Raw genomic sequence first — 230,686 nt, 5'->3', positions numbered from 1 at the left:
GGCGCAACGACAGGCCTCGGTCGCCCTGGTAACAGTTGATCACCGCTAGAATTCCGGCGGCCAGTTCGTGCTTTTCCAAGAAACGGAGGAAGTTGAGGATCGTGGTTTCGTCGGGAATACGCTCCAGATTCAACCCCGAAAACTGGCGCAGGATCGGGGTCTCGTACAACACCTCTCCCATCGCTGGATCGCTATAGCCGAACCAGTTTTGCTTCAGATGAACCCGCAGCATTGCCATCAACGGATAAGCCGGGCGGCCACCTTCACCCTTTGGATAATGGGGCTCAATCAAGGCAATCAGGCCCATCCAGGGAGCGACCTGATCCATCTCGATCAGGAACAACTGCTTGCGGTTCTGCTTTCGCTTTCCGGCGTACTCGGCGTCGGCGAAGGTCATCTGCTTCATCGGAAAAAACTCAGCAGCTGGCGTCAGGGCATTTTGTCAAATCAGGAAGTCTTTTTCAGACCATCCTTAGCCATAACCATGCTGGAGTTACATAGCCACGTTCGTGAGTGCTGCGATCTTCTCACGTTGTGCTCCAGTAACTGTTTCACTGGAGGGCCGCACTGTCGAGAAAGGTTTGACCACGTTGGCAGCACGGATATGGGCGCCAGAGCGCCCAAGCGTATCTGCCTCTTCATCAGCGTCGCAAACCAACGGCATGGGTTCGCTTTCAGGCTCGTTGAACAAGGCCAATTGCGGCGTATTGGGCTCAATGGTTTGCTCGGACTTGCGCCCAAACAGACGGTTGCGCAACAGCTTGATCTGTCCTTTTTAGTCAACGATGTGGGTCTGATAGGCTTGGGCTGATTCCTCATGGCGACTGAGTGCCTCAAGCAGCAGTTGCTTGAGCAAAACAGGATCATCAGGAAGGTCATCTAGCAGAGGAATCATGGCCCGGCTTATACCGGGTCACGCCACGTAGCGCGGCGTCAAACCTGATGAGGGCGGTTGCGCCAGAGGTCGAAACCGTCGAGCAGCCAGTCCAGTTCCTGGACGGTCAGCACAATGGCCTCGTCGGTGATATCGGGTGATGTTTTGAATCACTCAGATTCCAGGCGCTTGAGCCAAAGACAGAAGCCGTTGCGTTCCCAGTACAAAATCTTCACCCGGTTGCGGGACTTGTTGAGAAAAACAAAAAGTACCGGGTCAAATACCGCCACCTTTATGTCCAGCTCGACAAACGCGGCGAGGCCGTTGATGGTTTTCGAAAGTCCACGGGTTTGGGGTAGACGTACACTTTTTCGACTTTGGTGTCGGGCCGCATCATGGCGGGCAGGCTCCTGAGAGAATCGGGAGCACAGCATCCGGGGTTAGCTAAGTGCTTTGAATGTGGGGTTCATGGTGAACTGCCCCCCGAATGTTGGACACCTGACCCCCTCGGGAGGGTGTTCCATGACGAAATACAACCTAGCACTCAAGCAATCACTGATTGAAGAGTGTCTGTCTGCCAGTAGCGTTCATGAGGTGGCCCTCAAGCATGACTTGAGTCCACCGCTGCTGCGGTGCTGGGTCAAGGGTTTTGAAAAGCACGGCGCCTCTGGCTTGATTGCCAAGTACAGCCATTACGATTTCCAGTTTAAATTAAAGGTTTTGCAGTGTATCGAACAAGACGAACTGTCGGACCAACAGGCCTGTATACGGTTTGATATCCGTGGTCCAAGTAGTATCAGGCAGTGGCGAAAGCTGTACGATGAGGGCGGTGTACTAGCACTACAACCGTATCGTCTTAAAGAGCCCAGCATGCCCCGCAAACCGGCTGATGCAGATGATGGGCCTCAAGTGGCTGGTCAAAGTGAAGAAATATCGCTCTTACCGAGGTGCTGAAGGGCTTGTTGCGCCTGATCTACTAAAGCGCGAATTTAAGGCAGAAGCCTTCAACCATAAATGGGCAACCGACGTGACGGAGTTCAAGATGAAGGGGCAAAAGCTGTTTCTCTCGCCTCTCATGGATTTGTACAACGGCGAGATCCTGGCTTACCAGATCAACCGACGTCCCGAATTCAGTTTGGTTTCGATGATGCTGGAAAAAGCCTTCGAGCGACTGAGTCGAGATGAAAAACCAATACTGCACTCTGACCAGTGTTGCAGGGCGGATTCAACCGGTCGTCGCAACACTGGATTGTTGTACAGACTTTAGATACTCATTCAGTGCTTCGGCAGGTGTTTTCCAGCCGAGTGTTTTTCGAGGTTTAGTGTTAAGTACGTGAGCTACCGCCTGTATTTCTTGGGCACTCCAACGAGAGAGGTCAGTGCCTCTCGGGAAGTATTGCCGTAGAAGGCCGTTCGTATTTTCGTTTGTGCCTCGCTGCCATGGACTATGTGGATCAGCAAAAAAAACCTTTACTCCGGACTCGATGGTAAATCGAGCGTGATCCGACAGCTCCCTTCCACGATCCCAGGTCAAAGATCGCCACAGCTCGATGGGAAGATCAGTCACCGACTTCTTCAATGCGTTGGCCATACTAACAGCCCCATAGCCAGCCAGCGCCGGGCCGTTCTTCGTGCGGGGAATTAGCCCATAACCTTTCTCGCGAGGCAGATGGACGAGCATGGTAAATCGAGTTGAGCGCTCGACCAGAGTTCCAATCGCAGAACGGTTCAGGCCGATGATCAGGCCGCCCTCCTAAGGCCCGGTACAGCCCGATCTTCTACCTCAGGGCGACTAGAGATCATGACGTCCTCGCTGACGTGTGCCCACACTTTGGCCTGCGCTCTGGCTCTCGGCACGCGCAATGCTCGTCCTGAGCGCAGGCAGCTCACCAGTTCGCGCTTGAGAGCTCCTCGACCCTGAATGTAGAGCGCCTGATATATGGCTTCATGAGAGATGCGCATGGATTCATCATCCGGAAAATCGATCTGGAGCTGGCTGGCAATTTGTTCAGGCGACCAGCCATTGACCCATTTACGGTCACTGCGATGCGGTTTATTTCGACCTTTGAAGGGCGCTTGCCGAGGCCCAGAAATCTCACGACCATCGGCGTCTTGAACCTTGCCCTCAAGGCGGTCGCGTACGTACTGGTGCAGTCGCGGGTTAATGACCAGCTTCGCTGGTTTCGGCCTCTTCGCCACCAGTTCTGCCTTCCATTGCGCTACTGACGCTCGATATTCAAGCCGACCGCAACGGGTAGCAGCATTTCGTGTCAGCTCCCGTGAAATTGTCGATGGGCTTCGTCCAAGGCGACGGGCTATCTCACGAACGCCAACACTTTGCGCTCGAAGCAGCCCAATCTCTTCTCGCTTTGCAAACGATAAGTATCGTCCTGATATGTGATTCGACATGAATAATGGCATCCCGCCTCGATGACGAAACCAGCGTGTACCTACCGCTGTTGATACGCCAACGGCATGTGCTGCCTTTTCGCTTGTGATGCCTGTCGCAATCTGCACTCAATAGCCGCTCGATCTCATTACGAAGTTAGGGTGCACCTGGAGAACGCATCGCTCCCCGGCCCGTCAATTTTTGCATCCATCCTGCGGGTCGTTCCATAAACACCTCGATCAAGGTGTTGCGACGACCGGTTGAATCCGCCCAGTACAGACAGCCTACCTACCGACACATGCTGGCCGAAAAGGGCATTGAGTAGAGCATGTCTCGCAAGGGTAATTGCTTGGACAATGCCGCTATTGAAAGCTTTTTCGGCACGCCCAAGAGTGAGTTTTTCTATCTGGAATCATTTGAGAGTGTGGAGCAGCTGGTATCAGGCATAGAGGATTACATCGCCTACTACAACCAAGACCGCATAAGCCTCAGACTGAATGGCTTGAGTCGGTACAATTTCGGACCCAGGCACTAAATCAATAGCATCTCCTGTCAAACTTTTGGGGGGCAGTTCAATGGAGCGATTACGAATCCACTCTTTCGTAACGCATCTCGTATTGGCCGATCTGGATTCGGCGTACATCCCTTGGCTCGAACTCTTCCAGCCGTTCGCCAATACGCGGGTTGGTCAGCAGCGTGGTAGGTGCGGCTGTGAGTTACTGCACTGTTCGTGCGGCGGCAGGCTGATTCACCGAGGCCAGAAACTCGTACAGTCGGGTAATGTCTGAAAGCGCCTTGCTTGTCCACTTCACGGCACCAGCAACGGAGTGTCGGTGCTGAGGCTGTCAGCCCAGGCCTGGACGGCTTGGTGGTCAATAAAGCGGCCAGCGTCAACATCGGCCAAGGCCTCACGGGTCAGGCGACTACGCTCTTCCTCCTGGTCTATCCAAGCGGACAGAGCCTGCTTAACGATCCAGTTTTTGTAGCGCTCCAGGCGCTCTGCCATCAAATCGACCTTTTGGGCCAGCTGCTCAGAGACGTGAGCCGTGACAGATCGGGTTTTCGCGGTGGTTGCCATAAGGAGGGTTGCTCCTGATCGTTACTTCTTGAATTTGATGTCGCCGGAGCCGGCAACAGAATGATCGCGGATCGGTGGGTTACCACGGATTACGATGTCGCCAGAGCCCGCGACGCGAGCCTTCACGGAGTTGCTTACATAGGCGTTGATATCGCCGGGCCCTGCCATCGATAGTTTGGCGGACGTAGCCACCAGTTCACTGGTGTCCACATCGCCAGAACCGGCGACCTCGGCGTCTTGAAGATCAATTCGGCCAAAGGCGGTGATGTCACCCGAGCCCTGGACACCAAGATCGAGAACGGCCTGCTGAAGATCGTATAGGGTCACGTCGCCACTGCCCTTGATGCGGATACTTGGCGCTTCAGGCAGTGCGACTCCGACAATACAACGACCTTTGAACTGCATCGTGACCCCGCCCTGGCGTCCACCGACATTGATCGTCCCACCCACAAAAATGTTGCCGGTGCCAGAAATATGAATATTGGCACTATCTTCGGTGATGGAAACGCCTTCCTGCTCGATGACCAGCTTGTCACCCTCCAATCGGGTCTTGATGCTACGAATGGCCTCCTGGTTTTCTCCGGTCACAACCAGGTGCGCTGAAGGTGAGCGGAAGAACACAACATCCACTTCGCCCTTGACCACAATTCTGCGCACAGGGCGGATTGATTGCTCTTCCTTCTCGTAGTTGGCTGCACGCTCCCACGCGGAATCGCGATGGGTAGCCAAGAGTTAATGGATTGGAATGGCTCATCGGTCCATCCTTGGTGATTTGTTCCGCGTGTATCTACGTCAATTCGATTCATAGTGAATAATTGTGCGCAGTTAAGCGTGCCGTCAGGTTGGGCTACACCCTAACCGGGCGTCAGGCTGGCAGCCAGTATGGCGTCAAGCCAGAGCTAGCTTCGACATTTCCTGACACTCGCTAGCCTCTATGGCTTCAACCTGACAGGTCGCATGCTTGACGTACGATTTTGTCTGTTTTCTCTATCGCCCCCTACTTAAGAAACCCTCCCTGAAACCAGATGAGGGGAAGTTTTAGTTGAAGGTACTGTATTTATCCGTCAGGGCATAAAGAACAGCGGCCGTATCTGCATCAATAATGCCGTCGTAGTTATCCTGGCGAAAATGGAGCTGGAAGGTCCGGACAAGCAGCTGAAGCCCCGAAGCAGTTGTTGCAACGGAAACGTCATAGCCGTAGGTTTTCAGCCTGGCAATGATATCCTCATCAGACGGGAGCCCCCCGGCAGTAAACTTCGCCAGATAAGCTGACCGGGTGTCATCGTCATACCATGCCCCGACTCCGGCTTCATACAGTGTTTTCCAGGGGAAAGCTGCTCCGGGGTCACTTTTCCTGCCCGGCGCAATATCAGAATGCCCCACGACATTCACGGGGCTGATGTCCGGGTACCGCTGGAGGATATTGATTGCCAGCTCTTTGATTGCGTCAATCTGAACTGGGTTGTAGGGAGGGAAGACAAACACGCCGTCATTATCACTGGCCAGATTAACCACCTCAATTCCGATGGCTGTGTCGTTAAGATTGCTACGCCCGGCCCAGGCGCTGACCCCGGCATGCCAGGCGCGTTCGTGTTCATCAACCAGGTTAAAAACACGCATGTCGTTAAAACCGGCTGCAATGTACGTTTTGTCGTCCGGGTCCGGGACCAGGTAATGCGCACTCACGGTGCCGTCACCGGCAAGTACCTGCACAGATGCGGCAAAATCAACGGCGGTGTAGTGCATGACAAGAAAGCGTACGCGCTGGTTAAAGCTCTTCACAGAGCGGTAGCTGTTATAGTCGATGGGGTACATTTTTATTTCTCCTCTTCATGTGCCGGACATCCGGCTACCGCCCAGCGTGCTTTCAGATACTCAACAACCTGCTGCGTCTGCGGCTCTCTTAGGAACATGTGGCGGAACAGCATGCAACCGCCCACTTCATTCAGGGAATCATTCAGGTCAAGCTGTCGGGTGATTTCGGGCACGCCGCCTTCAACCGTCCAGTCAGGTTCAGCGGCTGAAGGGGTACCGACCTTGTAAAGCGCCACGCCGATATACAACGCAGTACCGGTGCCCCTGACGGTATCCGCCCACCACCGGGTTATCACATCATACCGGGCGACTTTGCGGGCAACGGGCCAGTAAACCTGGGGCGCGACATAATCAATGATGCCGTCAAGCACCCACTTCCGCGTGTCCGCATACGCCGAATCATAGTTTGGTGCCCCGGCCTGCGTGTCTGACCCCCGCGGGTCATCAGTCTTGTTCCGCCACACGCCGGCCGGGCTGACGCCGAAACTGACATCGGGTTTAATGGCCTTAATCCGCCGATGACAGGCGTCCACCAGGGAATACGTATTGTTTCTTCGCCAGTCACCTTTGGTGGTAAAGCCCTGGCCGTACTTCTGCCAGGTGGCGTCGTCATCCAGCGGAGAGTCCGCGGATTCGTAATAGAAGTAATCATCGAACTGAATACCGTCGACGTCGTACCGAGTGACGATTTCCTCAACGATACCGATGACCCACGCCTGAACTTCCGGAATACCGGGATCAAGAACAAAACGGTTGTACGCGATGCCGATCCATTCAGGGTGTGTTCTGTAAACGCTGGGCGCTGATTCGGGAGATGAGTGATTCAGTTCATCGACGGTGGAATCGCGGGTATTCATTGAAATGCGGTACGGATTGACCCAGGCGTGAAGCTCAATCTTTCTGGCGTGAGCCTGTTCAACCGCCCAGGCAAGTGGGTCAAAGCCGGGATTTTTGCCCAGGGTGCCAGTCAGGTATTTCGACCAGGGCAGTAAGTCTGATGCATAGAGCGCATCGGCACAGGGAACCACCTGGAGTATCACGGCGTTCATGTTCATTGCCACGATATCATCAAGAATACCAATCAGCTCTTCTTTCTGGCGTTTAACGCGCGCAGCGTCATCCCGGATAGTGAGTGAGGATGCAGGAGGCCAGTCCAGGTTAATTACGCTGGATACCCAGGTGGCTCGCATTTTCCCATTTTTCATCATCATCCCTCCCTTTGCATGCTTATTTACTTAATTAACCGCCGGCCTGTGTAAACAAAAGAAAAACGGAATGCCCGCTTGGTACTCATATCGTTGATATTGAGAGCCTTATCACGTCAGGACATGTCAGCAGGCGGCCCGATGGAAAGAAACTTCTCATCCAGATCTGAGTTATCGCAGCGGGAAGCCTCGCGCACTCCACTCCTGATATTTTGTGCAGTTGTCTTCTGAAAATGACAACAGCCAAGACGATCAAGCTTCGTCACCATCAAGATATCGCCCGATTTAAGACGGTCAAGCAGCTTTACAAATCCCGGTCGGGCATTAGCGGCGTCCCTTCCACTGATGCACTCAACGACGATTCGCTGCGAATTAACCGAGAATCTAGCGGCTTCGATTTTCATCACTTGGTCGCCAGTTGTTTTGTCCGGGATAGATGAACGTGCGCGACATAAATTTCCCAAAAACTGAATCGCCCCGGGTTTCGTAGACACCTCCAAGCCTTAAAGTTACAGCGGCCAAGAAAGTTAGTGATATTTTAGTCTCTCCAATCAAATGCGTACTACGCGACTCAATGGGTTTGAGTATACACCCATAAAGACTCAAACATTTACTGCAATAGAAAAATGGCGTTAAATACGCAAAAATTGTCTTTTTTTGAACACTCACAAAGTTTAGAGTTTAGTAACAAAACACCGAACCAATATAAAAACCGTAAAAACATTACTAAGGACAGATATTATGAGCATTAAGAAAAACACAGCAAGCAACCCAGCAACTCAATTGACTGATTTTCTTCACGCATATGATAGAGGAGACGGAATTTCCATAAACAACAAGCCATCATATACTGTTGAGGAAGCGGCAGACGCAATCACAAGAAGTGGTAGGTATTGGCAAGATAACAATCAGAATAACGAGTTCGATTTCACATTTAGCTTTTTGAATGATCGAACTGCATCTTATGATCAAGAACATTTGTCAGGCTTTAGCGAGTTTAATGAGCTACAGAAGTCAGAAGTTCTATTATCCCTCCAATCATGGTCTGACGTAGCCACCATCAGTTTTCATGAAGGAAGTTCAGGAGGTGATGCTCATATTAATTTTGGCAACTATACAGCCGACCCCTTACACGGCGGAAGAGGTGCCTTAGCTTTTTTCCCTAACTCCTCAGGAACCAGTGATGCGCTGTTTTTAGCCAACAATTCATATACAATTAATTCAAATCCTAGCAATGGAAATTTTGGACGCTCCACTTTAACTCATGAAATTGGACACACCCTTGGCTTAGAACATCCAGGTAATTATGATGCGTCGGCACAACAGGCGCCCTCTTATGATAATGCACAATACCTTCAGGACACTCTCGGCTATAGCGTTATGAGTTACTGGAGTGAAAGCAACACCAATCAAAACTTCACTAAAAATAATATTCAAGCTTTTACGGCCGCTCCGCTTATTGATGACATTGCTGCGATTCAAAAACTTTACGGAGCAAACTATAACACCAGATCAGATGACACAATCTACGGATTTAATTCAAACACTAATCGTGATTTTCTCAGCGCGATAACTAATGCCGACAAACTGATTTTCTCGATATGGGACGGTGGCGGCAACGACACTCTAGACTTTTCTGGATTCACCCAAAACCAGAAGATTAACCTCAATGAAACCTCGCTTTCTGATGTAGGCGGGCTGGTTGGTAACATATCGATTGCCAAGGGTGTGACTGTTGAAAATGCTATTGGCGGCTCGGGTAGCGACCTGATCGTGGGCAACAGCTTGACCAATATTATTAAGGGTGGAGCTGGCAACGATCTTATCTACGGTGGTGGCGGTGAGGACCAACTATGGGGCGGCGCCGGCGATGATATTTTCGTGTACGGTGCCAGTTCCGACTCCAAGCAGGGGGCTGCAGATAAGATCTTTGACTTCTCCTCGGGTTCCGACAAGATTGACCTGACAGGCATCACCAACGGAGCGGGTTTAAGCTTTGTCAATGCGTTCACCGGCAACGCCGGAGATGCTGTGCTAAGTTACGCCTCAGGCACTAACCTGGGCACCTTAGCTGTGGACTTCTCTGGGCACGGCGTCGCAGACTTCCTCGTAACAACCGTTGGACAAGCAATTATCAGCGACGTAATAGCGTGACAAAAGCGTGCGACGCCACGGGGTCGCACGCTATATAACTACGTACTCAACCAATATATTTCAATTAACTATTAGTGAGAAAAAGGCTATGAAATCTATTTATCACGGAATGAATCAGGCTCAATTAAATGATGCGTATAATTTATCAGAAACGGTTCCTGACTTCGCTGAATTACTGAATAATTTCAGCTTGCGTAGCCAGAAAAGCCGAAAACAGCATGAATGTGAACTAGATATTTCATATGGCCCTCTGCCTCGCAATACATTTGACTATTTCCCTTCGCTGAATGTAAAAGCACCAACTATTATTTTCATTCATGGCGGTTTCTGGCAATCCACAAGCAAAGACATATATTCCTTCATCGTTGATGGGCTTGTACCTAATTATAACGTTATACTTACGGAATATACTCTTGCCCCAGAAGCTAGTCTCACACAGATATTTTATGAGATCGACTTGATGCTCAATTATTTAAAATCAAACATGAATAAATACAAACTCACTTTTGGAAAAATTTGTTTATCGGGGCATTCTGCTGGTGCGCATCTTGCAGCATTACATCGCACTCACCCCTTAATTTCACACGCCATGTGGCTAAGTGGGATAGCGGACTTAAAACCAATAAGCCTATGCAAACTTAATGAAAAACTACAACTTACCAACACTGAAATCCAATTACTAAGCCCTGTTAACAACATAACTCTTAGTATTCCTACAGCAGTTCATGTCGGCAGCATTGAGAAAAGCGAAATGCTATCACATAGTGATAGATATGCTCAACTGCTGCATAAAAAAGGAAATGCCACATACTATTCACGGCTGGATAAACTTGATCACTTTAACTTGCTAAATGAGTTCAGCAAGAAAGAAGGGTTACTCGTAAAATCACTTGACACTCTTTTCAAACTTTGAAAAATTATTGCTTTAGCAATGGCTACGCTATAAGGTACTGGCTCAAAAAGCATTATGATCCATCTACAGTTTAGCCACCATTGATTAAGATGGCATTTAAATACTTAATTACAAAAATATCTCACAAATTCTCAACCGCTTACTCATCCTACGACCTTAAATTTTCAACTGCAGCAACCCAAGATCTGTAAATCTATGGTTTCTTTGCAAATCCTTAGCAACCACGCAAACAAATTATAGCATGACGTCAAACCAGCAAATTTAGAACGAAAACTCCAATCTAAAAAGTTTTCGATACTGTAAAGGAGTATTACCAAACTCATTAATAAAATTTCGTCTTAGTGTTGCCTCACAGTTATATCCGCATTCGTTTACGATCCGATTGAGTGGCAACTCAGTATTTTCTAACAAGTGTTGTGCAGCCTTCAATCGGATTTTCTCAATTGATTTAGCTGGAGATTGACCAGTTTTAAGTTTATAAACCCTGGCAAAATTACGTTCACTCATATTCATATATTCAGCCAAAGCTGTAATCGTTAATTTCTTATGGAGATTAGCATAAACCCAAGAGTGCAATTTATCGAAAACTTTACTCTCACTTTGCAGCTTTATTATGCTACTGAATTGATGTTGTCCTCCTGATCTCCTAGTAAACATAACTAAATTTTTGGCAATTTCTAATGATATTTTATGCCCCAAATCATCTTCAACCAAAGCTAAAGCCAAATCAATTCCTGCTGTTACTCCAGCAGATGTCCAAACAGATCCGTCTTGAATAAAAATTGGATCTTTCTCAACTTTCACGTTCGGATAACAATGTGAAAATTCGCTAGTGACGCTCCAGTGCGTCACAGCTCTGCGATTATCCAGTAATCCACATGCAGCCAAAATAAATGCACCACTACAAATAGATACAACTCTCCTGGCATTAACCGAATGTGAGGCCACCCACGAAAGTAATTCACTATCCTGACTAGCAGAATGCACTCCAAACCCTCCAGGTATTACGAGAGTATCTACATCCATATCGGGTTTAGGCAAAGGATTAGTAACAATCTTTAAGCCACTGACCATTACAAACGGCTCACTATTACTTGAGAAAATATTAATATTATAAGGCTCACTCGAGCCATACTCTTCAGAAAGTCTATTTGCAGTTACAAAAACCTCGAGAGGACCGGAAAAATCTAACAAATTCATATCGGAGAAAACCAGGAAATTTATGTTCATATGAGACACCTCCTAAATTCTACTTAATCCAAAAACAGACAACTCAGTTAATTACCTTATACTTCAAGCATCATGAAACCAACTACATCAGGTTATTATTCAAATGCGGTTGCAAACACATGCAAAGTGACGATGACTGAATAAAAATTCAAATCTCTCGCAATCATTGATGAACACTTAATATTTAAACCATATATTACTACTCGAGCCTCCTCTACCAGCTTGCACTCAACAGAAGCCAATGAACATAATAGAGCCTAATAACATGTGCATCTTGAATCGATATACATTTACTTCAGCTCCATCTTCATAACCAAAGCACATTTTAAATGATCACTCGATTTTGCTCATCAAATAATAAAGGACCATCAAAGACTACGTGCATCTGACTCTTAAGCACTTGTCTTGCAGACAAGCATTCACCTAACTTTTTAGCTAGACAATACATACACTTACTACTATTTTCTTTCAAAATCACGACTACTTTAAGATGACTATCTTCCTTCAAAACTCCTGCAGCATAATCTAGTTTTTTTTCGCTGCAGATATGTTAGAAAAAATCATCTGGATCTGAACAAACTATAAATCTATCAGAAATATTTTGCTCAACAGAACATTTTAATAGCTCGTCATCATGTAATTCCTCATTTTCTTCAATGGTGATACCATAAACTTAGGAACGGCCTAACACACAGATAACAACAACCTTGATAATAACTTCATAATTTAGTTATATACAACAAAGAACCCTCCTATTTTTCAACCACCCTCACAAAAAAGCAAGATACAATCTTCTATATTTTTTCAGTCACAGCTGACTACACTTTTCATGTATATAGTTTTGTCTCTCGAGCCCCCCCTTAATATTTACTCCAAGTGCATTCACAGGCTAGTCACAGCAAGCTCACCAAGGCAACAACTCATGAGAAGCACATCGATAGCCAACTATCTCATGATCAGCGATATTTTCAAAACTCTAAAAACAATGCCATTTGATGGCGCTATATGCACACATATTGTCTGATTTTGATCTTTTTCAAGTGCTAATTTAATTATCAAGCGGACTGTCAATGGAGAAAGGATTTCATCGTCACTTTCGTTGCCAGCCGTCTGCACGGCGTTCCAGCAGGAGCTTTACATGCCGCGCTTATCCCATTTGATCGCCTGTGTCATGCAGGTGTTGTTCGTGTCGGCAGGAGCCCATGCAATGGCGAGCAGTCTCGTTCTACACACCACCGCGCAATTGGCCGGGCATTGGGAGTTGAAGCAGCAGGATAAGGTGTGTGCCCTGGAGTTGCTGGAGCAAGCCAATTCCCTGGATGGCGATATCGCGTGTGCCGCGCAATGGCTGGGCGATAAGCCACTGACCTGGTCGCCCACACCGGATGGTATATGGCTGTTTAACGCTGAGGGCTCAGGGATTACGCACTTGAATCGCCAAAGCGAGGGTGAATATCAAGCCCGCACTAAAACCGGGGAAGTTGTTGAGCTGAAACGGATACCTTAGTTCAAGTTATAAGCATATAACTCGATTTAATAGTTGGCCGAGCCCTGTTTGGGGCAAGGGTGATTATTGCGCGTCATTCGCTCCAAGGAAGATCAAATAATATGGCGAAGTCCCATAAGGTTGTGCCCTTATTCAGGGCGTTGGGTGAATACAAGAGTATTTTGATCAGCATCGGCTGCTTTACGGCGCTGATTAACCTGCTGATGCTGGTGCCGTCGATTTACATGCTGCAAGTGTATGACCGTGTGTTGTCCTCCCAGAATGAAACCACCCTGTTGATGTTGACGCTGATGGTCGTGGGCTTCTTTGCGTTTATCGGCCTGCTGGAAGTGGTGCGCAGCTTTATCGTGATCCGCATTGGCAGCCAGTTGGAGCGACGTTTCAACTTGCGCGTGTACAAAGCCGCGTTCGAACGCAACCTGCAGCGCGGCCAGGGGCACGCCGGGCAATCCTTGGGCGACCTGACCGCTCTGCGCCAATTCATCACGGGGCCAGCGCTGTTCGCGTTTTTCGATGCGCCATGGTTCCCGATCTACCTGTTCGTGATTTTCCTGTTCAATGTGTGGCTCGGCGTGCTGGCCACTGCCGGCGCGGTGCTGTTGATTGGCCTGGCGTGCCTTAACGAATACCTGACCAAAAAGCCATTGGGTGAGGCCAGCGGTTATTCGCAGCAGTCCACACAACTGGCTACCAGCCATTTGCACAACGCCGAAACCATCCAGGCCATGGGCATGCTCGGCGCGCTGCGCCAACGCTGGTTTGGCGTGCATTCGAAGTTCCTGGGCTTGCAGAACCAGGCCAGCGACACCGGTTCGATCATCACCTCCTTAAGCAAATCCCTGCGCCTGTGCCTGCAATCCTTGGTGCTGGGCCTGGGCGCGTACCTGGTGATCAAGGGTGACATGACCGCCGGCATGATGATCGCAGGCTCCATCTTGATGGGCCGCGTACTCAGCCCCATCGACCAATTGATTGCGGTGTGGAAACAATGGAGCTCGGCCAAACTGGCCTACCAGCGTCTCGACGAGCTGCTGCGCAAATTCCCGCCAGAGGTCGAGCACATGGCCTTGCCTGCGCCCAACGGCCAGGTCAGTTTCGAGCAGGTCAGCGCCGGCCCGCCGGGGCGGCGCATGGCGACCCTGCATCAGGTCAGCTTCAACCTGGCTGCCGGTGAAGTGCTGGGCGTGCTCGGCGCGTCGGGCTCCGGCAAATCCACCCTGGCCCGCGTCCTGGTGGGCGTGTGGCCAACCCTGGCCGGCACCGTGCGCCTGGACGGCGCGGATATTCACCGCTGGAACCGCGATGACCTCGGCCCGCATATCGGCTATCTGCCCCAGGACATCGAGCTGTTCAGCGGCAGCATCGCCGACAACATCGCGCGCTTTCGCGAAGCCGACCCGGAGCTGGTGGTCAAGGCCGCGCAACAGGCCGGTGTGCATGAACTGATCCTGCGCCTACCCCAAGGCTACGACACCGTGCTGGGCGACAACGGCGGTGGTTTGTCCGGCGGCCAGAAACAACGCGTGGCCCTGGCCCGCGCCCTGTACGGCGGGCCGCGCCTGATCGTGCTGGACGAACCCAACTCCAACCTCGACACCGTCGGCGAAGCGGCGTTGGCCAGCGCCATCGTGCAGATGAAAGCCCAGGGCAGCAGCGTGGTGCTGGTGACCCACCGTTCTTCGGCGTTGGCCCAGGCCGACAAGCTGTTGGTACTCAACGACGGGCATCTGCAAGCCTTCGGGCCCAGCCAAGACGTGCTGCGCGCGTTGTCCGGCCAGCAGGAAGCGCCGAAGGAGAAACCCGGCGTGAGTTTCAGTCGTCAGTACCCGGCCGCAAGGAATCCAGGCGCATGAGCAGCCTTACTGTTGAACCTCGTAGCAAAGAACGTGATGCCGGTTTTTTCGTAAAAATGGGCTGGGTGATGACCATTGTCGGTGCCGGCGGGTTTTTCCTCTGGGCCAGCCTCGCACCGTTGGACCAGGGCATCCCGGTACAAGGCACCGTGGTGGTGTCTGGCAAGCGCAAGGCGGTACAAACCTTCAGCCCCGGCGTGGTCAGCCGCATCCTGGTAAAAGAGGGCGAGTTGGTCAAACAAGGCCAGCCGCTGTTTCGCCTCGATCAGACCCAGAACCAGGCCGATGTGCAATCGCTGCAAGCCCAGTACCGCATGGCCTGGGCCAGCGTGGCGCGTTGGCAGAGCGAGCGCGACAACCTCTCCAGCATCACCTTTCCCGCAGAACTGAGCGCCAACCCCGATCCCGCGCTGATGCTGGTGCTCGAAGGCCAGCGCCAACTGTTCAGCAGCCGTCGCGACGCGTTTGCCCGTGAACAAGCCGGGATCCGCGCCAGCATCGAGGGGGCTACCTCGCAGTTGAGCGGCATGCGCCGTGCGCGTAGCGATTTGACCGCCCAGGCTCAATCCCTGCGCGCGCAACTGAGCAACCTGCAACCTTTGGCCGACAACGGCTACATCCCGCGCAACCGGTTGATGGACTACCAGCGCCAGTTATCCCAGGTGCAGCAGGATCTGGCGCAAAACGCCGGTGAAAGCGGCCGGATAGAGCAGGGCATTGTTGAATCGCGGCTCAAATTGCAGCAGCACAGCGAGGAATATCAAAAAGAGGTGCGCAGCCAATTGGCCGACGCGCAACTGCGCAGCCTGACCCTGGAGCAGCAACTGACCTCCGCCGGCTTCAACCTGCAGCACAGCGAAATCAACGCGCCGGCCGATGGCATCGCCGTCAACCTCAGCGTGCACACCGAGGGTGCGGTGGTGCGCGCCGGTGAAACCCTGCTGGAGATCGTGCCCCAGGACACACGCCTGGAAGTGGAAGGGCATTTGCCCGTGCACCTGGTGGACAAGGTGGGCACGCACTTGCCGGTCGACATCCTCTTTACCGCTTTCAACCAGAGCCGCACGCCACGGGTGCCGGGCGAAGTCAGCCTGATCTCCGCTGACCAGATGCTCGATGAAAAGACCGGTGCGCCGTATTACGTGCTGCGCACCAGCGTCAGCGAGGCGGCGATGGAAAAACTCAACGGCCTGGTGATCAAGCCCGGCATGCCCGCCGAGATGTTCGTGCGCACCGGCGAGCGTTCCTTGCTCAACTATCTGTTCAAGCCGCTGCTGGACCGCGCCGGCTCCGCGTTGACTGAGGAATGAGCATGAAGCCAGTGTTCATTTCGCTGTTGTTGGTGTGTGGCAGTGCCCAGGCAGCTATGGGGCCCTTCGATGTGTACGAGCAGGCGCTGCGCAACGACCCGGTGTTCCTCGGCGCCATCAAGGAACGCGACGCCGGCCTGGAAAACCGCACCATTGGCCGCGCCGGCTTGCTGCCGCGGCTTTCCTATAACTACAACAAGGGCCGCAACAATTCCGAAGCGCACCTGCCTGACGGGCGCGGTGGCAGCTATCGCGACGACCGCAACTACAACAGCTACGGCTCGACCTTCAGCCTGCAACAGCCGCTGTTCGATTACGAAGCCTATGCCAACTACCGCAAGGGCGTGGCCCAGGCGCTGTTCGCCGATGAAAGCTTTCGCGACAAGAGCCAGGCGTTGCTGGTGCGGGTGTTGAGCTATTACACCCAGGCGCTGTTTGCCCAGGACCAGATCGACATCGCCCGGGCGAAGAAAAAAGCCTTCGAGCAGCAGTTCCAGCAGAACCAGCACTTGTTCAAGGCCGGTGAAGGCACGCGCACTGACATCCTTGAAGCCGAGTCCCGCTACGAGCTGGCCACCGCCGAAGAGATTCAGGCCCTGGATGAGCAGGATGCGTCACTTCGGGAGCTGGGTGCGTTGATCGGCGTGCAAAGCGTGAACATCAACGACCTGGCGCCGCTGAACCAGAGCTTTGCCGCGTTCACCCTGACCCCGGCCAACTACGACACCTGGCATGAACTGGCGCTCACCAACAACCCGGTGCTGGCTTCGCAGCGCCAGTCGCTGGAAGTGGCGCGCTATGAAGTGGAACGCAACCGTGCCGGGCATTTGCCGCGAATTACCGCGTATGCCACCTCGCGCAAGCAGGAATCCGACAGCGGCAACACCTACAACCAGCGCTACGACACCAACACCATTGGCGTCGAAGTCAGTATGCCGCTGTATGCCGGTGGCGGTATCTCGGCTTCCACCCGCCAGGCCAGCCGCGCGATGGAGCAGGCCGAGTACGAGCTGGAAGGCAAGACCCGCGAAACCCTGATCGAGCTGCGCCGCCAGTTCAGTGCGTGCCTGTCGGGGGTGAGCAAGCTGCGTGCCTATCAGAAAGCCCTGGTGTCTGCCGAGGCACTGGTGGTGTCGACCAAGCAGAGCATTCTTGGCGGCGAGCGCGTCAACCTCGACGCGCTGAACGCCGAACAGCAGCTGTACAGCACCCGCCGCGACCTGGCCCAGGCGCGTTATGACTACTTGATGGCCTGGACCAAATTGCACTACTACGCGGGCAACTTGCGCGACACCGACCTGGCCAAGGTGGACGAGGCCTTCGGCCTGTATGGAAAAATGTAAGGCGAGCATTTTTGGCTAGGAAAAATAGGAATACCCACATGAACAATATATATATCCGCTTACTTCTCTCATAACTTATAGCATTGCCCCCTGAGTTCCGAAAAAGTTTTCTCTAGCTCGCACCATACACTGTTCGACACGGCCAATATGGAAGGAAAAGAATATCAATATATCAGAACTCAATGCTCAAAAAAGTTGAAGCCAATAATTAGCATAACTCCGCCCTTATAACCTTGACACTAAAATGCGTAGAAAATTTGATCTTAACCAATGCCACATTTATATTGTTCTGCGGGATTTGCTTGCTATAATTAAACATGAGACTTTGATCTAAGTCTTTTTAAATATAGATATAACTTATCATCCTAGGAGAATACTCATGCCAAAAAAAACATCATTAGCAAATGAAAGCTTGGATACTTTCATTTATGATAACATTAGAGGCAGCGGCAAGAACATTGAAGGAGTCGTGTCCAAAAATATAGATGAGGCTACAAAATCTTTGTTGCACAGAGCTCAAGACAAATCTACTGTAGCGAATGGATTGTCCAGCTGGGCAACTATTAAGAACACAGCTGAAGGAGAAACCACGGAAATCACATATAAATTTTTAACAGGAGATGGAAAAGACATTATAGAATTGAATGACGTAGCAAAACAAACATTCCGATACAGCGCTAAACAGTGGGAAGAAGTAGCAAATATTAAATATATTGAGACCACGGCCAGCCAGAAAGCTGATGTAGTTTTCTATATATTGAAGGGATTGTCTGCGTCTGGTGGTGGGTCATTTCCAGGATCGAGTGATAATGGCCAGGATTTTGTTCGCGTTGACTCTCAGCTTACAGATAGCAATTACTCTCACCAGTTAGTCACCCATGAACTAGGCCACTCCCTTGGCCTCACGCACTCATTTACTCATGGAAAGTATATAGAAGACACAAATAATTATAGCGTAATGTCTTATAGCAATGCACCAGATCTTGCCACAGGTAACTATTCTGGCTGGCCAATAGGACCGCAAATAGATGACATTGCCGCTATTCAGAAGCTGTATGGAGCCAACACCACAACTCGTAGTGACAATACCACTTACGGTTTTAATTCAAATGTTGCAGATCGGGAATTATCATTTTCCAATGAAATTAAAGAATTGAAACTACCTTTCAGCATCTGGGACGCCGGGGGCAATGATACGGTGGATTTCTCAGGCTTTTCACAAGATCAACGAATTGATTTGAACGAAGGAAAAATGTCAGACATTGGTGGACATAAAGCTAATGTTAGTATCGCTCTAGATACAGTTATCGAAAATGCTATCGGCGGCAATGGTAATGATGTCATCATTGGAAACTCATTTAATAACAAAATTTCTGGCGGTGATGGTAACGATATTATTTATGGAGGCGCAGGTGCTGACATTTTAATTGGTGGCCAAGGAAAAGATGTCTTTGTATACCGTACGACAACGGACTCGGTATTCAATGGGCTAGAAAAAAATATCACTATAGACCTGCCTAGTACCAATTCAACAAACGAACTAACAGGCAGCTATGATATTATTAACGACTTTAATTCTGGCGAAGACAAAGTCGACTTGAGCGCTTTATCAAAAAATGGCCAATTTGACTTCAGATTGGTTGAAAGCTTTACCGGAAATGTTGGTGAAATTGCGTTGCAATACTTTTCGGAAATAAATACTACAATATTGACTGCTAACATAAACAACCCGCAATCTAGCGATGCTGATTTCGCTATACAAATAATCGGACAAGTGGATTTTTCTACTGATATCATAGCATAGAAAGCATAAGTTCCGCGCGAATAATAATTATGTTTTTCGCGCGGAACTTATAAGATCACATCCCACACACATAATAACTAATAAGTTATTGCAACAGTACTGTTTCATAGCTTAGAAAGCTAGCCACCTATAAATTACTCGTATTTTGAAGATTTTTTAAGCACCAAGAAGAGTCAACTATGATATCTCTGCCCTTAAAATAACTATCCGTTAGCATGGACCAACCAAAAACACTAACCGCGTACAGGAAAATCTTAATAGCGCACACGATTTAGTAAAATTGTGGGAAACACTGTAGCTGCCAAATATAATCAAATTAACATCTATTAGGATTTTGCCAAACTAAGCTAAGTGAGTAAAACCGTTCTTTTCAAAGAGCCGCTGCGCTTCCAAACTAATCACTTCCCAAGCTAAACGCTCCCATAGAATAGTCAAGAGCCGACATATCATCGTGTTATAGCGTGTGGCAAATCACGGCGTGACTGAGGTCGTTAGACTCCACCATGACGCCATGGATGTGCAATTGCACTTGCCTAATTACTGAGCGCGGACCTGGCACATCAGCTTAACCGACCATGAGCGGCGTAGGTCCCCTCATCCACATCTCAACCTGCCGCCCTCGCTTTCTGCCGACTTGTCGGCCAATTGAAGCGCGAGATTCTGGCACCGACCGGACAATGGTGACCAGCGACCAGAAACACGGAGCTCAACTTGGCGTACCACTCTCAACGCTGAACAACCGCTCCCTAGGCGTTTTCCGTGGCCAGGCGCCGGGCATTGCGCTCCTGCAACTAAGCACAGCAAACAAAACTGGCCAAAAGTAGCCGGTCAGCTCGGACAGTGTTATTGCGCCTACTGATCGCTAGCGGCATCGATCCGTGTGCCCATCGGCTGCAGCGTGCACAGCGTTTTTTTGTAAATGCACAACAATGCGCAGGCTCCAGCTCAACTGTATCTGAACCCTCAGTTCGTCCCTCTACCCTGATTCGCGCAAGGCATTAGCAACCAGCGTAAATGCATGTGAAGGTTGTCGACGACTGGGGTAATACAAATAGTACCCAGAAAACGGTGGGCACCAATCTTCTAACACGCGCATCAGCCTACCTTCCCGAAGGTGCGGTTCAAACTCCTCCTCAGGCAGGTAAGCAATGCCCAGCCCGGCTAATGTCGCATCCACTATATGGCTAGATGTATTGAAAATGAGCTGACCGTCTACGCGTATGTTCACCTGCTTACCTTGCCGCTCAAAGTCCCATACATAGAGCCCGCCTGATGTCTGCATGCGCTGGTTGATGCAGCAATGGTTCATCAAGTCGCGCGGGGTTTCTGGAATTTCGCGGGTGGCAAAGTACGCTGGCATGGCAACGGCAGCCATCCGCAATGGTGGGCCTATCGGAACCGCGATCATGTCTTTGTCGATGGTGTCACCCAGGCGCACTCCTGCATCAAAACGATCCGCCGCGATATCCCTGAATCCGTAATTGACGTCGAACTCAACGTTGATTTCCGGATATTCGTGTAGCAGCGCAGTCAGTTTGGGTAACAACGTCATACGCAAAACATGATCGCCACAGGTGATGCGGACGGTGCCCGCCGGCTTGCCGCGCATTTGCGTCAAGTTGTCCAGCTCCGCCTCGACTTCATCGAATCGATTACCGATCGCTTGCAGTAGCCGCTCGCCTGCGACGGTTGGCGAGACGCTGCGGGTGGTGCGCGTCAGCAACCTAATTTGCAGACGCGCTTCCAGACCGCTGATTGCCTGACTCAGCGCAGATTGGGTAACACCCAGCACCCCGGCGGCACGGGTAAAGCTGCCTTCGCGCGCCACTGTCACGAAATACAGCAGATCGTTGAGGTTTCTTCTGACCATGGAGTGATGTGCCTTTTAAAGCTATTAATTAGTAAAACTTATAGCCTTATTAAGCACTCATTAGCTAGTCGCATGAGTATTCGTTCGTCATCCTTCCTGTATGAATACGAATGACTGTGAGGCCCCGATGAACACTTCTTCCACCAGTAACGAGGCTCCTGCCCACTGGAGCGGTGTCTTTGCAATGACGCTTTGTGTTTTCGTTCTGATCGCTTCGGAGTTCATGCCTGTCAGCCTGCTGACACCAATGGCGGCTGATTTTCAAGTTACCGAGGGAATGGCCGGGCAAGGCATTGCGATTTCCGGGGTATTCGCGGTCCTGACCAGCCTGTCGATTTCGTGGATTGCCGGAACCCTCGATCGCAAGACACTGCTGTTGGCATTGGCCGGGTTGATGGCCCTCTCGGGCGCGATCGTCGGGTTGGCCCCGGACTATCAGACTTACATGGTCGGCCGGGCGCTTATTGGCGTGGTCATCGGCGGTTTCTGGTCGATGTCCGCTGCAACGGCTATGCGCCTGGTACCTTCCGCACAGGTGCCGAGGGCGTTGGCCATCTTCAACGGCGGCAACGCGCTGGCTACCGTAATTGCCGCACCGCTGGGAAGTTATCTGGGTTCGATTATTGGCTGGCGCGGGGCTTTTTTCTGCGTGGTACCCGTCGCGGCGATTGCTCTCGTCTGGATGTACATCAGCCTGCCGCCCATGCAGGTGGAGTCACGCAAACCGGGCTCCGGTAACGTGTTAAACCTTCTCAAGAATCGATCAGTGGTGCTGGGCATTGTCGGCTGCGGGGCTTTCTTCATGGGGCAGTTTGCGCTGTACACCTATCTGCGGCCCTTCCTTGAGACGGTAACGCGGGTCGATGTATCGACGTTGTCGTTAATCTTGCTGGTGATCGGTGCGGCAGGCTTTATCGGCACCCTGATCATAGGACGATTTCTAAGGCGCAGTCTGTTCCGAACATTGATAGCAATTCCGGTCTTGATGGCCTTGATCGCCCTGGCACTGATCCCTTTTGGCCACTCGATAATCGTCGTTGCCGCACTGCTGGGCTTATGGGGGCTGTTGGCGACTGCAGCGCCAGTGGGCTGGTGGAGCTGGATCGCACAGGCCATGCCAAATAATGCCGAGGCTGGCGGCGGCCTGATGGTGGCCGTGATTCAACTGGCCATTGCTCTGGGCTCAACCGTGGGTGGACTGCTGTTCGATAGTCGCGGCTATCAGAGCACTTTTGTCGCTAGCGCAGTCGTGCTGCTGCTGGGCGCAGTGGTGACCGTAATGACGTCACGCTCGACACCCTCAAGAACCGCTTGAACCACGCAACGATCCGGGAGGTTGGTTATGACCAGGAGCATTCAGCGCGCCACAAATACCGAGCAGCGCCAAAGCTGCGGCAAGCGGCCAGTTCGTTGGCCTGGTTTGCTGTATTCAGCGCTCGTGCTTGGCAGTTACATCCTACTGAATGATGGCGCATCGGCGTCTTCGATTACGCAGAGATCTCGCATGTGGGTGATCATCGGCGAACAACGCTTCGCCATCACCCTGGCCGACAACGCAGCCGCTCGTGCGTTTGCAACGCTATTGCCATTGAAGCTGGACATGAGCGATCTCAACAGCAATGAAAAATACGCCAGCCTTCCTAAAGCCCTGCCCGCCCATGCAAGCAAACCGGGAACGATCCACGCAGGTGACCTGATGCTGTATGGCACGGACACTCTGGTTATTTTCTACTCGACCTTTGAATCGACATACGCATACACCCGCCTTGGGCACGTGGACGACAGCGCCAGCCTGGCAAAGGTTTTAGGTCGTCATGCGGTGAAAGTGATGTTTTCCCAAAACTGAATACTCTGCATCGATAGGGACTTCAATGAAAAAGATGATTGTTTTAACAACGCTTCTTGTCAGTTCACTCTCAGCAGTAGGAGCCGATATGTCCAACGGCGCGGATAATTTTTATACCAGCGACAAAGTGACCGTGCAAAAGGTCAACTTCAAAAATCAGTATCAAATGATCGTGTCGGGCAATCTGTTTATCCCCAAAAACCTAGACGCCAAAACCAGCAGCCCTGCGATTGTTGTTGGCCACCCAATGGGCGCGGTCAAAGAACAAAGCGCTAATCTGTATGCCATCAAAATGGCGGAAAAAGGCTTCGTGACACTCTCCCTGGATCTTTCATTCTGGGGCGAAAGCGAGGGGTTGCCGCGCAATGCTGTCTCGCCGGATATTTATGCCGAGGACTTCAGCGCGGCGGTGGATTTTCTCGGTACCCGGCCTTTTATCGACAAGGAGCGTATTGGCGCACTCGGCATCTGTGGCAGCGGCAGCTTCGTTATCAGCGCGGCCAAGATCGACCCACGTATGAAAGCCATCGCAACGGTTAGCATGTATGACATGGGCGCCGTCAATCGCAATGGCCTGAAGCATGCGCAGACACTTGAACAACGCAAAGAGACCATCGCGCAAGCGGTAGACCAGCGTTATGTCGAGTTCACGGGCGGTCAGACCCTCTACACCAGCGGTACGGTGCACCAACTGGACGAGAATACTCACCCGATCCAGCGTGAGTTCTATGATTTCTATCGAACACCGCGCGGTGAATATACGCCAGCCAGCTCATCCAAAGAATTGACCACGCACCCTACGCTGACGAGCAACCTCAAATTCATGAACTTCTACCCATTCAATGACATCGAGACGATCTCACCTCGTCCGATGCTGTTCATTGCCGGAGCCGATGCGCACTCCAGAGAGTTCAGCGAAGAAGCGTACAAGCTCGCGGGTCAACCCAAGGAGCTCGTCATCATTCCTGGCGCTGGCCATGTTGACCTCTATGATCGAGTTGACCTCATTCCTTTTGACAAGCTGGCGAGCTTTTTCAGCGTACTCTGAAATGATGGCTGAGCAGAGAAGCCCTCATCATCCATAATCGCCTTAACGATCAGCGGTGTGGAAAGCGCTCAGAGCAAGCCGTTCTGCTTGGCAGTGTGAGTTGCCAGAGCATCCATCAATGCTGGAGACAGGCAATCGTAGGTAGGCAGGCCAATATCGCTGAAGCGGGAACGGATTCCATCCATTTCTGCTGGAGGGGTGCCAGTTTCGATGACCGACGACACGAACGCGGCGAAACCCGGCGCGGCCCAACCCGATTGAGGCGACAGTTCTGTGTGAACGAAGTCCAAGCCATGGAAGGCGTGACCGGTGTTCTCGATACGACCGAACAGATGCGCACCGCATTCCTTACAAGCATGACGCTGGATGGTGGCGCTTGTATCAACAATGGCTAATTTCTCAGCATTGGCGGTGACGCTGACGTTGTCACGGGGCACAACAGCGATGACAGCGAACTAGGCGCCCGCCGGCTTCCAGCACTTGCTGCAACCACAGGCATGGTTGTGCAGAGTCTGAGCGCCGATTTCTACTTCAACTTTGTTGGTCGCGCATAGGCACTGCAGAGTGCCGCCGACAAAACCATCAATGGCTGGCTTGATCCCGTTATCCAAAGAAGGATGCAGTTTTACATTGCTCACTTTGTATCTCCAACGTTATCAGGGGATGATACGAAAAGCTCCCCCGGAGCTTACGCCCCGGGCGACCTGTCAGTATTTGATGACAGTACGAATTGACTTGCCTTCATGCATTAGGTCGAACGCTTCGTTGATGCGCTCCAATGGCATAGTATGAGTCACGAATGGAGCGAGTTCGATTTCGCCTTTCATCGAGTCTTCGACCATCTTCGGCAGTTGGCTGCGACCTTTTACGCCTCCGAACGCCGAGCCCTTCCAGGTGCGGCCGGTAACCAGCTGGAATGGCCGAGTGGAGATTTCCTGACCCGCGCCGGCAACGCCGATGACGATGGATTGTCCCCAGCCACGGTGGGCGCATTCGAGCGCCGCACGCATCACATGGACGTTACCAATACACTCGAAGGAGTGATCGACGCCCCACCCGGTCATCTCGATAATCACTTGCTGAATCGGCTGCTCGTGATCTTTAGGATTGACGCAGTCAGTGGCGCCGAATTGACGTGCCAGGTCGAACTTGGCTGGGTTGGTGTCGATGGCGATGATGCGTCCAGCCTTTGCCTGACGGGCGCCCTGGATCGCTGCCAGGCCTATACCGCCCAGGCCGAATATGGCCACGGTGTCGCCCGGCTGAACTTTAGCGGTGTTATGAACTGCGCCAATGCCGGTGGTCACGCCACAGCCCAGCAGGCACACGTGTTCGGGGTTCGCGTCTGGGTGAATCTTTGCTACCGAAACTTCAGCGACGACCGTGTATTCGCTGAAAGTCGAGCAACCCATGTAGTGAAACAGCGGCTGACCATTGTAAGAGAAGCGGGACGTACCGTCTGGCATGACGCCCTTACCCTGGGTAGCACGTACTGCAGTGCACAAATTGGTTTTGCCAGATTTGCAGAACAGGCACTCACCGCACTCGGCAGTGTACAGGGGGATCACGTGGTCGCCTGGTTTGAGGCTGATTACGCCTTCGCCTACTTCAACAACCACGCCGGCACCTTCGTGGCCCAGAACTACCGGAAACAGGCCTTCTGGATCATCACCGGACAAGGTGAAGGCGTCTGTATGGCAAACGCCAGTGTCGGTGATTTTGATCAGCACTTCGCCTGCGCGAGGCGGCTCTACGTCGATCTCCACGATTTGAAGCGGTTTGCCGGCTTCGAAAGCTACTGCAGCACGAGATTTCATATGATTTTCTCCAAAGGATGTTGCTCATTGAGTCTGGGGCTATTGCCGTGGTGGGCCATTGATGGCTATTTCAGGTACGTACGCACCAAAGAAATCACCTCATCAATTGAAGACCGCTGGGCCTCAGTTGTATCTACTAACGTCGTGAATTCTTCTCTTAGATGGCTTTCCAGCACCCCGGCCATCAGTCCGTTTACAGCTCCCCTCATCGCTGCAATCTGCTGCAGTACAGGCGCGCAGTCGGCACCGGCTTCTAAAGCTGATTCCAGCGCATCCAACTGGCCTCGGACACGGCGCACCCTAGCCAAAACGCGTTTTTTTTCCTCAGGTGAATGTGGCATCTAATTAATCCTATAGCAGTCTGAAAAGGAGCTTACACGAGTACTGGGGTGGAGTATGCATATATACTGCAGGGGAGTATACAGCCAGGAATGCGTCAAACAGTCGCACCAACATGCTGTCGCGGAAAATCAGTCTCTGCATTCCTTTAGAGATGAGCTCACTGTTGGGATGCGAAGTGCGCGAGTCTGTTAGCCGTCTTTTGGCAACCGTAACGTCTTCGTGTGACAAGCCTGCGGCAGTCGAGCACGAGATCCGCGATCAGCAGATCGCCCAGAACTTGCTGCATCTCCCCCAGCACAAACACCGCCTGGCTCGATCCCACGACAAGAAGATTCAACAATTTCCCCGCCCCATCCCACACCCAAAAAACCGGCTAACGAACTTCGAATAGCAGGCTAGAGCCCTATCACGCCTTGAGCGCACCATCTACGCAGCCCGGACAAAACCTGGCAGAACCAGCCGGCGCCCTTCCCGATATCCATTGCCCGACGAATTCACAACCGACCAATCCATACAACACAAACCGGAGTGTCGAAGGTGAAGAAACTATTAGTGCAGGTTGCTGGCCCCAGGAACGTCAACACTCTAGAAATGGCCGGGCTGATCAGCTGCGCCTTGCTGAGTAATTCCATCAATGCAGCTGATCTCCCGGTGGTCAATCTCGGTGCCACCACCTTCTACGACGGTGCACCTTTACCAGGTGGCCCAGGCTGGTACGGCTCGCTATTTCTCGGCCATTACGACGGACGGAAGCTGACAGACAACAATGGCAAGAAAGTCGGCCTCCCCAAATCCGAGCTCAAGATCGATACCACCAATTTGCAGGTGATTTACCAAGGCGTCGGCGGTCCGATGGGCAGCAATTGGGGATTCAGCGCGCTCCTGCCAGTGGTCACTCGGCTGAGTGTCTACGACGGTCTGAATAACGCCGTGCTCAATAGTCAAAACGGCATCGCGGACTTGAACTTCGGCCTCTATTTACAGTTTCCCCCTGTCATGGGCGAGGAAGGCCCCCGTTTCGCCCAGCGACTGGAACTCGACCTGGTCGCCCCTGTTGGCGATTACGACAAGCACGTCGCGATCAATCCGGGCGCCAACTTCTGGTCAGTAAATCCGTACTGGTCCGGCACCTTCTGGGCCACCCCGAAAATAACCCTGTCATGGCGCCTCCACTATCTGTGGAACGCGAAGAACACCTCGCCGTCCCCCGAAACCTATGGCGCGGGCGTCAGCGAGATGCAGGCGGGACAAGCCATACACGCAAACTTCAATGCCCTCTACGCATTCACACCCAAGCTCCAGGCTGGCATCAACGGCTACTGGCTCAACCAGATCACCGACACCAAAATCGACGGATACGAGGTATCGGGCCGTCGCGAGCGAGTGTTCGCCATCGGCCCAGGAGCCATGTACGCCTTCTCTCGCGAGGACAGCCTGATGGCCAACCTCTATTTCGAGTCGGACGCGCGCAACCGCCCTGAGGGCAACCGTTTCAACCTGCGCTGGGTACACAAGCTATGAAGTCCGTCACAGCCCATTCACCGGAGGCAAGGCCCATGAAGTGTTCTTCGCTCACCACCGACCAATTCAAACGGCTTCACCGCTGGAAAACCATCAGCCTGATCATGGGCGTCGTTGCGCAGTTATTCCTCGCCGGGGATTGGTATGGCTTTGCCGCCGTGATCCCCTTCGTCTCCGCCTCTCTCGACCTGTCTCCCCTGCAGATCGGTATGGTGCAGGGTTCCTTCTCCATCACCTACGCCCTCGGAATGATCGCTTGGGGAGCACTGGGCAACCGCATCTCGACCCGAGCGCTGTACTGCGTCGGCCTATTCGGCGTCGGCGTCTCGATGCTGATCCAGGCTCAAGTCCAAAGCTACGAGGCGCTGATTGTGATGCGCCTGGCGGTGGGCTTCTTCGATGCTGCGGTGTGGATAGCCGCAGCCCGACTGATCATCGCCTGGTTCCCGCCAGCCCAACGCGGACGTGCCCTCAGCGCACTTCTGGCGGCCTTCAGCCTGGCGATCACCCTGGACTTCGCCCTTGGCATCCCACTGGCGGAAGCCATCGGCTGGCGTGGCTTTTTCGTGGTTCTGGCTCTGGGAACCTTGTTATTGGCGCTGGTCGGTTTGCTGCTAGTGAAAAATGATCGGACTGCCGCGGGTCTGCCTGCCTTCACTTGGGACGACGAGGTTAGTATCACTGGCGCTTTGCCCAGCCTGTGGACCATCTTCCAGTCTCGCTGGTTCTACATCGCGGCCTTAGCTATCTTCGGCGATATGTTCGCGGTGTCTGCCATGGCCACCTGGGTGGTACCCGCTTTCATCCAGACTCAAGGCATGACGCCTCATGCCGCCGCCACGGTCGGCACGCTAATGGGGTTGTCCCAAGTGGTACTGCTGTTGGTCGGCGGCTACTACAGCGATCTGCTCCGACGCCGTGTGCTGATGCTCAAGATCGGTGCTGCACTCTCCGTGTTGTCTGGCTGCTCTCTGTTACTGACTGTGATGTACGGGCTGCCCTATGCCGGCCTGTTGCTGGTGGCGGGTGTCAGCGGTGTGGTCGTGTTCAGCGGCGGCGCCATCTTCGCTCTGATTAGCGAGAAGTACAGCGACCAGCTGGCTGGCAGTGCCATCGGTTACGCGGAGATGGTTGGCATCTCCTCCACCTTCATCGCACCGGCACTACTGGGCGCGGTCATCGAATCTACCGGTTCGTTCGTGGCAGCCTTCGGCACCTTCGTCGCGGTACAGCTGGTGATCCTCCTCGCACTGCTGTGTTGCCGTGGCGAGGGGCAACGCTCGATGACATCCCTGGCTCTCGCCCTTGAAAGGGCCAGCAACTGAACCATCACCGTTGCGGCTGAGCGATGTTGCCCGGCCAGTTGAATCAATCCACCCCCCCTAGGAGAAATCCATGCAATCGTTGAATGTTAACGGCGCCCTGATGACTTACAGCGAAAACGGCGATCCCAAAGCGCCCACTCTGTTCCTGCTCAGTGGCTGGTGCCAGGACCATCGCCTGTTCAAGAGTCTGGCACCGCTGCTGGCCCGCGACTTTCATGTCATCTGCCCTGACTGGCGTGGCCACGATTCAAAACAGACCGATAGCGGCGACTTCGACTCCCAAACACTGGCAGAAGACCTGCTGGCCTTCATCGACGCCAAAGGTATTGGGGATTTCCATATGGTCTCCACCTCCCACGGCTGCTGGGTGAACATTGACGTCTGCGAGCGACTGGGTGCAGCGCGACTACCCAAAACCATCGTCATCGACTGGTTGCTGCAACCGCACCCTGGTTTCTGGCAGCAGCTCGCCGAAGGTCAGCATCCCACCGAATATGTCGCCGGGCGTCAGAGCTTCTTCGACGAATGGGCAGAAGCCACCGACAACGCCGACGTGCTCAACCACCTGCGCAATGAAATGCCCTGGTTCCACGGAGAAATGTGGCAACGCGCCTGTCGTGAGATCGAAGCGAACTATCGCACATGGGGCAGCCCGCTCGAACGTATGGCAGCTCTCCCACAAAAGCCCGACATCTGTCACATCTACTCGCAACCCCTTTCCCAAGACTACCGCCAGCTACAACTGGATTTCGCTGCGGGGCATGCCTGGTTCCACCCGCGCCATGTCCCGGGACGGACCCACTTCCCTTCCTTGGAAAACCCGGCAGCGGTGGCTCAGGCCATCGGCGAATTCCTGCGGGGTTGAGTACTACACCCACGAACTCAAGAGGTGACATATGTCAAACGGATTCAAGGCAATCATTGCCGGCGGCGGCTTCGGCGGCCTGACGGCGGCAACTGCACTCGCCCAACGCGGCTGGTCAGTTACGGTATTCGAGCGCGAGCGCGAGTTGAGAGCTGCGGGCTCAGGTATCTATATATGGGAAAACGGCCTGCGCATCCTAGATGCGGTCGGCGCCAAGGTAGTCTCCCACGATTCCTTCCATGGACGAGCCATGGAACAGCGCGACCGGCATAACAAGGTTATCGATCAGGGAGACTTCCCGCCTGCGGTGCGCCTGGTCACAGTGGCGCGCAAAGACCTGCTCAGCGGCCTGCGCGACGCGGCCTTGCGTGCGGGGGTAGAGATTCGCACCGGCGCCGAGGTGATCGGCGCAAGTGCCAATGGTGAATTGCATTTCCCTGGCGCCCGCGTGGAAAAAGCCGACCTGGCCATCGGTGCAGATGGCGTCTGGTCTGCGGTGCGCCGCTCCCTCGGGCTCGAAATTTTCCACCAGCAAACCGACGAAGGAGCCCTGCGCGCCATGATCGCTGGAACCCAGGACGATCTGGGTACCAGTGGTCAGGGCAAATACATCGAATGCTGGAACGGCCAACGCCGCTTCCTGATCACCCCGCTCAACAATCGCGAGATCTACCTCGCGTTCACCTGTCAAAAAGGCGATACAGAAGGCAAGGCCAGCCCCCTGAATAAGGCCAGTTGGAAGGCCTCCTTCCCGCTTTGGGCGCATTTGATTGATCGAGTAGAAACACTGCTGCCCTGGGCGCCCTACAGCGTCATCAAGGTCAAATCCTGGTCGGCAGGCCACGCTGCCATCATCGGCGACTCCGCCCACGCCCAACCGCCGAATCTCGGTCAGGGCGGCGGCATGTCTATGCAAACTGGCCTGGCCTTGGCGACCTTCATGGAAGGCGTTGACGACCGCCGCGACATACCCGAGCGACTGCAAGCCTGGGAGGAGAACGAACGCGGCTTAGCCGAGCACTGCCAGCGCTGGTCTTGCCTGTACGGGGAAGTCTCGGTATTGCCGGACGAAGCACGCAGCAAGATCATCCACCACGGTATGGGTGACCCTTGGGTACGCAGCCAAATACTGCGGGCAGCACAGAGTGTGCCGACGGGGACGCAGGACACTAGCCGGCATATCGCTGCGGGGTAATTTCCCGATCGTACCGCTCCTCCGGGGGCGAATTCATTCGCCCCTCACGATAGACTTTCGCTCGCCTGCGGCCACCCTCCCCTGTTAATGCATACGCCAGCGCCGCGCTTCATGGCGCTGCAGGGTCATACTCGGCGTTTCGTCGAACAGCTTGCGGTACCCGCTGGCGAAGCGCCCAAGGTGGGTGAAACCCCAATTCATGGCAATAAGGGAGATATTCCTTGCACTGGCATTTTCGAGGATTTCCCGGCGCACAGCAGTGAGGCGATACTTCTTAAGGTAAGCCATGGGTGGCAGTCCGAAATGCTTTTTGAAACCCTCGAACAGCTTGAAGCGCGAAACCCCGGCCGCCTGCTCGATGCTCTCCAGGCAGAGATCTTCGCGGGCATTGCTGTGGATAAAATCCCGTGCCCGCAACAGGTAATGTGGGACTTTGACTTCCTGGCGCACCTGCAATTCCGTGGAATAGTTGTGTGGCTGGGCCAGGATCAGCCCTTTGATCAACGCCGTTTCCAGATGGCTGGTGAAACACAACTGGCCGTAGAGGTCGCGACCACGCTCCAGCTCGTCGATCAGGTGACGCGCCATACGCCACCAAGTTCCAGTAGCGCCGTTCACCGCATCCATCACCGGCTCGAAGCACAGCGGCTTGTCCACTTTGCGCTGCAGCAACTCTTCCAGGGTCTGTTGCATGGCCACCCTCGGTATTGCCATATGCAGTTCACGGCAGTCGCCGGCGATAGTTAGTTCCTGGTTCTCATGGGGAGACAGGATCACGCCAAGGTCACGGTCAGAGCGAAACAAACGGCCAGCCGTGGCCAGTTCCTGTTCGCCGCGCACCGGTAACGTGAGGCTGTAGCAGTTAAGTTTAAGTTCATCGCCGACGACTACCGTCACATCGGTGCCGTAAGCGACACAGCCCATGATGGTGGACATCGAGCGCAACATATGGCCGCTGTGATGAAACTCGATGCGCTCGGGCCTGACGGCCTTGAGTAAGTGCGGTCCGCAGATGTCCGACATCCAGGCGCGCGCGCCGTCAAGGTCGCAGTGATCGACCGACATATCCCAGCCCTGTAAATCATTATTCGTACTCATCACGCGACACCCACTCGGCTTATTATTCTTGTGCGCTCTGGCGGCGCATCACTTTCACACAGGCAAGTTCCATACCGTTCCCACCCACCCTCCATGGCTGCGGCTTGCGAGTGTAGTATCCGCCATTTTTTCGAATAGACCATTCGGACTAAAGCCCCGCGGCGCCAGCATCCCCATCATGGATGCCTGCAAAAAGCACGGAATAGAGCGGCCAACGGCGTGGCAACGCAGCGAAGGCCCAGGCAGCCCATCGAACGGCCGTACCTTTGCCCGTGAACTTCAGTACCGGCCCCCAGGGTGGTCACTATTGGAGCGTAGGCCCCTGAGTGAACACTGTTGGTGCACAGGCCCCGGCTGTTACCTCCATTGGGAACATCCGCAAGCAGTTGGCAACATGCCTCAAACCTTCCGGACAGGAATCCAGCATTTTTCGGATAGTCACACCACCTTTCGCATGTTGATGATCTCGAAAGCAGTTGTAATGCGTTACTTGGGTCCAGGTTGCGCGCCAGTGTGTTACCGCACAGCCCCCAACAGCCTCACTCTCCACCTCTTTGGAGAATGTTGTCCGCTATTTTTAGCGGACCTCTTTACTGAACCTGCGTTGCTTGAACTGCAAGTCGGTGTCGACCGACACGCGGTGGCGCAGAGGATGTCAGCCGCTGACTCTTGCGCAAAATATTTGGATACCCATCATCAACTAGCAGGATTTCGGCGACGCTCAGGATGCAACCTAATTGGCTGAACCCTACTAGGAGCTAGCCATGCCCCCCCTCAGTTTTCCCGCGGATCTGGCTGCCTATTTCGACGTGCAATACAACGCCCGCGCCAGCGTGGATGACTTCGACCAATACCCGCGTCAGTACCGTGCGCTCAGCGACGAAGCGCATGCCAGCCTGCGCTGCTTCAAGGATGTGGCCTACGGAACAGGCTCGGGTGAGCAGCTGGATATCTTCCCCGGTAATCGGCCTGATGCTCCTGTGCTGCTGTTCATCCACGGTGGCTATTGGCGTGCCCTTTCCAAAGCGGATTCGGCCTTCATGACACCCGCACTGACGGCGGCGGGTGCCTGTTTGGTGGTGCTGGAGTACGACTTGGCGCCGGCGGTGACACTGGACCATATCGTCGATCAGACGCGTCGTGCGCTGGCCTGGATCCATCGTCACATCAGTGAATACGGCGGTGATCCGCAGCGCCTTTACGCCAGCGGCAGTTCGGCGGGTGGACACCTTGTCGGCATGCTGCTCGCTGGAGGATGGCAGGCTGATTACGGCGTACCCGAAACGGTATTACGCGGGGCGCTGCCCATCAGCGGCCTGTTCGATCTGCGACCGCTTCTGCCCACCCATATCAACGGCTGGATGCACCTCAACGAAGCGGCGGCAATCCGTAACAGCCCGACCTTCCAACTGCCGAAACTGGGTGGTGAGTTGGTAGTGAGCTACGGCGCGCTGGAAACAGCGGAGTTTGCCCGACAATCGAAGGAGTACCTGGCCTCATGGACTGGCCAGAACCTTCCCGGCCGATTCGTCGAGGCGCCAGGCAAAAACCATTTCGACGTAGTACTGGAGCTGGGGCAGCCGGGCACACCTCTTTACCAAGCCATCGTGGATCTGATGGGACTTTCTAAGTGACATGGGAGACCTTGGGAAGCGCCATGTTCAGCGTGGCCGGCAGCAGTCCTGGTTGTCTTTGGGCAGGTTGATGAAAATTTGCAGTATGTGTACGGTCTTGCCCGGTTCAGCAGAGACCTTTTTGTGAACGATGTCTTCACCCGTCGCCGTCCAGTACAAACCACCGGGTTACATCAAGTTGCGATTGCCCATTAAGTCCCGGTTGTCGATGCCTGAATCCGAATCCAGAAAAAAGTAGAAAACTGCTGAAAAGCCCGCATGCGAATGAGCTGGAAAAGTAGGACCGCTGATCCGCAAGCAGGAAAGGATCGATAGGTTTTGCCTACAGATCACCACGGAGGCCAAAAGCCCGAAACTGACTGCCGTGATTCATGTGCTGTAAACATGCAATAGGTAGTTTGGCTGCGGTCTTTAGTCCCCTTGAGACAGGGCTGGATAATCGATATAGCCTTCTGCGCCTGGTGCATAGAAAGTGCCTTTGTTTGGGCCATTCAGTTCAGCGCCTGCGCGGAATCGTTCAGGTAGATCGGGGTTGGCCAGGAAGGCACTGCCGAATACAGCTGCGTCTGCCTTGCCTTCAGCGATCAGCGACTCGGCGCCGTCTTTGGTCTGGCCACTGCCTATCAAGTAGCTGCCATCGAACAGCGGACGCAATACTGAATGGTAGTCGAACTTGGCCCCGAACAGCGCCACGTGCAGATAAGCGAGCTTGAGTTCGCGAAGTTGCTTGACCAGGTAGGTGTAGGTTTCCTGTGGATTGGCATCGACGATGCCGTTGAAATTCATCTCCGGGGAAATCTTGATTCCGACACGGTCAGCGCCCACTTCACTCACCATGGCGGCGAGTACTTCCAGAACGAAGCGAGCACGGTTTTCTACTGAACCACCGTATTGGTCGTCGCGCTGATTACTGCCAGTGGAGAGAAACTGCTCCGGCAGATATCCCGAGGCGGCGTGCAATTCAACACCGTCGAAACCAGCTTCAATCGCCCGGCGGGCGGATTGACGGTAGCTTTCAACCACTTCGGCAATTTCAGAAACCGTCATGACGTGGGGCGTCACGAAATCCTGCAACCCAGTGGCGGTGTAGGTATGACCCGTGGCTTTGATTGCGCAAGGTGCATGCGGTTGTGCGCCGTCGGCCAGCAACGAAGGGTGCGAAACTCGCCCGCAATGCATCAGTTGCATGAAAATTCGACCACCGCGAGCGTGGACGGCGGCGGCGACTTTTCCCAGGCGGCAATCTGTTCGGTGGTTTCGATGCCGGGCGTACGGACGTAACCTCTACCAAGAGCAACGGGGAATACGCCTTCGCTAATGATCAGTCCGGCGGTGGCTCGCTGTGCGTAGTAGGTTGCAACCATTTCGCCAGGCACACTGGCATCGTCGGCGCGTGAGCGGGCCATGGGTGCCATGACCATACGGTTAGACAAGGAGTAGCGGCCTATCTCGACTTCGGAAAAAAGAGCGCTCATTACGGTGCTCCTCAGTGGTGATGCGGCCATGATTGACCAAACCAAATTCAGGATAAATATTGTAAATCTCAAATAACTAATCCACTGACGGGATAATGCCGTGGAATTTCTCAACGTCATGGCGCTCTTTGTCGAGGTAGTGAAAGCGCGCAGTTTCACCCGTGCAGCAGAAACGCTCGGGATACCCAACTCGACGTTGTCCCGGCGAATAAGCGAGTTGGAGAAAGCCATTGGCTTGCGGTTGTTGCACCGCACGACGCGCAAGATCGAACCGACCGAAGCGGGCCAGTTGTACTTTGAACGCTGCAAGCGAATCGTCGATGAAGCCCGCCTGGCGCATGAACAGCGAGGGGAAATGCTGGCACGGCTCAGCGGGCTACTGCGCGCGTCGCTCCCCCCCCCCCCCCCGACTTCGCCATCTTCTACATGGCGCCATTGATTGCGGAGTTTGCCCAGATCTACCCCGGCATTAGTTTAGAGTTCGATCTAAGCCCGCAGCAGGCCGATCTGATCAGTGATCCCGTAGATGTGGTGATTCGGATGGGAGAGCCACCCAACTCGAACCTGATCGCTCGTAAACTCGCGAGCCTTCGGTGTGGCCTCTATGCGTCTCCACGTTACTTGGAGGCCTCGGGTGAACCCGCGTATCCGTCTGAGCTGATCAACCACGAATGCCTGCGATTACGTGGCGCGGGAGCGAACCGCTGGACGCTATCCAACGGGCCAGATAATGAGCAGGTAGATGTAGGAGGACGATTCGAACTCAACAGTGTAGCGATGCTAAGGCGTCTGGCATGGTTGGATCTGGGTGTGGCTTTGTTGCCGGAGGGTATCGCAGCGCAAGACATTGCAGGCGGAAAGCTTCGCAAAGTCCTACCGCAATGGCAGGCATCGCCCGAGGCGGTTTACGCACTGACTGAAACCCGTCTGCTTCCAGCCAAAACCCAAAGGTTTATTGAGTTTCTGCGGGATAAGCTTGAATGCGCCTAGTGCCCAGAACAAATGGCCGCTTCTGAAACGCCCAGAGCGCTTGAATACCGTGCGCCTGCAAATCTAACCGATCAGCCGGGCGAGCGCCAATAGGCGCTCTGGGTGTGCTGTCGACTTCCAATGAGCGCCCCAGCTAAAGGTCTTGCACATGTCGAGACAGCCAATCGACTAAGGCGACTTCGTTGGCCATTGCTTCGGCGGCTTTTGCTGTCGCCTGGCTGACCATGGCCGGATTCGTCGTTGAATCCGGCAGAGTGGTCTGCAATTCACCCATTAAGTTGATGACGAGCATGCCTCAAAAACGCACAGTCAGCGTCAGATAGGCCGAGCGCGGCTGAGTAGGTATTACCAAGGGAGAACCGAGGTACTGGTAGGTTTCATAGACCTTTCGTCCAGTCAGATTGACCGCCGAGATCGAGATCGTATAACGATCAAAATCATATGATGTCTGTGCGTCGAGCAGTGCATAGCCGGGAACGGATACCGTATTGGGCAAGGTCAGCTCGCGTGAGCTCATCGCCGTGATACCCGCACCAAACCCCAGGCCTTTGGCGGCACCGTCGAGTATCCGATAGCGCGCTGCGAAGCGGCCGCTGTGCCGAGGCACCCGTGGCAGTCCATCACCGACCGGAATCGACTTATCCTCCGTCACTTGCGCCTGGGTATAGGCGTAGTTGGCCAGCAATGAAAGAGCCGCAATCGGCTCCCAGACCAGGTCAGCCTCTATTCCTCGAGCACGCTGTTCGCCCGTCTGCGCCGAGTACCCCAAAAGACCAAATGTGGAGCCCGGATCGGAAGAGGGTTCCACCTCGAAAGCGGCGACGTTACGCCGCGTCTGTTCAAATACAGCCAGGGTGCCGGAGAGCCCAAGGTCGTTAAACGCCAGCTTGACGCCGGCCTCATAATTACGAGACAGCTCAGCCTTGGGCGTGTCGCGCACGTTGTAGTTGATGGCACCGCGAAAGCCCGTCGAATAGGCCCCATAGAGAGCTACGCTGCTGGTCAAGTCATAGGTAACACCTAGTCTCGGCGTCACTCGTTGATAGGTAGTGTCGACGCCCTCCTCTTTCTGCTGGAGTTCGAACTTCGACAGTCGCAACGAACCCAGCAAGTGAAAACGGCCGTAGGTGGCTTGATCCTGCAGGTAGATGGCGGTCGTGTGGTAGCGGTTGGTCTGCACCACCTGCGTGAGCGGTGTCGCTCCGTAGGAGAGCCCATAGCTGGGGTTCGCCAGGTCAAGTTCACCGATAATGTCGGCGCCGGAAACCCCTGAGTTGAAGTAAGTGCTGTCGTAATTGAAACCCATCAGCAATTCGTGACGCCCCCCAAGCGCGTCGAACGTGTGGTCCACATTGGCATCCAGCGTGTTTTCGCGAATATTGCCCGGTAAATAGAGATTGAAAATCGGATACACCGTCGGTGCTGCCGGGCTCGCTCCAAAAATCTCTGGATACACGAAACTACCGAAGTTCCGCGTCTTGCCTTCGTAATACTGGGCGGTGACAGTCAGCCGAGTGTCGTCGTTGATCTCGTGCTTAATCTCGGCAGTGGTTGTGCGATTAATGATGGTGGACTGCGGCTGTCCACTCGTCGCGCCTGGAAAGGCGTTGCGGTCGATTTGCCCACTCAACGCCGGGACGGCTGGCAGGCCAGAATATTGGACTTGGCTGCGCTCTTCATATTGGCCACGCAGCAACAATTCGGTTTCAGGCGAGAGCTGGAACGCGATGCTCGGCTGTACCGACCAGTTATGGCCATTGACGTGATCGATCCAGCTCGTGTTTTCCTGATAGTCAGCGAAGATTCGAGCGGCGACATTGCTCCCAATAGGCGTATTGAGATCCAGCGAAGGATTGACTGTCGAGAAGCTACCGGTGCGCAGTGACAAAGAAGCGCTTGGCTCGGTCTCAGGCCGCTTGGACACCACATTGATCAAACCGCCCAGCGGCGCCCCGATCCCACCACCGTAAAGCGCTGACGTAGGTCCCTTGAGTACCTCGACACGCTCAACTCCACCAAGACTCGACGGATCAATACTTGTCGCCGTACCACCAAATGCAGGTAATCCGTTCATATAGATTTCGGCCGGGAAGCCACGCACGATTGGCTGGGTGAGGAGCGACTCTTCAGGTCTAATAGGCCTAACCCCAGAGACGTTGACCAGTGCGTCATTCAACGTATGAATGCCCTGCTCCTTAATCATCGAACGAGTGACAACCTGGACCGACTGCGCAACTTCGACTAAGGGTGTATCGGTTTTCGTGGCAGAGTCTGAAGTAGCGGCAGTGTAGCTTTCCTCCCTGCCGGACACCGTAATCGGTTTCAAGGTCCAGCTCTCTGTACGGCCCCCTTCATTGGCCACCACACCAGAAGTAGAAGCTACAGTGGGCGCTGTCACAGAAGGCTCATGCACCTGCGCTGACTGAGCCATGACCGGCACTGTCGCTCCTAAAAACAGGCCAAAGGCTCGAAGCCAACGGAGGCGACACATATCAAGACCGAATGGAGATTGGTTGTTGACTAGGTACATGAGTGCTTCCAATAAAAGTAAGATACTTAGCGCGCTTTTATATAAAGCAGCCCATAGCACATGAGCGTGTTGAGGCACAGCGGGCAACTATCACTCAGTCGAATTGACTATTGCTGCTCAGTGGTTTAACGGGCATGTACGACTTCGCGCAGCTGGGAACACACGAAGAGTGGGCGGTGTTGATATAAAAAGGATTAATATCTATAACAGAGGAAGTCTTGCAGCTTACACATAGGGTTTCAGTACCATTATAAAGATAAAAAACTCGACAAGTATTGATTAGCAACAACACTTATTCTGAGCCCTTTAGACCCTCGACAGACTAAACAAACTGAAAGCCACATAAATATAAATCAATTGTTCAGCGACACTATTTGACACCAACCCAGCGATCAAAAAAAGACAAATCATAGACACTTTCTGCCTTTTTGGCCGTCTCAACATTTACAACGCGACGGGTTGTCAATAGCGCATTACATTCCTGACCTGCAACTGAACACGAGATATTGAGTCTGTCCAGCCTAATAAAGCCACTAAATATCCAACCACTGCGGCGGAGTAATGTGCAACTCAATAAGCGTCGCTGAATTGACGCTTCCTGTAACTTCCAGCTCGTTATCCATCTGAAAAAAAAACAAAGCATTTTCAGTAAGCACACCAAAAACCCCATCAATGGGACCTGGATCATAGCCACGGTCAATTAGGGCACGCTGTACCTGACCTATTAGACGAACACCTTTTTGTGAAGACAGGTGACTGCTTTGCACCAGACTAATACCATAATAATCAGCATCACCTCTAGACCAATACTTATGGCTATTAGACAGCGTAAGGTCTATCGACTCTCTTATGTAGCTACAATAGATTGAACTCAAGGAAGAAAAAACCGAAGCTTCGGCCACGCTACATAATTGAATGACGAAAAAAAAGATCATCAAAGAATACGTTCTGCATTTAATCAACATCGCCCCCACCCACATCAACACTCACCTTGACCGCAGCGGATTAAAAAAGCCAGTCATCTTATGAAAAATCGCATATTACTACCACTAACATTTAAGAAACAGTTGCAGTTTCGTTGATTTTTTTAGATACAGATCTAAAGCAGGTGAATCGCTGGTATTTAAAGCGAAACCAACAAATTCCGCGACAGTGGATGACCATGCTTGCCATTAGCCCTCACGTATTAATGCCAGTAACAACTGCAAGTGCTCGCCACGCGGAGTCAGCGCCTCTAGAATATCCTTGCTTTTTTAAATGCGCTGGAGAGGCCTAAGCAGCCAGAATGAGAACTTTACCTTTAGAACTTGACAACAAACCCTTCCGCTTTGATATTTCGTGAATCATGCGCACTAAATTAATATTGAAACACTCTAAAGGCTGTAGACATGAACAAAGCCAAGCTTATTAATTTTATACTATTTCCAAACATGAACCTCCTTGACTCTTCTGGCCCGCTCGAGGTCTTTGCCACAGCAAATAGACTTTCTAAAGACGCTGGAAATGAAGAGCTTTACATCAGTAACTTCCTCTCAAACAGCAAACAACCCACTGCCACAACCAGGAGCTTTAAAGTTATCACTGAACCCTTGCCTGAATCCAATGTCGTTATAGATACACTCATAATACATTGAGGCATCGGAGTAGGTTCAGCGGTTAAAGACAGTCGCTTATTGTCTTGGATAACCTCACATTCAGCTAATGCAAGGCGTATAGTGTCTACTTGTAGCGGCGCATTCATTTTAGCGGCTTGTGGCTTGCTGGATAAGCGCAGAGCTGTAACACATTGGAGCGTGTCTAATAAATTAGCTAAACTCTACCCTCAGATAAAAGTAGAGTCTGATCCCATTTTTATTCAAGATGGGCCAATATGGACATCAGCTGGAGTAACAGCGGGAATTGACCTGGCTTTATCTCTTGTTCAACAGGATCTAGATCACAAGACAGCACTGAATTTTGCAAAAAAATCTAGAGAGTTTTATGAAAAGGTCAGGCGAACACAGTCCAACTCAGCGATATAATTAAGCTTCAAAGCGAAAACGGAACTTTCGACAAGCTGCATTCTTGGATCTGCGCAAACCTTCATAAAAACTTAACCATTACAGTCCTGGCCGCACACGCTAATATGAGCGAGCAGAATTTTGCAAGAATCTATAAAGATAAAGTCCGGACATCTCCAGCAAAATCAATTGAGAAGATACGACTGCACGCTGTAAAAACCTTACTAGAAAATACTGAGCTACCGCTTAACCGCATTGTAATGAAATGCGGGGATAGCTGTGAAGCCACACTACGCTGAAACTTCTCAGAAGAATTTGGAAATACGCCCCTACAATATAGAAGTCTGTCTAGACCAACCAAATAGTTATAGAATCAACCAATAGGAGGGTGAAAGAAATCACCCTCACACACAAGAATAGAACCTCATTTAAATTTTATACTTCTTTCATAGAACCTTGAACACGAACAAACCTAAGTCTTACTCTCGTAAAACCGCAAAGCCTTTTCTGCACAACTATTAAAATACGTATAATAAATATCTTTAGCAACTGCTGTTTGAGCAGGACCGGCCAACTTAGGCGTCCCCACATTAAAAGGCGGTATAGGGTGATACTCAATCGTCAGCTCAACGAGTTTAGCCTGCTCGACACCTCTGACTTGTTCCAATACTAAGAGCGCTGCTTCAAATCCCCCAGTAGCAGGCCCTGCAGTAAATAGCTTCCCATCAACCTGGACTTCACCTCCCGAAATAGCTATCGCACCAAATTGACACAGGTAATCCAGTAAGTGGAAATTGGTCGTCGCTCTTTTCCCTTCGAGCAACCCTGCAGCACCCAGTAATAATACTCCGCCACAGATGCCTATCCAATAGGGATCATACTGCGCTTGTCGTGAAATGAACGAGATGACATCAATATCATTATAAATGTCGGGGGGAACAGCACCTAAAATCAATACATCAAGGGGTGGGCACTCATCAAACGTAGTAGTGGCAGCAATAGGAAACCGTGGAGACCCTTCAATCAGGTCTTGATTTTTCCATAAGATATGAAATTCAACATCAGGTACTAAACCAAATACTGCATGCGCCCCAAACAGGTCCATCAGCGCCACGCCTGGACTTATTAGCACACCGACTTTTATAGGCTTATCTTTACTTGACATATACACCCCTGCCTTTACTAAGCGATAGAAACACCGTCAATAGTATGGGAATTTATCATTCACCATCTTGCCATTTCTCGTACAAATACCGCCATTCACTCAAGACATCTAGAGTACCTGTCCATAATCCGTTACCGGTGCAGGCTCATCTTCATTGATCATCAACGGCGACAGTTAGATTTTTTACTCGTTATACAGTCAACTTCCTTTAGTAGGCACTGCTTGAAAGCGCCACTTGATTCGGCTAGCAAATTAATGTTTTCCGGATAGCTCACTGTATCGATAGGTCTGCATGATCGTATCGTCGTACTGGGATTCCAGTGCCTACTCGAGGTTAGCGCGTTGAAGATTTTTAACTGGGGAGCAGCTTACTCCAATCACTTAGTAGTAAAAAAATCTGCTGAAATTGTTGATAGTTGGTTATTACAAGGACAGGCCTATAAGGCATCACAGTGGGAGCACGGCAGTTTCGACATTGCTTACGGCGAAGGTTTACGCGAGGTGCTCGATGTCTATTCGCCGGCCGGTGAGGTGAGTGGAACGTTGATTTTTATCCATGGCGGCTATTGGCAAGCCTTCAGTAAAAATGACCATGCGCAATTCGCTGAAGGGGCTCTGGCCAGACGTTGGCGGGTTGTCATCCTCGACTACCCTCTATGCCCTGCTGCTTCAATCACTCACATTGTCGATTGCGTCAGGCGCGGCATCGAGTTCACAGCAAAGCTCTGGAATGAGGGGCCCATTGTGTTGGCGGGGCATTCAGCAGGTGGACATTTAGTCACTCAAGTTGCGAGCAGTCGAGGAGCGCTCACGCCTGAGTGCAAGGCAAGAATTTCTCGGGTGGTGTCCATGAGCGGTATACATGACTTGCGTCCTTTGCTTGGTGCCAGTGAGTTAAACGCAGTAATTGGATTGGACTGTCAACAAGCTCGCGCGCTAAGTCCGGTATTGGATGAGCCTGGCCACGACTTCGAATTAATATGCGTGTGTGGCAGTGAGGAGCTACCTGAGTTCCGTCGCCAGAACACAATATTGGCCAGCCTATGGCTGGGAATGGGCATCACCACAGAAAGTTTTGAGGTTCGTGAACGGCACCATTTCAACTTACTTGACGAATTAAAGCAATCGACGTCCAGGCTGTCGGAAATATTGACATTGGCTAGAGTGCGCACTAGATAACCGGCTGATATTACCTACTCAATGGGAGAATCCGGGATAGATGGGGTATCTAGTATATTTGTGGCGTGTGAGCCCTCAGTTTCACAAGAACGTCAATGTCGATAACTGTCAATGACCTATCAGCACAGGCGATCAGCACGACCGTTCGCGCGCATGAGGGTCATACGTGGCGTCTCACCAAACAATTTACGATAGTCGCTGGAGAAACGTCCCAAGTGATTAAGCCCCCACTCCAGAGCAATGGGCGAAACATTACGAGCGGATCGATCTTCAAGAATCTGTTGACGGATGGCAAGTAGGCGATATTTACGCAGATAGGCGACGGGCGTGCTGCCAAAGTAAGAGCGAAAACCTTCAAACAGTTTTATTCGTGAAACTCCGGCTGCAGACTCGATATCCTCCAAATACAGATCCTCCTTGGCATTGGCGTGGATGAAGGCCTTGGCCCGAAGTAGATAATGAGGTGGTTTGTCGGTATGGACGCGCTGCAACTCCTCGGTATAGTTGTTCGGTTGCGCCAGTATCAGGCCTTTGATCAAAGCGCTTTCGAGATCGCGATTGAATAGTAGATTTCCATAAAGCGCTTGGCCGTGTTCGATCTCGTCAAGGAAGTACCGCACCATTCGCCACCATGCCCCCGCCCCACCATTGACCGCGTCCATCCTGGATTCAAACACGATGGGTTGATCAACTGAACGCTGAAGGAGCTCCGCCAACACGCTTTGGACGCTGAAGAGCGGCAACGCAACGTGTAATTCACTGCAATTTCCACTAATGCTGAGTTCTTGATGCTCAAACGGCGAAAGGATGACAGCATAATCGCGGTCGGAATGCAGCCTGCACCCGTTTATTGCAAGCTCCTGCTCTCCGATCACGGGCAGGGTCAGGCTATAGCAGCTAAGTGACTGCTCCCCCCCAACAGTGACTGTGACGTCAGTACCGTAGCTCAGTTTACCCAACGTGGTAGACAGCATCCCGAACACATAGCCACGATGTTGAAAACTGACCTGCTCAGGCCTGTACGCCCGAAGCTGGTGAGGACCACAAATGTCAGCCATAAACGCTCTAGCGTCACTCAGATTGTGGTGAGTCACGGTGTTATTCCAATAGCTGGTTTCGGTTTTTTTCTCATTTCATTTAACTTCATTGGCTCTTGAATCATTGGCCCGGAGTAGCCCCTGTGACACATGCAGAACAAGTCTCATACCAATGATGGGGATGTATTTCAGAAGTAGAGCGTATTCGCGCAGCTCTCTAGCTGCGCTACCTTATTGAATGACTGTCCAGTGGAATTTATCTTGATTCAATCGTCGTGCAGCCATTGTCCGCTTCCGAACCAAGTTGGCATTGATGCTGTGGCGGAGACTACACCGGCTATCTACACGCCAGGTTGCAGGCACTTTTGCACACCTAGACGTTGAAGACGTTTGGGCAAAGACGTTCTTTGCCGCATCGCTATCCCGATGATAAGGACGATAGTGCCCACCTATTTTAAAGTGGGGACATCGCCCATATCGCGAGAGTCGGGCAGGTAACTTCGCTGGACGGTTACTATTCCTCTTGCGTAGGTGCTTGAAGACAGCCTCATTCCTTTTGAAGACGGGGCCAGCGCAGGTCTGAGATGTTTACAGATTAGCGTTGATTTGAGTTGCTTATTCCAAGTCACATCAGCTACTGAATTACGTCAACCCACTGCGCGTCAACGAGCGTCGCTAAGTGGTCAGGGCTAATACGAACAGCCGCATTGGGCGCACCGCCGGCTGGAAACACTACGTCAAAATCTTTCAGTGACCTGTCACAAAAAACACGAAGCGGTTGGCTGAGCCCAAGTGGGGAAACACCCCCAATAGGGTGTCCGGTCATACTTTCAACCTCTGTGGCCTCCAACATTCTTGCCTTTACACCGAATTGTTGTTTGTACTTGCGATTATCTAGACGAGCATCACCGCGAATAACCAGAACGATCACCTCATCATTCACCCGTAAGGATAACGACTTGGCAATCTGACCTGGTTCCACCTCCAACGCTTCGGCAGCCAGAGCGACCGTGGCCGTGCTGGCATTCAGTTCGAATATTTCAACAGTTGGCGAGTTTTGGGCAAGAAATGCTTTAACTGACTGCAAACTCATCTTCAGTTCATCCTAACGAATAAGCGCTAATGAGGTTTAACTAAGGGCGCACCTCATGCGATAGGCGGTTTGTTAACTCACGGAAGTATGATCTTACCGTCAATACAGGTAACCGCTTGGCCGCCGACCTTGATCGCGTGATCTTGAATGCTCAGGCGGATGATTCCGGCGCGCCCCAAAATCTGCCCTTGGCTAGCCTGCACGGTTTCACCGAAGTACTGCATTTGACCAGTGTGGCGAATGAATGCCGCCATAGCGCCGTTACCACTTCCGCACACTGGATCCTCGCTTACTCCGCAAGCAGGTGCATAAGCTCGGACTTCTACATTGAATACCCCTTCATCCTTATACTCTCCGAAAATAATGACCCCAGTCGCTTCTATCTGAAGATTATCGGCTTTCATTGGATCCAAGGCAGGAAGGTTTTCCAGCACCGCTTGAGCGCTTGGCAACTGAGCCACTACCCAGCGAGCACCGACGTCCACTAGACAAGGAACAAACTCGCGCATAATTGGGGAACCGAGGCTCGATTCGAGTCGAGTGATCTGAGCATCATCAAGAGGCGTGATCTTGGGCTTGGGCAACTCAAAAGCGATCTGCTGCTCTCCTGCTGCGTCAACCGTGACATCAAGCTTGATCAGACCTGCACCGCACTCTTGAATCAGTTCCCCATCTGTAGGAGTGACCAAGCCTGCCTCAGTGAGCGCATGCGCAGTGCCAATAGTTGGGTGACCGGCGAAAGGCAATTCGGACCCTGGGGTGAAAATTCGCACCTTATAGTCAGCAGCCTCCTGGGTCTTGGCGACAACAAAGGTGGTTTCCGACAGGTTCGTCCAGTTTGCGATCTGTTGCATCTCTGCATCGGTAAGACCGTCCGCCTGCAAGACTACAGCGACTGGATTACCTTTGAAGCGTTGAGAGGTGAAGACGTCGACCTGTTTGAAGCAAACCTCTTTCATAACCAGCTCACCATTTTTTGAGATTACCGAAGAGTCTGAAGTATAGGTACGTGAGTTTTACGGATACAGATTCAGTTCGAACCTATAAGAATGGGTACAGATGAAAAGCCACTATCATGATTTCAAAACTCGGTTGCCTGAGGTAAACCCTATGACAATCAGGAAAAAGCTCGACCCACGTCAAACTGCGCACATAGCAACAAGGAAAGCTGCCCGGACACAACCGCAGGCGCCACGTTTGATGCCTGCAAAAGATGATTTGCCAAAAAAAAGCGTTCAAGGTGGTACAGGTCGTCAAATGCGTACTTCAGACTATTTGCACACACCCCGATGCCGGACTGAGCCAACAACAAAATTTCTGTCCCTTCCTTTGAGTAAAGCGCTTTTCCTTTTTCCTCACTATGCCAGGCCTGTCCATACCCATGACTCTGAACAGCTCTTTCATCATCCCGACGTGAAAGCTTTGCCAACGTGTCGCAGATATCGTTGCCCCCTCTGGCCACTGACTCAATAACGTGATGAGAGTAGACATGCAGTACCCAATCTCTACCAGAGACAGCATGCATTCCAATATGTGCCGCTGCTACCTCGCTGTCGAAATCCCCTACAGCTTCAAGTCGGACCCCTGCCGAGGTAAACGCTACAACATCTTCAGCCTTAGCAGTCGCCCAACAAGGTGCGCAATGGATAAGCAAAATGTCAGGCCAGTCTGGTAGACGAGCACTGAATCGTGCGTTGCTCGACCCTGCAATACCGTAATAATCTGCAGCACGCATGGCCTGAGCCATTGAGCTTTTTAAAGACCACACGCCGGGGCTATCAAGAATTTTCTTGTACTTTTCTACCATGCTGATGAAATCGACTCTGCAGTAATCGCGAGCTTGAGACGCGAAGGCAGCGCTGGTATTCACGCGGCCATGGGAGTCTTCACAAGGCGTGAACACACTGCTGGGCACAATACGAATAACCGTACACGGTGTATAGATTCAGCAGATCGACATTCAACTGGATACAGTTAGGCTTCCACCCCTTGGAGCGCACTACACGCCAGTCCCCCGAGTTTGGCTACGGCACCAATGTAGCGCTCATCAATTTCCTGGCAGCAAGTCAAGCGAAGGCAATTTCGAAAACTTTCGCCTTTCGAATAAAGTTGCCCGGGCATGATCACGATGTCGTTCGACAGCGCGGCCTGTGCAAGCTGTATGCTGTCAACTGACTTTGGGAGCTCGATCCACAGTACAAAACCGCCATCAGGTTGAGTGGCACGTGTCCCCAGAGGAAAATGCCGCAACACCAGGCTTCGGACTGTATTTATCTGTGACTGATAGAGGCGCCTTAGCGACTTTAGATGTCGCTCGTATCCACCATCTTTCAAGAACAGTCCGATCGTTTCGCATAGAAGCATCGACTCGGACGCACTGGAGTAAAACTTCAGGCGTTTCACGGCCTGTGCAAATCGCCCTCCTTCGAGCCAGCCCACACGGTAGTCAGGGGCCAGCGTTTTTGAAAAGCCACCACAGACAAGTACCCAGCCCTCGTTGTCGAAGGACTTCAATGCCGGCTGCAAAGGTTCAGAGAACTGCAGTTCTGCATAGATACTGTCCTCAATGATCGGTAGCTGGTGAAGTGCGGCCAATTCAGCCAGCCGCTTTTTATTTTCAATTGGCATGGTGTAGCCAAGCGGATTCTGGACAGTGGGCATACACACAATGGCAGCCAGGCTTCCGTCAGCACAAAGCGATTCGACATGTTCCATCACAAAGCCAGTGCGAGGGTGGGTCGGTATCTCGATCCCGCGCAACCCAAGGCTATTGAGCAAGGGATAAAGATTGAAATAGCTTGGCGCTTCAATTCCGATAGCATCGCCCGGGCGGGCTACAGCACGAAGAGCCAGCTGAAGGGCTTCGGTGGTACCGTGAGTCAAACAGATGTTCTCAGGTTCAAGTGACATGCCCAAACGGACGGCGCGTCGTGCGATCTCATCTCTGAGCAACTTTGAACCTGGCGGCAAGACGTAGGAGGCTAGTAACGACTGCTGATTGCGCAGCACGGTTCGAGTCAGGTTGGCTAGCGCTGGGCTTGGGAAGAATCGTTTTCCTCTCGGGCTAGCGAATGCCAGGTCGACACTGGAAGGCCGCTGATGCGCTTCGAGAAGCAGGGTCATCATATCGCTTTCGGAATCAGCGCTGGCATTAGTTACATGGGCTTCAAGTGGATGATCCAGCTCCTGAAGAACAATGCACACCTCGAAACCTGACTGAGGGCGAGACTTGATGAAGCCTTGGTCCTCGAGCAGACGGTATGCCGCAATGACGGTGTTCATGCTAAGTTGGTTCTGCGCGGCACAGTCGCGAAGTGAAAGCATTCTTGTACCGGAAGGTAATCGGCCGGTGGTGATCGCCTCGGAAATCTCACCGGCCAAGCGTCTGTAGAGAGGTACAAAGCCTCGAGAACCCATCAGAAACCCCGTATAAAGACCTACGCTTTCCATCTTAATAGGAAAACCCAGTAAGAGCTATGATCAGCATAGTTTACTGGGTAACAAGCACTGTCCTATAGCGTTAGTGGCTAAATAACGCCCTCCAGTCGGCCTGTCGAAGCACTAACCTTTCTCACTTTCAAGCGATACAAAATCGCTAGCAAAATGAACCAGGCGGGCATCACGGCCAATGCGGTTGCAGTATCACTCTCTAAAGCCAGTAGGCTGATGAAAAAGCCGAAGAATGCCAGACTAGCCCAGCTCATAGATATACCAGCAGGCGCCTTGAATTTGGACGCCTGATGGAGGCCAGGTGCCCGACGGCGGTAAATCAAATATGAGACCACCATCATAGACCAGATGAAGACACACAGGATCGCCGTGACAGTTGTTAGAATAGTGAACGCTTTCATGACATTCGGCACGACGTATAAAATCAACAGCCCAAGAAGCATACAGCCAGTGGAAAACAGTACCGCGATATAAGGCACAGCGCTTTTCGACAAGCGTTGAAAAGTAGCGACACCTCGGGCCGTTGAACCCATACCGAACAACATACGACTTGTCGCAAATACTCCACTATTGGCCGATGACATGGCAGAGCTAATCACCACCATATTGATGATTGCTGCTGCGGCAGGCAACCCAGCCATAACAAACAATTGAACGAAGGGACTTTGATCTGCTGCAATACCCTCCCATGACAAAACGGAAATAATGCAGACAATAGACAGGATGTAGAAAAACAGGATTCTGAAAGGTACGGTATTGATTGCATTCGGAAGCGTCCTTTCAGGGTTCTTAGTTTCTGCCGCAGTGGTTCCAATAAGCTCGATACCAACGAACGAGAACACAGCAATTTGAAAACCCGCGAAGAAGCCGCTGATGCCATGTGGCAAGATTGCGCCTTCGGCAACAACATGCGCCAACGAGGCTTGAACGCCCGTGGGCGAAATGAAAGAGGTAACTATCATCACTAGCCCTGCCAAAATCAACGCCCCAATCGCAACGACCTTGATCAAGGCAAACCAGAACTCCATTTCCCCGAAAACTCTAACAGCAAACAAATTCAACCCAAGCAATACGGACAAGAGGCCTAATGCGGGTATCCACGTTTGAATATCTGGATACCAAAACTGTAGGTACCCACCAACCACAACACAGTCTGCAATAGCGCACACTACCCACAACAGCCAGTAAGACCAACTTACAAAAAAACCTGCCCAAGGCCCTATGTAATCAGCGCAGAAATCTGAAAAAGACCTATAGCTTGTATTGGAAAGCAGAATTTCCCCCATCGCCCTCATTACGAAAAATATGAAAAATCCAATGATGGCGTAGGTCAACAGAATGGATGTTCCGGAAAGGCTTATAACTTTGCCCGCCCCCATAAACAAACCACTACCAATAGCGCCACCAATAGATATCAACTGCACATGGCGACTGCTTAATCCACGATGCAGCACAGCCGCGCTATCGAGAAGTTCAGATCCCATACCCATTCCACCTTTTTTGTATTTAAAATTAACTTAGCGCAAAAGCTTACTGCGTAGCACTAAGCCGAGTAGTAGGCAAGAAAACACCAGATCAATACCTTATATTTTTATTGTTTTATCACACAACACCTCTATTTCGAGCCGTGCAAATTAGCCCCCCTAAACTTATCCGAGAGTATCCATTGCTCCAGGCGAACGAAGTATTTAAGGGACTGACTTCTTAAGTGCTTAGCGCTGCATTTCTAGGAAATTTCTTTATATGAAATAGCGCTTTGTTGCAGTACGCCAAGCAGTTCCTGTTCTTTTAATTTAGCCGCAACCATACTTTTTTCGCGGACATGGCCATAGCCCCTGATTTTTTCAGGTAGCGATGCAATAGCAATAGCGGTTTCGTATTGAGCGCTGCCTTTAGACACCTGGAGGGCCAGAAGGCATTTTTCGATATTTTGTTCGTAGCGCGTAATGAGTTCACGCTCATTACGGCGCTCTTGGGTATAGCTAAATACGTCTAGAGGTGTCCCACGGAGGAAGCGGAATTTTGCTAAGACCCGCATCAACGGCACCATCCATTGCCCGTATTCTGACTTCGTGGGTTCCCCACTACTAAATGAGGCACGCTTCGAAAAAATAGGCGGAGCCATATTGAATACGAGCTTGTAATCCCCTTCAAATTGCTGCTGCAACTTTTCCAGAAATCCTACCTGGGTATGGAGCCGCGCGACCTCGTATTCATCCTTGATTGCCAGTACTTTGAAGTAATACTTAGCAACCTCCAACGTGAGTGCGGTTCTGCCGGGGAAGAAATTCTGTTCAACGCCCCGAACCAGGTTCACCAACGATTCATAACGTTTCGCGTAAACGAGATTCTGGTAGCTGGTCAGGTACTTCGAGCGCGTCTTAATAGACTCCTCTAGATCTCTGACAGGGCTTGGAGAGATACCTTCTGCGCGCGTTCCCCCTTTGGAAGCCAGAATATTCTCCACAGCGTTGCTGTCTACCGCCGTCCGACGCCCCCAGAGAAAAGCATCTTTGTTCATCTGTTTGGCAGTCCCGTTGAGTTCAATAGCCGCTTCAATGGAATCGGCAGCAAGGGGAATCAAGCCTCGTTGATACGCATAGCCCAGCATGAACATGTTCGTTGCAATGCTATCGCCTAGCAGTTGCGTCGCCATACGGCCGGCATCAACGAACTCGGCGTTTTCTTTACCGACAGCAATGACGATGTTGTCACGTAGCGAAGACGTTGGATACTGCATGTCCGCATGGCGAGTAAATGCGCCCGGCATCAGCTCCTGAGTGTTCACAAGCATCTGTGTGCCGCAAGCACGGGTAAGCGCCAGGGTTTTCGAGTTCCCGGCAACGATCAAGTCACAGCCCAATACCAAGTCTGCGCCGCCGGGTGCTATCCGAATGGTTTTGATCGATTCCGGGGTGGGGCCGAACCGTAGATGACTCCAGACCGAGCCGCCTTTCTGTGCCAGGCCCGCCATATCCAGTAGTCCGCAACCACGCCCCTCCAGGTGCGCTGCCATACCCAAAATCGCACCGATGGTCACCACACCGGTGCCCCCCATACCGGCTACCAACACGCTGTAAATGCGCTCATCAATCGAGGGTAATTGGGGTTCCGGGATCATAGGGAAGATGTGGACATTCTCCACCCGCTTTGGGGTTCTGAGTTTTCCGCCCACCACGGTCACAAAGCTGGGACAGAAGCCTTTGACGCAGGAATAATCTTTGTTGCAGGAAGATTGATCGATTGTACGCTTGCGGCCGAACTCGGTTTCCAAAGGCTGGACAGAGACACAGTTGGATTGAACTCCACAATCGCCACACCCTTCACAGACTAAGTCGTTGATCACCACCCTTTTCAACGGGTCGGGGAAAGTACCGCGCTTGCGCCGGCGCCGCTTTTCAGCCCCACACGTCTGATCGTAGATGAGTACTGATGTACCCTCGATCTCGCGCAGAGCCCGTTGCACAGCATCCAGCGTGTCACGGTGGTGCAGGCTCAAGCCGGTAGGCCAAATGGTGGCACTTGGATATTTTTCCGGCTCGTCGCTCACTACAACAATCCGTCTGGCACCTTCGGCATGCACCTGATGTGCGATTGCGGGCACATCCAGCGGGCCATCGTGGCGTTGCCCGCCGGTCATGGCTACGGCGTCGTTGAACAGGATCTTGTAAGTGATGTTGGTTTTTGCCGCAACAGCTGCCCGAATAGCCAGAAGTCCAGAGTGGAAGTACGTTCCATCACCGATGTTCTGGAACATATGCTTGCGTTTGGAGAATGGGGCCTCCCCCACCCAGGCCATGCCCTCGCCCCCCATTTGGGTGTAGCCCGTCGTCGAGCGTTCCATGGACTGAGCCATCCAATGACACCCGATGCCTGCGTAAGCCTTGCTACCGTCAGGCACTACGGTGGACGAGCTGTGAGGGCAACCGCTGCAGAAGTAATAGCTGCGAGAGAGCACATCGGTGACACCCTTCGGGGTGTTGTAGGCTCGGAGTACTTCCAGCCTGATTTGCAAAGCAGCATCGTGCTTGATTTCAAGCAAACGCTCCGCGATGGCAATCGCGATTTGATTGGAGTCCAGCGCCATTTCGGGCTGAAACAGCGTTTTGCCTTCCTCATCTCGCTTTCCGACTATGAGAGGCATGTTCTGCAACCCGTACATCTGTTCTTTCAACTGCGACTCCATGAGGCTGCGCTTTTCTTCCACCACTAGAATTTTTTCGAGCCCCTCAGCGAAATTCTGCGCGCCTTGAGGTTCTAGCGGCCAAATCATCCCCACTTTGTAGATTCGCAGCCCCATGTCTGCCGCTGCCGTTTCGGCGAGGCCAAGGTCATCGAGGGCCTGAAGTACGTCCAGATAGCTCTTCCCGTGAGTAATTACCCCGAGCTTGGCGGACGAACTGTCGATGACCATCCTGTCAAGGTCGTTGCAGCGCGCAAATGCACGTGCTGCGTCCAGCTTGTAACGATGTAACCGGGCTTCCTGGGCGTGCGGAGTATCAGGCAAGCGGATGCTCAAGCCATCAGCAGGAAACGTAAAATCGGTGGGTAGTCTGATCCGAACGCGATCAATGTCGACATGGATAGATGCGGTTGCTTCAACGGTGTCCTTCACACATTTTATGCCGACCCAACAGCTACTGTACCGGGACAACGCCCAACCTATGAGACCGAAGTCGAGGATCTCCTGAACGCCAGAGGGGCTAAGCACCGGGATCATTGCGTCTACCATCGCAAACTCGCTTTGGTGGCATGTGGTCGACGACTCACAAGTATGATCGTCTCCCATCAACACCAATACTCCACCCAGACTTGACGTACCAGCCAGGTTGGCGTGACGAAAAACGTCTCCCGTCCGATCGACACCCGGCCCCTTCCCGTACCACATCCCAAAGACGCCTTCGTACTTACCTTCACCGCCAATCTCGGATTGCTGGGTGCCCCAGACCGCGGTAGCGGCCAAGTCTTCATTCACGCCCGGAATGAAGACCGTGTGATGCTGCTCAAGCAGCTTTTTGGCTTTGCTTAGTTGATCATCAAAGCCCCCCAGTGGCGAACCACGATAGCCAGAAACATACCCAGCCGTATTATGGCCCTGGAGTTGATCGCGTTGATGCTGCGTCATCGGCAAACGAACAAGTGCCTGAGTACCGGTGATAAATACACTTCCCTTGGTGAGCGTATACTTATCATCCAGATTTACTGAGCGATGTTTAGTCATCTTGGTTCAACCCCTCTACTATTATAATTATATGGCCTACGGCATGGGATATAACGTTTCTGTAAAATCTTCTAAGCATGGGAATACAAGTAGAGATTCATCATCAAGTTTACGAATACGGTCCTGCCACTGTTCCAATAGCAACAACCTCTGACCAGTCGAGACATAAGGGACGTGCCAACCAACAAATGGCTCATGTACATTCATACCGGAATAAGCCAACGTACCTTGTAAAAGAGGTTTGAGCATATCCCTTAGCGATCCATGGATACCTTCAGGTTGGAACATATGTTCTTGCCCACCCAAGGTCACGCTCACGAGTACACGCTTCCCGTGCAAGCCGCCATGATTGTAAAATCGCTTGCCGCCATAAACTTTCCCAGAGACAAAAACGCGATCAATCCAGCCTTTTAAAATGGCCGGCGTAGAGCACCAAAACAGAGGAAAAATCAACACCAGAAGATCACACCACAACAGCTTATCGAGTTCTTCCTGGATATCTGTACGTAAGGATCCAGTGCGTACAGCATTTCGCTGTTCTAGGGCGTAGGCGCAATAATCCGGCCTCTCTGGCTGTAAGAAGTCCTCCGCAGAAGCTATAGGATTGAAACCCATTTCATACAGGTCTGACACCAATACATCATGCCTAGCCGCCTGAAATTCTTGCACTGCGGCTGATTTCAACGCTGCACAGAAAGACTTTGGTTCAGGATGCGCATATACAACAAATACCTTCATAACTCCACCTACTTCCCAACCCAGGGAAGAACAACAACAAAAACTGCCAACGCCAGGATTGCTTTAAACGCTACAGAGTACTCTCGCCAAAAAATCTTGACTGTCTCCAAAGTCTCTCTCCAGAGGACCCAATGAGCTTGGTGCTGCTTTGTTAGGGAGTGAGTGACCGTCAATTTGCAGAACGGCTGCCCCCTATCCATATCGGTTACCCGACAATTTCTTTGCCGAATATCGATCGTGCAATAACGACTTTCTGAATTTCATTGGTTCCCTCATAAATTTCAGCAATTTTGCAATCACGATAAATCTCTTCGACCTTGTAGCGAGAACCATCTGCCGCTAACTCCTTCATGAAACCGTAGCCGCCAAATATCTGAACACCTTCGCGGGCGAACTCTCCTGCCAAGTTTGTGGCATACCACTTGGCCATGGCGGCTTCCGGCTCGGGAAATGATTCACCTTCATCCAGCCGAATAGCCGCCTTCAGATAGAGGTTGCGTGCATTTTCTATCTCAGTGGCACGCTCAGCTAGTTTGAATTGCCAGTATTGATACTGGGCAATTGACTTGCCAAATGCTTGGCGTGTTTTAAGGCGCGCAACCGAATGGTCGAAAACGGCTTGCGCCATACCAACGCCGCTCGCGGCAATACCAATACGTCCAAATGTCAGTGTCTGAAGCGCGATTTTCAGGCCGTTGCCTGCCTTACCAACTATGTTTCGCATCGAAACACAGACATTATCGAAATAGATATCGGCAGTTAGCTGACCGTGGTTACCTGTCTTTCGATCAGGCTCGCCGACCGTCACCCCTGGCGCATCAAGGTCAACGACAAATAGCGATTGCTTCCCGTCGTGCCCAGCCAACACCACTACAAAATCAGCTACAGGCGCGTTTGTAATGAACCGTTTGCGCCCGCTGATAATGAACTCGCTGCCATCCTGGGTGGCCACCGTGCGCATGTTTTTAGCATTAAGGTCGGTGCTAGCGTCCGGTTCCGTTGTCGCGAAACTGCCGATTTTTGCCCCTGCGATGAGTGGCACAAGGTACTGCTGTTGCAATTCCGCGCAGGCGTGCTCCAGTGCTTTTCCCGCTAGGATGCAGTGTACGTCCACGATCGCAGCAACGGAGTTTGAGTGGTAAGCCAACTCCTCAATCATCACGGCTGTAGCAATAGCGCGGTGTTGCAGCCCTCGCCCACCGACATCGGCTAAAAATGGGATGCTGAAAAGTCCCGCCTCTGCCATTTTGAGAAACAGATCACGTGGAAAGTTTTCAACCGCTTCCTCCCTACCGCCAATTTCCCACGCCACGGGGGCAACATAGTTATCAGCGAATCGACGAACTTGCTGACGAATCACGAGTGATTCTTTAGGAGTGAGTAAATCATGGTATAGCGAATCCTGGTAACGCATAGGCAGTAACGCTCGCTGCGCCCCGGAAGCTTGCAATTCTGAAAACTCGGGTGAATTCATGCGATCTCCGAACCTAAAAAAACTTATTCTTTTGTGAGTAAATAGATGGCCATGTCATCTGAAAGCCATTGTTGGGGGTGACTCAACGATACGAACATTGCCGAAACTGACAAATTTCATGCGAGTTAAGACAATGGATTAGCCACTTGAGGAAATACAACAATCCTCATCCCCTTGACCAACCTATTGCTCCGTACTGTAGTGACATCCGCCATGCAGCCTTGCCAACTGTACCCTAACCATCTTGCTCAAGCTGTAACTAGCATCCCTCACAACTTAAGTCGATAATGTTAAAATCCATGAACGCCCCCCACAAAACCACAAATTAGATCTAATATTAGTACAGCACAAGGAACCATATCCTGATGCTCCACGCTGCTATTCTGGCCTACGACGGTTGCTACCTATCCATATTGAGTGGATATGCGGACTTACTGCACGTTGCAAATGCACACCTGAGCATGCACCAAACCTCGCAGGAACAACGCTTCACTTGGACGCTTGTATCATTGACGGGCGACGCAATCACTGCCTGCAATGGTCTTCAAGTTAAAACACAGAAAATTAATCTTTCGGAAGAATTTGATGTCGTCTTTATTCCTAGTGCATTTTATGCAGGCGGCAAATCTTTCAAAAAACTCCTCAACGAACAAAAAAATTTTTGTGCATGGCTGACGCACCAATGGAATTCTGGTGCCTATTTGGTCTCTAGCTGCACAGGCACATTCATTCTTGCGGAGACGGGACTGCTAAACGGAAAGTCCGGAACCACGACGTGGTGGCTGGCAGACCAATTCAGAGCCCGTTATCCAAATGTCAATCTCCAGCTCGACTCAGTAATTACTGAGCACGACAAGTTAATCTGCGCGGGGGCCTCAGCCTCCTACCTAATCCAAGCGATCCAAATTATTGAAAGTCTTGTTGGACCGACCATAGCGTCGCAGTGTGCAAAAACGCTGCTTATCGATACAAGCCAGACTAAGCAAACCCCCTACATACCTTTCTTGGCAGATCGAACCCATGCTGACTCTCTGGTACATAAAGCTCAACATCTTCTACAAAAAAAATTCAAAACTGATATTAAAATATCAACACTGTCTTCCGATTTGAGAGTCAGTGAACGAACTTTAATTCGGCGGTTCCATCAGGCTTTGAAACAGTCACCACTGAGCTACTTGCAAGGTCTGCGCATTGGCTCTGCGCAAGACTTACTCAAAGAAGGAGATCTGAGTATTGAATCAATAGCTGCTCTTGTTGGATATGCCGACACTAGCTCGTTTAGCAGATTATTCAAAAAAAAGATTGGAACTAGTCCAGGCACCTATCGAAATCAGTTTCGTAGTCTTCCAGCACAGCCTCTCACAGACACTTCATGCCGTGTTTAAATATCCTTTTAATCAACATGCACACCCTACCCACGCTTACTTCAACAGATATAACGAGTGCTGCACAGCAACTTGGTTGCTCAAGAATCTCAGATATTCGATTCAGTGTGGGAACACCCAGATCGACTCATGAACGCATTTCCGGTCAAAGCTCTTCGCTGCCAGATCCTACGGCGATAGGAGGCGCTGACTATCTCGACACGTTGTTGGATATGGTCGAAATGGGAGAAGCCGAGATGCGTGATCCGCCGCCGGAAAATGTTCTCGAAATATCAATTCATCCTTCGAATAACCCTAGTCAGGCTTTCCTGAATCGGGTCAGAAAAGGCATCCAAAGCCACGAGCTGATCATCAACGACACCAAGGCTAAAATCCACGCGGTGAGCGGTACTATGTTTCTGGTAACGCCAGATCTCTTCCAGCGCTACATTCGGGAGTTTCCAGGCTTCGCCAAAGGTGTAGATCAAGAGATTGAAGAGTGGCGCTGGGTCCAGAAGCAGTTTGAAAAACTGAAGCTCCACAGGACGCGAGGCAACGGACTAAACATCTGGGCATGCCAAGTACAAGGCCCTAGGGAAGGTCTGAAGTACCCACCATTTTTTGATTAGTCTATAACGCGAAAATTGGACGATTCAGGGCACTGCGCAAGGCTGGCGCCTCTTTCTCAATGTACGCCCATAGGCGATTGGCGACCGGCCCCTGCGGCTGGTCACGGCAGCGAGCCACGACCAAATCCTGCTGCAACCCGGGCAAATGTCGGCTGGCAATCGACTGCAAGTGCCCATCGCGCAGCTCCTGCTCAACCAGGAACAGCGGCATGTGCCCCCACCCAAGGCCCTGCAGGATGATTTCCTTTTTCATGCCCTGATCGGCCACCCGGTATTGCGGCGCGCCCTCGATCATGAAGAAGTCGCGCTGCGCAAAATGACGGGCCGTATCGCGAATGATGCACTGGGTGAGCCCATGCATCTGGTCCGGGGGAATCGGGTGGTTGAGCGCCTCGGGTAGAAAGCCCGGCGCGACCACCGGAATGAACGGCACCTGGCACACATCGAGCCATTCGATCCGGGGATCGCTTTTGTCGATCCAATGCAGGATCAGGTCAGCGTCACCATCGAACAGGCGTTCCCAAGGCCCACCCACCGCTTCGAAATGCTGATACAGGCGAATGGCTGGGTGTTGGGCGAAGAACCGTCCGAGTAAACCCAGTACTTGTGGCCGGGGACACAGGTCGCCGATCACCACATGGATCTCGGTTTCCTCGCCCATTGAGAGTTGCTCCGCATGGGTGCGCAGGCCTTGCAGCTCGCGAAGCAGCGATTGAGCCCGGCGGTGGAACGACAGGCCGGCCTTGGTAGCTGTACGCGGTAACCACTGCGGTCCAGCAGGACCAGGTTGAGTTGACGCTCCAGCTTTGCAACGGCGGCAGACACCGACGGGTGAGACCGATGCAGCAGGCTCGCTGCTGCCTGTAAACCACCTGCGCGGATGACGGCATCGAAGCACTGCAGGTCATGCAAGGTGAATTCGGCCATGTCGGAGCTTCCTATAAAGAGTGTCCTGTCTTTGTAAATATCACCCAACACCCAGCGCACCTACGATTAGCTCCATTCATCGGACCACGTGGAGTGTCTCGACATGAGCGAACTGAATGTCATGACCCTGGGCGACGGCACACGCATCGCCTATCGGTTGGACGGCGACGCCGGAAAACCGGTGCTGTTGTTGTCGAATTCCATCGCCACCACGCTGCACATGTGGGATGGGCAGATCGAGGCACTGTCGACGCATTTTCGGGTGTTGCGCTACGACTTTCGCGGCCATGGCGGCTCCAGCACGCCGGCGGGCGCTTACTCCCTGGATCGACTGGGTCGTGATGTGATCGAGTTGCTCGACGGGCTCGGCATCGAACACGTGCATTTTCTCGGCTTGTCGCTGGGCGGTTTTGTCGGTCAGTGGCTGGGCGTGCGGGAGCCTGAACGTATCGACCGGCTGATCCTCGCTAACACCTCGTCCCATCTCGGGCCGGCAAGCTATATCGATCAGCGGATCACCGCGACGCTTCAGGCTCCAGACATGACAAACAACGCTGAAGAGTTCCTGGCCAACTGGTCTCCGGCCGCCATGGTCGAGGCCGATGGCTCGATCATCCAGAGGTTTCGCGCCATGCTGCTGGTCATCGACCGGCAAGGCTTGGCCGGCTTGTTCGCAGCAGTGCGCGATAGCGACCTTCGCCGCAGCGTAGCCCTGATTTCGCGGCCCACTCCGGTGGTCGCCGGGCGTTACGACACAGTTACGGCCCTCAGCCACAGCGAGGCCATCGCCGCCTCGATACCCGGAGCAAAGCTGGTCGTGCTGCCTGCAGTTCACTTGAGCAACGTTGAGTACCCTTCGGAGTTCATCGAAGCGGTGCTCGAGTTCCTCTGGGAAGGTCTGAAGTACCCACCGTTTTTTGATGCCCTCACTACTTGAGGCTCAAAAAATCATAAGTCGGCGAAAACCAGGCCTTTCTTGTGCTTAATCCACGGTTCTTTCCTCTAATTGCACTATTTTAGGACAATTGGCCCACATTACAGACGCACCTCGCCCATACCCATGCACACGTTCGATAAAGCAAATAATGTTGTCTGCTCCGCAATATTTTTAGACAAACCACGAAAGCGCACTTTCGTATAACCAAACTGACGCGTGATCACGCGAAACGGATGCTCAACCTTGGCCCGCACCTGCGCTTTCGCGTATTCGATCTTGCGTCGCATGCGCCCGATCAGACTTTTTTTGCGTGCTTTGTATAGCTGCTTGGTCGGGCGGCAATCGACCAGATCATCTTGCGATCCTGATGATCGGGACGTTTGTCCACGCCTGTTCGTCGCATCGACCACCGTGCCGTGACGAAACAGCAGGCCACCCTTGCCCAGATAGCCATTCATGACTTGCAAGATCCCATCTGCCAGCTCATGTTTTCCAACAAGCGGCGGAAGTTGAGGATCGTGGTTTCATCGGGAATCCAATCCAGATTCAAGCCCGCGAACTGGTGCAGAATCGTCGTTTCATATAGTGATTATTCCATCGCCGGATCGCTGTAGCCGAACCAGTTCTGCATCAGATAAACGCGCAACATGGCCATCAACGGATACGCCAGACGACCGCCGCCGCCCCTTGGATAAAACGGTTCGATCAAGGCAATCAAACTCTTCCAGGGCACGACCGGATCCATCTCGATCAGGAAGCGCTCTCGGCGGGTCTACTTACGTTGACCAGCGTATTCGGTCATCAGCGAAGGACATCTGTTTCATCGGGACTCAACCGTCGGGTTCGCGTCAGGCGAGTATTTCACCAGACTTGGAAGTCTTCTTCAGAGTTTCCCTAGGAAGAGATCCACCTTGAAGGGATACCTGATTGAGGACCCGAAGCATTTTTTTGAATTGATACCACCCGGCAATCCTCTATACATGGCATGAGCGCGTCATCAGACGTAAGGTTTGGACCGATTTGGCAGGGGCCAGTCCAGTGCGCGACGGAGTGTTGACATGATGGGAAAATGATAGCATCCGTAGCCCCCTGCTTTAACCCTTGAAGGTCATGATGCCAAAGCTCGTTCAATCCAGCCTTATCGACCACATTGGAGGTTGCCCGTGAATCCTGCGTTCGCTGGCGACCCCTACATTTGGCTTGAGGAAGTCGAGGGAACCAAGTCACTTGAATGGGTACATAAACAAAACGCTAAGACCGAAGCTCGGCTCGCACAGTCCGACGCCTTCAAACGGATGGAAGCTGACGTTCTGGCGGTATTGGATTCTGATACCAATATTCCTGGCGTAGACAAAATCGGACCGTACTATTACAACTTTTGGACGGACGCGAGCCATCCAAGGGGGCTATGGCGTCGGGCAACCCTGAATGAGTACCGTAATCCCGAGCCTAAGTGGGAGGCGGTGCTCGACATCGATGCACTGAACAAGGCTGAGGGCGAGAACTGGTTATGGCAAGGCGCCGACTGTTTGCGCCCAAACTACCAACGCTGCCTGATCGCACTGTCACGCGGTGGCGCCGACGCCACCGTCACTCGTGAATTCGACTTAACCACTAAGAGCTGGATAGAGAACGGCTTCGTGTTGCCTGAGGCCAAGGGAGGTCTAGGTTGGATCGATCTGGATACCGTCTATGTCTTCACCGATTTTGGTGACGGCACCATGACCAGCTCCGGCTATCCCCGCGTGGTCAAACAGTGGGCGCGCGGCGTCCCACTCAGCGCAGCCAGCGTCGTCTACGAAGGCTTGCCGGACGACCTGTCAATCTCGGCCATGCACGATAATACCCCGGGCTACGAGCGCGATTTTGTCTTCCGCACCATAGCGCTCTTTCAAGATGAGCAGTACTTGCGCGCTAAGGACGGTACGCTGACGAAAATCGATGTTCCGAACTCGGCTAGCAAGTGGGTGCATAAGGATTGGCTGCTATTGGAACTGCGCGATGACTGGACGACGGGCGAGGAATACGCGTCTGGTTCGCTATTATCGATTAAGTTCGACGATTTCATGGTAGGCAAGCGCAACTTTGATTTGCTGTTCGCACCCACGAATACTAGCTCACTGGTCGGGGCAATCTGGACCAAGAATCACCTTATCCTGAACGAACTCAATGACATCAAGAACCGCCTTAGTGTGCTGACGCCTGGAGAAAAAGGATGGCAACGCAGCGTATTCGTTGGTGCACCGAGTTACGGCACCATAGACGTCAGCGCCGTGGACAGCGACGACAGTGACTCGGTCTGGCTGACTTCTGCCGACTACGTGACACCTACCACATTGTTTCTAGCCGAGATCGGAAAGTCGCCAGAGACGCTGAAAACCCTGCCGACGTTTTTTGATTCCAGCAATGAGATCGTTGAGCAGCATTTTACCGTGTCTAAAGACGGCACCCGTGTGCCGTACTTTCTGGTGCGTCCGAAAAATCTGCAGCTGGATGGCTCCGCTCCTACTCTACTGTACGGCTACGGTGGCTTTGAGATCTCGTTAACCCCTTATTATTCTGGGAGCCTCGGGAGCGCTTGGTTGTCAAAAGGTGGGGTTTATGTGGTCGCTAACATCCGCGGTGGGGGGGAGTATGGCCCACGCTGGCATCAAGCGGCCCTGAGAGAAAATCGTACTCGTGCCTATGAAGATTTCGCTGCTGTGGCACAGGACCTAATTAATCGCAAGATTACATCACCGAAATACTTGGGTGTGCAGGGTGAAAGTAATGGCGGTTTGCTAACGGGTAACATGCTGACTCAGTACCCCGAACTATTCGGTGCTGTGGTGGTACAGGTACCGCTGCTCGATATGAAGCGTTTCAACCAACTGCTGGCAGGTGCTTCTTGGATGGCTGAGTATGGCAATCCAGATAAGCCGGAAGAGTGGGCCTATATTCAGAAGTTTTCCCCATACCACCTATTCGATTCAGCCAAGACCTACCCGCCGGTGTTCTTCCTGACGTCGACCCGCGATGACCGCGTACATCCGGGTCATGCTCGCAAGATGGCAGCCAAGATGATCGACACCAGCAAGGACGCCATTTACTACGAGAACACTGAAGGTGGCCACGGTGGCGCAGCCAGCAATGCTCAGTCGGCGCACGTGAACGCTTTAATCTATAGCTTCTTGTGGGAGCATTTGAGCAAGAAATAAGCATTTGACAGTCAAGGCAGCGATAAATGAATTGTCCGGTTGTTGCGTTTTTCGACAACGCAATTTGCGAACCAAAAACTTTGTAAGCTTCCATCAAAGTCACTAGGTGGTGTCACTCGGCGCAATACAAGCCTCTTATCGCCCCTCTCCAGCACTTCATGTGGCGTGTGAATTCCACACGCCCAGAAGTAGTCCGCGCCAGAGTCACTCAAGTGAGCGGCGATTCAATTGATGTCGTAGATGGACCGCCGACCGAGCGTTGACAGGATGTCTTTTTCCAAGATTCTCAAGATCTGCGAGAGTGTGCTCCGCGGCATTACGCACAGAGCGCCGCTGCCGTTCACGGTGCTCAGTAGCAACTGAAACACCAGATCTCTACCCCACGGGCCATCTCGTTGAGCGCAAGCCCATCCGTGTCGCCGAGGGAGTAATCGTTGCCGGTGATTCTGGCTTGCCGAACGGTGGTATCCGAGAGTGCCATAGCGAGCCCCTGATCAGAGTCAGGGCCAGATGCTCATCTCGCTATCCAAGCTGGTCCAGCAACAAACTGATTCAGTGAGCGTCCGAATTCAAGACTCTCATTCTGGAATCAATTCAGGACTTAAGAACACTGGATGGTGCTGGATTTCAGTAAGCGTCCAGCGAAGTCACCTTCCTAACGCCTGCGGAGCGGGCATGGGTGGCTAGCTACATAAATGCGTCATCTGTCGACCGAAGGCGACTGGGCTGCCAATCGCCAAGGGTCGATTTTTCGCAGATGCAGTTAGCGAAGCGCACGACACTCAAGATTGAGTCGGTCAGATCTACCAACTGCTTGCGCATAGGCACGCATGCCAATTGCAGCCCGGAGGAGGAGTTGTAAACAGCTTGGGCGCTTCCGGTGAAGCCACAGCGCTGATAAAAATTTTCAGTATTCAGCGTGGCTTCAAGATGGATCTCAACAAGTCCCGCCTTTTCCTTGTGCATCGCTAGTATCAGCACCGAATGTGATTGAAGCACCTTGCGTGCATGCCCAAGAAGTTCAAAACCGGCAGGAGTAAACGACAGGTGATGCGAGCGACCAGACGCATCTCCACCGGCAGTATTCGCGCCGGATACGCGTTCATGTCAGCCGCCAAAAGCTCGAGAGTTCTGGATACGGAAGGATGAGCCTCCATCGATTCGGTAAGTGCTGACGCAGCCTTTCTCTCAACGCAGTTCACAGACGTGGTGATGGGGATTCGAGGATCATTCACGATCAAACATTATCTGCTTTCGACGTCGCAGCAACAGCAGGAATTTCCGCCTATTTAGATGACCACGTGTTGCTACGATTACAGGGAATTTTTGAAGTGAAAAATTATGGCTGAGCAATAATTATAGCTGATCCATAATTCGGAATAATCCAGTTTTGCCTACCCCACCGTTGGTGAAACTCGAATCACCAGCAGCACACCGTCCAAACCTGATCGGCCTGCGTCGTGATGCGCCTCTATGGTGACAAAACAAGCCGGGAGACTAAGATCTTGCAAAGCTCTGCAAGCATTCGCGCATCTAGCAACGCATGGTGCGGCAGATTAGACAGCTCTTCCGTAGACTTACCAAGTTTCCCCTGATCAACATACAAACCTGAAAAACCGGGTTCAGGACAACGAGGTATTGATAGCGGCAATGCTGACCCAATAATCGCTATACCGGATGACCGCCACCGGCAGGCTGCGCTCCAGCATCTCAAGGGAGATCGGCATATCGTCGAGCGGGAAAAGGCCGTTGACGCGGATCTGCGCAGCGCTGTCGTCCAGCAGCACCACGCCCGGCAGATAAGGCCTGAACGCATCAGTGACCCAACTCAAAGGCTTGTCGTTCACTTCAAGCCACCCGCTGGCCCAGGAGCCTTCGCCCGGTTGCAGCGATGCCCGTGACAGCACGCCATGGGCATCGAACAGCAGGGAATGGGCGCCGGGCACCGCCACGCTCTCGCCATTGGGTAAACGCAAGAGCGCCTCGCCTTGCAAGGTCAACAAACGGATACCCGCCCCCTCTTCTCCCACCTGAAGCCGCCCCGCCTGGCTGTGCACGACTCCGACCGCCGTCGCGATCTCGAAGGACGAAACAGTATTCTCGGCGATGTCTAACAGCAGCGTGCCCTTGCGCAAGACCAACGCCCGCTGCTGGTCGAAAAAACGCGGCGATACGCGGCTGCGGGCGTTGAGTTCCAGGCGGCTGCCGTCGTCAAGCTGCCAGTACCGCCGCTCGCCGGTACCGGTCGCCCACTCGCTAGGCAGGCCCATGCCTGATTGCAACCAGCGTCCGAACAACCCAACGCCCAGGGCAACCCCTAGCACGCCGAGGCTGCTGCCGATAAATCGCCGTCGACTGGAAGGTTGCTCCAGGGCACGCAATAAGGGCGTGCTGGTACGCCCGCGCCAGGGAGAGGCTTGAACGGCCGCCAGCCCTTTGAGCAACTGATCGAATACTTGGGCATGGCGTGGCGATTGCCCGCGCCACCGCTCCAGGGCGCGTTGCTGCTGGCTGTCAAACGCGCCGGACTGAATCTGCGCCATCCATTCAATCGCCTCTTCCAGCACAGGGTCGTCGCGCTCGTCCGTGCTCATTCGGCCAACCCCCGGTAGCAGCAGCGCAACGCCTCTTTCATCAACTGATGAATGCGTGCCTGAGACAACCCCACACGTTCACTGATCTGCAGGTAGGTCAGGCCCTCCAGTTGACTAAGCACGAACACGGTCTTGGCTTGCCCCGAGAGGCCGTCGAGCAGGCGATCGATGGCTTGCAGGCTTTCGATGAGCATCCACTGTTCATGGGGCGAAGGGTGGACCTGATCTGGCGCCTTGGCCAGCACCTGCAGGTAGGCGCGCTCCAGATCCTTACGCCGCCAGGTCTCGTACATCAGACGCTGGGCAATGGTCGCCAGCAGCGCCCTGGGCGAACGAATCGCCGCTGGATCCGGCAGCAACCAGACCTGCAGAAAGGCCTCCGCCGCCAGGTCCTCGGCGCTATGACTGCAACCAGTATGGCGCCACAGGCGCCGGCACAACCAGCCGTAGTTCTGCTGGAACAATTGGGCAATCAACGTGTTCTTGAAAGATGACGGGCTATCCATATGCATTCAGTCACTTGAGACACCCCACGCCAACGGAAAAGACGGTAGTGAGCTTGCCGGTTTGAAGGTTCTCGACGGTCAGTCGTTGTCCTGCGTGTTGGGCAGCCGTGCCGACCACCAGCCGCACCCGGCACCGCCGAGTACCAGGGCCGCTCCCAGCCACGGCAGCAGTTGAACAAAAAAATGATCCACCACACCGGCACCGAGGAACGCCCCCAGGGCCACGCCCAACTGGATTGCACTGGTGTTGAGGCTGATCTGCACCGCTGCGGTTTCGGGGTTGAGTTGCACCAGGTACTTCTGGATCGCGGGGCCCGGCGCCATGTTGAAAATGCACCAGGTCGCCACCGCCAGCAGCAGCGCCAGCAGGGAAAACGTCGCCAGGGGCAACAGGCTCATCGCCAAGGCATGCAACAGCAGAAACACCACGAACGTGCGTGGCCCGGGCCAACGGTCCGCCGCGCGTCCGCCCAGCACCGCGCCCACGATGCCACCGATACCGTAGACCAGCAGCACCAGGCTGATCACGGTTTTCGACAGGCCCATGCTGCGCACCAGAAATGGAACGATGTAGGTGTAAAGCGTGAATTGCCCGGTCATTTGCAACAGCGCCGCCCCATGGGCGAGAAACACCTTGGCCCGCACCAGCGCCGCCCATTGCCGGGACGGAGTTATGCCGGGTGCGCCGGGAATATCCGGCAACCACTGTGACACCAGCGGCACACTGAGCAACGCAACGCCCGCCAGCAGCAGGAACAGGCTGCGCCAACCCCAGTACTCGCCAATCAGCGTGCCCAGGGGCACTCCCAGCACCAACGACGCCACGATGCCTGCGAACACCAGGCCGATGGCCTGCCCGCTGCGATTGGCCGGCACCAGCGCCACAGCGACGGTGATGGCGACCACCACGGTGACCGAGGCACTGGCCGCCACCAGGAGCCGGCTGAGCAGCAACAGCATGAACGTCTCCGCCGCTGCCCCGGCCAGGTTGGCTAGCACAAACACCAGCAGCACCACCAGCAACAGACGTCGTCTGAACACCCTGGCGCTGAGGTAGATCAATACCGGACCGGCCAACGCATAGACCAGCGCATAGAGGCTCATCAACAAGCCGGCTTGCCCCTGGGTGACGCCGAATGTCTGGGCGAGCTGATCGAGAATCCCCGCCACTACCAATTCAACGGTGCCGACCACAAACGCCAGGCCTGCCAGTAACCATACACCGGGCGCCAGGCGGTCGCGCTCGCTTGCGGCTTCCAATGCCTTACTCATGACGGTGTTGCTCCCTCGTCTGACAAACCGGTGGCGGTGTAACAATAACGGCCCGGGCCCAACAGCAACACGGTAGCCACCGAGAAGGCCGCCAGCAGCACCTGACTCGATAAGCCGTAGCCGCCCGAGCGGTCATACATCACGCCCAACACATAGGTGCCCAGGCTGATCGCGATGGCAAATGTAAACGGCTGCACCGAACCATAGATCACGCTGAAGTGGCGCAAGCCAAAATACCGCGTCAGAAAATACTGAGTAGTGCCGGTTTCACCGCCAGCACCAAGGCCGATCAGGAACACCGAGGCCCACAGCCAGCCCTGCTGACCGGCCTGAATCAACACCAGCATGCCCAACACCGCCAGCAATGCAAAAGGCAGCGCCACCCGGGGGCTGTTGTAGCGGTCTAGTGCAAGCCCCAGCAGCGGTTGCGACACGATCATGCCCAGCCACAACGCCGACAGCACGTCTACGGCATCTGAGCGTGCCAGACCCTTTTCCACCAGCAAGGGCACGCCATGGATGATCACCCCCGTGACCGCAAACACCCCAAGCAGCAAATTTGCCAGGATCAACCAGAACGTTATCCCCGCCCAGGCCTGGCGCGGTGTGCTGCCCTCGGTCGGGCGTCGACGGCTGGATGCAGACACCACCACAAGCTGCTCGCGAAACAGCCACCACAACAGGGGCAAGGCCACCAGCCCCTCAAACAGGCCGTAGATCAAATAAGTGGTACGCCACACAAACGCCTCGATACACAGGTTGCCGGCATACAACGCCAGCGGACCACCGACACCGAAACCCAGGCCCAGCAACCCATAGGCGGCGCCCCGTCGATGATTGAACCAACCGCCGAGAATTCGCGCATAGGGAATGTTGCCCGGCGCCAGCAAACCCATCAGCAAAAACAACAGATACAACTGCCAATCGGCCCGTACCCAGGCAGTGCAAGCCATGCACACCGCCAGCAGTGCCGTAAGCGGCAATACCAGCGCCCGCGCGCCCCAACGGTCCACAGCCCAGCCTTTGAACGGGCTACTCAGCGCCACCGCCAAGCCCAGCCAGGTCACCAGCAATACCACTTGGCTGCGGTCCCAGTGCAATTCGGCGCTGATGGGGTCGATAAACAACGAGAAGCTGCTGATCACCAACCCGGTGGGGCCAACGATGACGCCGATGACACAGGCCAGCAGCACCCCCAGCGTCACCGGTGTGAACTCAGAAGCGCGTGGCTCGACCAGCGGTTCGGCCCGGCTGATGGACGTATCACTCATGAGGCCGCCCTCAGGCGCTCGATCAACTCGCGCCGCAACTGAATATCGAGCGCACTCTCGGTCGTGGCCTCCAATTGGACAATATCGATGCCAGCCTGGTGAAACGCCAGGATGTCCAAGGCGACCTTGTCGATCGTCCCGACCCGCAGGCCGGCGAACGCGCGCTCGACCACTTCGACCGCCCATTGCTGACGCCTTGCCGGGCTCAACTGCCCGAGTAGCTCGCGTTCGTTGTCCCGCGCCAACTGAGGTGAGGCGCTCAGTTCCGCAGCGGGGCGCGCCAATAACAAGCCCAGGGCTGCCTCCCGCCACTTTCGCGCGGTGTCCCGCGCCGCCTGTTCGGTCTCGCCGAGAATCACCTGGAAATGCTTCCAGAACTTCAAGGGGCGCCCATCGGCCAACGCCTGCAGTTTCACTTTCAGTTGATAAGTGGTCTCAGGGCTGCTGAAGCTGCCTGCGTAGATGTCGGCAAAGCGCACCGCCAGTTGCTGGGCACTGTCCGACGAGCCACCGATGGACAACGGCGGACGCGACTGCTGCACCGCCGAAAAGCCGCTGCCGGCGTTCTCGAGCCGATAGAACTCGCCCGCATAATCGAAGGGCTCGGAACTGGCCAGGGTGCGGGTGAAGATCTCCAGGTATTCGAAGGCTCGCCGATAGCGTTGCTCCTTGTCGGCAAAATCACCGTCGCGGCGCACATCGGCGTCGCTGGAACCGATCACTACATGCACCGCCGCACGTCCCTGGGACAAACGGTCCAGGGTCGCCAGGGAGCGTGCTGCCACGGTGGGTTGAGTGACACCCGGACGGTGGGCCACGGTCACCCGCAGGGTGTCGGTGGACGACAAGGCGTAACCGGCCACCAGCCAAGGGTCCGGCCACGCGCTGGCCACGGCCACCAAGGCACTGTCCAGGCCATCGGCTTCCTCCAGCCGGGCTTTCTGCTGAATATCGAATGGGCATACCGGGCGGTTGCGCAGGTCGGGCAGGAAACGCCCGGCCTGGCGCTCAAACACCGTGTCACCGGCGACGGCACAGGCGCGCACGCCGCCGCGCAATTCAATGGACATCGTGTTCACCTCCCCTAGAAGCTGTAGACCGCGTTCACGTAATAGAAAGCCCCGTTGAAGCTGATCTGCGAGGCATAGGTGTCGTAGTGGTTGAATCCCAGGTAAGCACTTTCAGCGGGCAGTTTGTCGGGTTTGACGTCGAACACGTTGTTCGCCCCCACGGCCAGCGACAGTTGGCGAGTCGCGGCGTAGCGCAACTCGATGTCGGTGAGGTACTCGGGGGAGTTCTCGAAATGGTTGAACTCGGTGGTGGAGTACGCGTCGGGCCCGGTGTAATAGTCCAGTTCAGAGATGGTTTTACTGTAGCGCGTCTCGCGTACGGTCAGGCCCCATTTATCGCGACTCCAATTGGCTTCCAGGGACACTTGGCTACGGGGTGTGGAACTGGTGATCCAGGCCTGTTGCTGATCGTTGAGCAGCGGCCGGCCGTCGCTGCCGATGTGGTTTTTCAGCAGCTTGGTGCGGTTGAAGTTGGCGCCCAGGCGCCAGTCGATCTGGCCCCAGCCGTCGAGCCGGGTCAGGTAGGTGGCCGTGATGTCGAGACCGTGGGTGCGGGTGTCGGCGCCATTGGTCATGTAGTGGGTGCTGACCGAGGCCAGGCCCGACGGCACCGAAATACCGCCGGCACGTAGCGCGTCGATGGCTTGCTGGCCCGAGTAGGTGCCGCCGTCGACGATACGGTCACGCAGGGTGATCTGGTACGCGTCGATGGCAATATTCAAGTCGCTCAGCGGGTTGAGCACCAACCCCAGGTTGTAGTTGATCGACTTCTCGGGCTTGAGGTCCTCAGCTTCCAGCATCTTGGCCGCCGCCGAGTTGGCGGCGAGCAACCCGGTGGCAATCGTCGGCGAGACCCCAAGGCTGGTGTAGTTCTCCTGGGCCAGGGACGGCGCACGAAACCCGGAACTGACACTGGCCCGCAGGCCCACCTGGGGATTGAAATCGTACCGGGTCGAGAGCTTGCCGTTGGTGGTACTGCCAAAGTCGCTGTAATGCTCGTAACGGGCCGCCGTCGCCACTTGCCATTGCTCAGTCAGGTGGGTGGAGAGGTCCAGGTAGCCGCCCAGCACGTCCCGCGTCCACTGCCCGGCGGTGGCGGGTGCCTGGCCAGGCAAGGCTTTGGAGCCGCCGTTGTAGTAGGAGTAGTAATCGCCGGCGCCAACCTTATACAGGTCACGGCGCTGCTCCAGTCCCCAGGAAAAGTTCAGCAGTTTGGGCAGCAGCGCTACGTCGAAGGCACGGCGCAAGTCCAGGTTGTTGGTCCATTGGGTGACCTTGTATTCGGCCAGGTCAAACTTGCGCGGGGTGGTGCCGGTTTCGTTGTACAGCGCGAGGTTGACCGAGTGATCCATTCCGATATCGGGCTTGTCGGCGCCGTAGGTGGAGCTCAGGTCCCAATCCCAGTCACCGAACAGTTCCACGCCGCGCAGGCCGGCGGTGAGGGAATAGTCGTCCTCATCACTGGTGATGCGTGGCGTAAAGCCGTTGGGGTAAATGGTCGGCACCAGTGTGGGCAACTGGTAGATCTGCGCCGAAGACACCGTGCGATGGGTGTAGGTCGCGAAGCTGTAGAAATCCAGCTGGTCGGTCAGCGCCGCCCCCGTGTTGAACGCCAGGGCCTGTCGATGCACGGCCGGGTCGCCAATGGAGGGGTTGCCGTAATGCCCGGTACGCTCGTCGATGCCGGCGCGGATCGTACTCTTTTGCTCACGGAACTCGGCGCTGAGATTCAAGTAGCCGGTCTCACCCACCCGGTAGCCGTTGTTCACCGCTCCGCCCTGGGAAAAGCCGTCACCCGCACCGTACTGGCCAGCGTTGTAGGAGACCAGCCCGCCCTGGTCGGCCGAGCGCAGAATGATGTTGATCACTCCGGCAATGGCATCGGAGCCGTATTGGGCCGAGGCGCCGTCTCGCAGTACTTCGATGTGGTCGATGGCGGCCATGGGGATGGTGTCCAGGTCGACCCCGGTGGAACCACTCTGCAAGCCGCCGCTGACGTTGATATTGGCCGTCTCGTGGCGACGCTTGCCATTGACCAGCACCAGTACATGGTTGGGGCTCAGGCCCCGCAGGGACTGGGCGTTGGTCAGCGCCGAGGCGTTGTAGGCCTGGGCCTGGCGCGACAACGAGGGCAGTAACTTGATCAAGGCTTCGCGCACATTCTGGGTGCCGGTCTGGCGCAATTGCTCGTTGGAGACCACGTCAATCGGGCTCAGGCTGTCAGTGGCCTTGACGTCTGCCTGGCGAGTCCCGGTCACCACCACGGTGGCCAGGGTTCCCGCCGAGGTTGCGGAGGTTGAGGTGGTGGGCTGTGGCGCCTGGGAGGCCGCCGTGTGCAAGGTCAAGACGCCGGAGGCGCTGCGGCTGAAATCCAGGCCGCTGCCGCGCAAGGCTTGCTCCAAGGCCTGGTCCACGCTCAACGAGCCTTTGATGGCAGGCCCCGACACCCCCTGCACCCGCGCCTGATCAAACGAGATCGGCGTGCGGCTCTGGCGGACGATGCTCAGCAGCACCTGAGACAAATCCCCCGCCGGAATATCAAAGGACAACACCTGAACCTTGCCCGCCGGTGCGGCAGGTTGGGCCCAGAGCGGCTCGTCCGCCATCAGGCAGGTAAAGCCCATGGCCCAGATCACGGGAGTACGGTGCAAACAGGACGGACGTTCATTTGACATCATCAACTTACCCTAAGGAAATCACGTACCTGTGTGTGCAACTGCCCCAGGTTCTTTTCAGCAGCGATCCAGACTGTTTATTCATAAGGTTATGCCCCGCTTTTTTCCGCACGTCGAACACAGCGCCAGACGCTGACGGGGATGTCTGTCACATGCCCCTGGCGCGCCATGCGTTGTTTGGCGATGGCGCCCAGGCGGGCAAAGAACTCCTCGATTCGCTCCGGTGGCACCAACGGGCTGAAGTAGGTACCAAAGGTGGCGGCGTGAAAGCGCTGGTATTCCTCGATGCTGTGGATCCGCAGCGCCGCCGAGCGACTGGCAATCGAACGCACCTGAAAGTGGCGCTGCACCAGCGCTTCCAGCGCCACCCGTGATCGGGTACGCGTGCCCATCGGCAGTACCGCCGCTTCGGCGAAATGCGTCTGCACGTGCCCCGGCGTGACCAGTTTCATCGCCAGCAGTGCCTCGCCTACCAACTCATCCTCACCGCCCAACCCTTGCGGCGAACCGGGGTGATGAGACGTGAAGAGAAACACGCCCTGTTCATCCAGATGCCGTGCCACCCACTGGAACAACTGGTCCTCATAGGGATACAACCAATGCAGGACAGCCGTCATGCTGATCAGGTCAAAACGCTGCTCCAGCGTGGGCAGGTCCAGCAGGTCGCCCTGCTGCAACACCACCTCGGCCGGGGCATGGCGCAACTGCTCGCGCGCCAGGTCCAGGCGCAACTGCGAACGCTCGATGCCCCACACCTGCTCCAGGCTCGGCCAGCGCTCCACGGCCCCCTGCAACAGCGAACCGATGCCGCAACCCAGGTCGAGCAAACGCCTGGGCTGGATCTGTGCACGCCCCAGGACCCAGTCCTGGTCACGCAACTGCAAGAGTTGGCTGGAGGTTTCATAACCGGCCAGGGTACGGGCTTGCTCAATGATCGTGCTCATGCTCGATGGCTCCTGCGTGGATGAGGATTTCCCTGGTAATGGTCCATTCGCAGCCATGGCCCTGTTCGTCGGCCAGCAACGTCCAGCGGGCGTCACACCCCTTGGCATGGACCAGCGAAGACAGCAGCTTGGTGCAATAGGTGCAGGCCGACTTCAAGGTGATCGGCACGCCATTGGCCCGGGCACGCTCGCGGTAGTCCCAGATGCCGCAGTGGTGCACCTCGAATAGGCTGGCGTCGGGGGCGACCTGGCGAATCTCGAAACGCGTGCCGTAGATCGAAGCCTGGCGCCCCAGGCGCTCGGCCGCCGCAGAGGGTTCACCTTGGCCGGCAGGCTCCAGAGCGCGATACACCTGGCCGGTGGCGGCCGCCCAGGCATCCAGGTCGTAAACCTGCTTGCGCTGCACGATGAATTGTTCGATCAACGCCTGGGTGCGGAAAAACACCGCCTGCCACTCGGTACTGCCAGCGCCCACGGCGGGCGGCAAGTCGTGGAAGATCCGCCCGGTGACGTCAACCCAGTCGGCGAGGTCCTGCGCCCGATGTTCCTGGATCAAGTAGGCCGTCATCGCGCTGTGGGCCTCAAACAGACGCTGACGCCACAGCGCACCTTGCTCGGCCGGCGTCAGGGGCGCCGCACTCATGGCTGCGCAACCTGATGCAGGAAGGGCAAGAGCTGCTCCAGCACCGCCTCGGGTGCTTCTTCGGCCAGCATATGGCTGGCCGCAATCGCCGCGCCCCGCACCTCCACGGCCCAGGATTGCCACACCGCCAACGGGTGGCTGGCCGCGGCGTAGGGACGGTCCTGCCACAGCACCAGCACCGGGCAGCACACCTGGTGACCGGCGTCGCGGTCGGCCTGGTCGGCGGCGGCATCGGCGCCGGCTGCCGCCCGGTAGTCTTCGCACATCGCGTGCAACACCTCGGGACGGGCAAAAGCCTGATGGTAACTTTCCAGCGCCAGCGGATGATAAATATCGCGACCCTGGGCCATGCGCTGTAACGTCCAGTCGAGGAAATAGCCAGGGTTGGCACCGATCAGCCGCTCCGGCAAATCAAACGGCTGGGCCAGGAAAAACCAGTGGTAGGCGTTCAGGGCAAAGGCCTTGTTGACCCCCGCCCAGACATCCAGGATCGGCACCACTGTCAGCGACACCAGAGCACTCACCGCTTGCGGGTGTTCCAGCGCCAAGCGATACGCCACCCGTGCGCCACGGTCATGGCCCACTACCGCGAACCGCGAAAACCCCAGCTTCTGCATGACGTCCAACTGGTCCAGGGCCAATGCGCTCTTGTCATAAGCGCCCGGCGCGCTGGCATCCAGGGCGCGGGATTCGCCGTAGCCGCGCAGGTCTGCCAGCACCACCGTGTAGTCCTCGGCCAGGCGCGGGGCGACGCGGTGCCAGGCCAGGTGGTTTTGCGGGTAACCGTGCAACAGCAACAGTGGCGGGCCACTGCCCTTGACCGCCACCTGAATCCGCGCACCGCGGGTGGTCAGGGTCGAGAACTCGAAACCGGGAAGCAATGAATGACTCATGAAGGGCTCCTGCCTCATAAAATGATGCTGATGCGCCGCTGGGCACTGATGGTTTCGTGGTCCAGGCAAATGTCGCGCTTGAGAATCCGCAAGCCACGAGGGCTGTCGTGCAGCACATGGGTGGCCTCGCCGACGAAGTACCAGGTTTGTTGGTTGCGAAACTGGTGCACCACGAAGTTGCTTTTGATGGTCAACTGCTCACCGTCCCGGGACTTGATCCGCACGTTGCTCACCAGGCGTCGGGTACGGGAAGGCGGCGTCTCCATCCAGCTGTGGCCACTGAGCAGGCTGTCGACCCGCTCATGCAGGCGGCCGTAGTCATCGGCAATGATGAACAGGCTGTCGTGGGGCTCGCCCTCAACCAGATGGCGTTGCAACGGCAGCACCCGGTACTGGGCGGGTTGATCGAACAGGCCGATCCAGGTTTCCAGCTCGCGGTTGTCCAGCAGCTCGGCTTCGCTGATCAGGAAGTCGCTGACCCGGGCCTGCAAGCTCGCGGCGCTGATGTTCAATGGAAGGCTCATGGGCATGTCCCCTGAAGGTTGAAGGCGGTGCTACAGGCGGATTTCCACCTGGTACAGGCGTAACCAGCGGTCCAGGTTCAGCAGGTAGGCCAAGCCGGCCGTGGGGCTGCTGGAGGCCCGGGGACTGGGCAGCGGCTGCTCCAGTTCGAGCAACTCACCCACCCGGCGCGTATCCACCAGGTCGAACACCGGCGAGTCGCCGTCAATCAGCAACTGCCTGAGCTGGCTGCGCAACAACGCCAGGTAGCGCGGGTCGGGATTGGCCGGAAAGCCGCTTTTCCTGCGCTCGACAATCGCTTCGGGCAATTCACCGCGCACGGCGTTACGCAACAGGCTCTTGCCCTCCCCGGCCACGCTCTTGATCGACCAGGGCACATTCCATACATAGTCCACCAGGCGGTGATCGCAAAACGGCACCCGCACCTCCAGGCCCACCGCCATGCTGATGCGGTCCTTGCGGTCGAGCATCGCCGGCAACCAGCGCGTCAGCGCCAGGTACGTGACCTCGCGCTGTCGCCGCTCAACCGGGCTGTCTGCGGCCAGGTGCGGAACCTCCGCCAAAGCTTCCTGGTAACGCCTGGCCATGTACGCCTGCGGTGCAACTCGCTCGGCGACCTCGGGCCGCAGCAGTTCCCAAAGACCACTCTTGCCTGCCAGCCAAGGAAACCCGGAAAAGCCCAGGGCCTGCTGGTCGTGAAAAAACGGATAACCGCCGAACACCTCGTCCGCCGACTCCCCCGAGAGCGCCACCGTGGTGTGCTCGCGCACCTGTTGGAACAGCAGGTACAGCGAGCTGTCCAGCTCTCCCCAACCCGGCAGGTCCCGGGCACGCAGTACCGCGTCTTCCTGCTCCAGCACCTGTTCGGGTGCGACCGCCAAGGTGTTATGCGGCGTACCCAGCGCTGCGGATGCCAACTGCGCGAAAGGTTCGTCCCAACTGCTTTGCCACGGGGTTGGGGTAAAGCCTTCACCACCGCCGGTAAAGTCCACCGAAAAGGTCGGCAACGAGCGCCCTTCACGCCCCAGCGCCTGAGCGGCATAGGCGCTGATGGCGCTGGAATCCAGGCCGCCGGAAAGCAGGCTGCCCAGGGGTACATCCGCCACCAATTGTTCCTCGACCACCTGGCGCAACAAGCTGGCAACCTGCCGGGCAGTGTCGGCCGGGCTGTCACTGTGAGGCTCGGCCGTCAGCGACCAATAGACAAGGTCCTGTCGCCCGTTGGCATCGAACCTCAAGGCATGGCCAGGCTTGAGCTGATAAAAACCCTGGTAGATCCCGTGGCCAGGCGTGGGCGCGGTACTCAGCGCAAACAGCTCGGCAACCCCACTGGCATCGAGCACCGGGCGTACCTGGGGATGGGCAAGGATGGCCTTGGGCTCGGAGCCGAACAGCACGCCGGTGCCGGTGGCAACGTAATACAGCGGCTTGACACCAAAACGGTCGCGTACCAGCCACAGGCTTTGGTCCCGTTCATCCCACAGGGCAAAGGCGAAAATCCCGGTCAACCGGGCGAACGCGTGCTCGCCCCATTGCAGGTAGGCACGCAGCACAACTTAAGTGTCCGAACGGGTGGTGAAGGCCTGCCCCAGCGCCTGCAGTTCTTCGCGCAAGGCAAGGTAGTTGTAGACTTCTCCACTGTAGGTCAGCACCACTTCGTTGCTGGCGTCGGCCATGGGTTGGGCGCCATGGGCCAGGTCAATGATCGACAGGCGCCGATGCCCCAGCAGCGCGTGGGGCGCTACCCATATCCCTTCGGCGTCCGGGCCCCGCAGCGCCAGGGCGCGCGTCATGTTTTCGATCACCTCGCGCTGGGGGCGCAGGTCTTGGGTCCAATCGGTCCATCCGGCAATTCCGCACATGAATAATGCCCTTGCAGTGCCCGATATTCCCCACGTAGCCCAAGCTCGGTGCGCGTGGAAGATCTGCCAGGAGTCGGTGATAGTGGCTGGCTAAACAGCGATGGCCAGTTGGCGCAGAGGGATCTGTTGCCCGAGGCGACGGCTCCATTCACGCCAGAAACTGCGGTTTTGTTCTTCATCGGTGTGGCGCTGGGTGCCTGGCCCCATGCCCCGGGAAAAATCGCTGTAGCCCAGGGCACTGTGGGCATAGGCCCGCTGGCAGGACTCAAGGATTTCCACATCATCCGGGGTGCCGAAGCCGCCCGGGCCAATAAAGGAGATCAGGCCGTTGATCCGCGCTGCCCGCTCCTCTCGGCTCTCGTTGCTGAACCCCGCGCCCCATACGGTGACATTGACCTGGGTAGCGGAGACGGGGAAAAAGGTGCGGATGTTCAGGCCCAGGATGTCGTTGATCACCAGGTTGGGAAAGATGAACAGGCTCTTGTTGGTGTGGGCGATGGTCTGCGCCCGCGCCAGTCCGAAGCGCTGTACCAAGTGCTCGAATTTGTCGGCAATCGGCGTTTTCAGTGCCTCGGGAAACAACGGGCTCCAATAGGCAATCGGCCGGCCCGTGGAGGGTGGCCCGCTCATGATCAAGCCGTGCCCGTTGCCCAGGGACAAACCTTCGCCGGTACGCTTGTGGGACGCCGGATCAGTGCCCAGGGTGTTGAGGTATTCGAGGTAACGCTTGTGGGCGAACGGCAGGTGGTAGGCATCAACACCGTTCTCGGCGAGCAACTTCCAGTTGCCTTGAATGGCATGGTCAAACGCACCGGGAATTATTTCCAGGGAGGATTCGGACTGGTCGAGGATCAGGTCGATGTAGTCGGCAGCCTGCCCGAGGTAGTCCTCCAGGTTGTTCTGCGTGCGGGCAAAGTGAATGAACACAAAACCCTTGTAGACGGAGTGCTTGATGCGGGTCAGCGACAGGTCGAGGTTGCATTGGCCGTGATGCTCGTAGGCTGCCTTGTCTGGCTGGCCAATCAGCGCCCCAGCCGTGTCGTAGGTCCAGCCGTGGTAGGGACAGCTAAAGCGCTGGGTATTGCCCTGAGGCTCGGAGCACACCCGCGCGCCCCGGTGCGAACAGGCATTGAGGAACACCGCAAGTTCACCGGTGCCCTGACGCTGGAAGATCAGGTTGCGCCCGCCCACGTCACGGGTAAGGAAGTCCCCGGCCGCCGGCACCTCGCTGAGGTGGGCCAGATACAACCAACTCTTGTCGAAGACCGATTCGAGTTCTTGCTGGTAAACGTGGGGGGAAACGTAAGCCTGTCGATTGACTTTGAAATAACTAAGATTATCGGTCTCTATAAATCCATTCACGTCACGCCCTCCCTTGCTGTTTCGATAAAACTTATAAAAACCTAACACAACAAAACCGGGGTAACTATAACAATTGACCATTAGCTCATAACTGAAAACCATAGGCATAAGCACAAAAAAATAAATCTAAGGCGACAGTAAAAAAAGCCAGGAGCTATTGCACTTATAAAGGGATCCTTTGCACTTAGCAAAAACTAAAGCCGTCACTGACCATTCACTAGTTCCCCACAGATAACGACAATGCAAAATTGCATTATCCAGGAAATAAATAGTGTTTTCGGTTACGCAACGATATGAGCGTTTGTCTAGATTTTCCTTCGCGCACCGAGCTCAAGCCATTAGTTCGCTAACTGCTTGGATCGGCGAATGCACGCGCTGGGTATTTGTCCTAACGACTGCCAAGCCGCGACTTGCATGAACAAATTCACACCGGCAGCAACCGCACGGAAGCCTATTTCATCGCGTAAGGCATTCAGACCTCCCGTAGCGGACCACCCTTCTATTAGAGGCCACCTCTATGAACGAAGCTAGTAGAGTGACTCAAACTGAAAAGCTGTTCTACAGGCCCATCGAAGCCGCAATACGTTGGAGTAATTTAACTGCTCATGAGTCCGTGATCCTCGAGTTCGCATGGGGCCATCCCGATCGCTTAAGCAATGAGTTTCCGCAGTGGCCGTGCCTTCACGCGAACTTCTGGAAGATTCTGGATGCCATTCGAAATCGTGAGATTCCGTACGGAGCCTTGGGTATTACGATCACTCCAGGCACACCTGTCGACTTCAGGCTCCTGACCATCCGACATTCAGATTTAAAGCGCTGGATGTCTATGTACCACCCTGATCAACGACCATCTTTTCTTTTCGGCCCACCGCTAATCAGTCAGGAAACAATCCACAACCACACGTACTTGATCTTACAAGCCGATCGAGATGCCCTACAGGTACAGCTAAAAGCTAGCGACGCGAAACTCCAAACTTTGACTGATGAGTTGAAAGCTGCAGGACTGGAGCGCGAACAGCTTCGCGAGCTCGCCGAAAACAAACTTCAACTTAGTGAAGACAGCAAGGAAACTTTACTTAACATTATCGGCGCGCTGGTCGAAACCATCTTAGGTTCTACCAGCACCGGTAGACGGCACTCCGTTTTCGACAGCCAAGCGTCTCTCGTCGACTCAATTACCGCGCACTACGGCGGCGTAAAGGGTCTGAGCAAACGCACACTAGACGGAAAGTTTGCGGCCGGCAGACGCAACCTTGCAAAGGCTAAAAAGTGAGGTTTGCACTGCAATCACTCCAATTGCACTGCAATGACTACTCCCGCTTTCTACTATTGAATCCAGGTCACTTTTCACCCGATGCCATACGGCGCTAGGAGTGACCAACATGCTTAATCAATCTTTCTCTACGGCTGATGCACCTAATCCTCAGGTCGAGCGCCATATCATGCGCCGTGAAGAGGTGGAGCGAAAAACCGGCTTTAAGCGAGCTCACATCTACAACCTGATGAAGGAAGGTAAATTCCCTCAGGCTAAACGCATTGGGTTGCGTGCAGTGGGCTGGGACTCGCTGGAGATAGAACGGTGGATGGTTGAACGCTTAGGCCAGCAGGCCTGATGACATGCGTGTCGTATCAGTGGTGTCCACCAAAGGTGGAGTAGGCAAAACCACAGTAGCGGCCAATCTCGGCGGACTGCTGGCGGATGCGGGCTTACGCGTCCTGCTGCTCGATCTAGATAGCCAACCGACCCTCTCCAGCTATTACGCCTTGAACCACGAGGCCATCGCCGGTGCGTACGAACTCATTGCGCTCAACCAGACAGATCCTGCGCAGATAATTTCCACGACGGAGGTCATCGGTCTCGACCTGATCCTCTCCAACGACGACCAAGGCCGACTGAGCACTTTGCTCCTGCACGCCCCTGACGGGCGATTACGGCTGCGCAATTTTCTCGACCATTTCCGTCCCCGTTACGACCTGTTTTTGATCGACACCCAAGGCGCACGTAGCTTGCTTCTGGAGATGGCCATCCTGGCCTCCGATCTCGCCCTTTCTCCCATCACACCGGAAATGCTCGCCGCCCGGGAACTGCGCCGTGGCACCCTAAAGCTACTGAGTGAGCTCGAACCGTTTCGCCATTTAGGCATCGATCCGCTGCCCTTACGGGTCTTACTGAACCAGGTGAACGTCAATCGAGTGGACACCCGGAAGATTATCCGAGGTCTGCGCGAGACTTTCGCCGAAGCTAACAATATCTCGGTGCTAGAAACCGTAATCCCGGACCGAGTGGCATACCTCAATGCCACCTCCCTAGGCTTACCGGTCCACCGAATAGATACGCGCCCGTCGAGTAACCGCCGACGCTCGAAGTCTGCGCTAGAAATCATGCAAGCGCTGGCCATCGAGTTATTCCCGGAGTGGCGCGAAGCGATCTCATCTGTAATGAGGTGTGCGGAGCCTCGATAAAACAAATCGCACAATCAGCATTTCACCGATTTTTTTGTTTGCTTGACCTTGGAGCCAACAGGGCTTGGTAAGGAGCTTTCTAGTGTTGGATCAGTTTCCTATCGTTGTTCAGCCTTCCATTCGACCACACGACTCTGCTTGCGAGGAGTACTGCACCGTGGTTTTTCGTTTGCAAGGAAGGCGCTCGGCCGTGGTGTGGTTCCTCGCAGAACTCTCCCAACATTTCGAAGGTTCAGGGACTGCCGAAATCGTGAAATTCGAGGTCGGTGACCATTTGCGCACCCGGCGTTAACTGAGGTTGCTCCAATGAAGAAGCTCACTCAGGAGGAAATCACCGAAAAACTGCACCAAGACCACTTCCCTCGCGGTCCAGAAATGGAGCGGCTGTCCGATCCACTCACTGATACGCCTATACTGGTCACTCTGGAGCAGTTACGGCCCTACGAACACAACCCGCGGTTCATCCGTAACCCGCTTTTTGACGATATCAAAGCCTCTATCCGTGAGCGCGGGCTGGACCAACCGCCGCCGATTACCCGCCGCCCGGGTGAAACCCACTTCATCATCCGCAACGGCGGCAATACACGCTTGGCGATTCTCGGCGAGCTGTGGCAGGAAACCCGCGACGAACGCTTCTTTCGCATCCATTGCCTGTTCCGACCCTGGACCGATGAAATCAGCGCCCTACTCGGCCATCTGGCTGAAAGCGATCTGCACGGCCAACTCACCTTCATCGAGCGTGCTCTGGCAGTGACCAAACTCAAGGCCATGCTCGAATCAGATGGAGCACCACTCTCGCAACGTGAGCTGGCACGACGTCTTGCCGCTGGAGGCTATCCGATTTCGCAGTCGCACATCAGCCGGATGCTCGACACCCTCGAACACCTACTACCCGCTATTCCACAAACCCTGTACGCCGGGTTGGGCAAACCCAAAATAGAACGCCTGATCGGTCTGCGTAGCCAGGCGGAGCGAACCTGGAATCGTTATCCAACCGACGCCATCGCTTTTCCCGAGCTTTGGCTCGACACCTTAGGGCAATTTGATGCCGACCCAGAGTCCTTCGACCTTGAGCAAATCCAGGATGAACTGCTCGAACGCATGAGTCGCTTACTCGGACAGTCCTACCGGATGTTGGCCCTGGAGCTGGGCGATACCCAACGGGTTATCCAGACGCCCGGCGTAGTCATCACGCCCCCGCAGAACAACCTTCTGCCGAGCGTCGATGAGCCCGTGGCCCAGCCTCCCCCCTCCGAGCCGCATCCCAAATCAGCTGAAACCTGGACGCAGGCCCAAACAGAGCGAGAGGAACAGCTCACGCTGCCCGTAACGAATGTCGTATCAGCAGTGAGCCCTCCGTCACGTGTCCAGCAGATCCGCGAACAGATTGATCACGCCATTGCATCCGAACCAGCAAAGACCGTCGCAACCTGTCCAATCGACGACATCTGGATTATCGCACCAACACTGGATACCCCCGAACAACTTCGCTTAGCCATTGCCGGCCTGGCTCGGGAAATGGCGGCCTATGCCGGACATACCGAGAGCATCATCGACCAAAAAAATGGGCTGGGCTTTGCCCTGAACATCGAGCAACTTAATCTTGCAGCGCCTCGTGCGGCCGGCGTTCACCTATTGCTCTTGGCCCTGCTGCGTGCCCAAGACGAAGTGAACTGGGAGGATCGCAAGCAATTGCCCTCAGCTCTGTTCGGGCAGCTGCTATTGGGGGTTTATCAACTCCCGCTGGCAGATCGTCCCGCCGTGGACGTAGGGCTGGAGCGACTGCCCGACGGTCTGCTAATCAAACTGTATCGCCTCATTCGCTTAGCCCGGCGCCTGATCGACTTAACACTTACCCATGAAGACGATTCACCAAGGGAACTGCCATGAACCTGTCCTTCAATGTGCTCAACCAGGCCATGCTGACCCAGGTCCTTCACGAGGTACGCCTGGGTAATCTGCAACGCTGCAAAGCACTCGGACTGAGTGAAGAGGACATCTACCTGTTGCAATCATTACCGCCGACCACACTGTCACGCCTGGCCCATGCCACCGTCCCCTGGGTTGAGATCAAGATTGATTCGCCGGTATTGCATCGGTTGATCGACCAGGCCGAACGTGACGAACAGAACGAGCGCCTGATCAACCGAGCGCTCAAGCTCGGTGCCAGCAGTACCATCATGTACCAGTACTTCGGTTTGGCGCATTCGGAAACCGCCCTGCGCCGACGTCTGCTCAAGATAGAAACCCGTAAGGGCCGCCCCCAGAGCTTGAGCGAAGCACAGGAACATGCGCTCTGGCAGCGTTGGTGCCAACTACGCGCTGAGGACGGTGCTGAGGATCAGCTCGACGCCATGATGATGTTGGCAGAAGAGCAACAGATCAGCTTGACCATCGTTTGGCAGCAGATCGACCATTACAGCAACGGAACATGAACACTGCCCCGTCCGGTCGCTGGCAACGTGTCCTGCAGCAATGCACCCAGCAGCTGAGTGAACGCTGGCCCGCACGCCCTACCACTGAACATCCTTCCAACCAGGCCATGCAGGCGGGCTTTTTGTTCAGTGGCCAATCTCACGAAGTCGTGCCGCGTCGCTTGCTGCTGGATAGTCGGCTAACGCCATTGGAACGAAATGCCTGGCAAGTATTTAGACTCATGCTGCAAGGTCAGGGCGTGGTCACACCGCGCTATGAAGATCTGCAGCCTTATCTGTCAAGTGTGCCCTACGGCGCGTCAGCCTCCCGTGAAACCATCGCTCGCGTCTTGACGATGCTCAGGCTGACTCGCTGGCTCAGTTTGGTAAGTCGTGGCCGCGATCAGCTCAGCGGGCGCCTTCAAGGTTCTCTGTATGTCCTGCACGATGAGCCGTTAACTCCCGCCGAAGCCATGGAGCTGGATCAGGATTATCTGGAGCTGGTCGGACATGCCCTCTCTCACGCGACCAAGGCGGTGCGAATTGTCGCTCGGCATGTTTTGGAAGAAATTCGTCAGGACACCGATATCGATTTGGATCGACTCCCCACCCGGCTCGACAGTTGGGGCGACCACTGGACAAAACAAGGATTGGATAAGGCGCCCGATGAAGCGCTGCACGATTCCGAACTGGGTGGCGACCACCTCGTTCGGAATCGTGCGGGACGCGGTTCGGATTCCGAACCGGGTCTGAACGCCCATGTTTCCGGCACCGTTCGGAATCCGAATGCCGCCTGTACTGTATTAAAAGAAAGTATTTGTACGGTACCGCGCGCGACCCCGGCGGTAGATAACCTGCACTGGCCTGATCCGCTGCACCTGAGTCCGAGCGAGCGGCAAGCCGTCACCGTAACGCTGAACAAGCTTAAACCAGCGGATCGACAGGCGGTGCTCAACGAAGCGGGGGCGCGATGTGCGGCCGGCGGTATCCGTAAACCCGCGGCGTATCTGATGGGCCTGATCCAGCGGGCGCTGAAAGGCGATTTCCACCCTTGGGCAGGTCAGGCTGAATCGTTACCCATGACAGAGCCGCCACCCGCTCCCCCGCGCCAACTTAGGAAAAAGGGCGAACCCGCCTCTGCCCTCGCCCAAGCGTGCCTGGATGAACTACGCCAGCTGCGTAGCAAACGCCCTGGACGTCAGTAGATTTGATGCCACTGGCATCACTGTCGAGCGTCTCGAAAATCAACCGTCTCGAACCAAATCGAACAGACAGCATTCAGCTTTTCGGCTGTCCCTGACCTTCGTCTGTCGCAACGTTCCCGTCCAAGCCTATGCGAGGACGACACCGTGGCCGATCACTATCAGCTCAACCTGGGCTCATTGCGCAGCAGCATTACCCTGACACTGCACACCCACCACGCCGCCCGGATCTGGCAAGGTCGGACCGCACGTGAAGGCGTGCACTCGATCATGGGTATGGCCGGCTACATCAGCGTCACCAACCTGATCAAACAGGCCGCAGCGCAGGACGACCCCTATGCCGATTGGGCGATCGTGCAGCTCGAAGAAAAATTGATGCAGGCCAAGGATGGGATGCTGGAACTGACCCAGCAGTTGGACCGGATCAGACAGGAGCTGCCGACGCAGATCGACATGAGCGATAACCTCAACATCCACCCCGTCACCTTGCCCTTGTACATCGGCAGCCAACTGGGGTTTCTCGCCGTCTACCTGCTGACTGACTACGACACGCTGGTGCGTCATACCCTGTTGGCCCATCACACCGCCTTGATCGGTCGCCGAGACATGGAAGCCTGGATCGACGACGGCGCCCATCTGCTGCGCAGCCTGTTTGGCCAGGCGCAGCGCTATCGACTTGCAGGTGTCACACGCGATGACATAGCCACAAACAATGCTCGCGGTCTGGCAGCCATAGAGAAGTTTGGATTGCCCCCCACGGACATTCTTGAGGGGCATCGCCGCTCCCAGTTCGCGCCACCCATCATACGTCGGGGTGCTGTGGCAGTGGATGGCGCTGAAGCGTTGGCGGAGAACGCGATAGAGCCATCTGCGACAGTCGATGAGCCGGAGGACGAAGCATGAGTCCCATGATACCGGCTCAACCAATACCCCTCGAAACACTCACACCGGATGCCTATCGACAGCTCGAACACGCTGCCTCCCTAAAAGGCCTTTTAAAACCTTTTAAGGGTAAGGGGGAGCTGGACTACCTGGCGCAGGTGGCGAGGGAAACCGAGGCGCAGTTACGTCGTCTGATGGAGTCTGTGGCGCAGCAGGCCGGACAACCGCCTTACTCGCTGCTGGATATTCGATTGGTGCTGCAGAACACCAGTGCGCGCAGCACCTTTTTGCGATGGCGCACCCGAGACTTCGCCCGTATGGGCGTTGCGGTCTGGGAACGCCAGGTCTCCAACGAGGCCTTGCCCCAAGCCGTACACGAGGGATTGCACCGTTTCGAATGCGAGCGCATTGCACTGAACTTGCAGATGAGCGTGGTGCATTCGCTATACCGTCAGGCTTTAACCTGCGCAACCAAAATGGCCAGCGCCGAACGGCTGCTGCGCCAGTCCATACCAGCAGCGGAGATACCACGATGAGTACTTTTTTCGTCGGCGAAGGCAATATCGGCAGTGCGCCAGAGTTCCAGGAATTCCCGTCAGGCAATGACGAGCCACGGCGTTTGCTGCGCCTGAATGTGTACTTCGACAACCCCGTGCCACGCGATGGCAGCTACGAAGATCGAGGCGGCTATTGGGCGCCGGTCGAGCTCTGGCACCGCGAGGCTGAACACTGGAGCACGCTGTACCAGAAAGGCATGCGCGTGTTGGTAGAGGGCCGCACCGTGCGCGATGAGTGGGAGGACAGTGAAGATAACGCGCGGGTCACCTTCAAGATCGAGGCCCGTCGTGTCGGCATCCTGCCTCATCGCGTGCAGAACGTGGTCATGCGGGAGCGCTCAAGTGAATCAGCCTCGTCTGCGGCTCCCGTCGGGCAGGCTACAGACCAGGCCAGCTCGCCTGCGTCGAAGTCCAAAAAGCGCAGAGGGCAGCCACCATCGGCATGACTGACTTGAGGCATAAATATTGCGCCTTTGCGCGAAGTTCCTGGACTGTCATTACTCGCTGCTCGTGAAACACTGTCGTCCACGTGACTACAAGGTAGTAGCCTCATCCCCAATCAAGACTGCCCTCACCGACTAATATGAGGAACCTGCCATTCAGGTTTCTCATAGCTTGCCATTGCTGTTTCCAACAACGCTGCTCCGAACTCAATACGGAGCAGGTCTATGCGTCTCTTTCTCTGCGAGAAACCTTCCCAAGGTCGTGACATTGCCAAGGTCCTCGGGGCCACACGGCGTGGCGATGGCTGCCTGATCGGCACCGAGACAACCGTCACCTGGTGCATCGGGCATTTAGTGGAGGCAGCACCGCCTGAAACCTATGGCAAGCAATTCAAAAGCTGGTCGCTGGATCACCTACCGATCCTCCCTACGCAATGGAGGGTTGAAGTCAAACCCAAGACTGCAACTCAGTTCAACGTCATCAAGCAGTTGCTCAGTGAAGCCTCCACCGTCGTCATCGCGACCGACGCCGATCGCGAAGGTGAAATGATTGCCCGCGAGTTACTAGAGCTCTGCAACTATCGTGGTTCTGTTGAGCGCCTCTGGTTATCCGCACTCAACGAGGCGTCGATTCGCAAAGCACTGTCCTCACTGAAGTCTGACCAAGAAACCCTTTTGCTCTACCACTCCGCCCTCGCCCGCAGCCGCGCCGATTGGCTCATTGGTATGAACCTCAGTCGTCTGTTTACCCTCCTAGGACGGCGGGCGGGCTATGACGGCGTGCTGTCGGTTGGACGCGTCCAAACACCCACTTTGCGCTTGGTGGTTGAACGAGACCGCGCGATTGCCAGCTTCGTCTCTGTGCCGTACTGGGTTGTGGATGTGCACCTGACTTCAATGGGACAACCCTTCATTGCGTCGTGGATACCGCCCAGCTCAGGACGTGACGAAGCCGGTCGCTGCCTGCAGCAGGCGCTTGCCAGTCAGACCGTCCAAGCCATTTCTAGCAGCAAGACCGCCACCGTAGTCTCGCTGCAGACTGAGCATTTGCGCGAAGCGCCACCCCTGCCTTTCGACCTGAGCACACTGCAAGAAGTCTGTTCACGCAAGTTGGGACTCGGCGCTCAGGAAACGCTGAACATCGCTCAAGCCTTGTATGAAACCCACAAGGCCACCAGCTATCCGCGCAGCGATTGCCGCTATTTGCCAGAGAACATGTTCAACGAGGTCGCCGCAGTATTCGATGCCCTGCTCAGAATGGATCCCGCGTTACGCCCAGCGCTCGGAAGCATCGATCGACCATTGCGCTCACGAGCATGGAACGATGCCAAGATAACCGCGCACCACGCCATCATCCCCACCACCGAGCCGGCGAACCTTGGGCGGATGTCAGAACAAGAGCGCCAAGTCTACAAACTGATTCGTAGCCACTACCTTGTGCAATTACTGCCGCATCACGAATTTGATCGAACCGAGGTCGAACTGAAGTGCGGCGAAAAACGGTTAACCGCTGTTGGCAAACAGATCCTGGTTCAAGGCTGGAAAGGCTTACTCTCCGACAATGCCGAAGACGATGAACCCAGTCAAAAGTCCCAAGTATTGCCCGTCCTACAACAGGGTACACAGTGCGCAGTGGACGACGTCGGGCTCAAGTCCATGCGCACCACTGCGCCCAAACCGCTCACCGAGGGCGATCTGATCAAGGCGATGAAAAACGTCGCCAAGCTGGTCAACGACCCGCGCCTTAAACAGAAACTTCGGGATACCACCGGTATCGGCACGGAAGCCACGCGAGCCGGCATCATCAAGAGCTTGATTGATCGCGGTTACTTGCTGAAGAAAAAACGTGCCTTAATGGCCTCCGCAGCGGCCCATACGCTGATCGAAGCGGTACCCGCTGCAGTCGCGGATCCGGGTATGACAGCAATCTGGGAGCAAGCTCTGGATGAAATCGAAGCGGGACGTCTGACCTTGGATGCATTCGTTGCCAAGCAGGCGCAATGGATTAAGCAGCTGATCGCAAATTGCGGTGCGCTTACCTTGGCGGTTGCGGCCGAAGCCGGGCCTGCCTGCCCGATTTGCAACGCCTCAATGCTTAGGCGGAAGGGAAAATCAGGACCGTTCTGGTCATGTTCCCATTACCCGGACTGCAAAGGCACTGTGCCGATCAGCAAAGGGCCGCGTCGGCCATGACGCACCGTTGGTGATCACATGAATCTTCGGGAGGCTGCTGTACGGGTCAGTGCATCATCAACGGCAGTTGATCCTTCTCCAAGTCGCTTAGCGGTCGTCCGATTTCACGGGCCAAGGCGATGCCTGTCGCTATCCATATCTGCCCCAGCTCGTTGAACGCTTTCAGGTGAGCAAGATCTTCGTTGAGCCAATGAACAAGGCTGTCGAAGTGTGCGGGGTTACCAGGGCAATCATGGATCTTGATGAACAGCTCCAGTGTTCGATCCCAGATCAAGTCCATGTCGTTCTCGCGCTGCTCATCCATGCTCAGCCTTTCCTCCGTTTGGTCCTATCAGACCGCTCAGTCTCACTGGTCACTACGGTCTCTGATTCCTGAAGGAACACATGTCACGTCGCGACAAACAGCTATTTCAGTCAATATAACAACCCTTTAAGTCGATACTCAACCGTTAAGGATGTTCATGTCAATGGGTCTTTGCTCAACCATTCGGGTTGAATTGGAGAACTCATCACTTGGCACATAAACATCCAACCCAAGCCCAAATCGGACGCATGATCGCGAAGCACCGCACCCAGCGTAATCTGACCCAGGAAGAGGTGTCTGAGCGCTTGGGGATCGGTAGCGAAGCCATTTCGCGCCTTGAGCGGGGTGTGGTGGAGCTTTCCGTGGTCAAGCTGATGCAATTGGCGGACATCTTCGACTGCCGGATGGATGAACTGCTGACGGAGTCGAGCACTCGCCCCAACGACCAGGGCCAGATGATCGCGGGCCTGCTGAGCGGCCTTCAAGAACGCGACCGTGCCTTTATCCTGACGACCGTCGAACAGCTGGCCGCTCATCTCAGTAGCAAATAACCTCTCAGCACACTGGCTTGACGTCGTCACATCCGCTCTGCTGTAGTGCCTCAGGATCATCGCTGCGGCGACCCAAGACCGATTCGCTCCGGGTAGCTCGGTCGGACTCCCTGAGTTCGGAGCCTTCTCTTCTGCGGAATTTCATTCCCGCTTTGTGCTCGACCGGATCAATGTGGCGGATGACCACTGTTGCCTCTGCCAGGCATCAGCGGTCATCCGCTACGGCGATCGCATTCAATCCCGGAGCCCGCCGGGGAAACACTGGGCACCCTTTGTGCGCGGATGCGTGCCAGCATGTTCCGACCCAAGCCACGACAAGGGTCGGTTGGCGAATCACGGCGTAGTTAAAACAAGTTTTGCGAGGAGCTTGTCGACTGCGTAAGTTCGCTAAAGGTGGTTTTTTTCTCTTCCTCGCCTGGCACCCCGCCAGGCCCACTCTTCACTTGTTTCGTCCAGTGACTGCCACTGAATTCCGGCCATAAAAAATCGGGTTGCAGCGCCTTGACGCTCCCCTTTGACAGGCTTATATAAAGGGCGTGGTTCGCTGTCGTTGACAGCCCAGCCCAGGTAGCTTGAACCTTCAAGGCTACGCCACGCTCGTGGTGGTTTACCCAAGTGCGATCAGCATTCGGAGGCTCGCACGATCACCGCGTCAGCGGTGATGAATGCCCACTACCCCAGATCCGCAGACCACTACTGCGGATCCTCTTCTGCTGCATCGCTATTCCCCAGGCGCACCGTTCTGTTCGTCATCGGCTTGCCGGTGACGAGTCGTTCATCGCTCGCCTTCACCTTACCCACCCTGACGGGGCTCACTTCCCCCTCAGGGGGCTGTGCGTCGCCGTTTTCCCTTGAAACAGGAGAACCACCATGGCCCACACCAACCAATCCCAAGAAGCGACCACTTACTTCAATCTGCACACCGTCGGTATCGGCTACCTCAACCGTGTTCGTGAAGTACAAGTCCGCCGCGGCCAGCCGTTCATGGCCTGCGATATCGCAGCCCTGCACGGTGCCACCGATGCAGTCGAGTACACCCGCTTCGACTGCAAAGTCGCTGGAGGCGAAGCTGAACGCTTGATTCGTCTCTATATGGACGCCGTCAAAGCCGAAAAAAAGGTCTTGCTGTCGTTCCGTATCGGCGACCTGTGGATTGACCCATTTCTCTTTGAGAAAGGCGATAAACAAGGCCAGCCGGGCGCCAGCCTGAAAGGTCGTCTGCTGTACATCGACTGGATCAAGGTCAACGGCATGTCCGAATACAAAGCGCCTGCCAGGCAGGAGGCAACAGCACCTGCTGAGCAAGCGCCAAACAGTGAGCCATCCCCAACGTCGACTGATGCCGAAGCTGAGGATACCGACACCCCAACAGAATCCAGGATTGAGCCTGAATCTCCACCCACTCCCCGCACGGCACGCCGTGTTGCCACACGCACTGTTCAGTCCGCCTGAACGATTCATGACGTTTACATCAAGGCGCTCAATCGAGCGCCTTTTCTTCAGTCAGCACAGGAGAACCGATATGGAATCCTTCTGGCTTTGCGACGATTGCCTGTTCGCTGCGGCTTACGAGGACTACAGCACGTTATCGCTCTACTACACGACAGATGAGATCGCGAAACGCATTGTCGACCTCCATCTTGGGCTGGTTCGGCTAATGCCCATCAGTGCCGACTTCGATCCCGAAACTTGCCGCGGAATAAGAACCTTCTCCCCATTGCCCTGCGATGGTTGTGATTCACACCTGCACGGACAACGCCACCGATTCACTCGGCTGTAAACAGCGCGTCATAGGGCAATGCCCGTGACTCTATATCCACCTCGGGGAAACCACTACCCTCGGGTGTGTACCCCCGGATTGTTCCCTTCGGAGGTACCTCATGAACACCCAGCTCATCCTGATTGAAGCCTCGGATGTCGAGGCAGATCGTATCGCCCAGGAAAACCAGCTGATCGACGAAGCGCTGCACATTTTGGATCGTCGGCTGTTCACCCGCGGCCCCAGCCTGACGTCACCTGACGCCGTGGCTTCATATCTAAAACTGCATGTTGCCCCCCAAGAACATGAGGTTTTCGGTGTGATTTTTCTCGATGCCCGCCATCGCGCTCTGGCATTCGAAATCCTTTTTCACGGAAGCATCGATGGCGCCAGTGTCCACCCGCGCCAAGTCGTCAAGCGCTCCCTAGCACATAACGCAGCAGCCGCCATTTTTGTTCATAACCATCCCTCGGGATGTACGGAACCCAGCCAGGCAGATCGCGTCTTGACCGCACGGTTGAAGGAGGCCTTGGCGTTGATCGAGGTTCACGTACTGGATCACTTCATCGTGGGTGAAGGTCGCCCACTTTCTCTTGCCGAATACGGTTGGCTTTAACCCTTACAGGCGCCTTCGGGCGCCTTGTTCATTTTCATCTTGGAGGATAGTCATGAACACCACTACCCAAGCCCCAGCGATGCTGGGGGCCTCAAACCCATTTGTTCGCGGCTATGACAATCTATCTATCGAACGGCTGCTGCTGATCACCTACGCGAACGACTGCCTTCCCTGCTTTCGATCAATACACGGCTCACAAGCTCATCTACCCGACGATGCGCTGGAACTGTTCCCCTGCCTTTTCAACGATGATTTCGCCTTGATCAGCGAAGGCCAATTCATTCCGGATGAGTTGGATGAACGCTGTCCGTCCACCGGGCTGGTACGCCAAGTGGTCTATTCCGTGATTGGCGAGATGCTCAACGAGCGACATCACGTCGGTGACTTGTACTCTCTGGAAGAAGCCCAAGCCATGGTCCATCGCTTGAACTTCGAAACGGGACACTACAGTCGAGCCTGGGAAATCAGTACCGCACACCTCACTGAAGATGCATTGCGCTACTTGGAACACCGAGCTGGCAGTTTCAACACTGGACCAACCGGTCTGCTGTTTGAACCCTTCGCCCTGAGAGACTGCAATGGCTTCGGATGTAAGCTGATCGGCACGCCCTGGACTGACGATAATTTGGTTAAGATCGAGGGCAATCCTTACTCGTCGTTGAGGCAAGAACAGCTCGACGCCGGTACGCCGGAGGCTTTGGTCAACGTACTGTATCTGGCGGCATTGGCGGATGTGAGGTTGTTGATTTTCGACCCCGACGCTGCCGTCTTGGATGGACTCGCCATTTATGACGAAATAGCAACGCGTTCAACTTAAATACGACCCGCCTTGAATCAACTTACTCACTGAATCGCTCCTTCACCTCATGTCAGGTTCTGCACTGAATCTGACATGAGGTTTTTTCCATGGAGCGTTTTTTCACGCCTGTCTGCCTGCTGGGTTTATTGAACGCCTGCACGGCGCAAATCCCTAATACATTGCCGATCCATCCGGAGGTCGACATTGGCTCCAATCGGGTACAGCGCTCGAAGGACACAGTTGATGAAAGTCCTCGGGCAGAACTTCGCTATGGCCGCTATACGCTGGTCGACACCGCGCCCACGACAGAGCAACGTGATCTTCTCGCTCAAATCATTGACGTGAGCATTCCCTCCAACCTGAATCCTTCGGTACAGGAAGCGATGCACTACGTGCTGCAGCGCTCGGGTTATTCGCTCTGCCCCGCCGCAGAACCAGTAAATATTCTGTTTGCCCGGCCTCTGCCCGCCGCCCATTACCGGCTCGGCCCGATCTCGTTGCGCAGCGCGCTACAAGTGCTGGCGGGCCCCGCCTGGCAACTCACAACCGTTGAAGTCAGTCGTTCGGTCTGCTTTGAACAGCAGAACAATGATGCAGGCATGGTACGGGTCACACCAACCTCGTCCCATCAGTCGGAGGTACGCCCTTGAAAGCCTCGACTTTTCAAACCCTTATTGTTGGCTCACTTTGCCTGGCGGTCTCGGGGCTGAGTGGGGGGTTGTATAACCAGTATCAACGCGTGACCGAGCTACAAAACGCGAACGTCCAGCGCCTCCAGACGCTGGACGCCCTGCAACGTGATTCGAGCGCTATCAAGGATGCACAGGAGAAGCTGCAGTACGCACTGAAAGATCTCAAGCAGATGGCCGATACCGGCGAGCATCAGGCCAATACCCTCGATCCGATGTTGGATCAATGGGCGCAAGAGATACAGGAGCTACGCGACGGTCTGGCAGATCGTGCCACCGAAGCCGACATGGTCGCGCTACGCGCAAGACTTGAGCACGTCGAGCAGCAACTCCTGGAGTTCAAGATCCAGCCATCACTCCCACCACCGACGCCCTCCTCGGCCAAGCCGAAAAAAGCCGCTCGCCCCAAGCCTGCCCCGCTCTCCCCGCCATTCACAGTGCTGGGTGTCGAGTCTCGCGGTGGCGAGCGCTTTCTGGCGGTTGCTCCCCCTGAAAGTCGCTCGCTCAAGGATATCCGGTTGCTGCACAACGGCGAGCAACTCGGCACATGGCGGCTGAAAGTGCTGGAGCCGAACGCGGCCATCTTCGCTGTGGCCGCTCAGCCAGACCAGACCGTGCAACTCCCTTGAGACGCGATCATGAACAGAGCGCTACTGCCCGCCGTCGTTTGTCTCGTTTCACTGCTTAGCACGGGCGCTGCGATGAGCAACCCTGTCACGGCACCGTCACAGAACCGGGACACACAGTCTATTCCCTTGGGGCGCTCGCACTCTGAACAAGCTGCAAGCTGGGGTCTCACGGAGCAGGAGTGGACACGCTTCGAAAAAATTCAAGCCGGCCCGCGCGGTTTCTGGAGCCCGAACCTCGACCCATTGACCGCGCTTGGGGTAGAGGCAGACACCGACCAAGAGCGCCAGCGTTATGCCGAATTGCAGGTAGCACTGGAAGCCAAACGCGCCGAGCGCGAGTTGGCCTACCAAAACGCTTACGACGCGGCCTGGGCCAAGATGCTTCCTGGGTTGCTGCCGATCCAGGGCATGGCATCTTCGCCCAATAGCACCTCAGCGGCCGCGCCGCGCCTGGCTCTATTTGTGGAGGACCACTGCCCAGCGTGCACCGCCGAAGGGCAGCGTCTACAAAGCAGCGACACGGCGTTTGATATCTATCTGGTGGGCAGCCGAGGCGAGGATGAACACGTCCGTCGCTGGGCGACGCAAGCAGGCATTGATCCGACCAAGGTTCAACGTCGGCAGATCACCCTGAACCATGATCGCGGTCGCTGGTTCAGCCTGGGTGCCCCGGGGCCGTTGCCCGCTACGTTCCAACAGGTGAGTGGACAATGGCAACGCCTCAACTGAGTGCTATTGCGCTCCTGCTGACAATGCTCGCCGTCCAGGCTGACGAACTTCCGCCGCCTGCCTACCAACTAGCGGCGCATGACGCCGGCATCCCTTCAACGGTGCTGTTCGCGATTGCGCTGCAGGAGAGTGGTATCCGCGCCCGTGGTCGACTGCTGCCCTGGCCTTGGACCCTGAACATCGCCGGAACACCCTTCCGCTTCGCAACTCGCCAGGCCGCCTGTCACGCCTTGCTTCAGGCGCTTGCTCGGTATGACGCCAAGCGGGTCGATGCCGGGCTTGGGCAAATCAACCTGGGTTATCACGGACAGCATTTTTCCAGTCCCTGCGAAGCCCTCGAACCCTACCGCAATCTGGCCGTAACCGCCGCGCTGCTGCAAGAGCATCACGCCGTCACCGGTGATTGGGTGTCAGCTGCTGGCCGATATCACCGCCCGGCAGGAGGAACGCCGGCCGCGCGTTACCGCGCCGGCTTTTCCCGACAACTCGAACGATTGCAGGTTTCCTCTAAAGAGGGCACACCACCATGAAGGGAATTCCCAGTGCGTATTACTTCGCCGTACTCTTGGCTGCGCTCGCCCAGCCGGCAATGTCATTTGCAGAACATCAGCCTGGCGGCTTAACAGGCCCCCAGTTTGAAGCTGTCAGGCCGCCAATAAACAACAAGACCCAGCCTGCTCGGGCCAGACATACAGACCTATCTGCATTTGCCAATGAGAACTGGATACTTCCCGTGCGCAGCTCTCACTTGAGCCCAGGACAGATCACAACTCGCGCCCTGAACATGCCGGACTTGCAGCCATTTTTCCTGGTCGGTGAGGACCCCCAATCACTGGCTTGGTTGCGTCAACGCGCAGCTGAATTGCAGGATATGGGCGCGGCGGGTCTCGCCGTCGAAGTGGCCGATACTGAAGCCCTGGCCCGGATTCGAGCAGCCGCTCCGGGCATCACCATCCTGCCCGTCAACGGCAACGACATTGCCACCCGCCTGCAGATTGAGCATTACCCCGTATTGATCACTGCCACCTCACTGGAACAGTGAGTTCACGTCATGGCCGAACATGTGATGGAGTCCAAGCTCCGACCCGCAGTGGAGCTGTACACCGTAGCGATCTGCATCGCCGCTGCGGTGCTGTGCGTTTACTCGCCCTGGGCCGTGGCGCTGTCACCCGACATAGGATTGGTTGCCGCGCTGGCTTATGCCCTGTTCGGCCTGATCCGCCTGCGACAAGCCTGGGAGGTGTTGCGCTATCGGCGCAATATCCGCCGACTGCCCCGCTACGAGCTGACCAGCCGGCAGATTCCGGTGAGCCGCAAACGTCTGTTCATGGGCCGCGGCTTTCGCTGGATCCGCTTGCACACCCAGCGCTTGGTCGAGGCCCAGGATCCGGCCGTCGCTCACTACGTCGACCAACCGACCCATTACCGCCTGGCACGTGGACTCGAACGTCGCCTGGAACATGCACCGTTTCCGCTCTCGACACTGGCCCGTGTCACGGCCTGGGACAGCGCCTTTAATCCGTTACGTCCTTTGCCCCCGATCGGTGGCTCGCCGCTGTTGCATGGGGTCGAGCCCGACGAAACGGAAGTCAGTCTGCCGCTGGGCGAACGAGTCGGACATATCCTCGTGCTGGGCACGACCCGTGTTGGCAAGACGCGGCTCGCAGAGGTGTACATCACCCAAGACATCCATCGAGTTGAACACGAGGTGGTGATCGTCTTCGATCCGAAGGGCGATGCCGATTTGCTCAAACGCATGTACGTCGAAGCCAAACGTGCAGGTCGAGAAAAGGAGTTCTATGTTTTCCATCTAGGCTGGCCGGAGATCTCCGCCCGCTACAACGCCGTGGGTCGTTTCGGGCGCATCTCGGAAGTGGCGTCGCGCATCGCTGGACAGCTCAGTGGCGAAGGTAACTCGGCGGCGTTTCGCGAATTCGCCTGGCGTTTCGTCAACATCATCGCCCGCGCCCTGATCGAGTTGGGCCGACGTCCGGACTATCTGCAAATCCAACGGCATGTGGTCAACATCGACGCATTGTTCATCGAATATGCCCAGCATTTTTTCGCCAAGACCGACCCAAAAGCGTGGGAAGTGATTGTCCAGCTTGAAGGCAGGCTGACCGAGAAGAACATTCCCCGACATATGGTCGGGCGCGAAAAGCGCGTGGTGGCCATCGAACAATACCTCGCAGCGAAACGAGTATTTGATCCGGTGCTGGACGGATTGCGCTCTGCGGTGCGCTACGACCGTACTTACTTCGACAAAATCGTTGCCTCGCTACTACCGCTGCTGGAGAAACTCACCACCGGCAAGACCGCCCAGCTACTGGCTCCCAACTACACCGAATTAGATGACCGGCGGCCGATCTTCGACTGGATGCAGATCATCCGAAAACGCGGCATCGTTTACGTCGGCCTGGATGCACTGACCGACGCCGAGGTGGCCGCCGCCGTGGGCAACTCCATGTTCGCCGACTTGGTCTCAGTCGCAGGCCACATCTACAAACATGGCATTGACCACGGCCTGCCTGCATCGAGCAGCAGCAGTGAAAAGCTGGCGATCAACCTGCATGCCGATGAGTTCAACGAGTTGATGGGCGATGAGTTCATTCCGCTAATCAACAAGGGCGGTGGCGCCGGCATCCAGGTGACGGCTTACACCCAGACACTCAGTGATATCGAAGCACGCATCGGCAACCGCGCCAAAGCTGGCCAGGTGATTGGCAACTTCAATACCCTGCAAATCCTCCGGGTGCGCGAAACTGCTACGGCTGAATTACTAACCCAGCAGTTGCCCAAGGTTAACGTGCTCAGCAAGACCCTGGTGTCGGGTGCCACCGACACCTCCGATCCCGAGGCCAACACGGACTTCACGTCGTCCTCACAGGACCGTGTCAGCAGCACCAGCGTACCGCTGATCGAGCCCGCTCATATCGTCAGTTTACCGAAGGGGCAAATGTTCTCCTTCCAGGCCGGTGGGCAGCTCTGGAAAGTCCGCATGCCGCTGCCAAAGCCATCCAATGACGATGCCATGCCAAAGGACCTGCTCGAGCTCACCCAGCGGATGCGGGCCACCTACAACGAGCAAGCGGGGCAATGGTGGAGCGCAAGCGGTGGAGGCCCAACTACAAACTTCGATCTGGATCAGGTGGGGTAGCCCGGCCCGCCACAGGTTTCCATTCAAAAGCACGTATTCGGCAGGCGCCGTGGCGGCATCAACTCAACGGTGTGCAATGGAGTAAACGATGGCGACTTCCGTACAGAACACGCCGCCACAACCGATCCAGCGCCGGGGATTGATCGTCTCGGTGATTGGCTTGTTTTTTCGCATTATCGGTTTGCTGTTCGCCTCGTTGCTGTTTTCGGTCCTCATCGAGTTCGCCGGTTTGCTGCTGTTTTGGGGCGATCAGGGTTGGCGGCACAGCCAAGCCATGTTGGCGACCGAACTGGGCTGGCTGAGTGAGCACTTCAAGTTTTCTCTCATCCTCCAACAACCTGGACAAACGATTGTCCAGTGGCTGGCTTTCCTCAATCAATGGTTATTGGTCAAGACTGGCTTTGCGGATTTCGCCCAGCAGGCGCGAGTGTCGAGTCAGGGCAACGGCTTCTGGAGTTGGACCAATCAGCTATACGTGAGCAATGAGGATTTCGTGCTGGCTGCAGTGTATGTGGCCTTTACATTCGTGGTGCGCCTGACCATTCTAGTCCTGGCTATGCCGCTCTTCGGGGTAGCGATGTTCACGGGTTTTGTCGATGGCTTGATGCGCCGCGACCTACGCAAATTTGGAGCTGGGCGAGAAAGCAGCTTTGTCTATCATAGGGCTAAGCGTGCGATGGCGCCGTTGCTGGTTGCACCTTGGATCGTTTATCTATCGCTGCCCTTTTCGCTCAACCCTCTCTTTATATTTATACCGAGCGCCGCGATGCTTGGGATAACAACGGCAGTCACCGCGACGACATTCAAGAAATATCTTTGAGTTTGGCCGTCAATACTTCCTCAAATCATTGGCTATGACTGGAGTGCGTACTCGCATTTTTGCAGGCTGTGGCGATTGCGCCTATGAAATCCTTCAATTTAGGCCAAATCATATCCGCACGTTTTTCATGCTCAGAAAACGGTTTTGAAAACATAAAATTAACCATATCTTTGATTTGGGTCTCCGTATCAGGGGTCCCGAATTCCACTCCCATGCTCTCGACATATGAATGTCGATGGCTCAGGACGTCAGCGAGCGTATCGTCCAGGGTTTGCCCTACCAAAACATAACCGGCTTTCTGCTGATACTGTCGGGAACCGTCACATACTTGCAACATATCAATATCTCCCAGGCCTAATAAAGCACCTTTCCTATTGAAATTATTGAGATCAGCTAAAACCTCCGCCATTGGGCCACTCCCGATCGGCAGTGCATCGGGGTTATGCTGTGACTGCTGGATTATTGCGCGCTCCACTCGACTAGTGAGCACAAACTTTACATACCAAGCATCAAAATATTTTAAAGGCAAGTCATCAGGTATTTCACGATACGCAATACCAAGAGGAATTTTCACACCAAAAGGCGCCTTTAAGTCTCTCCTCCAACTCATATCTTCTATTTTCTTAAAATATTGCGTAAGGAATATATCATCAGCATGTACCGCCGCAAGAACTTCCACCAGATCTTCAACGGACTTAAACCCGATCCATGCCATGCGCAGGCCTGTATCAGCAAAGAACAACTGAAGCTCTTCGAGTGCATTTAGTGCTTCAGCAGAGGTAATATTACCACGACGCCCCATATGTTCATAAAGGGCTGCCGGTGTCACAGCCAAGTGGGTCTCTCGATCGCTCCAGCCTGTTACGAATCTGGTAAACGCGGTATATGCTAATGCTTGCAAATCGCGATTCGGCTTAGAGACTCTATGTTTAAAGGACTGAATAATGCTGTTATCGAGGACCAAATACATTGGTCCTTCTAGCTCGTAACTGACAGCGTATTTTCTTGCGAACGTCTCAGTTGATATAAAAAACTGAAGAATTTCTGCGTCAGCGCGGCCATGTAGACGCTCCGCGACTTCAACTATAACTTTTTCCTTTACCCCTTCCACTACTACCATCCTTAACAACAACTTAATAAAATCGATCGCACCCAGCTCGAATAATCTGCTGACGTTCACTTTCCCTTCGGAGATCTTAATTCCAGATCAACGTAGGGACCACCACAATGTCCGTTTTTCCTATTCGTTTTCTCACGCTCGCTGTTATCGCATTTCACAGCACCAGTTTTGCGGCGAGCGGGCAGGAGCAGCAGCTCTTTTTACTCATCCGACAGCTCGATACCCTCGACACGTTGATACGAAGCGCGCCACGTTTCGAAGCACCAGAATCAAATGTACGTTATCGCTTTGACTATTCCCGGCTAACACAGGACATCCAACACATACGCCAAGGTGTGAAGGACTATCTGTCCCCTTCCCGCGCTCAACCTCGTGATCCTGGTGAGCTGATCGGTGACTACCGCCTCGACACCCCGCCTAGGGATCTGTCGCCATGAGCATGACTGACGCTCAGATCGCTGCGTTCCAAAACGCCTCCGGCTTTTCGGCGCAGAGCAGTTCGACGCTCTGGCTGTCCTTGGTTCTCGTCCTGGCTTTGCTGTGGTGTGCCTGGGTGATGTGGACGGCTTACCGGGGTTGGGCTGCCGGCAGCGTGCGCTTTGGCGCCTTCGGCGGCAGTGCCGCACGCGTCTTGCTCGCCCTACTCGTCCTGATGTTCTTCACCCTGTCCTAACACCGGAGATCGCCATTATGCTCAAGTGCCTTGCCCCTCTGAAAAACAACCTGCGTGATCGTACGAGCCAACGCTTGATCGGTCTGCTGCTGGTGCTCGGTCCAAGTTTGGCTTTTGCCGAACTCCCCACCATGGAAGCTCCTTCACGTGGTGAAGGTTCCGGGTTGATCGAAACGATCAAAAACTACGCCTACGACGGCGGCATCCTGCTCGGTCTGCTGATCGCCCTGCTCGCTTTCTTGGGGGTGGCCTGGCATTCGTTGACCGTGTACGCCGACGTGCAAAACCAGCGTAAGACCTGGAAGGATTTGGGGGCCGTGGTCGGCATCGGTGCCCTGCTGGTGGTGATCATCATCTGGTTCCTGACCAAGGCTGCCGCGATTTTGTGAGGTCAACATGCACGACACTATCGAACGCCTTGCCGACGGCACCTTGGTCTTTCTGCCTGAGCGACTCAATAGTGATCCGGCCGTATTGCGCGGCTTGACCAATGATGAGATGTGGGTAGCACTCGGTACTGGCGCCGTCATTGGCCTGATGCTGGGCGGTCCCCTGGCGATCGCCACTGCTTCCATTGCCGTGGCGCCCACCAGCATGATCGGGGGCATGGCGGTGGTGTTATTTGTCGGTGGTACGCTACTGCGTCGAGCCAAACGGGCCCGGCCAGAGACCTGGTTGTACCGCAAGCTCGAATGGATACTGGCCAGTCGTTGGCGCCTGGGTCGCGGGAGTTTAATCCTTCACTCCGGCGCCTGGACGGTTCGCCGTTCGCGTCGACTGCGCCCTGCTCTGTCCCGGTGGCAGCCATGAGCCGTTTTCGGAACAAGGTGGATGCACAACAGGCTCATATCCTCAGCCTGCGCCTGGCGGTAATGATCCTCGCCTTGGTCTGTGCCGGACTCTGGTATGGCTGGCGCTCGGCTCCGGCCGATCTGACCGTGCATGTCCCCCCAGATCTGCGCTCAGGCAGCACTCGCAAGTGGTGGGATATCCCCTCAGAGAATGTCTATGCCTTCGCCCTATACATCTTCGGTCAACTGAACCGTTGGCCTACGGATGGCGAGCAGGATTACCGCCGCGCTATCTACAGCCTGCAGTCCTACCTGACGCCCGGCTGCAAGGCCTTCTTCGACGGCGATTACGAGTATCGCAAGGCCGCCGGCGAACTGCGCCAGCGGGTGCGTGGCGTCTACGAAATTTTGGGCCGAGGCTATAGCGAAGATCCGGAACTCAGGGTCACGCAACTCGACCGCGACAGCTGGCTGGTCAAACTCGACCTCAACGCTGATGAGTATTACGCCGCCGAACCGGTGAAACGGGTGGTGGTGCGTTATCCATTGCGTGTGGTGCGTTTTGATCTGGACCCCGAACGCAATAAGTGGGGGCTGGCACTGGATTGTTATCAGGGCACTCCGCAAAATCTCTCCCTGCCTGGGAGTGAGCCATGAAGCGGATGTCTACCCAGGGCCTCACAGTCGCACTGATGCTATGGGGAGCGGCAGCGCAGGCCGTCGAACTGATGCACTGGGAACGCCTCCCGCTCGCGGTCCCACTGGTGACCAATCAGGAGCGGGTGATCTTTGTCGATGAGGCTGTTCGCGTCGGTTTCCCCTCAACCCTGACGGGCAAGCTGCGCGTGCAATCAACCGGTGGCACGCTGTACCTGCGAGCGTCGGAAGCCATTGCACCGACCCGACTGCAACTGCAATCGGTCGCGACGGGGGAGATCATCCTCCTGGACATCGCGGCCACGCCTGGCGATCAACCGTTGGAGCCCGTGCGTATACTCAAGAATGCTCAGGTTCAAGCTACCGAGGCTGAATCTAGCACCGCCCCTGTTCCAGAACGCACACCGGTTCCGGTCGCGTTGACGCGCTACGCCGCACAGAGCCTGTACGCGCCGTTGCGCACCGTGGAGTCCCCGCCCGGTGTACGCCGCGTCCCGCTCAAGCTGCGCACCGAACTGCCAAGCCTGCTGCCAACCGAAAACGTGTCCGGCACACCCATCGCCGCCTGGCGACTCGGGGAGTACTGGGTGACGGCGGTGAGGTTGCGCAACCGCGGTGCAGTGACGGTGCAACTCGATCCGCGCCAGCTTCAGGCCAAGTTGTTCGCCGCGTCCTTCCAGCATGCGTTTCTTGGGCCTGTCGGCAGCCCTGAAGACACCACGATTGCCTACCTCGTCACCCGCGGTGCTGGCCTCGATCGTGCCGTGCTGCTTCCGCCCGTTGAGCGAGGTGCTGACGATGAAAGCTAACGCCTTGCTCAAATGGCTGGTACCGGCTCTGCTACTAGGCGTGGTGTTCATCATCCTGAAAACCTGGGTCGCGGGTGGTGCCACGCCTTCGCCAGAAAGACCGAAGGCTCAGGACAACCTCCAATTATCCGCCGAGCAGGCCAAGTCGCTCGGTATTGCGGGTGATACCCCACGCGACACGGTTGCCACCTTGGTCGGCCAGGTGAAGGCCATGCGCAGCGACATGCTCGGCCTGAAAAAACACAACGATTCGCTGCAGGCGGAGAACAACCGCCTTCGCGAGCGGGAAAATAGCGTCGATTCGCGCATCCAGACCGCGCTTGGCAGCGTGACCCAGCAGGTAGACGATGGCCGCCGCCAAGCCAACGAAGCCCGACTCAAAGCGGAACAAGACAGTCGCCAGGCCCGTGGTCTGCTGATGCAATTGCAGGAACAGCTGTCGGGGCTGAGCGGCAAAGGCAAGGAAATGCCGGTCGGATTAGGGCTTGAGCCGGGCGACGGGGCGCAGTTCGAAGGACAGCATTCTGCCAACGATGCGCTGCAGTGGATTGAGCCCTCGGATGCTCTTCCCACGGACGCCCAGGGCAAAGCCAAGAACCCGTCCGCCCTGAGTCTGCCTACTGCGTTCAACTCACTGGAGGGTTCGAAGGACAACGCCATCGACCGCAGCCAGAAGCAGTTACGCGAGGTCGCCAAGGATGAACGTGATCTGACACGCTCCGCTGATCGTACCGAAGGCGCGAAGCCGGTCTACACCATTCCCGAAAACGCGACATTGATGGGCTCAGTCGCCATGACCGCGCTGATCGGTCGGGTCCCGGTGGACGGCACCGTGAATGATCCCTACCCCTTTAAGGTGCTGGTCGGTCCGGAGAACCTGACAGCCAACGGCATCGACCTGCCGGACGTCGCAGGGGCCGTGATGAGCGGTACAGCCTCCGGCGACTGGACCCTGTCGTGCGTACGCGGACAGGTCGAGTCAATTACCTTTGTGTTTACCGACGGCACTATCCGCACGGTGCCTCAGCCGAAGGCAGTAGACAGCCGCAACGCCTCCACCGCCCAGAGTTCGAACACCGACAAGATTCGTGGCGGGCTCGGTTACCTGTCCGATCCGTACGGTATTCCTTGCATTGCCGGTGAGCGCCGCTCGAACGCCCAGCAATACCTCGGCAGCCAAAGTCTGATCACGGCGGCTGGCGCAGGTGTCGCGGCCTTGCTCGGGGATGAGCAGAACAACAGCAGTGTGATCAGTTCGGGCGGCAGTACGCTCGGGGTTACCAACAGCACAGGCAACAGCGCGCTGAATTCAATTCTCAGTGGTGGGGTCAGCGACATCCGCGAGTGGATCAACGAACTGTATGGAGAGGCCTTTGCTGCCGTGTACGTGCCACCGGCCGCCCAAGTCGCGCTACACCTCGACCATGAGATCACCATCGACTACGAGCCCAAGGGCCGGAGCGTTCGCCATGAAAAAGACCATGCTTCTCTGCCTGACCTGGATTAGCGTGCTTTGCTTAGTCCTGGCGGGGTGCTCCACCGACAAGGAGACGATGCTGCCCCATGGCGAGCAAACCATGCTGGACATCTGGAACGGCGCCGGTTCGCAAGGCACTCAGCAGCAACTGCTGGATGCTCGACAGCAGTTACGCCGCCCGCTGGCTCAGTCAGATGTCTCCGCGGCTCTCCAGGAACCATACACTCGCACAGCGGCGAATGAGATCCGCAACCTGTTCCCTCGTCTGCCCAATCCCGATCTGGTGCTTTACGTGTATCCGCACTTGAGTGGTACCGAGCAGGCTCCGGTGCCGGGTTACTCAACCGTCTTTCCGTTCTACCAACGTGTGCAGTACGCATTACCCGATGAACGTCAGGAAGACTTGTAGTGCGTACCGGCGATGCGGGTGACCGCACTCCTGCGTGGAAAGCCTGGCGCCACCCATTGCGCCCACGTGCCACCTTGGCCGATGAAGCCGCACTGTACGCGCACAACCCCAGCTTCACCGATCACCTGCCTTGGGTCGAATACCTCGATGCCGAGCAGTGTTTTCTGCTCGATGACAATCGCTCGGTGGGTGCGGTGTTCGAGTTGCTGCCCATCGGCACTGAAGGGCGCGAACCCGATTGGCTGATGGCGGCCCGTGATGCCCTAGAAGATGCCCTGCAGGACAGTTTCGATGAACTGGATCAAGCGCCTTGGGTGGCGCAGTTTTTCTGCCAGGATGACAACGACTTCACACCCTATTTGACTCGGCTCACCGATTACATTCAGGACAGCGCGCGAGGCACGGTCTTCACCGAAGCGTATTTGGAACTCAGCCGCCGTCATCTGAAGGCGATTTCCAAGCCCGGCGGGCTATTTGAGGACAAGGTGGTGACGCGCCTGCCCTGGCGTGGTAATAACCGACGGGTGCGCCTGGTGGCCTATCGCTGGCTTGAGTCTGCCGCTGAGGAGACAGGACTCACCCCAGTGCAATCTCTGCATCAGGCTTGCGAACGGATCGCGGCTTCGTTGCAGGCGTGCGGGGTGCAATCGACGCGAATCGATGGCCGCGGTCTGTATGACTGGTTACTGCCCTGGTTCAATCCAGCTCCCAGGCTCACTGACGAAGCGCCCGAGGAGTTCTACCGCCAAGTGGCCTATCCGGAGTCGGGCGATGGCGAGTCGCTAGAACTGCCCTTCGATCATGACTTCGCCGAGCGACTGTTCTTCAACGAACCGCGTTCGGAGGTGCAGCGCGGACTCTGGTACTTCGATGGTCAGCCCCATCGGGTGATGGTGGTGGACAAGCTGCGGCGGGCGCCCTTGATTGGCCAACTCACTGGCGAAACCCGCAAGGGCGACGCGGTGAATGCGCTGTTCGACCAGTTGCCTGAAAGCACGGTGATGAGCCTGACTCTGGTGGTCAAACCTCAGGATGGGCTTGAGGATCATTTGAACCGCCTGGCCCGCAAAGCCATCGGCGAAAACCTGGCCTCGACCCAGACCCGCCAGGATGTCGACGAGGCTCGCGCGATCATCGGCCGTCAGCACAAGTTGTACCGGGGCACTCTGGCATTTTACGTGCGCGGTTACGATGAACAGCAATTGCACCAGCGATCGGTCAGCCTGGCCAACGCGCTGTTGGGCGCGGGGTTGCAACCGGTACGCGAAGGCGATGAAGTCGCCGCCTGCAACAGCTACCTGCGTTGGTTACCGATGGCTTACAACCCGGCCCGCGATACGCGCAACTGGTACACCCGCCTGATGTTTGCCCAGCACCTGGCGAATCTGATTCCGATGTGGGGCCGCAGCACCGGCACCGGCCACCCAGGTATCACCCTGTTCAATCGTGGTGGTTCGCCGTTGAGTTTTGATCCGTTATCACGCCTGGACCGAGCAATGAATGGTCATCTGCTGCTGTTCGGCCCCACCGGCGCCGGCAAGTCGGCTACTCTGGTCACCTTACTGATGCAGGTCATGGCCGTGTACCGCCCTCGCCTGTTTATCGTCGAGGCCGGCAACTCATTCGGCTTGCAGGGCGACTACTTCGCGAAACAGGGGCTGTCGGTCAACAAGGTCCAATTGAAACCTGGCGCCTCGGTCAGTCTCGCACCGTTCGCCGACGCTTGGCGCCTGGTCGAGCAGCCAGATCAGGTGGCGAGTCTGTCGATTGATGAGTGGAACGATGAGGCGGTAACCAATCGTGAAGACCAACGTGATGTGCTCGGCGAATTGGAGATCACCGCCCGGCTGATGATCACTGGAGGCGAGGCCAAGGAAGAGGCGCGCCTGAGCCGGGCCGATCGCAGCCTGATCCGTGAGTGCATTCTCGATGCGGCGCAGACTTGCGTCACCACGGCCCGCCAGGTACTGACCCGCGACGTGCGTGACGCCTTGCTGCGCGTCGCTGCTGACCCGCATTTGCCAGAGAAGCGTCGCGAGCGTGCCCAGGAAATGGGCGAGTCCATCGACCTGTTTTGCCAGGGTTTTGAGGGCGAATTGTTCGATCGCGAGGGCACGCCTTGGCCCGAGAGCGATGTGACCATTGTCGATCTCGCGACTTACGCTCGCGAAGGCTACGAAGCGCAGATGTCCATCAGCTACATCAGCCTAATGAACACCGTGAACAACCTCGCCGAACGCGACCAGTACCTGGGGAGGCCAATCATTATGGTCACCGACGAAGGCCATATCATCACCAAAAACCCGCTGCTGGCGCCATTCGTGGTCAAGGGCACGAAGATGTGGCGCAAGCTCGGCGCTTGGTTCTGGCTGGCGACGCAAAACCTTGCCGACTTTCCCACTGCCGCGCAGACCATGCTCAACATGATCGAGTGGTGGATTTGTTTGAACATGCCGCCCGCGGAAATCGAAGAGATCGCACGGTTCAAGAAACTCACGCCGGCACAGAAAGCATTGCTGCTGTCCGCCAGCAAGGAGCCGGGTAAGTACACCGAAGGGGTGGTGCTATCGAAGAAGCTCGAAACGCTGTTTCGGGCCGTGCCGCCAAGTCTTTATCTCGCCCTGGCCATGACGGAGCCCGAGGAAAAAGCCGAGCGCTGGACACTGATGCAGGAGAACGGCTGTTCAGAGTTGGAAGCGGCGTATCGAGTAGCTGAACGGATCGATAGAGCGCGAGGAATAGAACCTGCATAGGTAAATCTATTCAGGTATCGCGCTCTAAAACGAGCGACAGGTCATTGCGATGCGCCTCGAAGCCGCTGCTGAATCCTCAACAAGAATCCGGCTTCAAAAGCATCTTGGCAGTCACCGACAGGAAAGGTCTTGCGTGTTTGCGCCAGCTCCCACCACAGTGGAATCTCGCTGGGCGTATCAAGCCAAGCCTGAGCGCATTGCACGCCACGTTCGATCATTGGGGCAAATTCGTTGCCCCAAGGCGTCAGAAGACTTGGGCAACCATCTGCCGCAGGAATTGAAATGTAGTTTTCGTCCATACACACCCTAAATTTCTGATTTTATTGTTAGACGCTGGACCCAGCAGCGAAATCATAACGAAACCAAATGAACGCTCGATAACAGACATCAGCAGCAAATGGCCTAGATCAATACCAATGTAGACTATATCCCGTGGATTGAGAGTCCCTCAAGGCGCAATTTGCGCGCATGACTCAAGACTACGAACAGCTTCGTCTGCAGCTTGCGGAAAACATCCGCTTGATGCGACGCATAAAGAACCTTACCCAAGAGCAGTTAGCGCTCATGGCCGAGGTGGATCGTACCTACGTCAGTCAAATCGAACGATGCACGGGCAATCCGTCGCTGATGGTCCTGTGCAAACTCGCCAATATTCTCGAGGTTACGACGGATCAGCTACTCACCGAGCCAGACGCCCTTCGCCGTGCGTTGAGCATCGAATAGCTACCTCCCTGAAAATCCTTGTAAACCGACAACGCCAGCTTCAGCTTTATCACTGACGGTGTAGGTTCAATCATTGAACGTGTCCAGACCATTAGCCCAAAGAGCCTGGATCATGCCTGTCGTATGCCCGTCAATTGCGCCCCAGAAGCTACGACCTTTGGCGCTGAGCATCCTGCTGGCGTGCGGGCCAAGCGTGGCGCTGGATACCAGCAGCATCACGTCCTCGGTGTTGTCGCCAAATTGCCTCGCCTACAGGGTCATCGGCATTTGTTTCTGGCTCCTCTGCACGCCCTTCGGCTGCACAGTCAAAACCTCGACCAAGGTTCGTCATTTCATTCCTGAACTCGTGGTCTCGAGCTATGCAACCACCGGCAATAACCCATGGACGGAGATGGCTACCCTCTCCTCTCCCATTGGCGGTGCGGAAGGTGGCGGCAACCTGATCACGCCGAACACCCACCGCGACAACTTGCCTCGCTTCAAAAACGTTGATGGCATCGGTCATCCAGGTGGCTGGGCTGCCACGCAACTGGCCTCGCAATCCGGCTACGCCTGCGCCAGCGGCGCTACTGCGTTCATGCCCTACTACCTGAGCACCCTGGACTCGCTGGCTTGGCGCCATGGTATACCGGAAAGTCTTTACCCCGAGTCGCTCATGCCGGGGATCCGTGAAGTTGGTAGTCAGTCCTCGGGAAACATGTGGGGCAACGTCTGTCCCCGTCAGGGCTTTCTAGTACAGCCTGACGATTTCAAGGCGGCCGCAGTCATGGCGCAACGGGCGGGCGATGTGATTACCCGCAGCTGGCAACCTCATGTGTACCTACCGCTCACGCCCGCCAAACGCGACGGCTACTGGCCGCCTGGTCCTATCGTTGAAAACGATGCATCAACCCACAAATGGCAATTGCTCTACCCCCAGGTGCAGCCTACGTGCGCCATCTTCCCCAGCGATCCGGAACAAAGCCCGGATGGCGGCTACGCCTGGTCGCTGTGGCGTCCTTATAGCTGCTGCAAACGTGAGGGACAGACCTTCTTGTTCAGCATCGACTTCGAAGGAGGTGCTTCATGAGCCGGCTTCGCGCGCGACCCTGGTTGGGCACGATGAGTCTGGTGTTCTACGGACTGCTCGCCATGGTCACGCATGCCCACGCCGCCGAGGGCGAATACCGCCTGGGTACTCAAGGCGAAGTACTCGACGACCGAGTGATGTACACCATCGGTGGCGGCTCGGCAGTCGGCTCACCGAGTTCGCTCTACCGACCCAGTGGTCTCGGTGTCGGCGGGTCCTGGCGAGCGAACATGATGTGCGGAAACATGAGCCTCACCAACACCCTGCAAAACCAGCTGAACGGCGTCACCGAAGGTTTTCAGCAGATCATGGGCAGCATCGTGCAGAACGCGACCCAAGCGGTGATGTCGCTGCCGGCGTTGATCATCCAGCGCGCCAATCCCGGTCTCTATGAGTTGTTGAGCAACGGGGTGATGCAGGGCCGTATCGACTTCGACCGTTCCAAACTGACCTGCCAAGCTATGGCCGAGAAAATGGCGGACAAGGTCGGTCAAGCCGGCTGGGGCGCGCTGGCCAAGAACCAGGAAATGCAGGGCAATCTGGAGCAAACCGGTGGTGATGCTGTGGCCGCGGTGAAAAATACCGAGGCCCGTAACGGCAGCAATGGGGTGTCCTGGGTCGGCGGCCAGAAGGCTGGAGGTAGCGGGCAGACGCCCATCCGGGTGACCGCCGACGTGGTGCGCGCCGGCTATAACCTGCTGCATAACCGTACGGTGGATGACAGCACCTCAATCAGTAGCAGCGACTGCCTGGGCGGGGCCATTTGCCAGACCTGGGCCTCGCCCCAGGAGGAATCCGAATGGGCCGTTCGGGTGTTAGGCGAGAATGAAGTCGCGACCTGCGACACTTGCGAAACCCTGCGTGCGACCGCTGGCAGCGGATTGACGCCGCTGATCCAGGAGGCCTATAACGAGCGCCTCAAGGCCCTGCAAGGGCTGCTGTCTGACTCACTGTCGCCTACCCCTGACAACCTGGCTAAAGCCTCCAGCCCAATGCTGCCGGTGACCCGTGGTGTGATTGAAGCCCTGCGCGACGATCCCGACCAGGATCTGCTGGCGCGACGCCTGGCCAGTGAAACGGCCTTGTCCAGCGTGCTCGACAAAGCGTTGCTGCTACTGCGCACCCTGCTGGCAGGCAGTCACGAACCGAACATCGCTTCAGCCGAGCCGGCCCAGACCGCCTTGACGAAAAATATCGACGTCCTAGAGCGCGAAATACGTCTGCTACAAACCGAGCTGCAGGTCCGGCAGATGCTCGCAACCAATACCGCCAGCCTGGTGCTCGATCGACATGCGGGTGGTGCCGATGCTTCGCGTACCGTCGAGCAAGGCGACCCTGAGCCGGGCCGACTCAATGATGCTGACGCCCGGCGTAAGTGAGCCATGAAACGCTCACCGCTATTCACTCTGCTTTCAGGTCTGAGGATTGCCGCAGTGATGATCCTGACCGCCGCACTGGTCGCCTGGATCGGCCGCACTGCGCTGGGTAGTTTCGAGGTCTGGCAGCAGGCATTCGAATCCGTACGACCCTATCTCCGGGGGTGGCGTGCCCTGCTCTACGGCGCCCTCTTTGCGCTCTGGTGGGATCTGCTTCAGCGCTACCGACATCGACCCCAGGATCGACTGCGCGTGAAACGCATCGGGACATTAGGGCTCGTCCTCTTTATCTGCGTCGAACTCACCCGACTGTGAGGTCACCACCATGCTCATGAGCACCAACAGCTACCTGGAGTTTTACCTCTCTCTGCTGGCCTGGATCATCAACAACGGCCTCTGGACTGTGCTGTCCGACACCGGGCTGTTTGCCGCGCCATTCGGCGCGATTATTCTGCAAGAATGGTTGTCGGCCCGTCAGCAAGGTGCGGATGAAGGTAACAAGGGGCTACTCTCGGTGCCGCGGATCGAAAACCGGTTGTGGCTGGCCTACATCGTTGTGTTGTTCGGCTGCGCACCGGTCTTTCCGCTGAGCCTCTCGTCAATGGCGTTCGATGATGCCGCGAGCCAGCGCTGCGGTATCAGTGTGGCTAAGCCAGCAGAAACCGCCTGGGGGATCACCTTCAATACCATCGGCGAACGCTCTGCCAACGTGCCAATCTGGTGGTTTCTGGTACACGCCGTGGGCAAAGGGGTGACCGCGGCAGCCACCGCGGCTATTCCCTGCACACCGGATATCCAGCAGATGCGCATGGAGATCGACAGCTCGCGCATCGACAGTCAGGTGCTGCTGCAGGAAGTCGCCGACTTCACTCGCGATTGCTATGGCTATTCCCGTTCTCGGCTATTCACTAACCGTCCGCAACTGGACAAGGCACAAAGTCACGACGCGTCCTGGATCGGCTCAAGCTACTTTCTCGACACGCCCGGCTACTACGATACGGATCGCTCACGCACGCCGCGAGTCAGTTGGCCGTATGACGACAATCGCGATGTTTCCTTGCCGCGACTGGAGAATGGTGCGGGCTACCCCACCTGTAAGCAATGGTGGAGCGATAGCAGTGTCGGGTTGCGCGAGCGTTTGATCGGGCAAGTTGATCCCTCGTTGCTGACTCAGCTGAAAGGTTGGTTGACTGGCCGTTCGAGCAACGAGATCGAGGATGCCACCCTGCGCGAACTGGTCAGCCCGCGCCAACAATCGATGTCCATGTCGCCCGGACAGGTGTACCAAGACTATGGCTCCAGTGCTCGCGGCGGGTCGATCAATCAGGGACTTAATAACCTGGCCACCAACACTGGGCTGGCTCTCGGCTCCTTCAGCAATTTCCCTGCGATGAACGCGCTACGCGCCGCTCTGCCGATGGTGCAGGCTTTCCTGATCATGGGCGTCATCATCAGCTTGCCGCTGATCCTGCTGGTCAGTACCTACCAGCTAAAGACCGTCATGACGGTGACGTTCGCGCTGTTCACGCTGCAAATGCTGACCTTCTGGTGGGAGCTGGCCCGTTGGGTCGACTCCAGCATGCTCGACACCTTGTATAACCAAGTGTCGACTTCCAATCAGGTACTGTTGTCGCTGCCGACATCCGGATTTATGGATGGAACGGTCACGGCGCAGGTGATTGAGTATGTGATGGGGGCAATGTTCATCGTACTGCCTATGCTGTTCCTTGGTGCTATGAGCTGGACAGGATATGCAGTAGGAAACGGGATTCAAGGCATGTTGGCGAACGGCAGCAAAGCAGCAAGTGATTCAGCAAGCAAAGGTACTGATCAAATAGTGGGGGCGGCTAGCCGCTCAATTAGATGATTTGCTGTCGCCGATGTAATGCCCGTTGTCGTCGAAATCACCGATGTAGAGGTCGGCACCAAGATAGTCTGGCCCGGGTGCCGCCTCTTTGATATCCGCATCAATGGCAGCCTTGGATACCAGAAAACCAATCATAGCAATCATCGTCACCACAGAAGCGACCAACCAGAAACCGATAAGGAGCAACCCAAGGAGCAATGCCAGCTTCGTAACCAGAAAGCCCCCACGAACAAATAGCCCACCCGCAGGTATACCTGTCGCGACCGCACGTTTAGCTACGCGGGATTCAAACCCTTTCAACTTGCGATAACCACGTTTTGCGAACATACCGCATGCATATGCCCAGCGGTGTGTGCGGGAAACTTGAACTGGCTGCTGAGCCGACATGATCGCGCCCTCTTCTGAGCGTGTTCTTGTGGAAAGTTGAGATTACAGACTACTACTGAAAATCGCCCATGCTTAACCGTTTATCAGCTTGCTGGGGCGAAAAACTCTTCACTGGAAGACAGAAGACGCACCTCGTACAACAGCGCCTCTAGGGCCGTTGACCCATCCAAATCTTCCAGCTACATAGAGGATACGGATCGCTGTTATGAACAGCACCTTCCCAGGTAGCCAGAGCCTTTAAAGCTACGTCACTCCGGTGATGGTTCTTCCCAAGTGCGATTAGCGTTCGGTGGCTCGCACGGTCACGTTTCACGGTGACGAACGCCTACTCTTCTCCCGAGCGCCTCTCGAGCTCGGCTCGTCCCAAATCCTCTTGCTTTTCTTCAACCCACTGCGGGGAAACTCTTTCCCCTATGGGACAGGTTTCTTCGCTCTCAACGGAGGTACACCATGTCCGACTCGTTCACATCTGAAACACTGGATAGCCTGCGCTTGCCCGTTGTGTTCACTTCAGACGCGTGGCAACACGCAGTATTGCTCGATGGTTCAAATCATTCTGAAAAACTGCAGCTCGATAGGCTAAGCAACGTCGTACGCGCAGCCTTCAAAGCTCACCTGGCCGATCCAAACGCACCCTACGTAGTGTTCGAGATAGCCAAGTTCGGCTCATTGAGTGATGCAGAACATGAACCATTGCTGCGACTGAGCCTCAGCCTAATTCAGGCATCAGACCAACCTAACGCCGTACTGATAGCGCTTGCCGAAGAGCAGCAACGCTAAACGCAAACGGCCATACCCGGCCACTGTTCCAACTCAGGCTGTACGCAGTCTTGCACCAATCCAATCAACACCCACCGGGGAACCTTCCCCGACGGGCAAGGCGTTCCTCCGGTTTTTCGAGGGAAATGCTATGCGCAATATCTACCAAGAGGTGACAGACAAGATCGTTACCGCGTTAGACCAAGGCGTAGCGCCCTGGATCAAACCCTGGTCCTCAAATGGCTCAACTGACGTCGCTCATCACCAGCCCTATCCCATCAACGCCATCACGCAGCGTCCCTATTCGGGCATCAATTTACCGTTGCTCTGGGCCGAGGCTAGGTTGCAGGGGAAGATCGCTGGCTGACCTTCAATCAAGCCAAAAAAGCCGGCGGGCATATTCGTAAGGGTGAGCACAGCACCCTGGCAGTGCTCTACAAGCCGATGGAGCGCGAGGAACAGACCGAGTCAGGTCAACCCGTACTCGATGAAAACGGTCAGCCCAAGGTCGCTCACTTTGGCATTCTCAAGATGCATTTTCTGTTCAACATCGAGCAAACGGAAGGGCTCGAAACGCTCAACGAAACCGTGCTCGAGACAGAACCGAGCGATCCCTTCTTCCCCAACAGCGCTGCAGAAAATCTGCTGCTAAGTTCGGGCGCAAATATCATTCATCGATTTGCCGACGAAGCCTTCTACCATCCGATCAGGGATCTCATCCAACTGCCGACAAAATCGCAATTCCACGATCAAGGTGGATACTACGCCACTGCACTTCACGAGCTGACGCACTGGACCGGACACCACTCTCGGTTGCAGCGCGAAGGCGTGACATCTCCGTGTCCATTTGGCTCGCCAGGCTATGCATTTGAAGAGTTGATCGCCGAAATGGGCGCCGCTTTTTTATGTGCCTACGCCGGTATACGGGGAGAGCTTCGGCACGAGGGCTATATCGACTCCTGGCTCGGCCTGCTCAAGTCTGACAACCGCACGATTTTCCGCGCCTGTGGCCAGGCCCGATGCGCTTCGGAGTATGTGCTCAACCTGGAGCAGCAACGGAGGCAGACGGTAATGGATGACTCGCGATGCATGAACGATGGAGCTTGATCGTCACCTCACCGCTGCAAATGCTTCATAGGGTCCAACACGAGTTGGACCCTTTTTCTATGCCCAGAAAATTCCCACACTGCGGAGCTCTGACGCAAAGAACATGAAGAAATCCCGTAACCGCAGTGCGCCGTTACGTATCCAGATTCTCAGCCAGGTAATCCACCAGCTCGAGTGGACTTCGGCTGTCGATCACCTTGTAGATCAGATCACGTTTGCTTCGCGGTAGCTTCTTGACCACGCTCTTCGCCGAGGCCCTGACGGCTTCGTCTGTTCCATGGATACGTGCCGCGAGCAGCAGTATGAGCGTGGCGTCAGTGAGGTTCATGGCAAGACCCGATAAAATTCGCACCGCAGTGTACCGACACTTTCCTTTTTCGTACCAGCATGCGCATCCAATAAAACGGCACCAGGACAATCGATATTCCGATTGCCGCACAAAGGGAAACGCGTCAAAAGGACCGGTAAGGGTTGGAAGGGAATGGGGAGTCAAGGGTAAGAGCCCTATCCGAAAAGGCTAAAAGGCCACTGACTCTGCCAGTTCCCGGGAGGACCATGATGCTCAGTCTGTTTCGGCACAAAAGGCAAAAGCCTCCTCCACCACCAACCGTAAACGTCGCCGATGGGTACCTGCCCATCGAATCGTCCCAGAGCTTGTTAGCAGCCGAGCATCGCCGCCAGTTGCTTGATCGCATTTGGCAGTACACCGCCCTTTCCCATCCACAGTTCAACCAGCTCTATTTAAATCCGATCCATAGCTACGCCGAGCTGGTCCAGCAGCTTCCTGCCAGCGAGACGCACCACCATGCTTATCTTGGCGGCATGCTCGACCATGGGTTGGAGCTGGTCGCTTGTAGTCTGAAACTGCGTCAGTCGTATCTGCTGCCCACAGGTGCCGCCCCCGAAGACCAAGCCGCCCAGACCGAAGCCTGGTCCGCAGGCATCGCCTACGGCGCGTTGCTCCATGACATCGGCAAGATCGCCGTGGACCTGCTGGTCGAACGCCAAGACGGTAGCGTCTGGCATCCTTGGCAGGGATCCCTGGATCAGCCCTACCGTTTTCGCTACCTCAAGGATCGTGACTACCACCTGCACGGCGCGGGCGCAGGCTTGCTCTACACCCAGATCCTCGACCGCCCAATCCTCGATTGGCTCAGTGGATTTCCATCGCTCTGGGCCAACCTGCTGTATGTTCTAGCAGGTCAGTACGAACGTGCCGGCGTGCTCGGTGAGTTGGTGATGCAGGCAGACCGCATTTCCACCGCACAAAACATCGGTGGCAACCCGAGCAAGGCGCTGCAGGCACCGACTCATTCGCTACAACATCACTTAATCAGCGGACTGCGTCATCTCGTTCAGCACGAACTGAAACTCAACCAGCCAGGTGCCGCAGGATGGCTGACCCGGGATGCCCTGTGGCTGGTCAGCAAGACGGTCACGGATAAGTTGCGAGCTTATCTGCTGTCGCAGTCAATTGAAGGCATTCCCTCGTCCAACCTCGCGGTGTTCGACGAGCTGCAGTCACATGGATTGGTGGAGTCCACGCCGGAAGGTAAAGCCATCTGGACCGCGCTTGTGAAACAGAGAGCCTGGCAGCAGAGTTTCACTTTTCTGCGCCTTCAACCGGCGTTGATCTGGGGGAGCGAAGACCGCCCGGAAGTGTTTAGCGGCACGGTGAACATTGCAGTCGATGATCATCCGGCTGAGGCTCCGGCACCTGCACCAGCTCCCAAGGCAGGTGAAACAGGACCGCATCAGAACCAATCGCAGGAAGATCCTATGGCAATAGAGGATACCGATTATCTCGGAACGCTGCTGGACCTGTTCGAGTTGGAAGAGCCTGAGGGACGTGACGCACTGTCAGAAAGTGCTGTCGAAACTTCAACGCTTCAATCGGATAGCCCAGGCCAGGCATTCCTGAATTGGGTCAAGGAAGGCATTCTCAGCCACAAGCTGATCATCAATGACAGCAAGGCCAAAATCCACACGGTGGGTGGCAGCGTATTTCTGGTCACGCCTGGTCTCTTCCAACGCTACGCGCAGGAGTTTCCTGGGATATCGAAAAGTGCAGACCAAGAGATGGAAGAATGGCGATGGGTACAGAAGCAGTTTGAGAAACTAAAAATCCACAAAAAGCGTGACGACGGTATGAATATCTGGATCTGTCAGGTGGAAGGTCCCCGGAAGAAAGCAAAACTCAAAGGCTATTTGCTAGAAAAAGCACTATTGTTCGAAGCCGGGCCTGTGCCAGTCGACAATCCATTTCTGGAAATCGAAAGATATCAAATTTCCACAGCGTCCCCACTAGACTGAGTAGGCCTACCTCATGGGAGGACGACGACGAGGAGATTTTTATCAACACCGCTATCAAGCTGTGGAATGTGTGGTGAGGTGCTTCGCCAATCACTTGTAGAAAGGTCAGCGCAATCAGCAAACTGGAGAAGTTCTAATGGCAGGGCAAGTCATCTACCTTTTTATGTGGGGCTATCAAGTTAGCTACAGAATTCACATTCGCTCGTTGGCTCGAAATGTTTTGAAGGCGCTGGGCGCACCGGCGGAGGCAGAAGTGCTTCTCGTCGGCACTCGTAGCCCTGAAAGCAAAAACCCTAACCGTGTGTGTGTCGAGCCCGAAGATGGAAAATGGTCGCTTAACCTATTTGATGGCTTGCTCGATTCGGTCGAGTCGACTTATCGCGATCACAATCTGCAGACCACCTTTTACAGCGACGGGCCAAGCATGCGCGACAAGCCGGAATGGATCCGTCGCGATTCCGTACGCACATCAGTTGGCGAAGCACTCAAGGCCTTCGATTCCGAGCATGACGTGACATCGTTCTGCGGTGAGGTTAGGCGCATCGGTGATTACTACGTCACTCCAATCGTGCAGATTCCCAATGCAACTTTCGAACAGTTTCCCCCGTTGCCTAACAAGCCGATTGAAAATAGGCAGCAGGGATATGGATCTCGCAGCTTGATACACGCGGCAGTGTACGCAGTTCTTCGGGAAGCAACTGAAGAGTTACACAACCCAGATCCCGGGCGTTTTACTCATCGCAGCATGAGAGATGCCGAGGAAATCGTGCGTATGGCAGCAAAGGACTTTCTGCATACGCCGGGACTTTCGATCGAGCGGCGGTATTTTCATACCGATCTCTTCGACTCCTTGAACCTTGTTTCCTCTCTCATGTACGAAGGTGCAAAAGGCGTCGGTCATCTTATTCTCGTAGACCCCAACAACAAAAGCGTCGAGTTCCTCGCTGAATTCTCTGCACCAGTTTCTTTTCGTGAGCCTCGATGGGTTCGAAAAGTTTTGCAGATGGCTACGCTAGGGGTTGGAATCATTGCGGACAGCCGACACATCTATGGACTTGGGCAATTGAAGGGTTCGCATGACTACAGCGCACAAGATGCATTTACGGTTGCGTTCATAGATCACTATTTATGGGAGCTGCGCTACAGCGACCAAGTACTACTTCGCAGCCACTATGCGGTCCCAACACTTCCTCAGGAGCCTTTTGACAAGGCGGCCTTCCTCGCAAATTATGCTCGACTCTTTCCTTTGTCATCACCAGAAGATGCACTGCACTTATGGAACCTACTGATGGCGCAGATTAGTCAAGAGCACGGCAGCATGATCGTTGTCGGGGAAGACGCTGCCAGCGAAGCACACCGTCTCAGCAAACAAGGGACCAGTATCGTGCCCACCCGCCTTACTGAAGCGCTTCTCACGAGTTTCAGCGGCCTTGATGGAACGATTTTGCTCGATCCCTCGGGGATCTGCCACGCTATCGGAATTATTCTCGATGGTGAGGCGACAGAGCAATGTACCCCCTCAAGGGGCTCGCGATACAACTCAGGCGTGCGCTATGTACTGGCGCAGACTCATCGAAGGCTTGCGATTGTTGTGTCAGATGATCGTACTACCGACATCATTCCGCAGATCAGACGATTGATCAGCCGTAAGCTAATCGAAGACCATGTTGCGGGATTGGAAGCAGCGACGCTAGACAACTACCACGACCATCGCAACTGGCTAAACAACCATCGTTTTTATGTCAATCCCGAGCAGTGCGCTCGACTTAACAAAACGATCGAGAGACTGGATGCGCTTCCGAAGGAAGTAGGCTTAATCTACCTTGGAACAGAAAAATTTGAGGCGCATCCTGACATGGAAGAGAGCTATCTCACTGACTGAATGCTGAGCTTCAGTAGCAACGCCAGCGCGACCAGATCAGCGTGGTCTTACGAAATAATCATCTACTTAGGCGATCTGCATGATACTCACTGCTCGGCAGCATTACGTACCCAGGTCAATCTACTTGTGTGGAGCCACTCAAACGGAAACCTGAGACACTACGACAAACACAGGGACAAGCAATTCTCCGTGGTTCTCGTGAATGTGCTCCTTCGAAAAATTAAGCGTCCTGCCAAGGCGCCTTGCTGATCCCAAACCTTATACCGGACACTATGCGGACGAAACTCACTTCAAGCCGATTTCGAGCGCGTCAATGCCTGTATCGCGGGTAGGCGACGCGACATGAAGCAAGCAGAGATGTAAGCGGCACTAACCGCAGACGTGGGTACTCCATGAGTACACTGACTCTCGAGTCTGCAGCACCACTACAAAATGGACTCGTCAGGCGATCGGATCGCCTCAGGTACACAGTTACTGACCATTGAAGGGGTACAAACGGTGCCTCGCTCCATCCGACTGCATGTACTCCACGCATAAGTCCTGCCGCCCAACAATCGCCGCCAACATGGGCCTCCCATCTCGCCGAACAGCCGCAAGCTTCTGCCACTCGCTGAGATCTAAGCCAGATGGCGTCGGATGGTCTTCAGGGTGCGTGTGCCACTCCCCGACATACCTTACCAGCCCGTTGCTATCTCGCCACCGGCGTTCGGCGATACCTTGATGACCATCAAGCAAGCGCTCGAAAAAGTACTTCAGCCGACGATCCTTTGGCATGGGTATCGTGGCCTCTAATATCTCCAGATGGATACCCCGAACATGACCAAGAAGGATGCCGCCTGCCTCTGCGTCATTCTCGCCTTGAATGTATCGCTCGAATACTTCGATCACCTGCGGAGCGAAATACACATCCCCTTCACTAAGCGGATCTGTCCACGTACTTATGAACCGCATGCGGGACATCCGGGTCGGGGTAAGATAGTAACATCCCCTGTAGCGGGATCACGCGTACGACTAATGACTCGAGTGGATAAGGAGCCCCACAACGTTGCTCCCACCCAAGCCAAAGCAGTATCCAGGCCTAACGCGGCTGCCTGAACAGACACCGATGCAGGGTAAGCCACGTACTGTCCCTCACAGCCTCCTCCAGCGAGGACCGGACGCACACCACCGACTACTGAAAGAAATCGCTGCTCGGTTTCGTAATCGCATAAGCAGCGATAACATCCCTCAAACTGATGCTGCTTGAGAAGCGTCCGTACTGCCTCACCAGCACCTTCAATCCAGACATGAAGGAGCGGAGTCAGCCACCCGCCATTCGACAGACTACCATTCGCTTGTTGACCAGCTAGCCAGTTCCCGAGCCCCTGCTCACCGGTCGCATCAATGATCAGGTCAAACCCTGTAAGGTTGACCGAAAAGGCGTCCTCGGGAAGTGCTATGAGATTTGCTGAGGGCATTCCGATCTTCAGTTCTGCGACTACCCCTTGTGCCTTGTTTAGTTCTAACCGATTGGCGCCGAGTCGGTGACGTCCAATATTCCCAGGAGCAAGCTTCTGATTGTCGATCAGTTGCAACTCGCCTCCACCCGTGCCGGCACCTGCCTTAACCAGCAAGTCCGCAAGGTAGCCGCCGATGGTCCCGCAGCCAACGATCGCTATCCTCTTGCCTGCAAGAGTTGTCTGGCCGGGAATGTTGCGTCCGACAATATATCGATCGTCCATCCTGACCACCTGCATCAACTCAATAGGCGCTTCAAAGATCGGAGTGCCCTGATCCACCTTGGATGCGCGTTTGTACTTCTGAAGGTCCGTCACGAGGAACCCGTACTGTATCGTAGGCGCGTCAATCACAACGACGACGTCTTGCTTTCCAGCACGGTAGGTCTTGACGATTCGAGCCAGGATCTTTCGGCGACATGGAGGATCCAGTTTCGACTGCCAGTCTAGAAGCTCACCGACAGTCTTTGGCGGCCAGGCACCAATTAAAGGCCGAGGAGGAACCTTCGTCGTAATTTTCGCAGTGAGGCCAAGGAACATTTCGACGCGATCTGCTCGGTGAGCAAATTTTGATTCCGCGCGTGCCAGATCATCGGTGAAAACGAGCCCCTTCCCTTTACCCAGGCTCAGTGCAGCAACCTCGCCAGATTCAGGCCTCTCGATATCGGTGTAGCAGTAGTCACCACGCCAGAACGCGAAGAACTCCTCCTCCAGATCATCCACCCGCTCCTTGGCCATGATCTGGTCGAGAACGACTGCCGCGCGCTTCAGGGCAGCGATCGTTTGACTGATCGGCCTGTATATGTCGAACACGACTGTCCCCTCCGCCACATAGCAAAGAATGCCATCTGGCCCAACATGCGGCGCAAAGGGAAGCAGGAGCTCTGGCAACGGTTGAGGGAGAATGATCGTCGGGAATGAACGAAGCTCACGATCAATTAATACGTCGCACAGCACCAAACCAAACCGCGTTTCTAGCGAGCCTTCCACTGACAGGTAGCCCGAAACGCTTTGGGATTCCTTGCGTCGAAATCCCAAAGGTTTAATGGATTGAAGAAGCAGAGGGATTACCATTGGCCATCAACCCGACTTCGAACGCTCCAGTATTTCCAGCTCGCCTGGCTCCGGTTCGACAGCCGCCATCGTGGCGGGTAGCGCGGCTACTGGCTTGTCATCAATCAGATCCGGCCGGTTCGGAAAGCGATCACCCAACATATCTCGCATCCAGCCACAAGCTGACACCGTTGCCTCGGAGCTTGCGTTGATCGCAGCCCCAAGGTAACTCTCGAACATTTCAAACTTCTTCACCGTGTCTTGGAGTTCATCCTGAGACAGCCCGGCAGTAAGGTAAACTTCAGAGTCAATCGGGCTCAAAACACCGTCTCGCAGGGCCTTTGGGATACCCTTCACTACGTTAAGCAGCGCCTCGTCATCACGCTTATTCTCAAATTCGAAGAGTGGACAGGCGGCCGCCATTAGCAGAATCGAACTAGGTCCTTTCTCATCCCAATGTTGATCACGAAATCCCTTAATGTAACGAATCACCCGACGCAACTGTTCTCCCTTGTCCTGGACCTCCAATTCGAACCACTCTTTCATTGCCAGAGGGTCGGACTTGATCCAGCCACGATCGCATGCGAGCAAAATCTTGTCAGACGGGAGCTTCTTCCAGCTCTGTGTGGCGGCGGTGGCATTGATACCGTCCATGACTGGAATGCCACGCTCTTCCATACCGGCTTTCAAGAGCATGTACTGCACATCAGGAATCGCATAGAGCGGCAGGTCGATATGTGCGTAAGTCGAAATCACCACCCGCATACAGTTGGGTTTACGCTCCAGCGACCAACCGTTGTCGTTGCACAATGGCTTCAACACCTCATGCACCGCATCGAAGAAATCATCAATCGCTAGGTGGGGCTTCTCCTCCTCCTTCATGATGCTCAGCGGTAAATAAACCCCGTCGTCAACGTCAGATTGTTGCGGTGGAGTCTGACACGGACGATTCAGCGTTTTGTAAGCCCAGGAACCTTGAATATAGAACTTCGGTTCACATGTGTCACCTTCGTAACCTTGGTCCCGCAGAGCGCGGGGTAGGCCATCGCGTAGGGCTTGGCGAATGTCCTTCCGCGCCGCGTCTATCTTCTGCTTCTCGTCGGTCGTGAGATCCAAAGACTTCAGATACGTCGGGTGATCAGCGACCGCTCCGTCGCCATTGGGAAGGTCTTTGGTGGTGTAAAGCAAGGGGCTCAGGTTGGGCATGAAACATCTCCAGTCGATGGCTAGTGAGCACCGTGCCTGTCTTCATGCTAACCCTCGCGGTGGGAACCCTCCCCAACAACCAACCTCTTCCGTGCTGCCACAAACCGGCAATAGATTCGTAGCCAAATAACGCGCAACTGTAGCGAAGCGGACACAAGCTGGATCCAATACTGACAGACACCTACATATTGTGCAATACATGGACTAATACAGATAGAAGACACTACATATTGTGCTATCGCTACTCAGCAGCTGGACTAGCAGTGGCAGGAACCCTGGGCCCACTGCGGCGGAGGCAACACCCTAGCCAGGAAGCTTCAGGAGATGTATCAAAGGCACTCGGGAATCCCCCACAGTTTGCAAATAGAATCTGCCCTGCTTAGAAGGAAGCTCCAGCAGAACTCGCTCCTTTTTGGAAGGTGGCTCAAATGATCGGCCCAGCCTGAGCTAGCCAGCGAATGGCCGAGGCAGCGATTGAATTACTTCAGTCGCTCAAAGAAAATCATACCCGCCGTGTTTAAGCCCTTGTTCCAGTTCCGATTCGTCCAATACTCCCCATCAAGAGTTACCCCCCCATCCCCGTCATGAACCTCCAATCGCGCCGAACCGAGATGGCAGCCGCTATCCGTTACTTCCGGATTTCGGGTGACGTTAAGGTATGAATAGTTGAGTTCAATGGTTCCGTGCTCTGGATCGCGCCGTACTCCCACAATCGTGGTGCTCGACTTTGAGTATTTATCATCAGACTGAAACTTCATCCGTATGCCGAACAAGCGGGATGTAATGGTGACCTTGCCTTGCTTTTCAAAAAGCGCTTCGCCAGTCGGTTGGCCCGATAGCTGCCTGACCACGTTCCAGTTCGACCGGATGGTTACCAGCCAGTCCCCATCAATAGGTGGGAAAAAATTCCGAAGAAAGGGCAGCTTGCAGATCCAAGGGAACATAGGTGTCTGACCCACGCCAAGCAGGACGACCGTTGAAACGCCTACCGCCACCTTGGTTACTGACCAAAAAGCAGAAAAGCCACTGAACACCTCAGGCAGGCGCCAGAAGCTCAGCCCCCCGAAAACAATGAAACACAATAGGGCGAAGTAACTAAGACACTTTTGAATACCAAGCACCTGATACATGAAAACACCTCTACGACTAGCCAGCACTCACAGTACACCGTTATGCATAACTGGCGCACACTCCACGGGAGTCATGGAGCTTTTTTGTACGCCAGCGGCCTTCCTGTCGGGAAGGCCGCAAGCGTCCTGCCAAGTGACAGCGTCCGAACACTTATGGCCGGTTCTGGTTTTGACTGCGTTGCTATATATAAGCACAGTGCCATCCGGTATCACCGCTCGAAGACAGCACCTCAGCTTGGGCTCAGAGCACTGCAAACGATTCGTGCAGTCACGTCGAAATTCTCCAATGTGAGCACATCGATTGGCGAACGCCCCTTCAGTCGCTCATGAGGCTCACAGACCGTCCGATAAAGCCTCCATGCATCGACATCCGGAAACCGCCCTAACGCAGCAAGTACCAACTTGTGCCGCAGTGGATCAAGTTGCCAATCGGGAATGCGCTGACCGCGATTCCCCAGGCTCAGGGATAGCAGGCGCCGAGCCTTGATATCGCGGTTGATCTGATCTCTGGATTTGCCTGCCAATTTGGCGAAGACAAGCAGCGGCAGATTACTCGAAGCTTCATAGGTGGCGAGCATCTCGGCGCGCTGACGTTGTATGTCTGATACTTGGGGTTCGCGCAGCTGTTCAGTCTGCGTTGAAGCAGGTAGGACAGGTGAATACTGATCCGCGTTAAGGACCGGTTCGTTGCTGACGGACTTTTTAGAGGCTAAGACCGTCGTCCCTGGTAAGCCACTGCTGTACAGAACGGCGTTTGTGTTCGCGCTTTCCAACGAAGGTAAAGAAGCTGCGCCCTCTAAACGAATAGTAAGCGGAGAGCTTGCCGCTTTCAGCTGGCCCTGCCCCCACAGGTCCAGTCGGTTCGCCCAATCCTGCATCATCGTCCGGCGCTGCTCCACGTATTCCGCGTGATTGTAGGCCGCACTCACCTTGTCCGGATCGGCATGAGAAAGCTGAGCATCCACCCACACCTTCGGGTATCCGATCTCGTTCAGCGCCGTCGAGATCGTCGCCCTCATGCCATGACCGGTGAGTTGATCGGCATACCCCATCCGGCGCAAGGCGCCATTCAGCGTGTTCTCGCTGATGCGCTTGCTCAGGTCGCTTCGATGCGCAAACAAGTAGCGCTGTGCCGGGACAACCTGGTCCAGCAAGTGACGCACGATCTCGAGCGCCTGCACCGACAGCGGCACGATGTAGGGCGGTACGTTTTGGATCTGCTTACTCGGCTTTCGCATCGCTAACTGGAGCTGCTTCACCACCTCCGCCGGTATGACCCACAAACGCTTCTCCAGATCGAACTGGTCGGGTGTTGCCAACCGCAATTCGCCCGTGCGGACACCGGTCAGCAACAACAACCGAAGGCCAAGCCGAGTTTGGTTGGCACCGCCGTAGCTTCGAAGAGCAGCCATCAATCCCGGAAGCTCGTCCATACGAAGAAATGGATTGTGCGTAACCGGAGGTTTGGGGAGTGCAACTACATCAAGGTCTGAAGCTGGGTTGTGTTCCAGCCCCTCGATCTTCACCAGCGCATAGCGGAACAATTGGTTGAACCAGGTCCGGCATTTTTCGGCAGTCGTTAAGGCCTTGCGCTGTTCGATCCTGCTCAGCAAATCCAATAGATCGTGACGATTGATATCGTAGATGGAGCGTCCGCCCAGCGTGGGCAGGACGTCCTTATTGAAGATTCTCAAGATCTGCGAGAGCGTGCTCTGGCGCCCTTCCTTCAGGCTTAGCCTGCGGAACGCTACCCACTGATTGAACACGGCCTCGAAGGTGTGCTCCTTCGCAGCATGAACAGCAAGTCGCTGTTGTTTACGATGCTCATAGGGATTGATGCCCTGGGCAACCAAGGCGCGCGCATCGTCACGTCGTGTACGCGCTTCTTTGAGGGAGATTTGTGGGTAACAACCCAAGGACATGCGCTTCTGCTTGCCTGCCCAGTAGTAACGGAAGAGCCAGACTTTTCCGCCCCTGGCCGTCACATTGAGAGTGAGACCATCACTGTCACCGAGGGTGTAGTCATTACCGGTGATTCGGGCATGCCGAACTGTCATTTCTGAGAGTGCCATCGCGAGCTCCTGAACAGAGTCAGGGCCAGATGCTCATCTCGCCACACAATCTGCTCCAGCATTAAACCGATTCAGTGCTCGTCAGAATCCTGGACTCAATTCTGGACTTAAACGCACCGGATAGTGCTGGATTTCAGTGGTTCCCGCCGGAACGAAAAAAGGGCCTAAAGGCCCTGATTTCAATCACTTACAGAATTCAGTGGAACTCTGTAGCGCAATATTTGGAGCGGGAAACGAGACTCGAACTCGCGACCCCGACCTTGGCAAGGTCGTGCTCTACCAACTGAGCTATTCCCGCTTGGTGATACGCATTCTATAGAATCCTCAGCACCCGTCAACCCCTTGATTCAAAAAAGTTTTATTTCTTTTCAACGGTGGTTCGCAGATGGGGCCAGGCCGCACGCAGATATTGCAGCATGGACCACAGGGTCAGGCCGGCCGCGACCAGCAGCAAGGCGTAGCCCGTGAGGACCCAGAACGAGAAGTCCGACGGGTTGGCCAGCAGGATCACCAGCGCGAGCATTTGCGCGGCGGTTTTCCATTTGCCCATGTTGGAGACGGCCACGTGGGCGCGGGCGCCGATTTCGGCCATCCATTCGCGCAGGGCCGAGACGACGATCTCGCGGCCGATGATGACGGCGGCCGGCAGGGTCAGCCACAGGTTGCCGTGTTCCTGTACCAGCAGCACCAGGGCGACGGCCACCATGAGTTTGTCGGCCACGGGGTCGAGGAACGCGCCGAAGGGCGTGCTCTGCTCCAGGCGGCGGGCCAGGTAGCCGTCGAGCCAGTCGGTGGCGGCTGCGAAGGCAAATACCGAACTGGACGCGACGTAGCTCCATTCATACGGCAAATAGAACAACAATATGAAAATCGGGATAAGCAGGACGCGTAGTACGGTGATCAGATTAGGGATATTCATCGGCACAACTGGCTACGAGGTGAGAAGGCATTCTATTCGCTGTGCAGATTGGCATAAATCAATTCAGCGAGCTTTTTACTGATACCGGGTGCTTTGGCTATCTCGTCAATGCTGGCACGGGAGAGCTCCTGCAAGCCACCAAAATGTTTAAGCAAGTCGCGACGCCGCGTCGGGCCAACCCCTGCCACCCCTTCCAGGGTTGAAGTTCGCCGGGTTTTGCCACGGCGGGCGCGGTGGCCGGTAATGGCGAAACGGTGGGCTTCGTCGCGGATTTGTTGAATCAGATGCAGTGCGGGTGAGTCGCCCTTCAACGTGAACTCATGGGCGGCATCATTCAAGTACAACGTCTCGAAACCGGCCTTGCGCGTGGTGCCCTTGGCCACACCGAGCAGGATCAGGTCGGGCACCGCCAGTTCGTTGAGCACGTCACGGGCCATGGATAACTGGCCCTTACCGCCGTCTACCAGCAGGATATCGGGGAGCTTGCCCTCCCCGTCCTTCAACTTGCTGAATCGCCGCGTGAGCGCCTGGTGCATGGCGGCATAGTCATCGCCGGCGGTAACGCCTTCGATGTTGTAGCGCCGGTAGTCGGCCTTGATCGGCCCTTCCGGCCCGAATACCACGCAAGAGGCCACTGTGGCCTCGCCGCTGGAGTGGCTGATGTCGTAGCACTCCAGGCGCTGGGGCGGCTCGTCCAGGTTGAGGACCTCGGCCAGGGCGTCGAAGCGTGCAGCGACGTGCTGTCGGTTCGCCAGCCGCGCGCCCAGGGCCTGTTCGGCGTTAGTCACGGCCAGCTGCTGCCAGCGAGCACGGGTGCCGCGTACGCGGTGGCTGATGTCCAGCTCGCGGCCGCGCAGCTCGTGGATGGCCTCGATCAAGGTGGGGAAGTCTTCGTGCACCACGTTGACGATCAGTTCAGACGGCAGGTCGCGCTCAGGGCTGCTGACGTAGTATTGGCCAAGGAATGCGGCCATGACCTCCGCCACGTCTTCGTCGATACCGGTCTGCGGGAAGAAGTTCTTGCTGCCTAATACCCGCCCGCCTCGTACGCTGATCAGGTGCACACAGGCGCCGCCCGGGTTGACGAACGCGGCGATCACGTCAACGTCACCGGTGCCGCCTTCCATGCTTTGCTGGTCCTGGACACGGCGCAGCAGGGAGATCTGGTCGCGCAGTTCGGCGGCCTTTTCGAAATCCAGGGTACTGGCGGCCTGCTCCATGGCCCCGGACAACTCATCGGTGAGTGCGTTGCTGCGCCCTTCGAGGAACATCACCGAATGGCGCACATCCTCGGCGTACTCCGAAGGTTCCACCAGCCCCACGCAGGGCGCCTTGCAGCGCTTGATCTGGTATTGCAGGCACGGCCGGGTGCGGTTCTTGTAGAAGCTGTCTTCGCACTGACGCACAAAAAAGGTTTTTTGCAGCAGGCTCAGGCTTTCACGAATCGCCCCGGCGCTGGGGTAAGGCCCGAAGTACTTGCCCTTTTGCTTCTTTGCCCCGCGGTGAATGCTCAGGCGGGGAAAGTTGCCGTCGGATAAAAACACGTAAGGGTAGGATTTATCATCACGCAACAGGATGTTGTAAGGCGGCCGCCATTCCTTGATCAGCGTCTGCTCAAGCAGCAGCGCCTCGGTTTCATTGGCGGTGATGGTGGTTTCGACCTGGGCGATACGCGCCACCAGGGCGGCGGTTTTCGGCGCAAGGCCGGTCTTGCGAAAGTAGCTCGCCAGACGGTTCTTCAGGTTCTTGGCTTTGCCCACGTAAAGCAGGCGCGCCTCGCTGTCGAACATGCGGTACACGCCGGGGCGGCCACTGCAGGTGGAGAGAAAGGCACTCGGATCAAACGGTGTGGTCATGTCAGGCGCTGGCGTCCACCATGCCGTGGCGCACTGCGAGCAGGGTCAATTCAACATCACTGCTGATGGCAAGCTTCTCGAAGATACGATAACGGTAGGTATTGACGGTCTTGGGCGACAGGCACAGCTTGTCAGAGATGGTCTGCACCTTCTGGCAACCGACGATCATCAGGGCGATCTGGATTTCCCGCTCCGACAGCGCATCAAATGGCGAATCGCTGGTGGGCTGGAACGACTTGATCGCCAATTGCTGGGCAATCTGCGGGCTGATGTAACGCTGGCCGGCAAATACCAGGCGAATGGCTTGCACCATCTCGGCCAGGCCTGCGCCCTTGGTGAGGTAGCCGGCGGCACCGGCTTGCAGCAAACGGGTGGGAAACGGGTCTTCCTCGCACACCGTGACCACCACGACCTTGATGTCCGGATGGCTGCGCAATAACTTGGTCGTGGCACCAAGACCGCCAATCCCAGGCATCTTGACGTCCATCAGTACCACATCGGGCTTCAACTCCCGGGCCTTGATCAGGGATTCCTCCCCCGACTCCGCCTGGCCGACTACTTGCAGGCCGTCGATGTCAGCCAGCATTCGTGTAATGCCTGTACGAACGAGATCATGGTCATCGACTACTAGCACCCTAATCAAGCAGACACCTCGCGATATGGTCTTATAGGTTGCTGAACACCTTAGCAAAAAACCAAGGCGCAGACCTAGTTGCAAGTGTCATATATATAGAGATTAAACGTGCTGCGGCTGTTCGCCGGCTGGCGAACAGCCCTGTTTCCTGGGCTAAAGGTCAGGATTCCTGGGGGGGCGACTTGGCTTTTCCGTTCACCACGGATGAATGCTCAGCCAAGGTACTGGTCAAGCGACGGATTGCGTCCTGGTCTTCCTTGAACATCGCTCGGTAATTGCCCAGCACTTTCTCTTCGATCTTGCTCAGGTTATCCAGCTGGATCGGCGTTGGGCTGCCGGTCAACACGTACAGGATATCCACACCTTTTTCGGCGACGCGAGACAAATAGTCGGCCTTGGGTGCACGACCACCGCTTTCATATTTGCCTTGGGCGTTCGCTTCAACGCCTCCAATTTCTCCAAAAACTTTCTGCGACAGGCCAAGTCGCTCTCTTTCTTGCCTTAAGCGCGAACCGATTCCACTCATTTGGATGTATGATCCTAAATTGGCACACCCCAAGAGGTGTCACACCATCACTTCGTTAAACAAACTTGAACGGTTTTGAACTATGCCCGGAATCCGTACTGCTGCACAAGCCAAGGCCTGGCTGGAACATCAAGGAAAGTCAGTTCAAGCGTTCGCCCGGGAACATGGCGTAGACCCGGCAACCACGTATCAAGTGCTCTCCGGGCGCAAAAAGGGACGGCGTGGAGAAGCCCATAAAGTGGCGGTACTTCTGGGCATGAAAGAGGGCGTTATCGTGGATGAGCCAAGAGCTCAATCCCACGACGAACAAAGCACTAACTGACAGCAGTATGCGCTTATTTGTAGGACGTGCATGTTTTAGTCCGATGTGAGTGCGCGACACTCACGCTCCATCCGCCAGAAGCCATCCTCTTCACCGACAATGCTCAACCCCAAGCGCTGATACAGCCTTCTTGCCGGGTTGGTCTTGAACACCGTCAAACGTAGAAAGCCCAGGCCCTCGACGCGTGCCTTGAGCGCCATTTGCTCCAGCACCCATGTGCCCGCGCCCTGCTTGCGCCAGCATTCCAGCAGGTGCAGCTCGCGGATATACAGGGCCTTGCCATCGCGGCTCAGGCTGATAAAGCCCATGACGACGTCATCGTTGCAGATCAGCCAGTTCTCGCGGCCCGCCCAGGCCACGTCGAAGCCGTCGCTGGACCACAACAAGCCGTTCTGACGGTAGTAATGGCTCATGGCCTGCTGGGTCAGGGTGCGGGCAAACGGCAGGTCCTGCTCGATGGCCCGGCGCAAATGAAACCTCATTCAGAGGGCGACCACTTGGCCGGTCCACTGCCCGCCGTCGCGACGGGCGATCACCAACGCGTCGCCGACACCGGGGGCGGCAACAAGCAAGTTGCCATCGGCGGTCCAAATTGCACTGCGGCCCGCACAAGCCCAGCCTCCGGACGGGCCACCATGGTTAGCCATCAGTACCAACAGGCCATGCTGGGACGCATAGCCTTCAAGCAAAGCACTGTCCGCCGCGTAGCCTGCCTCGCTGATCAGTACGCTTGCGGCATACGCTGTGGCGCCCGCTGCCGCCGCTTGGCGTGGATGGCTGGCCTGGGAAAAGTCCGCACACACCGCCAGCGCGATGCGCTCCTCTGCCAATTCCAGGGGCTCGCCGCCCTTCCCCGCAGCAAATGCCAGCTCTTCGCCGGGGTGCAGATGCTGCTTGGTGTAGACGCCTACTGAACCGTCCGCCTCAAGCACCAGCGCGCCGATCAGCACACCTGTTTTTGGCGTCAAGCGCACCGGCATGCCCACCACGGCCGTCAACTGCAGCTCCCGCGCCAGTTCACGCAACGGCGTCAACACGGCGTCTTGCGGGTCGATGGCCAAATCGGCCGCCAGGAACGGCTCGTAGCCTGTCAGTGACAGTTCTGGAAACACCAGGCATTGCACACCCTGTTCAGCCGCGGCCCGCATCAACGCCAGGTGCCGCTGGATATTGGCAGCGATATCGCCCGGGATGGAAACGGTTTGCGCCGCAGCAAGGGTCAAGGCAGTCATGGTCGCGTCCTGGCAATCATTGTTTGAGAGCCGTCAGCATATCCACACTTGCCCCATAGCGGCATAGGTATCGCCGTTACCGCAGGAATGGATATGTACACGGTCCAACTGTGTTGACGGTCCGGCCGTCTTCGCAGGCAAGCCAGCTCCCACATTTGGATCGCGGTGCCTCAGCCAGATCAGCGCCGGCTGTCAGGCCGTCACGGGAGCAGGCTCCCTCGCCACAGGTCCAGCGTCGCAGCAACGTTGTGTAGATACCTATGCCCATAGCGGTAAGTACTGCCACGCGATAGAAATTACTGATTGAATCCACCCGCACGCCTCTAGTAAGCTCCCCCCATCATTTGGAGAGCCCCATGTTGCCACTCACCCACACTCAGGTTTGCCCTGCTGCCAGCGCCTTGCGCTCGGTGTCGGCTACCCGCGTGAATGGTTCGAGCGCACTGGCCGGCTTTTATTTTGGGTATTGGTTTAGCCACTGGCGCGCCTGATACCTGAAATCGGCGCCCACTACTCAAGGGGTCGCCTACCAGAGAAATCTAAACCCCCGGTCGGCTCCCCGACCGGGGGTTTTGTTTTTTCAGCGCCTGACAATTTGTTTTTCACGCTCACTTAAAGGAATCACACCATGAACTACGCCACCTATTACCGCTACGACACTTGCACTGCATGGCGATTTAGCCAGCTCCGTTCGGGACAGCCTGCCGCCTCCGACCGGTCACCCCGTGGTGGCAAGCCAACACACGTAGCCGATACGGCCAATTGTCGAACACCCCAGTAGGCCAAGCGTGCGGGAATCGCCCGCCGCTTGCCCAGGAAGCCTTGAATATGAACTCCTCCGTCGCCGCTTTGCCCGTCTCTGCCCTCAACAGCGCTAATGAAGCCCTGACCCAGCGTTTGCCCAGCGCTCTTGAACTCAAGCACCAACTCCCGCTCAGCCCGTTCCTCAACGAACAAGTCCACGCCCATCGCCAAGCCGTGCGCGCCATCCTCAATGGCGAAGATTCACGCTTGCTGGTGATTGTCGGCCCGTGCTCGATCCACGACCCGGAATCGGCCATGGAATACGCGCGCAATCTGAAGAAGCTTGCGCTTGAAGTCAGCGACCAGATGCTGCTGGTGATCCGTGCCTACGTCGAGAAACCGCGCACCACTGTGGGCTGGAAAGGCTTGGCCTACGATCCGCACTTGGACGGCAGCGATGACATGGCCGCCGGCCTGACCCTGTCCCGCCAATTGATGCGTGAAATGCTGCGCCTGGGCCTGCCGGTGGCCACCGAGTTGCTGCAACCCATGGCCGCCGGCTACTTCGATGACCTGCTCACTTGGGTCGCCATTGGCGCACGCACGACCGAATCGCAGATTCACCGCGAAATGGCCAGCGGCCTGGGCATGCCCGTGGGCTTCAAAAACGGCACCGACGGTGGCGTCGCCATTGCCTGCGATGCAATGCGCTCAGCCTCTCACCCGCATCGTCATTTCGGCGTCGACAGCCAGGGCCACCCGGCGATCATCCAGACGCCCGGCAACCCCGACACTCATTTGGTGCTGCGCGGCGGCCATCGTGGGCCCAACTACGATGCGCAAAGCGTGGCCGACGTAAAGCATGACCTGGCCAAGTCCAAAGTAGCGCCACGAATCATGGTCGATTGCAGCCATGCTAACAGCGGCAAGAACCCGCTGCGCCAACCGGCGGTATTCAATGACGTGCTTGAGCAGCGCTTGCAAGGTGATACCTCGCTGGTCGGCATGATGCTTGAGAGTCACCTGTTCGAAGGCTGCCAGCCGCTGAGCGCGTCGATGAAATACGGCGTTTCGGTGACCGATGGTTGCCTGGGTTGGGACGGGACCGAGCAGTTGTTACGCAGTGCCGCCGAGCGTTTGCGGGAACACGGCAAAGCCGACTGATCGGTGAAAAACATTAGATCGGCCTGGAATTTCTGTTTGGCAAACTCCTGCAGTGGGCGAGCATGGGCCGGTAGTGGCGTGTGCTCGATGCCTTCTCTTGCCTGCTTCTGCGAAGATTGAACTGGCCCGTAGATTTCGTGGCATACGGTAAACACGATGCACCCTTGAATCGCCTTCGTGCAGGAGCGAGCTTGCTCGCAAAAAAACGTCAACGATAACGCGTGCTTCCTGAATAAACGCAGCGCCTGCGAGTTTTTCGCGAGCGAGCTCCTACAAACAATGGCTGTGGACTAGGCCCGGGCCACCGGCATGCGGGACAGCTCTCGAAGCCACGGCAATACCCGCAGGCCGTTGGCAGTCTCGCAGGGGTCGACGATGTCCATGAAGTGTTCGAGGTTGACGTGGTCCGGCACACCCGGCAATCGCACTCGCACAGCCGGCGTTACGCCGCAAGGGGCGCCCAGGTCCAGATGCTCGTAGACGAGTACATGACGCACCTGGGGCAGAGGCTCATGGGCTTGGGCCATCAGCCCCGCATTGATTATCAGCACGTCGAAGGGTTCGGCAGGAATGGCAGTGAGAATCCGCACCTCTTCGAATGTTTGCACCGGCACGATCCGGTAATAACCCAACTGGTTGAGCATTTTCTCGATGTACAAGCGTTGCAGATGCTGTTCATCGGCAATCAGGATGGTCAGTGCTTTGTTCGGCATGGCAAACCCCTGGGCAGGCAGTGCTCGGCAGTGAGCGCAGCCCATTCTCCAGACATATGCCGACGACAAAATCAGGCATGTTCCCGGTTTGTGTAAGAGTTTTCCCAAATTTCCCGAATGGCGATCAACCGCAGTCAGGGCTGATTGCAATAAGCTTTCAAGCCACGATGCAAAACATCAAGCGCTTCGTTCACGCCGTCAACCGCGGGCCCCAATGCCTGACGGTCGCGCTGTTCACATGCGGCCTCCAATGCTTCACACCCACTGATCAATAGGTTTGCCTTGACCATTCGCGCGCCGCCCTTGGCACGGTGGGCCAGGTCGTGCAGCTTGGCAAAATCTGCCTGGCTTGCCAGGCGTGGCAGCAAGGCACGGTCCTCCCCCAGGCTTTTAAGCAACGGCGCCAACAATCCGACAAGCGCTGCGTGATCATCGCCGGTCAGCGCGACGAGTGTGCTCAAGTCGAATGTCGGAACAGGCTGCGGGCCCGCGTCTGCCAAACGCGAGGCCAGCGCCGACCGCAAGTCGTCAAGCCCGGTTGGCTTGAACAGGCACCCATCCATGCCCGCCTGCCGACAGCGCTCAGCTTCCTCCGGCTGGGCGTTGGCGGTGAACCCCAGCAACAGGCAGGGTTCAAGACCCTGTTCACGCTCTTGCGCGCGAATGTCCTGTGCCAGCTGATAGCCGTTCTTGAAGGGCATGTTGCAATCGGTAATGACGCCATCGAACTGCCCCGCTCGCCACTGCTCCAGCCCTTGCACACCGTCTTCGGCCGTGACGATACGGTGGCCCAGAAAGCTCAACTGTCGAGCCAGCAGCAAGCGATTGGCCGGGTAGTCGTCCACCACCAGAATGCTCAGCGCACGGCCCTCAGGCGCCGCCTCTTGCACAGGCTCAATCGGGGCCGGCAGCGTGGCGGTCATGGCCAGGGCCAACGTCACGTCCACCCGAGTGCCATGCCCCAGCACACTACTCAAGTGCAATTGGCCGCCCATCATTTCGCACAAGCTGCGGCTGATCACCAACCCCAGCCCAGACCCGCTGCGTGCCGACTGCTGATTGTTGCTGCCCTGGATAAACACGCTGAACAGCCGCTGCTGGTCGGCGACGCTAATTCCAATGCCGGTGTCTTGCACCCATAATTGCACGGCCAAGCGATCGCCCTCTACCACCGCCCGTGCAACCAGGCTGACCTGCCCATGGGGAGTGAACTTGATGGCATTGCTCAGCAGGTTCGACACCACTTGCTTGAATCGCAGCGGATCGACCAGCACCGCCTGGTCAATCAGCGGGTCCAATTCAACCTGCAGCGCCAACCCCTTGGCTCGGGCCAGCCCCTCGAACACCCGTGCGACCGACGCCAACAGCTCATGCAGGTTGGCGGGCTCCAGGGTCAGCGACAAGTGCCCGGACTCGATCCGCGCGATATCGAGAATATCGCCGATCAACTCCAGCATCCCCCGCGAAGCCACCGAGGCCACCTCCAGGGCGTCGCGGTCGACCCGCCCCTGTTCGGCATTTTTCAACGCCAGCTCAATCATGCCGATCACGGCATTCATGGGCGTGCGGATCTCGTGGCTCATGGTCGCCAGAAAGGTAGTCTTGGCGCGATTGGCGGCGTCGGCATCGTCCTTGGCTTCCTGTAGCTGGCCGAGCAACCGGTGCCGCTCGCTCACGTCGACCCAACCGGCAATCATACCCACCACCTTGTCGTCGCCGTCGCGGTACGGCAGCATCCACTGGTAAATGGTCAGCACATCGCCGTTGGGCACCTTGAGTATTCGATCATGAATCTGCGGCTCGCCCCCAGCCATCAAGCGCAGGTAATCCTCATGAAACGACTGGGCCTGTGGCGGGTTTTCGACGTCGGTTTCCACCACCGTCCTGCCGATCACGTCTTCAAGCTTGTAGCCAAACACGTCGAGGTAGGCGTTATTGCAGGCCATCAGCCTCCCTTGGCGATCACGCACGTAAATCGGGTGCGGCGTGCCGTCAATCAATACGCTCATGAACCGCATCTGATCGCTCAGCGCCCGCTCGGCCTGCAGGCGCTTGCGAATCAGGCTGCGCAGGTAAATGGCCCAGCCCAGCGTGACGGCCAACAACAGCGCCGCCAACCCAAAGCCTTGAAGAATCACGTTGCGATAGCGCAACCAGTAACTGTCCTCGATGATGACCTCGCTGCGCCACTGGCCAATCAACTCGTCCATTTCCTGCGGGGTGATACTCAGCAGTGCCTTGTCGAGGATCGAATACAACTCCAGTTGACTGCGGTTGACCCCAAAGGTCACGCGTGCAGGCTCGGTGCCGACCGTACTGGTGACACGCAAGCGGTCGCGGTAATACCGGTTGATCAGATAGCGTGCGCTAATCAATGAGTTGACCGCGCCATCGGCGTCACCATTGGCCACCAGCGCCATGGCTTGCTGGGGGGTCTCCACGTCGACAAAGATCACGCCTGGAAAATTCTGCGCTATCTCATCGTGCAGCCCATTGCCAACCACCATGGCCAGGCGTTTGCCGACCATGTCCTCCAGCGTGAGCGGGCTGTGCGGACCGTCGCGGGTAACCAGCACAAAGGGGTTGGTCAAGTAGGGCCGGGTAAAGCGCACTTTATCAGCCCGCTCCACGCTAGGCGTGACGACCGCCAGCATGTCCGCCGTGCCCGCGCTGACAATGTTGATCTGGCGCGGCAACGAACTGCCTGGCACCACATCGAACTTCAAGCCGGTACGCAAGCTGATGCGCGACAGCACTTCGGCACTCAGCCCTTCAAATTGGCCTTGATCGCCGATAAACGATAAGGGAAGGAAATCATTGAGCACCGCGACCCTGACCCGTGGATTTTTCTGCACCCAGCGTTGTTCACTGGCGCTCAAGTGCAGCCGGTCAACGCCGATTATGCCCAGGTTACCCCCGCTCCAGCGGCGTAGAATTTCCATCTGCTCGCTGGCGGGAATCGCCTCCAGCGCAGCATTGAGGATGGGCAGTAAACGCGTATTTTCCCGGGTGACGGCAAACGCAAACGGATTGACTTCCAGGCCGGAAAAATCCGCCATGCGTACATTGTTGAGGTGGTTGCGATTGATCAGGTAGTTGCTACTGATGGCATCCCCCAGGTAGACGTCGGCACGACCAAACGCCACGGCACCAATGGCTTCGAAGGTCGAGGCAAACAGTTCCAGCTGGGCCTGGGGGTAAAACGCCCGTACGGCGTCGGGCTGCATATAGTGATACAGCATCGCCACGCGCTTGCCGGCCAGGTCATCATTCAACACTTGGCTGTCACCGCTGCGGGTCACCAGGGTCGGTTGATCGTTGGCATAAGAGCGAGACAACAGCAGTTGCGGATCGGCCGCTTCATAGCCATTGGCGGAACCGAGGAAATCCACCGCTCCCTGCTTCAGGGCCTCGATCACTTCATCGCGTGTGTCGTAACGCCGAACCTCGATGGAGATATGCAGGGCCTGGCCGACCAATGCGGCAAAATCGGCCGTGATACCTTCGAGCTCGTCGTTGTTGTTAGTCAAGTCAAAAGGTACGTAATCGGGCGCCGAGACGCCCATCAGTAATGAGCGCCGCTCACGCAGCCAACGCCAGTCGGCCTCGTCCAGCGTCACTTGCGGGGTTTCGATATGTGAGTGCCCCAACAGCCGCAAAGCGTGAGGCTCTTCGAGGGCCACCGCGATCAGGGGTAACAGGCTCATCCAAAGGACCGTGGCGAACCTCATCAACGCGGTGGTGACCATTTCAGTTCGGATCAGATCAGATGGTTGCGCTGGGCAAACTTGGATAAGTGCACTACCGAGGACATTCGTAACTTCTCCTTGAGTCGAGTCTTGTAGGTACTGATAGTCTTGTGGCTCAGCAGCATTTGCTCGGCGATTTCCTTGTTACCCAGCCCCAGGGCCAGCATCTGCAACACGGTCAATTCACGATCCGACAGGCAGTCGATCATCTGCCGTTCCGTTTCTTGCAGATCGTCGCGACGCACCGAACTGGTCGGCAAACTGGGGAAGCAACTGTAGCCCGACATGATGGCTTTGATAGCCTTTTGCAGCTCATCCAGTTCACCGGTCTTGGCGACGAACCCCATGGCACCGGAACGCATGCAGCGGGTAGAAAAAAACACCGCCAGGTAGGAGGTCAGTACCAGAATCTTGCATGGCAGGCCCAACGCCTTGATGCGGCTGATAACCTCCAACCCGCCTAATTTAGGCATCGCCAGGTCGAGGATAATCAGCTCGGGACGTTGCTCCCTCGCCAACTGCATGGCATCTGCGCCATCCCCTGCCTGGAAAATCTCATCAAACCCCTCCACTTTCAGGAGATATTTGACCGTCGCCCGGATAAACGGATGGTCATCCACAATTAATGCTTTGCTCATAAAACTTCCCTATGTGGACAAAATACCCTTACACATCACACCGGACCTGGGTACCTGTGAGAACTGACAGTTCCGACGAGCGGCGCTGCCTTCTGAGGACGGTAACGAGGCGGTGTCTGGCCCCTTCAATTAACTCAGCATAACCACGGACGCCGGACCTCAACGACCCAACAGCCGCAAGTGCCCAACCTTAGCAACGCAATGATGTTTCAACTGAAGGGATAATCCGGACTACATGTAGGATTTTTCCACAAACAAGCTTAGCCAATCCTGGCCAGCCCAAAGGAGATCAATCGGTGGTACTCGGGCTCCAGAAAGCCTGTACCACCAGGGTTGATGTTGAGAGGCGCGCCACCAGTGCATCCAGTTCATCGCCATCCACCGACGTGGCGGCCAGGATGGCCTCGATTTCCACTTCGTCGCTGCCGAATGGCCGCACATCGACATCACTGGCCGGGTAGTTGCAGCGGGCCAACTCGGCTTCCAGCAATGCCATCACCGCCTGTTGCTGACTGCGGCGCGCAATGACATAGAGGATATTGGTGACCTCTGCCGACACCACGTCCAAGGGTTGGCGGTTGATGTTATTGACGATCGGCCGCAGCAAGGTGTTGGCCGCCAGCACAAACAGCGTGCCCAGCAAAGCCTCGAGGATCAGATCGGCCCCGGCGCAGGCGCCCACCGCCGCCGAAGCCCAGAGGGTGGCGGCAGTGTTAAGCCCGCGTACATTGCCCTCCTCCCGCATGATCACACCCGCCCCCAAAAAGCCGATGCCCGACACCACGTAAGCGACCACGCGCACCGCGCCTTCCGCACCGCCCAGGCGGTTGGCCATGTCGACAAAGATCGCCGCGCCTACCGCCACTAGCACATTGGTACGTAAGCCGGCGGTGCGTTGGCGGTACTGGCGCTCGAACCCGATCAGGCCACCGAGAATAAACGCAGCGCTGAGGCTGACCACGGTGTCGACCAGGGAGTTGAGGTTGATGTTGTTGATTGCCTGCATAAAAAATCTCCATGAATGCAGCGACAAATTGAAAAACACCGCAGGTCCCTGTGGGAGCTGGCTTGCCTGCGATAGCGGTACACCGACCCATGAGTCTGGCGACTGATACACCGTCATCGCGGGCAAGCCCGGCTCCCACAGGGTTTGGCGATGTTGCACGGGACCTGTTACTGCCAGCCAAACCTGCAGATGTAGTAGCCCTTCACCGCCTGTGTCAGCGCCATGTACGCCAGCAAAATCACCGGAAGGAACACGAAGTACAGCGACGGCAGCGCCTGCAATTTGAAGTAGTGCGCCAAAGGCCCCATCGGCAGGAATATCCCCACGGCCATGATCACGCCGGTCATCAGCATCAACGGCAGCGCTGCACGGCTTTGCAGGAACGGGATTTTCGGCGTGCGGATCATGTGCACGATCAGGGTCTGGGTCAGCAGCCCCACCACGAACCAGCCGGACTGGAACAGCGTCTGGTGGTCTGGAGTGTTGGCATCGAACACATACCACATGAGTGCGAACGTGGTGATGTCGAAGATCGAACTGATCGGCCCGAAGAACAACATGAAACGTCCCACTTCCCCGGGCTGCCAGCGTTGCGGCGTGGCAAGCATCTCGTCATCGACGTTGTCGAACGGAATCGCAATCTGCGAGATGTCATACAGCAGGTTTTGCACCAGCAGGTGCATCGGCAGCATCGGCAAAAACGGGATAAAGGCACTGGCCACCAACACCGAAAACACGTTGCCGAAGTTGGAACTGGCGGTCATCTTGATGTACTTGAGCATGTTGGCGAAGGTGCGCCGGCCTTCCAGCACGCCCTCCTCCAGGATCATCAGGCTCTTCTCCAGCAGGATGATGTCAGCCGCTTCCTTGGCGATGTCCACCGCACTGTCCACCGAAATCCCGATATCCGCCGTGCGCAACGCCGGAGCGTCGTTGATGCCATCGCCCATAAAGCCGACCACATGTCCGTTGGCCTTGAGCAGCCGTACGATGCGTTCCTTGTGGCTGGGGGTGAGCTTGGCAAACACATTGGTGGTTTCCACCGCCAGGGCCAGTTCGGCGTCGCTCATCGCCTCGATGTCGTTACCCATCAGCAAGCCTTGTTGCGCAAGACCCACTTCGCGGCAGATCTTCGCCGTGACCAGTTCGTTGTCGCCGGTCAACACTTTCACCGCCACGCCGTGGGCCTTCAGGGCCTTGAGGGCGGGGGCGGTGCTTTCCTTGGGTGGGTCGAGAAATGCCACATAGCCGATCAGCGTCAGGTTGTTTTCATCCGCCAGGCTGTAGGTATCACGCCCTGCCGGCATCGGCTGCGCCGCTACCGCCACTACCCGCAGCCCTTCTTCGTTAAAAGCCGCCGTCACCTGGCGAATGCGCGCCAGCAGTTCGTCGGTCAGTGCCTCATCGACGTCACCATGACGCACGCGATTGCACACCGACAAAATTTCCTCCACCGCCCCTTTGCAGATCAACAGGTGCGGTTGGTGCTCCTCGGCCACCACCACCGACATGCGGCGGCGGTTGAAATCGAATGGGATCTCGTCGACCTTGTGGAACGCGGTACCGACTTTCAGCTCACGATGGATGTCCACATGCTCGAGCACGGCCACATCCAACAGGTTTTTCAGGCCGGTCTGGTAGTAGCTGTTGAGATAGGCCATTTCCAGCACGTCGTCCGACTCCTGGCCCCACACGTCCACATGGCGCGCCAGGAAAATCTTGTCCTGAGTGAGCGTGCCGGTCTTGTCGGTGCACAGCACGTCCATGGCGCCGAAGTTCTGGATCGCGTCCAGGCGCTTGACGATGACCTTCTTGCGCGACAGAAACACCGCGCCCTTGGCCAAGGTCGAGGTGACGATCATGGGCAGCATTTCCGGGGTCAGGCCTACCGCAATCGATAGCGCGAACAGCAACGCCTCGGTCCAGTCGCCCTTGGTGAAGCCGTTGATGAACAGCACCAGCGGCGCCATCACGAACATAAAGCGAATCAGCAACCAACTGACCTTGTTAACCCCCTGCTGGAACGAGGTGGTCGCACGGTCTGTCGCCGTGACGCGTTGCGCCAAGGCACCAAAATACGTGCTGTTGCCGGTGGCCAGGACCACCGCCGTGGCGGCGCCGGACACCACGTTGGTGCCCATGAACAGAATATTTTCCAGCTCCAGCGGGTTGCGCGTGTGGGCGTCCTGCTGGTGGGCAAACTTCTCCACCGGCATGGATTCACCGGTCATCGCCGCCTGGCTGACGAACAGGTCCTTGGCGCTGAGCACGCGGCAGTCCGCGGGGATCATGTCGCCGGCCGACAATACAATCAGATCGCCTGGCACCAGTTGTTTGATCGGCAGTTCAATGCGCTTGGCAGCATCGCGGCGCAGCACCGTCGCGGTGTTGCTCACCATGGCCTTCAAGGCGTCGGCGGCCTTGTTCGACTTGGCCTCCTGCCAGAAGCGCAACAGGGTCGAGAGCACCACCATGGAGAAAATCACCGTGGCGGCCTTCATGTCTTCGGTCAGCCAGGAGATCACCGCCAACAGAGTCAGCAGCAGGTTGAACGGGTTCTTGTAGCAATGCCACAGGTGCACCCACCACGGCAGCGGCTGCTCGTGCTCGACTTCATTGAGGCCGTACTGCACGCGCAGGGCGTCGGCCTCCTGAGTGTTCAGCCCCTCGGTGTGGCTGCCCAGCACGCCCAGCAATTGCACAGTGCTGCGGTTGGCAGACGCCACCAGTGTCTGCGCCAGGCTGGGCGGTACTTCGCGGCTGACACTGGCATCGGTCACGGTCTCTAGCATCGCCAGGCGGCGAAAATGCCGGGCGATATGCCGGGTCCGCAGGAAACCGGCGAAGAACTCTTTGAGCAAAGTGAGGTTCATGGTGTAACTCCTGCGCGAGGAAAAACCGTCGTGCAGGCACTGCCCGTCCACACCGCGCCCGTCACACAGGCACAGCCGAACCTGGCCCGCCCGCCGTAACAGGCAGGCGCGTCCGTAGCATCCAGGCGTTACCCAGGTGCTGGTCAGCGTCGATGAGAGGGAATCAGGCGGGTGCCAGGACTGGTCACCGCCGGGATGCCGCTTCTCGCTTTGTGAGGCGAGACAACGGCATCTGGAAAATGCGCGTTACCTTGCCAAGAGGCCGGTTACCGAAACCGGCCGACGACTGTCACTCGAACAAGTACCCACTGAGGGTCTCCGCTATTGATGAAAACGCGCGAAGCTTACGCCCCGATGTTGCCAGAGTAAACCGTAGGAAAGTGCCTGCATGGTGAATAAGAAAATTCTTCAGGATGGGTTCAGGAACGCCTTTCTCAACCCCACGTTGGGCAATCCCGTTCGACCAGCGCCAGGTAGTTTTCAATGCTCGCGCTAGCCACAACCTTCACTTGGATAGACACCCTATTCACCTGCCGGCCCATCGTGATCCCCTCACGGGTGCGCACCTGTACATAGCCAAGCCTGAGCCAAAAACGCTCGGCTCTGGTATTGCCCACCACTACCGTCAGCCGTAGCCACTGAGCGCCCTTTGCCACCGCCCACGCCTCAAGGCCGGTGTGCAAACGCTGCGCCAGCCCGCTGCCGTGCCAGCGCGCATGCACCAGCAGTAACCCGATGTGCCACACCCCGGTGGCGAGCAAATCAGCGGCGATATTCACCACGGCGACCAAGTGGCCCTGCGCATCGCGGTAACCCAGCCAGTACAGGCGACTGCAATGCCAGCCAGCGGGCAATTGGCCGCGTAACTCTTCCCGTGCTTCGGTCGGGGTAGCCGGTTCGCCATTCACCGCGATGAAGTAATCGGGTGCCTGTTCAAAAAACTGCTGCAACTCAGCCTCATCGCAACCCAAAAGCTCAACCACCCGAATGCCTTCCAAGGAGCTGCCAGGCAACAGATGTAGATCAACGTCCATGTTCAACCTCTTCAATCCCGCGTCAGCACTTCCAGCAATTCAATCTCGAAGCGCAGGTTACTGTTGGGTTTGATATGCGCGCCCATCGAGCGCTCGCCATAGGCCAGGTGCGCGGGTACATACAACGTGCGCACGCCGCCAACCTGCATGCCCATCAAGCCCTGGTCCCACCCCTTGATCACGCGGCCAGTGCCGATCACGCACTGAAACGGTTTGCCCCGTTCCCAGGAGGAATCGAACACCGTGCCATCTTCCAGGGTGCCTGTGTATTGGGTGGTGATCAGCGCGCCCTTGACCACGGCTTTGCCGTCGCCCAGGCGGATGTCTGTGACCTGCAGTTCATCGTTGCTCATGGGGTTCTCATTGAAGGGGTCAAAGGCTGGGGTTTTCCCAGAATCGGATGGGTTTGGCAAGTGCAGGGGAATGGCCAGCGTGATGGTAGATCGTTCGCTGGAATGCATACAGCCGCGTTAACGCAATCCAATGTGGGAGCTGGCTTGCCTGCGAAGGCGGTGTGTCAGTCAATGCATCTGTGACTGCACGACCGCTTTCGCAGGCAAGCCAGCTCCCACAATTGGATCTGCGTGCATCCAAAAGCCTTTACAACCAATGCCAGAACCGGCTCCAGAACCCACGCCCCAACTCATCCTTGCACCCGGCATATTGGCGCGCATACATCTGCGAACGCGCCTGTACCTTGCTCGCTACCGGCGGCAGCCAGGCTTTGCTGGCGTAGGTGCGCTGGCGGTAGCCGCCCCAGCCTTCGTGGTAGTTCAGGTACTGGCCGTAGGCATCGTATTTGTAGACGCCGTTGATGGTGTAGGTCTTATCCATGTACCAGCCGATAAAGTCGATCGCGTCGTCGAAGTCTTCGCGATCAGCGCCGCTGCGGCCGGTGGCTTTGCGGTAGTCGTTCCATACTTCATCCTTGGCCTGGGCATAGCCGGAAGCGGTGGAGACGCGACCCCAAGGGATGATCCACAGCAGGTATTTACGCGGGGTCTTGGCGTCGTGGCGAAAGCCCGACTCCTGATACATGATGGCGAACGGCACCTGGATCGGTACGCCCCAGCGCTTTTGCGTGACCTTGGCGGCGTCGTACCAGTCGTCTTTTTCGCGCAAGATACCGCAGAGGTCGTTGGGCGTGCGTGGCGGCGAGGTGCCGCACGCTGCCAACAGGGAAGTGAGTAATAACAGTCCGACGGCTTTGCCTGCGCTCAAGGGTCACCTTTGTGGGATAAGGGTAAAATGCCAGCATTTTACCCCTTCACACAGGCGGCGTCCTTGCCGCAGACATCTTTAAGCCAAAGGCACGCGACGGGTAGTCAGCGCGATACGACCAATAAAGAAGCTCAACGCCGCACCCAACAGCAGCATGGCCAAGGTGCTCCAGGCGGCGCGGGACAGTTGCTTGGCAGCGACTTCACCGGCTTCACGGGCTTTCTGTTCAGCCTGTTTTTTCAGCTCATCGACTTTTTGCATGGCTTGCTGATAAGCCTGGGCATAGTTGTCGACGATCTGGGTGGCTTCTTCTTTGCTCTTGCCAGTGCGGGCCGCGACGATGTTGACCAGCGCCTCTTTATCCGCTGCATTCAATGCTGGCTCGCCGGACGCTTTCACACGTTCGAACCATTGCTTGAGCTCATCACCGGCCTGGGCAGGATTGGTCGCTGCATCGGTAGCCGACTGCTTGCCATCGGCAGCTGCCTGATCGGCTTTCTGCTCGACATTGGCAGGGTCCAGTTCAGCCTTGCCGCTCTGCTTGAGCAACGTATCCAGTTGGCCTTGCAGGCTGTTCCAGTCCAGCTCGATACCCTGCTCGTTCAACTGCTGTTTGATGCTATTGCCAATCCCCGGCGCGGCGGCAGCAATGCCACTGCCCGCAGCAGACAGACCTTTACCCACCACGTTGCCGGCCGTACCGACTACGCTGGAAGCCAGGCCCGCCAACAGCCAAGTGGTGAGCAAGGTGGTCAAGGTCCAGGTCAGCACCCCATGCAGACCGCCACGATCCGGCGCGGTGCGGCCGGCCACGAAGGCGCCCAACGCGATGGCGACCAGTGTCGATACAAACAGCCAGATACCCGCACCCGTGCCAAAACCGCTCAACGGGTTGCCCGCTTCCATCGGGTCAACGGCACTGGCGCCAATGGCGGTGCCCAACACGCTCAAAACCAGGTAGGTGACCAGTGCGATTGCACTACCGGCCAATACCGAGCTCCACGACACTCGAAACAGCGATCGATTGGTTTCATAGACAGTGGTCATACAAAGGTCCTTTTCAAATTGAGGAGCAAGGCAATGCGCCTTGATGGGTGTGAGTGTGGCGAAACGACATACGTTCAGTCCTGGCCCATATGCACCAGGCGCCCTGGTGCATTCGCACTGCCCCGTGGGCAATTACTCTGCACTATCCTGACGCCAGGATGTCGTAACCCAATGTGCCTTGCCCTGCCCTAATCGGAGACGTTATGACCCAGGATGTTCTCGCCAAAGAAACCAACCGCCGCCAACTGCAGACCATCATCTCGGGACTGTCCGACGGTGTGATTCTGGCCGAGGTCGACCAGACCATTCTGTGGGCCAATGAAGCGGCGTTGGCCATGCATGGGGTCAGCGAGGTCAAGGAACTGGGCGCCAATACCGAGGCGTACGCCAAGCGCTTTGCCCTGCGCTATCGCAACAACCATCCCTTGCCACTGGACAGCTACCCCCTCAGCCGCGTGGCTGCCGGTGAAGAGTTCAGCGATGTGGTGGTGGAAGTCACGCCCGCCGACGACGAACACCGCAGTTGGGTACATCGCCTGCGCAGCCTGGTGCTGACCGATGCCCAGGGTGAGCCGGAGTTGCTGGTGCTGATCCTCAGCGACGCCACCGAATGGGCCAGCGCCGAGCAACGTTTTGAGAAAACCTTCAACGCCAACCCGGCGCCCGCGGTGATCTGTCGCCTCAGCGACCTGCGCTACATCAAGGTCAACCAGGGTTTTTTGGAGATGACCGGCTACAACCGCGACCAGGTCATCGGCAAATCCGTGTATGAACTGGATGTGCTGGAACAGGCCGAGCGCAAGGACCTGGCGATCCAGCGCCTGGGCGAAGGCGCGACCATCCCGCAGATGCAGGCCGAACTGAGACTGCCCGAAGGTGGCAGCAAACTGGTGATCGTCGCCGGCCAACCGTTGGACATGAACGAGGAAGACTGCATGCTGTTTTCCTTCACCGACCTGGAGCCACGGCGTAAAGCCGAGATCGCCCTGCGCCAGAGCGAAGAACGCTTCGCCAAATCCTTCCGCCTGACGCCCGTGCCGACCCTGGTATGCAGTGCCGACAACCGCCAGGTGGTAGACATCAACGAAGCCTTCATGAGCATCACCGGCTATATCAGCGAGGAACTGATCGGCAAATCCATCGAAGACATCAACTTCATCGACAGCCCCCAGGCCGGCGCGCAGTTGTTCGCCACCCTGGAAAAAGCCGGCAACCTTGAAGGCCAGGACCTCAAGGTGCGCAAGAAAGGCAACGAGGTGATCGACTGCGTGGTATCCGCCGACACCGTGATTATCCAGGACGTGCCCTGCTACCTGATGGTGCTGATGAACATCACCGAGCGCAAACGCTCGGAGCTGGAACTGGTGGCGGCCATCGAGGAAGTCATGCAAGACGCGTCCTGGTTCAGCCAGACCCTGATCGAGAAGCTGGCCAACGCCAAGAGCGTCAACAGCCCCAACCTGCCGAATGTTTCCTTCACCGACCTCACCGCCCGCGAGCGCGATGTATTGGGCCTGATCTGCGAGGGCCTGGCGGACAAAGAGATCGCCTCGCGCCTGAAACTGGCGCCCAACACCGTGCGTAACCATGTGGCCACGGTGTATTCCAAGCTGGGGGTGCACAGCCGTAGTGCAGCGATCGTCTGGGCTCGTGAACGCGGGCTGTTTGCCGGTGATTTGCGCCTGAAAAACAAGCCCTGACCCTGCAAATGCACTAGTGCGTCTAGTGCGAATTCGCCTTATTGAGCGGCGGTGCAAGCAATAACCTTCAAGGGATCGTATTTATGCCTAGAAGGAACCCGCATGTTTACCCTCTCTCAGCTGCGCAACTGCATCGAAGAAGGCCTGTCACCGCTGACGTGCGAATTCACCCTGTGCCGGGACGCGTCCTTGACCCTCAAGGTCTATGATGCCGAGACCGGCCGCGTCGACCTGGTGGTCACTGGCATCAGCACCAACCGCCTGCAGACCCCGCAGGAAGTAGCGAAAATGGTGGATGAATTGCGCTACGAGCTGCAAAGCAACAACGTCGGCAAGCTCACGCTGGATGATTTGCCTTTATCGCCGCTCCCATGAAATAAAACACCCCACCTGCGACGATAAACGCCCCCAGCATGTAGAACATGTAATGGGCCGGCAGGCTGGCCAACACCAGCCCACACAGCACCGGCCCCAGCGCGGCACCAAGGTTGGACAGGTTTTGCGCCCCGTAATACATGCCCCGCAGGTGGTCCGGGGCAATTCGGTCGATAAACATGTACTCGGCCGGGAACACGATGATCTCCCCGACGGTGAACACCGCCATCGCCAGCACCCAGCCCACCACGCTGGTGGACAGCCCGAAGCCGATCAACCCCAGCATGAACATGCTCAAGCCAGCGATCAGCCACTGGCTCAGGTAACGGTGCGAGATGCGCCGGCCAATCAGGTACTGCAAGGCAATCACTAGCACGGCGTTGGTGGTCAGCACCGCGCTGATCACCGTGTAGGTGTATTCGGCGGTCGTGGTGGTCACCAGATATTGCGACAGATAGGCCGTGAACTGGCCGAACACCACCGCGCTGAGTAAACCGCCGAGGGTGAAGCACACTAAGCGACGGTCCTGCAGCAAAACGCGGGCGACGGCAAGGAACGGCAGCGGCTTTTGCGTGGCGTCCACCGTGGCCAAGTTACGGTCACCCCAGCGCCCATACGGCAGAAAAAACCCCAGCCCCAACAGCGCCGACAGAATAAACGGCAGGCTGATATCCAGCTTGGCCACCATCGCGCCAAAGAACGGCCCTACGGCATAGCCGATATTGGTGAGGGTGTACTTGATGGAAAATACTTCGCTGCGCGCGTCTTCGGGCAGCAGGCTGGCGAAGCCGGCTTTCACCGCAATATCAATGACGGCGTAGGCCAGGTTGATCAGGATCAGGCAGCCATAGAACGCCCAGATATTCTGCGCCAGCACCGTACCGATAAACCCCAGTACAAACACCAGGCTCAAGCCGAGCAACAGGCGATAGCTATTGATGCGGTCGACCAGGAAACCGCCGTAGACACTGAGTAGTGAACCGACGATCAGCGAACTGCCGATTACCAGGCCGACCTGGGTAATGTCCAAGGCGAAGTGGCTGGTGAGGTAGATCACGAGATAAGGAAAGGTGATGGCCTTGGCCAGCGTCAGCAGCAACGTGGCGCACAGCAACAGGTTCACAGTGCGGGGGTAGTTTCTGATGGTGGCAAGCATCCTGCTCTCGTTCTTCAAAGGTAACGCGACCATTGCGGTCGGTTACCTTAACGCAAGAAACATGAAGCGAGCAGGTGCCCCGGCGGAATTATTTCTTGACTGGCGTAATCTCCAGGATGGTGCCGTTGGTGGTCTTGAGCAGGACGTACTTGTCACCTACACGCGCCCATTGGCTTTCTTCTTCGGGCTGTTTGAGCCCGCGTTTTTTCCAGTCTTTAATCGCTGATTCCTCGCGCATCAAAATGTCCGGGGCGCGATCACCCTCTTTCAAGTCACGGGCGTTGATGTTTGAAGGTTGCACGGTTTCCTGAGGGGTATCGCCGGCCTGCACGACAGCGCTGACGGAGGAAAAGCTGGCAGCGACCAGCAGGCAAGCGGCTAAGGTTTTCGACTTCATGGGTGCTCCTTCAATTAATGGTGCGTACCCAGGTTCCGACCGCGGCGGCGCGTAATCATTCAGCCGTATTTCCTGTGGCCAGAGATTGCTCCCGCTGGGCTGCGCAGCGGCCCCAACCCATTCACCGCATGTTTTCAGTGGGTACGCGGTCGGGCTTTTTGGGGCCGCTTCGCGGCCCAGCGGGAGCAAGCTCCCTCGCCACAGTGGGGGTACACCGTTATAGCCAGGCGGCGTCCCAGAGTGAGTAGTCGCCAACATGCCCGGCCAGTCCGGCTCGCAGTGGGTTGGCGATGATGTAGCGAGCAGCCTTGATAAGGTCTCCCTCGGCTCGCACCGCACGATCGTGATAGCCGTTCTGCCAGAAAGCACCCTGTGTGCGACGGGCTCGGTTGATGGTCAGTGTGCTTCGCGACTTCACTCGCTTCATCACTTCAGACAGCGTCGCGCTTCGCAATTCAAATAACCAGTGAAGGTGATCCGGCATAATGACCCAGGCCAAAGAGTTGACCAGCTCAAGGTCATGGGCTCGTTTGAGCTCGGCAACCAATAGCCGCCCCAGGTAAATATCGGCAAATACCGGACGACGCTGATAAACCACGGTAGTTACCAAATAAGCTCGACCAGGTTCCGAATAACGGCCACGTCGCAACAAATGAGAGTTGGGCTTGTGAAGCAATCCTTTGCTCCCCTGAATGGTTGAATGGTCCATTCAACCTAGCAGGCACCTGAGATGTCCCTGCCCAATACAGTTTCCCCATATTTCCCAATCCTTTGTGGCGAGGGAGCTTGCTCCCGCTGGGGTGCGCAGCAGCCCCAAAAAGCCACACCGCGCATCCACTGAACGCATGCGGTGAATGGGGTGGGGCCGCTTCGCTGCCCAGCGGGAGCAAGCTCCCTCGCCACAAGGGTTTGTGCATAGGGTTTGCGAGCGTGAAAATAATCGTGTAATTTTTCATGAAATTATTCGAATTAAATTTCATGACCCCTCAAGAAGAACTCGCCACCCTCGCGGCGCTGATCCACGACCTGCGCAAGCACAAGAAGCTCACCCTGGCCCAACTTGCGCAAAAAATCGAACGATCGGTGGGATTTCTGTCCCAGGTCGAACGTGGCCTGTCGCGCCCGACCGTGGCCGATTTAACCGCCATCAGCCACGCCCTCGACGTGCCCACCACGTATTTCTACAGCCTGCCCAAACCCAAGGCGGTGGATTGGGTGACCCGCCCCAACGAGCGGCGCACGGTGTATTACGCCAACGGCATCACCGACATCCTGGTGTCGCCGAGCATGAACGGCGCGTTCTCGATGCTCGACAGCCTGTTGGCCCCCGGTGCCAACAGCGGCGAACAGACTATGAGCGACCGCGCCGAACAGGCTGGTTTTGTGCTCGAAGGCGAGTTGACCCTGTGGGTGGATGACGAAGCCGAGCCAGTCACCCTCGGCCCCGGCGACAGCTTCCACCTCGCCAGTTTCGCCCACTGCCGCTACGCCAACCTGACCGACCTGCCCGCCCGCGTCTTGTGGGTTTACAACTAGGAGCTGCACCCGTGAAAAGCCATTCCTCCACGTTGCTGGCCGAAGTACGGAGCTTTCGCCAGAACCACCCCGACGTGCGCTATGTCGACCTGATCGCCCTGGACATTCCCGGGCATTTCTACGGCAAGCGCTACCCAGTGGAGATGCTTGAAAAAATCGCCGCCGGCAGCCCGCTGAAGCTGCCGCAGAATGCGGTGCTACTGGGGGCCCAGGGTGGGCTGTTCAAGATTGGCGACTACTGCTTCAACGATGGCGACCCGGACGCCAATCGCCGATTGGTGCCCGGCACGCTCAAACCGGTGAACTGGGAGTCGCAGCCATTGGGGCAAATGCTCATCACCTCGGACGGCACCGAAGCGCCCATCGAGTTCGAACCCCGCGAAGTCCTGGCCAAGGTGCTGGAACGCTTGCAGCATCAGGGCATTCATCCCGTGGTGGCGTTTGAGCTGGAGTTCTACCTGTTCGATAAACAGCTGGAAAACGGCCTGCCGCAATTTGCCCGCGACCCGCTCAGTGGGGATGCCGACGACCAGCCCAACCTGCATATCGAACGGCTGTCGCGTTTCAGCGACGTGCTCGACGACATGGCGCAAACCGCCAAGGACCAAGGCATCGACATCACGGTGATCACCGCCGAGATCGGCCCCGGCCAGTTCGAGATCAACTTCGGCCACTGCGATGACGGCCTGCGCGCCGCCGACTGGGCCGCCCTGTTCTGCCGTAGCACCCGTGGCGTCGCGCTCAAGCATGGTTACCGCGCCAGCTTCATGGCCAAACCCTACCTGCAATTTCCCGGCAGCGGCATGCACGTGCATGTCAGCCTTTACGACGCAGCGGGCAATAACTTGCTAGCGGCCCATCAGCAGCAGCCATTGCGCCACGCCGTAGCCGGTTGCCTGGAATTACTGCCCCACTGCATGCCGATTTTCTCGCCCAACCACAATGCCTTCCGCCGCCTGGGCGGCACGGTTAACGCTGCGACGCGGGCGAGCTGGGGCTTTGAAGACCGCGATGCCTGTGTGCGCATCCCCGAGTCCGACCCGCGCAACCTGCGGATCGAGCACCGCCTGGCCAGCGCCGATGCCAACCCTTACCTGGTGCTGGCGGCGATCCTGGTGGGCCTGGAGCATGGGCTTGAGGCCAAGCGCGAACCCATCGCGCCACTGAACGAGGACCGCAACAGCGGCGCCGATTTCCCGGTGGAAATGCTCGACGCCGTGCGTGCCATGCAGCAACAACCAGTACTGCGCGACAAGCTGGGCGCGGAATTTGTCGAGGTGTATTGCGAGAACAAACGCCAGGACCACCTGGCTTTCCAGCAGGAGATCCAGGCGCGGGAATATCGCTGGTTCCTCTAAGCGCGTGACGCGCTCGCGGCATAAAAACCTTGATCCAAATCAAATAAAGGCTCTAGCACGGGCCTTTCAGCCCGATAAATTGTCGAACAATCCTGGCCTTTGCCGTTGAGATCCATTATCATCCGGCGCCTTCTCGCTACCCGCCGGGTAGCTGTTTCAATGTGTCACCCGAGGCGCCCATGTACCGTTTTCCGTTCCACCGCCCTTTGATTTTGATCAGTCTGGGGCTGGTTTCCCATTCCGTCAGCGCGGCCCTGCAACCCATAGCCGAAGCCCCGCTGGCCAGTGACACCGAGCTGCACTGCCACTTCAACCGCGACGCCAGCACTGACTGCACCACCACCTACCGCTACACAATTCTCAAGGCCAACGGCCGCGAAATGCTCTCGCGCATCGACTTCGACTACTCCGAAGCCGACACCTTTGAAGTGGTCAGTGCACAGTCCACTCAGCCTGGCGCCAAGCCGGTCGCCCTGGCTGCCACGCAAATCGATACCCGCAGCGCACCCAACCCGGACCAAGGCTTCAGCCGCGACAAGCAAACCTCCCTGGCCTTCCCCAACCTGCGCGTGGGCACGCAGATCCGCTACACGGTACGCCAGCATTACCCGGCCAAACCGCTGATGACTCAGTTCCACTATGTGCTCAAATTCGGGCCCAGCTCAGCCCGCCGCGATCGCTTCAAGGCGCGCTTTACCGCCGAACGGCCGATCCAGTGGCGAAGTGAATTGTTCGACGGTTTCAAGGTAACGCCTTCGAGCAACGGCAAGACCCTGGACGTGGTGCAAAAAGCCCCGACCTACCTCAACTACATCAATGAATCCTCCGCCGCCGCACTGCTGCGCGTCCCACGCCTGGAAGTGGGCAGCGCCGTGGACCGCCAGGCGTACTTCGGTGATTTCGCCCAGCGTTACAACCAGATCCTCGGCGCCACCCTGCCGGCGCAAGCCGCCACCGCGGTGGCCGCCGCACGCAGCCTGGCGCCGGCTGAGCAAGTGGCCGCGCTGATGCAGCACATCAATGATCACTACCGCTACCTGGGTGACTGGCGCGCGACCGAGCGCGGCTATGTGCCGTTCAGCCTGGCGGAAATCGAGCAGCACGGCTACGGCGACTGCAAGGACCTGGCGACCCTGCTGACGGCCATGCTCAAGGCCAGCGGCATCAAGGCTGAGACCGCGTGGGTCAGCCGTGGCGACGTGGTCGATGCCTTGCTGATCCCCGGCACCCAGGCGCCGAACCATGCCATCGTGCGTGCCGAAGTGAATGGACAGGTGTGGTGGCTTGACCCGACCAACCCGGTCTTCGCCCCTGGCCAAACCATGCCCGACATTCAGGACCGCTGGGTATTGGTAAACGATGCGCAGGGCCAGGTGCGCGAAGAACACATCCCACTGGAGCGCCCCGAAGTCTCGATACGCCTGGACAAACAGGTGCAGTACGGCAAAGAGGGAGATGGCGCGGTCAAGGCGACTATTACCTTCAGCCGCTTGCCGTTGATGCAACTGAGCGTCGCAGACCGCCAGCAAGGCACCACCGCCACCGACCAGAACATCTGCGCCAACTTCGGCAATGACATCAGCGACTGCCAGATCACCCGCGAACCCACCCGCTTTGTGGTACATGACGGCTACAGCGTCACCGCCCGCATGAACGATCAGCGCGCCCTGGAAAAACTGGCCAATGACTATGTCTACACCGACCCGTCCTTGAAAGACCGCTGGGAGGGCTACATCAACTATCGCCGCCAGGGGCAACAGGCTGACCTCTACCTGGGCAACCCAGAGACCTACGACTACACCTACACCCTGGCTGGCGGGAAGATGGAAAAAGCCATCCCCGGCTGCAAGGTGCGCTCGCCCTGGTACGACCTCGACCTGGACGGCAAACTTGAGGACGGCTCGCTGCGCTACCACTATCGCCTGAGCCAGAAAAAGCGCTGGCTGACCCATGCCGAAGTCACCAGCGATGCGTTCGGAAAGATGATTGAAGAGGCTCGGGCCTGTGCCGAGCAGGTGCATCAGGTGGTGAAGCTCTAGACCATCCCTGACACAACACAGTCCAAATGTGGGAGCTGGCTTGCCTGCGATGGCGGTGTATCAGCCACTCATGTGCAAGCTGACACGCCGCCATCGCAGGCAAGCCAGCTCCCACCGTTTAATCCGTGTGCGTCAGCGGGATTCACCGAGCAACAAGCCCTGCTCCCGCGCGCACAACCCCACTACATAATCCCACAACACCCGCAACCGCACCGACTTGTGCAGCTCCCGGCGCGAGCTGATCCAATAGCTGCGCTGAATGCCCTCTGCCGGCAACAACGGCACCAACGCCTCATCGCCAGCTGCCATGAAACACGGCAACACCGCAATCCCCAACCCCGAACGCGCCGCCTGGTGCTGGGCGATCACGCTGGTGCTGTGGAACACCACCTTGGGGCTACGGCAGAAGCTGTTGAGGAACTTCAGTTCCTGGCTGAACAGCAAGTCATCGACATAATCGATCCAGGCATGGGCAGCGAGGTCTTCACGTTTTTCGATGGGCGGGTTACGCGCCAGATAGGCACGGCTGGCGTACAGCGCCAGGCGATAATCGGTGAGTTTGCGCGTCACCAGTTGGTCGGCGCTGGGGCGTTCCAAGTGAATGCTGATCTCCGCCTCGCGGTTGAGGATGCTGACAAAGCGCGGCACCGCGACCAGCTCCACCTCCAACCCTGGGTAGCGTTCAAATAGCCCGCCCATGCGTGCGGCCAGAAACATCACGCCCAGGCCTTCGGCTACGCCGAGGCGGATCTTGCCCAGGGGCGCAGCAGAATGGGTGAGTTCATCTTCGGCCAGCAGTGCCACATTTTCCATAGCCTCGGCATGCTTGAGCAACGCTTCGCCGGCGGGCGTCAGTTCATAGCCCTGGGCGTGCTGCACGAACAGCGCCGTGCCGAGGCTTTTCTCGATGGCGTCGATGTGCCGCGCCACGGTGGCATGCGTGGTTTTCAGGCGTTGGGCGGCGGTGAGCAGGCGGCCACTGCGCTGCAACTCGAGAAAAAACCGCAGGTCATTCCAGTCGAACATATCGCCTCCAGAGCCTGGGCCAGCCGGCGTTGTTTAAAAACGCACAGCGGGTGGGTAAAAACTAACATTTTTAAGACGAAAACTAACAACTAGGATGGGCCCAATAAGAAAAACAAGCGAGGCCCCAGATGCCCAATGCAACTGCTGAATACGATTACATCGTCGTCGGCGCCGGCCCTGCCGGATGCCTGCTGGCCAATCGTCTGTCCGCCAACCCGGCTCACCGTGTCCTGCTGCTGGAAGCCGGTGGCCGCGACAACTACCCCTGGATCCATATCCCCGTCGGCTACCTGTTCTGCATCGGCAACCCACGCACCGATTGGTGCTTCAAGACCCAACCCCAAGCCGGCCTGCAGGGGCGCGCCTTGAGTTACCCACGGGGCAAAGTGCTGGGCGGCTGCTCGTCCATCAACGGCATGATCTACATGCGCGGCCAGGCCCAGGACTACGATGGCTGGGCGGCGGCGGGCAACGCGGGCTGGGCTTGGAAAGACGTACTGCCGCTGTTCAAACAGAGCGAAAACCATTTTGCCGGCGGCTCTGAATTCCACAGCGAGGGCGGCGAGTGGCGCGTCGAGCAACAGCGCCTGTCGTGGCCGATCCTCGATGCGTTTCGTGAGGCGGCGGCTCAAAGCGGCATCGCCAATATCAATGACTTCAACCAGGGCGACAACGAGGGCTGCGGTTACTTCCAGGTCAACCAGAAAGCCGGTGTGCGCTGGAATGCGGCCAAGGCGTTTCTCAAGCCGATCCGCCAGCGCCCTAACCTCACCGTGCTGACTGAGGTAGAGGTTGAGCGTGTGCTACTGGAGAACGGGCGTGCTTGCCAGGTACTGGGGCGTCAACACGGCCAGTCGATGAGCTGGAAGGCGCGCAAGGAGATTGTGCTGTGCGCCGGCTCCGTGGGTTCACCGGGGATTCTGCAACGCTCAGGGATCGGCCCTTCCCATGTGCTCAAGCCGCTGGGTATCAACGTGGTGCACGAGCTGCCAGGGGTTGGTGGCAACCTGCAAGATCACCTGCAACTGCGCCTGATCTACAAGCTGGAAAATGCCCGCACCCTGAACCAGATCGCCGGTACCTTGTGGGGCAAGATGGGCATGGGCCTGCGCTACCTGTACGACCGCAGCGGCCCGCTGTCGATGGCGCCCAGCCAGCTTGGCGCGTTTGCCCGCTCCGGCCCGGAGCAGATCTCGGCCAACCTGCAATACCATGTGCAGCCACTGTCCCTGGAACGCTTTGGCGAACCGTTGCACGGCTTCCCGGCATTTACCGCGTCGGTCTGCGACCTGCGCCCGCAAAGTCGCGGCCGGGTGGATATCCGTTCGACCAACCCGGCGGATGCGCCGCTGATACAGCCTAATTACCTCAGCCACCCCGAAGACTTGCGTGTAGCGGCCGACGCTATTCGCCTGACCCGGCGCATCGTCGCCGCTCCGGCCCTGAGCCAGTTCAAACCGGTGGAATACCTGCCCGGCGAAGCCCTGCAAACTGAAGAACAACTGCACGAGGCCGCTGCACGGATCGGCACCACGATTTTCCATCCGGTGGGCACCTGCCGCATGGGCGATGACAAAGACGCCGTGGTCGACAGCCAGCTGCGCGTACACGGCATTCCCGGCCTGCGCATTGCCGATGCGTCGATCATGCCGCGCATCACCTCCGGCAATACCTGCTCACCCACGCTGATGATCGCGGAGAAGGCCGCACAGCTGATTCTGTCACCCAACACTGCAGGAGCGAGCTTGCTCGCGAAAAACCCACCAGCACCGCGCACCACAGGGCACCCCGCGTAACCATTAACGCTATATGAAGTTGAAAAACACCGGCGCCGAGGTTGGCGCCGACAGTGGAAAAACAATAAATAATCACTGTGAGGGACACCCGATGTCAGAACATGCTCAACCCCTGGGCTCGGCGGCCAGTGCAAGTACCGCCAACGAATCAAGAAAGGTCATCTTCGCCTCCTCTTTGGGGACGGTGTTCGAGTGGTATGACTTTTTCCTCTACGGCGCCCTGGCGGCGGTGATCAGCAAGCAGTTTTTTGCCGGGGTCAACGACACCACGGCGTTTATCTTTGCCTTGATGGCTTTCGCCGCAGGCTTTGTGGTGCGGCCATTCGGTGCGCTGGTGTTCGGCCGGCTGGGCGATATGATCGGGCGCAAGTACACCTTCCTCGTGACCATCATCCTGATGGGCGTGGCAACCTTCTGCGTCGGGTTGCTGCCGACCTACGCCAGCATCGGCATTGCCGCACCGATCATCCTCATTGTGCTGCGCATGCTGCAGGGCCTGGCGCTGGGCGGTGAGTACGGCGGCGCCGCTACCTACGTGGCCGAGCATGCGCCACCGGGCAAGCGCGGCCTGCACACCAGCTGGATTCAGTCCACCGCCACCCTCGGCTTGCTGCTGTCGCTGCTGGTGGTGCTGGCCTGCCGTTACTTCACCGGCGATCAGTTCGAAGTGTGGGGCTGGCGCATTCCGTTCCTGTTTTCCATCGTGCTGCTGGGCATCTCGACCTGGATCCGCATGAGCCTGCACGAATCGCCCGCCTTCTTGAAGATGAAAGAGGAAGGCAAGGCCTGCAAGGCGCCGATTCGCGAGTCCTTCGGCAAGTGGGAAAACCTCAAGGTGGTGCTGATCGCGCTGTTCAGCATCAACGGCGGGCAGGCGGTGACCTTCTACGCAGCGCAGTTTTATGTGCTGTTCTTCCTCACCCAGTTCCTGCGCATGGACCCAGCCCTGGCCAATATGCTGTTGATCATCAGCGTGGTGATCGGCGCACCGTTCTTTATCCTGTTTGGCTGGCTATCGGACAAGGTCGGGCGCAAGCCGGTGCTGATGCTCGGCCTGCTGTTGGCGACCGCGCTGTACTTCCCGATCTTCAAGGGCCTGGCGCACTACACCAACCCCGCAATGGACCAGGCCAGCCAACAGGCGCCGATCACCGTACTGGCCGACCCGGCCACCTGCACTTTCCAGTTCGACCCGGTGGGCAAGGCACGTTTTGACAGCCCCTGCGACAAGGTCAAGACCTTCCTGGTCAAACAGGGGCTGCCCTACAGCAGCGCCGCCGCCCCTGCGGGCAGCCCGGTGCAAGTGAGCGTCGGCGATGTGCGTATCGACGGTTTTGATGAAGCGGCCCTGCGTGGCGCCGTGGCCCTGGCCGGTTACCCGTCATCGGCGGATGTGGCCCAGGTCAACAAGGTGATGGTGGTGGTGCTGATCGTGGTGCTGATCTTCATCGCCGCCATGTGCTACGGGCCCTTGGCGGCGCTGATGGTGGAGCTGTTTCCGACGCGCATCCGCTACACCTCGATGTCCCTGCCCTACCACATCGGTAACGGCTGGTTTGGCGGGTTCCTGCCCACTGTGTCGTTTGCCCTGGTGGTGTACACCGGCGATATCTTCTATGGGTTGTGGTACCCGGTGGTGGTGACGGGCGTGAGCCTGATCGTCGGGTTGTTCTGCCTCAAGGAAACCCGGCATGTGGATATCGAAAAAAACTGATACCTCTCCCTTGTAGGAGCTCGCTGGCGAAGATCCTGAGAGCAACGCGGGGCACCAGGCGCCCCGCGTCATCGTTAACGACCTTCGCGAGCAAGCTCGCTCCTACAGCGACGTATGGCACCCACACAAATTGCTGTACATCCATACAGATAATGGTTGCTCAAACCCCTTCAAATAAGCATCCTGCAAGGCATCAACCCGATCTGATGTGATGACCATGCGGCTGTACCTCTGTGAAAAACCCTCCCAGGCCAAGGATATCGCGGCTGTGCTTGGCGCCAGCCGCCGTGGCGATGGGTGCTGGCTGGGTAATGGAGTCACGGTCACCTGGTGCATCGGCCACCTGCTGGAAACCGCCCCGCCCGACGCCTACGACGCCAAATACAAACGCTGGGTGCTGGCCGACCTGCCGATCGTCCCGGAAAAATGGAAGATGCTGGTCAAGCCCAAGACCGCCAGCCAATACAAGGCCGTCAAGCGCTTGCTGGGCGAAGCCCAAGAACTGGTGATCGCCACCGACGCCGACCGTGAAGGCGAGATGATCGCCCGTGAACTGGTAGAACACTGCCGCTACCGCGGGCCGATCCAGCGGCTGTGGTTGTCGGCGCTCGACGACGCCTCCATTCGCAAGGCCCTGGCGGCGCTCAAACCCGGTGCAGAAACCTTCAGCCTGTATCATTCGGCCCTGGGGCGCTCGCGTGCCGACTGGCTGATCGGCATGAACATGAGCCGCCTGTTTACCCTGCTGGGGCGCCAATCCGGTTACCAGGGCGTGCTGCCGGTAGGCCGCGTGCAAACCCCGACCCTGCGCCTGGTGGTGGACCGTGATCGCAGCATTGCCGACTTCGTGCCGGTGGCCTATTGGGCCATTGATGTCGACCTGCGTCACGAGCACATGACCTTCACCGCCCAATGGCGCGCCCCTGACGATGCCTGTGACGACCAGGGCCGTTGCCTCAACCCGCAACTGGCGCGGGACGCCGCCGACGCCATGCTCAACGCCGCCACGGCGCGACTGGTGAAACTGCGTACCGAGCGCATGCGCGAAGTGGCGCCCCTGCCCTTCGACCTCGGCACCTTGCAGGAGATCTGTTCGAAGAAGCTCGGCCTGGGCGCCCAGGAAACCCTGGACATCGCTCAATCCCTGTACGAAACCCACAAGGCCATCACCTACCCACGCAGCGATTGCGGCTACCTGCCGTTGAGCCAGCACAGTGAAGCGCCGAAGATTCTTCCGGCGCTGGGCCGTGCGGACACGGCGGTCAACGAGCTGATGTCGCACATCGACCCTCGGCGCCGTTCGCGGGCCTGGAACGACGCGAAAGTCAGCGCCCACCACGGCATCATCCCCACCGGAGCCGGTAAGGAGGTCAGCCAACTGACCGGCAAGCACCGTGCGGTCTATACGCTGATTCGTGCGCGCTACCTGGCGCAGTTCCTGCCCAACCATGAATACGACCGCACCCAGGCCGATTTCGACTGTGCCGGCCAAGCGTTGCGCGCGGTGGGCAAAGTCATTATTGAACCGGGCTGGAAACGCGCCTTGCCCGAAGCGCTGGCACCCGCCAAAGGTCGCGAAGCCCCTGCGCCCCAAGCGTTGCCGACGCTGGTGCAGGGCCACGACTACGCCGTGGCCAAGGTCAACCTCAAGGACCTGTGGACCCAGCCGCCCAAGCCCTTTACTGAAGGCGACCTGATCAAGGCCATGAAAAACGTCGCCAAGCTGGTGGAGGACCCGTTGCTCAAGCAAAAACTCAAGGACACCACTGGCATCGGCACCGAGGCCACCCGCGCCGGGATCATCCAGGGCTTGCTGGACCGCGGTTATCTGGTGAAAAACGGCAAGGCCCTGTCGGCAACCCCGGCCGCGTTCAGCCTGATTGACGCAGTGCCCCGCGCCATCGCCGACCCCGGCACCACCGCCATCTGGGAACAGGCGCTGGACATGGTGCAAAGCGGCGAAATGAGCCTGGAGGAATTCGTCGCCAAGCAAGCGGCGTGGATGAGCAAGCAGGTGGCACGCTGTAACGGCATGCGCATGACTATCACTGGCCCCGCCAGCCCGGCTGGACGAGGTGCAACGCCCTGGAAAAAGAAACGCAAGGCCGCCCCGCGCAAGGCCGGCGCCAGCCCCAAACGCGGGAAAAAGCCGGTAAATGCGGGATAGATACCGAAAAAAACCGGCACATGACGTTTTTCGACAGGTTTAACGCCGCATTGGCCCTTGCTCCGGCGAGTTCGGTCTAGGATTCTGTAGGGGATCTGGACTACCAACAACAACACCGGAGTGGCCGCCATGAAGACCGTTGCACAACTGCTGAAAGCCAAGGAGCAGAAAAACCAGGACGTCCACACGATCAAATGGGACCACACCGTGTTTGAAGCGCTGGTGCGGATGTCCGAGAAAAACGTCGGTGCCTTGCCAGTGGTCAAGGATGACGTGGTGGTCGGCATCATCAGTGAACGGGATTACGCGCGCAAAATCATGCTCAAGGGCCTCTCGTCGGTCACCACCAAGGTCCATGAGGTGATGAGCTCGCCGGTGATCACGGTGGATACTCACAAGAGTGTCGAGGCATGCATGAACATCATGACCGACAGTCACCTGCGCCACCTGCCGGTGGTCGAAGACGGCAAACTGCTGGGCCTGCTGTCCATCGGTGACCTGGTCAAGGAAGCGATTGCCGAACAAGCGGCCTTGATCCAGCAGCTGGAACAGTACATCCGCGGCGAATAGGGGGAACCCATGCTCGACACGCTGGACCATCAGGAAGATCACCTCGACACCCTGCACCGGGCCATGACCGGCCGGCGTTTCCTGGTGCTGACCGGCGCAGGGATCAGTACATCTTCAGGTATCCCGGATTACCGGGACGGGGAAGGTGTACGCCGGGGCAAGCCACCGATGATGTACCAGGAATTCCTCGCCACTCCCGAGGCGCGGCGCCGCTACTGGGCGCGGGCGATGCTGGGGTGGCCACGGGTGCGCGTTGCCCAGCCGAACAAGGCCCACCTGGCGCTCGCGACGCTGCAGCACCGTGGCCACATCAGCGGGCTGATTACGCAGAACGTCGACACTCTGCATGACCAGGCCGGCAGCCAGGGTGTGATCGAGCTGCATGGCAGCTTGCATCGGGTGCTGTGCCTGGATTGCCAATTGCGTAGCGAGCGCGACGTGATCCAGCGGCAGATGGAGGTCGATAACCCGCACATGGCACAGGTTCATGCGGTGCAAGCGCCGGATGGCGACACCTTGCTCGATCCGGCCTTTGAACAGCGCTTCCAGGTACCCCACTGCCCACATTGCAATGGCGAACGGCTGAAACCGGATGTGGTGTTCTTTGGCGAGAACGTCGCACCAGCGACGGCGCTCAAGGCAATGACGGCGGTAGAGCATGCCGAAGGACTGTTGGTGGTGGGGTCATCGCTGATGGCCTATTCGGCGTTTCGCCTGTGCAAGGCGATGGTCGATCAGGGTAAGCCGGTGATTGCCATCAACCTGGGCAAGACTCGGGGTGATGAGCTGTTGCAGGTGAAGATCCAGGCCTCGTGCGAGCGGCTATTACCCTTACTGTCCGAGAGATTGAGATAGCGACGCATCAACATGTGGGAGCTGGCTTGCCTGCGATAGCAGTGTGTCAGGCGAACATGTGCTCACTGACACATCGCCATCGCAGGCAAGCCAGCTCCCACAGGGGATCTGCGTAAACTCGCCACCAAAACCCTGCGACCCACCGCACAGAAAATGACGCCCAAGTCACGTTTTCGCGCATTCCCCCGTCCCCGCGGCAATTTATGTAGTGAGCAAAAATAATCACTACATAACCGTTGACGTAACCTTTTTGTCCTTGCATGATCTAGACGTCTCTCGGATCGAGAGCGTTGGTAACAAGTGTTTTGAACAGGCTCGTCTGACCGCCGAGCTGTTTTTCCGGATGTGCACTGCCCACAAGGCAGATTGATGAAGCTGACCGGCCCCGGAAGGGACAGGTACAAGGCGCTCAAACGCGGCTTGTCTTCGTGATCAGAGCATTGCGTAGCAGTCCATCAGCAAGACTACATGCATCAGCTTCAAGACCCTGCCCGTATTCGGCAGCCCGTCGCTGACGCCCGGTTTTAGTGACCGGAGACAACTTACTGGTATTAACGAATCAACTGATAGATCGCCAACTGGTCAAGGGGCTTACACATGAATCTGAACAACCAACCCACTATCGATGAATTGGCTGAGATGTTCGCAGCGCAGAAAGACACACTCGACGACCATATCCTGTGGATTGGCAAATCCGGCGAAGTGCAAATTGACTGCCTGGCGCCCCATACCGAAGAAGCCGAGTTTGACCGTAACAACCGTGAGCTGGCGGCGCGCCTGAAGATGTACCGCCGTGGCCAGGGTTATGTCGGCAAGAAGGCCGCCGCTGATCGCAACTTTATCGAGCAAGTGTTCGACACACTTAACAATGCCTGGGCGTCTTTCAAAGACAGCTCGCAAGTTAAAGTGATCGACCGTTACTACTAAGTAGTACTCAATCAATGTGGGAGTTGGCTTGCCAGCTCCCACAGGTGTATTTACTGATTTAAAAAGTTGGAAACCTGCCCTTCCCCGCCTCATCCCGAAAGATATCAAACAACACCTGCGCCGCCGCCGACAGTTCATGCCCCGGCTTGGTCAGCACCCCAATCGGTCGCTCGATCACCGGGCCAGTCAAGGTAATGCAATGGGCTCCCGCCTCCTCCATCTGCCTGGTGCATAACGCTGGCACCGCGCTAACCCCCAAACCGCTGGCAACCATTTTGCCCACCGTCGCCAATTGATGGCTTTCCAAGGCAACGGGCAATTTCATCTGCAAGGCGCCGAGGTGTTCTTCCAGCATCACCCGCACAGTGGAAGGCCGTTGCAGGGTGATGAACGGCTGTTCCAACAAGGCTTCCCAGTCGATTTCAGCACACTGTGCCAAGGCTGAATCGCCTGGGACCACGGCGACAAAGCGATCCAGGTACAACGGCGTGAACGCCAATGACGAACCATCGGACGGCTCGAACGCCACCCCCAGCTCCACCTGACGGTCGCGCACCATCTCCAGCACCTGCTCATTGATCAGGTCATGCACCGTCACGTTCACCTGAGGGTAACGGGCGCGGAATATCTTCAGGATGGGCGGCAGCAGGTTGCCAGCAAACGATGGCATCGCTGCCACCGTGACACGCCCCCGTTGCAAGGTAAAACGCTGGCGCAGTTCGTCCTCAGCGTTGTCCCAGTCGGCAATCAACCGGCGGGCCAGGGGTAACAGGGACTCACCTTCAGGGGTCAGCGCGACGTTTCGGGTATTACGGCTGAACAGGCGCCCGCCCAAGCCTTCTTCGAGGCCCTTGATGGTCAAGCTCAACGCCGACTGGGAGAGGTGCAAACGCTCGCAGGCAGCGGCAAAACTCAGACTCTGAGCAACAGCGAGAAAGGCACGCATCTGTTTAACGGTCATGACGCAGCTCCGGACGACGACTGGACTATGCTGTTTTCTAAATCAATCAACCTTAAAAAACAACTTAACAAATCAATCCGCTGGCGCAACACTCAACTCACTGGCTGGACCACAAACAATAAAAGAGGTGCATATGGCAGGTTTCGATAAACGCGTGGCGTCCTATGAAGAAGCGCTGGCAGGCCTGGAAGACGGCATGACCGTGCTCTCCGGTGGTTTTGGCCTGTGTGGCATTCCGGAAAACCTCATTGCCGAAATCAAGCGCAAAGGTACCCGCGACCTGACGGTGGTCTCCAACAACTGTGGCGTCGATGGCTTCGGCCTGGGTGTGCTGCTGGAACAGAAGCAGATCAGCAAAGTGATCGCTTCCTACGTGGGTGAAAACGCCCTCTTCGAGAAACAACTGCTCAGCGGCGAGATTGAGGTGGTGCTTACCCCTCAAGGCACCCTGGCAGAAAAAATGCGCGCAGGCGGTGCCGGCATTCCGGCCTTCTTTACCGCCACTGGCGTCGGCACCCCCGTTGCCGAAGGCAAGGAAACCCGCGAATTCAAGGGCCGCCCGTATCTGATGGAAGAGTCCATCACCGGCGACTTTGCCATCGTCAAAGGCTGGAAAGCCGACCACTTCGGTAACGTTATCTACCGTCACACCGCCCAGAACTTCAACCCGCTGGCCGCCACCGCCGGCAAGATCACCGTGGTCGAAGTCGAGGAAATCGTCGAACCGGGCGAGCTGGACCCGGCGCAGATCCACACCCCTGGCATCTACGTCGACCGGATCATCTGCGGCACCTTCGAAAAGCGCATTGAACAGCGCACCGTCCGCAAATAATCCCCGTCCAGAACAATAAGAGGAAACAATCATGGCGCTTACCCGCGAACAAATGGCTCAACGCGTTGCCCGCGAGATGCAGGACGGTTACTACGTCAACCTCGGTATCGGCATTCCGACCCTGGTGGCCAACTACATCCCCGACGGCATGGAAGTGATGCTGCAATCGGAAAACGGCCTGCTTGGCATGGGCCCGTTCCCGACCGAAGAAACCATCGACGCCGACATGATCAACGCCGGCAAGCAGACCGTCACCGCACGCATCGGCGCCTCGATCTTCTCCTCCGCCGAGTCGTTCGCGATGATTCGCGGTGGGCATGTCGACCTCACCGTACTGGGCGCATTCGAAGTGGACGTACAGGGCAACATCGCTTCGTGGATGATCCCCGGCAAACTGGTCAAGGGCATGGGCGGTGCCATGGACCTGGTGGCCGGCGCAGAAAACATCATTGTGATCATGACTCACGCATCCAAAGACGGTGAGTCCAAGTTGCTCAGCCAATGCAGCCTGCCGCTGACCGGTGCCAACTGCATCAAGCGTGTGCTCACGGACCTGGCGTACCTGGAAATCGAAAATGGCGCTTTTGTCCTCAAGGAACGCGCACCTGGCGTCAGCGTTGAAGAGATTGTGAGCAAGACCGCCGGTAAACTGATCGTCCCGGACCACGTTCCAGAAATGCACTTCCAGTGAGGACAGATTCCATGCAAGACGTCGTGATTGTTGCTGCCACCCGCACCGCCGTGGGCAGCTTCCAAGGTTCGCTGGCGAACATTCCGGCCCCGGAACTGGGCGCCGCCGTAATCCGTCGCCTGCTGGAGCAGACCGGCCTGGACCCGGCGCAAGTGGATGAAGTGATCCTCGGCCAGGTGCTCACCGCAGGCAGCGGCCAGAACCCGGCACGCCAGGCTTCGATCCTTGCCGGCCTGCCCCACGCGGTGCCGAGCCTGACGCTGAACAAGGTCTGCGGTTCGGGCCTAAAGGCTTTGCACCTGGGCGCACAGGCCATTCGTTGCGGCGACGCCGAGGTGATCATTGCCGGTGGCATGGAGAACATGAGCCTGGCCCCGTACGTATTACCTGCCGCACGCACCGGGTTGCGCATGGGCCACGCGAAGATGATCGACAGCATGATCACCGACGGCCTGTGGGATGCGTTCAACGATTACCACATGGGCATCACCGCCGAGAACCTGGTGGACAAGTACGGCATCAGCCGCGAAGCCCAGGACGCCTTTGCCGCCGCCTCACAGCAAAAAGCCGCGGCCGCTATCGAAGCCGGGCGCTTTGCCGATGAGATCACGCCAATCCTGATTCCCCAGCGCAAAGGCGACCCGGTGGCCTTCGCGGTGGACGAACAACCCCGCGCCGGCACCACCGCCGAATCCCTGGCCAAGCTCAAGCCTGCGTTCAAGAAAGACGGCAGCGTCACCGCCGGCAACGCCTCGAGCCTGAACGACGGCGCTGCGGCCGTGCTGCTGATGAGCGCCGACAAAGCCAAGGCTCTCGGCCTGCCCGTACTGGCGCGTATCGCCAGCTACGCCAACGCGGGCGTCGACCCGGCCATCATGGGCATCGGCCCGGTCTCGGCCACCCGCCGCTGCCTGGACAAGGCCGGCTGGCAGTTGGCTGATCTAGACCTGATCGAAGCCAACGAAGCCTTCGCCGCGCAATCCCTGGCGGTGGGCAAAGAGCTGGAATGGGACGCGCAGAAGGTCAACGTCAACGGCGGCGCCATCGCCATCGGCCACCCGATCGGTGCTTCAGGCTGCCGCGTACTGGTGACCCTGCTGCACGAAATGATCAAGCGCGATGCCAAGAAAGGCTTGGCAACGCTGTGCATCGGCGGCGGCCAAGGCGTGGCCCTGGCGCTCGAACGCAACTGAACCGGATCGCGGTTGTGGCGAGGGAGCTTGCTCCCGTTGGGCTGCGTAGCGGCCCCCATGCCAATAAGAGCAACACAGAAAAGGCCCGGCTCCACGAAAAGCCAGGCCTTTTCTTTTATCGATATCCCCTGAATGAACTCGATAAAAATGTGGGAGCTGGCTTGCCTGCGATAGCGGTCTATCAGTCAGATCATTGCTAACTGACACACCCCTATCGCAGGCAAGCCAACTCCCACATTTGATCTCACTGCCTGTCAGCTTGCGGCACCGCAAACACCGCGCTCGCCCGCAGCACCACGCGCTCCTCCACTTGCAAACTCAGCGTGGCGAACGCCATCTGCCGTCCGCGCTTATGGCTTTCCAGACGCACCACCATCCACTCCCCTACCTGCACGGCGCCCAGGTAATCCACGGTCATGCTGGCGGTAATCAACGGCAACGGCGGCTCACTGGAAAACGCCATGGCGTACCCCATGCCGATATCGGCCAGCGTCGCCAGCACCCCGCCGTGCACCGTACCTCGCCCATTGGCGTGGCGATGATCGGCGCGCAGGCCGACTTCCAATTGCAAACCTTCGCCACGGCAATACGCCGGGCCGAGCAGTTCCAGCAACGGGCTGCTGCGCGGCAATGGGACAAAGCCTTGGGGGACGGTCTGAGCGTTCATGGCGGATGCTTCCCTGGTGTGAGGCTTGAGGTGTACGCCAGCCTCGACCCGGCAGCCACCACCATCAGCCGGGCAAATCCCGGGCAATGCTTTGCGTTAATGGGCCAGACCCGCTTTAATCTCGGCCAATTTCTCCTGCACATTTCAAGGAAACGCCATGCGCCACCTGGACGGCAACTCCCACCCGCTTCGCGCGCCGCTGTTGATCTTGCTTGCTGGCCTGGCCTTGGCCGGTTGTTCCCCCAAGGACCACTCTCGCGCCACCGTCATCAATGGCGAACAGGGCAAGGCCGGGGCGCAACTGGCCTATGAGCATGAATTGACCCTGGCCCTGCCCGGCGGCCTGCTTGCGCCGCGTATGCAGGCCACTCGTGAGGCGTGTGAAACGGCGCGCTTTGGTGCCTGCAATATCCTTGGCATTACCGAAGACGGCCAAGGTGGCCAGATCATCCTGCGGATCGCGCCCACGGGTGTGGAGCCGATGGTCGCCCTGGCGGCCGAAGGCGGTAAGCTCGGCCAGCGCATCACCACTGCCGAAGACCTGGCCGATGCCGTGGCGGATGTACGCCGCCGCCAGGACCGCCTGCAAGCTCAGCAGCAACGCCTCGATGAACTGGCCAAGCGCAAGGACATCACCGTCAGCGATCTGATCGTCCTGAGCAAAGAGCAAGCCGGCATTGAAAACGAGCTGCAGGAACTGGCTCAGGTTGCCGCCGGCCAGCAACGCCGCCTCGACACCAACCGCGTGACCTTGAACTTCCGTTCCTCGGACGGCGCCAACCAGGTGTCAAGGTTCACCCGGATGTTCAGCAACCTGGGAGACAACCTGGTGAACGGCACCGCAGACGCCCTGGAACGTGCCAGCTATGTGCTGCCCTTCGTGATCCTGGCGTTCCCGGTGGTGTGGTTGTGGGTGGGCTTGTGGCGCCGGTTCGTCAAGCGTCGCGGTTGATCAGCGCTTCATGCAGCGCTGGTAACGCTCATCCACGCGCTTGGCAAACCAGGCCGTGGTCAGGTTGCGGGTGATCTTCGGGCTCTTGAGCACAATACCCGGCAGGATCGCCCGAGGCAGCGGCTTGCCGGCCGCCTGGTCGGCCAGGCTGAAAACGCGCTTGTACAAGGTGGTGTCCTCGAAATCCAACTGCTCGCCCTGCTCCAGTTGGCTGCGGATGCTCGGGTTGCGCATATCTAATTTCGCCCCCAGTGAACGCACCGCCAGCTCGGTGGTGCCGGGCAGCAATGAGCCATAGCGGATCAAATCCCCATCCAGCGCCAGCTCTTTGCCTGAAACACGACTGACTGCAGCCTGGAACGCGGCATTGCGGCTGGCGTACCAACCGGCGTTGAAATCGGCAAAGCGGTACAGCGGCTGGTCGTAGCTCACCGGGTAGCCGAGCAAGTGGGCGATGCCGAAGTACATGCCGCCGCGACGGGTAAACACTTCGCGGCGAATCGTACCGTCCACCGTGTAGGGATAACCCCGCGCCTGTTTCTGCGCAAAGTCGATACTGACCTGCATGGGGCCTGCAGTGTGTACCGGGTTGAACCCGCCAAACAGGGTGTTGCCCAGGGGCACCATGCTGATGAAGTCGTCGAAGATGCCGCTCAAATCCCTTTCCGTACGGGCGGCATTCAAACGATCGGCGTAGGTTTTGCCGGTGGGCGAGCGCAGTTGCAAGGCGCTGCGCACCACGAATGCCGGCACATGCACCTTGGCGGCGCGGCGCAGGATTTCATCCTGGGCGATCTTGCCCATGCCCGGCACCGGCGGGTCGACCTGATAGGTGGACTCCTGCTCGGTCACCGCCAATACCGCACAGATGTTTTCGGTGCTGGGGTAGATTTTCTGGGTGTCGAAGGCGGTGTAGATGTCCTGGGCCCAACCGTTGCGGTCCGACACCTTGGCCGGCAGCAGGCGCACGATCTGCGCCTTCACCTCGGCTTCACTGCGCTCGGGCTGCTGGGGGCCACGGGAAGTGGAGCAACCGGCCAGTACCCACAACGGAATAAGGCAGAACAGCAGACGGGTTGAATACATGAGGCTTCCTTGGTTAACGACGGGCCGGGCAGTGCTGATATCGACAGGTAAGTCTAACCGGGGTTCGTCGGCATGCCGAACCCAGTGCCTGGCAGTAACTGAAACATCCCACACCACTGCCGGATAAGCTCTACTCCTCACCCCGGCAAACCTCTGCAAAGTCCCTCGCCTGATCAAACAGTGCGAGGGAATGCAGATGGTTTTTTTCGTGACGCGTGCGGTTGACGGGGCCGCCACTTGAACCCGGCCATTGGCAGGCTGGCGCTGACGCCAATGAACGTGGAAACGGTCGACGTCGAGGGCGTCTTCCGTGACTTTCGCGATTGCTTGAACACCTTTGACGATTGGGCCAAAAGCTTTTGGAGCTTCTCCGCGCTGGACGTCGAACAGGTGTTCAAGGTCGGGGATGACGTCGCGCTGGTTGCCCCGATCAATCGCTCCCTGTTTCCCAGCAGCACCGTCGCCACCTGCCAGGCCACGGGTACCTTGACCCTGGTGCATATGTTCCAGAGCACGAGGTTCGTACCCATCGGCAACACCCCGGTGATCGTGCAACGCGTTGATCCAAACGGCGGCCCGCTGGGCGAGCCCCTCCACAAGACCATCGGCCCGAGTGGCATCCTCGAAGTCACCGAGTGTGATCGCAACCAGCAATACCGGGTGAGTTTCTACCCCAACGTTTCCCAGGATCACCTCAAAGCACTGTATGCGTCCTACCAGTCAGTGATCGCAGCGTTGGAAGCCCGGCTGCGCAAAGAGTGGACCGACACCTTCCAGGCCCAGTGGAAAAATTATGCAGACGCCCGCCCGCTTGAGCGGCGCCGCTTGCTGGAAGCGGCTTTTGCCAGTGGGTTAGGCAAAGCGCTTTACAGCCTGTGGGACAACATTGGCGAGCTGTCTGCGCTGCTGGCGGACCTCAAGCCCAACAGCGAAAAACTGCTGCAATACCTTTCTCAAACCGAGCTCGATGAACTGCTGACACTGGGCAGTGATGCGATAGCCCAAGGCTTGTTGGTGCTCAGTGATGAGCCGCTGCTGTTTATCTACCTGTCGGCGCTGGTCAGCTGGATGCGCATGCTCCCGCCACCGGAGATGGCTGAACTGTGGGGTGAGATTACCGGTGAGGTGCTGATCAATCTGCTGCTGATTCGCGTGTTGGGTGCGATGGGCGTGATGGTGCGATTGGGGGCTCGTGTGCTCAGTCACGTCAAATCCGGGCGGGCGCGGGCGTTGTTGGAATTGCTGGCCAAGCAAGTAGTGGGGCCTCGGCTGGAAACCCATGTGGAGGCCGCCAAGCCGGTGTTGCTGAGCAGTGCGGCGACGCCGATTAAGACGGTGCCGGCTGTGCCGTTGAAGGCGGGCGACACGCTGGTTTCGAACCCGGTGCCGATGGTGCGCGACAAGACCCAGCGCACGACGTTGGTCCGTCAGGAGCCTGTCGATGATGTGCCAACTGTGGCGTCGAATCCGAAGGGCGATGCGGCGGCGCCTGCGGATAAAACAGTCACTCACGGCTGCCCGGTGTCGATGGTCACCGGCGAGGAATTGCTCACCCTCACCGACGGCGCGCTGGACGGGATTTTGCCGTTTGAGTGGACACGGCTGTATCGCACTAGCGCGGTGGAGGTCGATTGTGGGCTGGGGTTGGGTTGGAGCCATGCGCTGGCTCATCGGCTGGTGGTGTCGGGCGATTCGGTGGTGTGGACCGATCATGAGAACCGCCATACGCAGTTTCCATTGCCCAGCGACTCTCGGCCCGCAATCACCAATAGCCTGGCGGAAGCGGCGATCTATTTGGGTTCGGCGCCTGACGAGTTGGTGCTGGCCCAAGCGTCACGGTTCTATCACTTTCGCGACGGTGTACTGACTGCGATCAGCGATGCGTATGACAACCGTCTACGCATTTGCCGTGATCGTTCCGGGCGGATTGAGCGGCTGGATAACGGCGCGGGTCGCTCGTTGCTGTTGCGTTATGAGCTGGATCGCATCGTTGCGGTGGACTACCAAGTACATCGTGCCAAAGGGCGAGAGCCCTACGTGTGGGAGACCGAGCAGAACCTTGTTTCCTACGCCTATGACGAAGACGGACGACTGGTTTGCGCGACCAATGCTGTCGGGGAAAGCGAGCGTTATCGGTACGACGATCAGCACGTCATTCTCGAGCGGCAGTTGGCCGGAGGCGCGAGTTTCTATTGGGAATGGGAACACGCTGGCAAGGCGGCGCGCTGCGTCCGGCATTGGGCAAGTTTTTCGCAGATGGACACGCGTTACGCCTGGGGGGATGACGGGCGTGTCACGGTGCATAACGCCGATGGTAGCCAGGAAGTGTATGTCCATGATCAGCGGGCGCGGCTGGTACAGAGGATTGATCCGGATGGTGCCACGCATTTCAAATCCTACGACGACCAGGGCCGGCTGACCGTCGAGCAAGACCCGATGGGCGCGGTGACGGCCTATCAATATGACGACGCCGGACGCTTGGTGGCGCTGTTTCCGGGGGAGGATGAGCCGACATCCTACGAGCATGACAATGGGTTCGTACGAGTTGTGCGCCGTGGTGAGGCGGTCTGGAAATATGAGCGTAATGAGCAAGGCGATGTAACGCGTAGGGCCGATCCCGATGGTGAGGTTACTGACTACAGCTACAACAAACAGGGACAACTGACCGGTGTTTGGTATCCCGACAGCAGTTGCCATCGGCTGGTGTGGAACGAGCGTGGGCAGTTGCTTGAAGAGCAATTGCCCAACGGCGGGATCAAGCGTTATCGCTATGACGATCTAGGCCGGCAGATTGCGCGTGAGGATGAGCATGGGGCTCAAACTCAATATCAATGGGATGCCGTCGGGCGTCTGCTAAAGCTGATCGAGCCCGGTGGTGGTTGTAGGGAATTCAGCTACAACCCCTACGGCAAAATCATCGCCGAACGCGACGAACTCGGCCACGTCACCCGCTATGAATACGCCGACGGCCTGCACCTGATCAGCCGCCGCCTCAACGCCGACGGCACCCAGATCAAGTACCGCTACGACAACACTCGGCTGCTGCTCACCGAGATCGAAAACGAAGCCGGCGAAACCTACCAACTCGACTACCACCTCAATGGCCTGATCCGCCAGGAAACCGGCTTCGACGGCCAGCGCACCGCCTATGCCTACGACCTCAACGGCCACCTGCTGGAGAAGACCGAATACGGCGACGATAACAGTCAGCTAATCACCCGTTACGAGCGCGACCACGCCGGACGCCTCGTCCGAAAAATCCTGCCCGATGCCAGCATTGTCGACTATGCCTACGACCGCCAAGGCAACCTCCTCAGCGTCGAAGACGGCCACTGGGCGTTGGCCTACGAATACGACCGCCAAAACCGCCTCACCGCCGAACACCAAGGCTGGGGCACCCTGCGCTACGGCTACGACGCCTGCGGGCAGCTTAAAACCTTGTGCCTGCCGGACAACAACCGCGTCACCTTCAACCACGACAAAGGCGGCCACCTCGCCACGGTCGAACTCAACGGTGAAGTACTCACCTCACATCTGTTCAAGAGCGGCCGCGAACACCAGCGCCAGCAAGGCCAACTGCTCAGCCACTACCACTACGATGACCAGAGCCGCCTACACGCCCATGCGGTAACCCAACAGCAAAACCATTTTTACCAACGCCAATACGACTACGACAAATCCGGCAACCTCACCCGCCTGCTCGACACCCGCAAAGGCGAACACCGCTACCACTACGACCCCCTCGCCCGCCTGACCCGCGCCGACCACTCCCAAGACGTACAGGAACGCTTCGGCCACAACCCCGCCGGCAACCTGCTGATGCAAGACCGCCCCGGCCCGGACATCGTTGCGGCCAACCGCCTGATGATCCAGGGCGACCGTCATTACGACTACGACGCCTTCGGCAACCTCATCCGCGAACGACGCGGTAAAGGCCAGCAAGTTGTCACTGAGTACCGCTACGACTCCCAGCATCGGTTGGTCGGGGTTACAACGCCCAACGGCCAAACCGCCAGCTATCGCTACGATCCATTTGGGCGGCGCATCAGCAAGACCGTGGATGACATAACCACAGAGTTTTTCTGGCAAGGCGACAAGCTAATTGCCGAACACCATGCAGAACGCCATCGCAGCTACCTCTACGAACCCGGCAGCTTCCGCCCATTGGCACTATTGGACGGTTTCGGCCCAAAAGAAACCAAGCCCTACCACTACCAACTCGACCACCTCGGCACCCCGCAAGAACTGACCAGCCCCGAAGGCGAAATCGTCTGGTCCGCCCACTACCGCGCCTACGGCCAGATCGCCCGGCTCGACGTAGGCAACATCGACAACCCGCTGCGCTTCCAGGGTCAGTATTTCGATGCGGAAAGCGGCCTGCACTACAACCGCCATCGCTACTACAATCCGGATATTGGTCGTTACCTGACGCCGGACCCGGTGAAGTTGGCGGGGGGGATCAATGGGTACCGGTATGTGCCCAATCCGACAGGTTGGGTAGACCCGCTGGGACTTAGCTGTAAAAAAACAAGCTGCCCTGAAGGGCCGTATAGCGTAATCGTTCCAGGAGGAGGTTTAGCCGCACATGAGGCGGCAGGAGGACATCTAATGCAAAAGCATGTCGGTAGAACTGATCAACAGCTGCTTGACCGCTTGAGACAGGAACCACATATCCCGGCAGCCTCTACGTTTCATGATCGCGCAACAGCTGAACTCGCCGTTTCAAAGGTATTGGATAACAATCAAGACAAAATCAAAGACTTCCTAGAAGGAAACAACCAGCAGATAGTCATCACTCAACTATCCCCAGAGCCAATCGGCACAAGTTTCAAAAAGAACACTACGACACCTGTACCCGGAAAAGAAATTTACTTAATTATTCGCAGAGACCAAAAAATGCATACTGGATATCGAATTCACACAGGGTTTCCAAACCCATGAATAAAGACTACCCCGAGCTGCAGCAATTTCTTGCTGGATACTTCAATCAAGATTGGGTTGATGATCACAAAAGCGCAAACGACGTAATTGATTTTTTTATTTCGGAGTCGCCTGAAGATACGATAAAAATAGTGCTATCAGAGCTAGAAAAACTAATATCAGCCAAAAAAACAGAGCAAGATCTTCAAGACTTTTTACTCTCTGATATCGGCTGTTATTACTATTACCCTAATGAATGGAGTGATGGGCAAACGTGGTTAAACCATGTTACCTTAACATTAAAAAACGCCATTAAATAATTTCCTGGCCGAGATACGGGGCTGCTAGGCAGCCCCACGCGAGCAAGCTCGCTCGCCACCGGTGTACTCAGCTCCTTTAGATCCCCGCCACCGCCAAATCCATCGCAAAATACGTAAATATCAAATCCGCCCCCGCCCGCTTGATCGACCCCAACGTCTCGCGCACCACTCGATCCTCATCAATCGCCCCGGCCTGTGCGCCGAACTTGATCATCGCGTACTCACCGCTCACCTGGTACGCCGCCACCGGCAGGCGCGAGGCTTCGCGGATGTCGCGGATGATGTCGAGGTAGGCACCGGCAGGCTTGACCATCAGCGCATCAGCGCCTTCCTGTTCGTCCAGCAGCGATTCGCGCACGGCTTCACGGCGGTTCATCGGGTTCATCTGGTAGCTTTTGCGGTCGCCCTTGAGCGCGCTGCCGCCGGCTTCTCGGAAGGGGCCGTAGAGGGCCGAGGCGAATTTGGTGGAGTAGGCCATGATCGGAATGTGGGTGAAGCCGGCGTCATCCAGCGCGCGGCGGATGGCCTGGACCTGGCCGTCCATCGCCGCTGACGGGGCGATCACGTCGGCGCCGGCGCGGGCGGCGGCCACGGCTTGTTTGCCGAGGTTGACCAGGGTCGCGTCGTTGTCGACATGGGCACCGTGCATCACGCCGCAGTGACCGTGGTCGGTGTATTCGCAGAAGCAGGTGTCGGACATCACGATCATTTCCGGCACGGCGTCCTTGATGATCGAGGACATGCGCGAAACCAGGCCGCGTTCTTTCCACGTGTCGCTGCCGCTGGCGTCGAGGTGGTGGGACACACCGAAGGTCATCACCGACTTGATGCCGGCGCGGGCGTAACGCTCGATCTCACCGGCGAGTTTTTTCTCAGGAATGCGCAACACACCCGGCATGCTGGTGATGGGCACGAAGTCGTCGATTTCTTCTTCGACGAAAATCGGCAGTACCAAGTCGTTGAGGGTGAATTCGCTTTCCTGGAACAGGCCACGCAATTCCGGGGAGCGGCGCAGGCGACGTGGACGGGCTTGGGGGAACTGGCTGGTCATGGCAATCCTGAAAAATGGCTGAACACTTTGGGGCGAAAGCTTATGCCCCCAAGTCCCGGCAACACAAATGCCGAGGGGCCAATAGTGTATTGCCGGGTGCGTAACAATTCATTGATCTAAAGCTGTAGACGCCCTTCGATGCACAACGCTACGGCGCCGCCCACCCAGATTTCATCGCCCTGGCGCTCGATATGAATACGCCCCGCTCGCCCAATCGCCGTGCCTTGGCTGACCACGTAACGGCTGGGCGCCAGGCCCTCGGCGAGCAGCCATTGGGCCACGCCGGCATTCAAGCTGCCGGTGGCCGGGTCTTCGGCGGCGCCATCGCCAGCGACAAAAGCGCGCACTTCAAAGTGCGCGTCCACCGCATCACGCGTCGGATCACAGGGGGCGATCACCCCTACGGCCAGACCCAGCAGTTGCGCATAGTCCGGTTGCAACGCAAGCACCGCGTCACGATCAGCCAGCATCACCGCCAGCCAACCCGCACCATTGTCGACCCACTGGCTGCGCACAATCGCCTCGGGCGCCAGCTTCAAAGCCAGGCGCACGCGCTCCAGCAACGGCGCCTCCACGGGCCCTGCACGCAACAATGGCGGCGCGATAAACGCCAGTTGGTCACCCTGGCGACGAATACGCACCAAGCCGATTTCGCACTCCTGGATAATCTCCTCCCCACGTGGCACGCCGCCAGCCTGCAACCAGGCGTGGCAACTGCCCAAGGTCGGATGCCCGGCGAACGGCAGCTCTTTGAGGGTGGTGAAGATTCTTACCCGATAGTCAGCACGTGGGTCGCGCGGCGTCAGTAAAAACGTGGTTTCGCTGAGGTTGGTCCAATTGGCAAAGTCCGCCATCTGCTGGTCGGTGAAGCTATCGGCCCCGAGCACCACGGCCAAGGGGTTGCCTTTGAGCGGCACGCTGCTGAATACATCCAGTTGTTGAAAATCGAAAGTCGACATGCTTCAGCTCGGAATGTTCAGGCCACGGATCACCGCAGGACGTGCGACAAAGCCGTCCAGCGCGCGCAGTACGTTAGGGAAATCGGTGATGCCTACCAGGTCACCGGACTCGTAGAACCCGATCAGGTTGCGAACCCACGGAAAGGTCGCAATGTCGGCGATGCTGTACTCGTCGCCCATGATCCAGGTGCGGCCCAACAGGCGCTTTTCGAGCACGCCCAGCAAGCGCCGCGATTCGGCGGCGTAGCGATCACGCGGGCGCTTGTCCTCATAAGCCTTGCCGGCGAATTTGTTGAAGAACCCCAGTTGGCCAAACATCGGGCCAATGCCGCCCATCTGGAACATCAACCATTGCAGGGTTTCATAGCGGGTGGCCGGGTCTTCGGAAAGCAACTGGCTGGTCTTTTCCGCCAGGTAAACGAGGATCGCGCCGGATTCGAACAGTGCCAGCGGCTGCCCGCTCGGGCCGTTGGGGTCGATAATCGCAGGGATCTTGTTGTTGGGGTTCAGGGACAGGAACTCGGGAGACAATTGGTCCTGGGTGTCGAAGCTGACCTTGTGCGCCTCGTAAGGCAGGCCCAGTTCTTCGAGCATGATCGACACCTTGACGCCGTTGGGCGTGGGTAGCGAATACAGCTGCAGGCGTTCTGGGTGCTGGGCGGGCCATTTGCTATTGATCGGGAAAGCGGCGAGTGCGTTCATCGAGAACCCCCTGGTCGGAAAGCACCATCATAGTCATCTGCCTGCCGCCGTGCATGGGTCATCGTTGCGCAACATTTGCCGGCTAGTATCCCGCGTGGGCGAACCAAAGCGCCCGAATGCACTCTTAAAGAGCGCCCGAACAATGAATGGAGGCTGCTTGCTATATCGACAGGGAACACCGCAGGACGCTGATGCGTCACTGGGGCCGGGCTTGTCCGCCTTAACCCGACGCACGAAGACTCGAACCTATCATGAAGATCAAGCCTCTGCGCCTTGTGCCACGACTCAAACGTTATTCCTACATGGTATTGCCGCTGCTGCTGGTCAGCGCTGCTATCGTCACCGCCCTGGACGCCCGTGAAAGCCGTGCGCAACCGGTCGATGGCGTGCAAACCCTGGTATTCCTGCGCCATGGTGAAAAACCCGCCGGTGGCCTGGGCCAACTCAATTGCCAGGGCCTGAACCGCGCCATGAACCTGGCGACCCTGTTGCCGGAAAAGTTCGGCAAAGCCAACTATGTGTTCGCTGCCAACCCGACGCGCAACGTCGAGGAAGGCGAACTGGATAACTCCTACAGCTACATTCGCCCACTGATCACCATCAGCCCCAGCGCGATCAAGCTCGGCCTGCCGGTGAATATCGAGTTCTCAGCGAATGACACCAGTGCCCTGGCCGAAGAACTGGTCGAGGACAAGTACCGCAACGCGACCATCTACACGGCCTGGTCCCACGGTTACTTGCCGGAACTGATCAACAAAGTCGCCAGCGAAGCCGCTGGCGAAAAACACACCATTACCGATGATTGGTCTGGCAATGACTACGACTCCCTGTACGTGCTGACATTGACCTGGCACAACGGCAAGGCTTCGCTGCTCAGCCGCAACTACAAGCAAGGGCTGAATAACGGCGGGGAAAACTGCCCGGACCCGACCCAGGTCAGCGCAGATATCTGAAGCTTGGGCCGCAGGGGCGTATGATGCCGGGCTATCGACTCACCTGCGGATCCTCTCCATGTCCAACCTCGCTTCCACCCAGCCCAACCGCGGCTGGGCATTCTGGTGCAAACCTGCGCTGTTTCTCCTGGTGGCCTGCATCGGCCTCTACTATGTGAAGTGGTCGCCCTACTACCTCAAGGCGTTTGTAGCGGCCGACAACCACAGCATTGGCGCCTCGATTCTCAATGACCAGCAAAGCTCGCCCCTGGCGGCGGCGCTGGCCTATGCCCAGGTGTATTTCCTGGCCATCTGGAAAGCCGCCGTACTGGCAGTGATCCTCGGTTCATTGCTGCAGGTATTGATCCCTCGCGACTGGCTGCTGCGCCTGTTTGGCCGCGCCGGGCTGGGCTCGACCTTGCGCGGAGGGCTGTTCGCCCTGCCGGGGATGATGTGCAGCTGCTGCGCGGCCCCGGTGGCGGCGGGCATGCGCCGCCAGCAAGTGTCGGTCGGCGCGGCGCTGGCGTTCTGGATTGCCAACCCGGTATTGAACCCGGCCACACTGGTGTTCATGGGCTTTGTGCTGGGCTGGGGTTTCACCGCGCTGCGGCTGGTGGCGGGGATTGTGCTGGTGGTGGGCGTGTCCCTGGTGGCACAGCGCATTGCGCGCCCGGACCAGGTGCCGGAAGCAGCACTTGAAGCCGTTGCCGACGTCAGCACAGTGGAGTCGCAACCGTTCCTGAGCCGCTGGTTACGCACGCTGTGGCAGCTGTTCTGGAGCACTATCCCGGTTTATATCCTGGCGGTGCTGATCCTCGGCGCGGCACGGGTTTGGTTGTTTCCCCATGTGGACGGAGCGATGGCCGACAGCCTGGTGTGGCTGGTGCCGCTGGCGATTGTGGGCACGCTGTTTGTGATTCCGACAGCGGCAGAGATTCCCATCGTACAAACCATGATGGCCCTGGGCATGGGCACCGGCCCGGCCGTGGCCTTGCTGATGACCCTGCCGAGCGTGAGCCTGCCGTCGCTGTTGATGCTGCGCAAGGATTTCGATGCGCGGGTGCTGGTGACGGTGGCCGGCTTGACCATGCTGGTGGGGGTGGTGTGTGGGTTGATTGGAGCGGTAATTCTTTAGATTTTCAGTGGGGCCGATGGCCTCATCGCAGGCAAGCCAGCTCCCACCTTTGTATGTATTCACACTTCAAAAGGTGGAAGCTGGCTTGCCTGCGATGGCGTCCCAAAGGTCACCCCACCCGGGCCGCCCGCTCGCGCAAATACTCCACCACTGCACCCTGCTCCCCGGCAAACTCGATACGCGCGCCCTTGCTTTCGCGCTGGAACGCATACATCGGGTCGTAATACTCACGCAACAAGCCTTCAATCCATACCCGATGCAACTCCACTGCGCCGCTGCGTGCCTGTTCGGCCAGGGCATCCTGCAACACCGCCTGCAACCGCTGGAAACGCTCGCCGCCCAGTCGCTTGTGAATATTGGCCAGGCTTTGGGTCAGGCGCTCGGCAAATAATCGCTGGCCGGTTTCCCCAAAAACCTCAATGAACTCGGCGCACAGGTCCACCACGTAATCCTTCAGGATGCGCTCGACACGGCCCTCGACGCTGTCTTCCAGCCACACCATCGGAAACGTCTGCATGCCCTTGTGCAATGGCAGCGGCAGCGCACAGCTGCCGATCATGCGGCTCTCGTCCTCGACCACGAACTGGTCAATGCCCGTCGCGCGCTTCTTCAACAGGTCCACCGCCAGGCGGTTCTCGAAGTCGATATTGGACGGTTGCGCCGTAGCACGCTTGCCGAAGCTGGAACCGCGATGGTTGGCGTGCCCTTCCAAATCCAGCGCATTGCGCAGTTGGCCGAGCACTTCGGTCTTGCCGGTGCCGGTCATGCCGCCCAGCAGTACGAAATCACACTGGGCAGTCGCCTGCTCCAGGGTCTCCAGCAGGAAGGTGCGCATGGCCTTGTAGCCACCGCCCACGCGGGGATATTCGATGCCCGCTTCGGTTTTCAACCATTGCTGCACGATCTGCGAACGCAGGCCGCCCCGAAAGCAGTAAATGTAGCCATTGGGGTTAGCCTGGGCAAACTGCGCCCACTGTTCGATGCGCTCGGCCTTGATCGCCCCGGACACCAACTCATGCCCCAGCACGATCGCCGCTTGCTGGCCTTGCTGCTTGTAACAGGTGCCGACCCGCTGGCGCTCGTCGTCGGTCATCAGCGGCAGGTTGATCACCCCGGGGAACGCGCCCTTGGTGAATTCGACCGGCGCGCGGGTATCCATCATCGGGCGGTCGTTGAGGAAAATGTCGCGGTAATCGGTGATGTCCGTCGCCATCAAATCACCTCAACCGCGTTGGTCTGTCGCTCCAGCAGTTCACCGATAGGCTCAAGGGCCAGGCCCAGCTCGGCGGCGACGGCGTGGAACTCGGCATCACCCTCCGGGGTAACGGCGATCAGCAGGCCGCCGCTGGTCTGGGGGTCGCACAGCACGCGCTTGTGCAGTTCCTGCACACGCCCCAGCTTGCTGGCGTAGCTTTCAAAGTTGCGCAAGGTGCCACCCGGCACACAGCCCTGGTCCAGGTAATACTCCACCCCTGGCAGGCGCGGAACCTTTGCATAATCGATGCGGGCCGTCAGGCCACTGCCGTCGGCCATTTCCACCAGGTGGCCGAGCAGGCCGAAACCGGTGACATCGGTCATGGCCGTCACGCCGGCCAACTTGCCGAAACGGCTGCCCGGCTTGTTGAGAGTGCACATCCAGTCACGCGCCAGGCCGATATCCGCCTCGCGCAGCTTGCCCTTCTTCTCGGCGGTGGTGAGGATGCCGATGCCCAGGGGCTTGGTCAGGTACAGGCGGCAACCGGCGGTGGCCGTGTCGTTACGCTTCATATGGCGCTTTTGCACAATGCCGGTCACGGCCAGACCGAAGATCGGCTCCGGCGCGTCGATGGAATGCCCGCCCGCAAGCGGGATGCCCGCCGCGTCGCACACCGCCCGACCGCCACGAATCACTTCGCGGGCAATCTCCGGCGCCAGCACGTTGACCGGCCAGCCGAGAATGGCGATGGCCATCAAGGGATCGCCGCCCATGGCGTAGATATCGCTGATGGCATTGGTGGCGGCAATGCGGCCGAAGTCGAACGGGTCGTCGACAATCGGCATGAAAAAGTCCGTGGTGGACACCACGCCGCGCTCGTCGTCGATGGCGTATACCGCCGCATCGTCGCGGGAGGCATTGCCCACCCACAGGTTGGGGTCGAGGTTCTGTGCACCGCTGCCCGCAAGGATCACTTCCAGCACCTGGGGCGAAATCTTGCAACCGCAACCCGCACCGTGGCTGTACTGGGTAAGGCGAATCGGCTCGTTCATGGGGGACCTCAAGCTATCAAGTGGGCCGATTCTAGCAGACAGCAAAAGGCCGGCTGGGCTCTCGTGAACACAGCCGGCCTGTTTGTTCAGCGGTTACTGGCGCGCAGCGAGCAAACGTGCGTGCCGGTTACGCCGGGCGATGTTCAAGCATTCGATCGCCGCCGAGAAGGCCATGGCCGCATACACGTAGCCTTTTGGTACGTGGGCGCCGAAGCCTTCGGCGATCAGCGTCATGCCGATCATGATCAAGAAGCCCAGGGCCAGCATCACCACGGTCGGGTTGTCGTTGATGAACTTGGCCAACGGCTCAGCGGCCACCAGCATCACGATCACCGAGACCACCACTGCAATGATCATGATCGGCAAGTGCTCGGTCATGCCCACGGCGGTGATGATGCTGTCGATGGAGAACACCAGGTCGAGCATCAGGATCTGGCCGATGGCGGCGGCAAAACCGATGGTCACGGTGTTGCTGACAGTTGCCTTCTCTTCAGGCTCCGGGTCCATGCTGTGATGGATCTCGGTGGTTGCCTTCCACACCAGGAACAGGCCGCCGGCGATCAGGATCATGTCCTTCCACGAGAACGCCTGGCCGAACACTTCGAACACCGGTGTCGTCAATTGCACGATGAACGCGATGGTGCTCAACAGGCCCAGGCGCAATATCAACGCCATGCTGATACCAATGCGCCGCGCCTTGGCCCGGTGCTTCTCCGGCAGTTTATTGGTAAGGATCGAGATAAAGATCAGGTTATCGATGCCCAGCACGATTTCCATGACGATCAAGGTAGCCAGTGCGACCCAGGCGGTGGGGCTGGCGGCCAGTTGTAGAAGGTAATCCATAGGTCAGTCCTGACGTGGTAGTGCTGGGGAATTAGGTTTCTTTGGTGTCGGATTCAGCAGCGTTTTCGGCGTCTTTTTCCTGCTTCTCAGGGCTGATCAAGCCCTGGGTTGCTTCACTCAATGCCTGCTCGGCGGCCTTGTGGGTGTCGTCGATCGCCTGCTTGGCCGACTCGGTGGCTTTGCCTAACACCTGTTGCGCGCTTTTCTCGACTTGATCACAGCCGCTGACCCCTATCAATGAAAGCGCAAGCAACGACGCCGCGCCCAGGGAATTGAGTTTCATGATGTATTCCTCGTTAGAACCCTTGGGTCCAAGTAGTGGCCCCTCGATAGCGAGGCATTCTATGCAGGCGAACAGTTCAGTAAAATTCGTATTTTTCTCGCGTATACTTCGGTTTTTGCGAAGTGTAAGCGAGCATGCTCAATTATCGACAGCTGCATTACTTCTGGGTGGTGGCCAAGACCGGCAGCATCGTGCGCGCCTGTGAGCAGTTGAACCTCACGCCGCAGACCATCAGCGGGCAGATCAGCCTGTTGGAGCAGACCTTCGGTATTGCCCTGTTTCAGCGGGTCGGGCGCCAGCTTGAACTGACCGAAGCCGGGCGCCAGGCGCTGCCCTACGCTGAGCAGATGTTCCAGACCGGCAATGAACTGGAGGCGATGCTGCGCGCCCAGCCCGACGAACAGCAGATCCCATTCCGCGTTGGGGTGGCGGATGTGGTGCCCAAATCCATCGTGTACCGGTTGATCGCGCCGACCATGGAGTTGAGCGAACCGATCCGCATCACCTGCCGTGAAGACAAACTCGAACGTTTACTGGCCGACCTGGCGATCCAGCGCCTGGACCTGGTGATTTCCGACAGCCCCATGCCCACGCACTTGGACATCAAGGGCTACAGCCAGAAGCTGGGAGAATGCGGCATCAGTTTTTTCGCCACCCAGACGTTGGCTGACCAGCATGGGGGGGATTTCCCACAGTGTTTGCAGGGCGCACCGCTGCTGATCCCGGGCGCTGAGACCGTGGTGCGCAGCCGTTTGCAGCGCTGGTTTGCCGAACAGCAGATTCAACCCCGCATCATCGGCGAGTTCGACGACAGCGCTTTGATGCAGGCCTTCGGGCAATCCGGCAGCGGAATTTTTATCGCGCCCAGCGTGATCGCCGACGAGGTGGTGCGCCAATACGGCGTAGCGCTGATCGGCCAGACCGATGCAGTGACCGAGTCGTTTTATGCAATCTCAGTGGAGCGCAAGGTCAAGCACCCCGGCATTGTGGCAATTACCGAGGGTGCCCGGCGGGAGTTGTTTACCGCCCTGCCCTGATCGCTCAGGCATTGAGCGCCGTGGGTTTGGCGGTCATCAGCCACAGTGCGAGCAGGATCGACACCAGGATAAACCCCGAAGCGGCAAACCCCAGGCTGCCCAGGCCCAGGGTGTCGATGACATGCCCGCCCACCATCGCGCCCAGGCCAATGCCGAGGTTGGCGCCGGCGATATTCAGCGACGCGGCAAACGCCGGTGCATGGGGCGCGGCCTTCATCAAGCGCACATGGCTGACCAGGAACATCGCCGCCTGGGTCACGCCCCACACCGCCATCGCCGCGGCCAGGCCGATGGTCGAGTGAATCGCCGGCACCACCGCCACCATGCCCGCGATCATGAACCCGCAGAACACCATGGACGCAATCAACGGATGACGATCCACGGCACGTCCGCCCAGGGAGTTACCGATCAGCCCGACCGCGCCAAAGCCCATCAGGCACCAGCCCACCAGCGTGCCGTCGAACCCGGCCAGGCGCTCAAGGATATCTGCCAAGTAGGTATAGGCGGTGAACATGCCACTGAACACCAGGATCGACAGCAGGATATGCCCCTGCATCACGGGGCTGCGCAGGATCTTGAATTGCGAGCGCAAGCTGGCCTGCTGGTGCTTGGCCGGGGTAACCGGCAGGTAGACATACAGCAGCAATGCCTTGGCCAGGGCAATCACCGCGAGCACGGCGAACGCGGTGCGCCAGCCGAACATATCGGAAATCAGCGTGCCCACCGGAATACCAAATACGGTGGCGCAAACAATGCCAAAGCCGATTTTTTCAATCGCACGCCCGGCGAACTCAGGGCCGACAATGTCAACCGCCGTTTCGCTGGCCAGGGCCCAGAACACGGGCAAGCCCAGGGCTGGGATCAAACGGGCCAGGGCCATTACCCAAATATTCGGCGCCAGTGCCGCCACCGTATTGGCCGCTGCAAACATGATCAAGATGCTGATGAACAGACGCTTGCGTGGGAAGCGTGCGCAGTAGGCTGTGAGGAACGGGCCGAACGCGGCCACGGTGAACGCGAACAAGGTCACCAGCAGCCCGGCCTGGGACACACTGACGTTCAGGTCCCGAGCAATCGAGGGCAACAGGCCGACGATGACGAATTCTGTGGTCAGCACGGTAAAACCGGCGGCTGACAGCAGCAGGATAGGAAACAACATGAAAACTCCAGAAACAACGACATCAACGACAGCCCGAGGGGCCCGCTGACGGATAGGAAAGATGAGAGGGATGAAGCTTAACAGAACATGTGCGGATCTGACCAAGCCCGACTGAAACGGGTGACGGAATGCCGCAGCGAACGAGACGCGTCCTACAGCATGCTAGACTTCGCGCCTGCTTCCTACAGTGCTTTCTGCCTGCAATGCTGTGCCCTACTAAAAAAACTAGAGACAACTCTTTATGACTGCTGCCCCTTCCCTGTTGCAACGTTTAATGCGCGTCAGCCTGGTCACCCAAATTGTCATCGGCCTGATTGCCGGGATCGTGTTGGCCTTGCTGTTCCCCGAGGCCGCGCGCGCCACCGGTTTTATCGGCAAGGTATTTGTCACGGCGCTGAAGGCTGTCGCGCCGATCCTGGTGTTTGTGCTGGTCATGGCCTCGATTGCCAACCACAAGCACGGTCAGGAAACTCACATCCGCCCGATCCTGTTTCTGTACCTGCTCGGCACTTTTTCCGCCGCCGTGGTTGCAGTGGTCGCCAGTATGTTGTTCCCGTCTGCCTTGGTACTGGTCACCCATGACGCCACGGTAAGCGCCCCCGGCGGTATCGGCGAGGTGCTGCAAAGCCTGTTGCTCAGCGTGGTGGATAACCCGGTCAGTGCGCTGATGAACGCCAACTTCATCGGCATTCTGGCCTGGGCCATTGGCATGGGCATCGCCATTCGCCATGCCGGTGAAACCACCCGTACGGTATTGGACGACTTGTCCAACGGCGTCACCCTGATCGTACGCGTGGTGATCCGCTTCGCCCCGCTGGGCATCTTTGGCCTGGTGGCCTCCACCCTGGCCACCTCGGGTTTCGGTGCCCTGCTCGGCTATGCCCATCTGCTGGTGGTGCTGATCGGCTGCATGCTTTTCGTGGCGTTGGTGATCAACCCGGCCATCGTGTTCTGGAAACTGCGCCGCAACCCGTACCCGCTGGTGCTGATGTGCCTGCGTGAAAGCGGGATCACCGCCTTCTTCACGCGCAGCTCGGCAGCGAACATTCCGGTCAACCTGGCGTTGAGCAAACGCCTGGGCCTGCATGAAGACACCTACTCGGTGTCGATCCCCCTCGGTGCCACCATCAACATGGCCGGCGCCGCCATCACTATCACCGTGCTGACCCTGGCGGCTGTGCACACTCTCGGGATTACCGTGGACCTGCCAACCGCCGTGCTGCTCAGCGTGGTCGCGGCCATTTGCGCCTGTGGGGCTTCCGGCGTGGCGGGCGGCTCGCTGCTGCTGATCCCGCTGGCGTGCAGCCTGTTTGGTATTCCAAGTGAAATCGCCATGCAGGTTGTCGCCGTTGGTTTCATCATCGGCGTACTGCAGGATTCGGCCGAAACGGCACTCAACTCATCTACCGATGTGTTGTTTACTGCGGCGGCGTGCCTGGGTAAAGAAGATCAGACCGCCTGATTGAGCAAAAAAAGCCCGAGCCGTTCACTCCTGAACCGACTCGGGCGTTTTTCATGTCGGACGAATATCCATCAAGATGGCGAAGTGGCGGCAGTGAATCCCTGAAGGGGCATCCCGTATCGCTCGTTTGTTTGCGGATTGAATCGGTACCATTTACCGCTGACGGAATCTAGCTGAGCGATAATCTTTGTCGCGTCCTCGCCCGCAGAAGTGCCAACCATTACATTTTTCGGCTTGTGCTGAAAAACCCTATTAACACTAATGTTAGCCGCAACGCTTTTCCAGCCAAGGCTTAATTTGCCCACTACCGAAGAAAACGCTGTCAGGCCTCTAGTCCCGATGGCCGCCCCGCCTGCAAAGGGGTTGGCGGCGCTTATAAATGCCCGCCCCAGCCTGCCTGTAACACCTCCGCGCCCTAGCTGCCCACCTACCTTCGCGATCTTTGAAATTTTTCCGACGGCGCCTGCACCTGCGACAACAAAACCAAACACGTCAAATGCAAGGAATTTCAGCCCTTCACCAACCCTACCCTGCTGAAAACTGTGAAGCGCCGACGCTCCCGGTATCAGTGCACGGGTCACCGCCTGGATTTTTTCGAACTCAGTCACTTCAGTGTCGAACGTGGTGACACCTCTGGCCGCGTTGACCACCGTTTCACGTTCGTCGGCCCTGAAAAAATGGCGTGTGACTGCGTCTGCTATATGCTGCGTTCGCTGCGAACTGAAGGCTTGGGTAGGAGATGAAGTTTGAAGCTTTGATTCTCGCTCTTTACGTTCTGCCGAATCATTGGCATTAATTTCACTGATTTTGGTGTTGGATCGAACTCTGACCTTGGGTTTATTCGTAGCAACGGGGCTCCACTCGCCTTGCAGCCCTGTCTTGAGCCCCTCCGCTAAATCTGCGCGATGCTGCAGCCCGCCCGTCGCGGGATTGAATTCGTAAATCCGTTTCTTGCCTTTATGCAGCGTCTCAAGAAATACAGAGCTACTTTTAACTTCTTCAGTCTCCGAAACATCGTATTGAATCTTGTAACCTGCCGATGTAATGGTTTGGGTGACTTTTTCCTCCCCATAGATTTTCAACGCGCCGTGCTGCAGTGCCTCCTGATCCTCCTGAGGCAGCAAAGACATCTGATGTTTAACATTCACGCTCATGGCGTCTTTAAATCCGTCGAAATACTCCAAGACATGTGATTCGAACGCTTCGTTTAAAGATCCCATCTCGTGAACGTCAGCCGCTATTTTTTCAATCGGAACAGCGGGATCATTGGAAAACCATCTGACATGTTGCTGCGGGGCGGAATAGATATCCAATATCGAATAGGGGCCTTTTAAGTCGCGGTGTTTCTCGGTGGGATAGATTGTTTTTTTCTCGAAGTCTATTTTCCCATAGGTTTCCTCGGGAAAACGGGCCCTCAATATACTGAGCCCTAACTCCGAGCGACTATGTAATATCGTGCGTTGCGCTTCTGAAGCCGTTGTCAATAACTCGAAGCGCTCGTTGGCGAGGACGCCGGCACGTTCAATTTCTTCATCCGTATAATTGTTATCCTCCCGTTTTTCGATGGCCCCATCCGCCACTGCCCAATGAATCAACCCCTCTCGCGCCGCCAACGCTTCCACTTGTATCCCGGCATCGTCTATGGGCCTCAAGTCGTCTTTGAGCAACTGCTCATATGTTTTAGTCGCCGCCACACCTGGAGAGCGCATTTCAGCTTTGGCAACGATCGATTTCAAACTGACCCAACCCGGTGAGCCGTAAGTCACATGATCCGGGACATCTTTGACCAGTAATTCCGGAGCGTGGTGCGACAACGGCAGATAGGCCGCAACAGGAGCGTTACCGCCGTATGACTTGCTCAGATGATCAGTGAGCCCCTTCAGAACAAATGACAGCGGTTTTCCCCAGTTCTCGCGCGCCGACAGATCAAACCCGGCCACCTTGTTCTTTTCGCCCGGTTTCCATAACGCATCCTGATTGAGGCCTATCTGGAGAGCCGAAAGTACCCAGTCCTCAACACTGCCGACCCCCTCGAACTTATCGCGCAAGGCTTCGCCCAAGGACTGCGCAGCCGGGCTTTGCAAAAGCCTCAAGATCGCTTGTCGGGGATCTTTCAATTCTGCTTCGGACCATTGGATGGTTTGTGTCAGATACCCGAACGCGTTTTGGCTCAATTTCAACTGGTCGAATTCGGGTAGCCCCATCGCGTTATAGGAAACAGCATCGTAGATCGCCTGCTGTTGCGTCGTATCGAGCGGCGTTGGCCACGCTAGTCCGCCGCCCAAATCCTGACGCCGTTGTGGGTACTGGAGCTCTGCTAAACTGAGGCCAATTTGTCGCATTTCTTCTGTATTAACCGGATGTTTCCAGCCATTGGCCGTCATGAACTGCAAGAGGTTCACTTGTCGTCCGGCCATTGGTTGGTTATCCAAGTGGAAACCAGATTCAGGGCCAATCGTGAACAGTTGCGATTGCAGGTAGGATAGAAATCCGGCTTCACGATCATAGGGAGGCTGGAAGCCAGGGCGAAAAGAGAGGTTACTCTGATGCAAGCGCTCTTGTTGATCCAGATACTTGCCTACCTTAGCATTAGCTTCGACCAGGGCATCTTGGAAGGCTTGCAGATCGCGTCTATCGGCAAGTTGTTGTTTTTGTAACATCAGGGTTTCTTCAGAACGCGCTTGACCAACGCCCGACGTCGCAAATGCGTTGTTTTTTTGCAACGCTTGAGCTCGTGCTCGATCCTCGGTTGAATCGTTATGTATCGTCTCTCCATAAAACTGGGCGATCAACTTGAGCGGTACACTTTCGGCGCGCACCGCCGAGTAGCTTATCCCGTCGGGAGCATAGGCTTTCAATGCGGCCAGAATTGGCCCTGCGTATAACGCCCAGCGAGGGTGGTCTTTTAAAGTAAATCGGGCAATTGCTCCATTTTTTTCTTTAACGCTCAGCGTCCCGTCTGGGGCGATCTCCATGGTGGTCGGGTCCAAACCCTGCCTCTTCAGCACATAAGCAAGATACGGGTCTTCAAATGTATTACGCAACTGTGTACGCCATTGGCCGAGAGACGACGCGTCTGGAATATTCGGAATAATAGTGTGCTCATCACGGGCTCGACTCTCCAGGGCTTCTGCATAACGGGCGGCCAATTCACTGTCGGCTTGAGCACGGTCAGAAGTTGATAGAACCGCTTCGTTACCGGGAGCCTCTCGACGGGTCCGGCTCGTCGCAAACGAACGTGAAGACGAATCCTGGCTGACGGAGGTATTGCGTGTATCTTCGAAATAAGCGTTATGGGTTGTCGACGTTAACGCAGAGGAGGAAAGCTGCATTTAGTTTGTGGTCTCCAGGTTCTTCGGTTGAAAGTTTAATAGGCACTCCTGAGTGAGATTTACTGAATATTGGTTGCATCAAGATATGTAACAAAGCATTGGTGAAAAGAATATCCTGCAAAAAAAAAACCGAGGCCGTTCATTTCAGAACAAGCCCCGGTTTTTTATTGAAGCGTGAGTTTAGAACGCGCCCATGTAATCACGCTTGCCCACTTCCACACCGTTATGACGCAGCAAGGCATAAGCGGTAGTGATGTGGAAGAAGAACTGCGGCAGGCCGTAGGTCAGCAGGTAGGACTGGCCGCTGAAGCGCTTCTCTTTCGGCGTGCCTGGGCGGGTGATGATTTCGATACCTTCCTTGCCGTCGATCTGCTCGGGCTTGATGGTGTCGACGAAGGCCAGGACCTTGGCGATCAGTGCTTGCAGGTCGGCAAAGGTGACTTCGTTGTCTTCGTACTTCGGTACTTCGATCTCGGCCAGGCGTGCCGACACACCTTTGGCGAAGTCCACGGCGATCTGCACCTGGCGCACCAACGGGAACATGTCCGGGAACAGGCGCGCTTGCAGCAAGGCGTTGGGCTCGATGTTCTTGGCGCTGGCGTGGGCTTCGGCTTTGTTCAGCACATCGCTCAACGCGTTGAGCATTTGCTTGAAGACTGGGATAGAAGCGGCGTACAGGGAAATGGTCATGTCAGTCTCACTGATAATGGCAGGGTTGGAACCAGCGGCGATTATAGCCATGCCCGGTGCTTGTCTTTTATTTTTTGAGGATTACGCTGGTGAGCTTCACTGCATAGGGAAAGCGCGATGACCGCCGAGCACGACACCGACACCCCTGAGCCGCGCCTGAACAGCACGGAAATCCGCATCCTGGGCTGCCTGATCGAAAAACAGGCGACCAACCCGGAAACCTACCCCCTCACCCTCAACGCCCTGGTGCTGGCCTGCAACCAGAAGACCAGCCGCGAGCCGGTGATGAACCTCAGCCAAGGCCAGGTCGGCCAGAGCCTGCGCGCGCTCGAAGGCCAAGGCTTCACGCGCCTGGTGATGGGCAGCCGCGCCGACCGCTGGGAGCACCGTGTGGACAAGGCCCTGGAACTGGTGCCGGCCCAGGTGATCCTGACCGGGCTGCTGTTCCTGCGGGGGCCGCAGACCGTCAATGAGTTGCTCACCCGCAGTGGGCGTATGCATGACTTTGAGGATGCCGAACAGGTTGTGCATCAGCTCGAGCGCCTGATTGCACGAGGACTGGCGCTGCTCGTGCCGCGTCAGGCGGGGCAGCGGGAAGACCGGTATACCCATGCACTGGGGGACCCGGCAGATATTGAAGCGATTATGACCGCGCGGGGGAATCCGGTAGAGCGTAGCGCAGGGGCTGTTTCGGTGGAGCGCATTGAAGAGCTGGAAGCGCGGATTGCCGCACTGGAAGAACGGCTGACGCAGCTGGAACAGGTATAACGCAGATAAACATGTGGGAGCTGGCTTGCCTGCGATAGCCATTGGTATCGACACAACTTTGTAGGTTGCAGCAGCCAACGGTAACTACGATGCGAAGCGAGCCGCTCTTGATCTTGCTCTGCTTTTGATCTTAGGCGCCCCGTTAAACCACGCTGGCCGAACGCAGGCTTTAATTCGTGGGTAACCCGGCAGGACGCCGGGTTAGCCGCCCCGCGCCATGGATGGCGCGTGGCGGCGGCCCACGGATTCAAGCCTGCGTTCGGGCACACCGAGCCTAGGCGAGGTGCCGAGTGGTGGGGCAAGAGCCTTTTGCTGGGCCTGTCCCGTGACAACGGACGCCAAGAAGCGATACTTAAATCGTTCTCTTGGAGGTTGCCATGTATCCATCCACTCGCCGTAACTACACCGATGAGTTCAAGACTCAAGCGGTTGCGTTAGCTGAAAGCGTTGGCAGAACCGAAGCTGCCCGCCAGCTAGAGATGTCCGTCAAAACGCTCGATAACTGGGTGAACGCCACGCGCAAGGGTCAACCGTTGAGCTCGCCCGAGCGCAAGCCCATCACTAAGGAGGACAGCGAGCTTGCCCGCCTGCGAGCCGAGGTTGCCGAGCTAAAAATGGAGCGTGAAATCCTAAAAACGGCGGCGGTATTCTTCGCCAGAGAGTCCAGGTGAGATACGCCTTCGTCGCTGCTGAACGGACTCAATACCCGGTACGTATGTTGTGCCGGGTGATGGAAGTCTCAACTTCAGGTTTCTACGATTACACGCACAGGCAGCCTCGCCCTGATCCTGACGCTCAGATTCGCATTGAGTTGCGCAGCGTCTATGCGGCCAGTCGACACACCTACGGTCGGCCACGGTTGGTCGCAGCCTTACGCCAGAAATCGTATGCAGTGGGCCACAAGCGAGTCAGCCGGTTGATGCAGGAGGAGGGTATTCACGGCAAGTCCAAACGCGGTTTCAGGCCCTGTACCACTGACAGCAACCATTACTTGCCGGTCGCGAACAATGTGGTGGCGCGGCAGTTTGCCATCGATAACCCCACTCCGACTTGGGTCAGTGATATCACCTATCTCCCAACCAGAGAGGGTTGGCTGTATCTGGCCGTAGTGTTGAGCATCCAGACCCGCCAGATCTTGGGCTACAGCTTGTCAGACCGCATGCCAGATGGCCTGGTGGAAAGTGCGTTTCTGAATGCCTGGAGCGCCTGTTCTGGCACTAGCGGAGCAGTATTTCACTCCGATCAGGGCCGTCAGTACGCAAGCAGTAAGTTCCGTCTAGCGTTAGCTAAGAAGGACTTCAAACAGAGCATGAGTCGAAAGGGAAATTGCTGGGATAACGCAGTGGCGGAGAGTTTTTTCGCTACGCTGAAAAGAGAGGAGGCTTTTGGAGTCTACCCCACCAAAAAACAGGCACAGCTATCGATCGCCAGCTATGTGCATGGGTTTTACAACAGCAGCCGACTGCACTCAGCTCTGGGGTATCGTTCTCCGAACGAATATGCAAAGAGCTTGAGGCAGAAGACTGGATAACCAGCTTCATGGCGTACGCTGCCGGGGGACAGGCCCATGCTTACTTTTGGGCTCTTTTCAAAAGTGAGCCGCTGTAAAAGCGGAACCCTAAGTAGCCGTTACCGCAGGAATGGATATGTACTGGGTATTACGGCGTCGACTGTGAGGCCGTCTTCGCAGGCAAGCCAGCTCCCACAGTTGGATCGTGGGGTGTCAGGTAGATAGCCGTCGCCTGGCAGGCCGCCATCGCAGGCGAGCCAGCTCCCACAGTTGGATCGCGTGCGCGTCAGTTAGATCACCGAATGGTTGTGCGTAAGGCTTTAGCTGCGGGCGAAGGCCACCGCTGCCTCGAACTGCTCCTGCGTAGGCCGCACACCGGTATAAAGCACAAACTGCTCCAACGCCTGGATAGCGATCACTTCCAGCCCGGTAATCACCCGCTTGCCCTGGGCACGGCCACGCACGATCAACGGCGTTTCCGCTGGGATCGCCACCACATCGAAGACCGTCTCGGCCTGATCGATTGCCTCGGCGTCAAACGCCAACGCATCCGCTTCCGCACCGCCGGTCATGCCAATGGGCGTCACGTTGATCAGCATCTGTGGCCGCAGGCTGCCCAGATCCGCCTGCCACGCGTACCCCAGGTTCCTGGCCAATGCCTGGCCCGCCACCTCATTACGTGCCACGATCACGCCATTGGCGTACCCCCCGTCACGCAAGGCACTGGCGACCGCCTTGGCCATGCCGCCGCTGCCGCGCAGGGCGAAGCTGGAGTCCTTGGGTACCGCGTGTTTTTTCAACAGTTGCTCGATGGCGATGTAGTCGGTGTTGTAAGCCTTGAGGTGGCCGTTGGTGTTGACGATGGTGTTCAGGGAGTCGATGGCTTGAACCGAATCGTCGAGTTCGTCCACCAAGGCAATGGCAGCCTCCTTGAACGGCATGGACACCCCGCAACCGCGCACACCCAGGGCGCGGATACCGCCGATCGCGCCGGGCAGGTCCTGGCTGCTGAAGGCTTTATAGTAAAAATTCAGACCCAGTTGTTCATACAGGTGGTTATGAAAACGCAGGCCAAAGTTCCCAGGGCGCGCCGACAGTGACATGCACAGTTGGGTGTCCTTGTTGGGGTGCATCTGCATGGATAACTCCTTGAAGTAAGCAAATCGGTACAGACCTTACACAACCTTTACTCATTGGCCGTGCTGTTTTCTCGAAATACGTTGTCTTAAAAGTATCCCCGCGACAATCCTTGAGTCTATTGATTGCAGACCACAAGCGCAGGGGCTAATTGAGGAATGACCATCATGCGTAAACTTCCCAGGATCGCCTTGCTTATCGGCGCACTCGCAATGGCCGGCCAAGCTTCCGCCCACGGTGGTGGTTGGGGTGGCCCGGCCGTGTTCGGTGCGCTTGTCGGCGCAGCGGTAGTCGGCTCTGTGGTTGCCAGCCAGCCGCGTGAGGTGTACGTGCAACAACCGGTGTATGTGCAGCCGCAGCCGGTGTATGCCGCGCCGCCGCCGGTCTACTACGCGCCACCGCCACCAGTGTATGTGCAACAGCAGGTTTACTACCGCCCGGCGCCCGTCTATTACGGCCCACCGCGCGGTTATTATGGGCCACCTCGCGGCTACTACGGCCCGCCCCACGGCTACTACCGCCATGGTTGGTAAGTTTTAATCCATTGACAGGCACAGGCCTCGCCCACACGCGGGGCCTTTTTTTGCCTGAAAAGTCCGGATTTATCCTGCCGATGTCGCTGTGAGAACAACGCACGAGCGCCAATCCCACATCATGAGCGTCGAATATCCTCTTGATCGATGGCGGGCTGCGCTGTCATGTTTGCGTCACAAAACAGTCGCACTATCGACCCAGTCCAGCCAATAACAATTAAGGACGATTGACCATGCCCACGCAAAACCCGCACCGCACCGCCGGCCTGTGCACCTCCAGCAAGGTCTATAACGCTTTGACTGAACTCAAGCACCTTGAAGGCCATCGCAGCGCCAAGTTCCTGGCATTGCTGGCCGAAAACCTGGTGCGCAAGGGCCTGCTCAGTGAGCACGAAGTGGTGAACATGCTCGACCAGGTGGTGGATTAACGCCTGGCATTGATGTCGACTATCGAGCCAGGTGATTTTTCCCAAGCACCGGCAAACCGTAAGGTGACCTCCATAACGTTTGGAGGTACTTATGCCCACTGTTCAAATCATGTCTGTCATCGGTAGCGCCGTCCCCGCCCCTCTGCGCAAACTGGGCTTGCTCGCCTGCTGGTATGTGGTGCGCGATGGCGAGCCGATCAGCGGCCCGCTCACTTCGTTATCGGATGCCGAAACACAACGCCGAATGGCAACCGACTTCAGCCTAGAAGCCTGAACGCTATGGCAGCGGCAACTTGACCCGCGGCTTGGTTTCGACGAACAACGCCCAGCACGACATGAACAACGCCGCCACCAGCGGCCCGATGACAAAGCCGTTAAGGCCGAACACCGACAGGCCACCCAAGGTCGAGATCAGGATCAGGTAGTCCGGCATCTTGGTGTCCTTGCCCACCAGGATCGGGCGCAGTACGTTGTCCACCAGGCCAATCACGAACACCCCGAACAGCCCCAGCACCACGCCCTGCCAGATCGAACCGCTCAACAGGAAGTAAACCGCCACCGGCCCCCAGACCAGCCCGGCACCCACCGCTGGCAATAGCGACAGGAACGCCATCAGCACGGCCCAGAGCAAGGCACTGGGGATGTCCAGGAACCAGAAGATCAAACCTCCCAGCGCACCTTGGGTCACAGCCACCAGCACGTTGCCCTTGACCGTGGCGCGCACCACGCGGTTGAACTTGAGCTGCAGGCGACGCTTTTGCGGCTCGGCCAACGGTACGGCTGTGCGCACTTTGCGTACCAGTTCCGGGCCATCGCGCAGCAGGAAAAACAGCAGGTACAGCATGATGAAAAAGCTCACCAGGAAATCAAACGTCCCCTGGCCGAAGCTGAACGCCTGGGAGGCAAAGAACTGACTGCCCTGCATCGCGCCCTTGACGACCTTTTCCCGCAGCCCTTCGAGGTTGCCCATGCCAAAACGGTCGAGCAACTGCTGGAAATACGGTGGTAGGACGTTCTTGAATTGCTCGATATAACCCGCTACGTCGAGTTTGCCGCTCTCGATGTTTTTGTAGAGCGTGGCCCCCTCTTGCACCAGCAAAGCACTGGTGATGATCACCGGCAGAATCGCGATCACCAGGCACACCATCAAGGTGGTCAGGGAGGTCAGGTTGCGGTTCCAGCTAAAACGCTGCTGCAGGCGGCGCTGCATCGGCGCAAAGATAATGCCCAGGATCACGGCCCAGAACACCGCGCCGTAGAACGGCAGCAATATCCAGATAAAAGCCACGGTGACCAAGGCCAGTAGCAGCAACAGGGTTTTGAATTGCAGGTTGGTTTGATTCATGTCCGGTCCATGTCAGAAAAACAGGGCCGATGGCGGCCCTGTTGCTTAGTCCGCAGCCAAACGTGGGAGTGCCCTTGTTTATCGAACAAGCATAGATCGCCATGTGTAGACGTGGATCAATGAACGGCGCCCGGCCCTGCACTACCCTCGCGCCTTTTGCGACCTACAGCCATGCCCTCGATGATTGCCCCCGAACTGCTCGCCCCTGCCGGCACCCTGAAAAACATGCGCTACGCCTTCGCCTACGGTGCCGACGCGGTCTATGCCGGCCAGCCGCGCTACAGCCTGCGGGTGCGCAACAACGAATTCGACCACGCCAACCTGGCCCTCGGCATCCAGGAAGCCCATGACCAGGGCAAGCGTTTCTACGTGGTGGTGAACATTGCGCCCCACAACGCCAAGCTCAAGACCTTCCTCAAGGACCTGGCGCCGGTGATCGCCATGGGCCCGGATGCGCTGATCATGTCCGACCCGGGGTTGATCATGCTGGTGCGCCAGCACTTCCCGCAGATGCCGATTCACCTGTCGGTACAGGCCAATACGGTGAATTGGGCCAGCGTGGCGTTCTGGCAGCAACAGGGTATTTGCAGGGTGATTCTGTCGCGGGAGCTGTCCCTGGAAGAGATCGGCGAAATCCGCCAGCAAGTGCCGGCGATGGAGTTGGAGGTGTTTGTACATGGCGCCTTGTGCATGGCCTATTCCGGGCGGTGCCTGCTGTCGGGCTACATGAACAAGCGCGATGCCAACCAGGGCACCTGCACCAATGCCTGCCGCTGGAAATACCAGGCCACGCCGGCAGTGGAGAATGCCACTGGCGATATCGTCCATGAATATCAACCCACATTAGGGATCGGCACGCCCACCGATCAGGTGTTCCTGCTACAGGAAGCCAATCGCCCCGATGAACCCATGCCCGCCTTCGAAGACGAACACGGCACCTACATCATGAACGCCAAGGACCTGCGGGCCGTGCAGCATGTGGAACGCCTGGCACAGATGGGCGTGCATTCGTTGAAGATCGAAGGCCGCACCAAGTCCCACTTTTACTGCGCGCGCACCACCCAGGTCTACCGCCAGGCCATCGATGACGCAGTGGCCGGGCGTGCATTTGACCGCGGCTTGATGACCAACCTCGAGTCCCTGGCCCAGCGTGGCTACACCGAAGGTTTTCTGCGCCGCCACGTGCACGATGAATACCAGAACTACCAGAACGGCAGCTCGGTTTCCGAGCGCCAGCAGTTTGTCGGGGAGCTGACCGGCGAGCGCCGTGGCGCGTTGGCCGAGGTGAAGGTCAAGAACCGCTTTGCGCTGGGCGACCACCTGGAGTTGATGACGCCCGCGGGCAATTTTCATTTTGACTTGCCGAGCCTGCATAACGCCAAGGGCGAAAGCATTGAGGTGGCGCCGGGGGACGGGCATACGGTGTATGTGCCGATTCCGGCGCAGATGGACCTGCGCTTTGGCCTGCTGATGCGCGACGTTTAAACCCTGCCATGGGTTGAATGGATCAGATCCTGAACTGGCCCACCAACTGCCCGAGGCGCTGGCCCAGGTCGGCCAGACTGCGAGACGTCTGAGCGCCCAGTTGGGTTTCGTCCGCCACGCTGTCCACCGCTACCGCAATCTGATGCACGCTGCGGTTGATCTCTTCCGCCACGGCGGTCTGCTCTTCCGCGGCGCTGGCGATCTGGGCGTTCATTGAGTTGATGGTGCCAATCAGTTGCGCCATGGTGTCCAGGGACGCGCCGGCCTGGTTGGCCTGGGCCGAAGTGCCGTCGCCGGCATCGCTGGAGCGGCGCATAGCGTCCACGGCCGCCTCGGTGCCTTTTTGCAGGCGATCGATCATGCCCTGGATTTCCTGGGTGCTGGTTTGGGTGCGACTGGCCAGGGCGCGCACTTCATCGGCGACTACGGCAAAGCCACGCCCAGCCTCCCCGGCCCGTGCGGCCTCGATGGCAGCGTTGAGCGCCAGCAGGTTGGTTTGCTCGGCGATGGAGCGGATCACGCCGAGCACACTGACGATTGACGATACATCCTGCTGCAGGCTGTCCAGGGACACGCCGCTGCTGCGGATGTCGTTCACCAGCGCATGGATCTGCGCGATGCTGCCGTCTACCACACGTTTGGCGGCCTGGCCTTCGGCGTCGGTCTGCTGCGCAGCGACGGCGGCGCCTTGGGCACTGCGTGCCACTTCGTGCGCCGCCGAAGACATCTGGTTGATCGCAGTGGCCACCTGGTCGGTCTCGTGGCGCTGGCGTTCCATGGCCTGTTCGGAACGCTGGGCCTGGTCGGACACCTGGCTCACCAGCCCGGTGAGTTGGGCGGTCATGTCGGTGATCTGGCGCACCAGGCCGTGGATTTTATCGACAAAGCGGTTGAATGCACCGGCCAGGTCGCCGAGTTCATCCTGGCTGGTAATGGCCAGGCGGCGGGTCAGGTCACCTTCACCCGCGGCGATGTCATCGAGGTTGGCTTTCATCAGGTGCAGCGGGCGCAGGATGGTATTGGCCAGCAGCATGCCCACGGCGGCGATCACCAGCAACACCACCACGGCGACGCCGAGGATGCTCAACAGCACGCCTTGCATGCGCTTCTCGACTTTTGCCTGCACCACCGCCACTTGGGCGTCGATGCCATCGAGGTTCACCGAGGTGCCGATCACCATGTCCCACTTGGGCAGGTACTCGGTATAGCCGAGCTTGGGCACCAGTTCGGTCTGGCCGGGCTGGGTCGAGCTGTATTGCAGGTAGTGGGTGCCGTCCTTGCCGACCTTGACCAGGTCGCGGTTGACGTAGACGCCGTTGGGGTCGCGGTTGTCCTTGAAGCTCTTGCCCACGCCGTCCGGGCTGTTGCCCTTGAACAGGCGGATGGTCTCGGAGTCGTAGCCGAAGAAATAGCCGTCCTTGCCGTAGCTGGTGTTGGACAGCAACTTGACCACCTGCGCCCGCGCCGCGCTGTCGCCGGGGGCTGCCGCGTCGTAGAGCGGCTTGATGGTGGTCATAGCCACCTCGACATAACCTTGCAGGGTGGCCTTGGCGTCGTTGAGCAGGCGCTGACGGGTTTCATCCACCTCGTTGCGGGCCTGGCCCTGCAGAATCCACACGGTGGTCAGGCTGATGACCACGGCAAACAACAACACCGGCACGACAGCAAGGGCCAGGACTTTGGCCTTCAAACTCAGACGCATGGCTTTTCTCTCTTGTTAGTGGCGACTTGAGAGGTTAACGGCCATGTGAGCGATTACTGTAGGCGCGAGCTTGTGTGGCCAGAGCTTGCTCCCGCTCGGGTGCGCAGCGCCCGCAAGCTTTTTGGGGCTGCTTCGCAGCCCAGCGGGAGCAATCTCTGGCCACAGGGGGCTCACTTGGATCAGAGCGTCATCGCAGCCAGCCAGCCGAACGCCAGCAGCGGCAGGTTGTAGTGCAGGAAGGTCGGTACCACGGTGTCCCAGATATGGTGGTGCTGGCCGTCGATGTTCAGGCCGGAGGTGGGCCCGAGGGTGGAGTCCGAAGCGGGCGAACCGGCGTCGCCCAAGGCACCGGCGGTACCAACGATGCACACGATGGCCACCGGGCTGAAGCCCAACTGCACACACAGCGGCACGAAAATCGCCGCGAGGATCGGCACCGTGGAAAACGACGAGCCGATGCCCATGGTCACCAACAACCCCACCAGCAGCATCAACAACGCGCCGACGCCCCGGCTATGGCCGATGAACGCTGCCGAGGCCTGCACCAGCGAGTTCACGTCACCGGTCGCCTTGAGCACTTCGGCAAAACCTGAGGACGCGATCATGATGAAGCCGATCATCGCCATCATCTTCATGCCTTCGGTGAACAGGTCATCGGTGTCGCGCCAGCGCACGATGCCCGACACCGAGAAGATCAGGAACCCGGCCAGGGCGCCGATGATCATCGAGTCCAGCCACAACTGGATGATGAACGCCGAGGCAATCGCCAGGCCGGCCACCAGCAGGGTCAGCGGGTTGTACTGCACCGCCACTTGCTCGACACGCTCGATTTTCTTCAGGTCGTACACACGCTTTTTGCGGTAGCTGATCAACACCGCCACCAGCAGGCCGACCACCATGCCCAGCGCCGGCAAGCCCATGGCGTGGGTGACATTGACCCCGCTGATATCCACCCCGCTCTTGGCGACGTTGGCCAGCAGGATCTGATTGAGGAAGATATTGCCAAAGCCCACCGGCAGAAACATGTACGGGGTGATCAGGCCGAAGGTCATCACGCAGGCGATCAGGCGACGGTCCAGTTGCAGCTTGGTCAGCACATACAGCAGCGGCGGTACCAGCAGCGGAATAAACGCAATGTGGATCGGCAAGATGTTCTGCGAGGCAATCGCCACCACCCACAACAGGCCGATCAGCAGCCATTTGACGTGGTTGCCACCGCTGGCGTCCTGGCGGTCCACCAGCAGCAAGGCTTTGTCCGCCAGCGCATGGGCCAGCCCGGACTTGGCAATCGCCACGGCGAAAGCCCCGAGCAATGCGTAGGACAAGGCCACGGTTGCGCCGCCGCCCAGCCCGCCGTTGAAGGCCTTGAGCGTGGCCTCGATACCCAGGCCACCGGTCAAGCCGCCCACCAGGGCGCCGACGATAATGGCGATGACCACGTGCACGCGGGACAGGCTGAGTACCAGCATGGTGCCGACCGCGGCGATGACTGCGTTAATCATGGTTACCTCAAGCAGAAACAAAAAAGACAGGCATGCCCGCGCGCGGCCCATGGGAACAGCTGCCGGCGTGCAAGCTTGAAAGAGGTCTTATTAGAGGGCGCGCACTTTGCAGGAGCTGGGCTGTCATGTCAAAAACTGTGGTGAGGCAAAGCCCTCTGCACGCATAAAGAATTACAGGCGCTGGCCGATACGCTGTCTCTATGTGCTTTCAGGTAAGGATGTCCCGATGTCGCTCAGGCAGCTCTCCATTCAATGGAAAATCACCCTGCTGGCGGGCCTCTGCCTGCTGGGGATCGTGACCCTGCTGGTGGGTCTGTCGCTGTATCGCATGGCGCAGAGCTCCCAGCAGGTCAAGGCGTCCAGCATGCAGATGCTCGACGAAGCCGCCCAGTCGCGCATCGAGGCCCAAGGCGAAGTGCAAGCGCTGGGCATTCGCCAGCAGTTCATGGATGCCTACCAATACGGCCATGGTTTTTCCCGCCAGGTGCTGTTTTTGCGCGAACAGGCCGAGAAGCGCTTTCTCGATGCCTTCGACACCCGTGAAGACCTGACCCGCCAGGTCAAGGCCGCCCTGCAGGCCAACCCCGACCTGCTCGGCCTGTCCCTGGTGTTCGAAGCCAATGCGCTGGACGGCAAAGACGAACTGTTCGCCAACCAGGCAGAACTAGGCAGCAATGACAAAGGCCGTTTCGCACTGTACTGGTCGCAACCGACGCCGGGGAAAATCACCTCGATGGCACTGCCCGAGAGCGACATGGCCGACACCTCCATCGGCCCCAGCGGCGAAAAAGCCAACGCCTGGTTCACCTGCCCGCGCACGACTCTCAAACCCTGCGTGATCGAGCCCTACTTCTATGTGATCGACGGCCAGAACGTGCTGATGACCAGCATCGTGTTCCCGCTGATGGTCAATGGCAAAGTCATCGCCTCGCTGTCGGTGGATATCAACCTCAACAGCCTGCAGGCGGTCAGCCAACAGGCCAGCCAGAAACTGTACGACGGCCAGACCCAGGTCAGCATCCTCAGCCCGACCGGCTTACTGGCCGGCTACAGCCCGGATGCCAGCAAACTCAGCCAACGCCTGGAGCAGGTCGACCCGGCCAGCGGCGCACAGTTGACCAGTGCCTTGGCCAGCAGTACCCAGACCCACAGCCTGCGCACCGACCATCAACTCAAGGTACTGGCGCCTTTTGCGCCGATTCCCGGCGGTAAGGCGTGGGGCGTATTGCTGGATGTACCGGAAAAAGTCCTGGTCGCCCCCGCCGAAGCGCTGAAAAACCAGCTGGACGCCGACAACGCCAAAGGCACCCTGCTAGAACTGGGCCTGGGCCTGCTCGCCGCCGTGGTCGGCTTGATCCTGGTGTGGCTGATGGCGCGCAGCGTGACCCGGCCAATCCTTGGCGTGGCGCACATGCTTGAGGATATCGCCAGCGGCGAAGGCGACCTGACCCGGCGCCTGGCCTACGCCAAACAGGACGAACTGGGCCAATTGGCCGGCTGGTTCAACCGCTTCCTCGACAAGCTGCAGCCGATCATTGCCGAGGTCAAACGCTCGGTGCAGGACGCCCGCGGCACTGCCGACCAGTCCGCGGCCATTGCCACGCAAACCAGCGCCGGCATGGAGCAGCAGTACCGCCAGGTGGATCAGGTGGCTACCGCATCCCACGAAATGAGCGCCACCGCCCAGGACGTGGCCCGCAGCGCCGCCCAAGCGGCCCAAGCCGCCCGAGATGCCGACCAGGCAACTCGTCAAGGCTTGACGGTTATCGACCGCACCACCGCCAACATTGGCGAGCTCGCCGCCGACATGAGCACCGCCATGACCCAGGTAGAGGGCTTGGCCGCCAACAGCGAACAGATCGGCTCGGTGCTTGAAGTGATTCGCGGCATCGCCGAGCAGACCAATCTGTTGGCGCTCAACGCCGCCATCGAAGCCGCTCGCGCCGGTGAAGCCGGCCGCGGTTTTGCCGTGGTCGCCGACGAAGTGCGCAACCTGGCGCGGCGCACCCAGGAATCGGTGGAAGAAACCCGCCTGGTGATCGAACAATTGCAAACCGGTACCAGCGACGTGGTCGGCTCCATGGGCAACAGCTATCGCCAGGCTCAGGGCAGCGTCGAACAGGTCGGCCAGGCCGTCACCGCCTTGCGCCAGATTGGCGATGCGGTCACGGTGATCAGTGATATGAACCTGCAAATCGCCAGCGCCGCCGAAGAGCAAAGCGCCGTGGCCGAAGAGATCAACAGCAACGTGGCGACCATTCGCGATGTGACCGAGTCGTTGTCGGAGCAGGCCAATGAATCGGCGCGGGTCAGCCAGGCGTTGAACAGCCTGGCAAATCAGCAGCAGGGGTTGATGGATCAGTTCAGGGTCTGAATGTAGCAAGGCTTTACTGTGGGAGCCGGGCTTGCCCGCGATGCAGACACCTCGGTATGTCAGGCAAACCGAGTCGATGCTATCGCAGGCAAGCCAGCTCCCACATTTTGAGCGGTGGTGTGTGAATGCTAGCGCCGTGGCAACTGGATCAATACCTTGAGCCCACCCAGCTCGCTCTCTTGCAGTTGCAACACCCCACCCCACACCTCAACGATATCCCGCACGATCCCCAAACCCAGGCCATGGCCAACCCTTTGCTCATCCAGGCGTGCGCCACGGCTGAACACTTGGTCGCGCTGGGCCTCGGGAATGCCGGGGCCGTCGTCTTCCACCGCCAGCCGATAGCCCTGGGGCGTCTCGCTAACGCTCAGGCGTACCTCGGCGTCCGCCCATTTACAGGCGTTGTCCAACAGGTTGCCCAGCAGTTCCAGCAGGTCTTCACGGTCCCAAGGCAGTTGCAGGCCCGGCGCCACCTGGTAGCTGAGGTCCAGGTGTTCGCCGTGGATCATGCGCAGGGTGGCCAGTAAACCGGGCAGTTCTTGTTCACAGTCAAACAACGCGCCCGGCAGCGCATCACCCGCCAGGCGCGCACGGTTGAGTTCACGGTTGAGGCGCTGCTGCACCTGCTCCAATTGCTCGCGCAGCAACTGGCTCAGTTGCGGATGATCCTTGAGGGCGTCACTGGAGGCCGCGCTCAACAACACTGCCAGCGGGGTTTTCAGCGCATGCCCCAGGTTGCCGAGGGCGTTGCGCGAGCGCTTGAGGCTGTCTTCGGTGTGCGCCAACAGGTGGTTGATTTGCGCCACCAGTGGCTCCAGCTCAAGCGGCACCTGAGTATCGAGTTGCGAGCGCTGGCCTTGTTGCAGTTGGGCGATCTGGTTACGTGCGGTCTCCAGGGGGCGCAGGGCACGGCGCACGGTGACCCGTTGCAGGATCAGCACCAGCAGCAGCGCCGCCAGCCCCATCACCAGGCCGACCTGACGCATCAGGCGAAAGCTCTCGCGCACAGGCGTGTAGTCCTGGGCCACGCTGATGGAAATCGATTGGCCAAAGCGCTTGTAGTCCGAGCGCAGCACCAACAGTTGCTGGCCTTCGGGTCCCAGTTGCAGGTTGCCCTTGAGCCCCGCCACCGGGAGCCGGGGCAGTTCCTGGTCCCACAGTGAGCGGGAGCGCCAATGCACATCGGCAAAGTCGATACGAAAGTAATGCCCGGAAAATGGCCGTTGGTACGCCGGCGACAGGCGTTGCTCATCCAACTGCACGCCGTTGGGCCCACGCACCAGCGCCACCAGCAGGTTTTCGCTGTCGTTGCGCAAGCCCGCTTCAAGGTAGCGCTGCAAACCCGCCTCGAACAACCACAGGCTGGTTTGCGCCAGCACCACGCCGACGATCACCATCACGCTGATCAACCCCAGGCTCAAGCGCCGCTGGATCGACCTCATGCCGGAGTGGCGCCGAATCGGTAACCCTGACCGCGTCGGGTCTCGATCACGCTGCGTCCCAATTTGCGCCGCAGGTGGTTGACGTGCACCTCCAGCACATTGGAGTCGCGTTCGGTCTCACCGTCATACAAGTGCTCGGCAAGGTGGCTTTTGGACAGGATCTGTTCGGGATGCAGCATGAAATAGCGTAACAAGCGAAACTCGGCAGCCGTCAGTTGGATCTCGGCGCCGTCACGTAGCACGCACTGGCGCCCTTCATCCAAATGCAGGCCGGCGGCTTGCAGGGTGGGCTGGTTCGTCTGGCCGTGGGAGCGGCGCAGCAGCGACTGGATGCGCAGGTACAGCTCTTCAGGGTGAAAGGGTTTGCTCAGGTAATCATCGGCGCCGGCCTTGAGCCCTTCGATACGCTCGGCCCAGGAATCGCGGGCGGTAAGGATCAGCACCGGGATGGCCAACGCGGCGGCGCGCCATTGGGCCAGCACATCAAGCCCGGGCAAACCGGGCAGGCCAAGGTCGAGAATGATCAAGTCATAGGGCTCGCTGCGCCCTTGATACACGGCGTCCCGGCCGTCGGCCAGCCAGTCGACTGCATAACCCTGGCGCTGCAGGCCGGCCATCAGTTCGTCGGCCAGGGGCACGTTGTCTTCCACCAGGAGCAGGCGCATCAGTCTTCCTCATCTTTGATCAGGTCGCCATTGGTGGCATCCAGCTTGATCTCGCGCACCACGCCCTCGGTGGTCACCAGTTCCACTTCATAGGCGTATTGCCCGTGTTTCTTTTCCAGTTCGGCCTCCAGCAGCCGCGAGCCGGGGTATCGCGCCATGGCCTGCTGCAACAGCTGTTCCAATGGCAGGATCACGCCTTGCTGGCGCAGGGCCAGGGCTTCGTCCTGGTTGAGGTCGCGGGCCGCCAGGCTGGAACAAAACACCATGAGCACCAGCGCCACGCGACTGCCGACGCGTAAATTTACCTTCATTACGTATCCTGATGATTCTTGAGAACCTGCCCGGTGAGCGCATTCAATTCAACATCCCATTCAATGCCGTCGGTATCTCGTAGCTCGACTTCATAAACGTACTTGCCGTATTCCTCATCCAAATCGGTGTCCAGCAGCGTCGAACCAGGGTGAAGGGCCAGGGCCGTAGCGTCCAATTGATCGAAAGCGACAATTGTAACAGTGGCCGGCACGATCAGTGGCTTGTCGGGGTCCACGGCGGCGGCCGGGGTCGCCGTAACGAGGATGATAGCGGCGGCGCCCAGGGCAGTGAGGCGCTTCATGATAAGTCTCCGTTACATGATGTTTTCCTACGCCGGCCACGGTACGCGCTGCAACTTAACTGAAACTGAATTGCCACCATGGCAATTCCGGTTAAGCCATTTTTCCCACTGCCTGCGAGATTTCTTATACTGCCCCGCTCGCCTCAACAGAGACCGGTATGACAGCCATCCATATCAAGTTCCCGGCCTTGACCCTCAAGGCCGGCAAACGCGCCTTCACCCGCATCCGCGAGCAGGGCCTTGCGCCTGCCGACGTCGGTATCCTCCCCGGCGCGGCGGGCGGCCCCAAGGCCCTGGGTATCCAAGGGCTGGACCTGGCGCTGTTCGGTGACTGGTTGCCCCGTGCGCCGCGCGAGCGTGCGCTGATCGGCGCGTCCATCGGCTCGTGGCGGTTCGCCAGCGCCTGCCTGCCCGACCCGGTGCAAGGTTTGCTCGACCTGGGCCGCCTGTACAACGAGCAGCGCTTTGCCAAAGGCGTGACCATGGCGCAAGTCAGCCAGAGCTGCCAACGCATGCTCGACGACCTGCTGGCCGGGCGCGATGCGCGGGTGCTGGACAACCCCGACTATCGGCTGAACATCATGGTGGTCAAGAGCCACGGATTGCTCGCCGATGACCACCGTGGGCGGCTGGGGCTGGGCCTGTCATCGGTGATTGCCGATAATCTGCGGGGCCGCGCACGGCTGTCGCGGCATTTCGAACGGCTGATCATCCACGACCCGCGTCAGGCGCCTCCGGTACACCCCCTGAAAGATTTCCCCTCGCGCTTCCTCACCCTGGACGTGGGCAACCTGCGCCAGGCGTTGCTCGCGTCCGGCTCGATCCCCATGGTCATGCAAGGCGTGCGCGACCTGCCCGGGGCCGGGGCCGGCACCTACCGCGACGGCGGCCTGCTGGATTACCACCTCGACCTGCCCTACCACGGCGATGACATTGTGCTGTACCCGCACTTTACCGACCGGGTCATCCCCGGCTGGTTCGACAAGGGCCTGCCATGGCGACGCAGCAACCAGCAGGGCTTGCAGGATGTGTTACTGCTGGCGCCGTCCAGGGACTACCTGGCCCGCCTGCCCCACGGCAAGCTGCCAGACCGCAGCGACTTCAAGCGTTTCATGGGCGATGATCCAGGCCGCAACAAATATTGGCAAACTGCCATGAGCGAGAGCCAACGACTGGGAGATGAGTTTTTGGCATTGGCAGATAACGGCAAGCTCGGCGACCGTTTGCTAGCCCTTTGACCGCATGGGCGCCTGCGGCCGAGGGGCGGTATGCGCAGAGGTTGAGCAAACTGTTAAACTCGCCGCCTGCCAGACACCTGACCGAGCTGAAAACACTGTGGAAATCTTCAAAGAGTTTACCTTCGAATCCGCCCACCGCCTGCCCCACGTACCGGAAGGCCACAAATGCGGGCGTCTGCATGGGCACTCGTTCAAGGTGGCCATCCACCTGAGCGGCGACCTGGATCCCCATACCGGCTGGATTCGCGACTTCTCGGAGATCAAAGCGATTTTCAAGCCGCTCTATGAACGCCTCGACCACAACTACCTCAATGACATTCCCGGCCTGGAAAACCCCACCAGCGAAGTGCTGGCCAAGTGGATCTGGAATGAACTGAAACCCTTGCTGCCGGAACTCAGTGCGATCCGTATCCACGAGACCTGCACCAGTGGGTGCATTTATCGCGGCGAGTAAGTGATCGAGTGTTGAAAAGACCACCTGCGGGAAATGTCACCGTGGCGAGGGAGCTTGCTCCCGCTGGGTCGCGAAGCGGCCCCAAAAGATGGGACTGCTACGCAGCCCAACGGGAGCAAGCTCCCTCGCCACAGGTCACTGTTTTTTTCGCTCTAGCTCTTAATTGGCTGGCATTGCCAACTGTAGGTGTTTTTTTCGAAGCGGCGGGCTGATCCATTAGGAAAACCCGCACAGACGCCGATCGACTGAGCCAGTTTGGCTCACCGCTGCACTGCTTTTGCGCTGATTGGGAGGAGGCGGCCTTATAAAGGGCTTACTCCGTCAGCCCATACCTGCCTGCACCTGCATTGGCACGCAGGATGCACACGACCTGGGTCACCACTCAGGGAGCAGCCCCCATGACGCAGCAAGAACCCGGCAACGACTACCCTCTCAGCGAAGTCCCCTTGCACGCGCGTAAGGGCCTGGCCTCTACGGCCATGGTGTTGCTGGGGTTCACCTTTTTTACCGCGACCATGTTCGCCGGCGGCAAGCTGGGGGTAGCGTTCAGCTTCATGGATATGCTCGGCGTCGTGGCCCTGGGTAACCTGTTGTTGGGTATCTACGCCGCAGGCTTGGGTTACATCGCGTTCAAGAGCGGCTTGAACTCGGTGTTGATGGGGCGTTTCTGCTTTGGCGAAGTGGGCAGCAAACTCAGTGACTTGATCCTCGGTTTTACCCAGATCGGCTGGTATGCCTGGGGCACGGCCACGGCTGCGGTGGTATTGGGCAAGTATTTCCAATTGAGCCAGGGCAGTGTGCTGGGGCTGATGGTGGTATTTGGCTTACTGTTCTGCGCCACCGCCTACGTGGGGTATCGCGGCTTGGAAATCCTGTCCTACATCGCGGTGCCGGCCATGGGCATCCTGTTGACCCTGTCGATGTGGGTCGCCACCGTGAAGGTCGGCGGGCTGGAGGGGCTGCTGGCGGTGGTGCCCAGCGCTGAGCTGGACTTGTCCACCGCCATCACGCTGGTGTTCGGGACCTTTGTCAGCGGGGCAACTCAGGCCACCAACTGGACACGGTTTTCGCGCTCGGCCAAGGTTGCGGTGCTGGCCAGCCTGATCGGCTTTTTTGTCGGCAACGGCTTGATGGTGCTGATCGGGGCCTATGGCGCCATCGTCTATCAGCAACCGGATGTGGTGGAGGTCTTGCTGCTGCAAGGTTTCGCCACGGCGGCGATGGCGATGTTGCTGCTCAATATCTGGAGCACCCAGGACAACACCATCTACAACTTCGCCGTCGCCGGTTGCAACTTGCTGCGCACCCAGCGTCGCAAGAGCGTGACCCTGGCCGGCGCGGTGATCGGCACCCTGCTCGCCTTGTTCGGCATGTACGACCTGCTGGTGCCGTACCTGATCCTGCTGGGTACGGTCATCCCGCCGATAGGAGGCGTGATCATGGCGGACTTCTTTTATCGCTATCGCGGCCACTATCCCCGCTTGGCAGAGGCTCGCTTACCGGCGTTCAATTGGCCAGGTCTGATCGCGTATGGGGTGGGCACCGTGGTCGCATTCAACTCGCCGTGGGTCGCGCCGTTGGTGGGAATTTTTGCCGCATCGCTGACCTATGTGCTGCTCAGCGCCATACTACGCGCCATGACCGCCTGGACATCGGTATCGCCCTGAGGATCTGGCGGCTGTCTGCCTGATTGTTTTTAGCCAAGAGGAACTTGCCCATGCACATCATCAATGCCCGCCTGCGCAACCGTGAAGGCCTGCATGATCTGCACCTGGAACACGGCCGGATCGCCAGCATCACTGCGCAAACGGGGGAGCCGGCGCTGATGGCCGGCGACTTGGACGCCGCCGGCAACCTGGTCATACCGCCCTTTGTCGAGCCCCACATCCACCTCGACGCTACCCTCACCGCCGGCGAGCCGCGCTGGAACATGAGCGGTACGCTGTTTGAAGGCATCGAGTGCTGGGGCGAACGCAAGGCCACCATTACTCTGGAAGACACCAAGGCCCGGGCCAAAAAAACCATTCAGACCCTCGCCGCCCATGGCATCCAGCATGTGCGCACCCATGTCGACGTCACCGACCCAGACCTTACTGCACTCAAGGCCCTGCTGGAGGTACGTGAAGAGAGCACGCACCTGATCGATTTGCAAATCGTCGCCTTTCCCCAGGAAGGCATCGAGTCCTTCCGCAATGGTCGCGCGTTGATGGAAGAAGCCATTCGCCTGGGTGCCGATGTGATCGGTGGCATTCCCCACTTCGAATACACCCGCGACCAGGGCGTGAGTTCGGTGAAGTTCCTCATGGACCTGGCCGAACGCACCGGTTGCCTGGTGGACGTGCACTGTGACGAAACCGACGACCCCCACTCACGCTTTCTCGAAGTCCTCGCGGAAGAAGCCCGCAGCCGCGACATGGGTGCCCGCGTGACCGCCAGCCATACCACCGCCATGGGTTCCTACGACAATGCTTACTGCGCCAAGCTGTTTCGCCTGCTGGGGCATTCCGGCATCAGCTTTGTCTCGTGCCCCACCGAAAGCATCCACCTGCAGGGCCGCTTCGACAACTTCCCGAAACGGCGCGGTGTCACCCGTGTGAACGAACTGCTTGAGGCCGGCATGAACGTGTGTTTCGGCCAGGATTCCATCGTCGATCCCTGGTACCCGCTGGGTAACGGTAACATTCTGCGAGTACTGGAGGCCGGTCTGCACATCTGTCATATGCTCGGTTACCGCAATTTGCAAAACGCCCTGGACCTGGTCACCGACAACAGTGCCAAAGCCATGGCCCTGGGTGATCGTTATGGGTTGCAAGCAGGCCGCCCGGCTAACCTGTTGATCCTGTCGGCCGACAGCGACTACGAAGTCATACGTAGCCAGGGCTTGCCGCTGTACTCGATTCGCAACGGCAAGGTGCTGATGAAGCGGCAACCGGCGCAGGTAGAGTTTATGTAACCGCGCGGGTTAGACGATTGAGTCGATGTCCAGCGTTTGCCCCCGTGCCTGTTCGTCGTGGGCAGGCGGCGGGATGCTGGCGAATTGGGCCGGCTCACGATTCTCGCGGTGGCTGAACCAACGTTTGAGGCTCGATTGAAGATGTGCAGAACGGGCATGGCTGCCGTAGACATCGCGGGCTTCCAGGCGTCGCCAGCGCAGGCTTGCCAAGCGCTCACGACTGGTGTGCAACCGGTCGATCTCTGCGTTCATGGCATCAGTAGGTTCATGGCTACGATCATTGGCAGGGCGCCGTAGCGCAAGTTCACGCCGCTTGGCCCGGAGTTGCTCGCGCATGTCTTCAAAGGCCCGGTCGAGCAGCTCGAACTCCCTCTGGGTCACCAACGCGCCCTCACTCTCCAGGGTTTGTTGCCAGCGGCGCAATGTCGCCCACGCCGCGGGGATGTAGCTGGTGGTCATGAAGTGCTGGTCGGCTTGAAACAGCTGCCTCAGCACATTATCGCGCTCGGGCATGTCGCCCTGCAGTTGCAATGCGCGGTTGCAACCCGCTTCTTGGAGGGATTCACAGCCAGGCTTCCATAACACCGAGGAGTGGCTGCCATCCGGGAGCGTGATCGGCATGAAGTGATATTGCTCGCCATGATGTCGATAAGGGTTACCACCCACCCGCACCAGCCCTGCGGCGAACAACAGGCCACCGGGCACGGGGTGGCTGAATAGCGTGATGGCTCCGGGAATCCAGAGCTTGGCGGTGGTATTCATCCAGGGTGCCGGGACGCTGGGGACAGGGTCGTTGTGGTTGACGATGCGGTGGTGGACCAATGTTGAGGCGCCGGCAGTGAATTCGGCGTCGGCGGCGCGGGGGGCGCCGTAGGTGTAGAGCAGAATGTTGTAGTGGGCGTCTGGGGTTCGGCGCAGTCCTTCGGCCAATAGCAATGCAATGGCGCCGCCGAGGCTGTGACCGCAAATTACGATGCGCTGACCTGTGTGAAACTGATCAAGATATTGCAATACGAAATTACGCATAGCCCGATAGGCCTGGTAAAAACCATCGTGTGCTTTTCCAATACCGCCTTCAAAAGCCACCTGATGGGCGTCGGCGTCACGTAATGCGTCGGCACGGCTGACCGTTCCTCGCACAGAAATCAGGATGACTTCATCGTGGTGGGTGATGAAAGCCTGGGTGTCAGTACCGAATTTTTCATCATCGAAAAAGTGCAAGCGTGCGGGGTGTTCCTGTTCTTCCTTCCGTTCCGGGCGATTTTGTGGATACAACTGCGGATCGAAAGGCAGGATTTCGAAGCGTTGGGAGTAAGGGATATCTTCGTAGAGGGGGTAAAAACGGTGTGATTGCTTCGGATCAATTCGCCAGGCTTCGTGATACACCGAAAGCTGTTCAGCGAATAAATTTCCAACGCTCGGATCTAACGGAAACCGAACTTCGTCTAACGGTCTTTCTGCGGGGACCTGCCCAAAATCGCAGTAACTCAACGCAGCAAACAATGCCAGTTGGTATAGGTTCAAGGCGCAGCAGCTGTCTTCGGTGGATAACATTGGGCGTAACGCCCGTAGGGGTCGTACTTCTAGAACGGTGTGCTTGTTGGGGAACAGTACGATACCCACCAATGAGGGCTGAGGCGGGCCGAAGCCCAGATCGGCCATCATTTTCAATGCGTGACGCTTGGGTCGCAAAGCTGACGAAGCAGGTCGGGGCAGATGAGCGCTATGGCGTACCAAATCGCTTACTTCAACCTGATAAACTCCATCCGCTTGTGGGTAGGCAGGCGCCCCCTCAACGCGTCTTCCGTCAGCACTAGCAAAAAAAGTTCGCTCAGCGCGAATTTGAAGTTCGGTGATAGGTAGTTTGTACGTTCGGCGCGTTCTTAGCTGGTAGTACGGCTCCTCAGTCCCGCTATACAAATCATCCAACATGAGAACAACAGGGCCGCAATAGAAATCCTGCAGACTGGCAAAACCCTCACCATTCAATTTACCGACGTACTGCCTCCCTGAACTGTCATGGACCGAAAATGATAGTCCGCCATAGGCTTTTCCATTGCCCGCCATATCGACTAAACGAAAACTTACCCAGTGCCCTTTCAATGCGCAAGCAGGCATTCGTTCACTGAAAAAAGCGTGCTTCCATGCATCCAGCTTCATGAATTCGTCCTTGTTATTGGCATGTTGGATAGACGTCGCATATGCGCCCGTCCGGCATTTTTATGGGTTTGAAGTCCGTGGTGTTACCTGCGCAATATGCAAAAAGGTCTTCGAAACTCTTGCCTCTGCATCGCCGCCATCCACCCGGCACAGCTACCCACCTATCATCAAAGGCAGGTAACTCATCCTCACTGACAGATAGCACCAACCTCAGCTTTTTCCCCGGCAATTGCGGACGTTGCGCCACGCCCCCTACCCGCGACTCTTGCAAATTGCCCATCGAATCCAATGAATTGCAGATCAGAAGTTTTCTAATCGCGTGCAAAGGCCCGACCGTCCGAAAGTGCCATTTACATTGCCCACGTATTTCCTGCACACCCGACTCGGGCATCCCAGGTAGGTCGGCCTCCAAACGGTCGCGAATGGAAATACTCCCGAAATTCCCGCCCACATCCGTAATCCGCGTCCCCCACTTCGCATAGAAGTCAAACTCCACACTGCGTAGTACCAATGGACAACCCTCTACCGTTTCAGTCAATGGCAACTCATAACTCACGCTGCTCGCTACAGGCTTGTAGTCTGTAAAAAAGACTTTTCGCTCAGGTCTTTTGCCTCGCCGCCGAGGCAAGGTGCAGGTCTCACCCGTTGCGGGCCGGTAGTTGGCAGCCGTTTTAAGTTCAAATTGCGCCGGCAAATCCACCTCCAATGTAAAACGCTCCACCGTCCTCCCCGTACACCCCGAAAGCCACGCACCCGTAATAACCACCAGCACCCACCCTATCCACCTATTCACCTTTCCCTACCTCGCTGTGCCACTGCTCCATCACTCGTTCAAAATGCTCCCCTGGCGCCTCGCCAATCCTCGGTAACCAATGAATAACACTGCTGCCGGCCGCCTCTGCCAACCGGCGTACCACCAGGAACTCGAGCTGCGCCGGCTCCCGCCATTGCCAGCTGCGTGCCTGCTCCAGTACCTGGGCCAGCCAAATCCTGGGGTCTTGGAATTCGACCAATGCCGCCAGGTCTTCACTGTGCTCAGCCAGCAGGTAGCGCAGGATATTGGCGTGCAGGATGGCTTCGGCGTGAGGGTTGGGTGTGTCGAGCCACGGCGCTGGATCAGGCGCAGGGTAGTCGCCCGGCGCAGGATTTTCGTGGTGATGCCAACGGCCTTCATGCCAATAGCACACGCTGATCAGTGGTCCGAGGTAGGCGGGCCAATGCTCTTTGCCCAGATGGGCCAAGGCACGGGCCAGGGTGCGATTGTCGTGAATGCGATAAAGCACCTGACGGCCTTCTGGCGCCACCCGCAGTCTCTCGCGCCAATGGCGCGCCACACCCACCAGGTCGCTGGCCGACAGGCTGGCGAGCCAGCCCCAGTTCGACTCGGGGTGTAGCAACAGGTCGGCCAAGGCAGGCTCATTCAGTTGTTCCAGTAACAGTATGAGCGGGCCTGTATTCGCCAACTCCGCCGCAGCGGTCTCGCTGTAGAGGTTGCAATAGTGCGACGGAGCACGGTTTGCCATCAGGCGTTGGCGAGCCTCGTGGTTACCATCAAGCATCAGGCACAATGGGTGTCCGCTCTGCTGTTGTTGGGCCATCCAACAATGGAGCAAGCTGTCCATCAGGCCGCCCTCCCTGGGATATCGCACAGGCCTTCGCGGCAGCCTTCGCACAGAGGGCAAAAGTCGGCGCCCAGTTGCTTGGCCAAGTCCATGATGACGTTTTGCACAGCAGAGATTTGCGTGCCGGCAACCCCTGATGGGTTCACCGAACGGCTTGCAGACGGCGAACCGCCCAGAGTGATGGACCGGCTGCTGGAAATACTGCCGGCTTGCATCACCAGGTGTTCCCCGCCTGCCTTCAAGCTCAGTTGTGCGCCGGCCTCTATCACCAGGCTGGCGCCGGCCTTGAGATGAACCTGCTGCCCGGCTTCGATCAACAAGCTCTTGCCAACGCGAGTCACGCTATCGCCCTCCACCTCCAGGCGACTGTCATGCCCCACCCGTTGCTCCAGGTCACGCTGGGCACGCAGGTAGATGAGTTCTTCGCCGCGCCGGTCTTCCAAGTGCAACTCGTTGGCGCCTCCGCCGCCCGGCGAGCTGCGGCTACGCAGTACGCTGCGTGTCTTGTGCTGCGGCAAAGCGTACGCCGGCAAGTGCGATGCATTGGGCAGGCAACTGGTGACAAGGGGTTGGTCCGGGTCGCCCTCCAAAAAGCTCACCAGCACTTCCATGCCCACCCGTGGAATGACCATGGCGCCAAACCCATCACCCGCCCAACCGGACGCCACGCGCAGCCAACAACTGCTCGTCTCGTCGCCCTTGTCCGCGCGATCCCAATGAAAGCGCACCTTCACACGGCCATAGGCATCGCAGTGCACGTCCTCGCCGGCAGGCCCGGTTACCGTCGCGGTCTGGCTGCCACTGATCGTCGGTTTGGGGTGCTTGAGGGCAGGTCGATGCACTGCGCGCCAGGGGGTTGCGGTGAACCGGTTGCGATAGCCTTGGAACCCATTGGCATCAACGATCGACTCCTCCATCACCTGCGGCTGGTAACCCTCATGACGCACCGAGGTCAGCAACCATAAGTCGTTGCAGGCTGGGTCCGGGTGATCGCACAGTTCAAGGAAGTGGCCACTGCATAGCGCCGGTTGATCGCTCTTGCCCAGCACTCGATGGCGATCACGCTGGTGACGCTCCAGGCTGCGTCGCGCCAGCTTCGCACCACGTGCATGGCTCGTAAAGCCAGCAGGGTAGCCATAGTCTTCCAAAGGATCCGCCGGCCCGGCACCGGCTTGGTCATGCAGGCGAAACGAAGGGTGCTCAAAGTCATAGTCACGACGTACGGTGCGCCGGCTGCGCGTGACCAGGCGCCGGTCGAAACGTTGGACGACCGGGGCCCCAAGCGATGGATCAGCCGAGGAACAATAACGCTGTACCGGCAACCGGCGAAACACCGTCTGGTCATCACCAAACACCAGCAGATGATTCTCTGCGCTGTGACGAAAGTGATAGTGAATGCCCTCCTCTTCACACAGCCGTTGGATGAAATGCAGGTCGGACTCCCTGTACTGCACGCAAAAGGCGCGTGGTGGATACACCACCGGCCCGAGCTCAAAGGCATAGGCGTCGGCGAAGATGCCGTGCTGTTCGAGGACCGCAACAATGATCTGCGGTACACTGCGCTGCTGGAAAACCCGCTGGTCGCAACGATAGGCAAGGGATGCCAGACGTGGCGCCAGTGTCAGGTGATAAAGGGCGAGCCGCATACCGGGATCATCCCGACCGATGGCAAAGATTTGCCCATGCAAGCCCTGACCTGCTTCGCCCAAGTGCAGATAGGCGGGTTGATGAAGCAATGCCTCCAGGTCAAGGGAGGGGTCTTCGCTGACTAACTGCACCTGTATAAAGTAGGGCTGGTCGAGGGCTTCGCTGCCTTTGAATGCCACTATCTGAAAATCTGTCTTTATACCTGCAAGGACCAATTTGAAACGTGACGAAACAAACGCGTTAACCATCCTTTGTTACCCGTCTTCAACTTTTCGTTTGAACAGCTTTCCCTCGTCAACGCCATTTGGATTGAGAAAAAGCACCTGAATGCGCTAAAGCTTAGCGATTTCAGGCGACTTTCGGCCCTTCAGAAATAATAAAGAAGTTTCGTACAGCAAAGATGGAAGTGTCTTTTACAGAATATAAATACAGCCAAAAAATCATCTAATAATTAGAGGCAAACTCTGACTGCGGCTTGTACTCTCTTAACTGAGTTTTAAGGAAACGGCTGACGCTTATTTAAGGCATCAGTCATTTCCGATGTTCAGACTTTTAATTGCGCTGTCCCGAAAAGACTAACACTCAGCACGTCTCCTGATTCGATCTGCAAGCGCACTGGCGCCGTGCCACCCGGCATGACCACCGCTACGTCGCCCCCCTCAACCCAACCTGCTCGCCATGCCGCGCACGCCACTGCACTGGCGCTGGTCCCCGAGGACGCCGTAGGCCCCTCTCCTCGCTCAAATACGCGTGCGATGATTCGATTGCCAGTGTCTCGAGCAACCCATTGCAGGTTGACCCCACCGACACAGGGTTGGCCGCACCCTGCCGGCGGTGCAAAAGCGATGGCCTTCAACTGCTTGAAAAGTACCGACTGATGCATCGTGTCACAGCCTGGCAATGCCGAAACCTGCTCAACCAGCGTCACACAATGGGGGTTGCCAACCCGGACAAATTGACTGCTCCCCCATTGCGGATTGAGCGACGTCAAGGCTGCCACACGACTGAGTTCATGCCGCCCCACAGCCACCGGGCTCACGCCAACCGCCCCCACCGCCAAGGGGCCAAACTCGGGCCGGCCCAAGGCCAGCCAGAAGCCTGGCACCTGTTCATGCTCAGCCGGCTCGACACAGGTGATTACGGGCGATACCGCATCCGGCTTGTCGTGATACACCCGCAACTCGCTGCCATGGACCAGCAAACCCTGGTCGGTCAACGCTTGGGCAAAGATAGTCAGCCCATTGCCACTGCGTTCGGCGAGAGAGCCGTCGGTATTGATGATCAGCAGATCAAACGGTGGCTGGGCCTGAAATGGCCCGACCAACAAACCATCGCAGCGATGCGCCTTGGCACCAGCAGGACGCGGCAACGAACCCCAACCACATTCCGACGCAATCGCCGATGCGGCCCACGCCTTACGCGTGCTCGCAGCCAAGCCGGCAGTGTCGGGCACGGCAATACCCTGGCGGCATAAATAGGCGGGGCTGACCACCCCATAGATATTGCCGCGCGCGTCGTAGAATCGGGTCATAACCACACCAACCGGAAATTCTTCATCGGTTCGTCCGTTCACTTATCTACTATCGGGACAGCAGCGTATTACACAACAGCCGGTCTGTGGGAAGTGAGCTGGAAGGTGGTAATCCGCCGCAAGAAACCTGGGGTTCAACCACTCCCCGCAGGGATTACACACCTTCCAGCCCACCTCCTACAGGCTCGATCATTTCTACGTGGTGACCGGCCACCAAAGCGTTCCGTGTTTGTAAAAAGAATGCCTCACGCCCCGTAACACCTAGGGAACCCGATTCGCTCAAGAGGGCCTGATATGCAAGGATGTCGCGCCGGACATCGTTCGTTGAACGCCAAACCAAGGATTTTCCATGACTGCCATTCCCACTCCTGCCCCCGTGGTTCCCGGGCGACTGGAGCAGATGTCGACCCGCATCGCTTTTTTTATCGCAGGTTTTGGTATCGCCGCCTGGGCGCCGCTGGTGCCGTACGCCAAGGCGCGTGCGAACCTGAATGAAGGCACCCTTGGCCTGCTGCTGTTATGCCTGGGGGTGGGGTCGATCATCGCAATGCCGGCAGCGGGCGCGCTGGCCTCGCGTTACGGTTGCCGACGCGTGCTGAGCGCAGGGACACTGATGATCTGCCTGGCCCTGCCGATGCTGGCCACCGTCAGTTCCATCCCGTTGCTGATTGCCGGGTTGTTCCTGTTTGGCGCAGGCCTGGGCACCGTGGACTCCACCGTCAACCTGCAAGCGGTGATCGTTGAGCGCGCCAGTGGCAAAACCATGATGTCGGGTTTCCATGGTTTGTTCAGCCTGGGGGGCATTGTCGGCGCTGCGGGGGTTGCGGGGTTGCTGGGCCTGGGCCTGTCGCCATTGCAGGCGACCCTGGTGGTGGTGGTTATTACACTGGCCGCGCTGTTGAAGGCTGCACCGCACTTACTGCCTTATGGCAGTGAAAGTTCGGGGCCGGCATTTGCAGTGCCCCATGGTGTGGTGTTGTTTATCGGTTGCCTGTGTTTCATCGTGTTCCTGGCTGAAGGCGCCGTACTGGATTGGAGCGCTGTGTTCCTCAGCGCCGAGCGCGGCCTGGATGAGGCTTACGCCGGCCTGGGCTACGCGGCATTTGCCTTGACCATGACCGCTGGACGCCTGACCGGTGATGCGATTGTTCGACGCCTGGGCCCCACGCGGGTCATCGTGATGGGCGGCACGCTGGCCTGTGCCGGCTTGCTCCTCGCGACGCTATTGCCTGCGTGGGAAACTGCGCTGCTGGGGTATGCGCTGGTGGGGGCCGGGTGTTCGAATATCGTGCCGGTGCTGTACACCGCCGTGGGTAAGCAAACGGTAATGCCGGAGCATATTGCAGTGCCTGCCATCACCTCATTGGGCTACGCCGGCATTCTCGCCGGCCCCGCCGTGATTGGTTTTATCGCCCACGGCAGCAGCTTGAGCACTGCCTTCATCCTGATCGCCGTATTGCTGGCGGCGGTGGCCATCAGCGGCAAAGTCCTCAAGGTGTAGCTTGCCTTTCAGCGTGCCTTGCGTGCGGCGTCTTGCTCATGCCACCGTTCGAGGCTTTTGTTGCTGAGCCACCCCTCTTTGTGAGGCGGGCCAAATAGTCGTGTGCCATTGGCGCGCTCCAACGAAGGCAGCAAACCTGGACGCTCAATAATGTTCTTCGCGGTGTAGACACAGAGTTCGCTGTATTTGGACTGGGGCATGCCCGTGGACGCATCCAGCACCGGCGCGCCCTGCTGATCAACCTCATGCGGGTCCTGCATGACCTCCCGCAGCCTGGCTATTTCAACATACTGATGCGGTTCAAACAGGTAGGTTCGGTCCATGGCCTTGTCTCTCAACAGCGGAAACTGGCTTTGTAGCGCCTCCACCACCTGCGCATTGCCTTGCGCATGAAACGGGTCCTGACTGAACTCGGTTGCCGAGCTGTTCCCCTGCAACGCTTGGGCCGCCGCGCGGAGGCTGTCACGGGTGATATCGCCGTCACGACTGAAGATCGCGTCACTTAACCGCGGGCGCTTGAGCATTTCCCCGACGACCTGAATCACGCCGTCCAACGCCTCGCTTTCACCCATAGGATGAACGGCGATCCGCTGCAAAGACATCCACGTCAAGCGCCCATCATTCAGAAAGGAGTGCAGCAGGCCGAAGGATTTTTCCAGGGCCTTCGCCAGTTGGTTGTCCGTTGAGCTAGCACCCGGCGGGGTACCACTGGCCCGCCCAATGGGAAAGTTCTGCAAGTCACGATGGCGTAGAGCGGACAATGTTCCGCGTAAAAGAAAAGGCTTGCGCGACCCCTCGCCCGACGTCGATGAAGGGGGCTGATGCCAGGTCTCAGGGTGGATGGCCGCTGATGACGTAGTTGAGTGTACGGCCGGCTTGTCGGGGGGCAGAGGCCGTCCGGAAGGTAATACACCCTCGATTGTCATGGGTTTTCTCCAACACTTTTCAGATGCATATCCGCAGGGTGATTTTTACCTTGATGGGCAAAATCAACGAATGGACTCTACCCAGGCAGGCACCTCATGTGTGGTTGGAGGAACTCGGCAGTTCCGAGTCAACGATACCTACCAATGACAATATGTAAAACCGTGGTCAGCCGCGGTTAACCCAGCTTGCGCCTACGCCACCAGCCTGCCAGGCAATTGATCAACCCCGTGTCGTTCAACGAATCGGCGCCCTCCCCCCTGACCTGCGGGTCTGCCAGCATGCCCCGGGAAAAGTCGTCCGACACGGGCGCCTGGAATCTACGCTCGCCGGCATAAGCCTTCATACGCCGTGCTTCTGCCTCATATTCCGTCGACGCAAAAGGGAAGCTACGCGAGGGGCCGCGCTCCTTGGATACTGGTGGACTTGTACGTTGGGTACTGCGCAACAGGTCGATGGGACCGTTTGGGGAAGAATTAAACGAGGCTGAAGTCATATGTTTTCCCTCATTCAGAATCTGAAAAGCGGCGGGTCGAATTACAACCGCAAGTATCACCTCTGTGGCAAATGGGCGTAATTCGTTCCTTGAAACATATTGGACTGGCGCCGCCCCCGAGAGGCGGCGCCTGAAGAGCGGTCAGCGGGACAACAAGTACAGTCCTGTACGGCTGATTTTCCCGTCGTCATCTTTACTGGCGCGGTTATCCATTTTCTCCAGCAGATCACTGCGCTTGCGTATTAATTCCTGGGATAACTGAATCAGATGGTCCTTGGCTGCGTCGCCGGTAAGTGGCTGGCAGGCCCACTTTTTCAGGTCGCGGATTTTAAGGCTTGAGCCCCCGCTCCCGTTTTTCAACTCGTCGAAATGCTCAAGCAGCTCACCGGCCAGTTCCTTGTCGCTCTTGTACTTGAAGTAGTTTTCTCCTTTGATTACCGCGTTCAGGCTGTGCCGGTCGATCAGGCCATCCAAAGCGCCCGTGGAACCGTGCCGGTCCAATGCGGCCATCAGTTCCGGACGTCGTAGCAGTTCATTGGCCAGGCGAATGTTCTCGTTCATGACGGGGTTGGGCGACCACCCTCTTTTTGCCATTGCAAGAATGCTGTCAACGCTAATGGAACCAGGGTTCTTCGGGTCTCTGAAGGCATTGAAGTTATCGCGCAACTGCTGCGCCAGCTCTTCTCTATTTTTCAGCGAGTACTGCGGATCAGGCCTGCCGGGGGCGGGCGGATACGGCCGACCTGCAGTGGGGTCCGGCCTCGGTGGCGGATTACTCCCAATGGGGTTCGGCCTGGGTGGCGGGTTGCTGCAACCTGGGTTCGGCTTTGGCGGCGGATGCCCACAGCCAGGATGCATAGACGGCCGATGTCCGAAGAACCAATGACTGATCCAGTGCGGGAGTTGGCCCAGGAAATTCTGCATCGCCGGTGGTCTGTGGTGATGTCCACGCACGTCAGCTGCGGAGGTGGGTGCCTGGGGGTTACCGAATACCGGCCCGGCTTTGTTGTCCCCCGATTGAAAATTCACATGGGCAGCATTCTGGCCCTTGAAGGAAGGTGCAGCCTGGCGCGTGTTTTTGACCTCGGCCTTGGCGCTGGCCTGTGAAAGGTCAGGCGTTGATGAAGCAGAGACGGGTGTATCCAACATCGATACCGACATAAGTTTCTCCATACAGTGGGCGATTTTCAGCTTGTCGCTCCAACGCAGTGTCGAAGCCCATCAGCTTTCCCATGTGTGGTTTTGCGTCGGAATCAGTTCCTGATCCAGCCATAATCTGTGCTGTGGTGATGTAGGAAACAGAGTGTGGTCTTGCAGCAATGAGTGCGCGGAGCGCTTTGCCCAGGCAAAAAAAATCGCCCCCCTGAGGTTGCGATTTTCCCCAGAGACGACAGATCAGAACCCGACGCTTGCCTGTACAAAGAAGGTGCGAGGCTCGCCCAGGTACAAGCCGGCATTGTTATCGCTGGAGCGCGTGTAATGCTGCTGGTCGAAGACGTTTTTCACGCCCACACCCAGCTTCAGGTTCGACAACTGCGCGCCGAAGTCATAACCGCTGCGCACGTTGACCGAGACATACCCTGGGATATCACCGTATTGACCATCCGCGGTGCCTTGGGTGATGTAGGTGGTTCCGGTGCCTGGCGCCCGTTGGCCGGACTGGGCATAGACATCCAGGTTGTGGGTCCAGTGGTTGACGTCGTAACGCAGGCCCAGGGTCGCCACTTGGCGGGAATACAGTGGCAGGTCGCGGCCCTTGAACGGCACATCACCTTCGGAGGTGGCCTTGGTGTAGGTGAAGCCCGCGTTGGCGGTCAGGCCGTCGAGGCGCGGGTCGAGGTTGGACAGGTCGTAATGGGCCGATGCTTCGATGCCGCTGTGCTTGGTGGCGCCGAGGTTGGTCCAGCCCACGTCATTGCTGACGTATTGCAGTTCATCCGAGAAGTCGATGTAGAACAGCGTCACTTCGCCGCCCCAGACGCTGTCGTTGTAGCGCGTACCGACCTCGTAGGTCTTGGCCTTTTCCGGGTTCAGGCCGTTGGCCGTCTGGTCGCCGGTACCGCCCTGGCCCAGTTGGAAATACTGCAGGCTGCCGAAGGAGGTTTCGTAGTTGGCGAACAGTTTCCAGGCGTCAGACACGTGGTACATCACGCTCAGCGCCGGCAGCGGTTCGTTGTTGTGGACCTCGCGGCGTTTTTCCTCGGTACGCTTGCCGTTCAGGGCCACGACTGGGCGGTCATGCCATTCGGTACGGATATCTTCAAAGCGAATGCCCGGGGTGATGGTCCATTTGCCAATATCGATTTTGTTATCGATATAGAAGGCGTTGGCTTCAGTGCCCCCCGTGCGGTCCTGATACACGTGACCGTCGCTCTGCCCGCCCGGCGTCGGTACGTTGTTGACCAGGTTCAGGCTGGTGGCCTCCTCGTGCATGCCTTCTTTGAGGTAGCGATAGCCCACGCTGACTTCCTGGGTACTGGGCCCCAGGTCAAACACATGGGACACACGCGGCTCGATGCCGAAGGTGTAGTAGGTGCGCGGGTAGGAACTGAGGGTCTTGAGGTCGCGATTGGCAATGTTGCTGCCACGGAAACTGTCGGAATAGTAAGTCAGCACTTCGGCCTGGGTGCGGTCGTCGATCTGGCGGATGTACTTGAAGGAGATGTCCTTGCGGCGCCCGCTGAAGTTGTCCCAGTCACGCACCGACTGGTACGGGTTGGCATCGAACTGCTTCTGGGTCAGGCCGCCGGGCATATCGGCGCTGGCATCGTAATAGTGGAAGTTCAGCGAGAAATCGTCTTGATCGGTCGGCGCCCAATGGGTCTTGAAGATCACGTCATCGATGTCGTTGCCGTTGTTGCTGTTGCGGTAACCGTTGCCATTGACCCCGGAGTACAGCAGCGCGGCACCGATACCGTTGTCGGCCGTGCCGCCGATAAAGGCGTTTTCCACATGCTTCCAGCCCCCGTGGGCAGACGTTTGCAGGGTGGTGCCGACGTCCCCGGAGAAGTCCTGCGGGATTGCACGGGTTACGAAGTTGATCACGCCGCCGACGTTCTGTGGCCCATAACGCACCGAACCCGCGCCACGGACAACGTCGATACTTTCCAGGTTACCGGCAGAAATCGGCGCCATCGACAGCTGTGGCTGGCCGTAGGGAGCGAACGCAGCCGGTACGCCGTCGATCAGCACGGTGGAGCGCGGCGACAGGCGTGACGTCAGCCCGCGCACACCGACGTTGAGGGAAATATCACTGCCGCCGGTGCCGTTGGATTCCTGCACTTGCACGCCAGGCACACGGCGCAGCACATCACCGACGTTCATCGCGCCCTGCTCTACCATGGCCTCGCGGCGAATAACCGTGCGCGCACCGGGGTGGTTCTGCACCACTTCGGCATCGGCGTCGGCAAGCCAGTCGCCCACCACTTTGATATCGGTGACCCCCAGTTCCAGCGGTGAGCCCGCTTCACCGGTGCCGCTGCGCACCGGACGCAAGGTCACGGAGCCGGCGTCAATCTGGTAGTCCAGGCCACTGCCTTGCAGTAATTGCCGCAGGGCTTGTTCGGGCGAGAGGTTGCCATCGACCGCGGGAGCTTGCTTGCCAGCCACCATATCGGGGCTGAAGAACACTTGCAGCGAGGTCTGCTGGCCCAATTGGCTCAAGGCTGCGCCGAGGGATTGGGCACGAATGTGGATGCCCTCGGCAGCCTGTGCGGTACTGATGGCAACGGCCAGGGCCAAGGGCGCCCAGCGGGAAATTTTATTGTTGTGAAGAGCAAGTTTTTTCACGTCGAACCTAGTCCTGTGATCGCAAGCATGCGCAGCCGTTAATGCAAACCAGTTGCAGTTGTACGAGAAGACGAAGAACTCGAAAAAAACCTGAACGTCAGCGTGAAATAATTTCCTGGCTACCGTCCGGCAAAGTGCGCAAGGCGACCGGCAGGATGTGGGGCAAGGCCTTGAGCAAAGCGTCGGTGTCGCTGGATTTGAAGACGCTGGTCAAGCGCAGGTTGCCCACCGCTGCCGTACTGACCCGCAGCGGTTGCTCGCGGTAGCGCGACACTTCCCGCGCCACGTCTACCAGGGTGGCGTTGTTGAACACTAGTTTACCGCTGCGCCACGCGGTCAGTTCTTCAGGGTTCACCGCGTAGGCCGCCGCCACTTGGCCTTGGGGATCGACATGGGTGCCACGCCCGGCGGTGAGCGTGACGATGTGATCGGATGCCCGGCCCTGCACCTTGACCGTGCCGGCTTCGACCGCCACGCGGGTCTGGTCCGCCTCCCGACGTACATCAAAGCGCGTGCCGGTGACGGTCACCTGCCCTGCCCCGGCTGCGACCACAAACGGGCGTTCGGCGTCATGTTGCACGCTGAACATCGCCTCGCCCTGCTTGAGCTCTACGCCCCGACGGCTCTTTTCGTAGCGAACCGCGACCACGCTGCGGCTGTTGAGGTCCATCACGGAACCGTCAGGCAAGGTCACCTGACGATGCTCGCCTAACCGAGTGCTGAATTCGGCATTGTAGGGCTTTGGCTGCCCCAGACCGCTGTACGCACCCAGGCCCACTGCAACGGCGACCACCCTGGCGGCCACGGCATAACGCAGAAGCGCACGCCGTCCAAGGCGCTCGGTTGGCGCATCGCCCAGCGCCTGCAAGCGGGCCTTGGGCAGCAAATCCGTCGCACTCCATAGCCCTTGCAGCACATCGATTTCGTACTGATGCGCGGGCTGCGACCTGCGCCAGGCATCGAAACGTTGACGTTCCTGGGCGCTCAATGGGCCGTCTTGCAGGCGTACAAACCACTGCGCGGCCTCATCACGGACACGGTTATCCATCGTGGAAGATCCTGTTTCAAAGCCGGTCATGGCGCGCTCGCATCCAGACGATCACGCAGATGCCGCAAGGTGCGGATCATATACTTTTCCACCATGTTTTTAGACAGCCCCAGGCGTGTGGCGATTTCCTGCTGGGTGAGCCCTTCGATCTTCTGCCAGATAAAAATCCTGCGACAGTTGAGCGGCAATTCGGCCAGCGCCCGCTCGATGGCGTCGGCCAATTGGATCGCGTGCATGTAATGTTCCGGGTCGCTACTGTGCGGCGTACTGTGATCAGCCACCTGCAGCGTCAACGTCTCGCGACGGTCTTCGCGGCGGTAGGCGTCCACCGCAATATTGCGCGCGGTTTGATGCAGGTAGGCGCGCGGTTGCGCCACCTCGCAGGCAGCGGACTCAAGCACACGCACGAAGGTGTCGTGCGCCAGGTCTTCGGCTTGCTGACGGTTTCTCAGGCGGCGTGTCCAGGTGCCGATCAACTCTTCGTAGTGCTCGAAAAAGCCTGTTCTGCGGGGCGGCTGAGGAATCATCGCGAGAGCACTGGGGAGGCGGGGCGTGAATAGTAATGCTTCCTATTAAGTGGGGCAATTGCTGCTCATCGCCCACCCGCTATTTGTTTGAAATGACCTCACTCATGTATTGATGCAAATCGCGAAAGTCTTTAACACTCCAGGCATGTGGCGCGATCTTTACGCCATTGTCTTGCAGCGTCTTGGGGATCAGGTTGCCATTGGGGCGAAGAATGACCGAGGAGACAATAACGCCAGGATATTCATGGAGTCGTTTCTTGAAGGCGGCGGTTGTCAGGTCGGGGGTTGGCGGATTGCTTTTTTTAGCCAATGGCCCCGTGCCTTTGATATCGGACCCATGGCATACAGCACAGCGCTGTAGATACAGCGTTTTACCATTGCTGTTATCGGCAAGGCACAGGGCTGTTTGAGTCAGTGATAAAACGGCCAAGACGCCGCTGACTAACAGTTTGATCAATCTGGTATCGGCCCGCGCCTGCATTCCATCGCTTCCTGTATTGCCCTTTGTTTTCAGCATCATACGATAAAGTCGCGCTTTTACCCGCGCTGGGCGTAAACGCGAGGGGGTGAACTTCCGCTCCCCGCCGCCAGTCAGCAAGAAGGACTCTCATAAAACGGTGGGTGGGCGATGCAGATTTCCTTGCAGCAACAAGTGGCCCTGGTCACCGGGGCCAGTTCCGGCATTGGCGCGGGCGCGGCCAAAGCCCTGGCCGCAGCGGGCGCCGCGGTGGTGCTTAACTACAACTCCCAGGCGGCACCGGCTGAGGCTCTCGCCGCGCAGATCAATGCCAACGGCGGCCGAGCGCTTGCGATTGGCGGCGATGTGTCCAAGGAGGCCGATGTCGAACGCCTGTTCGCCCAAACCCTCGACGCCTTCGGCCATCTGGATATTCTGGTGGCCAACTCCGGCCTGCAAAAAGATGCCAATCTGGTCGACATGACCCTTGAGGATTGGAACACGGTGATTGGCGTCAACCTCACCGGGCAGTTCCTGTGCGCGCGGGCGGCGGTGCGTATCTTCAATCGCCAGGGCGTTCGCGAAGGTGTGTCACGGGCCGCCGGCAAAATCATCCATATGAGTTCGGTGCATCAAATCATCCCCTGGGCCGGGCATGTGAATTACGCCGCGTCCAAGGGCGGCGTGGAGATGCTGATGCGCACCCTCGCCCAGGAAGTCAGCGAACAGCGCATCCGTATCAATGGCATTGCGCCAGGGGCGATTCGCACGGCGATCAACCGCGCGGCCACCGAAGGCGCGGCAGAACAAGAGCTGCTTAAATTGATTCCCTATGGTCGTGTCGGTGACGTCGAAGACGTGGCCAACGCCGTGGTGTGGCTGGCCAGCGATGCCTCTGATTATGTGGTTGGCAGCACCTTGTTCATCGATGGCGGTATGAGCCTCTACCCGGAGTTCCGTGGCAATGGTTGATTTCAAGAACGAACCTCAAAGTGCCATTGATGCCCACGGGATCATTGGCGACATGCGCAGCGCGGCACTGGTGAACGACCGCGGCAGCATCGACTTCTTCTGCTGGCCGGAATTTGACAGCCCGTCGGTGTTTTGCGCATTGCTCGACACGCCCGAGGCCGGCACATTTCAGCTTACCCCGGACCTGCCCAACGCCCGCCGCGAGCAGATCTACCTGCCCGACACCAACGTGCTGCAGACCCGCTGGCTGAGCGATGAAGCGGTGGTGGAGATCACCGACCTGCTGACCGTCAGCGAAAACGTCGATGAACTGCCTTTGCTGATCAGGCGGGTACGGGTGGTCAGTGGCAAGGCGACTATCCACTTAAGCTGCGCCGTGCGCCACGACTATGCCCGGGCCGCTACCGAGGCGAAGGCCGAGGCTGCCAGTGTCGTGTTCACCGCCAACGGCCAACCCGGCCTGCGCCTGACCGGCAGCCAGCCGCTGACCCTCCAAGACAACACCGCCATCGCCACCTTTACCCTCGCCCAGGATGAAGGCGCCGAATTTGTCCTCGGTGGCCAGGAGGATGCGCGCGTCACCAACGACTGTACTGACCTCTACCTGGAGCGCACCTTGAAGTTCTGGCGCGGTTGGATCAGCCAGTCCAACTACCGCGGGCGCTGGCGCGAGATGGTCAACCGCTCGGCACTGGCGCTGAAACTGCTGACCTCGCGCAAACACGGCGCCATCATCGCCGCGGCCACGTTCGGGCTGCCGGAAACGCCCGGCGGCGAACGCAACTGGGACTACCGCTATACCTGGATCCGCGATGCGTCGTTCACCGTCTATGCGTTCATGCGCCTGGGTTTCGTCGAGGAAGCCAACGCCTATATGCGCTGGCTCAGGGGTCGGGTCAGCGACTGCTGCGGCCAGCCGACCAAGATCAACATCCTGTACGGCATCGACGGTCGCCAGGAACTGCCGGAAACCACCCTCGACCACTTGAGCGGCCACGGCGGCGCCCAACCGGTACGGGTGGGCAATGAGGCGTTCGATCAGATCCAGCTGGATATCTATGGCGAACTGATGGACGCGGTCTATCTGGTGAACAAGTACGGCGAAGCCATCTCCCACCAAGGCTGGAAACACACGGTGGAAGTGGTCGACCAAGTGTGTGAGATCTGGAACCGCAAAGACGTAGGCATCTGGGAAATGCGCGGTGAGCAGCACCACTTCCTGCATTCACGCCTGATGTGCTGGGTGGCCCTGGACCGTGCCATTCGCCTGGCCTCCAAACGTTCGCTGCCGGCCCCGTTCGCACGCTGGGACCAGACGCGCCAGGCGATCTACGCCGACATCTGGAGCAACTTCTGGAACGAAGAACGCGGGCATTTCGTCCAGCATATCGGCAGTACGGCGCTGGACGGCTCGATGCTGTTGATGCCGCTGGTGCGCTTCGTTGCAGCCACCGACCCGCGCTGGCTGGCGACGCTGGAAGCGATCCAGAAAAGCCTGGTGCGCGACGGCATGGTCTACCGCTACCGCAATGACGACAGCCAGATCGATGGGCTGCAAGGCGTCGAAGGCGCGTTTGCCGCCTGCTCGTTCTGGTACGTCGAATGCCTCGCGCGCGCCGGGCAAGTCGAAAAAGCCCATTTGGAGTTCGAGCAGTTGCTGCGTTACGCCAACCCGCTGGGGTTGTACGCCGAAGAGTTCGACAGCCAGGCCCGGCACTTGGGTAACACGCCCCAGGCCTTGAGCCACTTGGCATTGATCAGTGCGGCAACGTTCCTGGACCGCAAACTCAGCGGGGAGAAAACCGTATGGCAACCGTGACGTCCCCTGCGCCGCTGCTGTATGTGCGCACAACCCTGCTTGATGTGGCTTACGAAACCCACGGCCCCATCGATGGCGAACCGGTGATCCTGTTGCATGGCTTCCCTTACGACCCACGGGGCTACGACGACATCGCGCCGGTGCTGGCTGAACGTGGTTATCGGGTATTGGTCCCGTATTTACGCGGTTATGGCCCGACGCGATTTATCAACACGCAAGTGATGCGCTCCGGCCAACAGGCGGCGCTGGCCAAGGATTTGCTCGACTTCATGGATGCATTGTCGATCCCGCAAGCCACCCTCGCCGGCTTTGACTGGGGTGGGCGCGCCGCCTGTATTGTCGCGGCGCTATGGCCACAGCGGGTGCGCGGGCTGGTGACCGGCGATGGCTACAACATCCAGGCCATCAGCCAGTCGCTCAAACCCCGGCCGCCTGAGACAGAGCACCGGCTCTGGTATCAGTACTACTTTCACACCCAGCGCGGGGTCGACGGCTTGACGGCCAACCGGCGTGAACTCTGCCAATTGCTCTGGACGCTGTGGTCACCGTCCTGGGCCGAAGGGCCAAGCCGCTACGCCCTGACCGCGCCGTCGTTTGATAACCCGGATTTTGTCGAGGTGGTGATTCATTCCTATCGCCATCGCTTTATGTATGCGCCGGGTGATCCCGCGCTGGAATACATCGAGCAGGCGCTGGTGCCCCAACCGGCGATATCGGTACCGAGCATTTCGTTGTGTGGGGCCGATGACGGTGTGGGCCCGCCGCCGCTTGTGGATGACGATGTGGAGCACTTCAGCGGCTTTTATCGCCGGCAGGTGTTGCCCGGCGTGGGTCATAATGTTTTCCAGGAAGCGCCGCAGGTCACGCTTGAAGCACTGCTGGAACTACTGGAGCGGTGAAAAAC

At 57.3% G+C, this 230,686-nt stretch carries 205 protein-coding genes, 1 tRNA gene and 15 pseudogenes (2 of these 221 cut by a window edge); 108 read left to right on the top strand and 113 right to left on the bottom strand.

The window, feature by feature from the left end:
- The 3 genes and pseudogenes from GH769_RS07210 to tnpB form a co-directional block, all read right to left on the bottom strand.
- On the bottom strand, positions 1–406 hold the 5' portion of the coding sequence (locus GH769_RS07210) for an IS5 family transposase (protein WP_153649599.1). 575 nt of this gene lie to the left of the window's left edge; 406 of the gene's 981 nt are visible here — the first part of the coding sequence; its start codon is at positions 404–406; the stop codon falls past the left edge of the window.
- Positions 407–634: 228 nt separating this feature from the next.
- A pseudogene (locus GH769_RS07205) lies at positions 635–895 on the bottom strand (IS66 family transposase); the annotation flags it as partial.
- A gap of 149 nt (positions 896–1,044) precedes the next feature.
- Positions 1,045–1,308 (bottom strand): IS66 family insertion sequence element accessory protein TnpB, encoded by a 264-nt coding sequence (tnpB, locus tag GH769_RS07200; protein WP_256670311.1) that lies wholly within the window; start codon positions 1,306–1,308, stop codon positions 1,045–1,047.
- A 34-nt stretch (positions 1,309–1,342) separates the two neighbouring features.
- Between tnpB and GH769_RS07195 the strand changes: the two genes are divergently transcribed.
- Positions 1,343–1,828, top strand: coding sequence for a helix-turn-helix domain-containing protein (locus GH769_RS07195; protein WP_153649598.1), 486 nt, complete (start codon positions 1,343–1,345; stop codon positions 1,826–1,828).
- Positions 1,758–2,084: pseudogene (locus GH769_RS07190) on the top strand (DDE-type integrase/transposase/recombinase); the annotation flags it as partial. The gene GH769_RS07195 and the pseudogene GH769_RS07190, both read left to right, overlap by 71 nt.
- A gap of 15 nt (positions 2,085–2,099) precedes the next feature.
- Here GH769_RS07190 and GH769_RS07185 read toward each other — a convergent pair.
- Positions 2,100–3,470: pseudogene (locus GH769_RS07185) on the bottom strand (IS30 family transposase).
- Positions 3,471–3,537: 67 nt separating this feature from the next.
- Between GH769_RS07185 and GH769_RS07180 the strand changes: the two are divergent.
- Positions 3,538–3,806 (top strand): annotated as a pseudogene (locus GH769_RS07180) (transposase); the annotation flags it as partial.
- A 41-nt stretch (positions 3,807–3,847) separates the two neighbouring features.
- Here GH769_RS07180 and GH769_RS07175 read toward each other — a convergent pair.
- From GH769_RS07175 to GH769_RS07150, 6 genes and pseudogenes are all read right to left on the bottom strand, one after another.
- Positions 3,848–4,075: pseudogene (locus tag GH769_RS07175) on the bottom strand (type II toxin-antitoxin system RelE/ParE family toxin).
- Positions 4,072–4,341 carry a CopG family ribbon-helix-helix protein gene (locus GH769_RS07170; RefSeq protein WP_153649595.1) on the bottom strand — a complete coding sequence of 90 codons (270 nt, stop codon included), beginning with the start codon at positions 4,339–4,341 and terminating at the stop codon, positions 4,072–4,074. Before GH769_RS07170 ends, GH769_RS07175 begins: the two are co-directional and overlap by 4 nt.
- 21 nt (positions 4,342–4,362) lie before the next feature.
- Positions 4,363–5,070, bottom strand: coding sequence for a GIN domain-containing protein (locus tag GH769_RS07165; RefSeq protein WP_256670310.1), 708 nt, complete (start codon positions 5,068–5,070; stop codon positions 4,363–4,365).
- Positions 5,071–5,379: 309 nt separating this feature from the next.
- On the bottom strand, positions 5,380–6,156 hold the full coding sequence (locus GH769_RS07160; RefSeq protein WP_153649594.1) for an N-acetylmuramoyl-L-alanine amidase: 777 nt from the start codon (positions 6,154–6,156) through the stop codon (positions 5,380–5,382).
- Positions 6,157–6,158: 2 nt separating this feature from the next.
- Positions 6,159–7,361: a glycoside hydrolase family 10 protein gene (locus GH769_RS07155; RefSeq protein WP_372242386.1), complete on the bottom strand. Its 1,203-nt coding sequence runs from the start codon at positions 7,359–7,361 to the stop codon at positions 6,159–6,161.
- A 116-nt stretch (positions 7,362–7,477) separates the two neighbouring features.
- Complete coding sequence (locus GH769_RS07150; protein WP_256670309.1) at positions 7,478–7,855, bottom strand: recombinase family protein; 378 nt, start codon at positions 7,853–7,855, stop codon at positions 7,478–7,480.
- A gap of 247 nt (positions 7,856–8,102) precedes the next feature.
- Between GH769_RS07150 and GH769_RS07145 the strand changes: the two genes are divergently transcribed.
- Positions 8,103–9,515: a serralysin family metalloprotease gene (locus GH769_RS07145; RefSeq protein WP_153649591.1), complete on the top strand. Its 1,413-nt coding sequence runs from the start codon at positions 8,103–8,105 to the stop codon at positions 9,513–9,515.
- An 88-nt stretch (positions 9,516–9,603) separates the two neighbouring features.
- Positions 9,604–10,428: an alpha/beta hydrolase gene (locus tag GH769_RS07140; protein WP_153649590.1), complete on the top strand. Its 825-nt coding sequence runs from the start codon at positions 9,604–9,606 to the stop codon at positions 10,426–10,428.
- A 261-nt stretch (positions 10,429–10,689) separates the two neighbouring features.
- On the opposite strand, the gene GH769_RS07135 is transcribed toward GH769_RS07140, so the two are convergent.
- Entirely contained in the window at positions 10,690–11,658 is a 969-nt protein-coding gene (locus GH769_RS07135; RefSeq protein ID WP_153649589.1) for a GlxA family transcriptional regulator, read from the bottom strand.
- Positions 11,659–12,796: 1,138 nt separating this feature from the next.
- On the opposite strand from GH769_RS07135, the gene GH769_RS07130 reads away from it, so the two are divergent.
- The 5 genes from GH769_RS07130 to GH769_RS07110 all read left to right on the top strand — a co-directional run bounded on the left by GH769_RS07130 (position 12,797) and on the right by GH769_RS07110 (position 19,475).
- On the top strand, positions 12,797–13,165 hold the full coding sequence (locus GH769_RS07130; protein ID WP_153649588.1) for an AprI/Inh family metalloprotease inhibitor: 369 nt from the start codon (positions 12,797–12,799) through the stop codon (positions 13,163–13,165).
- 101 nt (positions 13,166–13,266) lie between these two features.
- The gene (locus tag GH769_RS07125) at positions 13,267–15,018 is read left to right on the top strand and encodes a type I secretion system permease/ATPase (protein ID WP_153649587.1); all 1,752 of its coding nucleotides are present in this window, start codon (positions 13,267–13,269) and stop codon (positions 15,016–15,018) included.
- On the top strand, positions 15,015–16,328 hold the full coding sequence (locus GH769_RS07120) for an HlyD family type I secretion periplasmic adaptor subunit (protein WP_153649586.1): 1,314 nt from the start codon (positions 15,015–15,017) through the stop codon (positions 16,326–16,328). Before GH769_RS07125 ends, GH769_RS07120 begins: the two co-directional genes overlap by 4 nt.
- Before the next feature lie 2 nt (positions 16,329–16,330).
- Entirely contained in the window at positions 16,331–17,671 is a 1,341-nt protein-coding gene (locus GH769_RS07115; RefSeq protein ID WP_153649585.1) for a TolC family outer membrane protein, read from the top strand.
- 379 nt (positions 17,672–18,050) lie between these two features.
- On the top strand, positions 18,051–19,475 hold the full coding sequence (locus GH769_RS07110) for a M10 family metallopeptidase C-terminal domain-containing protein (protein ID WP_153649584.1): 1,425 nt from the start codon (positions 18,051–18,053) through the stop codon (positions 19,473–19,475).
- Between the two features lie 976 nt (positions 19,476–20,451).
- On the opposite strand, the gene GH769_RS07105 is transcribed toward GH769_RS07110, so the two are convergent.
- A complete protein-coding gene (locus GH769_RS07105) occupies positions 20,452–21,345 on the bottom strand; it encodes a LysR family transcriptional regulator (protein WP_153649583.1) in 894 nt (297 codons plus the stop codon).
- A 127-nt stretch (positions 21,346–21,472) separates the two neighbouring features.
- Between GH769_RS07105 and GH769_RS07100 the strand changes: the two genes are divergently transcribed.
- From GH769_RS07100 to GH769_RS07090, 3 genes are read left to right on the top strand one after another with little or no spacing between them, the layout of a single operon-like run.
- The gene (locus GH769_RS07100) at positions 21,473–22,660 is read left to right on the top strand and encodes an MFS transporter (RefSeq protein ID WP_153649582.1); all 1,188 of its coding nucleotides are present in this window, start codon (positions 21,473–21,475) and stop codon (positions 22,658–22,660) included.
- A gap of 27 nt (positions 22,661–22,687) precedes the next feature.
- A complete protein-coding gene (locus GH769_RS07095) occupies positions 22,688–23,191 on the top strand; it encodes a cyclophilin-like fold protein (RefSeq protein WP_153649581.1) in 504 nt (167 codons plus the stop codon).
- Between the two features lie 25 nt (positions 23,192–23,216).
- A complete protein-coding gene (locus GH769_RS07090; RefSeq protein ID WP_153649580.1) occupies positions 23,217–24,239 on the top strand; it encodes an alpha/beta hydrolase in 1,023 nt (340 codons plus the stop codon).
- A 68-nt stretch (positions 24,240–24,307) separates the two neighbouring features.
- Here the strand turns inward: GH769_RS07090 and gfa are convergent.
- From gfa to frmR, 3 genes and pseudogenes are all read right to left on the bottom strand, one after another.
- Positions 24,308–24,877, bottom strand: a pseudogene (gene gfa / locus GH769_RS07085) (S-(hydroxymethyl)glutathione synthase).
- Between the two features lie 69 nt (positions 24,878–24,946).
- Positions 24,947–26,056, bottom strand: coding sequence for an S-(hydroxymethyl)glutathione dehydrogenase/class III alcohol dehydrogenase (locus GH769_RS07080; protein ID WP_153649579.1), 1,110 nt, complete (start codon positions 26,054–26,056; stop codon positions 24,947–24,949).
- A gap of 65 nt (positions 26,057–26,121) precedes the next feature.
- Positions 26,122–26,397, bottom strand: a complete 276-nt coding sequence (frmR, locus tag GH769_RS07075) for a formaldehyde-responsive transcriptional repressor FrmR (protein WP_008013358.1) — start codon at positions 26,395–26,397, stop codon at positions 26,122–26,124.
- A 592-nt stretch (positions 26,398–26,989) separates the two neighbouring features.
- Between frmR and GH769_RS07070 the strand changes: the two genes are divergently transcribed.
- From GH769_RS07070 to GH769_RS07055, 4 genes are all read left to right on the top strand, one after another.
- Positions 26,990–27,919, top strand: a complete 930-nt coding sequence (locus GH769_RS07070) for a transporter (RefSeq protein WP_153649963.1) — start codon at positions 26,990–26,992, stop codon at positions 27,917–27,919.
- Positions 27,920–27,954: 35 nt separating this feature from the next.
- A complete protein-coding gene (locus GH769_RS07065) occupies positions 27,955–29,244 on the top strand; it encodes an MFS transporter (protein WP_153649578.1) in 1,290 nt (429 codons plus the stop codon).
- Positions 29,245–29,314: 70 nt separating this feature from the next.
- Positions 29,315–30,109: an alpha/beta fold hydrolase gene (locus GH769_RS07060; protein ID WP_153649577.1), complete on the top strand. Its 795-nt coding sequence runs from the start codon at positions 29,315–29,317 to the stop codon at positions 30,107–30,109.
- 31 nt (positions 30,110–30,140) lie between these two features.
- On the top strand, positions 30,141–31,304 hold the full coding sequence (locus GH769_RS07055; protein ID WP_153649576.1) for an NAD(P)/FAD-dependent oxidoreductase: 1,164 nt from the start codon (positions 30,141–30,143) through the stop codon (positions 31,302–31,304).
- Between the two features lie 84 nt (positions 31,305–31,388).
- Here the strand turns inward: GH769_RS07055 and GH769_RS07050 are convergent, their stop codons facing one another.
- On the bottom strand, positions 31,389–32,402 hold the full coding sequence (locus tag GH769_RS07050) for a helix-turn-helix domain-containing protein (RefSeq protein WP_153649575.1): 1,014 nt from the start codon (positions 32,400–32,402) through the stop codon (positions 31,389–31,391).
- A 764-nt stretch (positions 32,403–33,166) separates the two neighbouring features.
- Here GH769_RS07050 and GH769_RS07045 point away from each other — a divergent pair.
- On the top strand, positions 33,167–34,036 hold the full coding sequence (locus GH769_RS07045; RefSeq protein ID WP_153649574.1) for an alpha/beta hydrolase: 870 nt from the start codon (positions 33,167–33,169) through the stop codon (positions 34,034–34,036).
- 48 nt (positions 34,037–34,084) lie between these two features.
- On the opposite strand, the pseudogene GH769_RS29010 reads toward GH769_RS07045, so the two are convergent.
- Together GH769_RS29010 and GH769_RS07040 are read right to left on the bottom strand one after the other, a co-directional pair.
- Positions 34,085–34,409: pseudogene (locus GH769_RS29010) on the bottom strand (pirin family protein); the annotation flags it as partial.
- Between the two features lie 38 nt (positions 34,410–34,447).
- Positions 34,448–35,511 (bottom strand): annotated as a pseudogene (locus tag GH769_RS07040) (alkene reductase).
- Positions 35,512–35,611: 100 nt separating this feature from the next.
- On the opposite strand from GH769_RS07040, the pseudogene GH769_RS07035 reads away from it, so the two are divergent.
- Positions 35,612–36,501 (top strand): annotated as a pseudogene (locus GH769_RS07035) (LysR family transcriptional regulator).
- Positions 36,502–36,634: 133 nt separating this feature from the next.
- Here GH769_RS07035 and GH769_RS07030 read toward each other — a convergent pair.
- The 3 genes from GH769_RS07030 to GH769_RS07020 form a co-directional block, all read right to left on the bottom strand.
- Entirely contained in the window at positions 36,635–36,793 is a 159-nt protein-coding gene (locus GH769_RS07030) for a hypothetical protein (RefSeq protein WP_153649573.1), read from the bottom strand.
- A gap of 3 nt (positions 36,794–36,796) precedes the next feature.
- The gene (locus GH769_RS07025) at positions 36,797–39,031 is read right to left on the bottom strand and encodes a TonB-dependent siderophore receptor (RefSeq protein ID WP_153649572.1); all 2,235 of its coding nucleotides are present in this window, start codon (positions 39,029–39,031) and stop codon (positions 36,797–36,799) included.
- A 533-nt stretch (positions 39,032–39,564) separates the two neighbouring features.
- The gene (locus GH769_RS07020) at positions 39,565–39,966 is read right to left on the bottom strand and encodes a peptidoglycan-binding protein (RefSeq protein WP_153649571.1); all 402 of its coding nucleotides are present in this window, start codon (positions 39,964–39,966) and stop codon (positions 39,565–39,567) included.
- 453 nt (positions 39,967–40,419) lie between these two features.
- Between GH769_RS07020 and GH769_RS07015 the strand changes: the two genes are divergently transcribed.
- The 3 genes from GH769_RS07015 to GH769_RS29355 are packed head-to-tail and all read left to right on the top strand — an operon-like array spanning position 40,420 to position 41,330.
- Positions 40,420–40,665 (top strand): hypothetical protein, encoded by a 246-nt coding sequence (locus tag GH769_RS07015; protein WP_153649570.1) that lies wholly within the window; start codon positions 40,420–40,422, stop codon positions 40,663–40,665.
- 3 nt (positions 40,666–40,668) lie between these two features.
- Positions 40,669–41,052, top strand: coding sequence for a DJ-1/PfpI family protein (locus GH769_RS29360; RefSeq protein ID WP_153649962.1), 384 nt, complete (start codon positions 40,669–40,671; stop codon positions 41,050–41,052).
- A complete protein-coding gene (locus GH769_RS29355) occupies positions 41,049–41,330 on the top strand; it encodes a helix-turn-helix domain-containing protein (RefSeq protein WP_372242396.1) in 282 nt (93 codons plus the stop codon). Before GH769_RS29360 ends, GH769_RS29355 begins: the two co-directional genes overlap by 4 nt.
- Before the next feature lie 173 nt (positions 41,331–41,503).
- On the opposite strand, the gene GH769_RS07000 is transcribed toward GH769_RS29355, so the two are convergent.
- A complete protein-coding gene (locus GH769_RS07000) occupies positions 41,504–42,196 on the bottom strand; it encodes a DJ-1/PfpI family protein (RefSeq protein WP_153649568.1) in 693 nt (230 codons plus the stop codon).
- Between the two features lie 342 nt (positions 42,197–42,538).
- Here GH769_RS07000 and GH769_RS06995 point away from each other — a divergent pair, with 342 nt between their 5' ends.
- On the top strand, positions 42,539–43,375 hold the full coding sequence (locus GH769_RS06995; protein ID WP_178128910.1) for an alpha/beta hydrolase: 837 nt from the start codon (positions 42,539–42,541) through the stop codon (positions 43,373–43,375).
- Between the two features lie 119 nt (positions 43,376–43,494).
- On the opposite strand, the gene GH769_RS06990 is transcribed toward GH769_RS06995, so the two are convergent.
- The 9 genes from GH769_RS06990 to GH769_RS06950 form a co-directional block, all read right to left on the bottom strand.
- Positions 43,495–44,433 (bottom strand): AraC family transcriptional regulator, encoded by a 939-nt coding sequence (locus GH769_RS06990; protein WP_153649566.1) that lies wholly within the window; start codon positions 44,431–44,433, stop codon positions 43,495–43,497.
- Between the two features lie 613 nt (positions 44,434–45,046).
- Positions 45,047–45,505, bottom strand: coding sequence for a YbaK/EbsC family protein (locus tag GH769_RS06985; RefSeq protein WP_153649565.1), 459 nt, complete (start codon positions 45,503–45,505; stop codon positions 45,047–45,049).
- Between the two features lie 77 nt (positions 45,506–45,582).
- Positions 45,583–46,464: a PhzF family phenazine biosynthesis protein gene (locus GH769_RS06980; protein ID WP_153649564.1), complete on the bottom strand. Its 882-nt coding sequence runs from the start codon at positions 46,462–46,464 to the stop codon at positions 45,583–45,585.
- A gap of 158 nt (positions 46,465–46,622) precedes the next feature.
- Positions 46,623–47,375 carry a class II aldolase/adducin family protein gene (locus GH769_RS06975; RefSeq protein WP_153649563.1) on the bottom strand — a complete coding sequence of 251 codons (753 nt, stop codon included), beginning with the start codon at positions 47,373–47,375 and terminating at the stop codon, positions 46,623–46,625.
- A 104-nt stretch (positions 47,376–47,479) separates the two neighbouring features.
- The gene (locus tag GH769_RS06970; protein WP_153649562.1) at positions 47,480–48,922 is read right to left on the bottom strand and encodes a PLP-dependent aminotransferase family protein; all 1,443 of its coding nucleotides are present in this window, start codon (positions 48,920–48,922) and stop codon (positions 47,480–47,482) included.
- A gap of 110 nt (positions 48,923–49,032) precedes the next feature.
- Positions 49,033–50,439, bottom strand: a complete 1,407-nt coding sequence (locus GH769_RS06965) for an amino acid permease (protein WP_153649561.1) — start codon at positions 50,437–50,439, stop codon at positions 49,033–49,035.
- Between the two features lie 242 nt (positions 50,440–50,681).
- Positions 50,682–54,176 (bottom strand): indolepyruvate ferredoxin oxidoreductase family protein, encoded by a 3,495-nt coding sequence (locus GH769_RS06960; RefSeq protein WP_153649560.1) that lies wholly within the window; start codon positions 54,174–54,176, stop codon positions 50,682–50,684.
- Positions 54,177–54,212: 36 nt separating this feature from the next.
- Positions 54,213–54,914 (bottom strand): NAD(P)H-dependent oxidoreductase, encoded by a 702-nt coding sequence (locus GH769_RS06955; RefSeq protein WP_153649559.1) that lies wholly within the window; start codon positions 54,912–54,914, stop codon positions 54,213–54,215.
- Between the two features lie 205 nt (positions 54,915–55,119).
- On the bottom strand, positions 55,120–56,388 hold the full coding sequence (locus GH769_RS06950; protein ID WP_153649558.1) for an acyl-CoA dehydrogenase family protein: 1,269 nt from the start codon (positions 56,386–56,388) through the stop codon (positions 55,120–55,122).
- Positions 56,389–56,753: 365 nt separating this feature from the next.
- Here GH769_RS06950 and GH769_RS06945 point away from each other — a divergent pair, with 365 nt between their 5' ends.
- Together GH769_RS06945 and GH769_RS06940 are read left to right on the top strand one after the other, a co-directional pair.
- Positions 56,754–57,773: a GlxA family transcriptional regulator gene (locus GH769_RS06945; protein WP_153649557.1), complete on the top strand. Its 1,020-nt coding sequence runs from the start codon at positions 56,754–56,756 to the stop codon at positions 57,771–57,773.
- Between the two features lie 212 nt (positions 57,774–57,985).
- Positions 57,986–58,381 carry a conjugal transfer nickase/helicase domain-containing protein gene (locus GH769_RS06940; protein ID WP_372242395.1) on the top strand — a complete coding sequence of 132 codons (396 nt, stop codon included), beginning with the start codon at positions 57,986–57,988 and terminating at the stop codon, positions 58,379–58,381.
- Between the two features lies 1 nt (position 58,382).
- Here the strand turns inward: GH769_RS06940 and GH769_RS06935 are convergent, their stop codons facing one another.
- Both GH769_RS06935 and GH769_RS29005 read right to left on the bottom strand, forming a co-directional pair.
- Complete coding sequence (locus GH769_RS06935; protein ID WP_256670308.1) at positions 58,383–59,042, bottom strand: substrate-binding domain-containing protein; 660 nt, start codon at positions 59,040–59,042, stop codon at positions 58,383–58,385.
- Positions 59,012–59,308, bottom strand: coding sequence for a LysR family transcriptional regulator (locus GH769_RS29005; protein ID WP_256670307.1), 297 nt, complete (start codon positions 59,306–59,308; stop codon positions 59,012–59,014). The genes GH769_RS06935 and GH769_RS29005 overlap by 31 nt, the downstream gene beginning before the upstream one ends.
- A 103-nt stretch (positions 59,309–59,411) precedes the next feature.
- On the opposite strand from GH769_RS29005, the gene GH769_RS06930 reads away from it, so the two are divergent.
- Entirely contained in the window at positions 59,412–60,245 is an 834-nt protein-coding gene (locus tag GH769_RS06930; protein WP_153649555.1) for an alpha/beta fold hydrolase, read from the top strand.
- Positions 60,246–60,343: 98 nt separating this feature from the next.
- Here GH769_RS06930 and GH769_RS06925 read toward each other — a convergent pair.
- Positions 60,344–61,069: pseudogene (locus tag GH769_RS06925) on the bottom strand (transposase).
- Between the two features lie 339 nt (positions 61,070–61,408).
- On the opposite strand from GH769_RS06925, the gene GH769_RS06920 reads away from it, so the two are divergent.
- The gene (locus GH769_RS06920; protein ID WP_256670306.1) at positions 61,409–63,442 is read left to right on the top strand and encodes a prolyl oligopeptidase family protein; all 2,034 of its coding nucleotides are present in this window, start codon (positions 61,409–61,411) and stop codon (positions 63,440–63,442) included.
- 349 nt (positions 63,443–63,791) lie between these two features.
- Here GH769_RS06920 and GH769_RS29000 read toward each other — a convergent pair whose 3' ends face one another.
- The 14 genes and pseudogenes from GH769_RS29000 to GH769_RS06850 form a co-directional block, all read right to left on the bottom strand.
- Positions 63,792–63,923 carry a hypothetical protein gene (locus tag GH769_RS29000; protein ID WP_256670305.1) on the bottom strand — a complete coding sequence of 44 codons (132 nt, stop codon included), beginning with the start codon at positions 63,921–63,923 and terminating at the stop codon, positions 63,792–63,794.
- Positions 63,924–64,129: 206 nt separating this feature from the next.
- Positions 64,130–64,390: pseudogene (locus GH769_RS28995) on the bottom strand (hypothetical protein); the annotation flags it as partial.
- A 674-nt stretch (positions 64,391–65,064) separates the two neighbouring features.
- Positions 65,065–66,036, bottom strand: coding sequence for a FecR family protein (locus GH769_RS06905; RefSeq protein WP_153649553.1), 972 nt, complete (start codon positions 66,034–66,036; stop codon positions 65,065–65,067).
- Positions 66,033–66,542, bottom strand: a complete 510-nt coding sequence (locus GH769_RS06900) for a sigma-70 family RNA polymerase sigma factor (RefSeq protein ID WP_153649552.1) — start codon at positions 66,540–66,542, stop codon at positions 66,033–66,035. The genes GH769_RS06905 and GH769_RS06900 overlap by 4 nt, the downstream gene beginning before the upstream one ends.
- 78 nt (positions 66,543–66,620) lie before the next feature.
- Positions 66,621–67,814 carry an MFS transporter gene (locus GH769_RS06895; RefSeq protein WP_153649551.1) on the bottom strand — a complete coding sequence of 398 codons (1,194 nt, stop codon included), beginning with the start codon at positions 67,812–67,814 and terminating at the stop codon, positions 66,621–66,623.
- Positions 67,811–69,085: an MFS transporter gene (locus tag GH769_RS06890; RefSeq protein WP_153649550.1), complete on the bottom strand. Its 1,275-nt coding sequence runs from the start codon at positions 69,083–69,085 to the stop codon at positions 67,811–67,813. The genes GH769_RS06895 and GH769_RS06890 overlap by 4 nt, the downstream gene beginning before the upstream one ends.
- Positions 69,082–70,155, bottom strand: coding sequence for an LLM class flavin-dependent oxidoreductase (locus GH769_RS06885; RefSeq protein WP_153649549.1), 1,074 nt, complete (start codon positions 70,153–70,155; stop codon positions 69,082–69,084). The genes GH769_RS06890 and GH769_RS06885 overlap by 4 nt, the downstream gene beginning before the upstream one ends.
- A gap of 14 nt (positions 70,156–70,169) precedes the next feature.
- Positions 70,170–72,830 (bottom strand): TonB-dependent receptor, encoded by a 2,661-nt coding sequence (locus GH769_RS06880; RefSeq protein ID WP_153649548.1) that lies wholly within the window; start codon positions 72,828–72,830, stop codon positions 70,170–70,172.
- A gap of 89 nt (positions 72,831–72,919) precedes the next feature.
- On the bottom strand, positions 72,920–73,774 hold the full coding sequence (locus GH769_RS06875) for a trans-aconitate 2-methyltransferase (protein WP_153649547.1): 855 nt from the start codon (positions 73,772–73,774) through the stop codon (positions 72,920–72,922).
- A complete protein-coding gene (locus tag GH769_RS06870; protein WP_153649546.1) occupies positions 73,758–74,417 on the bottom strand; it encodes a hypothetical protein in 660 nt (219 codons plus the stop codon). The genes GH769_RS06875 and GH769_RS06870 overlap by 17 nt, the downstream gene beginning before the upstream one ends.
- Positions 74,414–75,310, bottom strand: a complete 897-nt coding sequence (locus GH769_RS06865) for an alpha/beta fold hydrolase (RefSeq protein WP_153649545.1) — start codon at positions 75,308–75,310, stop codon at positions 74,414–74,416. Before GH769_RS06865 ends, GH769_RS06870 begins: the two co-directional genes overlap by 4 nt.
- A gap of 14 nt (positions 75,311–75,324) precedes the next feature.
- Positions 75,325–75,834, bottom strand: coding sequence for an aromatic-ring-hydroxylating dioxygenase subunit beta (locus GH769_RS06860; protein WP_153649544.1), 510 nt, complete (start codon positions 75,832–75,834; stop codon positions 75,325–75,327).
- 30 nt (positions 75,835–75,864) lie between these two features.
- A pseudogene (gene asnB, locus GH769_RS06855) lies at positions 75,865–77,694 on the bottom strand (asparagine synthase (glutamine-hydrolyzing)).
- 90 nt (positions 77,695–77,784) lie between these two features.
- Entirely contained in the window at positions 77,785–79,056 is a 1,272-nt protein-coding gene (locus GH769_RS06850) for an aromatic ring-hydroxylating dioxygenase subunit alpha (protein ID WP_153649543.1), read from the bottom strand.
- 517 nt (positions 79,057–79,573) lie between these two features.
- Here GH769_RS06850 and GH769_RS06845 point away from each other — a divergent pair.
- The 11 genes from GH769_RS06845 to GH769_RS06795 all read left to right on the top strand — a co-directional run bounded on the left by GH769_RS06845 (position 79,574) and on the right by GH769_RS06795 (position 89,210).
- Positions 79,574–80,329: a hypothetical protein gene (locus GH769_RS06845; RefSeq protein WP_153649542.1), complete on the top strand. Its 756-nt coding sequence runs from the start codon at positions 79,574–79,576 to the stop codon at positions 80,327–80,329.
- A gap of 109 nt (positions 80,330–80,438) precedes the next feature.
- Positions 80,439–80,669: an AlpA family transcriptional regulator gene (locus GH769_RS06840; protein WP_153649541.1), complete on the top strand. Its 231-nt coding sequence runs from the start codon at positions 80,439–80,441 to the stop codon at positions 80,667–80,669.
- 4 nt (positions 80,670–80,673) lie between these two features.
- The gene (locus GH769_RS06835; RefSeq protein WP_153649540.1) at positions 80,674–81,519 is read left to right on the top strand and encodes a ParA family protein; all 846 of its coding nucleotides are present in this window, start codon (positions 80,674–80,676) and stop codon (positions 81,517–81,519) included.
- Between the two features lie 82 nt (positions 81,520–81,601).
- Positions 81,602–81,811: a hypothetical protein gene (locus GH769_RS29275; RefSeq protein ID WP_153649539.1), complete on the top strand. Its 210-nt coding sequence runs from the start codon at positions 81,602–81,604 to the stop codon at positions 81,809–81,811.
- A gap of 14 nt (positions 81,812–81,825) precedes the next feature.
- Positions 81,826–83,409, top strand: a complete 1,584-nt coding sequence (locus GH769_RS06825) for a ParB family protein (RefSeq protein ID WP_153649538.1) — start codon at positions 81,826–81,828, stop codon at positions 83,407–83,409.
- Positions 83,406–83,954 (top strand): DUF2857 domain-containing protein, encoded by a 549-nt coding sequence (locus tag GH769_RS06820; protein ID WP_153649537.1) that lies wholly within the window; start codon positions 83,406–83,408, stop codon positions 83,952–83,954. Before GH769_RS06825 ends, GH769_RS06820 begins: the two co-directional genes overlap by 4 nt.
- Complete coding sequence (locus tag GH769_RS06815) at positions 83,951–85,138, top strand: STY4528 family pathogenicity island replication protein (RefSeq protein WP_153649536.1); 1,188 nt, start codon at positions 83,951–83,953, stop codon at positions 85,136–85,138. Before GH769_RS06820 ends, GH769_RS06815 begins: the two co-directional genes overlap by 4 nt.
- A gap of 144 nt (positions 85,139–85,282) precedes the next feature.
- Positions 85,283–86,038, top strand: coding sequence for a PFL_4669 family integrating conjugative element protein (locus GH769_RS06810; RefSeq protein ID WP_153649535.1), 756 nt, complete (start codon positions 85,283–85,285; stop codon positions 86,036–86,038).
- The gene (locus GH769_RS06805) at positions 86,035–86,553 is read left to right on the top strand and encodes a DUF3158 family protein (RefSeq protein WP_153649534.1); all 519 of its coding nucleotides are present in this window, start codon (positions 86,035–86,037) and stop codon (positions 86,551–86,553) included. Before GH769_RS06810 ends, GH769_RS06805 begins: the two co-directional genes overlap by 4 nt.
- A complete protein-coding gene (locus GH769_RS06800; protein ID WP_014338763.1) occupies positions 86,550–87,020 on the top strand; it encodes a single-stranded DNA-binding protein in 471 nt (156 codons plus the stop codon). Before GH769_RS06805 ends, GH769_RS06800 begins: the two co-directional genes overlap by 4 nt.
- Positions 87,021–87,242: 222 nt before the next feature.
- Positions 87,243–89,210 (top strand): DNA topoisomerase III, encoded by a 1,968-nt coding sequence (locus GH769_RS06795; protein ID WP_153649533.1) that lies wholly within the window; start codon positions 87,243–87,245, stop codon positions 89,208–89,210.
- Between the two features lie 46 nt (positions 89,211–89,256).
- Here GH769_RS06795 and GH769_RS06790 read toward each other — a convergent pair whose 3' ends face one another.
- The gene (locus tag GH769_RS06790) at positions 89,257–89,514 is read right to left on the bottom strand and encodes a hypothetical protein (protein WP_153649532.1); all 258 of its coding nucleotides are present in this window, start codon (positions 89,512–89,514) and stop codon (positions 89,257–89,259) included.
- Between the two features lie 209 nt (positions 89,515–89,723).
- On the opposite strand from GH769_RS06790, the gene GH769_RS06785 reads away from it, so the two are divergent.
- The 12 genes from GH769_RS06785 to GH769_RS06730 all read left to right on the top strand — a co-directional run bounded on the left by GH769_RS06785 (position 89,724) and on the right by GH769_RS06730 (position 99,263).
- Positions 89,724–90,065 carry a helix-turn-helix domain-containing protein gene (locus tag GH769_RS06785; protein ID WP_153649531.1) on the top strand — a complete coding sequence of 114 codons (342 nt, stop codon included), beginning with the start codon at positions 89,724–89,726 and terminating at the stop codon, positions 90,063–90,065.
- 870 nt (positions 90,066–90,935) lie between these two features.
- Positions 90,936–91,517, top strand: a complete 582-nt coding sequence (locus GH769_RS06780; RefSeq protein WP_153649530.1) for an STY4534 family ICE replication protein — start codon at positions 90,936–90,938, stop codon at positions 91,515–91,517.
- Positions 91,518–91,587: 70 nt separating this feature from the next.
- Complete coding sequence (locus GH769_RS06775) at positions 91,588–91,845, top strand: hypothetical protein (RefSeq protein WP_153649529.1); 258 nt, start codon at positions 91,588–91,590, stop codon at positions 91,843–91,845.
- Between the two features lie 100 nt (positions 91,846–91,945).
- On the top strand, positions 91,946–92,440 hold the full coding sequence (locus GH769_RS06770) for a JAB domain-containing protein (protein ID WP_153649528.1): 495 nt from the start codon (positions 91,946–91,948) through the stop codon (positions 92,438–92,440).
- A gap of 52 nt (positions 92,441–92,492) precedes the next feature.
- Positions 92,493–93,257: an ABC transporter substrate-binding protein gene (locus GH769_RS06765; RefSeq protein ID WP_153649527.1), complete on the top strand. Its 765-nt coding sequence runs from the start codon at positions 92,493–92,495 to the stop codon at positions 93,255–93,257.
- Between the two features lie 89 nt (positions 93,258–93,346).
- Positions 93,347–93,889 (top strand): PilL N-terminal domain-containing protein, encoded by a 543-nt coding sequence (locus GH769_RS06760; RefSeq protein WP_153649526.1) that lies wholly within the window; start codon positions 93,347–93,349, stop codon positions 93,887–93,889.
- Entirely contained in the window at positions 93,886–94,557 is a 672-nt protein-coding gene (locus tag GH769_RS06755) for a chemotaxis protein (RefSeq protein ID WP_153649525.1), read from the top strand. The genes GH769_RS06760 and GH769_RS06755 overlap by 4 nt, the downstream gene beginning before the upstream one ends.
- Before the next feature lie 9 nt (positions 94,558–94,566).
- Positions 94,567–95,286, top strand: a complete 720-nt coding sequence (locus tag GH769_RS06750) for a TIGR03759 family integrating conjugative element protein (RefSeq protein ID WP_153649524.1) — start codon at positions 94,567–94,569, stop codon at positions 95,284–95,286.
- Complete coding sequence (locus tag GH769_RS06745) at positions 95,268–95,816, top strand: lytic transglycosylase (RefSeq protein WP_153649523.1); 549 nt, start codon at positions 95,268–95,270, stop codon at positions 95,814–95,816. The genes GH769_RS06750 and GH769_RS06745 overlap by 19 nt, the downstream gene beginning before the upstream one ends.
- Positions 95,813–96,328: an integrating conjugative element protein gene (locus tag GH769_RS06740; RefSeq protein ID WP_153649522.1), complete on the top strand. Its 516-nt coding sequence runs from the start codon at positions 95,813–95,815 to the stop codon at positions 96,326–96,328. Before GH769_RS06745 ends, GH769_RS06740 begins: the two co-directional genes overlap by 4 nt.
- Positions 96,329–96,337: 9 nt before the next feature.
- Entirely contained in the window at positions 96,338–98,443 is a 2,106-nt protein-coding gene (traD, locus tag GH769_RS06735) for a type IV conjugative transfer system coupling protein TraD (RefSeq protein ID WP_153649521.1), read from the top strand.
- Positions 98,444–98,531: 88 nt separating this feature from the next.
- Positions 98,532–99,263, top strand: a complete 732-nt coding sequence (locus GH769_RS06730; protein WP_153649520.1) for a TIGR03747 family integrating conjugative element membrane protein — start codon at positions 98,532–98,534, stop codon at positions 99,261–99,263.
- Between the two features lie 25 nt (positions 99,264–99,288).
- Here GH769_RS06730 and GH769_RS06725 read toward each other — a convergent pair whose 3' ends face one another.
- The gene (locus GH769_RS06725) at positions 99,289–100,443 is read right to left on the bottom strand and encodes a hypothetical protein (protein WP_153649519.1); all 1,155 of its coding nucleotides are present in this window, start codon (positions 100,441–100,443) and stop codon (positions 99,289–99,291) included.
- A gap of 47 nt (positions 100,444–100,490) precedes the next feature.
- Between GH769_RS06725 and GH769_RS06720 the strand changes: the two genes are divergently transcribed.
- The 9 genes from GH769_RS06720 to GH769_RS06680 are packed head-to-tail and all read left to right on the top strand — an operon-like array spanning position 100,491 to position 107,952.
- Positions 100,491–100,820 (top strand): RAQPRD family integrative conjugative element protein, encoded by a 330-nt coding sequence (locus GH769_RS06720; RefSeq protein WP_153649518.1) that lies wholly within the window; start codon positions 100,491–100,493, stop codon positions 100,818–100,820.
- Entirely contained in the window at positions 100,817–101,056 is a 240-nt protein-coding gene (locus GH769_RS06715; protein ID WP_153649517.1) for a TIGR03758 family integrating conjugative element protein, read from the top strand. Before GH769_RS06720 ends, GH769_RS06715 begins: the two co-directional genes overlap by 4 nt.
- A 17-nt stretch (positions 101,057–101,073) precedes the next feature.
- On the top strand, positions 101,074–101,445 hold the full coding sequence (locus GH769_RS06710; RefSeq protein WP_039011261.1) for a TIGR03745 family integrating conjugative element membrane protein: 372 nt from the start codon (positions 101,074–101,076) through the stop codon (positions 101,443–101,445).
- 7 nt (positions 101,446–101,452) lie between these two features.
- Positions 101,453–101,866, top strand: coding sequence for a TIGR03750 family conjugal transfer protein (locus GH769_RS06705; RefSeq protein ID WP_153649516.1), 414 nt, complete (start codon positions 101,453–101,455; stop codon positions 101,864–101,866).
- A complete protein-coding gene (locus GH769_RS06700; protein ID WP_153649515.1) occupies positions 101,863–102,504 on the top strand; it encodes a PFL_4703 family integrating conjugative element protein in 642 nt (213 codons plus the stop codon). The genes GH769_RS06705 and GH769_RS06700 overlap by 4 nt, the downstream gene beginning before the upstream one ends.
- Positions 102,501–103,313: a TIGR03749 family integrating conjugative element protein gene (locus GH769_RS06695; RefSeq protein WP_153649514.1), complete on the top strand. Its 813-nt coding sequence runs from the start codon at positions 102,501–102,503 to the stop codon at positions 103,311–103,313. The genes GH769_RS06700 and GH769_RS06695 overlap by 4 nt, the downstream gene beginning before the upstream one ends.
- The gene (locus tag GH769_RS06690) at positions 103,303–104,820 is read left to right on the top strand and encodes a TIGR03752 family integrating conjugative element protein (RefSeq protein WP_153649513.1); all 1,518 of its coding nucleotides are present in this window, start codon (positions 103,303–103,305) and stop codon (positions 104,818–104,820) included. The genes GH769_RS06695 and GH769_RS06690 overlap by 11 nt, the downstream gene beginning before the upstream one ends.
- Positions 104,783–105,199 carry a TIGR03751 family conjugal transfer lipoprotein gene (locus GH769_RS06685; RefSeq protein ID WP_153649512.1) on the top strand — a complete coding sequence of 139 codons (417 nt, stop codon included), beginning with the start codon at positions 104,783–104,785 and terminating at the stop codon, positions 105,197–105,199. The genes GH769_RS06690 and GH769_RS06685 overlap by 38 nt, the downstream gene beginning before the upstream one ends.
- Complete coding sequence (locus GH769_RS06680) at positions 105,199–107,952, top strand: conjugative transfer ATPase (protein ID WP_153649511.1); 2,754 nt, start codon at positions 105,199–105,201, stop codon at positions 107,950–107,952. The genes GH769_RS06685 and GH769_RS06680 overlap by 1 nt, the downstream gene beginning before the upstream one ends.
- 41 nt (positions 107,953–107,993) lie before the next feature.
- Here GH769_RS06680 and GH769_RS06675 read toward each other — a convergent pair whose 3' ends face one another.
- Positions 107,994–108,251 carry a LasR-specific antiactivator QslA gene (locus tag GH769_RS06675; protein WP_153649510.1) on the bottom strand — a complete coding sequence of 86 codons (258 nt, stop codon included), beginning with the start codon at positions 108,249–108,251 and terminating at the stop codon, positions 107,994–107,996.
- Positions 108,252–108,420: 169 nt separating this feature from the next.
- On the opposite strand from GH769_RS06675, the gene GH769_RS06670 reads away from it, so the two are divergent.
- From GH769_RS06670 to GH769_RS06650, 5 genes are all read left to right on the top strand, one after another.
- Complete coding sequence (locus GH769_RS06670) at positions 108,421–108,675, top strand: helix-turn-helix domain-containing protein (RefSeq protein WP_110656628.1); 255 nt, start codon at positions 108,421–108,423, stop codon at positions 108,673–108,675.
- A gap of 112 nt (positions 108,676–108,787) precedes the next feature.
- Positions 108,788–109,744, top strand: coding sequence for a TIGR03756 family integrating conjugative element protein (locus GH769_RS06665; protein WP_153649509.1), 957 nt, complete (start codon positions 108,788–108,790; stop codon positions 109,742–109,744).
- Positions 109,741–111,123 carry an integrating conjugative element protein gene (locus GH769_RS06660; RefSeq protein WP_153649508.1) on the top strand — a complete coding sequence of 461 codons (1,383 nt, stop codon included), beginning with the start codon at positions 109,741–109,743 and terminating at the stop codon, positions 111,121–111,123. Before GH769_RS06665 ends, GH769_RS06660 begins: the two co-directional genes overlap by 4 nt.
- Before the next feature lie 3 nt (positions 111,124–111,126).
- Positions 111,127–111,435: a hypothetical protein gene (locus GH769_RS06655; RefSeq protein WP_153649507.1), complete on the top strand. Its 309-nt coding sequence runs from the start codon at positions 111,127–111,129 to the stop codon at positions 111,433–111,435.
- A 10-nt stretch (positions 111,436–111,445) separates the two neighbouring features.
- Positions 111,446–112,987: a conjugal transfer protein TraG N-terminal domain-containing protein gene (locus tag GH769_RS06650; protein ID WP_153649506.1), complete on the top strand. Its 1,542-nt coding sequence runs from the start codon at positions 111,446–111,448 to the stop codon at positions 112,985–112,987.
- Here the strand turns inward: GH769_RS06650 and GH769_RS06645 are convergent.
- A complete protein-coding gene (locus GH769_RS06645) occupies positions 112,976–113,374 on the bottom strand; it encodes a DUF3742 family protein (protein WP_153649505.1) in 399 nt (132 codons plus the stop codon). The genes GH769_RS06650 and GH769_RS06645 overlap by 12 nt on opposite strands.
- A gap of 450 nt (positions 113,375–113,824) precedes the next feature.
- Here GH769_RS06645 and GH769_RS06640 point away from each other — a divergent pair, with 450 nt between their 5' ends.
- Positions 113,825–114,154 (top strand): hypothetical protein, encoded by a 330-nt coding sequence (locus GH769_RS06640; protein ID WP_153649504.1) that lies wholly within the window; start codon positions 113,825–113,827, stop codon positions 114,152–114,154.
- Between the two features lie 130 nt (positions 114,155–114,284).
- Positions 114,285–115,240: pseudogene (locus GH769_RS06635) on the top strand (ArdC family protein).
- A gap of 133 nt (positions 115,241–115,373) precedes the next feature.
- Here GH769_RS06635 and GH769_RS06630 read toward each other — a convergent pair.
- Entirely contained in the window at positions 115,374–115,568 is a 195-nt protein-coding gene (locus GH769_RS06630; protein WP_027912535.1) for a hypothetical protein, read from the bottom strand.
- 230 nt (positions 115,569–115,798) lie between these two features.
- On the opposite strand from GH769_RS06630, the gene mobH reads away from it, so the two are divergent.
- Both mobH and GH769_RS06620 read left to right on the top strand, forming a co-directional pair.
- Positions 115,799–117,553, top strand: coding sequence for a MobH family relaxase (mobH, locus tag GH769_RS06625; RefSeq protein ID WP_153649961.1), 1,755 nt, complete (start codon positions 115,799–115,801; stop codon positions 117,551–117,553).
- 136 nt (positions 117,554–117,689) lie between these two features.
- Entirely contained in the window at positions 117,690–119,435 is a 1,746-nt protein-coding gene (locus GH769_RS06620) for a hypothetical protein (RefSeq protein WP_153649503.1), read from the top strand.
- Between the two features lie 471 nt (positions 119,436–119,906).
- On the opposite strand, the gene GH769_RS06615 is transcribed toward GH769_RS06620, so the two are convergent.
- The 10 genes from GH769_RS06615 to GH769_RS06570 form a co-directional block, all read right to left on the bottom strand.
- A complete protein-coding gene (locus GH769_RS06615) occupies positions 119,907–120,386 on the bottom strand; it encodes a Mov34/MPN/PAD-1 family protein (RefSeq protein WP_153649502.1) in 480 nt (159 codons plus the stop codon).
- Positions 120,374–122,005 carry a ThiF family adenylyltransferase gene (locus GH769_RS06610; RefSeq protein ID WP_153649501.1) on the bottom strand — a complete coding sequence of 544 codons (1,632 nt, stop codon included), beginning with the start codon at positions 122,003–122,005 and terminating at the stop codon, positions 120,374–120,376. Before GH769_RS06610 ends, GH769_RS06615 begins: the two co-directional genes overlap by 13 nt.
- Positions 122,006–122,011: 6 nt before the next feature.
- Complete coding sequence (locus GH769_RS06605; RefSeq protein ID WP_153649500.1) at positions 122,012–123,190, bottom strand: cyclic GMP-AMP synthase DncV-like nucleotidyltransferase; 1,179 nt, start codon at positions 123,188–123,190, stop codon at positions 122,012–122,014.
- 479 nt (positions 123,191–123,669) lie between these two features.
- Positions 123,670–124,320, bottom strand: coding sequence for a hypothetical protein (locus tag GH769_RS06600; RefSeq protein ID WP_153649499.1), 651 nt, complete (start codon positions 124,318–124,320; stop codon positions 123,670–123,672).
- 230 nt (positions 124,321–124,550) lie between these two features.
- Entirely contained in the window at positions 124,551–126,392 is a 1,842-nt protein-coding gene (locus GH769_RS06595; protein WP_153649498.1) for an integrase arm-type DNA-binding domain-containing protein, read from the bottom strand.
- 222 nt (positions 126,393–126,614) lie between these two features.
- A tRNA-Gly gene (locus GH769_RS06590) sits at positions 126,615–126,690 on the bottom strand.
- Between the two features lie 60 nt (positions 126,691–126,750).
- Positions 126,751–127,311: a CDP-diacylglycerol--glycerol-3-phosphate 3-phosphatidyltransferase gene (pgsA, locus tag GH769_RS06585; RefSeq protein ID WP_003190391.1), complete on the bottom strand. Its 561-nt coding sequence runs from the start codon at positions 127,309–127,311 to the stop codon at positions 126,751–126,753.
- Positions 127,312–127,343: 32 nt separating this feature from the next.
- Positions 127,344–129,167, bottom strand: a complete 1,824-nt coding sequence (gene uvrC, locus GH769_RS06580) for an excinuclease ABC subunit UvrC (protein WP_019821446.1) — start codon at positions 129,165–129,167, stop codon at positions 127,344–127,346.
- 1 nt (position 129,168) lies between these two features.
- Positions 129,169–129,810 (bottom strand): UvrY/SirA/GacA family response regulator transcription factor, encoded by a 642-nt coding sequence (uvrY, locus tag GH769_RS06575; protein ID WP_003190387.1) that lies wholly within the window; start codon positions 129,808–129,810, stop codon positions 129,169–129,171.
- A gap of 151 nt (positions 129,811–129,961) precedes the next feature.
- The gene (locus GH769_RS06570) at positions 129,962–130,327 is read right to left on the bottom strand and encodes a helix-turn-helix domain-containing protein (RefSeq protein ID WP_003190384.1); all 366 of its coding nucleotides are present in this window, start codon (positions 130,325–130,327) and stop codon (positions 129,962–129,964) included.
- Between the two features lie 82 nt (positions 130,328–130,409).
- Between GH769_RS06570 and GH769_RS06565 the strand changes: the two genes are divergently transcribed.
- Entirely contained in the window at positions 130,410–130,649 is a 240-nt protein-coding gene (locus GH769_RS06565; protein ID WP_003190382.1) for a DNA-binding protein, read from the top strand.
- A 35-nt stretch (positions 130,650–130,684) separates the two neighbouring features.
- Here GH769_RS06565 and GH769_RS06560 read toward each other — a convergent pair whose 3' ends face one another.
- Positions 130,685–131,131, bottom strand: a complete 447-nt coding sequence (locus tag GH769_RS06560; RefSeq protein ID WP_032903480.1) for a GNAT family N-acetyltransferase — start codon at positions 131,129–131,131, stop codon at positions 130,685–130,687.
- Entirely contained in the window at positions 131,132–131,881 is a 750-nt protein-coding gene (locus tag GH769_RS06555; RefSeq protein WP_032903479.1) for a carbon-nitrogen hydrolase family protein, read from the bottom strand.
- An 828-nt stretch (positions 131,882–132,709) separates the two neighbouring features.
- Here GH769_RS06555 and GH769_RS06550 point away from each other — a divergent pair.
- On the top strand, positions 132,710–133,789 hold the full coding sequence (locus tag GH769_RS06550) for a 3-deoxy-7-phosphoheptulonate synthase (protein WP_032903478.1): 1,080 nt from the start codon (positions 132,710–132,712) through the stop codon (positions 133,787–133,789).
- A 290-nt stretch (positions 133,790–134,079) separates the two neighbouring features.
- On the opposite strand, the gene GH769_RS06545 is transcribed toward GH769_RS06550, so the two are convergent.
- The 9 genes from GH769_RS06545 to GH769_RS06505 all read right to left on the bottom strand — a co-directional run bounded on the left by GH769_RS06545 (position 134,080) and on the right by GH769_RS06505 (position 146,070).
- The gene (locus GH769_RS06545; RefSeq protein WP_032903477.1) at positions 134,080–134,502 is read right to left on the bottom strand and encodes a hypothetical protein; all 423 of its coding nucleotides are present in this window, start codon (positions 134,500–134,502) and stop codon (positions 134,080–134,082) included.
- A gap of 134 nt (positions 134,503–134,636) precedes the next feature.
- Positions 134,637–138,209, bottom strand: a complete 3,573-nt coding sequence (locus tag GH769_RS06540) for a transporter substrate-binding domain-containing protein (RefSeq protein ID WP_019821438.1) — start codon at positions 138,207–138,209, stop codon at positions 134,637–134,639.
- 53 nt (positions 138,210–138,262) lie between these two features.
- A complete protein-coding gene (locus GH769_RS06535; RefSeq protein ID WP_014717992.1) occupies positions 138,263–138,889 on the bottom strand; it encodes a response regulator transcription factor in 627 nt (208 codons plus the stop codon).
- A 289-nt stretch (positions 138,890–139,178) separates the two neighbouring features.
- Positions 139,179–139,895: an MgtC/SapB family protein gene (locus GH769_RS06530; protein WP_019821435.1), complete on the bottom strand. Its 717-nt coding sequence runs from the start codon at positions 139,893–139,895 to the stop codon at positions 139,179–139,181.
- Positions 139,896–140,062: 167 nt separating this feature from the next.
- A complete protein-coding gene (gene mgtA / locus GH769_RS06525; RefSeq protein WP_032903476.1) occupies positions 140,063–142,768 on the bottom strand; it encodes a magnesium-translocating P-type ATPase in 2,706 nt (901 codons plus the stop codon).
- Positions 142,769–143,202: 434 nt separating this feature from the next.
- Positions 143,203–143,802, bottom strand: coding sequence for a GNAT family N-acetyltransferase (locus GH769_RS06520; protein WP_032903475.1), 600 nt, complete (start codon positions 143,800–143,802; stop codon positions 143,203–143,205).
- Between the two features lie 11 nt (positions 143,803–143,813).
- Positions 143,814–144,155, bottom strand: a complete 342-nt coding sequence (locus tag GH769_RS06515) for an FKBP-type peptidyl-prolyl cis-trans isomerase (protein WP_032903474.1) — start codon at positions 144,153–144,155, stop codon at positions 143,814–143,816.
- Positions 144,156–144,402: 247 nt separating this feature from the next.
- Positions 144,403–145,023: a hypothetical protein gene (locus tag GH769_RS06510; RefSeq protein ID WP_003190361.1), complete on the bottom strand. Its 621-nt coding sequence runs from the start codon at positions 145,021–145,023 to the stop codon at positions 144,403–144,405.
- Between the two features lie 78 nt (positions 145,024–145,101).
- Positions 145,102–146,070, bottom strand: a complete 969-nt coding sequence (locus GH769_RS06505) for a hypothetical protein (protein WP_019821429.1) — start codon at positions 146,068–146,070, stop codon at positions 145,102–145,104.
- Positions 146,071–146,273: 203 nt separating this feature from the next.
- Between GH769_RS06505 and GH769_RS06500 the strand changes: the two genes are divergently transcribed.
- Together GH769_RS06500 and GH769_RS06495 are read left to right on the top strand one after the other, a co-directional pair.
- Positions 146,274–147,770 (top strand): PAS domain S-box protein, encoded by a 1,497-nt coding sequence (locus tag GH769_RS06500; RefSeq protein ID WP_032903473.1) that lies wholly within the window; start codon positions 146,274–146,276, stop codon positions 147,768–147,770.
- Between the two features lie 102 nt (positions 147,771–147,872).
- Positions 147,873–148,145 (top strand): DUF1652 domain-containing protein, encoded by a 273-nt coding sequence (locus GH769_RS06495; protein ID WP_003190355.1) that lies wholly within the window; start codon positions 147,873–147,875, stop codon positions 148,143–148,145.
- Here the strand turns inward: GH769_RS06495 and GH769_RS06490 are convergent.
- The 3 genes from GH769_RS06490 to GH769_RS06480 all read right to left on the bottom strand — a co-directional run bounded on the left by GH769_RS06490 (position 148,108) and on the right by GH769_RS06480 (position 150,407).
- Positions 148,108–149,301 carry an MFS transporter gene (locus GH769_RS06490; protein ID WP_032903472.1) on the bottom strand — a complete coding sequence of 398 codons (1,194 nt, stop codon included), beginning with the start codon at positions 149,299–149,301 and terminating at the stop codon, positions 148,108–148,110. The genes GH769_RS06495 and GH769_RS06490 overlap by 38 nt on opposite strands.
- Positions 149,302–149,389: 88 nt before the next feature.
- Positions 149,390–149,698, bottom strand: a complete 309-nt coding sequence (locus tag GH769_RS06485) for an RcnB family protein (protein ID WP_014717981.1) — start codon at positions 149,696–149,698, stop codon at positions 149,390–149,392.
- Positions 149,699–149,915: 217 nt separating this feature from the next.
- Entirely contained in the window at positions 149,916–150,407 is a 492-nt protein-coding gene (locus GH769_RS06480; RefSeq protein WP_050587242.1) for a transposase, read from the bottom strand.
- A gap of 269 nt (positions 150,408–150,676) precedes the next feature.
- On the opposite strand from GH769_RS06480, the gene GH769_RS06475 reads away from it, so the two are divergent.
- The 3 genes from GH769_RS06475 to GH769_RS06465 all read left to right on the top strand — a co-directional run bounded on the left by GH769_RS06475 (position 150,677) and on the right by GH769_RS06465 (position 154,631).
- Complete coding sequence (locus GH769_RS06475) at positions 150,677–151,234, top strand: helix-turn-helix domain-containing protein (RefSeq protein ID WP_019821423.1); 558 nt, start codon at positions 150,677–150,679, stop codon at positions 151,232–151,234.
- A gap of 11 nt (positions 151,235–151,245) precedes the next feature.
- Positions 151,246–152,592 (top strand): glutamine synthetase family protein, encoded by a 1,347-nt coding sequence (locus GH769_RS06470; protein WP_019821422.1) that lies wholly within the window; start codon positions 151,246–151,248, stop codon positions 152,590–152,592.
- 179 nt (positions 152,593–152,771) lie between these two features.
- Positions 152,772–154,631 (top strand): DUF3857 domain-containing transglutaminase family protein, encoded by a 1,860-nt coding sequence (locus GH769_RS06465; RefSeq protein WP_032903471.1) that lies wholly within the window; start codon positions 152,772–152,774, stop codon positions 154,629–154,631.
- 132 nt (positions 154,632–154,763) lie between these two features.
- Here GH769_RS06465 and GH769_RS06460 read toward each other — a convergent pair whose 3' ends face one another.
- Positions 154,764–155,657 (bottom strand): LysR family transcriptional regulator, encoded by an 894-nt coding sequence (locus GH769_RS06460; RefSeq protein ID WP_014717977.1) that lies wholly within the window; start codon positions 155,655–155,657, stop codon positions 154,764–154,766.
- A 128-nt stretch (positions 155,658–155,785) separates the two neighbouring features.
- Here GH769_RS06460 and GH769_RS06455 point away from each other — a divergent pair, with 128 nt between their 5' ends.
- The 6 genes from GH769_RS06455 (at position 155,786) to GH769_RS06430 (ending at position 163,686) form a co-directional block, all read left to right on the top strand.
- Positions 155,786–157,453: a GMC family oxidoreductase gene (locus GH769_RS06455; RefSeq protein WP_032903470.1), complete on the top strand. Its 1,668-nt coding sequence runs from the start codon at positions 155,786–155,788 to the stop codon at positions 157,451–157,453.
- 91 nt (positions 157,454–157,544) lie between these two features.
- Complete coding sequence (locus GH769_RS06450) at positions 157,545–159,167, top strand: MFS transporter (RefSeq protein WP_020303184.1); 1,623 nt, start codon at positions 157,545–157,547, stop codon at positions 159,165–159,167.
- 217 nt (positions 159,168–159,384) lie between these two features.
- Entirely contained in the window at positions 159,385–161,334 is a 1,950-nt protein-coding gene (locus tag GH769_RS06445; protein ID WP_032903512.1) for a DNA topoisomerase III, read from the top strand.
- 129 nt (positions 161,335–161,463) lie between these two features.
- Positions 161,464–161,904, top strand: coding sequence for a CBS domain-containing protein (locus GH769_RS06440; protein WP_032903469.1), 441 nt, complete (start codon positions 161,464–161,466; stop codon positions 161,902–161,904).
- Positions 161,905–161,913: 9 nt separating this feature from the next.
- Positions 161,914–162,759, top strand: coding sequence for an NAD-dependent protein deacetylase (locus GH769_RS06435; RefSeq protein ID WP_032903468.1), 846 nt, complete (start codon positions 161,914–161,916; stop codon positions 162,757–162,759).
- A gap of 597 nt (positions 162,760–163,356) precedes the next feature.
- On the top strand, positions 163,357–163,686 hold the full coding sequence (locus tag GH769_RS06430; RefSeq protein WP_003190335.1) for a hypothetical protein: 330 nt from the start codon (positions 163,357–163,359) through the stop codon (positions 163,684–163,686).
- Between the two features lie 58 nt (positions 163,687–163,744).
- Here GH769_RS06430 and GH769_RS06425 read toward each other — a convergent pair whose 3' ends face one another.
- Complete coding sequence (locus GH769_RS06425; protein WP_108538350.1) at positions 163,745–164,647, bottom strand: LysR family transcriptional regulator; 903 nt, start codon at positions 164,645–164,647, stop codon at positions 163,745–163,747.
- A gap of 133 nt (positions 164,648–164,780) precedes the next feature.
- On the opposite strand from GH769_RS06425, the gene GH769_RS06420 reads away from it, so the two are divergent.
- From GH769_RS06420 to GH769_RS06410, 3 genes are read left to right on the top strand one after another with little or no spacing between them, the layout of a single operon-like run.
- Positions 164,781–165,479, top strand: a complete 699-nt coding sequence (locus GH769_RS06420) for a CoA transferase subunit A (protein ID WP_003190329.1) — start codon at positions 164,781–164,783, stop codon at positions 165,477–165,479.
- A gap of 31 nt (positions 165,480–165,510) precedes the next feature.
- Positions 165,511–166,170 (top strand): CoA transferase subunit B, encoded by a 660-nt coding sequence (locus tag GH769_RS06415; RefSeq protein ID WP_005786928.1) that lies wholly within the window; start codon positions 165,511–165,513, stop codon positions 166,168–166,170.
- Between the two features lie 11 nt (positions 166,171–166,181).
- Positions 166,182–167,363: an acetyl-CoA C-acetyltransferase gene (locus GH769_RS06410; protein ID WP_003190325.1), complete on the top strand. Its 1,182-nt coding sequence runs from the start codon at positions 166,182–166,184 to the stop codon at positions 167,361–167,363.
- A 244-nt stretch (positions 167,364–167,607) separates the two neighbouring features.
- On the opposite strand, the gene GH769_RS06405 is transcribed toward GH769_RS06410, so the two are convergent.
- The gene (locus GH769_RS06405; RefSeq protein WP_014717969.1) at positions 167,608–168,030 is read right to left on the bottom strand and encodes a PaaI family thioesterase; all 423 of its coding nucleotides are present in this window, start codon (positions 168,028–168,030) and stop codon (positions 167,608–167,610) included.
- 157 nt (positions 168,031–168,187) lie between these two features.
- Between GH769_RS06405 and GH769_RS06400 the strand changes: the two genes are divergently transcribed.
- Positions 168,188–168,982, top strand: coding sequence for a DUF4349 domain-containing protein (locus GH769_RS06400; protein ID WP_014717968.1), 795 nt, complete (start codon positions 168,188–168,190; stop codon positions 168,980–168,982).
- Here GH769_RS06400 and GH769_RS06395 read toward each other — a convergent pair whose 3' ends face one another.
- On the bottom strand, positions 168,983–170,068 hold the full coding sequence (locus tag GH769_RS06395; protein ID WP_019821407.1) for a DUF1615 domain-containing protein: 1,086 nt from the start codon (positions 170,066–170,068) through the stop codon (positions 168,983–168,985).
- Positions 170,069–170,341: 273 nt separating this feature from the next.
- On the opposite strand from GH769_RS06395, the gene GH769_RS06390 reads away from it, so the two are divergent.
- On the top strand, positions 170,342–175,009 hold the full coding sequence (locus GH769_RS06390; protein ID WP_153649960.1) for an RNase A-like domain-containing protein: 4,668 nt from the start codon (positions 170,342–170,344) through the stop codon (positions 175,007–175,009).
- Positions 175,006–175,308: a contact-dependent growth inhibition system immunity protein gene (locus GH769_RS06385; protein ID WP_032903691.1), complete on the top strand. Its 303-nt coding sequence runs from the start codon at positions 175,006–175,008 to the stop codon at positions 175,306–175,308. The genes GH769_RS06390 and GH769_RS06385 overlap by 4 nt, the downstream gene beginning before the upstream one ends.
- A 76-nt stretch (positions 175,309–175,384) precedes the next feature.
- On the opposite strand, the gene hemB is transcribed toward GH769_RS06385, so the two are convergent.
- From hemB to GH769_RS06370, 3 genes are all read right to left on the bottom strand, one after another.
- Positions 175,385–176,359 carry a porphobilinogen synthase gene (gene hemB, locus GH769_RS06380; RefSeq protein WP_019817510.1) on the bottom strand — a complete coding sequence of 325 codons (975 nt, stop codon included), beginning with the start codon at positions 176,357–176,359 and terminating at the stop codon, positions 175,385–175,387.
- A 116-nt stretch (positions 176,360–176,475) separates the two neighbouring features.
- A complete protein-coding gene (locus GH769_RS06375; protein WP_014717964.1) occupies positions 176,476–177,318 on the bottom strand; it encodes a PhzF family phenazine biosynthesis protein in 843 nt (280 codons plus the stop codon).
- 3 nt (positions 177,319–177,321) lie between these two features.
- Positions 177,322–178,020: a glutathione S-transferase N-terminal domain-containing protein gene (locus tag GH769_RS06370; protein WP_019817512.1), complete on the bottom strand. Its 699-nt coding sequence runs from the start codon at positions 178,018–178,020 to the stop codon at positions 177,322–177,324.
- A 251-nt stretch (positions 178,021–178,271) separates the two neighbouring features.
- On the opposite strand from GH769_RS06370, the gene GH769_RS06365 reads away from it, so the two are divergent.
- Entirely contained in the window at positions 178,272–178,973 is a 702-nt protein-coding gene (locus GH769_RS06365) for a hypothetical protein (protein WP_019817513.1), read from the top strand.
- Between the two features lie 58 nt (positions 178,974–179,031).
- Positions 179,032–180,087: a permease gene (locus GH769_RS06360; protein ID WP_032903692.1), complete on the top strand. Its 1,056-nt coding sequence runs from the start codon at positions 179,032–179,034 to the stop codon at positions 180,085–180,087.
- Positions 180,088–180,196: 109 nt separating this feature from the next.
- Here the strand turns inward: GH769_RS06360 and mnmH are convergent, their stop codons facing one another.
- The 4 genes from mnmH to GH769_RS06340 form a co-directional block, all read right to left on the bottom strand.
- Entirely contained in the window at positions 180,197–181,300 is a 1,104-nt protein-coding gene (gene mnmH, locus GH769_RS06355) for a tRNA 2-selenouridine(34) synthase MnmH (protein ID WP_032903694.1), read from the bottom strand.
- Complete coding sequence (gene selD / locus GH769_RS06350; RefSeq protein ID WP_020302053.1) at positions 181,300–182,334, bottom strand: selenide, water dikinase SelD; 1,035 nt, start codon at positions 182,332–182,334, stop codon at positions 181,300–181,302. Before selD ends, mnmH begins: the two co-directional genes overlap by 1 nt.
- Before the next feature lie 93 nt (positions 182,335–182,427).
- Complete coding sequence (locus GH769_RS06345; protein ID WP_014717958.1) at positions 182,428–183,177, bottom strand: TerC family protein; 750 nt, start codon at positions 183,175–183,177, stop codon at positions 182,428–182,430.
- Positions 183,178–183,208: 31 nt separating this feature from the next.
- A complete protein-coding gene (locus GH769_RS06340) occupies positions 183,209–183,460 on the bottom strand; it encodes a hypothetical protein (protein ID WP_014717957.1) in 252 nt (83 codons plus the stop codon).
- A 134-nt stretch (positions 183,461–183,594) separates the two neighbouring features.
- On the opposite strand from GH769_RS06340, the gene nhaR reads away from it, so the two are divergent.
- Entirely contained in the window at positions 183,595–184,497 is a 903-nt protein-coding gene (gene nhaR / locus GH769_RS06335; protein WP_014717956.1) for a transcriptional activator NhaR, read from the top strand.
- Positions 184,498–184,501: 4 nt separating this feature from the next.
- On the opposite strand, the gene GH769_RS06330 is transcribed toward nhaR, so the two are convergent.
- Complete coding sequence (locus tag GH769_RS06330) at positions 184,502–185,656, bottom strand: MFS transporter (RefSeq protein ID WP_020302054.1); 1,155 nt, start codon at positions 185,654–185,656, stop codon at positions 184,502–184,504.
- Positions 185,657–185,897: 241 nt separating this feature from the next.
- Here GH769_RS06330 and sstT point away from each other — a divergent pair, with 241 nt between their 5' ends.
- Positions 185,898–187,118, top strand: a complete 1,221-nt coding sequence (sstT, locus tag GH769_RS06325) for a serine/threonine transporter SstT (RefSeq protein ID WP_014717954.1) — start codon at positions 185,898–185,900, stop codon at positions 187,116–187,118.
- A 71-nt stretch (positions 187,119–187,189) separates the two neighbouring features.
- On the opposite strand, the gene GH769_RS06320 is transcribed toward sstT, so the two are convergent.
- Positions 187,190–190,450, bottom strand: coding sequence for a hypothetical protein (locus tag GH769_RS06320; RefSeq protein ID WP_032903696.1), 3,261 nt, complete (start codon positions 190,448–190,450; stop codon positions 187,190–187,192).
- 180 nt (positions 190,451–190,630) lie between these two features.
- A complete protein-coding gene (locus GH769_RS06315) occupies positions 190,631–191,140 on the bottom strand; it encodes a DUF1993 family protein (RefSeq protein ID WP_014717952.1) in 510 nt (169 codons plus the stop codon).
- A gap of 117 nt (positions 191,141–191,257) precedes the next feature.
- Here GH769_RS06315 and GH769_RS06310 point away from each other — a divergent pair, with 117 nt between their 5' ends.
- From GH769_RS06310 to GH769_RS06300, 3 genes are all read left to right on the top strand, one after another.
- Positions 191,258–191,908: a YceH family protein gene (locus GH769_RS06310; protein ID WP_032903698.1), complete on the top strand. Its 651-nt coding sequence runs from the start codon at positions 191,258–191,260 to the stop codon at positions 191,906–191,908.
- A gap of 377 nt (positions 191,909–192,285) precedes the next feature.
- Entirely contained in the window at positions 192,286–192,579 is a 294-nt protein-coding gene (locus GH769_RS06305; RefSeq protein ID WP_153649497.1) for a transposase, read from the top strand.
- The gene (locus tag GH769_RS06300) at positions 192,576–193,439 is read left to right on the top strand and encodes an IS3 family transposase (RefSeq protein WP_020300743.1); all 864 of its coding nucleotides are present in this window, start codon (positions 192,576–192,578) and stop codon (positions 193,437–193,439) included. Before GH769_RS06305 ends, GH769_RS06300 begins: the two co-directional genes overlap by 4 nt.
- A 299-nt stretch (positions 193,440–193,738) precedes the next feature.
- Here the strand turns inward: GH769_RS06300 and GH769_RS06295 are convergent, their stop codons facing one another.
- Positions 193,739–194,557, bottom strand: a complete 819-nt coding sequence (locus GH769_RS06295; protein WP_014717950.1) for a shikimate 5-dehydrogenase — start codon at positions 194,555–194,557, stop codon at positions 193,739–193,741.
- Positions 194,558–194,713: 156 nt separating this feature from the next.
- Between GH769_RS06295 and GH769_RS06290 the strand changes: the two genes are divergently transcribed.
- From GH769_RS06290 to GH769_RS06280, 3 genes are all read left to right on the top strand, one after another.
- On the top strand, positions 194,714–195,088 hold the full coding sequence (locus GH769_RS06290) for a hypothetical protein (RefSeq protein WP_019818659.1): 375 nt from the start codon (positions 194,714–194,716) through the stop codon (positions 195,086–195,088).
- 233 nt (positions 195,089–195,321) lie between these two features.
- Complete coding sequence (locus GH769_RS06285) at positions 195,322–195,516, top strand: hypothetical protein (RefSeq protein ID WP_014717949.1); 195 nt, start codon at positions 195,322–195,324, stop codon at positions 195,514–195,516.
- Between the two features lie 91 nt (positions 195,517–195,607).
- Positions 195,608–195,790 (top strand): hypothetical protein, encoded by a 183-nt coding sequence (locus GH769_RS06280; protein WP_032903784.1) that lies wholly within the window; start codon positions 195,608–195,610, stop codon positions 195,788–195,790.
- A 3-nt stretch (positions 195,791–195,793) separates the two neighbouring features.
- Here GH769_RS06280 and GH769_RS06275 read toward each other — a convergent pair whose 3' ends face one another.
- Entirely contained in the window at positions 195,794–196,861 is a 1,068-nt protein-coding gene (locus GH769_RS06275; RefSeq protein ID WP_019818663.1) for an AI-2E family transporter, read from the bottom strand.
- A gap of 171 nt (positions 196,862–197,032) precedes the next feature.
- Here GH769_RS06275 and yegQ point away from each other — a divergent pair, with 171 nt between their 5' ends.
- The gene (gene yegQ / locus GH769_RS06270; protein WP_032903782.1) at positions 197,033–198,346 is read left to right on the top strand and encodes a tRNA 5-hydroxyuridine modification protein YegQ; all 1,314 of its coding nucleotides are present in this window, start codon (positions 197,033–197,035) and stop codon (positions 198,344–198,346) included.
- A 22-nt stretch (positions 198,347–198,368) separates the two neighbouring features.
- Here the strand turns inward: yegQ and GH769_RS29350 are convergent, their stop codons facing one another.
- The 3 genes and pseudogenes from GH769_RS29350 to GH769_RS06260 all read right to left on the bottom strand — a co-directional run bounded on the left by GH769_RS29350 (position 198,369) and on the right by GH769_RS06260 (position 201,547).
- Complete coding sequence (locus GH769_RS29350; protein ID WP_370004746.1) at positions 198,369–199,124, bottom strand: methyl-accepting chemotaxis protein; 756 nt, start codon at positions 199,122–199,124, stop codon at positions 198,369–198,371.
- Positions 199,125–199,226: 102 nt separating this feature from the next.
- Positions 199,227–200,048, bottom strand: a pseudogene (locus GH769_RS29345) (cache domain-containing protein); the annotation flags it as partial.
- A gap of 179 nt (positions 200,049–200,227) precedes the next feature.
- Positions 200,228–201,547, bottom strand: a complete 1,320-nt coding sequence (locus tag GH769_RS06260) for a Na+/H+ antiporter family protein (RefSeq protein WP_161793214.1) — start codon at positions 201,545–201,547, stop codon at positions 200,228–200,230.
- Between the two features lie 229 nt (positions 201,548–201,776).
- On the opposite strand from GH769_RS06260, the pseudogene GH769_RS29340 reads away from it, so the two are divergent.
- Together GH769_RS29340 and GH769_RS29335 are read left to right on the top strand one after the other, a co-directional pair.
- A pseudogene (locus GH769_RS29340) lies at positions 201,777–203,066 on the top strand (HAMP domain-containing protein); the annotation flags it as partial.
- A gap of 102 nt (positions 203,067–203,168) precedes the next feature.
- A complete protein-coding gene (locus GH769_RS29335; protein WP_370694801.1) occupies positions 203,169–203,924 on the top strand; it encodes a methyl-accepting chemotaxis protein in 756 nt (251 codons plus the stop codon).
- 128 nt (positions 203,925–204,052) lie between these two features.
- Here GH769_RS29335 and GH769_RS06250 read toward each other — a convergent pair whose 3' ends face one another.
- Genes GH769_RS06250 through GH769_RS06235 form a run of 4 tightly spaced genes read right to left on the bottom strand, consistent with a single transcriptional unit; the run spans position 204,053 to position 206,644 of the window.
- A complete protein-coding gene (locus GH769_RS06250; RefSeq protein WP_014717944.1) occupies positions 204,053–205,366 on the bottom strand; it encodes a sensor histidine kinase in 1,314 nt (437 codons plus the stop codon).
- A complete protein-coding gene (locus tag GH769_RS06245) occupies positions 205,363–206,031 on the bottom strand; it encodes a response regulator transcription factor (protein WP_003190268.1) in 669 nt (222 codons plus the stop codon). Before GH769_RS06245 ends, GH769_RS06250 begins: the two co-directional genes overlap by 4 nt.
- Positions 206,031–206,342 (bottom strand): PepSY domain-containing protein, encoded by a 312-nt coding sequence (locus tag GH769_RS06240; RefSeq protein ID WP_003190266.1) that lies wholly within the window; start codon positions 206,340–206,342, stop codon positions 206,031–206,033. Before GH769_RS06240 ends, GH769_RS06245 begins: the two co-directional genes overlap by 1 nt.
- Positions 206,342–206,644 carry a PepSY domain-containing protein gene (locus tag GH769_RS06235; protein WP_014717943.1) on the bottom strand — a complete coding sequence of 101 codons (303 nt, stop codon included), beginning with the start codon at positions 206,642–206,644 and terminating at the stop codon, positions 206,342–206,344. Before GH769_RS06235 ends, GH769_RS06240 begins: the two co-directional genes overlap by 1 nt.
- A gap of 158 nt (positions 206,645–206,802) precedes the next feature.
- Here GH769_RS06235 and GH769_RS06230 point away from each other — a divergent pair, with 158 nt between their 5' ends.
- The 4 genes from GH769_RS06230 to codA all read left to right on the top strand — a co-directional run bounded on the left by GH769_RS06230 (position 206,803) and on the right by codA (position 211,289).
- Positions 206,803–207,882, top strand: coding sequence for a hypothetical protein (locus tag GH769_RS06230; RefSeq protein ID WP_003190262.1), 1,080 nt, complete (start codon positions 206,803–206,805; stop codon positions 207,880–207,882).
- 97 nt (positions 207,883–207,979) lie between these two features.
- Entirely contained in the window at positions 207,980–208,336 is a 357-nt protein-coding gene (gene queD / locus GH769_RS06225; RefSeq protein WP_003190259.1) for a 6-carboxytetrahydropterin synthase QueD, read from the top strand.
- A 398-nt stretch (positions 208,337–208,734) separates the two neighbouring features.
- Positions 208,735–210,003 (top strand): cytosine permease, encoded by a 1,269-nt coding sequence (codB, locus tag GH769_RS06220; protein WP_014717865.1) that lies wholly within the window; start codon positions 208,735–208,737, stop codon positions 210,001–210,003.
- 50 nt (positions 210,004–210,053) lie between these two features.
- Positions 210,054–211,289 carry a cytosine deaminase gene (gene codA / locus GH769_RS06215; RefSeq protein ID WP_032903780.1) on the top strand — a complete coding sequence of 412 codons (1,236 nt, stop codon included), beginning with the start codon at positions 210,054–210,056 and terminating at the stop codon, positions 211,287–211,289.
- 9 nt (positions 211,290–211,298) lie between these two features.
- On the opposite strand, the gene GH769_RS06210 is transcribed toward codA, so the two are convergent.
- From GH769_RS06210 to GH769_RS06190, 5 genes are all read right to left on the bottom strand, one after another.
- On the bottom strand, positions 211,299–213,449 hold the full coding sequence (locus tag GH769_RS06210; RefSeq protein ID WP_032903779.1) for a lipase family protein: 2,151 nt from the start codon (positions 213,447–213,449) through the stop codon (positions 211,299–211,301).
- Positions 213,450–213,462: 13 nt separating this feature from the next.
- Positions 213,463–214,242, bottom strand: a complete 780-nt coding sequence (locus tag GH769_RS06205) for a hypothetical protein (RefSeq protein WP_371101827.1) — start codon at positions 214,240–214,242, stop codon at positions 213,463–213,465.
- A complete protein-coding gene (locus tag GH769_RS06200) occupies positions 214,235–215,071 on the bottom strand; it encodes a DUF4123 domain-containing protein (protein WP_020301891.1) in 837 nt (278 codons plus the stop codon). The genes GH769_RS06205 and GH769_RS06200 overlap by 8 nt, the downstream gene beginning before the upstream one ends.
- Positions 215,071–216,966: a type VI secretion system tip protein TssI/VgrG gene (gene tssI, locus GH769_RS06195; RefSeq protein ID WP_032903778.1), complete on the bottom strand. Its 1,896-nt coding sequence runs from the start codon at positions 216,964–216,966 to the stop codon at positions 215,071–215,073. The genes GH769_RS06200 and tssI overlap by 1 nt, the downstream gene beginning before the upstream one ends.
- A gap of 296 nt (positions 216,967–217,262) precedes the next feature.
- On the bottom strand, positions 217,263–218,249 hold the full coding sequence (locus tag GH769_RS06190) for a DeoR family transcriptional regulator (RefSeq protein WP_032903777.1): 987 nt from the start codon (positions 218,247–218,249) through the stop codon (positions 217,263–217,265).
- Positions 218,250–218,598: 349 nt separating this feature from the next.
- Between GH769_RS06190 and GH769_RS06185 the strand changes: the two genes are divergently transcribed.
- Positions 218,599–219,750: an MFS transporter gene (locus GH769_RS06185; RefSeq protein WP_032903775.1), complete on the top strand. Its 1,152-nt coding sequence runs from the start codon at positions 218,599–218,601 to the stop codon at positions 219,748–219,750.
- Between the two features lie 8 nt (positions 219,751–219,758).
- Here the strand turns inward: GH769_RS06185 and GH769_RS28990 are convergent, their stop codons facing one another.
- The 7 genes from GH769_RS28990 to GH769_RS06150 form a co-directional block, all read right to left on the bottom strand.
- Positions 219,759–220,676: a type III secretion protein gene (locus tag GH769_RS28990; RefSeq protein ID WP_239688387.1), complete on the bottom strand. Its 918-nt coding sequence runs from the start codon at positions 220,674–220,676 to the stop codon at positions 219,759–219,761.
- 176 nt (positions 220,677–220,852) lie between these two features.
- Complete coding sequence (locus GH769_RS28985) at positions 220,853–221,020, bottom strand: hypothetical protein (protein WP_020301887.1); 168 nt, start codon at positions 221,018–221,020, stop codon at positions 220,853–220,855.
- A gap of 291 nt (positions 221,021–221,311) precedes the next feature.
- Entirely contained in the window at positions 221,312–222,331 is a 1,020-nt protein-coding gene (locus GH769_RS28795) for a type III secretion effector protein (protein WP_177480931.1), read from the bottom strand.
- A gap of 234 nt (positions 222,332–222,565) precedes the next feature.
- A complete protein-coding gene (locus GH769_RS06165) occupies positions 222,566–224,959 on the bottom strand; it encodes a TonB-dependent receptor (protein ID WP_020301885.1) in 2,394 nt (797 codons plus the stop codon).
- A 97-nt stretch (positions 224,960–225,056) separates the two neighbouring features.
- The gene (locus GH769_RS06160) at positions 225,057–226,007 is read right to left on the bottom strand and encodes a FecR family protein (protein ID WP_032903772.1); all 951 of its coding nucleotides are present in this window, start codon (positions 226,005–226,007) and stop codon (positions 225,057–225,059) included.
- Between the two features lie 26 nt (positions 226,008–226,033).
- Complete coding sequence (locus GH769_RS06155) at positions 226,034–226,534, bottom strand: sigma-70 family RNA polymerase sigma factor (protein ID WP_032903771.1); 501 nt, start codon at positions 226,532–226,534, stop codon at positions 226,034–226,036.
- 79 nt (positions 226,535–226,613) lie between these two features.
- A complete protein-coding gene (locus GH769_RS06150) occupies positions 226,614–227,015 on the bottom strand; it encodes a c-type cytochrome (protein ID WP_020301884.1) in 402 nt (133 codons plus the stop codon).
- 147 nt (positions 227,016–227,162) lie between these two features.
- Between GH769_RS06150 and GH769_RS06145 the strand changes: the two genes are divergently transcribed.
- Genes GH769_RS06145 through GH769_RS06135 form a run of 3 tightly spaced genes read left to right on the top strand, consistent with a single transcriptional unit; the run spans position 227,163 to position 230,681 of the window.
- Positions 227,163–227,963 carry a glucose 1-dehydrogenase gene (locus GH769_RS06145; protein ID WP_020301883.1) on the top strand — a complete coding sequence of 267 codons (801 nt, stop codon included), beginning with the start codon at positions 227,163–227,165 and terminating at the stop codon, positions 227,961–227,963.
- Entirely contained in the window at positions 227,956–229,782 is a 1,827-nt protein-coding gene (locus GH769_RS06140; RefSeq protein ID WP_014717849.1) for a glycoside hydrolase family 15 protein, read from the top strand. Before GH769_RS06145 ends, GH769_RS06140 begins: the two co-directional genes overlap by 8 nt.
- Positions 229,770–230,681 (top strand): alpha/beta fold hydrolase, encoded by a 912-nt coding sequence (locus tag GH769_RS06135; protein ID WP_014717848.1) that lies wholly within the window; start codon positions 229,770–229,772, stop codon positions 230,679–230,681. Before GH769_RS06140 ends, GH769_RS06135 begins: the two co-directional genes overlap by 13 nt.
- Here GH769_RS06135 and GH769_RS06130 read toward each other — a convergent pair.
- A protein-coding gene (locus tag GH769_RS06130) for a GlxA family transcriptional regulator (protein WP_032903770.1) crosses the window boundary here: on the bottom strand, positions 230,667–230,686 show its 3' end. The gene runs 949 nt beyond the window's last position; only the last 20 of its 969 coding nucleotides appear in the window; its start codon lies beyond the right edge, outside the window; the stop codon is at positions 230,667–230,669. The genes GH769_RS06135 and GH769_RS06130 overlap by 15 nt on opposite strands.

Origin of the sequence: Pseudomonas sp. CFSAN084952 (assembly GCF_009648855.1) — a bacterium.
Classification (GTDB): Bacteria; Pseudomonadota; Gammaproteobacteria; order Pseudomonadales; family Pseudomonadaceae; genus Aquipseudomonas; species Aquipseudomonas paracarnis.
The sequence above is the reverse complement of the archived record's forward strand: the minus strand, read 5'-3'. Positions and strand labels throughout refer to the sequence as shown.

Coding starts and splice junctions, on each gene's coding strand:
- tnpB (WP_256670311.1), bottom strand. CDS start 1,308: ATGCTGTGCTCCCGATTCTCTCAGGAGCCTGCCCGCCATGATGCGGCC.
- GH769_RS07195 (WP_153649598.1), top strand. CDS start 1,343: ATGGTGAACTGCCCCCCGAATGTTGGACACCTGACCCCCTCGGGAGGG.
- GH769_RS07170 (WP_153649595.1), bottom strand. CDS start 4,341: ATGGCAACCACCGCGAAAACCCGATCTGTCACGGCTCACGTCTCTGAG.
- GH769_RS07160 (WP_153649594.1), bottom strand. CDS start 6,156: ATGTACCCCATCGACTATAACAGCTACCGCTCTGTGAAGAGCTTTAAC.
- GH769_RS07155 (WP_372242386.1), bottom strand. CDS start 7,361: ATGAAAAATGGGAAAATGCGAGCCACCTGGGTATCCAGCGTAATTAAC.
- GH769_RS07145 (WP_153649591.1), top strand. CDS start 8,103: ATGAGCATTAAGAAAAACACAGCAAGCAACCCAGCAACTCAATTGACT.
- GH769_RS07140 (WP_153649590.1), top strand. CDS start 9,604: ATGAAATCTATTTATCACGGAATGAATCAGGCTCAATTAAATGATGCG.
- GH769_RS07135 (WP_153649589.1), bottom strand. CDS start 11,658: ATGAACATAAATTTCCTGGTTTTCTCCGATATGAATTTGTTAGATTTT.
- GH769_RS07130 (WP_153649588.1), top strand. CDS start 12,797: ATGCCGCGCTTATCCCATTTGATCGCCTGTGTCATGCAGGTGTTGTTC.
- GH769_RS07125 (WP_153649587.1), top strand. CDS start 13,267: ATGGCGAAGTCCCATAAGGTTGTGCCCTTATTCAGGGCGTTGGGTGAA.
- GH769_RS07120 (WP_153649586.1), top strand. CDS start 15,015: ATGAGCAGCCTTACTGTTGAACCTCGTAGCAAAGAACGTGATGCCGGT.
- GH769_RS07115 (WP_153649585.1), top strand. CDS start 16,331: ATGAAGCCAGTGTTCATTTCGCTGTTGTTGGTGTGTGGCAGTGCCCAG.
- GH769_RS07110 (WP_153649584.1), top strand. CDS start 18,051: ATGCCAAAAAAAACATCATTAGCAAATGAAAGCTTGGATACTTTCATT.
- GH769_RS07105 (WP_153649583.1), bottom strand. CDS start 21,345: ATGGTCAGAAGAAACCTCAACGATCTGCTGTATTTCGTGACAGTGGCG.
- GH769_RS07100 (WP_153649582.1), top strand. CDS start 21,473: ATGAACACTTCTTCCACCAGTAACGAGGCTCCTGCCCACTGGAGCGGT.
- GH769_RS07095 (WP_153649581.1), top strand. CDS start 22,688: ATGACCAGGAGCATTCAGCGCGCCACAAATACCGAGCAGCGCCAAAGC.
- GH769_RS07090 (WP_153649580.1), top strand. CDS start 23,217: ATGAAAAAGATGATTGTTTTAACAACGCTTCTTGTCAGTTCACTCTCA.
- GH769_RS07080 (WP_153649579.1), bottom strand. CDS start 26,056: ATGAAATCTCGTGCTGCAGTAGCTTTCGAAGCCGGCAAACCGCTTCAA.
- frmR (WP_008013358.1), bottom strand. CDS start 26,397: ATGCCACATTCACCTGAGGAAAAAAAACGCGTTTTGGCTAGGGTGCGC.
- GH769_RS07070 (WP_153649963.1), top strand. CDS start 26,990: ATGGCCGGGCTGATCAGCTGCGCCTTGCTGAGTAATTCCATCAATGCA.
- GH769_RS07065 (WP_153649578.1), top strand. CDS start 27,955: ATGAAGTGTTCTTCGCTCACCACCGACCAATTCAAACGGCTTCACCGC.
- GH769_RS07060 (WP_153649577.1), top strand. CDS start 29,315: ATGCAATCGTTGAATGTTAACGGCGCCCTGATGACTTACAGCGAAAAC.
- GH769_RS07055 (WP_153649576.1), top strand. CDS start 30,141: ATGTCAAACGGATTCAAGGCAATCATTGCCGGCGGCGGCTTCGGCGGC.
- GH769_RS07050 (WP_153649575.1), bottom strand. CDS start 32,402: ATGAGTACGAATAATGATTTACAGGGCTGGGATATGTCGGTCGATCAC.
- GH769_RS07045 (WP_153649574.1), top strand. CDS start 33,167: ATGCCCCCCCTCAGTTTTCCCGCGGATCTGGCTGCCTATTTCGACGTG.
- GH769_RS07030 (WP_153649573.1), bottom strand. CDS start 36,793: ATGCTCGTCATCAACTTAATGGGTGAATTGCAGACCACTCTGCCGGAT.
- GH769_RS07025 (WP_153649572.1), bottom strand. CDS start 39,031: ATGTACCTAGTCAACAACCAATCTCCATTCGGTCTTGATATGTGTCGC.
- GH769_RS07020 (WP_153649571.1), bottom strand. CDS start 39,966: ATGATCTTTTTTTTCGTCATTCAATTATGTAGCGTGGCCGAAGCTTCG.
- GH769_RS07015 (WP_153649570.1), top strand. CDS start 40,420: ATGAACAAAGCCAAGCTTATTAATTTTATACTATTTCCAAACATGAAC.
- GH769_RS07000 (WP_153649568.1), bottom strand. CDS start 42,196: ATGTCAAGTAAAGATAAGCCTATAAAAGTCGGTGTGCTAATAAGTCCA.
- GH769_RS06990 (WP_153649566.1), bottom strand. CDS start 44,433: ATGGCTGACATTTGTGGTCCTCACCAGCTTCGGGCGTACAGGCCTGAG.
- GH769_RS06985 (WP_153649565.1), bottom strand. CDS start 45,505: ATGAGTTTGCAGTCAGTTAAAGCATTTCTTGCCCAAAACTCGCCAACT.
- GH769_RS06980 (WP_153649564.1), bottom strand. CDS start 46,464: ATGAAAGAGGTTTGCTTCAAACAGGTCGACGTCTTCACCTCTCAACGC.
- GH769_RS06970 (WP_153649562.1), bottom strand. CDS start 48,922: ATGGGTTCTCGAGGCTTTGTACCTCTCTACAGACGCTTGGCCGGTGAG.
- GH769_RS06965 (WP_153649561.1), bottom strand. CDS start 50,439: ATGGGATCTGAACTTCTCGATAGCGCGGCTGTGCTGCATCGTGGATTA.
- GH769_RS06960 (WP_153649560.1), bottom strand. CDS start 54,176: ATGACTAAACATCGCTCAGTAAATCTGGATGATAAGTATACGCTCACC.
- GH769_RS06955 (WP_153649559.1), bottom strand. CDS start 54,914: ATGAAGGTATTTGTTGTATATGCGCATCCTGAACCAAAGTCTTTCTGT.
- GH769_RS06950 (WP_153649558.1), bottom strand. CDS start 56,388: ATGAATTCACCCGAGTTTTCAGAATTGCAAGCTTCCGGGGCGCAGCGA.
- GH769_RS06945 (WP_153649557.1), top strand. CDS start 56,754: ATGCTCCACGCTGCTATTCTGGCCTACGACGGTTGCTACCTATCCATA.
- GH769_RS06940 (WP_372242395.1), top strand. CDS start 57,986: ATGGTCGAAATGGGAGAAGCCGAGATGCGTGATCCGCCGCCGGAAAAT.
- GH769_RS06935 (WP_256670308.1), bottom strand. CDS start 59,042: ATGGGCGAGGAAACCGAGATCCATGTGGTGATCGGCGACCTGTGTCCC.
- GH769_RS29005 (WP_256670307.1), bottom strand. CDS start 59,308: ATGGCCGAATTCACCTTGCATGACCTGCAGTGCTTCGATGCCGTCATC.
- GH769_RS06930 (WP_153649555.1), top strand. CDS start 59,412: ATGAGCGAACTGAATGTCATGACCCTGGGCGACGGCACACGCATCGCC.
- GH769_RS29000 (WP_256670305.1), bottom strand. CDS start 63,923: ATGGCACTCTCGGATACCACCGTTCGGCAAGCCAGAATCACCGGCAAC.
- GH769_RS06905 (WP_153649553.1), bottom strand. CDS start 66,036: ATGAGCACGGACGAGCGCGACGACCCTGTGCTGGAAGAGGCGATTGAA.
- GH769_RS06900 (WP_153649552.1), bottom strand. CDS start 66,542: ATGGATAGCCCGTCATCTTTCAAGAACACGTTGATTGCCCAATTGTTC.
- GH769_RS06895 (WP_153649551.1), bottom strand. CDS start 67,814: ATGAGTAAGGCATTGGAAGCCGCAAGCGAGCGCGACCGCCTGGCGCCC.
- GH769_RS06890 (WP_153649550.1), bottom strand. CDS start 69,085: ATGAGTGATACGTCCATCAGCCGGGCCGAACCGCTGGTCGAGCCACGC.
- GH769_RS06885 (WP_153649549.1), bottom strand. CDS start 70,155: ATGTCCATTGAATTGCGCGGCGGCGTGCGCGCCTGTGCCGTCGCCGGT.
- GH769_RS06880 (WP_153649548.1), bottom strand. CDS start 72,830: ATGTCAAATGAACGTCCGTCCTGTTTGCACCGTACTCCCGTGATCTGG.
- GH769_RS06875 (WP_153649547.1), bottom strand. CDS start 73,774: ATGAGCACGATCATTGAGCAAGCCCGTACCCTGGCCGGTTATGAAACC.
- GH769_RS06870 (WP_153649546.1), bottom strand. CDS start 74,417: ATGAGTGCGGCGCCCCTGACGCCGGCCGAGCAAGGTGCGCTGTGGCGT.
- GH769_RS06865 (WP_153649545.1), bottom strand. CDS start 75,310: ATGAGTCATTCATTGCTTCCCGGTTTCGAGTTCTCGACCCTGACCACC.
- GH769_RS06860 (WP_153649544.1), bottom strand. CDS start 75,834: ATGAGCCTTCCATTGAACATCAGCGCCGCGAGCTTGCAGGCCCGGGTC.
- GH769_RS06845 (WP_153649542.1), top strand. CDS start 79,574: ATGAACGAAGCTAGTAGAGTGACTCAAACTGAAAAGCTGTTCTACAGG.
- GH769_RS06840 (WP_153649541.1), top strand. CDS start 80,439: ATGCTTAATCAATCTTTCTCTACGGCTGATGCACCTAATCCTCAGGTC.
- GH769_RS06835 (WP_153649540.1), top strand. CDS start 80,674: ATGCGTGTCGTATCAGTGGTGTCCACCAAAGGTGGAGTAGGCAAAACC.
- GH769_RS06825 (WP_153649538.1), top strand. CDS start 81,826: ATGAAGAAGCTCACTCAGGAGGAAATCACCGAAAAACTGCACCAAGAC.
- GH769_RS06820 (WP_153649537.1), top strand. CDS start 83,406: ATGAACCTGTCCTTCAATGTGCTCAACCAGGCCATGCTGACCCAGGTC.
- GH769_RS06815 (WP_153649536.1), top strand. CDS start 83,951: ATGAACACTGCCCCGTCCGGTCGCTGGCAACGTGTCCTGCAGCAATGC.
- GH769_RS06805 (WP_153649534.1), top strand. CDS start 86,035: ATGAGTCCCATGATACCGGCTCAACCAATACCCCTCGAAACACTCACA.
- GH769_RS06800 (WP_014338763.1), top strand. CDS start 86,550: ATGAGTACTTTTTTCGTCGGCGAAGGCAATATCGGCAGTGCGCCAGAG.
- GH769_RS06795 (WP_153649533.1), top strand. CDS start 87,243: ATGCGTCTCTTTCTCTGCGAGAAACCTTCCCAAGGTCGTGACATTGCC.
- GH769_RS06790 (WP_153649532.1), bottom strand. CDS start 89,514: ATGGATGAGCAGCGCGAGAACGACATGGACTTGATCTGGGATCGAACA.
- GH769_RS06780 (WP_153649530.1), top strand. CDS start 90,936: ATGGCCCACACCAACCAATCCCAAGAAGCGACCACTTACTTCAATCTG.
- GH769_RS06775 (WP_153649529.1), top strand. CDS start 91,588: ATGGAATCCTTCTGGCTTTGCGACGATTGCCTGTTCGCTGCGGCTTAC.
- GH769_RS06770 (WP_153649528.1), top strand. CDS start 91,946: ATGAACACCCAGCTCATCCTGATTGAAGCCTCGGATGTCGAGGCAGAT.
- GH769_RS06765 (WP_153649527.1), top strand. CDS start 92,493: ATGAACACCACTACCCAAGCCCCAGCGATGCTGGGGGCCTCAAACCCA.
- GH769_RS06760 (WP_153649526.1), top strand. CDS start 93,347: ATGGAGCGTTTTTTCACGCCTGTCTGCCTGCTGGGTTTATTGAACGCC.
- GH769_RS06750 (WP_153649524.1), top strand. CDS start 94,567: ATGAACAGAGCGCTACTGCCCGCCGTCGTTTGTCTCGTTTCACTGCTT.
- GH769_RS06745 (WP_153649523.1), top strand. CDS start 95,268: ATGGCAACGCCTCAACTGAGTGCTATTGCGCTCCTGCTGACAATGCTC.
- GH769_RS06740 (WP_153649522.1), top strand. CDS start 95,813: ATGAAGGGAATTCCCAGTGCGTATTACTTCGCCGTACTCTTGGCTGCG.
- traD (WP_153649521.1), top strand. CDS start 96,338: ATGGCCGAACATGTGATGGAGTCCAAGCTCCGACCCGCAGTGGAGCTG.
- GH769_RS06730 (WP_153649520.1), top strand. CDS start 98,532: ATGGCGACTTCCGTACAGAACACGCCGCCACAACCGATCCAGCGCCGG.
- GH769_RS06720 (WP_153649518.1), top strand. CDS start 100,491: ATGTCCGTTTTTCCTATTCGTTTTCTCACGCTCGCTGTTATCGCATTT.
- GH769_RS06715 (WP_153649517.1), top strand. CDS start 100,817: ATGAGCATGACTGACGCTCAGATCGCTGCGTTCCAAAACGCCTCCGGC.
- GH769_RS06710 (WP_039011261.1), top strand. CDS start 101,074: ATGCTCAAGTGCCTTGCCCCTCTGAAAAACAACCTGCGTGATCGTACG.
- GH769_RS06705 (WP_153649516.1), top strand. CDS start 101,453: ATGCACGACACTATCGAACGCCTTGCCGACGGCACCTTGGTCTTTCTG.
- GH769_RS06700 (WP_153649515.1), top strand. CDS start 101,863: ATGAGCCGTTTTCGGAACAAGGTGGATGCACAACAGGCTCATATCCTC.
- GH769_RS06695 (WP_153649514.1), top strand. CDS start 102,501: ATGAAGCGGATGTCTACCCAGGGCCTCACAGTCGCACTGATGCTATGG.
- GH769_RS06690 (WP_153649513.1), top strand. CDS start 103,303: ATGAAAGCTAACGCCTTGCTCAAATGGCTGGTACCGGCTCTGCTACTA.
- GH769_RS06685 (WP_153649512.1), top strand. CDS start 104,783: ATGAAAAAGACCATGCTTCTCTGCCTGACCTGGATTAGCGTGCTTTGC.
- GH769_RS06675 (WP_153649510.1), bottom strand. CDS start 108,251: ATGGACGAAAACTACATTTCAATTCCTGCGGCAGATGGTTGCCCAAGT.
- GH769_RS06670 (WP_110656628.1), top strand. CDS start 108,421: ATGACTCAAGACTACGAACAGCTTCGTCTGCAGCTTGCGGAAAACATC.
- GH769_RS06665 (WP_153649509.1), top strand. CDS start 108,788: ATGCCTGTCGTATGCCCGTCAATTGCGCCCCAGAAGCTACGACCTTTG.
- GH769_RS06660 (WP_153649508.1), top strand. CDS start 109,741: ATGAGCCGGCTTCGCGCGCGACCCTGGTTGGGCACGATGAGTCTGGTG.
- GH769_RS06655 (WP_153649507.1), top strand. CDS start 111,127: ATGAAACGCTCACCGCTATTCACTCTGCTTTCAGGTCTGAGGATTGCC.
- GH769_RS06650 (WP_153649506.1), top strand. CDS start 111,446: ATGCTCATGAGCACCAACAGCTACCTGGAGTTTTACCTCTCTCTGCTG.
- GH769_RS06645 (WP_153649505.1), bottom strand. CDS start 113,374: ATGTCGGCTCAGCAGCCAGTTCAAGTTTCCCGCACACACCGCTGGGCA.
- GH769_RS06640 (WP_153649504.1), top strand. CDS start 113,825: ATGTCCGACTCGTTCACATCTGAAACACTGGATAGCCTGCGCTTGCCC.
- GH769_RS06630 (WP_027912535.1), bottom strand. CDS start 115,568: ATGAACCTCACTGACGCCACGCTCATACTGCTGCTCGCGGCACGTATC.
- mobH (WP_153649961.1), top strand. CDS start 115,799: ATGCTCAGTCTGTTTCGGCACAAAAGGCAAAAGCCTCCTCCACCACCA.
- GH769_RS06620 (WP_153649503.1), top strand. CDS start 117,690: ATGGCAGGGCAAGTCATCTACCTTTTTATGTGGGGCTATCAAGTTAGC.
- GH769_RS06615 (WP_153649502.1), bottom strand. CDS start 120,386: ATGCGGTTCATAAGTACGTGGACAGATCCGCTTAGTGAAGGGGATGTG.
- GH769_RS06610 (WP_153649501.1), bottom strand. CDS start 122,005: ATGGTAATCCCTCTGCTTCTTCAATCCATTAAACCTTTGGGATTTCGA.
- GH769_RS06605 (WP_153649500.1), bottom strand. CDS start 123,190: ATGCCCAACCTGAGCCCCTTGCTTTACACCACCAAAGACCTTCCCAAT.
- GH769_RS06600 (WP_153649499.1), bottom strand. CDS start 124,320: ATGTATCAGGTGCTTGGTATTCAAAAGTGTCTTAGTTACTTCGCCCTA.
- GH769_RS06595 (WP_153649498.1), bottom strand. CDS start 126,392: ATGGCACTCTCAGAAATGACAGTTCGGCATGCCCGAATCACCGGTAAT.
- pgsA (WP_003190391.1), bottom strand. CDS start 127,311: ATGAATATCCCTAATCTGATCACCGTACTACGCGTCCTGCTTATCCCG.
- uvrC (WP_019821446.1), bottom strand. CDS start 129,167: ATGACCACACCGTTTGATCCGAGTGCCTTTCTCTCCACCTGCAGTGGC.
- GH769_RS06570 (WP_003190384.1), bottom strand. CDS start 130,327: ATGAGTGGAATCGGTTCGCGCTTAAGGCAAGAAAGAGAGCGACTTGGC.
- GH769_RS06565 (WP_003190382.1), top strand. CDS start 130,410: ATGCCCGGAATCCGTACTGCTGCACAAGCCAAGGCCTGGCTGGAACAT.
- GH769_RS06560 (WP_032903480.1), bottom strand. CDS start 131,131: ATGAGGTTTCATTTGCGCCGGGCCATCGAGCAGGACCTGCCGTTTGCC.
- GH769_RS06555 (WP_032903479.1), bottom strand. CDS start 131,881: ATGACTGCCTTGACCCTTGCTGCGGCGCAAACCGTTTCCATCCCGGGC.
- GH769_RS06550 (WP_032903478.1), top strand. CDS start 132,710: ATGAACTCCTCCGTCGCCGCTTTGCCCGTCTCTGCCCTCAACAGCGCT.
- GH769_RS06545 (WP_032903477.1), bottom strand. CDS start 134,502: ATGCCGAACAAAGCACTGACCATCCTGATTGCCGATGAACAGCATCTG.
- GH769_RS06540 (WP_019821438.1), bottom strand. CDS start 138,209: ATGAGCCTGTTACCCCTGATCGCGGTGGCCCTCGAAGAGCCTCACGCT.
- GH769_RS06535 (WP_014717992.1), bottom strand. CDS start 138,889: ATGAGCAAAGCATTAATTGTGGATGACCATCCGTTTATCCGGGCGACG.
- GH769_RS06530 (WP_019821435.1), bottom strand. CDS start 139,895: ATGCAGGCAATCAACAACATCAACCTCAACTCCCTGGTCGACACCGTG.
- mgtA (WP_032903476.1), bottom strand. CDS start 142,768: ATGAACCTCACTTTGCTCAAAGAGTTCTTCGCCGGTTTCCTGCGGACC.
- GH769_RS06520 (WP_032903475.1), bottom strand. CDS start 143,802: ATGGACGTTGATCTACATCTGTTGCCTGGCAGCTCCTTGGAAGGCATT.
- GH769_RS06515 (WP_032903474.1), bottom strand. CDS start 144,155: ATGAGCAACGATGAACTGCAGGTCACAGACATCCGCCTGGGCGACGGC.
- GH769_RS06505 (WP_019821429.1), bottom strand. CDS start 146,070: ATGACCACTGTCTATGAAACCAATCGATCGCTGTTTCGAGTGTCGTGG.
- GH769_RS06500 (WP_032903473.1), top strand. CDS start 146,274: ATGACCCAGGATGTTCTCGCCAAAGAAACCAACCGCCGCCAACTGCAG.
- GH769_RS06495 (WP_003190355.1), top strand. CDS start 147,873: ATGTTTACCCTCTCTCAGCTGCGCAACTGCATCGAAGAAGGCCTGTCA.
- GH769_RS06490 (WP_032903472.1), bottom strand. CDS start 149,301: ATGCTTGCCACCATCAGAAACTACCCCCGCACTGTGAACCTGTTGCTG.
- GH769_RS06485 (WP_014717981.1), bottom strand. CDS start 149,698: ATGAAGTCGAAAACCTTAGCCGCTTGCCTGCTGGTCGCTGCCAGCTTT.
- GH769_RS06480 (WP_050587242.1), bottom strand. CDS start 150,407: ATGGACCATTCAACCATTCAGGGGAGCAAAGGATTGCTTCACAAGCCC.
- GH769_RS06475 (WP_019821423.1), top strand. CDS start 150,677: ATGACCCCTCAAGAAGAACTCGCCACCCTCGCGGCGCTGATCCACGAC.
- GH769_RS06465 (WP_032903471.1), top strand. CDS start 152,772: ATGTACCGTTTTCCGTTCCACCGCCCTTTGATTTTGATCAGTCTGGGG.
- GH769_RS06460 (WP_014717977.1), bottom strand. CDS start 155,657: ATGTTCGACTGGAATGACCTGCGGTTTTTTCTCGAGTTGCAGCGCAGT.
- GH769_RS06455 (WP_032903470.1), top strand. CDS start 155,786: ATGCCCAATGCAACTGCTGAATACGATTACATCGTCGTCGGCGCCGGC.
- GH769_RS06450 (WP_020303184.1), top strand. CDS start 157,545: ATGTCAGAACATGCTCAACCCCTGGGCTCGGCGGCCAGTGCAAGTACC.
- GH769_RS06445 (WP_032903512.1), top strand. CDS start 159,385: ATGCGGCTGTACCTCTGTGAAAAACCCTCCCAGGCCAAGGATATCGCG.
- GH769_RS06440 (WP_032903469.1), top strand. CDS start 161,464: ATGAAGACCGTTGCACAACTGCTGAAAGCCAAGGAGCAGAAAAACCAG.
- GH769_RS06435 (WP_032903468.1), top strand. CDS start 161,914: ATGCTCGACACGCTGGACCATCAGGAAGATCACCTCGACACCCTGCAC.
- GH769_RS06430 (WP_003190335.1), top strand. CDS start 163,357: ATGAATCTGAACAACCAACCCACTATCGATGAATTGGCTGAGATGTTC.
- GH769_RS06425 (WP_108538350.1), bottom strand. CDS start 164,647: ATGACCGTTAAACAGATGCGTGCCTTTCTCGCTGTTGCTCAGAGTCTG.
- GH769_RS06420 (WP_003190329.1), top strand. CDS start 164,781: ATGGCAGGTTTCGATAAACGCGTGGCGTCCTATGAAGAAGCGCTGGCA.
- GH769_RS06415 (WP_005786928.1), top strand. CDS start 165,511: ATGGCGCTTACCCGCGAACAAATGGCTCAACGCGTTGCCCGCGAGATG.
- GH769_RS06410 (WP_003190325.1), top strand. CDS start 166,182: ATGCAAGACGTCGTGATTGTTGCTGCCACCCGCACCGCCGTGGGCAGC.
- GH769_RS06405 (WP_014717969.1), bottom strand. CDS start 168,030: ATGAACGCTCAGACCGTCCCCCAAGGCTTTGTCCCATTGCCGCGCAGC.
- GH769_RS06400 (WP_014717968.1), top strand. CDS start 168,188: ATGCGCCACCTGGACGGCAACTCCCACCCGCTTCGCGCGCCGCTGTTG.
- GH769_RS06395 (WP_019821407.1), bottom strand. CDS start 170,068: ATGTATTCAACCCGTCTGCTGTTCTGCCTTATTCCGTTGTGGGTACTG.
- GH769_RS06390 (WP_153649960.1), top strand. CDS start 170,342: ATGAACGTGGAAACGGTCGACGTCGAGGGCGTCTTCCGTGACTTTCGC.
- GH769_RS06385 (WP_032903691.1), top strand. CDS start 175,006: ATGAATAAAGACTACCCCGAGCTGCAGCAATTTCTTGCTGGATACTTC.
- hemB (WP_019817510.1), bottom strand. CDS start 176,359: ATGACCAGCCAGTTCCCCCAAGCCCGTCCACGTCGCCTGCGCCGCTCC.
- GH769_RS06375 (WP_014717964.1), bottom strand. CDS start 177,318: ATGTCGACTTTCGATTTTCAACAACTGGATGTATTCAGCAGCGTGCCG.
- GH769_RS06370 (WP_019817512.1), bottom strand. CDS start 178,020: ATGAACGCACTCGCCGCTTTCCCGATCAATAGCAAATGGCCCGCCCAG.
- GH769_RS06365 (WP_019817513.1), top strand. CDS start 178,272: ATGAAGATCAAGCCTCTGCGCCTTGTGCCACGACTCAAACGTTATTCC.
- GH769_RS06360 (WP_032903692.1), top strand. CDS start 179,032: ATGTCCAACCTCGCTTCCACCCAGCCCAACCGCGGCTGGGCATTCTGG.
- mnmH (WP_032903694.1), bottom strand. CDS start 181,300: ATGGCGACGGACATCACCGATTACCGCGACATTTTCCTCAACGACCGC.
- selD (WP_020302053.1), bottom strand. CDS start 182,334: ATGAACGAGCCGATTCGCCTTACCCAGTACAGCCACGGTGCGGGTTGC.
- GH769_RS06345 (WP_014717958.1), bottom strand. CDS start 183,177: ATGGATTACCTTCTACAACTGGCCGCCAGCCCCACCGCCTGGGTCGCA.
- GH769_RS06340 (WP_014717957.1), bottom strand. CDS start 183,460: ATGAAACTCAATTCCCTGGGCGCGGCGTCGTTGCTTGCGCTTTCATTG.
- nhaR (WP_014717956.1), top strand. CDS start 183,595: ATGCTCAATTATCGACAGCTGCATTACTTCTGGGTGGTGGCCAAGACC.
- GH769_RS06330 (WP_020302054.1), bottom strand. CDS start 185,656: ATGTTGTTTCCTATCCTGCTGCTGTCAGCCGCCGGTTTTACCGTGCTG.
- sstT (WP_014717954.1), top strand. CDS start 185,898: ATGACTGCTGCCCCTTCCCTGTTGCAACGTTTAATGCGCGTCAGCCTG.
- GH769_RS06320 (WP_032903696.1), bottom strand. CDS start 190,450: ATGCAGCTTTCCTCCTCTGCGTTAACGTCGACAACCCATAACGCTTAT.
- GH769_RS06315 (WP_014717952.1), bottom strand. CDS start 191,140: ATGACCATTTCCCTGTACGCCGCTTCTATCCCAGTCTTCAAGCAAATG.
- GH769_RS06310 (WP_032903698.1), top strand. CDS start 191,258: ATGACCGCCGAGCACGACACCGACACCCCTGAGCCGCGCCTGAACAGC.
- GH769_RS06305 (WP_153649497.1), top strand. CDS start 192,286: ATGTATCCATCCACTCGCCGTAACTACACCGATGAGTTCAAGACTCAA.
- GH769_RS06295 (WP_014717950.1), bottom strand. CDS start 194,557: ATGCAGATGCACCCCAACAAGGACACCCAACTGTGCATGTCACTGTCG.
- GH769_RS06290 (WP_019818659.1), top strand. CDS start 194,714: ATGACCATCATGCGTAAACTTCCCAGGATCGCCTTGCTTATCGGCGCA.
- GH769_RS06285 (WP_014717949.1), top strand. CDS start 195,322: ATGCCCACGCAAAACCCGCACCGCACCGCCGGCCTGTGCACCTCCAGC.
- GH769_RS06280 (WP_032903784.1), top strand. CDS start 195,608: ATGCCCACTGTTCAAATCATGTCTGTCATCGGTAGCGCCGTCCCCGCC.
- GH769_RS06275 (WP_019818663.1), bottom strand. CDS start 196,861: ATGAATCAAACCAACCTGCAATTCAAAACCCTGTTGCTGCTACTGGCC.
- yegQ (WP_032903782.1), top strand. CDS start 197,033: ATGCCCTCGATGATTGCCCCCGAACTGCTCGCCCCTGCCGGCACCCTG.
- GH769_RS29350 (WP_370004746.1), bottom strand. CDS start 199,124: ATGGAACGCCAGCGCCACGAGACCGACCAGGTGGCCACTGCGATCAAC.
- GH769_RS29335 (WP_370694801.1), top strand. CDS start 203,169: ATGGAGCAGCAGTACCGCCAGGTGGATCAGGTGGCTACCGCATCCCAC.
- GH769_RS06250 (WP_014717944.1), bottom strand. CDS start 205,366: ATGAGGTCGATCCAGCGGCGCTTGAGCCTGGGGTTGATCAGCGTGATG.
- GH769_RS06245 (WP_003190268.1), bottom strand. CDS start 206,031: ATGCGCCTGCTCCTGGTGGAAGACAACGTGCCCCTGGCCGACGAACTG.
- GH769_RS06240 (WP_003190266.1), bottom strand. CDS start 206,342: ATGAAGGTAAATTTACGCGTCGGCAGTCGCGTGGCGCTGGTGCTCATG.
- GH769_RS06235 (WP_014717943.1), bottom strand. CDS start 206,644: ATGAAGCGCCTCACTGCCCTGGGCGCCGCCGCTATCATCCTCGTTACG.
- GH769_RS06230 (WP_003190262.1), top strand. CDS start 206,803: ATGACAGCCATCCATATCAAGTTCCCGGCCTTGACCCTCAAGGCCGGC.
- codB (WP_014717865.1), top strand. CDS start 208,735: ATGACGCAGCAAGAACCCGGCAACGACTACCCTCTCAGCGAAGTCCCC.
- codA (WP_032903780.1), top strand. CDS start 210,054: ATGCACATCATCAATGCCCGCCTGCGCAACCGTGAAGGCCTGCATGAT.
- GH769_RS06210 (WP_032903779.1), bottom strand. CDS start 213,449: ATGAAGCTGGATGCATGGAAGCACGCTTTTTTCAGTGAACGAATGCCT.
- GH769_RS06200 (WP_020301891.1), bottom strand. CDS start 215,071: ATGGACAGCTTGCTCCATTGTTGGATGGCCCAACAACAGCAGAGCGGA.
- tssI (WP_032903778.1), bottom strand. CDS start 216,966: ATGGTTAACGCGTTTGTTTCGTCACGTTTCAAATTGGTCCTTGCAGGT.
- GH769_RS06190 (WP_032903777.1), bottom strand. CDS start 218,249: ATGACCCGATTCTACGACGCGCGCGGCAATATCTATGGGGTGGTCAGC.
- GH769_RS06185 (WP_032903775.1), top strand. CDS start 218,599: ATGACTGCCATTCCCACTCCTGCCCCCGTGGTTCCCGGGCGACTGGAG.
- GH769_RS28990 (WP_239688387.1), bottom strand. CDS start 220,676: ATGACAATCGAGGGTGTATTACCTTCCGGACGGCCTCTGCCCCCCGAC.
- GH769_RS28985 (WP_020301887.1), bottom strand. CDS start 221,020: ATGAAGGCTTATGCCGGCGAGCGTAGATTCCAGGCGCCCGTGTCGGAC.
- GH769_RS28795 (WP_177480931.1), bottom strand. CDS start 222,331: ATGTCGGTATCGATGTTGGATACACCCGTCTCTGCTTCATCAACGCCT.
- GH769_RS06160 (WP_032903772.1), bottom strand. CDS start 226,007: ATGGATAACCGTGTCCGTGATGAGGCCGCGCAGTGGTTTGTACGCCTG.
- GH769_RS06155 (WP_032903771.1), bottom strand. CDS start 226,534: ATGATTCCTCAGCCGCCCCGCAGAACAGGCTTTTTCGAGCACTACGAA.
- GH769_RS06150 (WP_020301884.1), bottom strand. CDS start 227,015: ATGCAGGCGCGGGCCGATACCAGATTGATCAAACTGTTAGTCAGCGGC.
- GH769_RS06145 (WP_020301883.1), top strand. CDS start 227,163: ATGCAGATTTCCTTGCAGCAACAAGTGGCCCTGGTCACCGGGGCCAGT.
- GH769_RS06140 (WP_014717849.1), top strand. CDS start 227,956: ATGGTTGATTTCAAGAACGAACCTCAAAGTGCCATTGATGCCCACGGG.
- GH769_RS06135 (WP_014717848.1), top strand. CDS start 229,770: ATGGCAACCGTGACGTCCCCTGCGCCGCTGCTGTATGTGCGCACAACC.